The sequence below is a fragment of the Herbaspirillum seropedicae genome, assembly GCF_001040945.1.
Classification (GTDB): domain Bacteria; phylum Pseudomonadota; class Gammaproteobacteria; order Burkholderiales; family Burkholderiaceae_D; genus Herbaspirillum; species Herbaspirillum seropedicae.
The window spans coordinates 112,704-339,992 of sequence record NZ_CP011930.1; the positions used below are offsets into that span (position 1 = coordinate 112,704).

The 227,289-nt window shown below is 63.3% G+C and carries 209 protein-coding genes (2 of these 209 running past the window's edge); 141 read left to right on the forward strand and 68 right to left on the reverse strand.

The window, feature by feature from the left end; all coding sequences use genetic code 11:
* The 45 genes from nusG to ACP92_RS00715 all read left to right on the forward strand — a co-directional run.
* Positions 1 to 67: the final stretch of a transcription termination/antitermination protein NusG gene (nusG, locus tag ACP92_RS00495; protein ID WP_013232177.1), read on the forward strand. 524 nt of this gene lie to the left of the window's left edge; 67 of the gene's 591 nt are visible here — the last part of the coding sequence; the start codon falls outside the window, past its left edge; it ends in the stop codon at positions 65 to 67.
* 160 nt (positions 68 to 227) lie between these two features.
* On the forward strand, positions 228 to 659 hold the full coding sequence (gene rplK / locus ACP92_RS00500; protein WP_013232178.1) for a 50S ribosomal protein L11: 432 nt from the start codon (positions 228 to 230) through the stop codon (positions 657 to 659).
* Positions 659 to 1,354: a 50S ribosomal protein L1 gene (gene rplA, locus ACP92_RS00505; protein ID WP_006465497.1), complete on the forward strand. Its 696-nt coding sequence runs from the start codon at positions 659 to 661 to the stop codon at positions 1,352 to 1,354. The genes rplK and rplA overlap by 1 nt, the downstream gene beginning before the upstream one ends.
* Before the next feature lie 335 nt (positions 1,355 to 1,689).
* Positions 1,690 to 2,187 (forward strand): 50S ribosomal protein L10, encoded by a 498-nt coding sequence (gene rplJ / locus ACP92_RS00510; RefSeq protein ID WP_041309939.1) that lies wholly within the window; start codon positions 1,690 to 1,692, stop codon positions 2,185 to 2,187.
* A 96-nt stretch (positions 2,188 to 2,283) separates the two neighbouring features.
* The gene (gene rplL / locus ACP92_RS00515; protein ID WP_008334117.1) at positions 2,284 to 2,664 is read left to right on the forward strand and encodes a 50S ribosomal protein L7/L12; all 381 of its coding nucleotides are present in this window, start codon (positions 2,284 to 2,286) and stop codon (positions 2,662 to 2,664) included.
* Between the two features lie 279 nt (positions 2,665 to 2,943).
* The gene (gene rpoB / locus ACP92_RS00520; protein WP_013232180.1) at positions 2,944 to 7,050 is read left to right on the forward strand and encodes a DNA-directed RNA polymerase subunit beta; all 4,107 of its coding nucleotides are present in this window, start codon (positions 2,944 to 2,946) and stop codon (positions 7,048 to 7,050) included.
* Between the two features lie 292 nt (positions 7,051 to 7,342).
* Complete coding sequence (gene rpoC / locus ACP92_RS00525) at positions 7,343 to 11,584, forward strand: DNA-directed RNA polymerase subunit beta' (RefSeq protein ID WP_008334119.1); 4,242 nt, start codon at positions 7,343 to 7,345, stop codon at positions 11,582 to 11,584.
* Positions 11,585 to 11,948: 364 nt separating this feature from the next.
* Entirely contained in the window at positions 11,949 to 14,204 is a 2,256-nt protein-coding gene (locus ACP92_RS00530) for a TonB-dependent hemoglobin/transferrin/lactoferrin family receptor (RefSeq protein ID WP_240727292.1), read from the forward strand.
* A gap of 28 nt (positions 14,205 to 14,232) precedes the next feature.
* Positions 14,233 to 15,378: a hemin-degrading factor gene (locus tag ACP92_RS00535; RefSeq protein WP_013232182.1), complete on the forward strand. Its 1,146-nt coding sequence runs from the start codon at positions 14,233 to 14,235 to the stop codon at positions 15,376 to 15,378.
* Between the two features lie 329 nt (positions 15,379 to 15,707).
* On the forward strand, positions 15,708 to 16,091 hold the full coding sequence (gene rpsL, locus ACP92_RS00540; RefSeq protein ID WP_006465490.1) for a 30S ribosomal protein S12: 384 nt from the start codon (positions 15,708 to 15,710) through the stop codon (positions 16,089 to 16,091).
* 156 nt (positions 16,092 to 16,247) lie between these two features.
* Positions 16,248 to 16,718, forward strand: a complete 471-nt coding sequence (gene rpsG, locus ACP92_RS00545) for a 30S ribosomal protein S7 (RefSeq protein ID WP_013232183.1) — start codon at positions 16,248 to 16,250, stop codon at positions 16,716 to 16,718.
* A 128-nt stretch (positions 16,719 to 16,846) separates the two neighbouring features.
* Complete coding sequence (gene fusA / locus ACP92_RS00550) at positions 16,847 to 18,952, forward strand: elongation factor G (RefSeq protein WP_013232184.1); 2,106 nt, start codon at positions 16,847 to 16,849, stop codon at positions 18,950 to 18,952.
* Positions 18,953 to 19,061: 109 nt separating this feature from the next.
* Positions 19,062 to 20,252 (forward strand): elongation factor Tu, encoded by a 1,191-nt coding sequence (gene tuf, locus ACP92_RS00555; RefSeq protein WP_008334097.1) that lies wholly within the window; start codon positions 19,062 to 19,064, stop codon positions 20,250 to 20,252.
* A gap of 98 nt (positions 20,253 to 20,350) precedes the next feature.
* Positions 20,351 to 20,668 carry a 30S ribosomal protein S10 gene (rpsJ, locus tag ACP92_RS00560; RefSeq protein WP_006464935.1) on the forward strand — a complete coding sequence of 106 codons (318 nt, stop codon included), beginning with the start codon at positions 20,351 to 20,353 and terminating at the stop codon, positions 20,666 to 20,668.
* Between the two features lie 151 nt (positions 20,669 to 20,819).
* Positions 20,820 to 21,488 carry a 50S ribosomal protein L3 gene (gene rplC / locus ACP92_RS00565; protein WP_013232185.1) on the forward strand — a complete coding sequence of 223 codons (669 nt, stop codon included), beginning with the start codon at positions 20,820 to 20,822 and terminating at the stop codon, positions 21,486 to 21,488.
* Between the two features lie 3 nt (positions 21,489 to 21,491).
* A complete protein-coding gene (gene rplD / locus ACP92_RS00570; protein WP_006464933.1) occupies positions 21,492 to 22,112 on the forward strand; it encodes a 50S ribosomal protein L4 in 621 nt (206 codons plus the stop codon).
* Positions 22,109 to 22,426: a 50S ribosomal protein L23 gene (rplW, locus tag ACP92_RS00575; protein WP_006464932.1), complete on the forward strand. Its 318-nt coding sequence runs from the start codon at positions 22,109 to 22,111 to the stop codon at positions 22,424 to 22,426. The genes rplD and rplW overlap by 4 nt, the downstream gene beginning before the upstream one ends.
* Positions 22,426 to 23,253 carry a 50S ribosomal protein L2 gene (rplB, locus tag ACP92_RS00580; RefSeq protein ID WP_006464931.1) on the forward strand — a complete coding sequence of 276 codons (828 nt, stop codon included), beginning with the start codon at positions 22,426 to 22,428 and terminating at the stop codon, positions 23,251 to 23,253. The genes rplW and rplB overlap by 1 nt, the downstream gene beginning before the upstream one ends.
* 10 nt (positions 23,254 to 23,263) lie before the next feature.
* Positions 23,264 to 23,539, forward strand: a complete 276-nt coding sequence (gene rpsS / locus ACP92_RS00585) for a 30S ribosomal protein S19 (RefSeq protein WP_007875308.1) — start codon at positions 23,264 to 23,266, stop codon at positions 23,537 to 23,539.
* Between the two features lie 6 nt (positions 23,540 to 23,545).
* Positions 23,546 to 23,878: a 50S ribosomal protein L22 gene (rplV, locus tag ACP92_RS00590; RefSeq protein WP_008334132.1), complete on the forward strand. Its 333-nt coding sequence runs from the start codon at positions 23,546 to 23,548 to the stop codon at positions 23,876 to 23,878.
* 9 nt (positions 23,879 to 23,887) lie between these two features.
* Positions 23,888 to 24,706 (forward strand): 30S ribosomal protein S3, encoded by an 819-nt coding sequence (gene rpsC / locus ACP92_RS00595; RefSeq protein WP_013232186.1) that lies wholly within the window; start codon positions 23,888 to 23,890, stop codon positions 24,704 to 24,706.
* 2 nt (positions 24,707 to 24,708) lie between these two features.
* Positions 24,709 to 25,128: a 50S ribosomal protein L16 gene (gene rplP, locus ACP92_RS00600; RefSeq protein WP_008334136.1), complete on the forward strand. Its 420-nt coding sequence runs from the start codon at positions 24,709 to 24,711 to the stop codon at positions 25,126 to 25,128.
* 13 nt (positions 25,129 to 25,141) lie between these two features.
* Positions 25,142 to 25,336 (forward strand): 50S ribosomal protein L29, encoded by a 195-nt coding sequence (gene rpmC / locus ACP92_RS00605; protein ID WP_006464926.1) that lies wholly within the window; start codon positions 25,142 to 25,144, stop codon positions 25,334 to 25,336.
* Positions 25,333 to 25,605, forward strand: coding sequence for a 30S ribosomal protein S17 (rpsQ, locus tag ACP92_RS00610; RefSeq protein ID WP_006464925.1), 273 nt, complete (start codon positions 25,333 to 25,335; stop codon positions 25,603 to 25,605). The genes rpmC and rpsQ overlap by 4 nt, the downstream gene beginning before the upstream one ends.
* A gap of 196 nt (positions 25,606 to 25,801) precedes the next feature.
* Positions 25,802 to 26,170: a 50S ribosomal protein L14 gene (rplN, locus tag ACP92_RS00615; protein ID WP_006464924.1), complete on the forward strand. Its 369-nt coding sequence runs from the start codon at positions 25,802 to 25,804 to the stop codon at positions 26,168 to 26,170.
* Between the two features lie 9 nt (positions 26,171 to 26,179).
* Positions 26,180 to 26,494: a 50S ribosomal protein L24 gene (gene rplX, locus ACP92_RS00620; RefSeq protein ID WP_013232187.1), complete on the forward strand. Its 315-nt coding sequence runs from the start codon at positions 26,180 to 26,182 to the stop codon at positions 26,492 to 26,494.
* A gap of 5 nt (positions 26,495 to 26,499) precedes the next feature.
* On the forward strand, positions 26,500 to 27,039 hold the full coding sequence (gene rplE / locus ACP92_RS00625) for a 50S ribosomal protein L5 (RefSeq protein ID WP_006464922.1): 540 nt from the start codon (positions 26,500 to 26,502) through the stop codon (positions 27,037 to 27,039).
* 7 nt (positions 27,040 to 27,046) lie between these two features.
* On the forward strand, positions 27,047 to 27,352 hold the full coding sequence (rpsN, locus tag ACP92_RS00630; protein WP_008334139.1) for a 30S ribosomal protein S14: 306 nt from the start codon (positions 27,047 to 27,049) through the stop codon (positions 27,350 to 27,352).
* Positions 27,353 to 27,366: 14 nt separating this feature from the next.
* Complete coding sequence (gene rpsH / locus ACP92_RS00635; protein ID WP_006464920.1) at positions 27,367 to 27,762, forward strand: 30S ribosomal protein S8; 396 nt, start codon at positions 27,367 to 27,369, stop codon at positions 27,760 to 27,762.
* Between the two features lie 10 nt (positions 27,763 to 27,772).
* A complete protein-coding gene (gene rplF / locus ACP92_RS00640; RefSeq protein ID WP_006464919.1) occupies positions 27,773 to 28,306 on the forward strand; it encodes a 50S ribosomal protein L6 in 534 nt (177 codons plus the stop codon).
* A 12-nt stretch (positions 28,307 to 28,318) separates the two neighbouring features.
* Positions 28,319 to 28,681, forward strand: a complete 363-nt coding sequence (gene rplR / locus ACP92_RS00645) for a 50S ribosomal protein L18 (RefSeq protein WP_008334143.1) — start codon at positions 28,319 to 28,321, stop codon at positions 28,679 to 28,681.
* A 12-nt stretch (positions 28,682 to 28,693) separates the two neighbouring features.
* Entirely contained in the window at positions 28,694 to 29,212 is a 519-nt protein-coding gene (rpsE, locus tag ACP92_RS00650; RefSeq protein ID WP_006464917.1) for a 30S ribosomal protein S5, read from the forward strand.
* A gap of 10 nt (positions 29,213 to 29,222) precedes the next feature.
* On the forward strand, positions 29,223 to 29,402 hold the full coding sequence (gene rpmD, locus ACP92_RS00655; RefSeq protein ID WP_006464916.1) for a 50S ribosomal protein L30: 180 nt from the start codon (positions 29,223 to 29,225) through the stop codon (positions 29,400 to 29,402).
* A 26-nt stretch (positions 29,403 to 29,428) separates the two neighbouring features.
* Positions 29,429 to 29,863 carry a 50S ribosomal protein L15 gene (gene rplO, locus ACP92_RS00660; RefSeq protein ID WP_006464915.1) on the forward strand — a complete coding sequence of 145 codons (435 nt, stop codon included), beginning with the start codon at positions 29,429 to 29,431 and terminating at the stop codon, positions 29,861 to 29,863.
* 19 nt (positions 29,864 to 29,882) lie between these two features.
* The gene (secY, locus tag ACP92_RS00665; RefSeq protein WP_013232188.1) at positions 29,883 to 31,214 is read left to right on the forward strand and encodes a preprotein translocase subunit SecY; all 1,332 of its coding nucleotides are present in this window, start codon (positions 29,883 to 29,885) and stop codon (positions 31,212 to 31,214) included.
* A gap of 33 nt (positions 31,215 to 31,247) precedes the next feature.
* Complete coding sequence (infA, locus tag ACP92_RS00670) at positions 31,248 to 31,466, forward strand: translation initiation factor IF-1 (RefSeq protein WP_005663428.1); 219 nt, start codon at positions 31,248 to 31,250, stop codon at positions 31,464 to 31,466.
* 30 nt (positions 31,467 to 31,496) lie between these two features.
* Positions 31,497 to 31,610 carry a 50S ribosomal protein L36 gene (rpmJ, locus tag ACP92_RS00675; protein ID WP_013232189.1) on the forward strand — a complete coding sequence of 38 codons (114 nt, stop codon included), beginning with the start codon at positions 31,497 to 31,499 and terminating at the stop codon, positions 31,608 to 31,610.
* Positions 31,611 to 31,638: 28 nt separating this feature from the next.
* A complete protein-coding gene (rpsM, locus tag ACP92_RS00680) occupies positions 31,639 to 32,004 on the forward strand; it encodes a 30S ribosomal protein S13 (RefSeq protein WP_006464912.1) in 366 nt (121 codons plus the stop codon).
* Between the two features lie 42 nt (positions 32,005 to 32,046).
* The gene (rpsK, locus tag ACP92_RS00685; protein ID WP_006464911.1) at positions 32,047 to 32,451 is read left to right on the forward strand and encodes a 30S ribosomal protein S11; all 405 of its coding nucleotides are present in this window, start codon (positions 32,047 to 32,049) and stop codon (positions 32,449 to 32,451) included.
* A 162-nt stretch (positions 32,452 to 32,613) separates the two neighbouring features.
* Positions 32,614 to 33,237 carry a 30S ribosomal protein S4 gene (gene rpsD / locus ACP92_RS00690; protein ID WP_013232190.1) on the forward strand — a complete coding sequence of 208 codons (624 nt, stop codon included), beginning with the start codon at positions 32,614 to 32,616 and terminating at the stop codon, positions 33,235 to 33,237.
* A gap of 106 nt (positions 33,238 to 33,343) precedes the next feature.
* Positions 33,344 to 34,321 carry a DNA-directed RNA polymerase subunit alpha gene (locus ACP92_RS00695; protein ID WP_006464909.1) on the forward strand — a complete coding sequence of 326 codons (978 nt, stop codon included), beginning with the start codon at positions 33,344 to 33,346 and terminating at the stop codon, positions 34,319 to 34,321.
* Between the two features lie 187 nt (positions 34,322 to 34,508).
* Positions 34,509 to 34,904: a 50S ribosomal protein L17 gene (gene rplQ, locus ACP92_RS00700; RefSeq protein ID WP_008334167.1), complete on the forward strand. Its 396-nt coding sequence runs from the start codon at positions 34,509 to 34,511 to the stop codon at positions 34,902 to 34,904.
* Between the two features lie 147 nt (positions 34,905 to 35,051).
* Complete coding sequence (gene cutA / locus ACP92_RS00705) at positions 35,052 to 35,399, forward strand: divalent-cation tolerance protein CutA (RefSeq protein WP_013232191.1); 348 nt, start codon at positions 35,052 to 35,054, stop codon at positions 35,397 to 35,399.
* A 38-nt stretch (positions 35,400 to 35,437) separates the two neighbouring features.
* Entirely contained in the window at positions 35,438 to 37,240 is a 1,803-nt protein-coding gene (gene dsbD / locus ACP92_RS00710; protein WP_013232192.1) for a protein-disulfide reductase DsbD, read from the forward strand.
* 111 nt (positions 37,241 to 37,351) lie between these two features.
* Positions 37,352 to 37,990 (forward strand): peroxiredoxin, encoded by a 639-nt coding sequence (locus ACP92_RS00715; RefSeq protein ID WP_013232193.1) that lies wholly within the window; start codon positions 37,352 to 37,354, stop codon positions 37,988 to 37,990.
* Between the two features lie 72 nt (positions 37,991 to 38,062).
* Here ACP92_RS00715 and ACP92_RS00720 read toward each other — a convergent pair whose 3' ends face one another.
* Positions 38,063 to 39,007, reverse strand: a complete 945-nt coding sequence (locus ACP92_RS00720) for a LysR family transcriptional regulator (protein ID WP_013232194.1) — start codon at positions 39,005 to 39,007, stop codon at positions 38,063 to 38,065.
* Between the two features lie 201 nt (positions 39,008 to 39,208).
* Between ACP92_RS00720 and ACP92_RS00725 the strand changes: the two genes are divergently transcribed.
* From ACP92_RS00725 to ACP92_RS00735, 3 genes are all read left to right on the forward strand, one after another.
* Positions 39,209 to 40,348 carry an iron-containing alcohol dehydrogenase gene (locus tag ACP92_RS00725; protein WP_013232195.1) on the forward strand — a complete coding sequence of 380 codons (1,140 nt, stop codon included), beginning with the start codon at positions 39,209 to 39,211 and terminating at the stop codon, positions 40,346 to 40,348.
* 149 nt (positions 40,349 to 40,497) lie between these two features.
* Positions 40,498 to 42,087, forward strand: a complete 1,590-nt coding sequence (locus ACP92_RS00730) for an aldehyde dehydrogenase (NADP(+)) (RefSeq protein WP_013232196.1) — start codon at positions 40,498 to 40,500, stop codon at positions 42,085 to 42,087.
* Positions 42,088 to 42,216: 129 nt separating this feature from the next.
* Positions 42,217 to 43,431 (forward strand): ABC transporter substrate-binding protein, encoded by a 1,215-nt coding sequence (locus tag ACP92_RS00735; protein WP_013232197.1) that lies wholly within the window; start codon positions 42,217 to 42,219, stop codon positions 43,429 to 43,431.
* Between the two features lie 147 nt (positions 43,432 to 43,578).
* Here the strand turns inward: ACP92_RS00735 and ACP92_RS00740 are convergent, their stop codons facing one another.
* The 4 genes from ACP92_RS00740 to yihA all read right to left on the reverse strand — a co-directional run bounded on the left by ACP92_RS00740 (position 43,579) and on the right by yihA (position 47,204).
* Entirely contained in the window at positions 43,579 to 44,040 is a 462-nt protein-coding gene (locus ACP92_RS00740) for a carboxymuconolactone decarboxylase family protein (RefSeq protein WP_013232198.1), read from the reverse strand.
* Positions 44,041 to 44,151: 111 nt separating this feature from the next.
* Entirely contained in the window at positions 44,152 to 45,126 is a 975-nt protein-coding gene (gene sigJ, locus ACP92_RS00745; RefSeq protein ID WP_013232199.1) for an RNA polymerase sigma factor SigJ, read from the reverse strand.
* 26 nt (positions 45,127 to 45,152) lie between these two features.
* Positions 45,153 to 46,172, reverse strand: a complete 1,020-nt coding sequence (gene hemB / locus ACP92_RS00750; RefSeq protein WP_013232200.1) for a porphobilinogen synthase — start codon at positions 46,170 to 46,172, stop codon at positions 45,153 to 45,155.
* A gap of 291 nt (positions 46,173 to 46,463) precedes the next feature.
* Positions 46,464 to 47,204 carry a ribosome biogenesis GTP-binding protein YihA/YsxC gene (gene yihA / locus ACP92_RS00755; protein WP_013232201.1) on the reverse strand — a complete coding sequence of 247 codons (741 nt, stop codon included), beginning with the start codon at positions 47,202 to 47,204 and terminating at the stop codon, positions 46,464 to 46,466.
* Between the two features lie 204 nt (positions 47,205 to 47,408).
* Here yihA and ACP92_RS00760 point away from each other — a divergent pair, with 204 nt between their 5' ends.
* The 6 genes from ACP92_RS00760 (at position 47,409) to ACP92_RS00785 (ending at position 53,833) form a co-directional block, all read left to right on the forward strand.
* Positions 47,409 to 48,071 carry a c-type cytochrome gene (locus ACP92_RS00760; protein ID WP_013232202.1) on the forward strand — a complete coding sequence of 221 codons (663 nt, stop codon included), beginning with the start codon at positions 47,409 to 47,411 and terminating at the stop codon, positions 48,069 to 48,071.
* Positions 48,072 to 48,358: 287 nt separating this feature from the next.
* Entirely contained in the window at positions 48,359 to 50,509 is a 2,151-nt protein-coding gene (locus tag ACP92_RS00765) for a cytochrome c biogenesis protein ResB (RefSeq protein WP_041309950.1), read from the forward strand.
* A 120-nt stretch (positions 50,510 to 50,629) separates the two neighbouring features.
* Positions 50,630 to 51,784 (forward strand): c-type cytochrome biogenesis protein CcsB, encoded by a 1,155-nt coding sequence (gene ccsB / locus ACP92_RS00770; protein WP_013232204.1) that lies wholly within the window; start codon positions 50,630 to 50,632, stop codon positions 51,782 to 51,784.
* Positions 51,785 to 51,839: 55 nt separating this feature from the next.
* Complete coding sequence (locus ACP92_RS00775) at positions 51,840 to 52,487, forward strand: HAD family hydrolase (protein ID WP_013232205.1); 648 nt, start codon at positions 51,840 to 51,842, stop codon at positions 52,485 to 52,487.
* A 63-nt stretch (positions 52,488 to 52,550) separates the two neighbouring features.
* On the forward strand, positions 52,551 to 53,141 hold the full coding sequence (locus ACP92_RS00780; RefSeq protein ID WP_013232206.1) for a GNAT family N-acetyltransferase: 591 nt from the start codon (positions 52,551 to 52,553) through the stop codon (positions 53,139 to 53,141).
* 437 nt (positions 53,142 to 53,578) lie between these two features.
* A complete protein-coding gene (locus ACP92_RS00785) occupies positions 53,579 to 53,833 on the forward strand; it encodes a hypothetical protein (RefSeq protein ID WP_041309953.1) in 255 nt (84 codons plus the stop codon).
* A 131-nt stretch (positions 53,834 to 53,964) separates the two neighbouring features.
* On the opposite strand, the gene ACP92_RS00790 is transcribed toward ACP92_RS00785, so the two are convergent.
* From ACP92_RS00790 to ACP92_RS00810, 5 genes are all read right to left on the reverse strand, one after another.
* Positions 53,965 to 54,969 carry an NAD(P)H-dependent glycerol-3-phosphate dehydrogenase gene (locus tag ACP92_RS00790; protein ID WP_013232207.1) on the reverse strand — a complete coding sequence of 335 codons (1,005 nt, stop codon included), beginning with the start codon at positions 54,967 to 54,969 and terminating at the stop codon, positions 53,965 to 53,967.
* A gap of 12 nt (positions 54,970 to 54,981) precedes the next feature.
* Complete coding sequence (locus ACP92_RS00795) at positions 54,982 to 55,431, reverse strand: SH3 domain-containing protein (protein ID WP_013232208.1); 450 nt, start codon at positions 55,429 to 55,431, stop codon at positions 54,982 to 54,984.
* A gap of 117 nt (positions 55,432 to 55,548) precedes the next feature.
* Positions 55,549 to 56,043 carry a protein-export chaperone SecB gene (gene secB, locus ACP92_RS00800; RefSeq protein ID WP_013232209.1) on the reverse strand — a complete coding sequence of 165 codons (495 nt, stop codon included), beginning with the start codon at positions 56,041 to 56,043 and terminating at the stop codon, positions 55,549 to 55,551.
* Between the two features lie 52 nt (positions 56,044 to 56,095).
* Positions 56,096 to 56,356 carry a glutaredoxin 3 gene (gene grxC / locus ACP92_RS00805; RefSeq protein WP_013232210.1) on the reverse strand — a complete coding sequence of 87 codons (261 nt, stop codon included), beginning with the start codon at positions 56,354 to 56,356 and terminating at the stop codon, positions 56,096 to 56,098.
* Positions 56,353 to 56,766 (reverse strand): rhodanese-like domain-containing protein, encoded by a 414-nt coding sequence (locus tag ACP92_RS00810; RefSeq protein WP_013232211.1) that lies wholly within the window; start codon positions 56,764 to 56,766, stop codon positions 56,353 to 56,355. The genes grxC and ACP92_RS00810 overlap by 4 nt, the downstream gene beginning before the upstream one ends.
* Positions 56,767 to 56,916: 150 nt before the next feature.
* Here ACP92_RS00810 and gpmA point away from each other — a divergent pair, with 150 nt between their 5' ends.
* The 7 genes from gpmA to ACP92_RS00845 all read left to right on the forward strand — a co-directional run bounded on the left by gpmA (position 56,917) and on the right by ACP92_RS00845 (position 65,273).
* Positions 56,917 to 57,663 (forward strand): 2,3-diphosphoglycerate-dependent phosphoglycerate mutase, encoded by a 747-nt coding sequence (gpmA, locus tag ACP92_RS00815; RefSeq protein WP_013232212.1) that lies wholly within the window; start codon positions 56,917 to 56,919, stop codon positions 57,661 to 57,663.
* 92 nt (positions 57,664 to 57,755) lie between these two features.
* Entirely contained in the window at positions 57,756 to 59,168 is a 1,413-nt protein-coding gene (locus ACP92_RS00820) for a murein hydrolase activator EnvC family protein (RefSeq protein WP_013232213.1), read from the forward strand.
* A 3-nt stretch (positions 59,169 to 59,171) separates the two neighbouring features.
* On the forward strand, positions 59,172 to 60,668 hold the full coding sequence (locus ACP92_RS00825; protein WP_013232214.1) for a S41 family peptidase: 1,497 nt from the start codon (positions 59,172 to 59,174) through the stop codon (positions 60,666 to 60,668).
* 88 nt (positions 60,669 to 60,756) lie between these two features.
* Positions 60,757 to 61,521: a HesA/MoeB/ThiF family protein gene (locus ACP92_RS00830; RefSeq protein WP_013232215.1), complete on the forward strand. Its 765-nt coding sequence runs from the start codon at positions 60,757 to 60,759 to the stop codon at positions 61,519 to 61,521.
* A 429-nt stretch (positions 61,522 to 61,950) separates the two neighbouring features.
* A complete protein-coding gene (gene dksA, locus ACP92_RS00835) occupies positions 61,951 to 62,436 on the forward strand; it encodes an RNA polymerase-binding protein DksA (protein ID WP_013232217.1) in 486 nt (161 codons plus the stop codon).
* Positions 62,437 to 62,590: 154 nt separating this feature from the next.
* Complete coding sequence (locus tag ACP92_RS00840) at positions 62,591 to 63,019, forward strand: hypothetical protein (RefSeq protein ID WP_013232218.1); 429 nt, start codon at positions 62,591 to 62,593, stop codon at positions 63,017 to 63,019.
* A gap of 181 nt (positions 63,020 to 63,200) precedes the next feature.
* A complete protein-coding gene (locus tag ACP92_RS00845; protein WP_013232219.1) occupies positions 63,201 to 65,273 on the forward strand; it encodes a TonB-dependent receptor in 2,073 nt (690 codons plus the stop codon).
* A gap of 122 nt (positions 65,274 to 65,395) precedes the next feature.
* Here ACP92_RS00845 and ACP92_RS00850 read toward each other — a convergent pair whose 3' ends face one another.
* Positions 65,396 to 65,929, reverse strand: coding sequence for a carboxymuconolactone decarboxylase family protein (locus ACP92_RS00850; RefSeq protein ID WP_013232220.1), 534 nt, complete (start codon positions 65,927 to 65,929; stop codon positions 65,396 to 65,398).
* Positions 65,930 to 66,091: 162 nt separating this feature from the next.
* Here ACP92_RS00850 and ACP92_RS00855 point away from each other — a divergent pair, with 162 nt between their 5' ends.
* Complete coding sequence (locus tag ACP92_RS00855; protein ID WP_013232221.1) at positions 66,092 to 67,063, forward strand: AraC family transcriptional regulator; 972 nt, start codon at positions 66,092 to 66,094, stop codon at positions 67,061 to 67,063.
* Positions 67,064 to 67,086: 23 nt separating this feature from the next.
* Here ACP92_RS00855 and ACP92_RS00860 read toward each other — a convergent pair whose 3' ends face one another.
* A complete protein-coding gene (locus tag ACP92_RS00860) occupies positions 67,087 to 67,551 on the reverse strand; it encodes an Lrp/AsnC ligand binding domain-containing protein (protein WP_008334229.1) in 465 nt (154 codons plus the stop codon).
* A gap of 317 nt (positions 67,552 to 67,868) precedes the next feature.
* Here ACP92_RS00860 and ACP92_RS00865 point away from each other — a divergent pair, with 317 nt between their 5' ends.
* The 13 genes from ACP92_RS00865 to ACP92_RS00925 all read left to right on the forward strand — a co-directional run bounded on the left by ACP92_RS00865 (position 67,869) and on the right by ACP92_RS00925 (position 85,121).
* Positions 67,869 to 69,005: a branched-chain amino acid ABC transporter substrate-binding protein gene (locus ACP92_RS00865; RefSeq protein WP_013232222.1), complete on the forward strand. Its 1,137-nt coding sequence runs from the start codon at positions 67,869 to 67,871 to the stop codon at positions 69,003 to 69,005.
* A 228-nt stretch (positions 69,006 to 69,233) separates the two neighbouring features.
* The gene (lhpH, locus tag ACP92_RS00870) at positions 69,234 to 70,244 is read left to right on the forward strand and encodes a trans-3-hydroxy-L-proline dehydratase (protein ID WP_013232223.1); all 1,011 of its coding nucleotides are present in this window, start codon (positions 69,234 to 69,236) and stop codon (positions 70,242 to 70,244) included.
* Positions 70,245 to 70,259: 15 nt separating this feature from the next.
* Positions 70,260 to 71,198, forward strand: coding sequence for a delta(1)-pyrroline-2-carboxylate reductase family protein (locus ACP92_RS00875; RefSeq protein WP_013232224.1), 939 nt, complete (start codon positions 70,260 to 70,262; stop codon positions 71,196 to 71,198).
* A gap of 141 nt (positions 71,199 to 71,339) precedes the next feature.
* On the forward strand, positions 71,340 to 72,269 hold the full coding sequence (locus tag ACP92_RS00880) for a branched-chain amino acid ABC transporter permease (protein ID WP_013232225.1): 930 nt from the start codon (positions 71,340 to 71,342) through the stop codon (positions 72,267 to 72,269).
* A gap of 54 nt (positions 72,270 to 72,323) precedes the next feature.
* Positions 72,324 to 73,538 (forward strand): ABC transporter permease subunit, encoded by a 1,215-nt coding sequence (locus tag ACP92_RS00885; RefSeq protein WP_013232226.1) that lies wholly within the window; start codon positions 72,324 to 72,326, stop codon positions 73,536 to 73,538.
* Positions 73,539 to 73,553: 15 nt separating this feature from the next.
* Entirely contained in the window at positions 73,554 to 74,321 is a 768-nt protein-coding gene (locus tag ACP92_RS00890) for an ABC transporter ATP-binding protein (protein WP_013232227.1), read from the forward strand.
* 196 nt (positions 74,322 to 74,517) lie between these two features.
* Positions 74,518 to 75,243: an ABC transporter ATP-binding protein gene (locus tag ACP92_RS00895; protein WP_013232228.1), complete on the forward strand. Its 726-nt coding sequence runs from the start codon at positions 74,518 to 74,520 to the stop codon at positions 75,241 to 75,243.
* 257 nt (positions 75,244 to 75,500) lie between these two features.
* Complete coding sequence (gene putA, locus ACP92_RS00900; protein ID WP_013232229.1) at positions 75,501 to 79,193, forward strand: trifunctional transcriptional regulator/proline dehydrogenase/L-glutamate gamma-semialdehyde dehydrogenase; 3,693 nt, start codon at positions 75,501 to 75,503, stop codon at positions 79,191 to 79,193.
* A gap of 198 nt (positions 79,194 to 79,391) precedes the next feature.
* Positions 79,392 to 79,928: an ATP-dependent protease subunit HslV gene (gene hslV, locus ACP92_RS00905; RefSeq protein WP_013232230.1), complete on the forward strand. Its 537-nt coding sequence runs from the start codon at positions 79,392 to 79,394 to the stop codon at positions 79,926 to 79,928.
* Between the two features lie 64 nt (positions 79,929 to 79,992).
* On the forward strand, positions 79,993 to 81,339 hold the full coding sequence (gene hslU / locus ACP92_RS00910; RefSeq protein ID WP_013232231.1) for an ATP-dependent protease ATPase subunit HslU: 1,347 nt from the start codon (positions 79,993 to 79,995) through the stop codon (positions 81,337 to 81,339).
* 22 nt (positions 81,340 to 81,361) lie between these two features.
* Positions 81,362 to 81,565, forward strand: a complete 204-nt coding sequence (locus ACP92_RS00915; RefSeq protein ID WP_013232232.1) for a hypothetical protein — start codon at positions 81,362 to 81,364, stop codon at positions 81,563 to 81,565.
* Between the two features lie 322 nt (positions 81,566 to 81,887).
* Complete coding sequence (locus tag ACP92_RS00920) at positions 81,888 to 83,060, forward strand: porin (RefSeq protein WP_013232233.1); 1,173 nt, start codon at positions 81,888 to 81,890, stop codon at positions 83,058 to 83,060.
* Positions 83,061 to 83,579: 519 nt separating this feature from the next.
* Entirely contained in the window at positions 83,580 to 85,121 is a 1,542-nt protein-coding gene (locus ACP92_RS00925) for a tetratricopeptide repeat protein (RefSeq protein ID WP_013232234.1), read from the forward strand.
* A gap of 17 nt (positions 85,122 to 85,138) precedes the next feature.
* Here the strand turns inward: ACP92_RS00925 and ACP92_RS00930 are convergent, their stop codons facing one another.
* The 3 genes from ACP92_RS00930 to cyaY form a co-directional block, all read right to left on the reverse strand.
* The gene (locus ACP92_RS00930; RefSeq protein WP_013232235.1) at positions 85,139 to 87,253 is read right to left on the reverse strand and encodes a TonB-dependent receptor; all 2,115 of its coding nucleotides are present in this window, start codon (positions 87,251 to 87,253) and stop codon (positions 85,139 to 85,141) included.
* A gap of 224 nt (positions 87,254 to 87,477) precedes the next feature.
* Positions 87,478 to 87,945 carry a type II secretion system major pseudopilin GspG gene (gene gspG, locus ACP92_RS00935; RefSeq protein ID WP_041309959.1) on the reverse strand — a complete coding sequence of 156 codons (468 nt, stop codon included), beginning with the start codon at positions 87,943 to 87,945 and terminating at the stop codon, positions 87,478 to 87,480.
* Between the two features lie 109 nt (positions 87,946 to 88,054).
* Positions 88,055 to 88,387 carry an iron donor protein CyaY gene (gene cyaY / locus ACP92_RS00940; protein WP_013232237.1) on the reverse strand — a complete coding sequence of 111 codons (333 nt, stop codon included), beginning with the start codon at positions 88,385 to 88,387 and terminating at the stop codon, positions 88,055 to 88,057.
* Positions 88,388 to 88,436: 49 nt separating this feature from the next.
* Between cyaY and lptM the strand changes: the two genes are divergently transcribed.
* The 10 genes from lptM to aspS all read left to right on the forward strand — a co-directional run bounded on the left by lptM (position 88,437) and on the right by aspS (position 100,364).
* Positions 88,437 to 88,667 (forward strand): LPS translocon maturation chaperone LptM, encoded by a 231-nt coding sequence (lptM, locus tag ACP92_RS00945; protein ID WP_048348476.1) that lies wholly within the window; start codon positions 88,437 to 88,439, stop codon positions 88,665 to 88,667.
* Positions 88,668 to 88,726: 59 nt separating this feature from the next.
* Entirely contained in the window at positions 88,727 to 90,019 is a 1,293-nt protein-coding gene (gene lysA, locus ACP92_RS00950) for a diaminopimelate decarboxylase (protein WP_013232239.1), read from the forward strand.
* Positions 90,020 to 90,334: 315 nt separating this feature from the next.
* Positions 90,335 to 91,264: a hypothetical protein gene (locus ACP92_RS00955; protein ID WP_041309962.1), complete on the forward strand. Its 930-nt coding sequence runs from the start codon at positions 90,335 to 90,337 to the stop codon at positions 91,262 to 91,264.
* A gap of 233 nt (positions 91,265 to 91,497) precedes the next feature.
* Complete coding sequence (locus tag ACP92_RS00960) at positions 91,498 to 92,955, forward strand: high affinity choline transporter 1 (RefSeq protein ID WP_048348477.1); 1,458 nt, start codon at positions 91,498 to 91,500, stop codon at positions 92,953 to 92,955.
* A 197-nt stretch (positions 92,956 to 93,152) separates the two neighbouring features.
* Complete coding sequence (gene otsB / locus ACP92_RS00965; RefSeq protein WP_013232242.1) at positions 93,153 to 93,899, forward strand: trehalose-phosphatase; 747 nt, start codon at positions 93,153 to 93,155, stop codon at positions 93,897 to 93,899.
* 87 nt (positions 93,900 to 93,986) lie between these two features.
* Positions 93,987 to 95,876 (forward strand): glycoside hydrolase family 15 protein, encoded by a 1,890-nt coding sequence (locus ACP92_RS00970; protein ID WP_041309965.1) that lies wholly within the window; start codon positions 93,987 to 93,989, stop codon positions 95,874 to 95,876.
* Positions 95,876 to 97,270 (forward strand): alpha,alpha-trehalose-phosphate synthase (UDP-forming), encoded by a 1,395-nt coding sequence (otsA, locus tag ACP92_RS00975; RefSeq protein WP_013232244.1) that lies wholly within the window; start codon positions 95,876 to 95,878, stop codon positions 97,268 to 97,270. Before ACP92_RS00970 ends, otsA begins: the two co-directional genes overlap by 1 nt.
* Positions 97,271 to 97,449: 179 nt before the next feature.
* Entirely contained in the window at positions 97,450 to 97,806 is a 357-nt protein-coding gene (locus ACP92_RS00980; protein ID WP_013232245.1) for an FmdB family zinc ribbon protein, read from the forward strand.
* Positions 97,807 to 97,824: 18 nt separating this feature from the next.
* Positions 97,825 to 98,460 (forward strand): DUF502 domain-containing protein, encoded by a 636-nt coding sequence (locus ACP92_RS00985; RefSeq protein WP_013232246.1) that lies wholly within the window; start codon positions 97,825 to 97,827, stop codon positions 98,458 to 98,460.
* A gap of 98 nt (positions 98,461 to 98,558) precedes the next feature.
* Positions 98,559 to 100,364 (forward strand): aspartate--tRNA ligase, encoded by a 1,806-nt coding sequence (gene aspS, locus ACP92_RS00990; protein ID WP_041309968.1) that lies wholly within the window; start codon positions 98,559 to 98,561, stop codon positions 100,362 to 100,364.
* 276 nt (positions 100,365 to 100,640) lie between these two features.
* Here the strand turns inward: aspS and ACP92_RS00995 are convergent, their stop codons facing one another.
* The 21 genes from ACP92_RS00995 to ACP92_RS24010 form a co-directional block, all read right to left on the reverse strand.
* Positions 100,641 to 101,234 carry a hypothetical protein gene (locus tag ACP92_RS00995; protein ID WP_013232248.1) on the reverse strand — a complete coding sequence of 198 codons (594 nt, stop codon included), beginning with the start codon at positions 101,232 to 101,234 and terminating at the stop codon, positions 100,641 to 100,643.
* Positions 101,235 to 101,243: 9 nt separating this feature from the next.
* A complete protein-coding gene (locus tag ACP92_RS01000) occupies positions 101,244 to 102,680 on the reverse strand; it encodes a gp53-like domain-containing protein (RefSeq protein ID WP_048348478.1) in 1,437 nt (478 codons plus the stop codon).
* Between the two features lie 168 nt (positions 102,681 to 102,848).
* Complete coding sequence (locus tag ACP92_RS24005) at positions 102,849 to 103,598, reverse strand: phage tail protein I (protein WP_053075620.1); 750 nt, start codon at positions 103,596 to 103,598, stop codon at positions 102,849 to 102,851.
* A gap of 6 nt (positions 103,599 to 103,604) precedes the next feature.
* Entirely contained in the window at positions 103,605 to 104,729 is a 1,125-nt protein-coding gene (locus ACP92_RS01010; RefSeq protein WP_013232252.1) for a baseplate assembly protein, read from the reverse strand.
* Between the two features lie 30 nt (positions 104,730 to 104,759).
* The gene (locus ACP92_RS01015) at positions 104,760 to 105,947 is read right to left on the reverse strand and encodes a hypothetical protein (protein ID WP_013232253.1); all 1,188 of its coding nucleotides are present in this window, start codon (positions 105,945 to 105,947) and stop codon (positions 104,760 to 104,762) included.
* A 22-nt stretch (positions 105,948 to 105,969) separates the two neighbouring features.
* Complete coding sequence (locus tag ACP92_RS01020; RefSeq protein ID WP_013232254.1) at positions 105,970 to 106,401, reverse strand: hypothetical protein; 432 nt, start codon at positions 106,399 to 106,401, stop codon at positions 105,970 to 105,972.
* A gap of 29 nt (positions 106,402 to 106,430) precedes the next feature.
* A complete protein-coding gene (locus tag ACP92_RS01025; RefSeq protein ID WP_041309971.1) occupies positions 106,431 to 107,618 on the reverse strand; it encodes a hypothetical protein in 1,188 nt (395 codons plus the stop codon).
* 10 nt (positions 107,619 to 107,628) lie between these two features.
* Positions 107,629 to 108,120: a phage tail protein gene (locus tag ACP92_RS01030; protein ID WP_013232257.1), complete on the reverse strand. Its 492-nt coding sequence runs from the start codon at positions 108,118 to 108,120 to the stop codon at positions 107,629 to 107,631.
* Positions 108,117 to 108,797: a phage tail protein I gene (locus ACP92_RS01035; protein WP_013232258.1), complete on the reverse strand. Its 681-nt coding sequence runs from the start codon at positions 108,795 to 108,797 to the stop codon at positions 108,117 to 108,119. Before ACP92_RS01035 ends, ACP92_RS01030 begins: the two co-directional genes overlap by 4 nt.
* A gap of 3 nt (positions 108,798 to 108,800) precedes the next feature.
* Positions 108,801 to 109,967 carry a baseplate assembly protein gene (locus tag ACP92_RS01040; RefSeq protein WP_013232259.1) on the reverse strand — a complete coding sequence of 389 codons (1,167 nt, stop codon included), beginning with the start codon at positions 109,965 to 109,967 and terminating at the stop codon, positions 108,801 to 108,803.
* Positions 109,964 to 110,389 (reverse strand): GPW/gp25 family protein, encoded by a 426-nt coding sequence (locus ACP92_RS01045; RefSeq protein ID WP_013232260.1) that lies wholly within the window; start codon positions 110,387 to 110,389, stop codon positions 109,964 to 109,966. Before ACP92_RS01045 ends, ACP92_RS01040 begins: the two co-directional genes overlap by 4 nt.
* Positions 110,390 to 110,457: 68 nt before the next feature.
* Positions 110,458 to 111,051: a phage baseplate assembly protein V gene (locus tag ACP92_RS01050; protein WP_013232261.1), complete on the reverse strand. Its 594-nt coding sequence runs from the start codon at positions 111,049 to 111,051 to the stop codon at positions 110,458 to 110,460.
* Positions 111,048 to 112,118 (reverse strand): phage late control D family protein, encoded by a 1,071-nt coding sequence (locus tag ACP92_RS01055; protein ID WP_013232262.1) that lies wholly within the window; start codon positions 112,116 to 112,118, stop codon positions 111,048 to 111,050. The genes ACP92_RS01050 and ACP92_RS01055 overlap by 4 nt, the downstream gene beginning before the upstream one ends.
* Positions 112,106 to 112,345 carry a tail protein X gene (locus ACP92_RS01060; RefSeq protein ID WP_013232263.1) on the reverse strand — a complete coding sequence of 80 codons (240 nt, stop codon included), beginning with the start codon at positions 112,343 to 112,345 and terminating at the stop codon, positions 112,106 to 112,108. Before ACP92_RS01060 ends, ACP92_RS01055 begins: the two co-directional genes overlap by 13 nt.
* Positions 112,342 to 112,932: a phage tail protein gene (locus ACP92_RS01065; RefSeq protein ID WP_013232264.1), complete on the reverse strand. Its 591-nt coding sequence runs from the start codon at positions 112,930 to 112,932 to the stop codon at positions 112,342 to 112,344. The genes ACP92_RS01060 and ACP92_RS01065 overlap by 4 nt, the downstream gene beginning before the upstream one ends.
* Positions 112,932 to 115,271 carry a phage tail tape measure protein gene (locus tag ACP92_RS01070; RefSeq protein WP_013232265.1) on the reverse strand — a complete coding sequence of 780 codons (2,340 nt, stop codon included), beginning with the start codon at positions 115,269 to 115,271 and terminating at the stop codon, positions 112,932 to 112,934. The genes ACP92_RS01065 and ACP92_RS01070 overlap by 1 nt, the downstream gene beginning before the upstream one ends.
* A 222-nt stretch (positions 115,272 to 115,493) precedes the next feature.
* A complete protein-coding gene (locus tag ACP92_RS01075; RefSeq protein ID WP_041309974.1) occupies positions 115,494 to 115,751 on the reverse strand; it encodes a phage tail assembly protein in 258 nt (85 codons plus the stop codon).
* A 3-nt stretch (positions 115,752 to 115,754) separates the two neighbouring features.
* On the reverse strand, positions 115,755 to 116,279 hold the full coding sequence (locus ACP92_RS01080) for a phage major tail tube protein (RefSeq protein WP_013232267.1): 525 nt from the start codon (positions 116,277 to 116,279) through the stop codon (positions 115,755 to 115,757).
* A 31-nt stretch (positions 116,280 to 116,310) separates the two neighbouring features.
* Positions 116,311 to 117,753 (reverse strand): phage tail sheath subtilisin-like domain-containing protein, encoded by a 1,443-nt coding sequence (locus ACP92_RS01085; RefSeq protein ID WP_013232268.1) that lies wholly within the window; start codon positions 117,751 to 117,753, stop codon positions 116,311 to 116,313.
* A gap of 35 nt (positions 117,754 to 117,788) precedes the next feature.
* Positions 117,789 to 117,977 carry a hypothetical protein gene (locus tag ACP92_RS01090; RefSeq protein WP_013232269.1) on the reverse strand — a complete coding sequence of 63 codons (189 nt, stop codon included), beginning with the start codon at positions 117,975 to 117,977 and terminating at the stop codon, positions 117,789 to 117,791.
* Positions 117,978 to 118,217: 240 nt separating this feature from the next.
* Complete coding sequence (locus ACP92_RS24010; RefSeq protein WP_013232270.1) at positions 118,218 to 119,024, reverse strand: S24 family peptidase; 807 nt, start codon at positions 119,022 to 119,024, stop codon at positions 118,218 to 118,220.
* 79 nt (positions 119,025 to 119,103) lie between these two features.
* Between ACP92_RS24010 and ACP92_RS01100 the strand changes: the two genes are divergently transcribed.
* The 17 genes from ACP92_RS01100 to ACP92_RS01180 all read left to right on the forward strand — a co-directional run bounded on the left by ACP92_RS01100 (position 119,104) and on the right by ACP92_RS01180 (position 133,141).
* Positions 119,104 to 119,295, forward strand: coding sequence for a DNA-binding protein (locus ACP92_RS01100; RefSeq protein WP_013232271.1), 192 nt, complete (start codon positions 119,104 to 119,106; stop codon positions 119,293 to 119,295).
* Positions 119,296 to 119,335: 40 nt separating this feature from the next.
* Positions 119,336 to 119,659 carry a helix-turn-helix domain-containing protein gene (locus tag ACP92_RS01105; protein ID WP_013232272.1) on the forward strand — a complete coding sequence of 108 codons (324 nt, stop codon included), beginning with the start codon at positions 119,336 to 119,338 and terminating at the stop codon, positions 119,657 to 119,659.
* 12 nt (positions 119,660 to 119,671) lie between these two features.
* On the forward strand, positions 119,672 to 120,556 hold the full coding sequence (locus ACP92_RS24015) for a hypothetical protein (RefSeq protein WP_013232273.1): 885 nt from the start codon (positions 119,672 to 119,674) through the stop codon (positions 120,554 to 120,556).
* 12 nt (positions 120,557 to 120,568) lie between these two features.
* Positions 120,569 to 122,386 carry a DDE-type integrase/transposase/recombinase gene (locus ACP92_RS01115; RefSeq protein WP_013232274.1) on the forward strand — a complete coding sequence of 606 codons (1,818 nt, stop codon included), beginning with the start codon at positions 120,569 to 120,571 and terminating at the stop codon, positions 122,384 to 122,386.
* A 37-nt stretch (positions 122,387 to 122,423) separates the two neighbouring features.
* Entirely contained in the window at positions 122,424 to 123,308 is an 885-nt protein-coding gene (locus tag ACP92_RS01120) for an ExeA family protein (protein WP_041309977.1), read from the forward strand.
* A 40-nt stretch (positions 123,309 to 123,348) separates the two neighbouring features.
* The gene (locus ACP92_RS01125; protein ID WP_156181669.1) at positions 123,349 to 123,705 is read left to right on the forward strand and encodes a Mor transcription activator family protein; all 357 of its coding nucleotides are present in this window, start codon (positions 123,349 to 123,351) and stop codon (positions 123,703 to 123,705) included.
* A gap of 81 nt (positions 123,706 to 123,786) precedes the next feature.
* Positions 123,787 to 124,227 (forward strand): M15 family metallopeptidase, encoded by a 441-nt coding sequence (locus ACP92_RS01130; protein ID WP_013232277.1) that lies wholly within the window; start codon positions 123,787 to 123,789, stop codon positions 124,225 to 124,227.
* Positions 124,224 to 124,646 carry a holin family protein gene (locus ACP92_RS01135; protein WP_013232278.1) on the forward strand — a complete coding sequence of 141 codons (423 nt, stop codon included), beginning with the start codon at positions 124,224 to 124,226 and terminating at the stop codon, positions 124,644 to 124,646. The genes ACP92_RS01130 and ACP92_RS01135 overlap by 4 nt, the downstream gene beginning before the upstream one ends.
* Complete coding sequence (locus tag ACP92_RS01140) at positions 124,643 to 125,065, forward strand: DUF1353 domain-containing protein (RefSeq protein WP_013232279.1); 423 nt, start codon at positions 124,643 to 124,645, stop codon at positions 125,063 to 125,065. The genes ACP92_RS01135 and ACP92_RS01140 overlap by 4 nt, the downstream gene beginning before the upstream one ends.
* A complete protein-coding gene (locus ACP92_RS01145; RefSeq protein WP_013232280.1) occupies positions 125,049 to 125,330 on the forward strand; it encodes a hypothetical protein in 282 nt (93 codons plus the stop codon). The genes ACP92_RS01140 and ACP92_RS01145 overlap by 17 nt, the downstream gene beginning before the upstream one ends.
* Positions 125,331 to 125,692: 362 nt before the next feature.
* Positions 125,693 to 126,994 carry an MFS transporter gene (locus tag ACP92_RS01150; protein WP_013232281.1) on the forward strand — a complete coding sequence of 434 codons (1,302 nt, stop codon included), beginning with the start codon at positions 125,693 to 125,695 and terminating at the stop codon, positions 126,992 to 126,994.
* Between the two features lie 8 nt (positions 126,995 to 127,002).
* Entirely contained in the window at positions 127,003 to 128,232 is a 1,230-nt protein-coding gene (locus ACP92_RS01155; protein ID WP_013232282.1) for a metal-dependent hydrolase family protein, read from the forward strand.
* Positions 128,233 to 128,350: 118 nt separating this feature from the next.
* Complete coding sequence (locus ACP92_RS01160; protein WP_013232283.1) at positions 128,351 to 129,256, forward strand: LysR substrate-binding domain-containing protein; 906 nt, start codon at positions 128,351 to 128,353, stop codon at positions 129,254 to 129,256.
* 50 nt (positions 129,257 to 129,306) lie between these two features.
* Entirely contained in the window at positions 129,307 to 129,810 is a 504-nt protein-coding gene (gene nudB / locus ACP92_RS01165; RefSeq protein WP_013232284.1) for a dihydroneopterin triphosphate diphosphatase, read from the forward strand.
* Between the two features lie 54 nt (positions 129,811 to 129,864).
* Positions 129,865 to 130,662 carry an endonuclease/exonuclease/phosphatase family protein gene (locus ACP92_RS01170; RefSeq protein ID WP_013232285.1) on the forward strand — a complete coding sequence of 266 codons (798 nt, stop codon included), beginning with the start codon at positions 129,865 to 129,867 and terminating at the stop codon, positions 130,660 to 130,662.
* Between the two features lie 2 nt (positions 130,663 to 130,664).
* Positions 130,665 to 131,828 (forward strand): phospholipase D-like domain-containing protein, encoded by a 1,164-nt coding sequence (locus ACP92_RS01175; RefSeq protein WP_013232286.1) that lies wholly within the window; start codon positions 130,665 to 130,667, stop codon positions 131,826 to 131,828.
* 137 nt (positions 131,829 to 131,965) lie between these two features.
* Positions 131,966 to 133,141, forward strand: a complete 1,176-nt coding sequence (locus ACP92_RS01180; RefSeq protein WP_013232287.1) for an acetyl-CoA C-acetyltransferase — start codon at positions 131,966 to 131,968, stop codon at positions 133,139 to 133,141.
* A 135-nt stretch (positions 133,142 to 133,276) separates the two neighbouring features.
* Here ACP92_RS01180 and ACP92_RS01185 read toward each other — a convergent pair whose 3' ends face one another.
* The 5 genes from ACP92_RS01185 to ACP92_RS01205 are packed head-to-tail and all read right to left on the reverse strand — an operon-like array spanning position 133,277 to position 137,412.
* The gene (locus ACP92_RS01185) at positions 133,277 to 134,086 is read right to left on the reverse strand and encodes a transporter substrate-binding domain-containing protein (protein ID WP_013232288.1); all 810 of its coding nucleotides are present in this window, start codon (positions 134,084 to 134,086) and stop codon (positions 133,277 to 133,279) included.
* 56 nt (positions 134,087 to 134,142) lie between these two features.
* On the reverse strand, positions 134,143 to 134,871 hold the full coding sequence (locus ACP92_RS01190; protein ID WP_013232289.1) for an amino acid ABC transporter ATP-binding protein: 729 nt from the start codon (positions 134,869 to 134,871) through the stop codon (positions 134,143 to 134,145).
* Positions 134,855 to 135,502 (reverse strand): amino acid ABC transporter permease, encoded by a 648-nt coding sequence (locus tag ACP92_RS01195; RefSeq protein WP_013232290.1) that lies wholly within the window; start codon positions 135,500 to 135,502, stop codon positions 134,855 to 134,857. The genes ACP92_RS01190 and ACP92_RS01195 overlap by 17 nt, the downstream gene beginning before the upstream one ends.
* Before the next feature lie 12 nt (positions 135,503 to 135,514).
* Positions 135,515 to 136,198, reverse strand: a complete 684-nt coding sequence (locus tag ACP92_RS01200; RefSeq protein WP_013232291.1) for an amino acid ABC transporter permease — start codon at positions 136,196 to 136,198, stop codon at positions 135,515 to 135,517.
* Between the two features lie 32 nt (positions 136,199 to 136,230).
* Entirely contained in the window at positions 136,231 to 137,412 is a 1,182-nt protein-coding gene (locus ACP92_RS01205; protein WP_041309980.1) for an alpha-hydroxy acid oxidase, read from the reverse strand.
* 251 nt (positions 137,413 to 137,663) lie between these two features.
* Between ACP92_RS01205 and ACP92_RS01210 the strand changes: the two genes are divergently transcribed.
* Complete coding sequence (locus tag ACP92_RS01210) at positions 137,664 to 138,383, forward strand: FadR/GntR family transcriptional regulator (RefSeq protein ID WP_041309983.1); 720 nt, start codon at positions 137,664 to 137,666, stop codon at positions 138,381 to 138,383.
* Here ACP92_RS01210 and ACP92_RS01215 read toward each other — a convergent pair.
* From ACP92_RS01215 to ACP92_RS01235, 5 genes are all read right to left on the reverse strand, one after another.
* Entirely contained in the window at positions 138,380 to 140,026 is a 1,647-nt protein-coding gene (locus ACP92_RS01215) for an SEL1-like repeat protein (RefSeq protein ID WP_048348479.1), read from the reverse strand. The genes ACP92_RS01210 and ACP92_RS01215 overlap by 4 nt on opposite strands.
* A gap of 9 nt (positions 140,027 to 140,035) precedes the next feature.
* Positions 140,036 to 140,704 carry a phospholipase D-like domain-containing protein gene (locus ACP92_RS24465; protein WP_013232295.1) on the reverse strand — a complete coding sequence of 223 codons (669 nt, stop codon included), beginning with the start codon at positions 140,702 to 140,704 and terminating at the stop codon, positions 140,036 to 140,038.
* 30 nt (positions 140,705 to 140,734) lie between these two features.
* Positions 140,735 to 142,330, reverse strand: coding sequence for an SEL1-like repeat protein (locus ACP92_RS01225; RefSeq protein WP_085943909.1), 1,596 nt, complete (start codon positions 142,328 to 142,330; stop codon positions 140,735 to 140,737).
* 66 nt (positions 142,331 to 142,396) lie between these two features.
* Positions 142,397 to 144,328: a phospholipase D-like domain-containing protein gene (locus ACP92_RS01230; protein WP_013232297.1), complete on the reverse strand. Its 1,932-nt coding sequence runs from the start codon at positions 144,326 to 144,328 to the stop codon at positions 142,397 to 142,399.
* Positions 144,329 to 144,354: 26 nt separating this feature from the next.
* The gene (locus ACP92_RS01235; protein WP_013232298.1) at positions 144,355 to 147,255 is read right to left on the reverse strand and encodes a type VI secretion system Vgr family protein; all 2,901 of its coding nucleotides are present in this window, start codon (positions 147,253 to 147,255) and stop codon (positions 144,355 to 144,357) included.
* Positions 147,256 to 147,425: 170 nt separating this feature from the next.
* On the opposite strand from ACP92_RS01235, the gene ACP92_RS01240 reads away from it, so the two are divergent.
* From ACP92_RS01240 to ACP92_RS01280, 9 genes are all read left to right on the forward strand, one after another.
* Positions 147,426 to 147,800, forward strand: coding sequence for an RNA-binding S4 domain-containing protein (locus ACP92_RS01240; RefSeq protein WP_013232299.1), 375 nt, complete (start codon positions 147,426 to 147,428; stop codon positions 147,798 to 147,800).
* Between the two features lie 93 nt (positions 147,801 to 147,893).
* Positions 147,894 to 148,358, forward strand: coding sequence for a hypothetical protein (locus ACP92_RS01245; RefSeq protein ID WP_013232300.1), 465 nt, complete (start codon positions 147,894 to 147,896; stop codon positions 148,356 to 148,358).
* A 210-nt stretch (positions 148,359 to 148,568) separates the two neighbouring features.
* Positions 148,569 to 149,270: a TetR/AcrR family transcriptional regulator gene (locus ACP92_RS01250; protein ID WP_013232301.1), complete on the forward strand. Its 702-nt coding sequence runs from the start codon at positions 148,569 to 148,571 to the stop codon at positions 149,268 to 149,270.
* Positions 149,271 to 149,288: 18 nt separating this feature from the next.
* Positions 149,289 to 151,079 (forward strand): acyl-CoA dehydrogenase C-terminal domain-containing protein, encoded by a 1,791-nt coding sequence (locus tag ACP92_RS01255; RefSeq protein WP_013232302.1) that lies wholly within the window; start codon positions 149,289 to 149,291, stop codon positions 151,077 to 151,079.
* Between the two features lie 223 nt (positions 151,080 to 151,302).
* Positions 151,303 to 153,690, forward strand: coding sequence for a 3-hydroxyacyl-CoA dehydrogenase/enoyl-CoA hydratase family protein (locus ACP92_RS01260; protein ID WP_041309986.1), 2,388 nt, complete (start codon positions 151,303 to 151,305; stop codon positions 153,688 to 153,690).
* Positions 153,691 to 153,739: 49 nt separating this feature from the next.
* Positions 153,740 to 154,936 carry an acetyl-CoA C-acyltransferase gene (locus tag ACP92_RS01265; RefSeq protein WP_013232304.1) on the forward strand — a complete coding sequence of 399 codons (1,197 nt, stop codon included), beginning with the start codon at positions 153,740 to 153,742 and terminating at the stop codon, positions 154,934 to 154,936.
* 104 nt (positions 154,937 to 155,040) lie between these two features.
* Positions 155,041 to 155,805, forward strand: coding sequence for an enoyl-CoA hydratase (locus ACP92_RS01270; RefSeq protein WP_171941746.1), 765 nt, complete (start codon positions 155,041 to 155,043; stop codon positions 155,803 to 155,805).
* 530 nt (positions 155,806 to 156,335) lie between these two features.
* On the forward strand, positions 156,336 to 157,610 hold the full coding sequence (locus ACP92_RS01275; protein WP_171941749.1) for an NAD(P)/FAD-dependent oxidoreductase: 1,275 nt from the start codon (positions 156,336 to 156,338) through the stop codon (positions 157,608 to 157,610).
* Between the two features lie 134 nt (positions 157,611 to 157,744).
* Positions 157,745 to 159,538 carry a methyl-accepting chemotaxis protein gene (locus tag ACP92_RS01280; RefSeq protein WP_013232307.1) on the forward strand — a complete coding sequence of 598 codons (1,794 nt, stop codon included), beginning with the start codon at positions 157,745 to 157,747 and terminating at the stop codon, positions 159,536 to 159,538.
* A gap of 41 nt (positions 159,539 to 159,579) precedes the next feature.
* On the opposite strand, the gene ACP92_RS01285 is transcribed toward ACP92_RS01280, so the two are convergent.
* Positions 159,580 to 160,734: a GGDEF domain-containing protein gene (locus ACP92_RS01285; protein WP_013232308.1), complete on the reverse strand. Its 1,155-nt coding sequence runs from the start codon at positions 160,732 to 160,734 to the stop codon at positions 159,580 to 159,582.
* 102 nt (positions 160,735 to 160,836) lie between these two features.
* Positions 160,837 to 161,022: a hypothetical protein gene (locus tag ACP92_RS01290; protein ID WP_041309988.1), complete on the reverse strand. Its 186-nt coding sequence runs from the start codon at positions 161,020 to 161,022 to the stop codon at positions 160,837 to 160,839.
* A gap of 207 nt (positions 161,023 to 161,229) precedes the next feature.
* Here ACP92_RS01290 and ACP92_RS01295 point away from each other — a divergent pair, with 207 nt between their 5' ends.
* The 4 genes from ACP92_RS01295 to ACP92_RS01310 all read left to right on the forward strand — a co-directional run bounded on the left by ACP92_RS01295 (position 161,230) and on the right by ACP92_RS01310 (position 166,681).
* Positions 161,230 to 163,230, forward strand: coding sequence for a putative bifunctional diguanylate cyclase/phosphodiesterase (locus ACP92_RS01295; protein ID WP_156181672.1), 2,001 nt, complete (start codon positions 161,230 to 161,232; stop codon positions 163,228 to 163,230).
* Between the two features lie 174 nt (positions 163,231 to 163,404).
* Positions 163,405 to 164,364, forward strand: a complete 960-nt coding sequence (locus tag ACP92_RS01300; protein ID WP_013232311.1) for a bifunctional enoyl-CoA hydratase/phosphate acetyltransferase — start codon at positions 163,405 to 163,407, stop codon at positions 164,362 to 164,364.
* A complete protein-coding gene (locus tag ACP92_RS01305) occupies positions 164,361 to 165,554 on the forward strand; it encodes an acetate/propionate family kinase (RefSeq protein WP_013232312.1) in 1,194 nt (397 codons plus the stop codon). Before ACP92_RS01300 ends, ACP92_RS01305 begins: the two co-directional genes overlap by 4 nt.
* Positions 165,551 to 166,681 (forward strand): alpha/beta fold hydrolase, encoded by a 1,131-nt coding sequence (locus ACP92_RS01310; RefSeq protein WP_013232313.1) that lies wholly within the window; start codon positions 165,551 to 165,553, stop codon positions 166,679 to 166,681. The genes ACP92_RS01305 and ACP92_RS01310 overlap by 4 nt, the downstream gene beginning before the upstream one ends.
* A 12-nt stretch (positions 166,682 to 166,693) precedes the next feature.
* Here the strand turns inward: ACP92_RS01310 and ACP92_RS01315 are convergent, their stop codons facing one another.
* The gene (locus tag ACP92_RS01315; RefSeq protein WP_013232314.1) at positions 166,694 to 167,359 is read right to left on the reverse strand and encodes a TetR/AcrR family transcriptional regulator; all 666 of its coding nucleotides are present in this window, start codon (positions 167,357 to 167,359) and stop codon (positions 166,694 to 166,696) included.
* 145 nt (positions 167,360 to 167,504) lie between these two features.
* Between ACP92_RS01315 and ACP92_RS01320 the strand changes: the two genes are divergently transcribed.
* Genes ACP92_RS01320 through ACP92_RS01330 form a run of 3 tightly spaced genes read left to right on the forward strand, consistent with a single transcriptional unit; the run spans position 167,505 to position 173,256 of the window.
* Positions 167,505 to 168,635 carry an efflux RND transporter periplasmic adaptor subunit gene (locus ACP92_RS01320; protein ID WP_013232315.1) on the forward strand — a complete coding sequence of 377 codons (1,131 nt, stop codon included), beginning with the start codon at positions 167,505 to 167,507 and terminating at the stop codon, positions 168,633 to 168,635.
* A complete protein-coding gene (locus tag ACP92_RS01325) occupies positions 168,632 to 171,775 on the forward strand; it encodes an efflux RND transporter permease subunit (protein ID WP_013232316.1) in 3,144 nt (1,047 codons plus the stop codon). Before ACP92_RS01320 ends, ACP92_RS01325 begins: the two co-directional genes overlap by 4 nt.
* Complete coding sequence (locus ACP92_RS01330; protein WP_013232317.1) at positions 171,775 to 173,256, forward strand: efflux transporter outer membrane subunit; 1,482 nt, start codon at positions 171,775 to 171,777, stop codon at positions 173,254 to 173,256. The genes ACP92_RS01325 and ACP92_RS01330 overlap by 1 nt, the downstream gene beginning before the upstream one ends.
* A 60-nt stretch (positions 173,257 to 173,316) precedes the next feature.
* Here ACP92_RS01330 and ACP92_RS01335 read toward each other — a convergent pair whose 3' ends face one another.
* The 5 genes from ACP92_RS01335 to ACP92_RS01355 form a co-directional block, all read right to left on the reverse strand.
* Positions 173,317 to 174,168, reverse strand: a complete 852-nt coding sequence (locus ACP92_RS01335; protein ID WP_013232318.1) for a carbohydrate ABC transporter permease — start codon at positions 174,166 to 174,168, stop codon at positions 173,317 to 173,319.
* Between the two features lie 26 nt (positions 174,169 to 174,194).
* Complete coding sequence (locus ACP92_RS01340; protein WP_013232319.1) at positions 174,195 to 175,130, reverse strand: carbohydrate ABC transporter permease; 936 nt, start codon at positions 175,128 to 175,130, stop codon at positions 174,195 to 174,197.
* Between the two features lie 173 nt (positions 175,131 to 175,303).
* Positions 175,304 to 176,542 (reverse strand): ABC transporter substrate-binding protein, encoded by a 1,239-nt coding sequence (locus ACP92_RS01345; protein ID WP_048348647.1) that lies wholly within the window; start codon positions 176,540 to 176,542, stop codon positions 175,304 to 175,306.
* Between the two features lie 147 nt (positions 176,543 to 176,689).
* Positions 176,690 to 178,666 carry a beta-galactosidase gene (locus tag ACP92_RS01350; RefSeq protein WP_013232321.1) on the reverse strand — a complete coding sequence of 659 codons (1,977 nt, stop codon included), beginning with the start codon at positions 178,664 to 178,666 and terminating at the stop codon, positions 176,690 to 176,692.
* A 95-nt stretch (positions 178,667 to 178,761) separates the two neighbouring features.
* Positions 178,762 to 179,907 (reverse strand): ABC transporter ATP-binding protein, encoded by a 1,146-nt coding sequence (locus ACP92_RS01355; protein ID WP_013232322.1) that lies wholly within the window; start codon positions 179,905 to 179,907, stop codon positions 178,762 to 178,764.
* A gap of 348 nt (positions 179,908 to 180,255) precedes the next feature.
* Here ACP92_RS01355 and ACP92_RS01360 point away from each other — a divergent pair, with 348 nt between their 5' ends.
* Positions 180,256 to 181,272, forward strand: coding sequence for a LacI family DNA-binding transcriptional regulator (locus tag ACP92_RS01360; RefSeq protein ID WP_013232324.1), 1,017 nt, complete (start codon positions 180,256 to 180,258; stop codon positions 181,270 to 181,272).
* Here ACP92_RS01360 and ACP92_RS01365 read toward each other — a convergent pair.
* Positions 181,269 to 181,901, reverse strand: a complete 633-nt coding sequence (locus tag ACP92_RS01365) for a TetR/AcrR family transcriptional regulator (RefSeq protein WP_013232325.1) — start codon at positions 181,899 to 181,901, stop codon at positions 181,269 to 181,271. The genes ACP92_RS01360 and ACP92_RS01365 overlap by 4 nt on opposite strands.
* A 209-nt stretch (positions 181,902 to 182,110) precedes the next feature.
* On the opposite strand from ACP92_RS01365, the gene ACP92_RS01370 reads away from it, so the two are divergent.
* From ACP92_RS01370 to ACP92_RS24120, 6 genes are all read left to right on the forward strand, one after another.
* Positions 182,111 to 183,328, forward strand: coding sequence for an arabinose transporter (locus ACP92_RS01370; RefSeq protein WP_013232326.1), 1,218 nt, complete (start codon positions 182,111 to 182,113; stop codon positions 183,326 to 183,328).
* Between the two features lie 119 nt (positions 183,329 to 183,447).
* Complete coding sequence (locus tag ACP92_RS24115) at positions 183,448 to 186,186, forward strand: type VI secretion system Vgr family protein (protein ID WP_013232327.1); 2,739 nt, start codon at positions 183,448 to 183,450, stop codon at positions 186,184 to 186,186.
* A 14-nt stretch (positions 186,187 to 186,200) separates the two neighbouring features.
* Positions 186,201 to 188,336 (forward strand): T6SS effector phospholipase Tle3 domain-containing protein, encoded by a 2,136-nt coding sequence (locus ACP92_RS01385; RefSeq protein ID WP_013232328.1) that lies wholly within the window; start codon positions 186,201 to 186,203, stop codon positions 188,334 to 188,336.
* Positions 188,336 to 189,826 carry a hypothetical protein gene (locus ACP92_RS01390; RefSeq protein ID WP_013232329.1) on the forward strand — a complete coding sequence of 497 codons (1,491 nt, stop codon included), beginning with the start codon at positions 188,336 to 188,338 and terminating at the stop codon, positions 189,824 to 189,826. The genes ACP92_RS01385 and ACP92_RS01390 overlap by 1 nt, the downstream gene beginning before the upstream one ends.
* A gap of 59 nt (positions 189,827 to 189,885) precedes the next feature.
* On the forward strand, positions 189,886 to 191,238 hold the full coding sequence (locus ACP92_RS01395) for a hypothetical protein (protein ID WP_013232330.1): 1,353 nt from the start codon (positions 189,886 to 189,888) through the stop codon (positions 191,236 to 191,238).
* A gap of 34 nt (positions 191,239 to 191,272) precedes the next feature.
* The gene (locus tag ACP92_RS24120) at positions 191,273 to 191,536 is read left to right on the forward strand and encodes a PAAR domain-containing protein (RefSeq protein WP_013232331.1); all 264 of its coding nucleotides are present in this window, start codon (positions 191,273 to 191,275) and stop codon (positions 191,534 to 191,536) included.
* A 94-nt stretch (positions 191,537 to 191,630) separates the two neighbouring features.
* Here ACP92_RS24120 and ACP92_RS01405 read toward each other — a convergent pair whose 3' ends face one another.
* Complete coding sequence (locus tag ACP92_RS01405; protein ID WP_013232332.1) at positions 191,631 to 192,707, reverse strand: GGDEF domain-containing protein; 1,077 nt, start codon at positions 192,705 to 192,707, stop codon at positions 191,631 to 191,633.
* A gap of 550 nt (positions 192,708 to 193,257) precedes the next feature.
* Here ACP92_RS01405 and ACP92_RS01410 point away from each other — a divergent pair.
* The gene (locus ACP92_RS01410; RefSeq protein ID WP_041310001.1) at positions 193,258 to 193,668 is read left to right on the forward strand and encodes a VOC family protein; all 411 of its coding nucleotides are present in this window, start codon (positions 193,258 to 193,260) and stop codon (positions 193,666 to 193,668) included.
* 75 nt (positions 193,669 to 193,743) lie between these two features.
* Here ACP92_RS01410 and ACP92_RS01415 read toward each other — a convergent pair whose 3' ends face one another.
* The 9 genes from ACP92_RS01415 to ACP92_RS01455 all read right to left on the reverse strand — a co-directional run bounded on the left by ACP92_RS01415 (position 193,744) and on the right by ACP92_RS01455 (position 202,401).
* Complete coding sequence (locus tag ACP92_RS01415; RefSeq protein ID WP_013232334.1) at positions 193,744 to 194,103, reverse strand: 5-carboxymethyl-2-hydroxymuconate Delta-isomerase; 360 nt, start codon at positions 194,101 to 194,103, stop codon at positions 193,744 to 193,746.
* A gap of 93 nt (positions 194,104 to 194,196) precedes the next feature.
* A complete protein-coding gene (locus ACP92_RS01420) occupies positions 194,197 to 195,177 on the reverse strand; it encodes a threo-3-hydroxy-L-aspartate ammonia-lyase (RefSeq protein ID WP_013232335.1) in 981 nt (326 codons plus the stop codon).
* 77 nt (positions 195,178 to 195,254) lie between these two features.
* Entirely contained in the window at positions 195,255 to 195,911 is a 657-nt protein-coding gene (locus ACP92_RS01425) for a helix-turn-helix transcriptional regulator (RefSeq protein WP_013232336.1), read from the reverse strand.
* A gap of 109 nt (positions 195,912 to 196,020) precedes the next feature.
* Positions 196,021 to 197,271 carry a phospholipase D-like domain-containing protein gene (locus tag ACP92_RS01430; protein ID WP_013232337.1) on the reverse strand — a complete coding sequence of 417 codons (1,251 nt, stop codon included), beginning with the start codon at positions 197,269 to 197,271 and terminating at the stop codon, positions 196,021 to 196,023.
* A gap of 30 nt (positions 197,272 to 197,301) precedes the next feature.
* The gene (locus tag ACP92_RS01435; RefSeq protein ID WP_013232338.1) at positions 197,302 to 197,928 is read right to left on the reverse strand and encodes a MotA/TolQ/ExbB proton channel family protein; all 627 of its coding nucleotides are present in this window, start codon (positions 197,926 to 197,928) and stop codon (positions 197,302 to 197,304) included.
* A 64-nt stretch (positions 197,929 to 197,992) separates the two neighbouring features.
* A complete protein-coding gene (locus tag ACP92_RS01440) occupies positions 197,993 to 200,416 on the reverse strand; it encodes a TonB-dependent receptor (RefSeq protein WP_013232339.1) in 2,424 nt (807 codons plus the stop codon).
* An 83-nt stretch (positions 200,417 to 200,499) separates the two neighbouring features.
* A complete protein-coding gene (locus ACP92_RS01445; RefSeq protein ID WP_013232340.1) occupies positions 200,500 to 201,210 on the reverse strand; it encodes an energy transducer TonB in 711 nt (236 codons plus the stop codon).
* The gene (locus ACP92_RS01450) at positions 201,210 to 201,617 is read right to left on the reverse strand and encodes an ExbD/TolR family protein (RefSeq protein WP_013232341.1); all 408 of its coding nucleotides are present in this window, start codon (positions 201,615 to 201,617) and stop codon (positions 201,210 to 201,212) included. Before ACP92_RS01450 ends, ACP92_RS01445 begins: the two co-directional genes overlap by 1 nt.
* Before the next feature lie 205 nt (positions 201,618 to 201,822).
* On the reverse strand, positions 201,823 to 202,401 hold the full coding sequence (locus ACP92_RS01455; protein WP_013232342.1) for a hypothetical protein: 579 nt from the start codon (positions 202,399 to 202,401) through the stop codon (positions 201,823 to 201,825).
* Positions 202,402 to 202,690: 289 nt separating this feature from the next.
* Here ACP92_RS01455 and ACP92_RS01460 point away from each other — a divergent pair, with 289 nt between their 5' ends.
* Together ACP92_RS01460 and ACP92_RS01465 are read left to right on the forward strand one after the other, a co-directional pair.
* On the forward strand, positions 202,691 to 203,047 hold the full coding sequence (locus ACP92_RS01460) for a MarR family transcriptional regulator (protein ID WP_013232343.1): 357 nt from the start codon (positions 202,691 to 202,693) through the stop codon (positions 203,045 to 203,047).
* Between the two features lie 133 nt (positions 203,048 to 203,180).
* Complete coding sequence (locus ACP92_RS01465) at positions 203,181 to 203,945, forward strand: CDP-diacylglycerol diphosphatase (RefSeq protein WP_013232344.1); 765 nt, start codon at positions 203,181 to 203,183, stop codon at positions 203,943 to 203,945.
* 10 nt (positions 203,946 to 203,955) lie between these two features.
* Here ACP92_RS01465 and ACP92_RS01470 read toward each other — a convergent pair whose 3' ends face one another.
* Positions 203,956 to 204,846 (reverse strand): LysR family transcriptional regulator, encoded by an 891-nt coding sequence (locus tag ACP92_RS01470; protein WP_013232345.1) that lies wholly within the window; start codon positions 204,844 to 204,846, stop codon positions 203,956 to 203,958.
* A 128-nt stretch (positions 204,847 to 204,974) separates the two neighbouring features.
* On the opposite strand from ACP92_RS01470, the gene ACP92_RS01475 reads away from it, so the two are divergent.
* Complete coding sequence (locus ACP92_RS01475) at positions 204,975 to 205,721, forward strand: SDR family oxidoreductase (RefSeq protein WP_013232346.1); 747 nt, start codon at positions 204,975 to 204,977, stop codon at positions 205,719 to 205,721.
* A 216-nt stretch (positions 205,722 to 205,937) separates the two neighbouring features.
* Positions 205,938 to 207,194, forward strand: a complete 1,257-nt coding sequence (locus ACP92_RS01480; RefSeq protein ID WP_013232347.1) for an Hsp70 family protein — start codon at positions 205,938 to 205,940, stop codon at positions 207,192 to 207,194.
* 9 nt (positions 207,195 to 207,203) lie between these two features.
* Here the strand turns inward: ACP92_RS01480 and ACP92_RS01485 are convergent, their stop codons facing one another.
* The gene (locus ACP92_RS01485) at positions 207,204 to 208,046 is read right to left on the reverse strand and encodes an aldo/keto reductase (RefSeq protein ID WP_013232348.1); all 843 of its coding nucleotides are present in this window, start codon (positions 208,044 to 208,046) and stop codon (positions 207,204 to 207,206) included.
* Positions 208,047 to 208,225: 179 nt separating this feature from the next.
* On the opposite strand from ACP92_RS01485, the gene ACP92_RS01490 reads away from it, so the two are divergent.
* From ACP92_RS01490 to ACP92_RS01525, 8 genes are all read left to right on the forward strand, one after another.
* Positions 208,226 to 210,499: a CHASE2 domain-containing protein gene (locus ACP92_RS01490; RefSeq protein WP_013232349.1), complete on the forward strand. Its 2,274-nt coding sequence runs from the start codon at positions 208,226 to 208,228 to the stop codon at positions 210,497 to 210,499.
* Positions 210,500 to 211,099: 600 nt separating this feature from the next.
* On the forward strand, positions 211,100 to 212,626 hold the full coding sequence (locus ACP92_RS01495) for a B12-binding domain-containing radical SAM protein (RefSeq protein ID WP_013232350.1): 1,527 nt from the start codon (positions 211,100 to 211,102) through the stop codon (positions 212,624 to 212,626).
* A gap of 116 nt (positions 212,627 to 212,742) precedes the next feature.
* Entirely contained in the window at positions 212,743 to 213,561 is an 819-nt protein-coding gene (locus ACP92_RS01500) for a transketolase (protein ID WP_013232351.1), read from the forward strand.
* Positions 213,558 to 214,523 (forward strand): transketolase family protein, encoded by a 966-nt coding sequence (locus ACP92_RS01505; protein ID WP_013232352.1) that lies wholly within the window; start codon positions 213,558 to 213,560, stop codon positions 214,521 to 214,523. The genes ACP92_RS01500 and ACP92_RS01505 overlap by 4 nt, the downstream gene beginning before the upstream one ends.
* 55 nt (positions 214,524 to 214,578) lie before the next feature.
* Positions 214,579 to 215,517, forward strand: coding sequence for an NAD-dependent epimerase/dehydratase family protein (locus ACP92_RS01510; protein WP_013232353.1), 939 nt, complete (start codon positions 214,579 to 214,581; stop codon positions 215,515 to 215,517).
* A 610-nt stretch (positions 215,518 to 216,127) separates the two neighbouring features.
* Complete coding sequence (locus tag ACP92_RS01515; RefSeq protein WP_216665971.1) at positions 216,128 to 217,786, forward strand: ShlB/FhaC/HecB family hemolysin secretion/activation protein; 1,659 nt, start codon at positions 216,128 to 216,130, stop codon at positions 217,784 to 217,786.
* Position 217,787: 1 nt separating this feature from the next.
* Positions 217,788 to 222,056, forward strand: a complete 4,269-nt coding sequence (locus tag ACP92_RS01520; RefSeq protein WP_013232355.1) for a beta strand repeat-containing protein — start codon at positions 217,788 to 217,790, stop codon at positions 222,054 to 222,056.
* Positions 222,057 to 222,078: 22 nt separating this feature from the next.
* Positions 222,079 to 222,837, forward strand: a complete 759-nt coding sequence (locus tag ACP92_RS01525) for a FecR family protein (protein WP_041311434.1) — start codon at positions 222,079 to 222,081, stop codon at positions 222,835 to 222,837.
* A gap of 94 nt (positions 222,838 to 222,931) precedes the next feature.
* Here ACP92_RS01525 and ACP92_RS01530 read toward each other — a convergent pair whose 3' ends face one another.
* Positions 222,932 to 223,705, reverse strand: a complete 774-nt coding sequence (locus ACP92_RS01530) for an MBL fold metallo-hydrolase (RefSeq protein WP_013232357.1) — start codon at positions 223,703 to 223,705, stop codon at positions 222,932 to 222,934.
* A gap of 417 nt (positions 223,706 to 224,122) precedes the next feature.
* Between ACP92_RS01530 and ACP92_RS01535 the strand changes: the two genes are divergently transcribed.
* Both ACP92_RS01535 and ACP92_RS01540 read left to right on the forward strand, forming a co-directional pair.
* Positions 224,123 to 225,781: an HD family phosphohydrolase gene (locus ACP92_RS01535; protein WP_013232358.1), complete on the forward strand. Its 1,659-nt coding sequence runs from the start codon at positions 224,123 to 224,125 to the stop codon at positions 225,779 to 225,781.
* 105 nt (positions 225,782 to 225,886) lie between these two features.
* Positions 225,887 to 227,289, forward strand: the 5' portion of a protein-coding gene (locus tag ACP92_RS01540; RefSeq protein ID WP_013232359.1) for a COG3904 family protein. The gene runs 187 nt beyond the window's last position; 1,403 of the gene's 1,590 nt are visible here — the first part of the coding sequence; it begins with the start codon at positions 225,887 to 225,889; the stop codon falls past the right edge of the window.

Consider the following 227,289-nt stretch of genomic DNA (forward strand, 5'->3'; position numbering starts at 1 on the left):
CTCGGTCACCATCTTCGGTCGCGCCACCCCGGTCGAACTCGAATTCGGCCAACTGGAAAAAGTCTGATCCCGCCCTCCGGAATCCCGCCTTTCCCTGTCAAGTTTTCAACGCCCGCTGGAGCGTACCGGACAAGTCATCGTCCACCCATCCAGCTATCCGAGGAGCCGCAGTAAGGAGCCGCAAGGCGAATGACACGGCGCTACAACTCAATCAATAAGGAGCCGTCATGGCAAAGAAGATTATTGGTTTTATCAAGCTGCAAGTGCCAGCTGGTAAAGCGAACCCGTCCCCCCCGATCGGCCCGGCCCTGGGTCAGCGCGGTCTGAACATCATGGAGTTCTGCAAGGCCTTCAACGCCCAGACTCAAGGTGTCGAACCCGGTCTGCCGATTCCGGTCGTGATCACCGCCTTCGCGGACAAGTCCTTCACCTTCGTGATGAAGACCCCGCCGGCGACCATCCTGATCAAGAAGGCTGCTGGTATCCAGAAGGGTTCCTCCAAGCCGCATACCGACAAGGTCGGCAAGATCACCCGCAAGCAAGCGGAAGAGATCGCAACCCAGAAGAAGCCGGACCTGACCGCTGCTGATCTGGAAGCTGCCGTGCGTACCATCGCTGGTTCCGCACGTTCGATGGGCATCACGGTGGAGGGTCTGTAATGGCTAAGGTATCCAAGCGCGTCAAGGCAATGAAGGAAAAGGTCGATCGTACCAAGGCCTATCCGTTCGACAATGCCGTTTCCCTGATCAAGGAATTCGCAACCGCCAAGTTCAACGAATCGATCGACGTGTCCGTCCAGCTGGGCGTGGACGCGAAGAAGTCGGACCAAGTGGTCCGTGGTTCGGTGGTGCTGCCTGCCGGTACCGGCAAGACCGTTCGCGTGGCCGTGTTCGCCTCCGGCGACAAGGCTGAAGCTGCCAAGGCAGCCGGCGCTGACGTGGTCGGCATGGAAGATCTGGCAGAGCGCGTGAAGGCCGGCGACATGCCGTTCGACATCGTCATCGCTTCGCCCGACACCATGCGTATCGTCGGTACCCTGGGTCAGATCCTGGGCCCCCGTGGCCTGATGCCTAACCCGAAGGTTGGCACCGTGACCCCGGACGTGGCTACTGCCGTCAAGAACGCCAAGGCTGGTCAAGTGCAATACCGTACCGACAAGTCCGGTATCATCCACGCCACCATCGGCCGCAAGTCGTTCTCCGACGCCGATCTGAAGGCCAACCTGCTGGCCCTGATCGATGCCCTGAACAAGGCCAAGCCGGCCAGCAGCAAGGGTGTGTACCTGCGCAAGATCGCTCTGTCGTCCACCATGGGCGCTGGCGTTCGCGTGGACCAGGCTTCCCTGGCCGCCTAAGCAAGCAATACAGTCCCCGTTTCCGTGAGGAAGCGGGGCATCTCTTTGGGCTGTCGCAGTGCATTGCAATCAGCGATGGATTGCGGCAGGCCTTCAAAGACCGTTGGGCGGAAGCCGGCAGCAACAAGCCGGTCGAAGTTAAAAACGCTGTACGCAAGTGCGGTGGACCCAACGCAGATGGTGAACCCGAGCAAGTTTCGTAGTCTCAGGCAGCATATTCAGTTTTGCCCTATGCTGCAGTGAACTCCTAAACGTCGGACGCCGTGTTCGAACCGGTGCAAGGCAAGCAGGCAATGGCCTGTGTAGTGGCCGAGTACTATTTTTGGAGGTTGATCTTGAGTCTCAATCTGAATGACAAGAAGGCCGTCGTCGCCGAAGTTTCCGCAAAGGTTGCATCTGCGCAAACGATCGTCGTGGCCGAATACCGTGGCATCCAGGTTGGTTCCTTGACGCAACTGCGCGCACAAGCGCGTGCCCAAGGCGTGTACCTGCGCGTGTTGAAAAACACGCTGGCTCGTCGCGCCATCGAAGGCACGAAGTTTGCCGACCTCGCCCCGCAACTGACCGGTCCGCTGATCTACTCGATCTCGGAAGATGCCGTGGCCGCTGCCAAAGTCGTGTCCGACTTTGCCAAGACCAACGACAAGCTGGTTGTGAAGGCAGGTAACTACGAAGGCAAGCAGCTGGACAAGGCTGCTGTGGCTTCGCTGGCAAACATCCCGTCTCGCGAAGTTCTGCTGGCCCAGGTTCTGGGCATGATGCAGGCTCCGGTGTCGGGCTTTGCGCGCGCTCTGGCTGCCCTGGCAGCCAAGAAGGAAGCCGAAGCCGCATGAGGCAGGGCCGCTTGAAGCGGCCTCGCTCTGCAGTTTCGACGCTTTCGCGTCACTACCAATCTGATGTTATTACCGAAATAAATTTAGGAGTTTCAAATGGCAATTAGCAAAGAAGACATCCTGGAAGCCGTTGGCGCGCTGTCCGTGATGGAACTGAATGACCTGGTCAAGGCATTCGAAGAGAAGTTTGGTGTTTCCGCTGCCGCGATGGCCGCTCCGGCCGCCGGTGGCGCTGCTGGTGGTGGTGCTGCCGCTGCTGAAGAACAGACCGAATTCACCGTTGTGCTGGCTGAAGTCGGCGCCAACAAGGTCGGCGTCATCAAGGCCGTCCGTGAAATCACCGGCCTGGGTCTGAAGGAAGCCAAGGATCTGGTTGACGGTGCACCGAAGCCGGTCAAGGAAGGCATCGCCAAGGCTGACGCTGAAGCTGCCAAGAAGAAGCTGGAAGAAGCTGGCGCCAAGGCCGAACTGAAGTAATTCTCTTGCCTACCAAGGCGAGTCATTACTCCGGAGTCAAAGTGCAGAATCCCTTGAAAAAGGGATTCGGCTTTGGCTCCTTTGTCGTTTCTTATTTTTGCTGGTGACGTTGACGCGCCGCAGTATTCGTTGTCGGGAATATTAAGCGCGATCTCAGCAAAAAACTAGGGTAGACATTTGAAGATTTGAGTGCCGATGGCCCGGACTGCTTTGCCGGCAAGTCGCGCGGTCTGATCGAATCTTGAATTCTCTATCCTTCCTGTCACTCACGGAGTGTCCATGCACTACTCATTTACTGAGAAGAAGCGCATTCGCAAATCCTTCGCGAAACGCGCAAACGTCCACAACGTTCCGTTCCTGCTCGCGACTCAGATCGAGTCGTATCAGAATTTCCTGCAACCCGAACGTGCAGCATCGGAGCGCAAGAACGAAGGCCTGCAATCGGCTTTCACCTCGATTTTCCCCATCGTGTCGCACAATGGTTTTGCGCGCCTCGAATTCCTGTCGTATGTGCTGGGCGCTCCGCCGTTTGACGTCAAAGAGTGCCAACAACGTGGCCTGACCTTCGCGTCCCCGCTGCGCGCCAAGGTGCGCCTGGTGATCCTGGACAAGGAATCGCCCACCAAGCCGGTCGTCAAGGAAATGAAGGAACAGGAAGTCTACATGGGCGAACTGCCCCTGATGACCACCACCGGTTCCTTCGTCATCAACGGCACCGAGCGCGTGATCGTCTCCCAGCTGCACCGCTCCCCGGGCGTGTTCTTCGAACACGACCGCGGCAAGACGCATTCGTCCGGCAAGCTGCTGTTCTCGGCCCGCATCATTCCTTACCGTGGCTCCTGGCTGGACTTCGAATTCGATCCGAAGGACATCCTGTTCTTCCGCGTCGACCGCCGCCGCAAGATGCCGGTGACGATCCTGCTCAAGGCCATTGGCATGACCTCCGAGCAGATCCTGGCGAACTTCTTCGTCTTCGACAACTTCAACCTGCACGCCGAAGGCGCGGACATGGAGTTCGTCTCCGAGCGCCTGCGCGGTGAAGTCGCACGTTTCGACATCACCGACAAGTCGGGCAAGGTGATGGTCGCCAAGGACAAGCGCATCAACGCTAAGCACGTGCGTGACATCGAAGCCGCCGGCATCAAGCACATCTCCGTGCCTGAGGACTACCTGCTGGGCCGCGTGCTGGCCAAGAACATCGTCGATCCGGAAACCGGTGAAGTCGTGGCCAGCGCCAACGACGAGCTGACCGAAGAACTGCTGGCCAAGCTGCGCGAAGCCAACATCTCGGCCATCCAGACCCTGTACACCAACGACCTGGACCAGGGCGGCTACATCTCGCAGACCCTGCGCACCGACGACACCGCCGACCAGACCGCTGCACGCGTGGCGATCTATCGCATGATGCGTCCTGGCGAACCACCGACCGAAGAGTCCGTGGAAGCCCTGTTCAACGGCCTGTTCTACAGCGAAGACCGCTACGACCTGTCGGCCGTGGGCCGCATGAAGTTCAACCGTCGCGTCGGTCGCGATGAGCTGACCGGCACCATGACCCTGTCCAATGACGACATCCTGGCCGTCATCAAGATCCTGGTCGAACTGCGTAACGGCCGCGGCGAAGTCGATGACATCGACCACCTGGGTAACCGTCGCGTGCGTTGCGTGGGCGAACTGGCCGAGAACCAGTTCCGTGCAGGTCTCGTGCGCGTGGAGCGCGCTGTCAAGGAACGCCTGGGCCAAGCCGAGGCGGACAACCTGATGCCGCACGACCTGATCAACTCCAAGCCGATCTCGGCCGCCATCCGTGAGTTCTTCGGTTCGTCGCAGTTGTCGCAGTTCATGGACCAGACCAACCCGCTGTCGGAAATCACGCACAAGCGCCGCGTTTCCGCTCTGGGCCCTGGCGGTCTGACCCGCGAACGCGCCGGCTTCGAAGTGCGCGACGTGCACCCGACCCACTACGGCCGCGTCTGCCCGATCGAAACGCCTGAAGGCCCGAACATCGGCCTGATCAACTCGCTGGCGCTGTACGCCCGCCTGAACGAATACGGTTTCCTGGAAACCCCGTACCGCAAGGTCGAGGGCAGCAAGGTCACCAACCAGATCGACTACCTGTCGGCCATCGAAGAAGGTCGTTACGTGATCGCCCAGGCGAACGCGACCATCGACGGCGAAGGCAAGCTGTCCGACGAACTGGTGTCGGCCCGTGAAGCCGGCGAAACCATCCTGGTCTCGCCGGAACGCGTGCAGTACATGGACGTGGCCCCGGGCCAGGTGGTGTCGGTGGCGGCCTCGCTGATTCCGTTCCTGGAGCACGATGACGCGAACCGTGCACTGATGGGCGCCAACATGCAGCGCCAGGCCGTGCCCTGCCTGCGTCCGGAAAAGCCGCTGGTCGGCACCGGCATCGAGCGTACCGTGGCAGTCGACTCCGGTACCACCGTGCAAGCCCTGCGTGGCGGCGTGGTGGACTACGTCGATGCAGGCCGTGTGGTGATCCGCGTCAACGACGACGAAGCGCAAGCTGGCGAAGTCGGTGTGGACATCTACAACCTGATCAAGTACACCCGTTCCAACCAGAACACCAACATCAACCAGCGCCCGATCGTCAAGATCGGTGACCGCGTGGCCAAGCATGACGTGATCGCCGACGGCGCCTCGACCGACATGGGCGAGCTGGCGCTGGGCCAGAACATGCTGGTGGCGTTCATGCCCTGGAACGGCTACAACTTCGAAGACTCGATCCTGATCTCCGAAAAGGTCGTGGCTGATGACCGCTACACCTCGATCCACATCGAGGAACTGTCGGTGGTGGCGCGTGACACCAAGCTGGGTGCAGAAGAAATCACCCGCGACATCTCCAACCTGGCCGAGAACCAACTGGCCCGTCTGGATGAGTCGGGTATCGTCTACATCGGCGCGGAAGTCGAAGCTGGCGACACCCTGGTCGGTAAGGTCACCCCCAAGGGCGAGACCCAGCTGACTCCGGAAGAGAAGCTGCTGCGCGCGATCTTCGGCGAGAAGGCCTCCGACGTGAAGGACACCTCGCTGCGCGTGCCCTCTGGCATGGTCGGCACCGTCATCGACGTGCAGGTGTTCACCCGCGAAGGCATCCAGCGCGACAAGCGCGCCCAGCAGATCATCGACGATGAACTCAAGCGCTATCGCCTGGACCTGAACGACCAGCTGCGTATCGTGGAAGGCGATGCCTTCCAGCGTCTGGAGCGTCTCTTGATCGGCAAGGTCGCCAACGGCGGCCCCAAGAAGCTGGTCAAGGGCACCAAGCTGGACAAGGCCTACCTGGACGATCTGGACAAGTTCCACTGGTTCGACATCCGCCCGGCCGACGACGACATCGCCAACGCACTGGAAGCCATCAAGGAATCCATCGCCGAGAAGCGTCACCAGTTCGACCTGGCCTTCGAAGAGAAGCGCAAGAAGCTGACCCAGGGCGATGAACTGCCGCCGGGCGTGCAGAAGATGGTCAAGGTCTACCTGGCTGTGAAGCGTCGCCTGCAGCCTGGCGACAAGATGGCCGGTCGTCACGGTAACAAGGGTGTGGTTTCGCGCATCCTGCCGATCGAAGACATGCCGCACATGGCCGACGGTACCCCCGCCGACATCGTGCTGAACCCGCTGGGCGTGCCCTCGCGTATGAACGTTGGCCAGGTGCTGGAAGTTCACCTGGGCTGGGCCGCCAAGGGTCTGGGCCTGCGTCTGGGCGAGATGGTGCAGGCGCAAGCCAAGGTTGCGGAACTGCGCAAGTTCCTGACCACCATCTACAACGAATCGGGCAAGCAGGAAGAGCTGGATTCGTTCACCGATGAAGAAATCATCGAGCTGGTGGAAAACCTGAAGAAGGGCGTGCCCTTCGCGACCCCGGTGTTCGACGGCGCGCATGAAGAAGAAACCCGCCGCATGCTCGATCTGGCCTATCCGGACCCGATCGCCAAGCAGCTGGGCATGACCCCGTCGAAGAACCAGGTCACGATGTATGACGGCCGTACCGGTGAAGCCTTCGAGCGCACCGTGACCGTCGGCTACATGCACTACCTGAAGCTGCACCACCTGGTCGACGACAAGATGCACGCCCGTTCCACCGGCCCGTACTCGCTGGTGACCCAGCAGCCGCTGGGCGGCAAGGCGCAGTTCGGCGGCCAGCGTTTCGGCGAAATGGAAGTGTGGGCGCTGGAAGCGTACGGCGCGTCCTACGTCCTGCAGGAAATGCTGACGGTCAAGTCCGACGACGTGAACGGCCGTACCAAGGTCTACGAGAACCTGGTCAAGGGCGACCACGTGATCGATGCCGGTATGCCGGAATCCTTCAACGTGTTGGTCAAGGAAATCCGCTCGCTGGGTATCGACATCGACCTGGAACGCGAATGATGTAAAGGGGTGCGCGGCGCAGGCTGCGCACCCCGCCGGTTTTTCCGGCGAACCAAGAATTCAAGAATTCAGTATTCAGTTTTGACGCATCGCTCCACGGGCGATGTGAACGAATCAAGAGATTCAAGAGATTCAAGCGAAGTACGGCAGTAAGCTGGGGAGGTCTGTCCCGGTATCGAGCGGCACCACGAAGCAGAGGCTTCGCTGGCTCTCCCGCCGATGCGAACAGGGTTAAGCAGGGTGAACCGGCCACACGTAAATTTAGTTTTTTCACGCCAACCTGGAGTGATACATGAAAGCACTGCTCGATCTATTCAAGCAAGTCCAGCAAAACGAACAATTCGACGCGATCAAGATCGGTCTGGCTTCGCCTGACAAGATCCGCTCGTGGTCCTTCGGCGAAGTCAAGAAGCCGGAAACCATCAACTACCGTACCTTCAAGCCCGAGCGCGACGGCCTGTTCTGCGCCAAGATCTTCGGCCCCATCAAGGACTATGAGTGCCTGTGCGGCAAATACAAGCGCCTGAAGCACCGTGGCGTGATCTGCGAGAAGTGCGGCGTGGAAGTGACCCTGGCCAAGGTGCGTCGTGAGCGCATGGGCCACATCGAGCTGGCGTCCCCGACTGCCCACATCTGGTTCCTGAAGTCGCTGCCGTCCCGTCTGGGCATGGTGCTGGACATGACCCTGCGCGACATCGAGCGCGTGCTGTACTTCGAAGCCTACGTCGTGACCGATCCTGGCATGACCCCGCTGAAGAAGTGCCAGATCATGTCCGAAGACGACTACGCCGCCAAGTACGAAGAGTACGGCGACGACTTCATCGCCTTCATGGGCGCCGAAGGTATCCGCGAACTGCTGCGCTCGATCGATATCGACCGCGAAGCGGAAACCCTGCGCCAGGAACTGAAGGACTCCAAGTCCGAAGCCAAGATCAAGAAGTACGCCAAGCGCCTGAAGGTGCTGGAGGCGTTCCAGCGCTCGGGCATCAAGCCCGAGTGGATGATCATGGAAGTGCTGCCCGTGCTGCCGCCGGAACTGCGTCCGCTGGTGCCGCTGGATGGCGGCCGCTTCGCGACCTCCGACCTGAACGACCTGTACCGCCGCGTCATCAACCGTAACAACCGTCTGAAGCGCCTGATGGAACTGCGCGCGCCTGAAATCATCACGCGCAACGAAAAGCGCATGTTGCAGGAAGCGGTGGACTCGCTGCTGGACAACGGTCGTCGCGGCAAGGCCATGACCGGCGCCAACAAGCGTCCGCTGAAGTCGCTGGCCGAAATGATCAAGGGCAAGGGCGGTCGTTTCCGTCAGAACCTGCTGGGCAAGCGCGTGGACTACTCGGGCCGTTCGGTCATCGTGGTGGGCCCGCAGCTCAAGCTGCACCAGTGCGGCCTGCCCAAGCTGATGGCCCTGGAACTGTTCAAGCCCTTCATCTTCAACAAGCTGGAACTGATGGGTCTGTCGACCACCATCAAGGCCGCCAAGAAGCTGGTGGAAGCGCAAGAGCCGGTGGTCTGGGACATCCTGGAAGAAGTCATCCGCGAACACCCGGTCATGCTGAACCGCGCGCCGACCCTGCACCGTCTGGGCATCCAGGCGTTCGAGCCGGTCCTGATCGAAGGCAAGGCGATCCAGCTGCACCCGCTGGTGTGCGCCGCGTTCAACGCCGACTTCGACGGCGACCAGATGGCCGTGCACGTGCCGCTGTCGATCGAAGCGCAGATGGAAGCCCGCACCCTGATGCTGGCCTCCAACAACATCCTGTTCCCGTCCAACGGCGAACCGTCGATCGTGCCGTCCCAGGATATCGTGCTGGGTCTGTACTATGCCACCCGTGAAGCCATCAACGGCAAGAACGAAGGCATGATGTTCCAGGACGTGTCGGAAGTCATCCGCGCCTACGACAACAAGGAAGTCGAGCTGGCCACCCGTATCACGGTGCGTATCGTGGAACACCCGAAGGACCCGGTCACCGGCGAATTCGTGCGTACCGTCAAGCGCTACGAGACCACCATCGGCCGCGCCATCCTCTCCGAGATCCTGCCCAAGGGCCTGCCGTTCTCGGTGCTGAACCGCGCGTTGAAGAAGAAGGAAATCTCGAAGCTGATCAACACGTCCTTCCGCAAGTGCGGTCTGCGTGCCACCGTCGTGTTTGCCGACCAGCTGATGCAGTCGGGCTTCCGCCTGGCGACCCGCGCCGGTATCTCCATCTGCGTGGACGACATGCTTGTGCCGCCGCAAAAGGCCACCCTGATCGCCGCTGCCGAGTCCGAAGTCAAGCAGATCGAACAGCAGTACTCCTCGGGTCTGGTGACCGCAGGCGAGCGCTACAACAAGGTCGTGGACATCTGGGGCAAGGCCGGCGACGAAGTCGGCAAGGCCATGATGGACCAGCTGAAGGTGGAAGACGTCATCACCCGCGAAGGCAAGAAGACCACCCAGGAATCGTTCAACGCGATTTACATGATGGCCGACTCCGGCGCCCGTGGTTCGGCTGCCCAGATCCGCCAGCTGGCCGGTATGCGCGGCCTGATGGCCAAGCCTGACGGCTCCATCATCGAGACGCCCATTACCGCGAACTTCCGCGAAGGCCTGAACGTGTTGCAGTACTTCATCTCGACGCACGGCGCCCGTAAGGGTCTGGCCGACACCGCGCTGAAGACCGCCAACTCCGGTTACCTGACCCGTCGTCTGGTGGACGTGACCCAGGATCTGGTCGTGATCGAAGACGATTGCGGCACCTCCAACGGTTCGGCCATGAAGGCGCTGGTCGAAGGCGGTGAAGTTATCGAAGCCCTGCGCGACCGTATCCTCGGCCGTGTGGCGGCGACCGATATCGTCAACCCGGAAGATCAATCCACCCTGTTCGAAGCCGGCACCCTGCTGGACGAAGACAAGGTCGAAGAGATCGAACGCATGGGTATCGACGAAGTGAAGGTCCGTACTCCGCTGACCTGCGACACCCGCTATGGCCTGTGCGCCAAGTGCTATGGCCGCGACCTGGGCCGTGGCCTGCTGGTGAACTCCGGCGAAGCCGTCGGCGTGGTGGCAGCGCAGTCCATCGGTGAACCGGGTACCCAGCTGACCATGCGTACCTTCCACATCGGTGGTGCGGCATCGCGTGCAGCGGTGGCCTCCTCGGTGGAAGCCAAGTCCAACGGCACCGTGCGCTTCACCGCCACGATGCGTTACGTGACCAATGGCAAGGGCGAGCAGATCGTCATTTCCCGTTCCGGCGAAGTGCTGATCACCGATGACCTGGGCCGTGAGCGCGAGCGTCACAAAGTGCCGTACGGCGCCACCCTGATCGTCAAGGATGGCCTGACCATCAAGGCCGGTACCGCCCTGGCGACCTGGGATCCGCTGACCCGTCCGATCATCACCGAGTACTCCGGTACCGTGAAGTTCGAAAACGTGGAAGAAGGCTCCACCGTGGCCAAGCAGATCGACGAAGTCACCGGTCTGTCGACCCTGGTGGTCATCGATGCGAAGCGTCGTGGTCCGTCCTCCAAGGTCATGCGTCCGCAGGTGAAACTGCTGAACGAACAAGGCGAAGAAGTGAAGATCGCCGGCACCGAACACTCGGTGACCATCGGCTTCCAGGTCGGCGCGCTGATCACCGTCAAGGACGGCCAGCAAGTGCATGTGGGTGAAGTGCTGGCCCGTATCCCGACCGAATCGCAGAAGACCCGTGACATTACCGGTGGTCTGCCGCGCGTGGCCGAGCTGTTCGAAGCCCGTTCGCCCAAGGATGCCGGCATGCTGGCCGAAGTCACTGGTACCGTTGCCTTCGGCAAGGAAACCAAGGGCAAGCAGCGTCTGGAAATCACCGACATGGAAGGCACCAAGCACGAGTTCCTGATCACCAAGGACAAGCAAGTGCTGGTGCACGACGGCCAGGTGGTGAACAAGGGCGAAATGATCGTGGACGGTCCGGCTGACCCGCAGGACATCCTGCGCCTGTTGGGTATCGAAGCGCTGGCACGTTACATCGTCGACGAAGTGCAGGACGTGTACCGTCTGCAGGGCGTGAAGATCAACGACAAGCACATCGAAGTGATCGTGCGCCAGATGCTGCGCCGCGTGCAAGTGGTGGAGCCGGGCGACACCAACTACATCACCGGTGAGCAGGTCGAGCGTTCCGAACTGCTGGACGAGAACGACCGCGTGACCGCCGAAGGCAAGATCCCGGCGACCTACGAAAACGTGCTGCTGGGTATTACCAAGGCATCGCTGTCGACCGACTCCTTCATCTCGGCCGCATCGTTCCAGGAAACCACCCGCGTGCTGACCGAAGCCGCGATCATGGGCAAGAAGGACGGCCTGCGCGGCCTGAAGGAAAACGTCATCGTCGGCCGCCTGATCCCGGCTGGTACTGGCCTGGCCTTCCACCGCGCCCGCAAGGAAAAGGATGCATGGGAAGCCGAAGAGCGCGCAGCACTGCTCGAAGCCGAACGTGCCTCCCGCTCCGAATTCGGCGACGAGGAAATCTCCTCGACCGAATCCATCGGTGGCGGCGAAGGCGAAGCGTAAGCCTCGCATCGCCCGGGTGGTCCGCTTGTATCGGCCACCCGACACGGCAGAAGCTAACAGCTGCAAGAGAAGCGGCGTCGGAAGTCATTCCGGCGCCGTTTTTTTTCGTCCCGCAAGTCCCTTGTCCTTGCTGGGCGTAGGGGGAGCGCAGCGCAGGCATTGCCAACGAAGAGCGAATCTCCTATCATCTTCAAATAATAACGATTCTCATCTGTGCGCGGCATGGGTGAGTGAAAGACAGCATTCATGGCGGCCTGCGTATGCAGGTCGTTTCTTTTCCAAGAGGTAGCCAGCAGTCGCTAGTAACCGATCCAACCAAGGGGTGGTTACAGTGTCTCCATGCAAATCGAGGTGTGCGGCAGCCGTGTTCCTGGCGCTGCAGCAGTGGCTATGCGTCGGCGCCTATGCGCAAGCGGATCAGCCGCAATCCGTTCAATCCAGTTCATCAGATCCTTCCGTCGTGCTGGCGCAGGCCAGCGGCAAGAAGCTGCAGGAGGTGGTCGTCACGGCCAATCGTTCTGGCAGCAGCGATAGCGATCACGCGGCAGCGACCGTCTCGGTCATCAGCGCGGAAGAAATCGAGCAACACAACGCGCGCGACATCAAGGACGCGCTGCGCTACGAGCCAGGCGTGGAAGTGAAGCGCTCGGTCTACCGCATGTCCGGCATTACCGGGCCGGGCGCCACCACCGGACGGGGCGGCAACGAGGGCATCAGCATCCGCGGGCTCGATGGCAATCGTGTGTTGATGCTGGAAGACGGCATCAGCATGCCGCGTTCCTTCAGCTACGGTACGTCCAGCGTCGGGCGCGGAGCCACTACCGATACCGAGCTGTATCGCCGCATCGAGGTGCTGCGCGGACCGGCTTCCTCGCTGTATGGCAGCGATGGTCTGACGGGCGCGGTCAACTTCATCACCAAGGATCCTGCCGACCTGCTGGAGGTGTTCGGCAAGAGCAGCTATTTTTCCTTCAAGCCTTCCTATGACTCCGGTGACCACAGCAGTGGCGCCAGCGCCAGCGCGGCCTGGGGCGGCCAGCAGTGGCAGGGGATGCTCATCCTCAATACGCGTCACGGCAGCCAAGCCGACAACAAGGGCAGCAACGACGTACTCGGCACGGCGCGCACCACACCGGACCCGATGCACTACAACACCCGTTCAGCGCTGGGTAAGCTGGTCTTCCGGCCCAATGGCGTGGACCTGTTCAAGCTGACCCTGCAGGCCACCGAGCAGCGCGACAGTGGCGACAGCCTGTCGGCGCTCACCAATGGCGTGACCCAATATCACACCAGCAGCAAGTCCACCGGCCAGCGCGCCACCTTGGCCTATGAACATGTGGACGCCGAACATCCCTGGGTGCAGAAGATCAAGGCCAGCCTCACCTATCGCAATGCCGACACCGACCAATACACCTATGAGGCCGGGGCCAGCGCCGGCAGCATCGTGCGCCCGCGCTTCCGGGCGGTGGCGTACCAGGACCGCATGAGCGCCGGCAGCCTGCTGGCCGAGAGCAATTTCGGCCCCGACTCTTGGCGGCACAAGCTGGTCTATGGGCTGGACCTGAGCTTGTCGACCCTGCAGGTCAACGCCAACGGTACTGGCTGGAATACGTGCACCGGCACCCAGTATTGCCAGTATTTCCCCAAGACCGAATCGAACCTGCTGGGCGTGTATCTGCAGGATGAGATGCGTACCGGCGCCCTGACCACCATCGCGGGCCTGCGCTACGACAGCTATGAGCTCAAGCCGCAGGCCAGCGCCAAGTACGACGCCCAGCCCATCGCCAATGGCCAGCCGGCGGTGTCCAGTCGCGACAGCGCCTTGTCGCCACGCCTGGCCTTGCTGTATGAAGTGACGCCGGCGTTCATCCCCTACATCCAGTACGCCCGGGGCTTCCGCTCACCGTCGGCGCAGGAGGTCAATTCCTTCTTCAACAATACGGTCTACCGCCAGGTGTCCAATCCTGATCTCAAGCCCGAGACCAGCAACACCGTCGAGCTGGGGCTGCGCGGCAAGCTTGCGCTGGGCGCGGGGGCGTTGCGCTACAGCGCTGCCGCCTACAAGGGAAACTACAGCAACTTCATCGACCTGGTCACAGTCGGCGGCAACCTGACGATGGCCAACCCGACCATCTTCCAGTATCGCAACGCCGCCAAGGCCGAGATCCATGGACTGGAAGGGCGGCTCGACTACCAGATGGACATCGGCTTCTCGCTCAAGAGTGGCTTTGCCTGGACCAAGGGCAGCACCACCAGCAACGGCCTCGAGCGCGGGCTGGAGTCGGTGGCGCCATTGTCGGTGGTGACCGGCTTGCGCTATGAGCGCAGCCAGCAAGGGTTCTTCCAGAGCGACCTGGTCTACAACGCGGCCAAGAAGAAGGAAGACATTCCCACCGCCACCAATTTCGTCTCGCCCGCCTTCTTCGTGATGGACATCTCCGGCGGCTATCACCTGAACCGCAACATGACGCTCTACGCCGGCATCCGCAACCTGTTCGATCGCAAGTACTGGAGCTGGACCGACATCCGCGGCTTGTCGCTGGCCGACAGTGCGGTCAACAAGGACGCCTATACCGAACCCGGCCGCAGCTTCAACCTGAGCCTGAAAATCGAATACTGATCAACGCAGCCACCTGAAAGGAATTTCCATGAAACACCGTAGCGCTCCGACGCTGCTGCTGCCAGCCGCACTGACCCTCGCCTTGGCCCTGGCTGGATGCGCCGCCAATCCGCCCACGCTCTCCCAACGCTGGACCCAGCTGCAGCAGGCCCAACCCCGCTTGCATCTGCGCGAGGCTGCGCATCAGCTGGGCGTGTCCGAGGCCGAGCTCCTGGCCAGCGACGCGAACTGGCAGGCCACGCGTCTGACATCTGACGCCAGGGATCTCCAGGCGCTCTATGAGCGCTTGGCTGAGCTGGGGCGCATCAAGGCCGTCATCCGCAACGACGATGTGATGCTGGAGCGCACCGGCGCGGTCACGCCGGCGCGCCGCGATGAACAGGGCAGGGTGGTGCCGGGGACCGGACTGGCGGGCGGCCCGATCGACCTGCGTATCGGCGGCGTCCAGTGGGGCAGCGCCTTCGCCGTCGCCCAGCCGGGCCGCGACGGCAAGGCCCTGCGCAGCCTGCAGTTCTTCGATCAGCATGGCCAGGCGATCCACAAGATCTACCTGGACAACGACGAGCACATCGCCGCCTATGAACGCCTGGTGGCCGAGTTCAGGATCGCCGGGCAGCCTGCCCCCTTGATCGCGCTGCCGGCCCCGACGCAGCCGCCCGCCGACGTGCGCGGCACTGCATCGGCTGCTGACGTGGCCCAGCTGCGCCAGGCGTGGACGAAGCTGACCGACGTCCACCAGTTTCCCCGGCTGCTGCGCGAACTCAAGCTCAGCCGCGAACAGGCGCTGCAGCTGATCGGCGACGATTCCGCCTGGCGCATCAGCGCGCAGGGCCTGCAGTTGTTGATGGACGACGCCCGCGCCCGCCGTCAGCCCATCATGGCCTTTGTCAGCCAGGGCGGCATGACCCAGATCTATAGCGGCATGATCGACCGGAGCAGCAATAGCGGAGCGTGGTACGAGGTGCTGGGTGAGGATTTCCGGCTCAAGGTGCGCAGCGCCACCATCGACCACGGCTGGGTGGTGCGCCGACCCACCGACCACGGCATGGTGACCTCGGTGGAGTTCTATGATGCGGCCGGGCGTCAGCTGGTCAACTTCTTCTCGCGCCGCGACCGGGGCCAGCCTGAGACGGCCCAGTGGCGGCGCATGGTGGAGGCGCTGCCGCGCAGTTGAGCCAGGCGCAATCATTGCATCCAGGAAAACATTGCCATTTCGCCACGGCAAAAGCGTGGCGAAATGGCCATAAACCGCGTCAAATCGGCGCTGGAGCCAGCTCCGGGTTGACCCGCTGGACATTCAGGCGTACACTCGCGAGTTCTCGAATTTAGGCTCTCCCGGGCTTATGCGTTCTTTGGTCTGAAACATCGCTGCTGCGACGCTATTCTCCCTTCCGGTCTTAAATCCGATTTGCGCATTGTCTTGCGCACAAGAGTTTCCTGTGTGGTTCCGGGCAACCGATTCCGGAACCTGTTTTCAATGTTGTACTTTGTTGGATTAAAACGATGCCAACCATCAATCAACTGATTAGCAAACCACGTGTCCGCGCGATCGTGAAGAGCAAGTCGCCGGCGCTGGAAAACAGCCCGCAAAAGCGCGGTGTCTGCACCCGCGTGTACACCACCACCCCGAAGAAGCCGAACTCGGCGCTGCGTAAGGTGGCCAAGGTGCGTCTGACCAACGGTTTCGAAGTCATTTCGTACATCGGCGGTGAAGGCCACAACCTGCAAGAACACAGCGTCGTGCTGATCCGCGGCGGCCGTGTGAAGGACTTGCCGGGTGTGCGTTACCACATGGTTCGCGGTGCACTGGATACCCAGGGCGTCAAGGATCGTAAGCAAGCTCGCTCGAAGTACGGTGCCAAGCGCGCCAAGGCAGCGAAGAAGTAATAATTGGTGTTTATCATGACGCTCGCGCGTCGTGTGAACAGACTCAGAGTCGGTCCAGGACGGGCCGAGTAAGTGGAAGCCATGATGGCTCTCCGCGAGTGCAGGCGAAGTTGAAGCAGGGTTCGCCCACTCAACTGAAGATTGAAAGGAATCGAAATGCCACGTCGTCGTGAAGTCCCCAAGCGGGAAATTCTGCCGGATCCGAAGTTCGGCAACGTTGAAGTCGCCAAGTTTGTGAACGTGCTGATGCTGTCGGGCAAGAAGTCCGTCGCTGAAAACATCATCTACGGCGCCTTCGACTACATCCAGTCCAAGTCGGGCAAGGACCCGCTGGAAGTGTTCTCCGCAGCCCTGAACAACTGCAAGCCGATGGTGGAAGTGAAGTCCCGCCGCGTCGGTGGCGCCAACTACCAGGTGCCCGTTGAAGTGCGTCCGGTGCGCCGTATGGCCCTGTCGATGCGCTGGCTGCGTGAAGCCGCCAACAAGCGCAGCGAAAAGTCGATGCCGCAGCGTCTGGGTGGTGAGCTGATGGAAGCCGCCGAAGGCCGTGGCGGCGCCATGAAGCGTCGTGATGAAGTGCACCGCATGGCAGAAGCGAACAAGGCGTTCTCGCACTTCCGCTTCTAATCAAGACTGGACCTGGGCTTTTGCGATGATGAAGAGCCTGGGTCTGCATCTTAAAATTGGTTCGAGCCGAGCGTTTATTTGAAAAAAATGACGCTCGGTTTCGTGCATTAAAGACTTAGGAATAAATCATGGCTCGCAAGACCCCCATTGAGCGCTACCGCAACATCGGTATCTCCGCGCACATCGATGCTGGCAAGACCACCACGACCGAGCGCGTGCTGTTCTACACCGGTGTGAACCACAAGATCGGTGAAGTGCACGACGGCGCCGCCACCATGGACTGGATGGAACAGGAACAAGAGCGTGGTATCACCATCACCTCGGCTGCGACCACCTGTTACTGGAAGGGCATGGCGAACAACTTCCCGGCCCACCACATCAACATCATCGACACCCCGGGTCACGTTGACTTCACCATCGAAGTCGAACGCTCGATGCGCGTGCTCGACGGCGCCTGCATGGTCTACTGTGCAGTGGGCGGCGTGCAGCCGCAGTCGGAAACCGTGTGGCGTCAGGCCAACAAGTACAAGGTCCCGCGTCTGGCCTTCGTCAACAAGATGGACCGTACCGGCGCCAACTTCTTCAAGGTCTACGAGCAGATGCGCGCTCGCCTGAAGGCCAACCCGATCCCGATGCAAGTGCCTATCGGCGCCGAAGAAAACTTCGAAGGCGTGATCGACCTGGTCAAGATGCGCGCAATCTACTGGGACGACGCTTCCCAGGGCATGAAGTTCGACTACCGCGACATCCCTGAGCATCTGAAGGCTGACGCCCAGAAGTGGCGCGAAAACCTGGTCGAAACCGCTGCTGAAGCATCGGAAGACCTGATGAACAAGTACCTGGAAGAAGGCGACCTGACCGAAGCCGAAATCAAGGGCGCGATCCGTCAACGCACCATCTCCGGCGAAATCGTCCCGATGATGTGCGGCACCGCCTTCAAGAACAAGGGCGTGCAAGCCATGCTGGACGGCGTGGTCGAGTACCTGCCGTCGCCGGTGGACATCCCCCCGGTTCCGGGCCTGAACGAAGACGACGAGCCGGTCGTGCGCGAAGCCAAGGACGACGAGAAGTTCTCCGCCCTGGCCTTCAAGATCGCCACCGACCCGTTCGTTGGCCAGCTGTGCTTCATCCGCTGCTACTCCGGTACCCTGAACTCGGGCGACACCGTGCTGAACTCGGTGAAGTCGAAGAAGGAACGTATCGGCCGTATCGTCCAGATGCACGCCAACCAGCGTGAAGAAATCAAGGAAATGATGGCCGGCGACATCGCCGCCGTCGTGGGCCTGAAGGACACCACCACCGGTGACACCCTGTGCGACGATAAGGCAATGGTCGTGCTGGAGCGCATGGTCTTCCCTGAGCCGGTGATCTCGCAGGCTGTGGAACCCAAGACCAAGGCCGACCAGGAAAAGATGGGCCTGGCCCTGAACCGCCTGGCTGCTGAAGATCCGTCGTTCCGCGTGCGTACCGACGAAGAATCGGGCCAGACCATCATCGCCGGTATGGGCGAGCTGCACCTGGACATCATCGTTGACCGCATGAAGCGCGAATTCAACGTGGAAGCCACCGTCGGCAAGCCGCAGGTGGCTTACCGCGAAACCATCCGCAAGACCTGCGAAGAATCCGAAGGCAAGTTCGTCAAGCAGTCGGGTGGTCGTGGTCAGTATGGTCACGTCGTGCTGAAGATCGAGCCGCAAGAAGCCGGCAAGGGCTTCGAGTTCGTCGACGCGATCAAGGGCGGTACCGTTCCGCGCGAATTCATCCCCGCCGTTGAAAAGGGCGTGCGTGAAACCCTGAACACCGGCGTGCTGGCTGGTTACCCTGTCGTTGACGTCAAGGTCACCCTGTTCTTCGGTTCGTACCACGATGTGGACTCGAACGAAAACGCCTTCCGCATGGCCGGCTCGATGGCCTTCAAGGAAGGTTGCCGCCGCGCCAGCCCCGTCATCCTGGAACCGATGATGGCTGTCGAAGTGGAAACCCCGGAAGATTACGCCGGTACCGTGATGGGCGACCTGTCCTCCCGCCGTGGCATGGTCCAGGGCATGGATGAAATCGCCGGCGGTGGTGGCAAGATCATCAAGGCTGAAGTGCCCCTGTCGGAAATGTTTGGTTACTCGACCACGCTGCGTTCGGCCACCCAAGGCCGTGCAACCTACTCGATGGAATTCAAGCACTATTCCGAAGCGCCCAAGAACGTGATCGACGCAATCGTCACCTCCAAGGCCAAGTAAGTTGCAGCAAGGGCGATCCGTTCCGTGTGGGGCGGATCGCTGGCTGGATCACCAGCCGATCATTGAATATTGAACATCGAACATATCGTTCTTTTGAAGGAAATCTAAAATGGCAAAAGGCAAGTTTGAACGGACCAAGCCGCACGTGAACGTCGGCACCATCGGTCACGTTGACCACGGCAAGACCACCCTGACCGCTGCAATCGCAACCGTTCTGTCGAAGAAGTTCGGCGGCGAAGCGAAGGCCTACGACCAGATCGACGCAGCGCCTGAAGAAAAGGCCCGCGGCATCACCATCAACACCGCGCACGTCGAATACGAAACCGCAAACCGTCACTACGCACACGTTGACTGCCCAGGCCACGCTGACTATGTGAAGAACATGATCACCGGCGCAGCGCAGATGGACGGCGCGATCCTGGTGTGCTCGGCCGCTGACGGCCCGATGCCCCAGACCCGTGAACACATCCTGCTGTCCCGCCAGGTTGGCGTGCCTTACATCATCGTCTTCCTGAACAAGGCTGACATGGTGGACGACGCTGAGCTGCTGGAACTGGTGGAAATGGAAGTCCGTGAACTGCTGTCGAAGTACGAGTTCCCTGGCGACGACCTGCCCATCGTGAAGGGTTCGGCCAAGCTGGCGCTGGAAGGCGACACCGGTCCCCTGGGCGAGCAAGCCATCATGGCCCTGGCCGAAGCGCTGGACACCTACATCCCGACCCCGGAACGTGCCGTTGACGGTACCTTCCTGATGCCGGTGGAAGACGTGTTCTCGATCTCCGGCCGTGGCACCGTGGTGACCGGTCGCGTTGAGCGCGGCATCATCAAGGTCGGCGAAGAAATCGAAATCGTCGGTATCGCTGACACCCAGAAGACCACCTGCACCGGCGTGGAAATGTTCCGCAAGCTGCTGGACCAAGGTCAAGCTGGCGACAACGTTGGCGTGCTGCTGCGCGGCACCAAGCGTGAAGACGTGCAGCGTGGCCAGGTTCTGGCCAAGCCGGGTTCGATCAAGCCGCACAAGCACTTCACCGGCGAGATCTATGTTCTGTCGAAGGATGAAGGCGGCCGTCACACCCCGTTCTTCAACAACTACCGTCCGCAGTTCTACTTCCGTACCACCGACGTGACCGGTGCGATCGAACTGCCGAAGGACAAGGAAATGGTCATGCCGGGCGACAACGTGTCGATCACCGTGCAACTGATCAACCCGATCGCTATGGAAGAAGGTCTGCGCTTCGCTATCCGTGAAGGCGGTCGTACCGTCGGCGCCGGCGTGGTTGCCAAGATCTTCGACTAATCGTCGGATCAGTAACAGCAGTACCAGGTAACACTAGTCGCATTTTTAACATCGCCGGGGATGATCCCCATCCCCGGTTCGTTCTTTAAAGGAAAATCATGTCGGTTCCTAGCCAAAAAATCCGTATCCGTCTGAAAGCTTTCGACTATCGTCTGATCGACCAGTCCGCTCTGGAAATCGTTGACACCGCCAAGCGTACCGGCGCTGTCGTCAAGGGCCCGGTTCCCCTGCCGACCCGCATCCAGCGCTTCGACGTCCTGCGTTCGCCGCACGTCAACAAGACTTCCCGCGATCAGTTCGAAATCCGTACCCATCAGCGTCTGATGGATATCGTCGATCCGACCGACAAGACGGTTGACGCATTGATGAAGCTGGACCTGCCCGCTGGCGTTGATGTTGAAATCAAGCTGCAGTAATCAGCTGGCATAGTGTTGGAAAAGCGCACAACCTCGGTTGTGCGCTTTTGTTTTACGGGCTATAATGCTCGGCTTCGATGTGGGTTTTGCGTCTGCAAGGCCCATAATTTATGGTAGTACGAACATCAGCCCCGCCCAATCGCAGGCGGGAATGGAGAAAACAATGAGCCTGGGCCTTGTTGGTCGCAAGGTTGGTATGATGCGCATCTTCACGGAAGATGGGGATTCGATCCCTGTGACCGTGCTGGACGTGTCCAACAACCGCGTGACTCAAATCAAAACGCCTGAAGTGGATGGTTATTCCGCTGTTCAGGTGACCTTCGGTCAACGCCGCGCTTCGCGCGTGGTGAAAGCCGCCGCCGGCCACTTCGCCAAAGCTGGCGTCGAGGCAGGTACTGTCCTCAAAGAATTCCGTGTTGACGCTTCCAAGGCTGCCGAACTGAAGGCAGGCGACGTCGTTGGCATCGGCATGTTTGAAGCTGGCCAGAAAGTCGACGTGCAAGGCGTGTCGATCGGTAAGGGCTACGCCGGTACCATCAAGCGTTACAACTTCTCGTCGGGTCGCGCGACCCACGGTAACTCCCGCTCGCACAACGTTCCTGGCTCCATCGGTATGGCGCAGGATCCGGGCCGCGTGTTCCCCGGCAAGCGCATGACCGGTCATCTGGGTGATGTCAAGACCACCGTCCAGAACCTGGAAATCGCCCGTGTGGACGCAGAGCGTCAGCTGCTGTTGGTGAAGGGTGCCGTTCCTGGCGCCAAGAACGGTCAAGTGATCGTTTCGCCGGCAGTCAAAGTCAAAGCGAAGAAGGGAGCTTAATCAATGGAACTGAAGCTCCTGAATGACCAAGGTCAAGCTGCTTCGAACGTCGCCGCACCGGATACCATTTTCGGCCGCGACTACAACGAAGCCCTGATCCACCAGGTCGTGGTTGCCTACCAAGCCAACGCGCGTAGCGGCAACCGCAAGCAAAAAGATCGTGAAGAAGTCAGCCACACCACCAAGAAGCCTTGGCGTCAAAAGGGTACTGGCCGTGCACGTGCCGGTATGTCCTCGTCGCCTCTGTGGCGCGGTGGTGGCCGTATCTTCCCGAACTCGCCTGACGAAAACTTCACCCACAAGGTCAACAAGAAGATGTATCGCGCAGGTGTCTGCTCGATCCTGTCCCAGTTGGCTCGTGAAGGCCGCCTGTCGGTCGTCGAAGAGTTCGCCGTCGAAGCCCCGAAGACCAAGCTGCTGGCCCAAAAGCTGAAGGGCATGGGCATGGAATCGGTGCTGGTTATTACCGACAGCCTGGACGAAAAGCTGCTGCTGGCCTCGCGCAATCTGCCGGGCGTGCTGGTGGTCGAGCCGCGTCAAGCTGATCCCGTGTCGCTGGTGTACTTCAAGAATGTCTTGATCACCAAGCCGGCTCTGGCAAAGATTGAGGAGTTGCTGGCATGAACGCAATCGTGAAACATAGCGAAGAGCGCCTGATGAAGGTGCTGCTGGCACCGGTGATCTCCGAAAAGGCAACCTTTGTCGCCGAGAAGAACGAGCAAGTCGTCTTCCTGGTCGCCAAGGACGCCACCAAGCTGGAAGTCAAGGCCGCCGTCGAACTGCTGTTCAAGGTGGAAGTGGAATCGGTGCAAGTCGCCAACCGTCAGGGCAAGCAGAAGCGCTCGCGCAACGGCATGGGCCGCCGCAACCACACCCGCCGTGCTTTCGTCAGCCTGAAGCCGGGTCAAGAAATCAACTTCACCGAGGAGGCTAAATAATGGCACTCGTAAAAGTGAAGCCGACCTCGCCCGGTCGGCGCGGCATGGTCAAGGTCGTCAATCCCGACCTGTACAAGGGCCGTCCGCTGGCATCGCTGGTCGAAAAGAAGTCCAAGACCGCCGGCCGTAACAACAACGGCCACATCACCACCCGCCACATCGGCGGTGGTCACAAGCAGCACTACCGTGTTGTCGACTTCCGTCGCAACAAGGATGGTATCCCTGCCAAGGTTGAGCGTATCGAATACGACCCGAACCGTACCGCGCACATCGCACTGCTGTGCTACGCGGACGGCGAGCGCAAGTACATCATCGCTCCCAAGGGCGTGTCGGTTGGCGATCAGCTGATCAGCGGTTCTGAAGCTCCGATCAAGTCGGGCAACACCCTGCCGATCCGCAACATCCCCGTCGGTACCACCATCCACTGCGTGGAAATGCTGCCGGGCAAGGGCGCGCAAATCGCCCGTACCGCTGGCGCCGCTGTCGTGCTGATGGCACGCGAAGGCACCTACGCCCAGGTTCGTCTGCGCTCCGGTGAAGTGCGTCGCGTTCACATCGAATGCCGCGCCACCATCGGTGAAGTCGGTAACGGCGAGCACAACCTGCGCAAGATCGGTAAGGCCGGTGCAACCCGTTGGCGCGGTGTGCGTCCGACCGTTCGTGGCGTTGTCATGAACCCGGTGGATCACCCGCACGGTGGTGGTGAAGGCAAGACCGCCGCTGGCCGTCACCCGGTTTCGCCGTGGGGCCAGCAGACCAAGGGCAAGAAGACTCGTAGCAACAAGCGTACGACTTCGATGATTGTCTCGCGTCGCGGCAAGAAATAAAGGATAAAACATGACACGTTCATTGAAAAAAGGTCCTTTCTGCGACGCCCACCTGGTGAAAAAGGTTGAGGCTGCCCAGGCTACCAAGGACAAGAAGCCGATCAAGACCTGGTCGCGTCGTTCGACCATCATGCCGGACTTCATCGGCCTGACGATCGCGGTGCATAACGGCAAGCAACACGTGCCGGTCTATGTATCGGAAAACATGGTTGGTCACAAGCTCGGCGAATTCGCGCTGACCCGTACTTTCAAGGGTCACGCAGCCGATAAGAAGGCTAAGAAATAAGGTCCTATGATGGAAACTAAAGCTACTCTGCGCGGTGTGCACCTGTCGGCCCAGAAAGGCCGCCTGGTTGCAGACCTGATCCGCGGTAAAAAAGTTGATCAGGCACTGAATATCTTGGCCTTCAGCCCCAAGAAGGGCGCGGTCATCATCAAGAAGGTTCTGGAGTCCGCCATCGCGAACGCCGAACACAACGATGGTGCCGACATTGACGAGCTGAAAGTCAAGACCATTTATGTGGAAAAGGGTGCGGTCCTCAAGCGCTTCACAGCGCGTGCAAAGGGCCGTGGTGATCGTATTTCCAAGCAGTCGTGTCACATCTACGTGACCGTCGGAAACTAAGGAGTCACGATGGGACAGAAGATTCATCCAACCGGTTTCCGTCTGGCGGTTACACGTAACTGGGGCTCGCGTTGGTATGCAGGCAACAACAACTTTGCCGACATGCTCAACGAGGACCTGAAGGTCCGTGCTTACCTGAAGAAGAAGCTGAAGAACGCTTCGGTTGGCCGCGTGGTCATCGAGCGTCCGGCCAAGAACGCCCGTATCACCATTTACAGCTCCCGTCCGGGCGTTGTGATCGGCAAGAAGGGCGAAGACATCGAAGTGCTGAAGTCGGCACTGGCCAAGCTCATGGGCGTGCCCGTGCACGTCAACATCGAAGAAATCCGCAAGCCGGAAGCCGATGCTCAGCTGATCGCTGACTCGATCTGCCAGCAGCTGGAAAAGCGCATCATGTTCCGTCGCGCCATGAAGCGTGCGATGCAGAACGCCATGCGCCTGGGCGCCCAAGGCATCAAGATCATGTCCTCGGGTCGTCTGAACGGCATCGAAATCGCACGTACCGAATGGTACCGTGAAGGCCGTGTGCCCCTGCACACCCTGCGCGCCGATATCGACTATGGCTTCGGCGAAGCTGAAACCACCTACGGCATCATCGGTGTGAAGGTGTGGGTCTACAAGGGCGATCGCCTGGCAAACGGCGAATCGCCGGTGCTGGTCGGCGAACCGGAAGACGACAAGAAGCGTCGTGGCCCCCGTCGTGACGACGGCAAGCCGGGTGCACGTCCCCGCTCCAAGACTGGCGCTCCTGGCGCTGGTGCAAAGCGTGGCGGTGGTCGTCCTCAAGCTGCCGATGCCGGTGTGTCGGCTGAGAAAGCAGGAGAATAATCATGCTGCAACCAGCACGTAGAAAATATCGTAAAGAACAAAAAGGTCGTAACACCGGCATTTCGCACACCCGCGGAACCGCCGTCTCGTTCGGCGATTTTGGTCTGAAGGCAACCGGCCGCGGCCGTATCACTGCCCGTCAGATCGAAGCTGCTCGTCGTGCGATGACCCGTCACATCAAGCGCGGTGGTCGTATCTGGATCCGCGTCTTCCCGGACAAGCCAATTTCCCAGAAGCCCGCAGAAGTGCGTATGGGTAACGGTAAGGGTAATCCGGAGTACTACGTGGCTGAAATCCAGCCGGGTAAGGTACTGTACGAGATGGACGGTGTGGACGAAGCCCTGGCGCGCGAGGCGTTCCGTTTGGCTGCTGCCAAATTGCCGCTGTCGACGACTTTCGTTGTTCGCCAAGTCGGTCAATAATTAGGAGCGGAACATGAAAGCATCTGAACTCCGCGGTAAGGACAAGGCAGGGCTGGAAAAGGAACTGGGCGAGCTGTTGAAAGCTCAGTTCAGCCTGCGCATGCAAATTGCGACCCAGCAACTGAACAATACCGCACAGCTGAAGAAGGTACGTCGCGACATCGCACGTGTGAAAACTGTGATCAACTCGAAGGATGGCCAACAATGAACGATCAAGTGAAACAAGCGCTCAAGCGCACGCTGATTGGCAAAGTTGTGTCGGACAAGATGGATAAGACCGTCACTGTCGAAATCGAGCGTCAAATGAAGCACCCGCTGTACGGCAAGATCATCAAGCGCACCAAGAAGTACCACGCGCATGATGAGCAAAACTCGGCGAAGGCCGGCGACGTGGTGGAAATCACCGAAAGCCGTCCGATCTCCAAGACGAAGTCGTGGACTGTGACCCGTGTGGTGCAGGAAGCACAAATCGTCTAAGTAGTAAATGTAGTACTTGCGTGCTCGATATTATGCTGCCATAATATCGAGCTCTTTCTTTGCAAAACAAAGTTTGCAGAGGAAGGCTCAAGAGTAGCTCTATTCGTCCCCTAACTAGCGAGTTCGCTTGCTAACAGGACCAAGACTGACCGCCAGCGCATCGTGCGAAGCGGATTAAGTTGGGAAAGAAAATATCATGATTCAAACTGAAAGCCGGCTCGAAGTGGCCGACAACACTGGTGCGCGCGAAGTTCTGTGCATCAAGGTCTTGGGTGGTTCCAAGCGCCGCTATGCGGGCATTGGCGATGTGATCAAGGTTACTGTCAAGAGCGCAGCACCGCGTGGTCGCGTCAAGAAGGGTGAAATTTATAACGCTGTCGTCGTTCGTACCGCCAAGGGCGTGCGTCGTCAGGATGGTTCGCTGGTCAAGTTCGATGGTAATGCTGCCGTCCTGCTGAACGCCAAGCTGGAGCCCATCGGCACCCGTATCTTTGGGCCGGTGACTCGTGAGCTGCGTACAGAGCGCTTCATGAAGATCGTCTCCCTGGCGCCTGAAGTTCTGTAAGGAGTGGTCATGGCAAAGATTCGTAAAAACGATGAAGTCATCGTGTTGACCGGCAAAGACAAGGGCAAGCGCGGTGTCGTGACTGCTCGCGTCGGGACCGATTATGTCGTCGTGGAAGGCGTGAACGTCGCTAAGAAGGCGACCCGCCCCAATCCGATGACTGGTGCAACTGGCGGCATCGTCGATAAGCTGATGCCAATTCATGTGTCGAACGTCGCGTTGTTCAACGCTGCGACCGGCAAGGCAGATCGTGTGGCTTACAAGGAAGTGGACGGCAAGAAGGTCCGCGCTTACAAGTCCAACGGCGAAGTCGTTAAGGTTTAAACATCATGGCACGTCTTCAACAGTTTTATAAAGATAAGGTCGTCGCCGATCTGACTACGAAGTATTCGTACAAGTCGGTGATGGAAGTTCCGCGCATCCTGAAGATCACCCTGAACATGGGTCTGTCCGAAGCAGTTGCGGATAAGAAGATCATCGAGCACGCCGTTGGCGACCTGACCAAGATCGCTGGTCAGAAGCCCGTGGTGACCAAGGCTCGTAAGGCTATCGCTGGTTTCAAGATCCGCGAAGGCTACCCGATCGGTTGCATGGTGACCCTGCGTGGCGCCCGCATGTACGAATTCCTGGATCGTCTGATCACCGTGGCCCTGCCGCGCGTGCGTGACTTCCGTGGTGTGTCGGGTCGTGCGTTCGACGGTCGTGGCAACTACAACATTGGTGTGAAAGAGCAGATCATCTTCCCCGAAATCGAGTACGACAAGATCGATGCACTGCGTGGCATGAACATCAGCATCACCACGACTGCAAAGACCGACGACGAAGCGAAGGCGCTTCTCGCCGCATTTAAATTCCCGTTCAGAAACTGAGGATGCCATGGCAAAACTGGCACTGATTAACCGTGAACAGAAGCGCGCAGAAATGGTGAAGAAGTATGCTGCCAAGCGCGCCGAGTTGAAGGCTATTATCGACGACCAATCGAAGTCGGAAGAAGAGCGTTACGAAGCCCGCCTGAAGCTGCAGGCGCTGCCGCGTAACTCCGCTCCGACCCGCCAGCGCAACCGTTGCGCGCTGACTGGCCGTCCCCGTGGTACTTTCCGCAAGTTCGGATTGGGCCGTATCAAGGTCCGTGAAATCGCCATGCGCGGCGAAATCCCGGGTTTGACCAAAGCTAGCTGGTAATAGGAGAAGAAGCAATGAGTATGAGCGATCCTATCGCCGATATGCTGACCCGTATCCGCAATGCGCAAGGCGTGAACAAGACTACCGTCGTCATGCCGTCTTCCAAAGTGAAGGTCGCCATTGCCAACGTCCTCAAGGACGAGGGTTATATCGAAGATTTCGCCGTGGTTGCCGCTGATGGCAAGGCTGAATTGAAAATCGGTTTGAAGTATTACGCTGGCCGTCCGGTCATCGAGCGCCTGGAGCGCGTGTCCCGTCCGGGTCTGCGCATCTACAAGGGCAAGGACGATATCCCCAACGTCATGAACGGCCTGGGTGTGGCAATCGTGTCCACCCCGCGCGGCGTGATGACTGACCGCAAAGCACGCGCAACCGGTGTCGGTGGCGAAGTGATTTGCTACGTGGCCTAAGGAGTGCAAGATGTCTCGTGTAGGTAAAATGCCTGTTGCACTGCCGAGTGGCGCGGAAGCGACCATCACTGCAGAGCAAATCACCGTCAAGGGCCCGCTGGGCTCCTTGACCCAACCGCTGACCAAGAAGGTCAAGGTGGTCAACAACAATGGCTCGCTGAGCTTCGAAGTGGCTGATGACAGCCGCGAAGCCAACGCGATGTCGGGCACCCTGCGTGCTCTGGTCAACAACATGGTCAACGGCGTCACCAAGGGCTTCGAAAAGAAGCTGAACCTGGTTGGCGTGGGTTTCCGTGCACAAGCACAAGGCGACAAGCTGAACCTGTCGCTGGGCTTCTCGCACCCCATCGTTCACCAGATGCCCGCTGGCATCAAGGTTGAGACCCCGACCCAGACCGAAATCCTGATCAAGGGTATCGATCGCCAGGTGGTTGGCCAGGTCGCCGCTGAAATTCGCGCGTACCGCGAACCCGAGCCCTACAAGGGCAAGGGTGTGCGCTACGCTGACGAAGTGGTGACGCTCAAAGAAACCAAGAAGAAGTAATAGGGGTTGACGATGGACAAGAAACAATCTCGCCTGCGCCGTGCGACTCAGACTCGCGCCAAGATCGCAGAACTGAAGGTGAATCGTCTGGCTGTGCACCGTACCAACACGCACATCTACGCCAGCGTCATCGGCCCCGACGCCAACGTGCTGGCTTCCGCCTCCACCCTGGAAGCAGAAGTCCGCGCCCAGCTGGCAGGTCAGACCGGCAAGGGTGGCAATGCTGCCGCTGCTGCCCTGATCGGCAAGCGCGTGGCGGAGAAGGCTCTGAAGGCCGGTGTGACTGAAGTCGCATTCGACCGCTCCGGTTTCCGTTATCACGGTCGCGTCAAGGCGCTGGCTGAGGCTGCGCGTGAAGCCGGCCTGAAGTTCTAAGGATTATCGATCATGGCAAAAATGCAATCGAAAACGCAAAGCGACAAGCCTGATGACGGCATGCGCGAAAAAATGATCGCGGTCAACCGCGTCACCAAGGTGGTGAAGGGCGGCCGCATCATGGGTTTCGCAGCGCTGGCAGTGGTCGGTGACGGCGATGGCCGTATCGGCATGGGCAAGGGCAAGTCCAAGGAAGTGCCCGTGGCCGTGCAGAAGGCGATGGAAGAAGCACGTCGCAAGCTGATCAAGGTGACCCTGAAGAACGGTACCGTGCAACACACCGTCATCGGCAAGCACGGCGCCTCCTCGGTGATGATCTCGCCGGCCAAGGACGGTACTGGCGTCATCGCCGGCGGTCCGATGCGCGCGATCTTCGAGGTGATGGGCGTGACCAACGTGGTGGCCAAGTCGACCGGTTCGACCAACCCCTACAACATGGTCCGTGCCACCCTGGACGGTCTGTCGAAGATGAACACTCCGGCTGAAATTGCTGCCAAGCGCGGCAAGTCGGTCGAAGAAATCCTGGGCTAAGGTGATCGAGATGGCTAACACAATCAAAGTCAAGCTGGTCAAGGGTCTGATCGGTACTCGTCAGGACCACCGCGCTACCGTGCGCGGTCTGGGTCTGCGTCGCGTCAACTCGGTGTCCGAACTGGAAGACACCCCGTCGGTGCGCGGCATGATCAACAAAGTGTCCTATCTTGTGAAAGTTGTGTCGTAAGCCGCGGCTTGCGAACGGAGCGAATCATGCAATTAAACACTATCCAACCCGCAGAAGGCGCAAAGCACGCTAAGCGTCGCGTCGGTCGTGGTATCGGTTCTGGCCTGGGCAAGACGGCCGGCCGTGGCCACAAGGGTCAGAAGTCGCGTTCGGGCGGTTTCCACAAGGTCGGCTTCGAAGGCGGCCAGATGCCCCTGCAACGTCGTCTGCCCAAGCGCGGTTTCAAGTCGCTGGCAACGCCGTACAAGGCTGAAGTGCGCCTGTCCGACCTGGAAAAGCTGCCCGTCGCCGAGATCGACGTGCTGGCATTGAAGCAAGCCGGCCTGGTGTCGGAACTGGCTCGTGTCGTGCGTATCATCAAGGCTGGCGAACTGACCAAGAAGGTAACCGTCAAGGGTCTGATCGCAACCGCTGGTGCCAAGGCCGCTATCGAAGCAGCCGGTGGTTCCATCGCTGAGTGATCCGGTCCCGGAGCATTAATTGGCAACTACTCCTCAATTAGCGAAAGGCGCCGCAAAAGGATTCCCCTGGGGTCGTTTGTGGTTCCTGCTGGGGGCGTTGATCGTTTATCGCATCGGTGCACATATCCCGGTTCCGGGTATTGATCCGACGCAGTTGGCGCAGCTGTTCAAGCAGAATCAGGGCGGCATTCTGGGCATGTTCAACATGTTCTCCGGTGGTGCCCTGTCGCGCTTCACGATCTTCGCACTGGGGATCATGCCGTATATCTCGGCATCGATCATCATGCAGCTGCTGTCGGTGGTTTCGCCGCAGCTGGAAGCATTGAAGAAAGAGGGTGAAGCCGGTCGTCGCAAGATCACGCAGTACACCCGTTACGGCACCCTGGTGCTGGCGACCTTCCAGGCGCTGGGCATTGCGGTGGCGCTGGAATCGCAAGCCGGCCTGGTGCTGGATCCGGGTCTGGCCTTCCGTCTGACTACGGTGGTGACGTTGATTACCGGTACGATGTTCCTGATGTGGCTGGGTGAACAGATCACTGAACGTGGTCTGGGCAATGGCATCTCGATCATCATTTTCGCTGGTATTGCGGCAGGTCTGCCGAATGCTCTGGGTGGCTTGTTCGAACTGGTCCGTACCGGTTCGATGAACGCTCTGTCGGCAATCCTGATCTGCGTGATCGTGGCTCTGGTGACGTTCCTGGTGGTCTTCATCGAACGTGGCCAGCGCAAGATCCTGGTGAATTATGCGAAGCGTCAGGTCGGCAACAAGATCTACGGTGGTCAAAGCAGCCACCTGCCCCTGAAGCTGAACATGGCTGGTGTGATTCCGCCGATCTTTGCATCGTCGATCATTCTGTTCCCGGCCACGATCACCAGCTGGTTCACATCGGGTGATACGTCGAACCCCTTCATTCGTTTCCTGAAGGATCTGGCGGCATCGATGGCACCAGGCGAACCGATCCATGCTTTGCTGTATGCGGTGGCTATCGTCTTCTTCTGCTTCTTCTACACCGCACTGGTGTTCAACAGCAAGGAAACGGCAGACAACCTGAAGAAGAGTGGTGCTTTTGTTCCGGGTATCCGTCCGGGTGACCAGACCGCGCGTTATATCGACAAGATCCTGATGCGCCTGACCCTGGCCGGCGCCGTGTACATCACCTTGGTGTGCCTGCTGCCAGAGTTCCTGATCGCACGCTGGAAGGTGCCGTTCTACTTCGGTGGCACATCGCTGCTGATCATTGTGGTCGTGACGATGGATTTCATGGCCCAAGTGCAGAACTATGTGATGTCGCAGCAGTATGAATCGTTGCTCCGCAAAGCTAATTTCAAGGGTGGCATGACACCGCGATAAGCGGGCTCATGCTCCAGAGGAAGAAGACACGGAATGGCAAAAGACGACGTTATTCAGATGCAGGGCGAGATTCTTGAAAATCTGCCCAACGCGACATTCAGGGTTAAGTTGGAAAACGGTCACGTTGTACTCGGCCATATTTCCGGCAAGATGCGCATGAATTACATCCGTATCTTGCCCGGCGATAAGGTAACGGTGGAACTGACGCCTTACGATTTGAGCCGGGCACGTATCGTGTTCCGAACCAAGTAACAGTGAAACATTGAAAGAAAGAGGGCCACAATGAAAGTGCTCGCATCAGTCAAGCGGATCTGCCGCAACTGCAAAATCATCAAGCGCAATGGCATCGTTCGCGTGATCTGCACCGAACCCCGCCATAAGCAGCGCCAGGGTTAACTTAACGTTATTGATCGAGGAATAACGAATGGCACGTATTGCAGGGGTCAACATCCCCAACCATCAGCACACCGTGATCGGCCTGACCGCCATCTATGGTATTGGCCGTCCGCGCGCACAAGACATTTGCGCTGCTACCGGCGTTCCGACCAACAAGAAGGTCAAGGACCTGGACGATAACGAGCTGGAAAAGCTGCGTGACGAAATTGCCAAGTTCGTCGTGGAAGGCGATCTGCGCCGTGAGTTGTCCATGAACATCAAGCGTTTGATGGACCTGGGTTGCTACCGCGGTCTGCGTCACCGTCGTGGTCTGCCGGTCCGTGGTCAACGTACCCGCACCAACGCCCGTACTCGCAAGGGTCCGCGCAAGGCCGCTCAATCGCTGAAGAAATAATCCCGGCAGGCGCAAGCACTGGTCGGATTCAAGGAAGAAATTATGGCAAAGTCCCCCAACAACGCAGCAGCATCGCGTGTTCGTAAGAAAGTTAAGAAGAACGTTGCTGAAGGCATCGCGCACGTTCACGCTTCGTTCAACAACACCATCATCACGATCACCGACCGTCAGGGCAACGCTCTGTCGTGGGCGACCTCGGGTGGTGCTGGCTTCAAGGGTTCGCGCAAGTCGACTCCGTTCGCAGCCCAGGTCGCCGCTGAAAGCGCCGGCAAGGTTGCCATCGAATGCGGCATCAAGAACCTGGAAGTGCGTATCAAGGGCCCCGGCCCGGGCCGTGAATCCGCAGTGCGCGCTCTGAACAACCTGGGTATCAAGATCACCCAGATCCAGGACGTGACCCCGGTCCCGCACAACGGCTGCCGTCCGCCGAAGCGCCGTCGCATCTAAGTTGTAGTATAATCTTGCGCTTTCGCCTGTTCGTCAGGCAAAAGCGCAGGCAAATCACCCGCCAATCACCTTGGCGGGTTTTGTTCTTAAGACCACTGTCTGGCCGCATGCAGGTCAGACTAGCGTCCGGCAACATGGGACGTCATTGATAAAGGAAATACCGTGGCACGTTATATCGGACCGAAAGCAAAACTCTCCCGCCGCGAAGGCACCGACCTGTTCCTGAAGAGCGCACGCCGCTCGCTGGATTCCAAGTGCAAGCTGGATTCCAAGCCGGGTCAGCACGGCCGCACCTCGGGCGCCCGCACCTCCGACTACGGCAACCAGCTGCGCGAAAAGCAGAAGGTCAAGCGCATGTACGGCGTCCTCGAGCGCCAGTTCCGCCGCTACTTCGCTGAAGCCGACCGCCGCAAGGGCAACACCGGCGAAACCCTGCTGAAGCTGCTGGAATCGCGCCTGGACAACGTCGTCTACCGCATGGGCTTCGGCTCGACCCGCGCTGAAGCGCGTCAGCTGGTGTCCCACAAGGCCCTGACCGTGAACGGTCAAGTCGTGAACATCGCTTCCTACTCCGTCAAGGCAGGCGACGTCATCGCCGTGCGTGAAAAGGCCAAGAAGCAAGTGCGTATCGCCGAAGCCCTGTCGCTGGCCGAGTCGAACGGTTTCCCGCAGTGGGTTTCCGTGGATTCGAAGAAGCTGGAAGGCACCTTCAAGTCCTCGCCGGACCGTAGCGAAATTGCTGCCGACGTCAACGAATCGCTGATCGTCGAACTGTACTCGCGTTAATTCGTAGTACCGCCGTACCCCTGTGCCCACCTCATGGTGGGCATTTTTCCGAACTGCCATCAGCCTTATCGGTGTAACGAGCCGAGGGTATTGAAAAGGACAATTCATGCAAAACAGTTTGTTGAAGCCCCGCATCATCGAAGTGGAAACCCTGGCCCCCGGTCACGCAAAGGTCGTGATGGAGCCGTTCGAGCGTGGTTATGGTCACACCCTGGGCAACGCGCTGCGTCGCGTGCTGCTGTCGACCATGAGCGGTTACGCTCCCACCGAAGTGACCATCGCTGGTGTGGTGCACGAATACTCGTCCCTGGACGGCGTGCAGGAAGACGTCGTGGACATCCTGCTGAACCTCAAGGGCGTGGTCTTCAAGCTGCACAACCGTGACGAAGTCACCCTGACCCTGAAGAAGGAAGGCGAAGGCGCCGTCCTGGCTTCCGATATCGATCTGCCGCACGACGTCGAACTGATCAACCCGGATCACGTCATCGCCAACCTGACCGGTGGCGGCAAGCTGGACATGCAGATCAAGGTCGAAAAGGGCCGTGGCTATGTGCCCGGTAACGTGCGTCGTCTGTCCGAAGACACCAACAAGACCATCGGCCGCATCATTCTGGATGCCTCGTTCTCGCCGGTGCGTCGCGTGTCCTACGCGGTCGAATCCGCGCGTGTGGAACAGCGTACCGACCTGGACAAGCTGGTCATGAACATCGAGACCAACGGCGTCATCACCCCGGAAGAAGCGATTCGCCAGTCGGCTCGTGTGCTGGTCGATCAGCTCAACGTGTTCGCTGCCCTGGAAGGCACCGAAGCGACTGCAGAAGCACCGTCGCGCGCACCGCAGGTCGATCCTATCCTGCTGCGTCCGGTCGACGACCTGGAGTTGACCGTCCGTTCGGCAAACTGCCTGAAGGCCGAGAACATCTACTACATCGGCGACCTGATCCAGCGCAGCGAAAACGAACTGCTGAAGACCCCGAACCTGGGTCGCAAGTCGCTGAACGAAATCAAGGAAGTCCTGGCTTCCCGTGGCCTGACCCTGGGCATGAAGCTGGAAAACTGGCCGCCGGCCGGTCTGGAAAAGTAATTCACGTCACCTGGCGGGTCGCGGCGCAAGCCGCGCCGGCCAGGCTGGCATGAGGCAAGACCTGAAGTATCCGTCGTACCGTAGCAAAGAACTCTTATCCGTCATTTACCGGTCCGCGGTCCGGACAGCCTGGCTGGCCTGCCGATAGAAGAACTGGATCAAAACTGTAACCTGAAAGGAAATTACCATGCGTCACCGTCACGGTCTCCGCAAACTGAATCGTACTTCGTCCCACCGTCTGGCCATGCTGCGCAACATGACCGTGTCCCTGCTGCGTCATGAAGCCATCAAGACCACCCTGCCGAAGGCCAAGGAACTGCGTCGCGTCGTCGAGCCCATCCTGACCCTGGGCAAGACCGACACCCTGGCCAACAAGCGCCTGGCCTTCAACCGCCTGCGCGACCGCGAAATCGTCGGCAAGCTGTTCTCCGAACTGGGCCCGCGCTACGCTGCCCGTAACGGCGGCTACCTGCGCATCCTGAAGATGGGCTTCCGTCAAGGCGACAACGCACCGATGGCCTTCGTCGAGCTGGTCGATCGTCCGGAAGTCACCGACGCTGCTGACGCCCCGACCGCTGAGTAATCTCACGGACGTCGCATCACCAAGAAAAAGCCAGGCCTTGCCTGGCTTTTTTATTTGGCGCGGCAGTTTTCGCTGATGTCCTGAGCTTGTATGGCGACGCCGCAGCTCAGGATGTGGTTGAATACGGCATCTGCAAGGAGATTTCCGATGTCTGCTTCCCTGTTGAACCAGCCGCTGCTGGTGCTGGCAAACCTGCCGGACCAGGCCTTGGCCGAACGTATCGCCGATGCGCTGGTGGAGCAAGGCCTGGCTGCCTGCGTCAACATCCTGCCACCCGTGAAGTCGGTCTATCGCTGGCAAGGAAAGGTCCAGCGCGACACGGAAGTCCCCGTCTTCATCAAGACCACACAGGCCCGCTACCAGGAGCTGGAGCAGGCCATCCTGCAAGCCCATCCCTATGATGTGCCCGAGGTCATTGCCCTGCCCATCACGGCGGGCCTGCCTGCCTACCTGGCATGGATGCAGGACGAGACCGCCCGTCCCTTGCGCGTATAGGCGCCCCGCACTTCAGACAAGGAATACCGTTGAACCGTATGACCCCGCGCATTTCTGCCGACCCGCGCAAGCCTCTGCCGAGGCTGCCCTTGTTGATGTGGCTGGCCGTACTGGCCCTGCTGGGCCTGCTGGCCGCCAAGGCCGCGCAGGCGGCTGAGGACTACCTGCCGCCCGAGCAGGCCTTCCAGCTCAGCGGCCGCATGGTCGATGCACAGACACTGGAGCTGAGCTACCGGATTGCCGATGGCTACTACATGTATCGTGACCGCTTCCACTTCAGCGCCGAGGGGGCGACCTTGGGCGAGCCGCAGTTCCCGGCCGGCAAGCGCAAGTACGACGAGAATTTCCAGCAGGAAGTCGAGACCTATCACCAATCGGTCACTGCGCGCGTGCCGGTCAGCGGGGCGGTGGACAAGTTCGTGGTGGCGGCCGTTTCCCAGGGGTGCGCCGACAAGGGCTTATGTTATCCACCGATGACGCTCAAGCTGACCATGTCGGCGCAGGCCATCGGCCAGAGTGTGAGCCCGGCTGGCGCCGAGGGTGCAGTCCAAGGCAGTGCTGGCGGCAGCGATATCGACGGCATTGCGGCTGTGCTCAAGGGGGGCAAGCTCTGGAGCATCCTGTCGCTGTTCTTCGTGCTGGGTATCGGCCTGTCGTTCACGCCCTGCGTGCTGCCGATGTTGCCCATCCTCTCGTCCATCATCGTCGGGCAGCAACCGGCGGCGGGTGGCGGGCGCGGCCGCAGCTTCCTGCTGTCGGTCAATTATTCGCTGGGCATGGCGCTGGTCTATACGGGCTTGGGCGTGGTCGCCGGCATGCTAGGCGAGGGCTTGTCGGCCTATCTGCAGAATCCCTGGGTGCTGGGTGCCTTCGCGCTCTTGATGGCCGGGCTGGCCTTGTCGATGTTCGATCTCTACACACTGCAAGTGCCCGCCTCGCTGCAATCCAAGTTATCCACAGCTTCTGGCGGTGGCAGCGGCAAATGGCTGGGCGTGTTCCTGATGGGCGCGATCTCGGCGCTGATCGTCGGGCCCTGTGTGGCGGCGCCCTTGGCCGGGGCCCTGCTGTACATCAGCCAGACAGGCAATGTGATGCTGGGCGGCAGCGCCCTGTTCGCCATGGCCATGGGCATGAGCGTGCCACTGCTGTTGATCGGCGCATCGGCGGGCACGCTGCTGCCGCGCGCCGGCGCCTGGATGGATGCGGTCAAGCGTTTCTTTGGCGTGCTCATGCTGGGCACGGCGCTGTGGATGATCTCGCCGGTCATTCCGGCCTGGTTGCAGGTAGCAGGCTGGGCGGCGCTGGGCGTCGGATATGGCGCCTTCCTGCTGTGGACACGTCCGGCTGGATGGATCGCGCGCGCGTTCGGGCTGGTGGTGGTCACGCTTGGCTTGCTGCAGCTGGTCAGCGCAGCCACCGGCGGACGTGATCCGTTGGCGCCGCTGTCACATCTGCGCGGCCAGTCAGCGGCAGCGCATGCCACCGACTTCGTGCGCATCCGTTCCAGCGCCGAGCTGGATGCAGCGCTACAGCAGAACGCCGCCGGCGAGCGCCGCCCGGTGATGCTGGACTTCTATGCCGACTGGTGTGTTTCCTGCAAGGAAATGGAACGCTTCACCTTCACCGACGAGCGCGTGAAGGCGCGCTTTGGCCAGATGCTGCTGCTGCAGATCGATGTGACCGCCAACAATGCCGATGACCGCGCCATGTTGAAGCGCTTCAATCTCTTCGGTCCGCCCGGCATCATGTTTTTCGATGCCGACGGCCGGGAACTGGCGTCGCGTCGCGTGATCGGTTACCAGGATGCCGACAGGTTCATTTCTGCGTTGCAAAACCTGTAGTCCCACATTGCATCGCGTTATTTGAAAACCACTTTATAGTCGTTGGCCTGAGGCTGGCCTCGCGTTATAGTCAGCCTTCCCGTTTTCACTCTGTCCACCAAGGAGACCACCATGACGTTGCGCCTGGGCGATACCGCACCGGATTTCGAGCAAGAATCCTCGATCGGCAAGATCAAATTCCACGACTGGGCGGGCGACTCCTGGGTCGTGCTGTTCTCCCACCCGGCCGATTTCACGCCGGTCTGCACCACCGAGCTGGGCCTGACCGCCAAGCTGAAGCCGGAATTCGACAAGCGCAACGTCAAGGCCATCGCCTTGTCGGTGGACGGCGCCGAGGCCCACAACCAGTGGATCAAGGACATCGAGGAAACCCAGCAGACCGTGGTTGGCTTCCCCATCGTGGCTGACGTCGACAAGAAGGTCGCGGGTCTCTACGACATGATCCACCCCAACCAGTCCGAGACCGCCACCGTGCGTTCGCTCTTCATCATCGATCCGAAGAAGAAGGTGCGCCTCATCATCACCTACCCGATGAGCACCGGCCGCAATTTCGACGAAGTGCTGCGCGTCATCGACGCCCTGCAACTGACCGACGGCTATACCGTGGCCACCCCGGGCAACTGGAAGGATGGCGACGACGTCATCATCCCGCTGTCGATCAAGGACGAGGAAACCATCAAGCAGAAGTATCCCAAGGGCTACAAGGCGCCGCGCCCCTACCTGCGCATCACGCCGCAGCCGAACAAGTAATCCTGTTCGCTGCCCAGCCCCTTCAAAGCGCTCCTGCGGGAGCGCTTTTTGTTTGCACCTCAGCCTTGCACATCAGCCTTGCGGCGCCACCGTGCGCGCGAAGTCGTCCAGGAACAGGCGCGCCACCGGCGAGAGCATGGTGCCGCGCCGTGTCACCAGCTGGTAGGGCTCGCTGCGGGTATGCAGGCGCAGCGGCAGGATGCGCGTCATGCCGAAGCGCGTGCAGAACTGCGCCACATCCACCGACAGCAACGCCACGAAGTGCGGATTCTTCTGCAGCAGCGACAAGGTGGTGAAGGCCGAGGTGGTTTCCATCAGGTGCAGCGGGAAGCGCAGGTCGGCGTCGTGGAATTCGCGCTCCAGTGTGAGTCGCATGGGCATGTTGGCCGAATAGACCACCCAGCGCGAATCGGCCAGGTCGGCCAACTGCAGGCTGGGCGCATCGGCCAGCGGATGCTGCACGCTGGCCACCACGGCCAGCTCTTCCTCATGGATGTTGAAGGCGTCATACAGGTCCGGGCGCTGGCTGATGCTGGTGCGGCAGATCGCCAGATCCAGGCGGCCCTGGTCGAGCAGGCGCAGCAGCCGGGCGCTGGTGTCTTCGACGATTTCCACCGACAGCGCCGGATGGGCTTCCAGCAAGCGCGTGAGCGCATCGGTGAGCAAGGGCACCGCGCCCATGATGGTCCCGACGGCCAGCCGGCCGCCATGGCCCTGCATGATCGCCAGCATCTCTTCGCGCAGATGGGTCAGGTCGGTCTGGATGAGCCGCGCATAGCGGATCACGCAATGGCCCAGCTCGGTAGGCTCCAGCCCACGATTGGTGCGGGTGAACAGCTGTACGCCCAGGGTCGACTCGATTTCCTGCAGCGCCTTGCTGGCGCCCGGCTGGGTCAGCGCCACCTGTTCGGCGGCTTTCAGCAGTGAGCCATGGTCGGACAGGGCGATGAGCAGGCGCAACTGGCGCAAGTGCAGACGGGAGGTGATGGAGGCCAGCGAAGGCAGGGTGTTGTGCATGGAAATCATCCTGAAGAAGCCCTTAGTATGAGCCTTGGTTATACCCATATCAACAGCTCTCATTAGCCAAGGGGGCCGCGATGGCTTAGAGTCTGGCTTTCAAATGCAGGAAGCCAGAGGGAAGCGCTGGCTCCGGCAGATCCGGGAGGACTGCCGGCACAGCAGCTCCCGATGCGGACATCTATAAATCAAGGCTATGTAATGGCACTCATCAACTACATCACCCAGGTCCAGTTCGACTACGGCGCGCTGGCGCTCCTGCAGCAGGAATGCGACCGCCTCGGCATCAAGAAGCCGCTGGTGGTGACCGACATGGGCATCCGCAATGCCGGCCTGCTGGACAAGGTCCTGGGCCAGTTGAAGGAGGGCGTCGGCGCCGTGGTCTATGACCAGACCCCGCCCAATCCCAACGAAGGCGCGGTGCGCGCTGCGGTGGCGCTGTTCCGCCAGCATGGCTGCGATGGCATCGTGGCCGTCGGCGGCGGTTCGTCCATCGACCTGGCCAAGGGCGTGGCCGTGTGCGGCACCCATGAGGGTCCGCTGAAATCCTTCGCGCTCATCGAAGGAGGCCTGGCCAACATCACCGCCAAGACCGCGCCGGTGATCGCCATCCCGACCACCGCCGGCACCGGCAGCGAAGTCGGCCGTGGCGCCATCCTGATCCTCGACGATGGCCGCAAGGTCGGCATCATTTCGCCCTATCTGGTGCCCAAGCTGGCCATCTGCGACCCCGAGCTGACCCTGGGCCTGCCGCCCTTGATGACAGCGGCCACGGGCATGGACGCCATCGCCCACTGCCTGGAAACCTTCATGGCGCCGTCCTTCAACCCGCCTGCCGACGGCATCGCCCTGGATGGCCTGTGGCGCGCCTGGGCGCATATCGAGCGCGCCACCCGGGAGCCGGGCGACCGCGAAGCGCGGCTGAACATGATGAGCGCTTCCATGCAGGGTGCGATGGCCTTCCAGAAGGGGCTGGGCTGCGTGCACAGCCTGTCGCATTCGCTGGGCGGCATCAATCCGCGGCTGCACCACGGCACCCTCAACGCCATCTTCCTGCCGGCCATCATCGCCTTCAACGAAAGTGCGGCGAGCATGGTCAAGGACAACAAGATGGCCCGCATGGCCCACGCCATGGGCCTGGGCAGCGGCGCCGAGATCGGCCCGGCGATCCGCGAGATGAGCCGTCGCCTGGGCTTGCCTGCAGGACTGGGCGAGCTGGGTGTGACCGAATCGATGTTCCCGCAGATCATCCAGGGGGCGCTGGCGGACCACAGCCACAAGACCAATCCGCGCGAGGCCTCGGAACAGGATTACCTGCACATGCTGCAGCAATCCATGTGATGGCCGACAATGACGGCGCAACCGGCCCGCCCCACGTGGCCAGTTGCCCAGACCAGTAACCCAGCAGCCGCTCCCGCTTACGCGGGCGCGGCCTTTATGCCTGATCCGGCCAACGGCGCAGGCGCCAACGAAACCAGCAGGAGCACAACGTGAGCTTTAACATCCTTGGACACAACTACATCGGCGGCCAGCGCAGTGGTCAGGGCGACGTCGCCCTGCACAGCGTCGACGCGACCACCGGTGCGCTCTTCGAAACCCCTTTCCTGACCGCGACCGACAAGGAAGTGGCCGCAGCCGTCCACGCGGCCGAGCAGGCCTATCCGCTCTACCGCGCCACCACCTCGGAGCAGCGCGCCCAGTTCCTGGAAGCCATCGCCGACGAGATCGACGCCCTGGGCGATGATTTCCTCGCCGCCGTGGCCCGCGAAACCGCCCTGCCGGCCACACCGCGCCTGGCGGGCGAACGCGCCCGCACCAGCGGCCAGATGCGTCTGTTCGCCAAGGTCGTGCGTCGCGGCGACTTCTACGGCGCCCGCATCGACACCGCCCTGCCGCAGCGCCAGCCGCTGCCGCGCCCGGACATCCGCCAGTACAAGATCGGTGTAGGTCCGGTGGCCGTCTTCGGCGCCAGCAATTTCCCGCTGGCCTTCTCGGTGGCTGGCGGCGATACCGCTGCCGCCCTGGCGGCCGGCTGCCCGGTGGTGTTCAAGGCCCACAGCGGCCACCTGGTCACCTCCGAACTGGTGGCTGACGCCATCGAGCGCGCCGTCAAGAAGACCGGCATGCCCGCCGGCACCTTCAACATGATCTACGGCGACCGCGTGGGCGCCCAGCTGGTCAAGAGCGCCGGCATCCAGGCGGTCGGCTTCACCGGCTCGCTGCGCGGTGGCCGCGCCCTGTGCGACATGGCAGCCGCCCGTCCGCAGCCGATTCCGGTGTTTGCCGAGATGTCTAGCATCAACCCCATCATCCTCATGCCGGAAGCGCTGAAGCTGCGCGGTGACGCCATCGCCAAGGACCTGGCCGGTTCGGTCACCGTCGGCGTGGGCCAGCTGTGCACCAGCCCGGGTCTGCTGCTGGGCGTGCGTTCGCCGGAACTGACTTCCTTCATCGAGAAGCTGTCGGCGGCCTTCGGCGGCACCAACCCGGCCACCATGCTCAACAGCGGCGGCCTGACCCATTACAACGGCGGTGTGGCGCGCCTGACCCAGTTGCCGGGCGTGAAGGTCATCGCCACTGGCGGCACCAGCTACACCCAGGCCGTGCCGCACCTGTTCAAGGCCGATGCCGCGCTGCTGTTCTCCAAGGAAGCACCGCTGGAAGAAGAAGTCTTCGGCCCCTCCACCGTCATCGTCGAGCTGGAAAGCCGTGAACAGCTGCTGGACTTCGCCGCCAAGATGAATGGCCAGCTGACCGCCACCCTGCAAGCCGAGATCGGCGACCTGCAAGGCAACCAGGATCTCATCGCAATCCTCGAACAGAAGGCCGGTCGCCTGTTGTTGAACGGCTTCCCGACCGGTGTCGAGGTGTGCGACGCCATGGTCCACGGCGGCCCGTACCCGGCCACGTCGGACGCGCGCGGCACCTCGGTGGGCAGCCTGGCCATCGAACGCTTCCTGCGCCCGGTGTGCTACCAGAACTACCCGGACGCGATGCTGCCGGCGGCGCTGCAAAACGCCAATCCGCTGGGCCTGATGCGCCTGGTCGATGGCGAGCAGACGCGCGCTACGGTCGGCTGATATTGCTCACTGCATGATCCGGACCGGTCCCTGTCATCTGGCAAGGCCGGTCCTGCAAGACCTTCCCCGCACTCGATTGCGGGGTCGTAACAAGAACCCCATTCCAAGATCCCAAGAGGAGGAGACCCCATGACCCCATTCATCCGGCGCGCCGCGCTGTCGGCCACCGCCTGCGCGCTGCTGGGCGCAGCCATCCTGCCATCCGCACAAGCGGCGGGCGATACCATCAAGATCGGCTTCATCACCGACATGTCCGGCACCTATGCCGATTTCGACGGCCAGGGCGGCGTCGAAGCCATCCGCATGGCCATTGCCGATGCCGGCGGAGCCATCAATGGCAAGAAGGTGGAGCTGGTCTTTGCCGACCACCAGAACAAGGCCGATATCGCCGCCAACAAGGCGCGCGAATGGTTTGACCGCGATGGTGTGGACATGCTGGTGGGCGGCGTGAACTCGGCAGCCAGCCTGGCCATGGGCAAGGTCGCGGGGGAAAAGAAGAAGGTCTTCATCTCGGTTGGCGCCGGCACCACGCGCCAGACCAACGAAGAGTGCAATGCCTACACCATCCAGTACGCCTACGACACCACCGCGCTGGCGCGCGGGACGGGCGCGGCCATCACGCGCCAGGGTGGCAAGTCCTGGTATTTCCTGACCGCCGATTACGCCTTCGGCACCTCGCTGGAAAAGGACACCAGCGAAGTCGTCAAGAGCAATGGCGGCAACGTCGTGGGCGCGACCCGGGTGCCGCTGGCGACTTCCGATTTCTCGTCCTTCCTGTTGCAGGCGCAATCCTCCAAGGCGCAGATCCTGGGCCTGGCCGTGGCAGGGGGCGACGTCATCAATGCCATCAAGGCAGCCAATGAATTCGGCGTGAACAAGACCATGAAGCTGGCCGGCCTGCTGATCTTCATCAACGATACCCACTCGCTGGGTTTGTCGCTGACCCAGGGGATGTACCTCACCGATGGCTGGTACTGGGACCTCAACGACCAGACCCGCGCCTGGGCCAACCGCTACTTCATGAAAATGAAGAAGATGCCTTCCATGTTCCAGGCCGGCGACGCCTCGGCGGTGGGACAGTACCTCAAGGCCGTCAAGGCCGTGGGTAGTACCGATGCCGACAAGGTCATGGATTACCTGCGCAAGAACCGTATCAACGATTTCTTCACCAGCAACGGCGTGGTGCGTCCCGATGGGCGCATGGTGCATGACATGTATCTGATGGAAGTGAAGAAGCCTTCCGAATCCAAGCGCCCCTGGGATTACTACAAGCTGGTGCAGACCATTCCCGGAGAGCAGGCCTACATGACCAAGGCGGAATCCAAGTGCGCGTTGTGGAAATGAACGCACGCTGAACCGACAAGCCGGACGGTGCTACCAAGACACCGCCGGCCAGATTTTGAGCAGAAAGTCTGATGTGGATCGGACCATGTTCAACGCATCCCGGGCAACCGGGGTGCGTTTTTTTTCGGCCTTATCCCAGCAATCAAATCAGGCGCGGCGTGGTACCTGCGGGCGCATCGACACGCCCAGGCGGTTCCAGGCGTTGATGATGGCCACCGCGAACGTCAGGTTGGCGATCTCGGTGTCATTGAAGTGCTGCTGCAACTGGACAAAGGCGGCGTCTTCCTTGTCGGCATCCTGCTGGTGCAGATGGGTGAAACGCTCGGCCCAGTTCAGCGCGGCGCGCTCGGCGTCGGTGAAGAAGGGGATTTCGCGCCAGGCCGCCAGGGTGTTGAGGCGTTGTTGGTCTTCGCCCTTCTGCAGCAGGTCATGCGAATGCATGTCGACGCAGAAGGCGCAGCCGTTCAGTTGTGACACGCGCAGGAAGACCAGTTCCAGCAGCTTGGGATCGACGCCGCTCTGGTGGACCACTTCGCTGGCCTTGATGAGGGCATTGAAGGCCGGGGCGGCGAGCTTGGCATGGGGCAGGCGTTGCTTGAAGTCGGACATGAGGGTTCTCCATCGAGGGTGAGGTGACAACGGCGCCATTCGCCGGTGTTCCTCCACTAGACGGAGCGGGATGCCCTGTTGTGACAGGTCTGCGAAAAAAAATGGAAAGATTCAGTCCACCGCCAGCTGTTGCCGGGCAATGGCCGCGAGCTTGTCGGGGTTGCGCACGACGTAGATTGCACTGACGCGCCCGGCCTGCCATTGCAGCGCCTGGGCCGATTCCAGTACACCATCGACGTAGCGCAACAGACCGGCCGCGCCATTGATCCAGGCGGCCCGATAGACGATGCGCGTGCCGAAGCGGCGCACATTGGCGTAGTACAGCCAGGAAATGCGCTCTGCCCCCTCCAGCGGATGCGGGAAGGACGCCACCTTGCCGCCGCCGTCGCCGATCAGGCGCGCATCCTCGGCCAGCAATCCCAGCATGGCCTCGCGCTGGCCGCTTTGCAGCGCTTGCATGAATTTTTCCAGCAACAGCGCATGGGTCTCGCGCGTCACCGGGCTGGACGCGGCCCGCACTGCTGGGCTGCGCGGGTCGGCTTGGTGTTCCTGCCGCGCCAGCCGTTCGCGCGCGCGGTGCACCAGCTGGCGGCAACTGGCTTCGGACTTCTGCAGGATGGCGGCGATGTCGGGATAGTCGTTGTCGAATACCTCTCGCAGCAGGAAGGCGGCGCGCTCTTCGGGCTTGAGGTGCTCCAGCAGCAACAGGTAGGCGAAGGAGAGGTCGCTGTGCTGTTCCAGCAATTGTTCGGGGGAAGGCGCCAGGCGGGCCTGGCCGTAGAGGTCGATGTCCGGACCGGGGCCGGGCTCGGCCAGGTCCACCAGCGGTTCCGGCAGCCAGTGGCCGACATAGTGCTGACGTTCCTGCTGCAGCTGGCGCAGGCGGTCGATGCACAGGCGCGTGACCACCGTCACCAGCCAGGCCTCGGCCGAGTCCAGCACGGCCTTGTCCTGGGCGTGCCAGCGTAGCCAGGCGTCCTGCAGCACGTCGTCCGCCTCGCTGCGCGAAGCCAGCATGCGGTAGGCCACGCCAAACAGGCGCGGCCGGTGCTGCGTGAACAGGGCGAGCGCAAGGTCGTCCGTCATCGGTCTTGACTCGGCGCCGGGCGGTGTCAGCCTTGCTTGAGCTTGCGCGCGATGTCCAGCGCGAAGTAGGTCAGCACGCCATCGGCGCCGGCGCGCTTGAAGGCCATCATGGCTTCCATCATGGTCTTGTCGTGGTCCAGCCAGCCGTTCTGGGCGGCCGCCTTGATCATGGCGTATTCGCCGCTGACCTGGTAGGCGAAGGTGGGGACGCGGAATTCATCCTTCACGCGACGCACGATGTCCAGGTAAGGCATGCCCGGCTTGACCATGACCATGTCGGCGCCTTCCTGCAGGTCCAGCGCCACCTCGCGCAGGGCTTCGTCGCTGTTGGCCGGATCCATCTGATAGGTGGCCTTGCTGCCCTTGCCCAGGTTGGCCGCCGAGCCGACCGCATCGCGGAAGGGCCCGTAGAAGGCCGAGGCGTACTTGGCCGAGTAGGCCATGATGCGGGTGTAGATGTGGTCTTGGGCTTCCAGCATGGCGCGGATGGCGGCAATGCGGCCATCCATCATGTCCGAAGGGGCGACCACGTCCACGCCGGCATCGGCCTGGGTTTGCGCCTGCTTGACCAGCAGCGCCAGGGTTTCGTCGTTGAGGATGTAGCCGGTCTCGTCCAGCACGCCATCCTGGCCGTGGCTGGTGTAGGGGTCCAGCGCCACGTCGCACAGCACGCCCAGTTCGGGGAAGCGGTCCTTCAGGGCGCGCACCACGCGCGGCACCAGGCCGTCGGGGTTGGTGGCTTCGATACCGTCGGGCGTCTTCAGGGCCGGGTCGATCACCGGGAACAGCGCCAGCACCGGCACGCCCAGCTTCACGCATTCTTCGGCCACCGGCAGCAGCGTATCCAGCGAGAGGCGTTCCACGCCCGGCAACGACGCCACGGGCGTGCGCAGGTTCTGGCCTTCCTGGACGAAGACGGGATAGATCAGGTCGGCGCTGGTGATGACGTTTTCGGCCATGAGGGCGCGCGAGAAGGCGTCGCGGCGCATCCGGCGCATGCGCAGGGCGGGGTAGCCGGCGTTGGAACTGAAGTCGGTCAAAGACATGGGCATTCTTTCAAAATAGATGATGTTTGACGTTATCTTGGAATATTTTCGAGCTATTTATCGTTATCTTCGGAAAATTGCCTCCTTTGAATTAAAGGATGAACAACTTTCCCTCAAGATACTTTACCTTAGCTGCGGGTGATGCATTCACCCCCCGCTTCCCCTTCCCTCCCTGAGCGGGGCCGATCGTGCAAGCGAAAGGCATTCGGCCCCGGAGAATATCCCTGTTCTCCGGGGTTTTTTTTATCCATGCTTTTTACTCCTGCCTGAGACGATGCGCCTTGTCGGCGATCAGCTTTGCTGTGCTTCGTCGGCAGCAGCGTCGCCGACCGCGGCGGCGGGCGTGGCCGCCTGCGCCGGGGCGGCCTCTGCCGTGAGGCCGGCCAGTTCCAGGATCTTGTCGTTGGCTTCTTCCAGGCCAATGCGCTTCAGGGCCGAGAACAGCTGCGCCGTGAACGGGAAGGGCTGGCCCTTCTCATCCACATAGCTTTGCAGGTAGGTCTGGGCCTGGCGCAGGGCATTGGTGGATTCGTTGCGGTTGAGCTTGTCGGCCTTGCTGAGGATGCAATGGATGGGTTTGCCGGTGGGGGCGAACCACTCGATCATCTGGATATCGAGGTCGGTGAAGGGGCGGCGCGAATCGACGATCATCACTAGCGCCGCCAGCTGTTCGCGCTGGCGCACGTAGTCGCCCAAGAGGGCTTGCCAATGGTGCTTGGCCGAGCCCGACACCTCGGCGTAGCCATAGCCGGGCAAGTCCACCAGCATGGCGCGGATCTCGTCCGGGCGTGCCTCGTCATTGCGGTGCTGGCCCACGTGGGCGCCGCCGATGGAGAAATAGTTGATGTGCTGGGTGCGGCCCGGCGTCTTGGAGGCAAAGGCCAGGCGCTTCTGGTTGCACAGCACGTTGATGGCGCTGGACTTGCCGGCGTTGGAACGACCGGCGAAGGCGATTTCCGGCACACTGGTCTTGGGCAGATCCCGCAGGTGATTGACGGTGGTGAAGAAACGGGCTTGCCAAAGTTGCGACATGGTGGGGGGAAATCCGAAAGAGGAGGGAAAAACGCGGAGAAGCTATTGTACAATGGCCCGAAACCCAACGCCTCGTTGACGCCGGGCAAGTAAAAAATATGGCGGCCATTGGAGACAGGTCAAACAACAGGCATTTGGTTTAGGGGCAGCTAGCCGCCGAACGGGCAAAATCTCTCAATTCCACAATAAGTATTAGGGTGACGAATGAACCGTGCCTTTTCCCCACTGTTGTACTCCGTTTTTGCTGCCTTCCTGGCAGTGGCCAGCACAGCCCACGCGGCTGATGACAAGAAAGCCCCGGTCAAGGCCGATCCGGCCAAGGGCGAAGCCCTTTATACCAATGGCGACAGCGCCCGCAACATCGTGGCCTGCGTATCCTGTCACGGGGCGGCCGGCAATTCGACCATCACCCAGAACCCCAAGCTGGCAGGCCAGCACGAGGCCTACATCGCCAAGCAGCTGCTGAATTTCCGCACTCCCGACCGCAACAATCCGGTCATGTCGCCGATGGCCAAGGCCTTGTCGGACGAAGACATCCATAACGTCGCCGCCTTCCTGGCCGCCCAGGCCCCCAAGCCGGGCGCAGCCAAGAACAAGGACACCATCGACCTGGGCAAGCACATCTGGCGCGCCGGCATCGCCGCCAAGAACGTGCCGGCCTGCGCTGGCTGCCACAGCCCCAACGGCGCTGGCATCCCGGCCCAGTATCCGCGTCTGGCCGGCCAGCACCAGGACTACACGGTGGCCCAGCTGACCAATTTCCGTGGCGGCGCCCGTACCAACAGCGTGCAGATGACCACCATCTCCGAGCGTCTCTCGGACAAGGAAATCAAGGCCGTGGCCGACTACATCGCCGGCCTGAAGTAAGCCGCCGGGCCGCAGTGCGGCAGGGCAGGGAAGAGGCGGCCGGCGTGCCGCCTTTTTTCATGAGGATTGACGCAGGTCGTGGCAGTCCGGCGCGGCAGCCCGCATGATGCTGCCTGGTCGCACCAGCGCCACGACCGATGAGCGCCGGCATGGACGTGCTACGCAGACTGGCGTCACGGACTTTCCCCGGGAGCGGTAGAATTCCGGGTTCGCATCCCTTGCCGTCCGGCAGGGCGATCCCCCCCAGGTAAGCGGGTCCGCCAGTGCGGGCCCGGTAAGGCAGGAATATGACGACGGGCAGCAGTACCCAAGGAATCCAGATCAGGACCCGGCAGCGTTGGTTGAGTGAAGCCGTCGAGCTGTTCTCTTCGATGCGCTTTGCCATCAGCCTGTTGACCCTCATCGCCATCGCCTCGGTGATCGGCACGGTGATGAAGCAGAACGAGCCGATGCCCAATTACGTGAACCAGTTCGGACCGTTCTGGTTCGAGGTGTTTGGCAAGCTGGGGCTGTATGCCGTCTATTCGGCCTGGTGGTTCCTGCTGATCATGGGCTTCCTGGTGCTGTCCACGTCGCTGTGCATTGCCCGCAATGCGCCCAAGATGCTGCGCGACGTCAAGAGCTGGCGCGACAACGTGCGCGAGCAGTCGCTGCGCAATTTCCATCACAAGCATGAGTGGCACACCGCCGAAGCGCCTGCCCAGGCCGCTGCGCGGCTGGTCCGCCAGGTCGGCGCCCGTGGCTACAAGACCCGCCTGGCCGACAAGGAAGGCGGCACGCTGCTGGCGGCCAAGCAGGGCGCGGCCAACAAGTGGGGCTACATCTTCGCGCACGCGGCCATCGTCATCATCTGCCTGGGCGGGCTGCTCGATTCGGACTTGCCGATCCGCTTCCAGCAATGGTTCTATGGCAAGTCGGCCTTTACCGGCAACGGCATCATCGCCGAGATTCCCGAACGCTATCGCCTGGGCCTGAACAATCCGACCTTCCGTGGCAACACCCTCATTCCGGAAGGCTCCAGCAGCAGCACTGCCATCATCCCGCAGAAGGATGGCGTGATGATCCAGGACCTGCCCTTCACCATCCGGTTGAAGCGCTTCATCATCGACTTCTACTCGACCGGCATGCCCAAGCTCTTTGCCAGCGAGGTGGTGGTGCGCGACCATGAAACCGGCAAGGAGACCGCCGCCACCATCAAGGTCAACGAACCGCTGATCTACCAGGGCGTGGCGATCTACCAGTCCAGCTTCGAGGACGGCGGCAGCAAGCTCAAGCTGGTCGGCTATCCCATGCGTGGCGGCTCCAACAGCCACTTCGCACTGTCCGGCGTGGTCAATGGCAGCACCGCGCTGCCGGCGGGCCTGGGGGACTACACCATCGAATGGAGCGGCTTCCGCCCCTTCAACGTGGAGAACATGCAGGCCTCCGGCGGCGGCGGCTCGACCTCGGGCGATGCGCGGGCGGTCAATGTGGGCAAGAGCGTCAATCGCGGCCTCATGGATAGCCTGGACAAGCACCTCGGCTCCAGCGCCAAGAACGCCAACAGCAAGGACTTCAAGAACGTCGGCCCGAGCGTGCAGTACAAGCTGCGTGACAAGACCGGCCAGGCGCGCGAATACTTCAACTATATGCAGTCGTTGTCCATCGATGGCGCCTATGTCTTCCTGGCCGGCATGCGCGAGCAGCCTGACCAGCCTTTCCGCTACCTGCGCATTCCGGCCGACGACAATGACAGCGTGGCCGAATGGATGCGCCTGCGCGCGGCCCTGGCCAATCCGGCCCTGCGCGAGGAAGCGGCACGCCGCTATGCCCGCCAGGCCATCAGCAACGGACGTGAGGCTTCGCCGGTGCTGCGCGAGCAGCTGCAGCAATCGGCCCTGCGCGGCCTGACCATCTTCGCCGGTGACGGCAAGGTCTCCGGCTACATCGCCGTGACCCGCTTCCTGGAACAACTGCCCGCCGCCGAGCAGGAGAAGGCCGCCGACATCTTCATGAAGATCCTCAACGGCAGCATGTGGGAACTGTGGCAAGCCGCCCGCGCCCAGGATGGCCTGGAGCCGGTGGCCAGCGACGAGCCGCATGGACGCTACCTGCAGCTGGCCATCAATGCGCTGGCCGATGCGGCCTTCTACCCGGCGCCGGTGTTCCTGCAATTGTCCAGCTTCGAGGAAATCAAGGCCTCAGTGCTGCAAGTGACCCGCTCGCCGGGCAAGAAGGTGGTCTATCTGGGTTGCCTGTTCCTGGTGCTGGGCGTGTTCGCGATGCTGTACATCCGCGAGCGCCGCCTATGGATCTGGATCAAGCCGGCCGCCGATGGCCAGGGCAGCCAGGCGCTGCTGGCCATGAGCACCCAGCGCCGTACGCTGGACTTCGACAAGGAATTCGAGCAGATGAAGGCCAGGGTGTCCGGCGACGCCGCCCCGCCGCCCTCTGCATGACAAGCGCTTGCCGCCGGCCGATGACGGTTATCATCCGGGATATATGAATGACTGTGGAATGACTGTGCTGTCTTGGCCGGTATCGCTGGTATCGCCGGCATCGCAGCAGTGGAGAAAGCAATGGAACTGACGCAACACAACCAGGCCTACGCCGAAGAGCAAGGTTTTTTCCGGCGCCTCGGCGTGCTCGACTGGATCTATGCAGCGGCCCTGGTGGCGGGCTCGCTGTACGCCTTCGGTCGCTTCGGCAGCTATATGGATTACTACGAGAAGGCGGTGCTGCTGCTGGCTGCCCCGACCTTCGCCTGGCTGGGCTGGCACTGGAAACCGGTGCGCCTGCTCATGCTGGTCATCGCCGTGCTCTCGCTGGGCGCCATCGCCCTGTATGGCGGCGCGCTGGAGCTGGCCGACAAGAAATTCTTCCTCAAGTACATGCTCTCCAGCCAGTCCGCCATCCTCTGGATGAGCGCGCTGTTCTGCCTGTCCACGCTGTTCTACTGGGGCGGCCTGGCCACCACCGCCGGCACCGGCAACGCGATCGGTTCGCGCCTGTGCTGGGCTGCCGTGGTGCTGGGCTTCACTGGTCTGATGGTGCGCTGGTACGAGTCCTACCTGATCGGGCCGGACGTGGGGCACATCCCCATTTCCAACCTGTATGAAGTCTTCGTCCTGTTCTGCCTGATCACGGCGCTGTTCTACCTGTACTACGAAGAGCGCTACGCCACCCGCCAGCTGGGCGCCTTCGTGCTCACCGTGATCACCGCAGCAGTGGCCTTCCTGATGTGGTATACCGTTTCGCGGGATGCCGCCGAGATCCAGCCCCTGGTCCCTGCATTGCAGAGCTGGTGGATGAAGATCCACGTACCGGCCAACTTCATCGGCTATGGCACCTTCGCCCTGGCGGCCATGGTGGCGGTGGCCTACCTGCTGCGCCAGAAGGGCTACCTGGCGGACCGCCTGCCTTCGCTGGAGGTGCTGGACGACGTGATGTACAAGGCCATCGCCGTGGGCTTTGCCTTCTTCACTATCGCCACCATCCTGGGCGCGCTGTGGGCCGCTGAAGCCTGGGGCGGCTACTGGTCGTGGGATCCCAAGGAAACCTGGGCGTTGATCGTCTGGCTCAACTATGCCGCCTGGCTGCACATGCGCCTCATGAAGGGCCTGCGCGGCCAGGCCGCCGCCTGGTGGGCGCTGGTGGGCCTGCTGGTGACGACCTTTGCCTTCCTGGGCGTGAACATGTTCCTCTCGGGACTGCACTCCTACGGCGAACTTTGATGGCGCTGGCGGCTCCTTGGAGAGGGCGGCCCCGCCCGGTAGACAAGGAGCAGCAATGAACGATTTCGCCACCTCGCCCGCACTGGTCATCTTCGACTGCGACGGCACCCTGGTGGACAGTGAAGTGGTCGCGGCCCGGGCCTGGTCCGAGTATGTGGCCACCTACGGCGTGCAGCTCACCCCCGAGGACGCTCTGGCGCGCTTTAGGGGCGTGAGCATGAGCTGGTGCATCGCCCATGTCGCACAACTGCGCGGCCAGGCGCTGCCAGCGCATTTCGAGCAGGAGCTGCGCGCGCGCATGGGCGTGATGCTGGAGCAGCACCTGCAGCCTATCAATGGCGCTCTGGAGATGGTGGAGCAGCTGCAGATCCCCTTCGCGCTGGCCTCCAACGCCCCTCACCACAAGATCGAGCTATGCCTGCGGGTGACCGGCCTGCTGCCGCATTTCCACGGGCGCATCTTCAGCGCCTATGACGTGCAGCGCTGGAAACCCGATCCCGCCCTCTTCCTGTTTGCCGCCGAACGTCTGGGCGTGCCGCCCGCGCGCTGCGCGGTGGTGGAAGACAGCCTGCCGGGCGTGCAGGCCGGCCTGGCCGCGGGGATGAAGGTGATCGCCCTGCAAGAGCATGGCGTGCATCCCGACTTGCCCGAGGAGGTCGCTGTCATCACCCACCTGGGTCAATTGCATCCGCATCTGGCCTGAAGGGCTGGCCGCAGGCGCCGCGATTTGGCTAAGATGGAGCCAAGCACATGACCCCGGGCCGCCATGCACCACGCCATCGACCGCGAACGACAAATCATCTATTGCGACCGTGACATCGAAGTGCGCCCGCTCGGGCTGCGCGAAGCACCGGCGCTGTACGACGCGGTGCATCAGTCCATCCATACCATCAGCCAGTGGGAAGCCTGGTGCACCCCCGATTACAGCCTGGCCGATGCCAAATTGTTCCTGCAGCGCGCCATCGAGCAATGGCAGCTCCAGGCGGCCTATGACTTCAACATCGTCGACCGGGCGCGCGGCCTGGTGATCGGGTCGGTGGCCATCAACCAGGTCAGCGCGCTGAACCAGATGGCCAACCTGGGCTACTGGGTGCGCGAGGGCTATACCGGACGCGGCATCGCCGCCGTGGCAGCGCGGGCGGCAGCGGTCTTCGCCTTTGCCCATACCGGGCTGACCCGCCTGGAGATCGTCGCCCAGGCCGGCAACCTGCGCAGCCAGCGCGTGGCCGAGAAGACCGGGGCGACGCTGGAATGCCTGGCGCGCAATCGCCTAGTCTTTCATGGAGAGCCGCGGGACGCCAAGGTCTTTTCGCTGATCCCGGCCGATCTGGGGCGGTCTGTGCCGGTGCATTGCTGAGCTTTCGCAGCGCGTGATAAAGATTGCGTCGAGATAATCTTTCGTCGCTTTTTGGAGTGGAAAAGTGTACGTGGATACTTTTCGCAACACTTTTTTTGCGGTCTTTTTGTTCAGGAAAAGTGCACAATCGCCGGCCTGCTGACAAGCCTGTCAGCCTTGATGGAGGCGGGTTTGGCGAGGTTTTGCAAAGCCGCAATAAAACGTTTCCTGGAAGTAATTTCAATTTGGCTGACAAAATACTGACTTTTCGCGTATTCCAAATCGCCGCTCGGGCGTTACATACATAAAGCGCTGTCAAGAAAGGCCGCGCTTGTGTATCTGGAGCAGTTTCCCGGGATCAAGACAGTGAGCAACATCTTCCGGGGCGCTGCGGGTTCTTCCGAAAAAAAACTCAGGACGGGAGAACGTTGAGCGTCAGCGACGTAAGAGGAAATACGATGCAAGCCATACAACGCAACAAGACCACGAACAATCACCACGCCGGCCGCGCCGCCCAACAATACGTCATGGGCGGGGAAGCGCGCAGCACCCGCTTGTCCAAGCGCCTCAAGAGCGCCGAAGCAGCCCATCAGGACGACGATTGCCATGCGCGCTACGACAAGATCTCCAAGCAGATGGATGACGCGCTCGAAGGGGGCTCGCCCCAGCACTTCAAGCGGCCCAAGATGGAAAGCGACATCATCGCGCGCTGAACCGGCCCTGCTTCAGGGCTGATCCTCGCACGAAAAAAAACAGCCGGAGGCGGTTCGCTCCGGCTGTCATTTTCTCCGCTGTCGACTGCAGTGAGGTTTGGTGAACCTTGCCGCCAGGACGGCAGCTGGCGCTACAGGCTTTCTTCGCGCGCATCGCGCGCCAGCAGCCGCGCCACCATCTCCTGTACCGACACGCCGTCGAACAAGGCCGCCGCCACCGCATCGGTGATCGGCATCTCGACGCCTTTTTCGCGCGCCAGCGCACGCACCGCCTGGGCGCAGCGCACCCCTTCGGCCACGTGACCGAGTTCGGCCACGATATCGTCCAGTTTCTTGTTCTGCGCCAGTCCCAGGCCGACCCGCCGGTTGCGCGAGAGGTCGCCGGTGCAGGTCAGGATCAGGTCGCCCACGCCGGACAGTCCCATGAAGGTTTCTACACGTCCCCCCAGCGCCACGCCGAGCCGGGTGATCTCGGCCAGGCCGCGCGTGATCAGGGCGGCGCGGGCGTTGAGCCCCAAGGCCAGCCCATCGGCCACGCCGGTGGCAATGGCCAGGATGTTCTTGACCGCACCGCCGATTTCCACGCCGATCAGGTCGTCGCTGGAATAGATACGGATATTGTTGCCGTGGACCGCCGCCACGACGCGCTCGCACAAGGCCGCATCGGCGCCGGCAATGGTCAGCGCGCAGGGCAGGCCGCGCGCCACTTCCTGGGCGAAGGAGGGACCCGAGAGGGCGCCTGCGGCCAGTTGCGGTCCCAACACCTCCTGCACCACCTGGTGGGGCAGCAGGCGGGTGCCTTCTTCCAGCCCCTTGCACAGCCAGACCAGATTGGGGATGGGATAGGCGCGCAGTTGACCGGCCAGCTCGCGCAGGCCCGATACCGATGACGCGGCGATCAGCAGGGAATCGGCAGGGTCGTCGCAGACGTGGCGTACCGCCGCGTCGAAGTCGGCCGTCACGGCCAGGCCCTCGGGCAGCGGGAAACCAGGCAGGTAGAGGCTGTTCTCGCGCTGCCGGTCAGCTGCCTGCATGGCCTGGGCATTGCGTCCCCACAGCGTGACCTGATGCTTGTGCGCCAGCGGGATAGCCAGCGCCGTGCCCCATGCACCGGCGCCCAGGATGGTGATCTTCATCGCGGTCCTGCCTCAGTCGCCCCAGACATCGCCAGCCTTGACGAAACCGGTCTGGCCGTCGCGGTGGCGCACCTTGACCCAGCCATTGTTGGGACTTTCCAGCATTTCCAGCAAGACCGACTTGTCAGCCGTGAAGACTACCGGGCTGCTCTCGTCGGCCGCATTGTAGACACGTGCATTGGCTGCCGAGACGACCAGCATGCGCTTGGGCGTGAGGGCCTTGGAGGACACCCAGGACAGCGTGCCGGCGGCGTCCCTGACCTTGCTCCATTCGCCATAGGTCAGCACCACTTCGACCGGCATGCCGCGCGGCGCGACATAGACCCGCCGGCCCTTTTCGGAAGGCGCGTCGTACATGATGGCGGGGGCGGCGCCGACCGATTTGAAGTCCAGGGCCAGGGCGTCCTTGGCCAGGAAAGCACCCAGCAGGGTGGCGGAAAGAATCAGGGGCAGGCGTGTCATGGAAAAGTCTCCGCAGAAGGGAAAGCGCCGCAGCGGCTGCTGCGGCGGCTTGGCGTCATGCCGGGTGCGACCACGCAGGGGCGGCCACCCGGCAGGCGGACAGGTGGGCTGCGTGGATCAGTTGACGGCGGTGGAGCCGTTGTTGACCAGGGTCGCGCCCTGTTGTTCGGCCAGGGCTTGCAGGCGCTGCTGGTAGAACACCTCGAAGTTGATCTCGGCCAGGTGTACCGGCGGGAAACCGGCGCGGGTGATGGCGTCGGCGATGTTGGCGCGCAGGTACGGATAGATGATGTTGGGGCAGCCGATGCCCAGGAGCGGGTCCAGCTGTTCGGCCGGCACGTTGCGGATCTCGAAGATGCCGGCTTGCTTGCCCTCGACCAGGAAGGCGACCTTGTCCTTGACCTTGGCGGTCACGGTGATGGTCACGGTCGATTCGAACACGCCTTCGGCCAGCGCTTCAGCGCCGACGTCCACCGAGACTTCGATCGAAGGGGCTTCCTGCTCCAGGAAGATGGCCGGGGAGTTCGGCTGTTCCAGAGAGAGGTCCTTCAGGTAGACGCGCTGGATCTGGAAAACGGGTTGCTGTTGAGCTTCTTGGTTCTGTTCCGACATGGATCTCTTTCAGGTTCGGTGAATCGATAAGGGGAAGGGTGCTGCCCTGGCCTCAGGCTTGCAGCAGCGGGTCCAGCTTGCCGGCGCGGTCCAGCGCGCTCAGATCGTCGAAGCCGCCGACATGGGTGTCGCCGACGTAGATCTGCGGCACGGTGCGGCGGCCGGTCTGTTGCATCATCAGCTCACGCTGCTGAGGGTCGAGATCGACGCGGATCTTCTCGATCTGCGTGATCCCTTTGCTGGCGAGCAGGCGCTCGGCCATCATGCAATACGGGCACACGGCGGTGCAGTACATCTTCACTGGGGCGCTCATTTTGCCTCCTTGGTGGTCAGCGGCAGGCCCTGGCCCTGCCAGGCGGCGATGCCGCCGTTGAGGCCGTAGACTTCGCTGAAACCGGCTTTCTTCAGCGTGGCTTCGGCGCGGTTGGCCTGGGTGCCGGTCTGGCAGACCACGATGACCGGGCGACCCTTCAACTTGTCGAGCTCGCCGATGCGCTGCGGCAACTCCTTCAACGGGATGTTGCGGGCGTCGCGCAGGTGGCCGGCGGCGAACTGCTCGGCCTCGCGCACGTCCAGCACCAGCACCTTGCCCTGGTTGATCATCTGCGTGGCTTGCAGAAGGCTGAGCTTGTTGCCGCGCTGCTGCAGGTAGGGAACCAGCAGGGCTCCACCCGAGACCAAGGCCAGAGCGATCAGGAAAATATTGTCGATGATGAATTTCACGGCAGTCCAATGAGTTTACTGAATCCCGGCATTATAAAATAGAAGCATTCGCGGTTTGCATGAGAACAGTCTAAGGTTTGCGCCCGGTTCCGCGTATGCGACCTTCGGGCAGCCGCATCGGTTTATCCATCATCAGAAACTAGTCCTGCTATGTACAAAATCGTATTCATGCGCCACGGCGAATCGACCTGGAACCTGGCCAACCGTTTCACCGGCTGGGTCGACGTCGATCTGACCGAGAAGGGCGTGGCTGAAGCCCGCCAGGCCGGCAAGCTGCTCAAGGAAGCCGGCTTCACCTTCGACCTGGCCTATACCTCGGTGTTGAAGCGCGCCATCCGCACCCTCTGGACCACGCTCGATGAAATGGACCAGATGTACATCCCCATCAAGAACGACTGGCGCCTGAACGAACGCCACTACGGCGCCCTGCAGGGCCTGAACAAGGCCGAGACCGCCGCCCAGTACGGCGACGAGCAGGTGCTGGTCTGGCGCCGCAGCTACGACACCCCGCCCAACCCGCTGACCCCGGGCGAGGAGCGCGACGCCTTCGGCGACCCGCGCTACGCCGGCCTGTCGCGTGAGCAGGTGCCGCTGACCGAGTGCCTCAAGGATACCGTGGCGCGCGTGCTGCCGGCCTGGAATGACGCCATCGCCCCGGCCATCCGCGCCGGCAAGCAGATCATCATCTCGGCCCACGGCAACAGCCTGCGCGCCCTGATCAAGTACCTGGACGGCATCAGCGACAACGACATCGTCGGCCTGAACATCCCCAACGGCCAGCCGCTGGTCTATGAACTGGACGCCGACCTCAAGCCCATCAAGAGCTATTACCTGGGCGACCAGTCGGCCATCGAGGCAGCGCTCAAGGCCGTGGCCAACCAAGGGAAGTCGAAATAAAACGGTCTCCCTTCAGCAAGACGCCGGCCGCACAGGCGGCGTCTTTTCCCGGCAAGTGCACCACGCAGGCGCGTTGCGGAGGCTTCTCCCGCGTGTCGCGGGGAGGCATTCGCCCCTGGCTGGCGGGGCTGGCGCTACTGCTGGCCACGGCAGCCGTGCAGTCCCAGCCGATCACCGAGCGCGCCCGGCAGAAGCAGGCCGCCGAGAAGGAACGCGCCGACCTGCAGCAGCGCCTGGCCAATCTCAAGCGCGACATCGACCATACCGAGACTGCCAAGGACAATGCCGCCGATGCGCTGGCAGCCTCCGAGCAGGCCATCTCCAAGGCCAACCGCTCCCTGCGCGACCTGGCGCAGGAGCAGCAGCAGACCGAGGCGCGCCTGAATCAGCTCATACGCCAGCTCAATGAACTGACCGCGCTGGTCAACGCCCAGCAGGCGCAGCTCTCCAAGCTGCTGCGCGAACAGTACGTGGCCGGCAATGAAGACCGCATCAAGCTGCTGCTCTCGGGCGACAATCCCAATCGCATCAACCGCGAGCTGCAGTACATGGGCTATGTGTCGCAAGCCCAGGCCAAGCTGATCGAGACGCTGCGCGCCAACCAGCAGGCCATCCGCGCCAACAAGGCCGACACCCAGAACGCCAAGTTCGAACTGGAAGAAATCGCCCAGGAAGAGCTGGAGCAGAAAAAGGTGCTGGAGCGCGAAAAGGGCCGTCGCCAGACCCTGCTGTCGCAGCTTTCCACCAAACTCAACGCCCAGCGCCAGGAAGCCGGCCGCATCGAGCAGGACCAGCAGCGCCTGTCCAGCCTGGTGGACAAGCTGGCGCAGATCATCGAGCAACAGAAAAAGGCCGAAGCCGAAGCCCGCGAGAAGCGTCGCCAGGAACAATTGGCAAAAGCCAAGGCCGAACGTGAGAAGCGTCTGGCTGAGCAGCGCGCCCGCGCCGAGAAGCGTGCCGCCGAAGCGGCCAAGGCGGCCAAGGAAGGCAAGCCGGCGCCGAAGATGCCGGACCCGGCCGACGCCATCGATGACGACGAACCACCGCAACAGGCATCGCTGGGCCGCAACGACACCGTGCCGGAGCCGCAGCCAGACAACTTCGGCAAGCCCTTCGCCAGCCTGCGTGGGCAATTGCATCTGCCGGTCAAGGGTGATCTGATGGCGAAATTCGGCAGCCGCCGGGGTGACGGACCGACCAGTCGTGGCCTCTTTATCCGCGCCCACGAAGGGGCGGAAGTGCGTGCGGTAGCGGCCGGACGGGTGGTCTTTGCGGACTGGCTGCGTGGTTTCGGCAATCTGATCATCGTGGACCATGGCAACCAGTACATGACGATCTATGGCAACAACCAGTCGGTATTGAAGCGCGCCGGCGATCTGGTCAAGGCAGGCGACACCATTGCCACCGCAGGCAATAGCGGCGGCAACGAGCAATCGGGTTTATACTTTGAAATGCGGTATCAAGGCCGCGCATTCGACCCACAGGGGTGGGTAACTTCTAGGTGACACATGGGCAGCAAACTCAAGAATATCGGTTTGATCGGTTTGGGCATGGTGGCAGGCGCCACCGCGATGATTCAGTTCGACGCCATCGCGCAAAAGAATGCAACGGCGTCGCTGCCCCTGGAGGAGCTGCGCCAGATGGCCGACGTGTTCGGCCTCATCAAGTCGGATTATGTCGAGCAGGTCGATGACAAAAAGCTGTTGACCGAAGCCATTTCCGGCATGGTCTCCTCGCTCGATCCGCACTCCGCCTATCTGGACAAGAAGGCCTACAAGGAGCTGCGCGAAGGCACCATGGGCAAGTTTGTCGGCCTGGGCATCGAGGTCGGCATGGAAGATGGCTACGTCAAGGTCATCTCCCCCATCGAGGATTCGCCGGCCTTCCGCGCCGGCATCAAGGCCGGTGACCTGATCACCCGCCTGGACAGCACCCCGGTCAAGGGCCTGACCCTGGATGAAGCCGTCAAGAAGATGCGCGGCGAACCCAATACCAAGATCACCCTGACGATCGCCCGCAAGGACGAAGACAAGCCCATCATCCTGACCATCACCCGTCAGGAGATCCGCGTGCAGAGCGTCAAGTCCAAGGTGGTCGAACCCGGCTACGCCTGGCTGCGCGTGACCCAGTTCCAGGAGCCGACGGTGGACGACATGTCCAAGAAGCTGGCCGCCATCTATGCCCAGGAACCCAACCTGAAGGGCATCGTGCTGGACCTGCGCAATGACCCGGGCGGCGTGCTGCCGGGCGCCATCGGCGTGGCTGCGGCCTTCCTGCCCAAGGATTCGGTGGTGGTGTCCACCAATGGCCAGCTGCCCAGCTCCAAGCAGACCTTCTACGCCAAGCGCGAGTACTACGCCTCCAACCCGCTGTCGGATCCGCTGTCGCGCCTGCCGGACGCCATCAAGAAGGTGCCGATGGTGGTCCTGATCAACAGCGGCTCGGCGTCGGCGTCCGAAATCGTGGCCGGCGCCCTGCAGGATTACAAGCGCGCCACCATCATGGGCACCCAATCCTTCGGCAAGGGTTCGGTGCAGTCGGTGATCGCCTTGCCGCCGGAGAAGAACACCGCCGTCAAGCTGACCACCGCCCGCTACTACACGCCCAAGGGCCGTTCCATCCAGGCACGCGGCATCGTGCCGGACATCATGGTGGATGAATATCCCGATGGCGATGGCCTGAACGGCCTGCGCCTGCGTGAAGCCGACCTGTCCAAGCACCTCACCAACGACACCGACAAGTCCGCCGAGGTCAAGGCCAAGTCGATGGATGAACAGTCCGAAGAACGCCTGATCGCCGCCGAGAAGAAGCGCAAGCCCATGGACTTCGGCAGCAAGGATGACTTCCAGCTGATGCAGGCCCTGAACCAGTTGAAGGGGCTGCCGGTCAAGGTCTCCAACGCCAAGCCGGAAGTGCGTAACGAAGAAGGCAAGAACGACACTCCGGTGAAAGACGAGCGCAAGGATAACAAGGCGCCGGCCGAGAAGATCGACACCACCAAGTAAGCCGCCGCCCTCGCGGGCAGGCACATCGGGCCGCTAGCACTTGCCAGCGGCCCTTTTTCATTCTTCATGTGAGCGAGGCCCGACGACGATGGATGATCAACAGCTGCTGCGCTACTCGCGCCACATCCTGCTCGACGAGATCGACATCGACGGACAGACCCGGCTGCTGCAAGGACATGCCCTGGTGATCGGCGCCGGCGGCCTCGGTTCACCGGCGGCCATGTACCTGGCCTCGGCCGGGGTAGGGCGCATCACCCTGGTGGACCACGACACGGTGGACCTGACCAACCTGCAGCGCCAGATCATGCACACCACGGCCCGGGTCGGCCAGCCCAAGGTGGAGTCGGGCCGCCAGGCGCTGGAGCAGATCAATCCCGGCGTGCAGGTCACCGCCCTGGCCGAGCGCGTGGAAGCAGAGCGGCTGCACGCGCTGGTCGCCCAGGCCGACGTGGTGCTGGACTGCAGTGACAACTTCGCCACCCGCCATGCCGTCAACCGCGCCTGTGTGGCCGCTGGCGTGCCGCTGGTCTCGGGCGCGGCGATCCGCTTCGATGGTCAGGTCAGTGTGTTCGACCCGCGCCAGGACGCCAGTCCCTGTTATGCCTGCCTGTTCCCCCCCGAGCGCGAGTTCGAGGAAGTGCAGTGCTCCACCATGGGCGTGTTTTCCCCCCTGGTGGGCATCATCGGCACCATGCAGGCGGCCGAGGCAATCAAGCTCCTGGCCGGGATCGGTCGCTCGCTGGCCGGACGCCTGCTCATCCTCGACGCCCGCGAGATGGAGTGGACCTCCATTACCGTGGGCCGCGACCGCCAATGCCCGGTGTGTGCGAAGCGCCACGCCCAGCAGGCCTGAATTGCCATCCTGGCAAGCCCCTGTACTTCCATCCTGCCCCGTTCTTCTGGTATAAACACGCTTGGATGTTGCAATGCAAATAGCATGCACATCGAGCCAGGCTGATGTTCGGAACGACGACAATTCATAAGCGCGATCAGCCCGCCCTGCATTTGCCCGCAACCGGGGACGTCATGAACCGCTCCATGAAACGGTTTTCCAGCCCGCAGCCGACTGTGTGCCGGCCCTTGAGCCCGGGGCTTGGCATCCGGAATCGTTGGTGTACAATCCTTGACCGCGAAAAAGCGTACGCTATCGGCAAGTCGGCCCGCCAGGAGGGAACCCATCGGGCCGGGGGAAGGCGTGAACGTCAAGCGAAGAGGTGCCAACGCGGCTAGGGAAGTGGATTCACAAGCGACCTGTTCCGGCAGCCAAGCATGAGCCGGGATAATGGATATAGTTGAAAAACCCGTAGTATTGAAAGTAAGCGAAGTGGCAACCAAAACTCCCAAAACTACCCCTGCAGCGCAGTTGTTGACCGAGGAAGAAATCCTCAAGATGGACGAGAAGGACTACATGAACGAAGCGCAGCTCGCTTTCTTCAAGGCCCGTCTCCAGCAACTGGAAAAGGATCTGCTCAAGAACGCGGATGAGACCACCGAACACCTGCGCGAAACCGTGCTGGTGCCGGACCCGGCCGACCGCGCCACCATCGAGGAAGAACATGCCCTCGAACTGCGCACCCGTGACCGCGAACGCAAGCTGCTCAAGAAAGTGCAGCAGTCCATCGTGGCCATCGACAACGGTGAGTACGGCTGGTGCGAAGAGACCGGTGAACCGATCGGCATCCCGCGTCTACTGGCGCGCCCGACCGCGACCCTGTCGCTGGAAGCGCAGCAACGCCGCGAACTGAAGCAAAAGCTCTACGGCGACTGATCCCCGCCACTGCAGGATGAAGCCTGTGCCGCGCGGCGGCCAGGCGCGGCGCCGGCACTGTCTGCCGGTGCTGGCTGACTGACCCCGTCGATCCGGGCCTGCGCCATGGGCGCCCTTGTCCAACCCCTGTCATCCTGCGAGCCCTACACCGGCCATGTCCCCTCTGCACCGCCTGCGCTGTCTGCACACTCCAGCCCTCGTCGCCATCTTGGCGATGTCGCTGCTGCTGGCGCAGATGCTGGGTTTCGTGCACGGCATCGCGCACGCTGGCTGGGCGCCGGGGACCGTGCATTCGCTCATCAGCGATGCGCTCTTTGATGAGGGCGAGGGCGACGACCATGCCGCCTCTGCGCATGTGCATGGTGGACAGCAGCAGGGCGAGGACCACGCCCATGTCCACGCCGACCACTCGCACCACTCCTGCGTTTCCTACGATGCCGCCGCCCTGTCGGCCGGCGCGCACTTCGATTTCCCGCCGCTGCCCCTGATGCCGCCGGTGCGGGTACTGGCTCTCTGGCAGGCGTTCGCCTCCTGGGATCCGCCGCTCAACTGCCATTTCTCCTCGCGCGCGCCGCCGCGCTGAATTCCTCCCCCTGCTAGCTTCTGACTGGTTGCCGGTTGTCCCGCGCGCATCCGGCCGCCGCTGACCTGGTCTTGTCGACCGCAGGCAGCGCGGCCCGGGCGCGTGTTGACGGCCGGTGTATCCGCGCCGCCTGTCCCACCCTCATATGACGGGCTGCGCCTCTGCACAACAAGGAATTCACATGGCAATCCAACGCCAACTCATCGCCACGGCGGTGCTCTCCGCACTGGCTACCTGGTCGCTGGCGGCCTCGGCCCAGACCGCTGCGCCTGCTGCACCGATTGACCCTGCTGTTTCGGTTACTCCTGCTGCTCCCGCTGCTCCCGCCGCCGCCCAGCCGGCGCTGCAACCCATCGTCGTGACCGCCACCCCCTTCGGTTCGCAGGAAGATGTCCAGGTCCTCACCCCAGCCAAGGTCATTGCCGGCGACGAGCTGCGCAACAAGCTGGGCAACTCGCTGGGCGAGACGCTGTCCTCCGAACTCGGTGTGTCGGCCTCGGCCTTCGGCGCAGGTGCGTCGCGTCCCATCATCCGTGGCATGGAAGGTCCGCGCGTGATGATCCTGCAGAACGGCATGGGCGTCTCTGACGTCTCCACCGTCTCCAATGACCATGCAGTTGCCACCGAAGCGGCGACCGCCCGCCAGATCGAGATCCTGCGCGGTCCGGCGGCGCTGCTCTATGGATCGGGCGCCATCGGCGGCCTGGTCAACGTGGTCAATGACCGTATCCCCACCGAGCTGGTGGGCAAGCCCACCGGTACCGTCGAAGGCCGCTACGGCACGGTCGATGGTGAAAAGAACACCTCCTTCTCGCTGGACACCTCGGCTGGCCAGATCGGCCTGCACCTGGATGGCAACTATCGCGATACCAGCGACTACAAGATCCCCGGCAATGCCCGCCAGGGCGACGGCAGCACGGCCTCGGGCCGCCTGCCCAACTCGTTTACGCATGAATCCAGCGTCGGCCTGGGCGCGTCCTATGTGAGCAACTGGGGTTATGTAGGCGTGTCTGCTGCTACGCTGGACGATCACTACGGCATCCCCACCAGCGAGCTGTCCTTCATCGATCTGCACCAGAACCGCTACGACATCGACACCGTGGTCAACCAGCCCTTCGCCGGCATCGAGAAACTGCGCATGCGGCTGGGCTATACCGACTACACCCACATCGAGAAGCAACGCGACGGCACCCCCGATACCGTGTTTTCCAATCGCGCCGTGCAGACCCGCTGGGAACTGACGCACGCGCCCCTGGCGGGATGGCATGGGACCTTCGGCGTGCAGACCGAGCAGAGCAACTACTCGGCCCTGTCGGCCGCCACTGGCGCAGCAGAGCTGACCCCGCCGACCCGCTCGACCTCGTTTGCCGGCTTCCTCGTGGAAGAGCGCCAGTTCGGCCAGGTGCTGGCCAGCGCCGGCCTGCGCGGCGAGAGCGTGAGCCGCCGTCCGGATGCCGGCAGGCAGGGACGCGACTTCAACCTCCTGTCCTGGTCCACCGGCGCGCTATGGACCTTCCAGCCCGGCTATGGCCTGGGCCTGACCTACTCGCTGGCGCAGCGTGCGCCGACGGTAGAGGAGCTGTATTCCAATGGTCCGCATGAATCGACTTCCACCTTCGACATCGGCAGCAGCCAGTTGAAGAAGGAAACCTCCCACAACATCGAACTGAGCCTGCAGAAGACCGAAGGCCTGGTGCGCTGGAAGGGCAACCTGTTCCGCAACAAGGTCAACAACTACATCTACGGTCGCACCAACGGCCAGGTCGATGACAGCGGCGCGGCCGATCCCAATGGTGAATTCACCCAGCGCTTCTGGTCGCAGGCCGATGCCGCCATCCGTGGTGCGGAAGCCGAGGTCAGCTACAACTGGAACGGTGAAGGCATGTCGGGCCGCCTGTTCGCCGATACCTCACGCGGCACCTTGGACAACCTGGGCAACATCCCCCTGCAACCCGCCACCCGCTATGGCGTCGAACTGGGCTACAAGACCGGCCCCTGGGCCAGCGGCATGAAGGTGCTGCGGGCGCAGCGGCAGGACCGGCTGGCGTCCTTCGAGACCTATGCCACGCCGTCCTATACCCAGGTCGATGCCAACCTGTCCTATACCCAGAAGCTCAATGGCGTGAAGCTGACCTGGTTCGCGCTGGCGCGCAACCTGCTCAACCAGGACATCCGCCTGTCCACCTCGGTGCTGCGCGAAACCGTGCCGATGGGTGGGCGCAATTTCATCGTGGGTGCGCGCACCAGCTTCTGACCGGCCCCCCCAGTGCTGGAGGGAGCCTGCACCTCGCTCCAGCACGGTTTTGCCCGGCTCCTCCGCAAGGGGGCGCCGGGTTTTTTTTCGCGCTGCCGCTAGGGCAGGGCGTCATGACGCCGTTACGGGGCGGGCGGGAAGTCCAGCACCGTATCGTTGACGCGGTTGAACAGGTTGGTGAAGGTGATGGCCGTCACCGCCAGCAGGATATCGACGATCTGGGCATCGCTGTAGACCGCGCGCACGCGCTCGACCACGGAAGCTGCCACGGTGCCGCTGCTGCCGACCAGCCCGCGTACGAAGTCCGCCAGCACGTCGAGCCTGTCGTCACCGGAGGGCTGGCCGTGACGCACACCCTGGATCGCCTGGGCATCCAGCCCGGCCTTCCTGCCCATGAGCGTGTGGGCGGCCAGGCAGTAGTCGCAACCGGCCTGTTGGCTCACGGCTAGCTTGACGGCCTCGATTTCCTTGGCTGACAGGCTGCTCTTGCGCAGAGCGCCATCCAGGTGCAGCGCCGACTCCAGCGCGACCGGGCTGAGCGTGCCGATGCCCGCATAGGCATTGGGGACCATGCCGACGGCCGACTTGATGGCGGCAAACAGTTGGGCGGCCTGGCCGCTGGCTTCGCTGAGAGGGGCAATGGTGAGACGGGACATGGTGTTCTCCTTGAACGGGTGGACGCAGGGCGGTGGGGCGGGATTGCCTTCCTGACCGTGTTGCGCATGGACGTACTGTAGCCCCGGAGAAGGAAACGATGAATGCTCAGAAATGACATAAAATTGCTCAAAAATTCCACTCCTGTCCCGTGAGCCCTGAGCATGGATGCCCTCAGTCACCTGCTGTTCCTGCACCCGGTGCGCGCCGCACTGGATATCCGCTGCCGCTTCGGCCAGCCCTGGCATCTGCAGAATGCCGCCCAGCCTCAGGGAACCGCGCCCTATCACTTCATCCTCGAAGGCCAGGCGCAGCTGCAATGGGGCGCTGGCGAGCCGCTGGCGCTGCAGGCCGGCGACCTGGTCGTGCTGGTGCGGGGTGCGGCGCATGGCCTGTTCACCGCCCCGGCGGCGCAGGCTGCGGCGGTGCGGGTGGCCAGCACGACCGCGCCCGTGGCCTTGCATGTCAACGGGCAAGCAGGAGAGGGGGCCCCTGCCTTGTCCGATTTCCTCTGTGGACAATTCACTTTCGATGCGCCGCACTCCCATGCCCTGATGCAGGCCTTGCCCGACCTGCTCTGGATACGTGGGGCCGAGCTGCCCGAGGGCCATGGCTTGCGCACCCTGGCTACGCTGTTGCGCGACGAATGCGGCGGCAGTGAGGGTATCGATGCTATCGAGGCCCGGCCCGGCGCCCAGGCGGTGGTGGCCAGTCTGGCGGCGGCGCTGTTCGGACTGGCCGTGCGCGCCTGGCTGGCCCAGTCCGGACCCACGCCGGGTTTGCTGGCCCTGCTCGCCCACCCGCTGCTGCACAAGGCCATGCAGGCGATGCTGAAGGCGCCCGCCGAAGACTGGTCACTGCCGCGTCTGGCGGCCTTGTGCCATATGTCGCGGGCGACCTTCATCCGGCGCTTCGCAGAAGTCGGCGCCAGCACGCCCGCCCAGGTGCTGATGCAATTGCGCATGGCCCAGGCCGCGCGCTTGTTGAGCTACAGCAAACAGGCCACGGCGCAGATCGGCGAAGCTGTGGGATATCAGTCGGAGGCGGCCTTCAACCGGGTCTTCCGCAAATACAGCGGCATGGGGCCGGGTGCATACCGGCGCCAGGCGCGTGCAGCAGGCGAAGGGCAGCAATAGCAGAGAAACGATAGGTGGCGGCGCTAGCGGATCGGCAGGCGGATGGTGTTCTTCACCTCTTCCATCACCGCATAGGTATGGGTCTCGCGCACGCCCTTCAGTTGCAGCAGCGACTTGCCCAGGAATTCACGATAGGCGTTCATGTCCTTGACCCGCGACTTGACCAGGTAATCGAAGCCGCCGGCCACCATGTGGCATTCCATGATCTCGGGAATGCTCTGCACGCTCTTCTTGAATTCGGCGAAGACGTCTGGCGTGGTGCGGTCCAGCACCACTTCGATGAAGACCAGCAGCGATACGTCCAGCAGTTCGGGATTGAGTTGCGCCGCATAGCCCAGGATGTAGCCGGCCTCCTGGAGCTTGCGCACCCGCTCCAGGCAGGCCGCCGGCGACAGGTTCACCCGTGCGGCCAGATCGACGTTGCTGATGCGGCCATCGTTTTGCAGCTCCGCCAGAATTTTCTTGCTGATTTTGTCGAGTCCGGCCATGGTTTCTGAACTTTATTCAGTGAAAAAAATATTTAGAGAATTTTATTCTGATTATAAAGGCAATAAACGCGCCTAATATCAAGGAAGAGTCAATAGAATCCTCCCTCATAAAAAACATAACGTAATGCGGGCAGCGGGCTCAATCGAGCGCCTCTGCACGGATGACAGCAGTAACACCGGCAATTCTGTTGGCCCATGTTGTTTTGCCATGCCCTGCCTCTCACAAGGAATGCAGGGTGGCGCAAATCCTGCTTTTCAGCGTTTTCAATGCAATCACCCAACCGCAGTCTGACTTTCTAGAAGAGAGGAAACACCCCATGTTCAAGCGCGTCTCCGGACTCAACATCATTGCCGCCTCGCTGGCCCTGATCCCCGCCTTCGCCATGGCGCAGGAGACCCAGGTCGTCAAGATCGGTTTCTCCAGCCCGCTGACCGGCCCCCAGGCCTCGGCCGGCAAGGATAACCAGGGCGGCCTGATGATGGCCATCGAGCGTCTGAATGCGCAACCCATTACCGTGGGCGGCAAGAAGATCAAGTTCGACGTCATCGCCGAAGATGACCAGGCCGATCCGAAGTCGGGCGTGGCAGTGGCCCAGAAGCTGGCTGACCAGGGCGTCAAGGCCATCGTCGGCCCCTACAACTCGGGCGTGACCATCCCCGCTTCGCGCGTCTACAACGATGCCGGCATCGTGGTGGCCACCGTGGCCTCCAACCCCAAGATCACCCAGCAGGGCTTCGCCACCCTGTTCCGCGTGGCCGCCAGCGACAGCCAGCTGGGCGGCAAGATGGCCCTGTACGCCGCCAAGGAACTGAAGTTCAAGCGCGTGGCCGTGATCGATGACCGCACCGCCTACGGCCAAGGCCTGGCGCAGGAATTCATCAAGGTCGCCAAGGCCAACGGCATCGACGTGGTCAGCACCGACTTCACCAACGACAAGGCCACCGACTTCACCGCCATCCTGACCTCGATCAAGGGCAAGAAGCCCGACGCCGTGTTCCTGGGCGGCTACGCTCCGCAAGGCGGCCCGATCAAGCGCCAGATGAAGCAACTGGGCGTGGATGTGCCGCTCATGGGCGGCGACGGCATCTGCTCGCCGGAAATGGGCCGCCTCGGTGGCGACGCCATCGGCGAATCGGTCTACTGCACCCAGGGCGGCACCATGTTGGACAAGGCCAAGGAAGGCAAGGTCTTCTCCGACGAATACCAGAAGAAATACAACCGTCCCGCCGAGACCTATGCCGTCTCCTTCTACGACGGCATGATGCTCATCGCCCAGGCCATGAAGCAGGCCAACTCGGTCGACCCCAAGCAGTTCGGCCCGGCCCTGGCCAAGATCAGCTACAAGGGCGTGGCCGGCCAGTATGACTTCGACGCCAACCACGACCTGAAGCAATCGCCCGTCACCGTCTATCGCTTCAAGGATGGCCTGCCGGTGCCGCTGACCAGCTACTGATCGCTGCTCGCTCCTGCGCATCGGGCCGCAAGCGCACGCTTGCCGCCAACCGGCGGGTGTGCGCTGGCCTCCCCACCTCGTTTCACGATCGCTTTGCAAGCCCTTCCCCGCGGCCTGGCCGCAGGGGAGCGGCTGGCTGCAACTTTCGCGCGCTGCGTGGCCGTGGTGTACCCTGTGTTTCCCGCTTTGCCGGCCCGCGCTGTACCCTGCCCTACCGTAAGGAAGTCCATGCTCAGCTATACCCGCACCGTCCAGACCATCGATGCCCACACCGGCGGCGAACCGCTGCGCATCGTGGTGTCGGGCCTGCCGAAGATCCCGGCTGGCACCATCCTCGAGCAGCGCGCCTGGCTGCGCGAACATCGCGACGACCTGCGCTGCTTCCTCATGAACGAACCGCGCGGCCACGCCGACATGTATGGCGCCTACCTGTTGCCGCCGGTCACGGCAGGCGCGGATTTCGGCGTCATCTTCATCCACAACGAAGGCTACAGCGACATGTGCGGCCACGGCATCATCGCCCTGGGCAAGGTGCTGGTGGAGATGGGCTATGTCGAGCGCACCTCGCCGCAGACGCGCATCTGCTTCGACGCTCCGGCCGGCTTCATCGAAGCCTTCGTCGAGTGGGATGGCGAGCGCGCCGGCAAGGTCAGCTTCAACAATGTGCCGGCCTTCATCTATCGCCGCGACGTCGAAGTCGACACGCCCGGGTTTGGCAAGATCACTGGCGACATCGTCTTTGGCGGCGCCTTCTACTACTACATCAACGCCACCCAGGCCGGCCTGACCGTCAAGCCCGAACTGGTGCGCCAGCTGATCCAGCTGGGGGCCGAAACCAAGGCCGCCGTCATGGCCAAGGTCGCCATCGCCCATCCGCTGGAACCGGGCCTGAACACGCTGTACGGCACCATCATCGACAGCGCACCCAATTTCCCCGGCGCGGACCAGTCCAATGTCTGCATCTTCGCCGACCGCGAAGTGGACCGCTCGCCCACCGGCACCGGCACCTCGGGCCGCGCCGCCCAGCTGTTCCTGCGCGGGCAATTGGCGCTGAACCAGCCCTACGTCAATGGCAGCATCGTCGGTAGCAACTTCGGCGTGCGCGTGACCGCCGCCACCCAGGTCGGCCCCTTCGAGGGCGCGCTCACCGAGGTCAGCGGCTACGCCCACATCATGAGTACCAACCAATGGGTGCTGGAACAATCCGATCCTTTCCCGACCGGCTTCTTCCTGCGCTGACCTACAGGACCACGCATGCACATTCTCGATCCCCGTCAGACCGCCCAGGCCCTGCCGTATGCCGCGCTGGTCGATGCGCTGGCGCGCGCCACGCAGGAACTGGCCGATGGCCGCATCCGCGCCCCCGAGCGCCAGGTGGTTCCCATCGATGCCGCCAGCGTGCTGCTGGGCATGCCCGCCATTGCCGATGACCTGTCCGTGACCAAGCTCATCACGGTGCACGCCGATAACGCCCGTCACCAACTGCCCGCCATCCAGGGCGAGGTGATTGCCTTCGAGACGCAGACCGGTCGCCGCCTGGCCCTCATGGATGGCCCCACCGTCACCGCTCGCCGCACCGCCGCCATGAGCATGCTGGGCATTCGCACGCTGTTGCCGCGCCAGCCGCAATCGGCGCTGCTGATCGGCACCGGCGTACAGTCGGCCGCGCATGCCGATGCGCTGGTGGAGTTCTTCGGCGTGCGCCAGTTCTGGATCGTCGCGCGCGATCTTGCTCGCACCCAGGCCTTCTGCCGCGCCTTGAGCGAACGTCATCCGCAGGCAGTGGCCAGTCCGCTGCCGGCGCAGATGCTGCAACAGGATCTGCCGCATACCGATGTGGTGATTGCCCTGACCACCTCGCGCAGCGCCGTCATCCCCGAGCACATCGCGGCCGATACGCTGGCCATCGGCGTGGGCGCCTTCAAGCCGGATATGGTGGAATTTCCCGCCAGCCTGCTGCATGCGCGCCGCATCGTGGTCGATGACCTCGCCGGTGCGCACCATGAAGCAGGGGACCTGATCCAGGCTGGCGTGGACTGGTCCGGCGTGGTGGCCATCGCCGATGTGGTGGCTGGTCGTGCTCCCGCTGCAGCGCTGGCCAGCGGCGCTGCGCTGCCAGTCTTCAAGACCGTCGGCCAGGCCGCCTGGGACCTGGCCGCCGCCCGCGTGATGCGAGCGACGCTGGGCCTGTGATACCAAGCCGGATGCGCGAGAGATCGCGCTCTTTTTTTATCCGCCGGTTTTCTTCTTTCCGCTCTTCTTGCTTTTGTTTTTCTGCTTTTTGTTTTTTCTTATTTTTCTTATAAATCACCGTCCCACAGGAGACACCGCTTCATGGACATTTTCATCCAGCAGATCATCAACGGATTGGTGCTAGGCAGCATGTACGCACTGATCGCCCTGGGCTACACCATGGTGTATGGGGTGCTGAACCTGATCAACTTCGCCCACGGCGACATCCTGATGGTGGGTGCGATGGTCGGCCTGTCGCTGCTCAAAGTGGTGCAGCAGGTGGCGCCCGGCCTGCCAGGCATCGTGCAGCTGGTCATCGCCATCGTCGGCGCCATTCCGGTGTGTATCGTGGTGAGCCTGCTCATCGAACGCATCGCCTATCGTCCCCTGCGCAACGCCCCGCGCCTGGCCCCGCTGATCACGGCCATCGGCGTGTCCATCCTGTTGCAGACCTTGGCCATGATGATCTGGGGCCGCAGCCCCTTGCCCTTCCCGCAGGTCATGCCGTCGGACCCGGTGCATATCGCAGGCGCCCTCATTTCGCCCACGCAGATCATGCTGCTGGCGCTGGCCGTGCTGGCCATGGTGGGCCTGGTGCTGATCGTGGAAAAGACCAAGATGGGCCGCGCCATGCGCGCCACCGCCGAGAATCCACGCATCGCCGGCTTGATGGGCGTGGACGCCAACAAGGTCATCGTGGTCACCTTTGCCATCGGCGCCGGCCTGGCCGCCATTGCCGGGGTCATGTGGGCGGCCAACTATTCCACCGCGCAATTCGCCATGGGCTTCGTGCCGGGCCTGAAGGCCTTCTCGGCCGCCGTGCTGGGCGGCATCGGCAACATCTACGGCGCCATGCTGGGCGGCATCCTGCTGGGCCTGATCGAAAGCCTGGGCGCGGGCTACATCGGCGACCTGACCGGCAACTTCCTGGGCAGCAACTACCAGGACATCTTTGCCTTCATCGTGCTCATCATCGTGCTGACCCTGCGTCCCTCGGGGATCATGGGCGAGCGCGTCGCTGACCGCGCCTGAGCCTGGCCTATCCTCCAGTCATCCACACCTTTATAGAACCAGAAGAGAAGACCTATGGCTCTCCTAACTTTCGACATGAAGCGCAATCCCCAGCAAGCCCGCATCAGCCTCTTGCTGCTGCTGGCCCTGATGATCGTGTTTCCCTTCGTGGCCCAGCAGTTCGGCAATTCCTGGGTGCGCATCATGGACGTGGCGCTGCTCTACATCATGCTGGCTCTGGGCCTGAACGTGGTGGTGGGCTTTGCTGGCCTGCTGGACCTGGGCTACATCGCCTTCTACGCCATCGGTGCGTATAGCGCGGGCTTGCTGGCCTCGCCGCAGTTTGCGGCGGTCATCGAGTCCTTCGTCAACACCTATCCCAGCGTCGGCAACTTCCTGGTGTGGCTGTGCGGTCCCGAGATCGTGCAGAACGGCATCCACCTCTCGCTGTGGCTGATCGTGCCGATCTCGGCCTTTCTGGCTGCGCTCTTCGGTGCGCTGCTGGGAGCGCCGACCCTGAAGCTGCGCGGCGACTACCTCGCCATCGTGACGCTGGGCTTTGGCGAGATCATCCGCATCTTCATGAACAACCTCAACGCCCCGGTCAACATCACCAACGGGCCGCAGGGCATCAACCTGATCGATCCGATCAAGGTGTTCGGCGTCTCGCTGGCCGGTGAGCCCGGCTCGGGCTCGATGGTCAAGGTCTTCGGCATGAGCATGCCCTCGGTCAATGCCTATTACTTCCTGTTCCTGCTGTTGTGCATCGGCGTGATCTTCTTCTCGGTGCGGCTGCAGGATTCGCGCCTGGGCCGGGCCTGGGTCGCCATCCGCGAAGACGAGATCGCCGCCAAGGCGATGGGCATCAACACCCGCAACGTCAAGCTGCTGGCCTTCGCCATGGGCGCGTCCTTTGGCGGCGTGGCCGGGGCCATGTTCGGCGCCTTCCAGGGCTTCGTCTCGCCGGAATCGTTCTCGCTGACCGAATCCATCGCCGTGCTGGCCATGGTGGTGCTGGGCGGCATCGGCCACATTCCTGGCGTGGTGCTGGGCGGCGTGATCCTGGCGGCGCTGCCGGAAGTGCTGCGTCACGTGGTGGAGCCGGTGCAGATGGCCATCTTCGGGAAGGTCTGGATCGATGCCGAAGTGCTGCGCCAGCTGCTCTACGGCCTGGCCATGGTAGTGATCATGCTGACCCGCCCGGCCGGCCTGTGGCCCTCGCCGCGCCATGAAGACCGCCCCGAAGCGGACCATACCCAAGTCGGCACGACCGGCGAAGTCAAAGCCTAAGCAGGAGAGAACAAGATGAGCCAGACACTGCTCAAGATCCGCGACGTCAGCAAGCGCTTCGGCGGCCTGCAAGCCTTGAACGGCGTGGGCATCACTATCGAGCGCGGCCAGATCTATGGCCTGATCGGCCCCAATGGCGCGGGCAAGACCACCTTCTTCAACGTCATCACCGGTTTGTATCAACCCGACACCGGCACCTTCGAACTGGACGGCAAGCCCTATTCGCCCAGCGCCCCGCATGAAGTGGCCAAGGCCGGCATTGCCCGCACCTTCCAGAACATCCGCCTGTTCGGCGAGATGACCGTGCTGGAAAACGTGATGGTGGGCTGCCATGTGCGTACCAGACAGAACGTCTTCGGCGCCGTGTTCCGCCACAAGGCCGCCCGTGAAGAGGAAGCGGCCATCCGCGAGAAATCGCAGAAGCTGCTGGACTTCGTGGGCATCGGCCAGTTCGCCAAGCGCACCGCGCGGCACCTGTCGTATGGCGACCAGCGCCGCCTGGAGATCGCCCGCGCCTTGGCGACCGATCCGCAACTGCTGGCGCTGGACGAACCGGCCGCCGGCATGAACGCCACCGAGAAGCTGGGCCTGCGCGAGCTGCTGGTGAAGATCCAGGCCGAGGGCAAGACCATCCTGCTGATCGAACACGACGTCAAGCTGATGATGGGCCTGTGCAACCGCATCACGGTGCTGGACTACGGCAAGCCCATTGCCGAAGGCGTGCCGGCCGATGTGCAGAAGAACCCGGCGGTGATTGAGGCCTATTTGGGTGCGGGACATTAAATGAGGGGGCGTAGCTGTGTCAGTTGCGTCGCTACGTACCGTTCGTCCTGAGTAGCGGCGCAGCCGCGTATCGAAGCCTGTCCTGAGCCTGCCGAAGGGGCGCGCAGGTGCGTCTTCGATACGCGGCAAAGCCGCTACTCAGTCCGAACGGTAGTGGATTAATTTCAGTACAGCCTCCAAGCAGAGAGCACAGAACATGACAACCAACATTCTTAAAGTCCAACAACTGAGCGTGGCCTATGGCGGCATCCAGGCCGTCAAGGGGATTGACCTGGAGGTCAATGAAGGCGAACTGGTCACGCTGATCGGCGCCAACGGCGCGGGCAAGACCACCACCCTCAAGGCCATCACCGGCACGCTGCCGGCCAGCCGTGTCGAGGGGCATATCGAGTATCTGGGCCAGCCGCTCAAGGGCAAGAAGTCCTTCGAGCTGGTCAAGGACAAGCTGGCGATGGTGCCGGAAGGGCGGGGCGTCTTCACGCGCATGAGCATCCAGGAAAACCTGTTGATGGGCGCCTACACCAGCGATGACAAGGGCCAGATCGCGGCCGATATCGACAAGTGGTTCGCGGTCTTCCCGCGCCTGAAGGAGCGCGCGGCGCAGATGGCGGGTACGCTCTCGGGCGGCGAACAGCAGATGCTGGCGATGGCGCGGGCGCTGATGAGCCATCCCAAGCTGCTGTTGCTGGATGAACCGTCGATGGGCTTGTCGCCGATCATGGTGGAGAAGATCTTCGAGGTGATCCGCAATGTGTCGGCGCAGGGCATCACCATCCTGCTGGTGGAGCAGAACGCCAAGCTGGCGCTGGAGGCGGCGCATCGCGGTTACGTGATGGAGTCGGGCCTGATCACCATGCAGGGGCAGGCGCAGCAGATGCTGGATGATCCGCGGGTGAAGGCGGCTTATCTCGGTGAAGGCTGAGTTGTATCGCAGCCCGGGCCGCACCACGCCGCAACCGCAAGGTCTGCGGCGTTTTTTTCGGCGGCGCTGCACGGCCCGCGCAGGCGCGCCGGGACTGGATGGGCTGGCCGCATCGTGTCCTTGTGGAAAATATAAGATGTTATAAATCAATATTGCCAAATTTAATATTGGTTATATAGATGAAATACAGAATTAATATTGGTTGTTAGCACATAGAATCCGGTTGCCCAATTCCACCCATTTTCCTGCTCCAGACCATGACCCACGTCGCTTCTGCCGCTGTCGCGGCCCCCTTCGGCGGTTTCCAGGCCGAACTGCTGCCCACCCCCAGCCCCCTGCGCGCCGCCATCACCGCCGCCTACCGCCGCGATGAGCGCGAGGCCGTACAGTGGCTGTTGCAGCAGGTGCAGGAAGAACAACCCTGGAAGGACGCCACCCAGCAACTGGCCAGGAAGCTGGTGCAGCAGGTGCGCGAGAAGCGTACCCGTTCTTCCGGCGTGGATGCGCTGATGCATGAATTCTCGCTGTCTTCCGAAGAAGGCGTGGCGCTGATGTGCCTGGCCGAAGCGCTTCTGCGCATCCCCGACCGCCAGACCGCCGACCGTCTGATCGCCGACAAGATCAGCAAGGGCGACTGGCGCAAGCACCTCGGCGAATCACCGTCGCTGTTCGTCAATGCCGCCACCTGGGGTCTGCTGATCACCGGCAAGCTGGTCTCCACCAGCAGCGAGAGCGGCCTCACGCAAGCCATCACGCGCTTGATCGGCAAGGGCGGCGAACCGCTCATCCGCAAGGGTGTGGACCTGGCCATGCGCATGCTGGGCAACCAGTTCGTGACCGGCCAGACCATTGAAGAAGCGCTGGACAACAGCCGCGAGAATGAAAAGCGCGGCTATCGCTATTCCTACGACATGCTGGGCGAAGCGGCGCTGACCATGCACGACGCCGATGCCTACTACCAGTCCTACGAGAGCGCCATCCACGCCATCGGCCGCGCCTCCAATGGACGCGGCATCAAGGATGGCCCCGGCATTTCGGTCAAGCTCTCGGCCCTGCATCCGCGCTATTCACGCGCCCAGCATGCACGCGTGATGAGCGAACTGCTGCCGCGCCTGAAGCAGTTGCTGCTGCTGGCCAAGCAATACGACATCGGCCTGAACATCGATGCCGAAGAAGCCGATCGCCTGGAGCTGTCGCTGGACATGATGGAAGTGCTGGTGGCCGATCCCGACCTGGCCGGCTTCGACGGCCTGGGCTTCGTGGTGCAGGGCTACCAGAAGCGCTGCCCCTTCGTCATCGACTACCTGGTCGATCTGGCGCGCCGCAACGGTCGCCGCCTGATGATCCGCCTGGTCAAGGGCGCCTATTGGGACAGCGAAATCAAGCGCGCCCAGGTCGATGGCCTGGAAGGCTACCCGGTCTATACCCGCAAGGTGCATACCGACCTGTCCTACCTGACCTGCGCGCAGAAGCTGCTGGCCGCCACCGATGTGATCTATCCGCAGTTCGCCACGCACAATGCCCATACGCTGGCCGCCATCTATCACTGGGCCAGACAGCACCAGATCGACAACTACGAATTCCAGTGCCTGCACGGCATGGGCGAGACGCTCTACGACCAGGTGGTCGGCCCCGACAATCTGGGCAAGGCCTGCCGCGTCTATGCCCCGGTCGGCTCGCACCAGACCCTGCTGGCCTACCTGGTGCGCCGTCTGCTGGAAAATGGCGCGAACTCTTCCTTCGTCAACCAGATCGTCGATGAGGCCGTGCCGCTGGATCGCCTGGTGGGCGACCCTATCGAGACCGTACGCGCCCAGGGCGGCCTGCCGCATCCGGCCATCGCCGTGCCGCATCGCCTCTATGGCGAGGAGCGCAAGAATTCCGCCGGCATCGATCTCTCCAACGAAGATCGCCTGCAGCAATTGGGGCAACTGTTCATCTCCATGGCGGATCGCCAATGGCAGGCCGCGCCGCTGCTGGCCGCTGACACTGCTGCGCAGTCCGCACAGGCCGCACAACTTGTACGCAATCCCGCCGACCTTCGCGAAGTCGTGGGGCAGGTGAGCGAAGCCACCGTGGCCGATGTCGATACGGCGCTGCGCGCCGCCACCGATTACGCGCCGCAGTGGCAGTCCACGCCCGCCACCGAGCGCGCTGCCATGCTGGAGCGCGCCGCCGACCTGCTGGAAGAGCATATCGCCGAACTGATGGCGCTGGCCGTGCGCGAAGCCGGCAAGTCGCTGCCCAATGCGATTGCCGAAGTGCGCGAGGCGGTCGATTTCCTGCGCTACTACGCCATCGCCTCGCGCCATGACGGCAACGTGCTGGCCTGGGGACCGGTGGTGTGCATCAGCCCGTGGAATTTCCCGCTGGCCATCTTCATCGGCGAAGTCAGTGCTGCCCTGGCTGCTGGCAACGTGGTGCTGGCCAAGCCGGCTGAGCAGACCGCGCTGATCGCCCATCGCGCCGTGCAATTGCTGCATGAGGCAGGCATCCCCCGCGCGGCCCTGCAATTGCTGCCGGGCCGTGGCGAGACCGTGGGCGCGGCGCTGACCTCGGATGTGCGCGTCAAGGGCGTGATCTTCACCGGCTCCACCGAAGTGGCGCAACTGATCAACCGCACCTTGGCACAGCGCCAGCATGACGATGGCGATGGCAGCGGCGAGCACGGCGAGGTACCGCTGATCGCTGAGACCGGCGGGCAGAATGCACTGATCGTGGATTCCTCGGCGCTGGCCGAACAGGTGGTGCAGGATGTGCTGTCCTCGGCCTTCGACAGCGCCGGACAGCGTTGCTCGGCGCTGCGCATCCTGTGCCTGCAGGAAGATATCGCCGACCGCACCCTGGCGATGTTGAAAGGCGCGATGGCCGAGTTGCGCGTGGGTCGTCCTGATCGCCTCTCCATCGACATCGGCCCGGTCATCGATGCCGAGGCCCGGCAGAATCTGCTGGACCACATCGAGCGCATGCGCGCCAGCGCCCGCGCGGTGCACCAGCTGCCGCTGGGCGAAGAATGCCAGCACGGCACCTTCGTGGCGCCGACGGTCATCGAGATCGACGACCTGGCGCAGTTGCAGCGTGAAGTCTTCGGCCCGGTGCTGCATGTGCTGCGCTATCGCCGTGATGCCTTGCCGCAGCTGATCGACGCCATCAACGCCACCGGTTATGGCCTGACCCTGGGCGTGCATTCGCGCATCGATGAGACCATCGAGTTCGTGGCCCAGCGCGCGCACGTGGGCAATATCTACGTCAATCGCAATATCGTCGGCGCCGTGGTGGGAGTGCAGCCCTTCGGCGGCGAAGGCAAGTCCGGCACCGGTCCCAAGGCCGGCGGTCCGCTCTATCTGAAGCGTCTGCAACGCAATGCGCAACTGCACGAAGAGCTGACCCGCGCACAGCCCGCCGACGTGCCCAATGCCTTGCTGGACAGTCTGCTGGACTGGGCCCGCACGCACGGCCATGAGCGCCTGGCCGCCAACGGCCAGCGCTACCATCGCGACAGCCTGCTGCAACGCAGCCTGGTGCTGCCCGGTCCTACCGGTGAACGCAATACGCTGGGCTTCGCGCCCCGCGGCCTGGTGCTGTGCGCCGCCGGTAGCGTGGGCACGCTGTTGAACCAGCTGGCGGCGGCCTTTGCTACCGGCAACACCGCGCTGGTCGATGAGCGTAGCGCGGCCATCTTGCCGTCGGGCTTGCCGGCGCCGGTGCGGGCAGCCATCCGTCGCGCCAGCCAGCTCGATGCCGAGCCGCTGCAGGCGGCGCTGGTGGACAGCCACCAGGCCGCCCACTGGCGCGCACGGCTGGCAGCCCGCGAAGGGGCGCTGGTGCCGCTGATCCTGTGCGGCGAAGACACGACCATCCCGCTGTGGCGTCTGCTGGCCGAACGCGCACTGTGCATCAACACCACGGCAGCGGGCGGCAACGCCAGCCTGATGACGATTTCCGTCTAGGCTTTCCCGTCCCCTGCAACAGGCGCCCGGACCTCGTGTCCCGGCGCCTGTTTTTCTTGCAGGCGTACAATATCGGCCTCAATGAGCGGCGGCCTGATGGCATGACTTGCAATCCGGCCAGCCAGCCCCATCTCGACAGGAACGCGGATTGGGCAAGTCCCTCCGCTGCTCCCAGGCACATATTGAACAGAGGCAAGCATGGAACAATTTCACGGCACCACCATCCTTTCCGTCCGTCGCGGCAATCAGGTCGCGCTGGGCGGCGACGGCCAGGTGACGCTTGGCAACATCGTCATGAAGGGCAGTGCGCGCAAGGTGCGCAAGCTCTACCACGGCAAGGTGCTGGTCGGTTTCGCCGGCGGCACCGCCGACGCCTTCACCCTGCTGGAACTGTTCGAGGCCAAGCTGGAAAAGCACCAGGGCAATCTCATGCGCGCCTCGGTGGAGCTGGCCAAGGACTGGCGCACCGACCGTATGCTGCGTCGCCTGGAGGCCATGCTGCTGTGCGCCGACAAGGAAACCACCCTGGTCATCACCGGCAATGGCGATGTGCTCGAACCCAATGACGGCATCGGCGCCATCGGTTCTGGGGGCAGCTATGCGCAATCGGCGGCCAAGGCGCTCTACGAGAACACCGAACTGTCACCAGCCGAGATCGTCAAGAAATCGCTGACCATCGCCGGCGAGCTGTGCATCTACACCAACCTGAACCATATCATCGAGACGCTGGAATAAGCCACGCGGCGCGGGTTTTGCCCCCATTCCCCTGATGAATCGTCACAGCGAAAAGATCACCACCATGAATATGACTCCCAAGGAAATCGTCTCCGAACTCGACAAGCACGTCGTCGGCCAGGCCCGCGCCAAGCGCGCCGTGTCCATCGCGCTGCGTAATCGCTGGCGTCGTCAGCAGATCGAGGAGCCGCTGCGCCACGAGATCACGCCCAAGAACATCCTGATGATCGGCCCCACCGGCGTGGGCAAGACCGAGATTGCGCGCCGCCTGGCCAAGCTGGCGGACGCGCCCTTCATCAAGATCGAGGCCACCAAGTTCACCGAAGTCGGTTACGTGGGGCGTGACGTGGACACCATCATCCGCGACCTGGTCGATATCGGCATCAAGCAGACGCGCGAGCTGGAAACGCGCAAGGTGCGCACCCGCGCCGAAGACGCCGCCGAAGACCGCATCCTCGATGTGTTGTTGCCGCCGGCGCGCGATTTCGGTTTCACGCCCGATGGCAGCAACAACAGTGGCGAGAAGGACGACAAGAACACCACCCGCCAGACCTTCCGCAAGCGCCTGCGCGAAGGTGCGCTGGATGACCGCGAGATCGAACTGGAACTGGCCGAGGCCGCGCCTTCCATGGAGATCATGGCGCCCCCGGGCATGGAAGAGATGACCGAGCAGATCAAGTCCATGTTCTCGGGTCTGGGCAACCAACGCAAGAAGGCGCGCAAGATCAAGATCAAGGAAGCCATGAAGCTCTTGATCGAAGAAGAAGCCGCCAAGCTGGTCAACGAGGAAGAACTGAAGCAGAAGGCCATCGCCAATGTGGAGCAGAACGGCATCGTCTTCCTCGACGAGATCGACAAGATCGCCACCCGCTCGCAGAACGGCAACGCCGATGTCTCGCGCGCCGGTGTGCAGCGCGACCTGCTGCCGCTGGTGGAAGGTACGACCGTCAATACCAAGTACGGCATGATCAAGACCGACCACATCCTCTTCATCGCCTCGGGGGCATTCCACCTGTCCAAGCCCTCGGACCTGATCCCGGAACTGCAGGGACGCTTCCCCATCCGCGTGGAACTGGATTCGCTGTCCATTGCCGATTTCGAGCGCATCCTCACCGGCACCGATGCCTGCCTCACCAAGCAGTACGAAGCGTTGCTGGCCACTGAAGGTGTGAAGCTCGAATTTGCCGACAGCGGCATCAAGCGTCTGGCGGAAATCTCGCACTCGGTCAATGAGAAGACCGAGAACATCGGCGCGCGCCGTCTCTACACCGTGATGGAAAAGCTGCTGGAAGAGATTTCCTTCACGGCCGGTGAAGCCGGGGTGGAGGGCTTGCTGATCGACGCGGACTACGTCAACGAGCGCCTGGGTGAGCTGGCCGTGGACGAAGACCTGTCGCGCTACGTGCTGTAAGCGCAACTGCGGGGAGAATGCGATGGCCAACAAGACACTGGGCACGCGGCAGAAGCTGAGTTACCGCATCGAGCCTTCGCAATCCAAGCCCCGCAATCCGGTGGCGCTGGCCGCGCAACAGCGCGCCGGCGGCGCCGGCCCGCATCGCAAGAGCGAAGCCACGCAGCGCCAGCAGGGCCGTTCGGCCTTGTTGAAGAAACTGATCGATGGCGATGAGGAAAAATAGGCCGGGTGGGGCTCTGAGCACGCCATCATTGCGCTGTGCGCGTTTGCTTGTGGGCATCGTGTAACAAATTGTTAGTCTTTGGAAAGCGCCGGTGTCTGCACCGGCGCTTTCTTTTTTGTCTTCCTCTTGTCTGTCAGCAGAGCGTAGGCGATGCAAATAAGGCGATAAAAAAATACAACAATAGCCAATTCAATCATTAGCTCCCGTCTAAAAAATGTCTGCTATCGACCAAGGTGCAGTCATGCGCGAGCAGAAGCATTAATGTCTGTCCATCCGACTGCAAGTGCGGATCCTCAAGACTATTTTTAGAGAAGGACGTCACATGAAAAAATCTCTGCTGGCACTCGCCGTTCTGGGCGCGTTCGCAGGCGCAGCGCAAGCGCAAAGCTCCGTCACGATCTACGGTATCGTCGATACCGGTGTTGTCTACCAAAGCAAGGTTGCCACCCCCACCGGCGGCACCGGCAGCAAGTTCAGCCTGAATTCGGGTGTGATCCAGGGTTCGCGTATCGGCTTCAAGGGTACTGAAGACCTGGGTGGCGGCCTGTCCGCAGTGTTCAACCTGGAAGCTGGTTTCTCCAATGATACCGGCGCCCTGGATGACTCCAAGACCAGCAACACCCTGTTCCGCCGCAAGTCGGTGGTGGGTCTGGCCGGTAACTTCGGTAGCGTCCTGCTGGGTCGTCAGACCGACTTCGCTGACACCATCTCGTCCTACACCTCGGTGCAAGACTTCGGTGGCTGGACCGGCGCTGCAGGCCACAACCTGGACCGTCTGGAAGGCACCCGCACCAACAACTCCATCAGCTACACCACGGCCAACCTGAATGGCTTCACCGGTAACCTGATGTACGGCTTCGGTGAAACCGCTGGCCAGACCTCCGCTGGTCAAGCCTTCGGCGTCGGCGGCAAGTACGACAATGGTCCTCTGGGTCTGGGTATCAACTACTACCAGTCCAAGGCTGGTTCGACCCCGGCGGATGCCTCCCTGCTGGCTGCCACTGGCACCAACCAGTTCACCAACGGCACCAACAATGGCAGCACTGCCCAGAAGGTCCTGAACGTGGCAGCGTCCTACCAGTTCGGTCCGGCCCGTGTGTACGGCAACTGGTCGCGCGTCAAGCAAGACCTCAACACCCAGGCCAACCTGACCGCCGCTGGCGTGGGTTCGCTGGCGACCATCAGCAACCGTACCCTGGCAGCCTCCAACAAGGCTGACATCTACGAAATCGGTACCGCCTACTCCCTGAGCCCGTCGCTGAAGCTGCTGGCTGCAGTGGATCACACCCGCGCCCAGTTCGACGGCGTCTCCGGCAAGGCCAAGCTGACCCAGGTCAGCCTGGGCACCGACTACTGGCTGTCCAAGCGCACCGACCTGTACGCCTTCCTGGCCTACAGCAAGGCTACCGACCTGAACAACCCGGGCGTGGCTGACAGCAGCGGCACCGATGGCAACCAAGGTGCTGTGGCCGTGGGTATCCGTCACAAGTTCTAAGCGTGTCGTGACGAGCATCGTCGATACGGCGATGCTTGCGCAAGTGCAGAAGGAAAAGCGCCGCATGAGTTTCATGCGGCGCTTTTTTATTAGTTTTTGGTGTTGAAGTTCCCTGGCTCGTCTTATAAATTATTTGCATCAATGCGAGCCAGACGATGGCCTCGCATTCCCTTTGCGATCGCTTTCCCATGCGATCCAATAGCCCTCGCTGGCGGCTGCATTTGTAACTTTTCCAAAGCTCGCTTTTGCACTGCAAAAACCTGACGAAGCCCTGACTGGTGGCCGATCTTTACGTTTGTAAATGAATAGTAATAAGCGCTTTCCCAGCGGGATTTTTGCACTGCGGACTGCTCTAATAGACGCCACACACATCGGTGTGCGCAGTGCTCATCCGCACTGCATCGCGCCACCGAACATCGCCCTCATTGGCACATCGTGCTGCTGTGTTTTCTAACACAGCGGAGGGGAAGTCTTTTGTCCGGATTTAGTGCATCCGGCAGTGCAAGAGAAAGGAATCACATGGCGACAAGAGAAGAACTGGCAGTCATCAAGGCTGCCCGTGCGGGCGAGTCACGCGCACAGCTGGCGCTGGGACGACGTTATCTCAACGGTGGCAGCGGCCTGCCGCGCAGCAAAGGCACGGCCTTCTACTGGCTGCGGCGCGCAGCACAGCAGGGCGTGGATGACGCCTGGATGATCATCGGTCGCAACATCACCTATGAACAGGTCAAGGAGCTGTCGCCGCCCAGGGAAGCCGCCGTCTGGTACGAAAAGGCCTTCGAGGCCGGCGTGCCGCAGGCTGGCCTGATCTTCGCGCGGCTGGTGCTGGACAACACCAGCGAGTTCGACAGCAACACCCATGCGCGCGCCATCGCTGCCCTGTCGCTGCTGGCCAGTCGCGATGACCACGAGGCGCAGTGGCTGCTGGCCCAGCAGATGCAACGCCACGGCCAGCCCATGCTGCCGGGTGCGGCGGCCGCTTCCCCCGCCTACGAAGACAAGCTGATGCTGGAGGCCGCCCGCGCCGGCATCGAGGAAGCCCAGTACGCCGTGCTGGACAAGGCCTGGCAGCAGGGCGACGAGGCCAGCTTTGCGCGCGGTGCGCAACGGGTCACGCAACGGCTGCTGGCGCGTCATGCCAACGCCGTGGCGCAACTGGAGAAGGATGGCCAGATCCACGGTGCGGTGCAGCTCAGCGATGAGGAAGCCACCTTGCTGTTGCGCTATGGGCAATGGCGCCTGCGTGGGGCGTCGCCGGATCCGGATGAATTGCAGATCCTGTTCGAACTGGCGGCCATGGGCGGCAATGCGCAAGCCTGTCTGGAACTGGGCCTGTTGTGCGCCAAGATCGATCGCCAGGGCGAGCGCATCTTCATGGAACATGGACTGGCCAACTTCAAGAAGGCGCTGCACTGGCTGGAGCGCGCAGGGGAAGCCGGCGTGGCGCAGGGCTGGCATGCGCTGGCGCGCATCTATTCGCGCTCGATCTATTCGCAGCGCAATCTGCAGGTGGCGCAACACTATCTCGAGAAGGCGGCCCAGGCCGGACTGGTGGAGGCGCAGTGCGAACTGGCGCAGGTGTGCTGGCGCCATCGCCGCGATGATCCGCTCAATGACGTCAAGGCGCTGTATTGGTGGCAGCAGGCGGCGGCCCAGGGCGAGCCGACGGCGCAGGCAGCGCTGGACGCTTTCGCCGCGCAGCCGGACGCCCAGGGCTGGGCCTTGCAGGCGCAGGCGCTGCTCACCGACAAGCTGCGCAACAGCAGTCCCTTCCTCAGCGCCCGCATCGAATTGGCGGCCACTTTCGGGCTGACCAAGCCAGAGGCGTTGCTCATCGATATCAAGGCGGCTGACTACGGCCACTGCCTGGTGGTGGACATCTGCGCCCACCATGCGCGCAGCAAGCGCCGCCTGATCGCCGTCCAGACCGACGCCCAGCGCGCTACCCTGAACCGCGTCTCGCGCCTGTTCGGCGATGTCGATTGCGGTTTCGACGGACTGGAGGGCAACTACCGCCAGCGCCAGTACCGGCTGCGGACGACCTTCCCCGGCCTGGGATAAGGGCGATAAGGGCGCGCTTACATGTGGTAGCGCAGCGTCAGCGCGACGTTGCGCGGCGCACCCGGCATGCTGAGGTTGGGGTTGGTGCCGTGGCCGGAGATGATGTAGCCGGTATTGAAGAGATTGCCGATGTTGAGCTGCACTTCATACTTGGACGTGCGATAGGCTGCCATCGCATCGACCGTGACGTAACCGGGCAGCGTAACGGTGTTGCCCGGATTGGCAAAGCGCGCGCCCACTGCGTTGGCGCCGCCGCCGACCACCAGTCCCTCGCCCAGCTCGCGGGTCAGCCACAAGTTGCCGCTATGGCGCGGGGTCAGCGTGGCGTTCTTGCCCTTGAAGGGGACGCCATTGTCGAAGGATGAGGACTCGGTGATCACGGCGTTGAGCCAGGCATAGCCGGCCAGCAGTTTCCAGCCTTGCTTGAGATCGGCGCTGAAGCTCAGTTCGGCGCCGTCGGTGCGCTGCTTGCCGACCGGGATGACTACGCCGTTGGGCAGGGCCGACTTGATGTTGTCGCGCTCCAGGCGGAACACCGAGACGGTGGCGCTGGCGCGGCCTTCCCAGAAATCGTATTTGGCGCCGGCTTCGGTATTGCGGGTCTGCTCGGGCGCCAGGTCGGCGTTGTTGGTGGCCAGCGCGAAGCTTTCCCCGGAGGGCTGGAAGGAGCGGCTCCAGGACAGGTAATACGATTGCGTCAGGCTGGGTTGCCAGACCAGGCCGGCGCGCGGGCTCACGGCTGTGTCGGTGCGCTGGAGATCGGCCGTGCTGCCGTTGGCCAGGTTGAGGATGCGCGATTGCTGGCGATAGCGGTCATAGCGCAGGCCCACCAGCGCCTTCCATTGCTCGCTCAGGCTCAGGCTGTCCTGCAGATAGGTGGCGAAGGTGTCGTAGGTGCCGTAGGTCAGCGTCGGCGGGTTCAGGCGATTGGGGTCGACCACCGGCAGCACGGGATTGAAGATGGAGACGCCAGGGAAATTGACGACGCCGCTGGCCTGGCTGGCATCCTTGCTCTGGCTACCCAGTTCCAGGCCGTAGAGAATCTCGTGGCGGATCGATCCCAACTGCAGCTTCTGCGTCAGCTCGCTCTGGTTGAACCAGCCGTTTTCATCCCGCACCAGCTTGGCGTGGTTCAGGGTCGTCGTGGCGGTGGCCTCATTGACGGTGCCGCCATTGGTGTTGTTGCGATTGAGGTGGTAATCGTAGTAGCGCAGCCCGTTGCGGAAGGAAAACTCATCGTTGAATCGATGCGTGAAGGTCGCCGTAGTCGAGGCCACGCGCGATTGCACGAAGTCGGCGTCGCGGGCGTTGCGCGCGCCATAGGTAGTGCCGGGATCGACATCGACCGGCCGGCCGCGATAGGAGGGAATGCCGAAGTCCATCATGCGGCGGTCTTCCAGATAATCCATCTGCAGCAACAGCTTGGTATCGGCCGAGAAGCGCAGCGCCACCGACGGGGCGATGGCCGTGCGGTCGATGAATTGCTGGGCGCGGAAACTGTCGCCGCGCTCGACTGCGCCGGTCAGGCGCCACGACAGCGCGCCTTCGCCGGCGCGTCCCAGGTCCAGCTCGGCGCGGCGGCCGGCGGTGCTGTTGGCGGTGAAGCTGACATCGCTGACATCCACCCCAGGCTTCTTGGTCACCCGGTTGATCAGCCCTCCCGATGAACCCCGGCCATACAGGACGGCAGCGGGTCCCTTGATCACTTCCACGCTTTCCACATTGGACAGATCGCGGAAATACAGCGCATCGTCACGGAAGCCATCCACGAACTGGTCGCCAATGGCCGTAAAGCCACGGATGAAGACCTGGTCGCGCTGACCGTCGCCGGTGGACAGGCCCAGACCGGGCACGTTCTTGAGCACATCCTGCAAGGAGCTGGCGTTCTGGTCGCGGATCACCTGGGCAGGCACCACGTTGATGGTCTGCGGCACGTCGCGCAACGGCGCTTCGCTCTTGGTGCCGCTCACCGCGGTGGGGGCGACATAGCCATCGTTGGCGCGCGCACCGCTGACCTCGATGGCGGGCAGGGCGGTCGTGTCCTGCTGGGCGCAGGCGGGCAGGATGGCCAGCGGGGAGAGCGAACAGGTGGCCAGCACGGCCAGGCGCAGCGGGGAGAGGCGGAAGTTCATGGATTTTTTCACAGGCGGGGACATTAATAGGAATAATTATTATTCGTATTTAATAACACTTGTGAATAAATGTAAATCTGCGAACGCGGTCGTCCGCATTCTTCTCATCCGTCAGGATGAAAAGACGCGACAATGCCGCCCCTCTTGCCTGCAGGCAAAGGTGAGGTGAAGAAAGGAAAGAGAGGGGAGGAAGTAGACGGGCCGGCGAAGCGCCCCAAGCCGGCCTAGTGCAGGCTGATCACCCGATCATCATCGTCGCCGCCCTCCGGGCCGGCCTGGCCGAAGGAAAAGAGTTCATAGCTGGCGCCGTCGTCATCGGCCTGGTACTGGTAGGGATTGCCCCAGGGGTCGCGCGGCAGGCGCTCTACGTAGCCGCCCAATTGCCAGCCATTGGCCAGGGGCTCGCGTACCGGCCTGATCACCAGCGCCAGCAGGCCTTGCTGGGTGCTGGGATAGCGGCCATTGTCCTGGCGGTAACGTTCCAGCCCGGCGGCGATGGCCTTCATGTCCTTTTCGGCGGCCTGCGCCTGCGGGCTGTGATCGTGGTTGAAGCGCGTGACCAGCGGCGGAACCAGCAAGGCTGCGCCCACGGCCAGCACCGTCAGCACCAGGATCCAGCGCAGCCGCGCCAGGCCGCGTTGCAGGAACAGGAAAGCAGGATGTCGCCGCGAGGGCTGGAGAGAACGGCGCATGGATGCTGCTGGCTTCAAATCGGCGATGGGTTGGAAAACACGCAAGTATAAGCGCGCAGCCGCCCAAAAGGCGACATGCGCCATCGGGCGAGCTGCCCGCTGTGGTTGCTCAGGGACGGATGGTCACCGGCACGCCGGCCTGGCTGCTGACCACCTCCGAGAGGGTGGCGTAGAGTTCGGTGCCGTCGCGGGTGTTGAGCCAGTGCTGGCCGTCGTACTTGTAATGGAAGCCACCAGAGCGGGCCGCCAGCCACATCTCCTGCATCGGCGCCTGGCTGTTGATGATGATCTTGGAGCCGTTGTCCACGCACTCGATTTCCAGCACGTTGCCGCTGCGGCTGCATTCCACGTCCAGGTCGCTGGCGTCGCAGGCATCCTCGAGAGCCGTCTCGATGGCGTTGAGGGTGGCGTCGGCCAGGTCCAGGAATTCCGATTCGGTCATGCTACACTCCAAGGCATTCTAAGATTTCGATGTAATCCTCCATTTTATCGTGAAGTCACATTCTTCTCTTGCCCGTCGCAGCGCCGCCCTGGCCCTTTGCAGCGCCGTCCTGATGCTGGCCGGCTGCGGCCAGAAGGGCCCGCTGTTCATGCCGAAGACGCCGCCCGATCCGTTCGCGCAAACACAACCGCAAACGCAGCCCCAGCCCAAACCGGTCGAGCCGCCGGCCGATGCCGCTGACGGCGCGCGCCAGAGCGCTCCCGCCGCCGGCAAGCAGTAAGCCCGGCTTCACGCAGGCCCGCGCAGCGGGCTCCGATCACCGCATTGCCACCCGATCCCATGTCTCATTTCTCCTATCGCAACGGCGTCCTGCACGCCGAACAGGTTTCCCTCGCTACCCTGGCCGAGCAGTTCGGCACGCCCCTGTACGTCTATTCCAAGGCCGCCCTGGTCGAGAATTTCTCCGCCTACGCCAATGCCTGCCAGCAGGCGGGGCGTGCAGACGGGGGCAAGGGCGGGGCGCTGGTGTGCTACTCGGTCAAGTCCAATTCCAACCTGGCGGTGCTGAACCTGCTGGGCCGACTGGGTTCGGGCTTCGATATCGTCTCCGGCGGTGAACTGCTGCGCGTGGTGGCGGCGGGCGGCGATGCCCGCAAGGTGATCTTCTCGGGCGTGGGCAAGGGCCGCGACGAGATGAAGCTGGCCCTGGAACATGACATCCTCTGCTTCAACGTCGAATCCATCCCCGAGGTGGCCCGTCTGAACGAAGTGGCCGGTGCGCTGGGCAAGCGCGCCCGCATCTCGCTGCGCGTGAACCCCAATGTGGACGCCAAGACCCACCCCTACATCTCCACCGGCCTGAAGGAAAACAAGTTCGGCGTGGCCTATGAGGATGCGCTGAACTGCTACCGCGCCGCCGCCGCCCTTCCCCACATCGAAGTGGTCGGCATCGATTGCCACATCGGCTCGCAGTTGCTGGACGACTCGCCGCTGCTGGAAGCGCTGGACAAGATCATCGACATGGTCGATGCGCTGGAAGCCGAGGGCATCCCCATCCATCACCTCGACATCGGCGGCGGCATCGGCATCCGCTACGACGACGAGCAGCCGGTGGCCATCGGCGACTACCTGGCGCGCGTGTTTGCCCGTGTCGACGCCTGGCGCGCCAGCAAGTACCAGGGCCGTCCCATCCAGGTCATGTTCGAGCCGGGCCGCTCGGTGGTCGGCAATGCCGGCCTGCTGCTGACCGAAGTGCAATACCTCAAGCATGGCGAAGGCAAGAACTTCGCCGTGGTCGACGCCGCCATGAACGACCTGATGCGCCCGGCCATGTACGAAGCCTGGCACGGCGTGAAGACCGTCAAGGAAAACGCCGGCCAGCCGCGCATCTATGACGTGGTCGGTCCGGTCTGCGAATCGGGTGACTGGCTGGCGCGCTCGCGCGAGCTTGCCATCGGCGAAGGCGACCTGCTGGCCCTGATGTCGGCGGGCGCCTACGGCATGACCATGGCGTCCAATTACAACACCCGCGGCCGCGCGGCCGAGGTACTGGTCGATGGCGAACGCGCCCACCTCATCCGTGCGCGTGAAAACCCGGCCGACCTGTTTGCGCTGGAGAAGATCGTCAGCTGATTCGGCCCATCGATTGACGTTTTGCCATCACGGCAGCCGCCCAAACGCGGCTGCCGTTTGTTTTTGTTGATCGCCCGGCAACATGCGCCGGTGCTGGGGTGTGGATTTTTTTTTGCATAGCCGCATTCTTTATTTTGCCTTTCAGAAATTTGGGAGCAAAATAGCCGTCCGTCCAGAAAATACCGGCAGCCGACTGCCAGCAGGCCCGTAGCGCGAGCTCATCCGCGCCCGGAGACCGGGCCATGACAACAAGGGGACGTCAGCGGGAAACCGGGCACCGGGACGGTGGTCGGTAACGCAACACAGGGGAATTCCATGCAAGTTCTGGAACGCACAGGGGAAGATCGCGACAAGCGCGGGGCATGCCATGCCGACTCCGCCGCGCACGCGCATGCCTACGAGTACGCTTCTGGGCAGTCCGCCTCGCCCTCCGGCAGCACGGCGCTGTCGGCGCAGGCCGAGGAAGAATTGGCCATCCGCGCCTCCCATATCACCGCCGCCGCCGTGGCTGCGGCGGCCGTTACGGCCGCTGTCGTGACCGCCGCTGAGGCGCCTGCCGAAGCTCGCGAGGCCCAGGCCGCCAGCGCGCCTGCCGCAGCGCCTGCCAGGCAGCCGCGCGGCTTGCAGGGAGCAGAGGCGGCCACGACGCGATCGCAGCCATCCCAGCGCGGGGCTTGGCGGGTGTCGCTGCTGACCCTGGCCATCATTGCCGCGGCCCTGTGGGTGGGCCAGCAGTGGCCGCAGCGCGGGCTCAAGCCCATGGTGACGCAGCTGCCGACCCTGAACCAGCCCGCTGCCGCACCGGCCAGCGCCAGCACCGCCGCGCCTGCGCAGGCGCTGGACAGCACCGTACCGGCTGCCGTGGCCGAGGCTCCCGGTCCTGACGCCATCGCCCTGCTGCAAGAAGAATCCGAAGAAAAAGCACGCTTGCTGGCGCAAAAGCGCGCCGCGGCCGAGGCCCGTCATCGCCGTGAGGATGCAGCCCAGGCTTTGCGCGAACAACGCCGCCGCCAGGCCGAGCAGCAACTGGCCGAGGCCCGCGCCAAGGCCGAGCGCGCCCAGGCCGCCAGCGTGGCCGCACCCGCGATATCCGCAGCGCCAGCCGCCCCTTCGCTGGCAGACCAGGTGGCCCAGTGCAAGAGCCTGTCCCTGTTCGCCCGGGAAAGTTGCCTCTGGAAACTCTGCAGCGGCAACTGGGGCAAGAACGGTTGCCCCTCCTACGAGCGCAACAACGAAGGCGCTTGAGTCCAGCTCCGGCTGGCGGCTCCGCCAGCCCATCTTCCCTGACAAAGCACTGACACTCCTGCCCCTTGGCAGGAGCAATTCTTGCTTGACGACACCCCGATCCGGGCCACTCGCGGCAGCACAGCTGTGGTCCCGTCGCGACAGGTGAAAAGTCTTGCCGCAAGCGGCTTTGCGCGCAGAACTTGCCGCTATAATGCGCGTTTTTCGTCTTCACCCCCCTGCAAGGAAAAGGCATGAATGCACTGCTTTGGTTCGTCGTCCTCTATTGGGTCATCTCGGTCGGCATCGGCCTGTATGCCACCCGTTTCGTGAAGAGTTCGAAGGACTACGCCGTCGCCGGCCGCTCGCTGCCGATGTCGGTGGTGACCGCGACCGTCTTTGCGACCTGGTTCGGATCGGAAGCCGTGCTGGGGGTGTCCTCGACCTTCCTCAAGGAGGGCCTGGGCGGCATCGTGGCCGACCCCTTCGGTTCTTCGCTGTGCCTGATCCTGGTGGGCCTGTTCTTCGCCAAGCGCTTGTATCGGATGAACCTGCTGACCATTGGCGACTACTACAAGAAGCGCTTCGGCCGCGCCGCCGAAATGCTGGTCACCATCTGCATCGTCATTTCCTACCTGGGCTGGGTGGCCGCGCAGATCAAGGCGCTGGGGCTGGTCTTCAATGTGGTCTCGGGCGGTTACATCCCCATGCACTGGGGCATGATCATCGGCGCCGGCAGCGTGCTCATCTATACGCTCATGGGCGGCATGTGGGCCGTGGCCATCACCGACTTCCTGCAGATGATCATCGTGGTGGTGGGCATGCTCTACATCGGCTATGAGGTTTCCGGCATGGTCGGCGGCCCCGGCGTGGTCATCGCCCATGCCGCCGAGGCTGGCAAGTTCAACTTCTGGCCGGCCGCCGAACTCAAGGATGTGCTGTGGTTCTTTGCCGCCTGGATCACCATGATGCTAGGTTCGATCCCGCAGCAGGACGTGTTCCAGCGCGTCATGTCGTCCAAGAACGAGAACGTGGCGCGCAATGCCTCGGTGCTGGGCGGCGTGATCTATTTCTTCTTCGTCTTCATCCCCATCTTCCTGGCCTATTCGGCCACGCTGATCGATCCCGAGATGGTCTCGCGCCTGCTGGAAACCGACTCCCAGCTGGTGCTGCCGACCCTGATCATGGAGAAGATGCCGGTGTTCGCCCAGGTGATGTTCTTTGGCGCCTTGCTGTCGGCCATCAAGAGCTGCGCCAGCGCCACCCTGCTGGCCCCGTCGGTGACTTTTACCGAGAACGTGCTCAAGGAAATCCGGCCCTGGAAGAGCGACCGCGAATTCCTCTTCTCGATGCGCGCCGTGGTGCTGGTCTTCACCATCGGCGTGACCTCGCTGGCCTTGAACAGCCAGTCCAGCATCTATGAAATGGTCGAGAACGCCTACAAGGTGACCCTGGTAGCCGCCTTCGTCCCGCTGGCCTTCGGCGTCTACTGGCCGCGCGCCTCCCGCCAGGGCGCCTTGATGGCGATGGTGCTGGGGCTGGTATCGTGGATCACGCTGGAATACGTCGCTCCCGATGGCTTCTGGCCGCCGCAACTGGCCGGTCTGCTGTTCTCCATCGGCGGCATGGTGGTCGGTTCGCTGATGCCCCAGGTGCTGGCGCCGATGCCGCCCATGATGCCGACTCCCGCCGAGGGCAGCGCCCAGCCCTGATCATTCTTGCTCCAGTGAAACGGTCGCCCGGCCCTGCCGCGCGGCCGTTTTTCTTTTTGGACAGCTTGGCCAGAACTGCTGGGACAGAGGCTGTCAAAGCATTGCCCACGCCCGGTTTTCGAAGTTGTTCGATGCTTTCTTGATAAGAATTCGAGAAACAACCGGAACTTATTTGCCTTCCATCAACCTCAAAAGGTATGACTGAGCAAACTCGCCCCTACGATGTTGCTGCCGATGCGTTATTTCTGGATTTCGACGGCACGCTGGTCGACCTGGCGCCACAGCCCGACGGGATCGTGGTGCCGCCAGAACTGATCACGCTGTTGCAGCAGATACAACTGGAATCGGACGGCGCGCTGGCCATTGTCAGCGGCCGGCCCCTGGACCAGCTCGACTTCTTCCTAGCCCCGCTGCGCCTGCCGGCGGCTGGCGTGCATGGCGCCGAGCGCCGCACCGCCGATGGCCGCATCCTGCAGCAGCCGGTGCCGGACGTGCAGCACCTGCGCGAGCGCCTGCTGCCCCTGGTCGACTCCCATTCCGGCTTGCAACTGGAACTCAAGCGCGGCGCGCTGGCCCTGCATTACCGCCACGCCGCCCATCTCGAGCAGCGCTGCGTGGACACCATGATGGAGGCGCTGCGCCACGAACCCGGTTTCACCCTGCTGCACGGCAAGATGGTGGTGGAAGCCAAGCCGCACATCAACAAGGGCGACGCCGTCGCCGCCTTCCTGCACGAAGCCCCGTTCCGCGGCCGTCGCCCGGTCTTCATCGGTGACGACGTGACCGATGAGGCCGGATTTGCCATCGCCCAGGGCGAAGTCTTCGGCGGCTTGGGCATCAAGATCGGCGCCGGTCCCACGCAGGCCTTGCAGCGCCTGGCCGATCCGGCCGCGGTGCTGGGCCTGCTGCGCCAGAGCGTGGAGGTGCGCAGCACCTCCGGATAACCGTATTGCCGGCAAGCTTGCCGTGCGCAGCACAGCACATCGCCTTCCATCAAGAAATCTGATCCACAGAACAGAGCACGAGGAACCATGAGCCAGCCCAGCCCCGATCCGCAGCAAGAAGCGCAACCGCAACCGCACTCCCAGACGCAGCATTCCGAACAACCGCACCTGGCCGCTCAGGCCCACGACATGCCCTCGACGTCCTCGCTGGAATTGGGCGTGATCGGCAATTGCGCCTTCTCGGCGCTGGTGGACAAGATGGGCCGCATCGTCTGGTGCTGCCTGCCGCGCTTCGATGGCGATCCGGTCTTCAATGCCTTGCTCGACCCTACCGACAATGGCGCGCTGTGGGCCTTCCAGCTGGAGAATTTTTCCCACAGCGAGCAGTGGTACGAACCCAATACCGCCGTGCTGCGCACCCGCCTCTACGACACACTGGGACAGGGCATCGAGATCACCGACCTGGCCCCGCGCTTCCAGAGCCGTGGCCGCTTCTTCCGTCCGCTGCAACTGGTGCGCCGCATCCATCCGCTCTCGGGCGCGCCGCGCATGCGCGTGGTGCTGCGCCCCAAGTTCGACTGGGGCCGTGAAGAGCCGCTGCAGACGCGTGGCAGCAACCACATCCGCTACGTCGGCCAGGAGCAGACCCTGCGCCTGAACACCGACGCACCCATCAGCTACATCGTCGGTGAGACTGCCTTCGTGGTCAGTCGCCCGTATAACTTCATCCTCGGCCCTGATGAAACCCTGCATGGCGGCATCAACGACACCGCCCGTGATTTCGAGCAGGAGACCACCGCCTACTGGCGCAACTGGAGCCGCGCCCTGGCTACGCCCCTGGAGTGGCAGGACGCCGTCATCCGCGCCGCCATCACGCTCAAGCTGTCGGTCTATGAAGATACCGGCGCCATCATCGCCGCCATGACCACCAGCGTGCCCGAGGCACCGGGCAGCCAGCGCAACTGGGACTATCGCTATTGCTGGCTGCGCGACGCTTTCTTCGTGGTGCGCGCACTCAACAGTCTCTCCGAGCTGGGCACCATGGAAGACTACCTGCGCTGGCTGACCAATGTGGTGGTGCGTTCCGGTGGCGGCCATGTGCAGCCGCTCTACGGTATCGGGCTGGAAGAGGCGCTGCCCGAACAGATCCTGGATCACCTGCCGGGCTACCAGCACCACCAGCCGGTGCGGGTCGGCAACCAGGCCTATGAACACTTCCAGCACGACGTCTACGGCAATATCGTGCTGGGCGCGGCGCAGGCCTTCCATGACATGCGCCTGCACCATCGCGCCGGGGCCGAGCACTTCCAGCATCTGGAAGCCGTGGGCGAACGCGCCTACGAGGTCTACAGCCAGCCGGACGCCGGCATGTGGGAGCTGCGTACGCGCTCGCGCATCCATACCTCCTCGGCGCTGATGAGCTGGGCCGCCTGCGACCGCCTGGCCAAGATCGCCGCGCGCGTGGACCTGCCCGAGCGCGCCCGCTACTGGGGCGACCGCGCCAAGGAAATCGGCGACCGCATCCTCACCGAAGCCTGGAACGAACAGCGCCAGGCCTATGCCGAAAGCTTCGGCGGCCGCGACCTCGACGCCAGCGTGCTGCTAATGGTGGAAGTGGGCCTGATCTCGCCCACCGACCCGCGCTTCATCTCCACCGTGGAAGCGCTGGAGAAGTCGCTCTGCGACGGCCCCTACATGCGCCGCTACGAAGCCCCGGACGACTTTGGTCGCCCCGAGACTGCCTTCAACATCTGCACCTTCTGGCGCATCGACGCGCTGGCGCGCATCGGCCGCAAGGAGCAGGCGCGCGAGATCTTCCAGGCCATGCTCGATGCCCGCAACCACCTGGGCCTGCTGTCGGAAGACACGCATCCGGTCACGCGCCAGATGTGGGGCAACTTCCCGCAGACCTATTCGATGGTGGGCATCATCAACTGTGCGATGCGCCTGTCGGCATCGTGGGAGGCGGTGATCTGATGGGCAGACTCGTCGTCGTTTCCAATCGTCTGGCCGATCCGCGCAAGCCTGCTGCGGGCGGCCTGGCCGTGGCCCTGGGTGAGACGCTCAAGAAGACCGGCGGACTGTGGTTCGGCTGGAGCGGCAAGGTCATCGAGAACGGCACGCCCGGCGAGGGCGAGGTGCGCGTCAATCAGGCCGGCCCCGTGACCCTGGCCGAACTGGACCTGTCGCAGGAAGACCATGACGCCTACTACCGTGGCTACGCCAATGGCGTGCTGTGGCCGGTGTTCCACTATCGGCTCGACCTGGCCCACTTCGAGGCTGGTCACCTGGGCGGCTATCGCCGCGTGAACCAGCTCTTTGCGCGTAAATTGTTTCCGTTGTTGAAGCGCGATGACATCGTCTGGATCCACGATTACCACCTCATCCCGCTGGCCGCCGAACTGCGCGCCATGGGCTGCGAGGCGCGCATCGGCTTCTTCCTGCACATTCCGCTGCCGCCGCCGCCGATCCTGACCGCCATTCCCTCGCATGAGTGGCTCATGCGTGCACTGTTTGCCTACGATCTGGTGGGTTTCCAGAACCACGCCGACCTGCAACACTTCGCCCAGTACGTGCAGGCCGAAGCCACCGCCGAGCCGGTCGGGCCCAACCAGTTCCGCGCCTTCAACCGCACCGTGCATGCCAATGCCTTCCCCATCGGCATCGATGTGGCCGAATTCCAGCGCCTGGGCCAGGCCAAGGAAGCGCGCGACACCTATGAAAGCACCAAGGCCGAGTATTCGCGTCGGCGCCTCCTGATCGGGGTGGACCGCCTCGATTATTCCAAGGGCCTGCCGCAGCGCATCCGCGCCTTCCGCGAGCTGCTGCGCCTGTATCCGGAGAACCGCCACAGCGCCACGCTCCTGCAGATCGCCTCACCCAGCCGCGAGGATGTGGAGGCCTACGGCGACATCCAGCGCGAGCTGGAAAGCCTGTGCGGCTCCATCAACGGCGACTTCGGCGACTTCGACTGGATGCCGATCCGCTACATCCACCGCACCGTGGCGCGCCGCCGCCTGCCGGGTTTGTATCGCGCCTGCGCGGTGGCGCTGGTGACCCCCCTGCGCGATGGCATGAACCTGGTGGCCAAGGAATTCGTCGCCGCCCAGGACCCGGACGACCCCGGCGTGCTGGTGCTGTCGCGCTTTGCCGGTGCGGCCGAGCAGATGAAGGCCGCGCTCATCATCAACCCCTATGACACCCACGGCACCGCCCAGGTGATCCAGCAGGCGCTGCAGATGTCGCAGTCCGAACGGCGCGAACGCCATGCCGCGCTGATGGAGAACATCCGCCAGTTCGACGTGCACTGGTGGTGCCGGGAATTCCTCGACACCCTGCGCAGCAGCCGCGCCGCCCCGGTGGAGAGTTAAGCAGGCAAGGCCGCGCCGGAAGGGCAGGGCGGCGAAGAAGATTTCCAAAGAGCAAATATTTGCCTGGCGCGGCGGTGCATGCCGTCGCGCCAGCGCATCGCCCACGCGGGCAGGTTCACTAAAACTCCGCCAAAAGCCTTTATAATTCAGGGTTTTGGAAGTTTTTTGCGGAGTTAGTCATGCCCATTTACGCGTATCGCTGCGAAGCGTGTGGTTTTGCCAAGGATGTCTTGCAGAAGATCTCTGACGATGCGTTGACCGTTTGCCCCTCCTGCAACAAGGACAGCTTCAGGAAGCAGCTCACTGCGGCCGGCTTCCAGTTGAAGGGTTCGGGCTGGTATGTGACCGATTTCCGGGGCAATGGCAGTGGCACGGCCAACAGCAAGGGCGCCAACGGCACTGGCATCGCCGGCTCGGCCGACGCCCCGGCCCCTGCTGCGGATGCCCCCGCTGCTGCAGCCCCGGCTGCCGCCGCACCTGCGCCTGCGCCCGCCGCGGCGCCTGCGGCTGCACCGTCCACCCCCAGCGCCAGCTAACGAGGCCGTCCTTCCCCCATGCGCAAATACTTCATCACGGGTCTGCTGATCCTGGTCCCCCTGGCCATCACGCTGTGGGTGCTGAACCTGATCATCAGTACCATGGACCAGTCGCTGCTGCTGCTGCCCGAGACCTGGCGGCCGGCGCACTGGCTGGGCCATAACATCCCCGGCCTGGGCGCGATCCTGACGCTGTTGATCGTGTTCCTCACCGGCCTGGCCGCGCGCAATTTCATCGGCCGTCGCCTGGTGCTGCTGTGGGAAGGCCTGCTGACCCGCATTCCCGTGGTGAAGTCGATCTATTCCAGCGTCAAGCAGGTCTCCGACACGCTGTTCTCGCCCTCCGGCAACGCCTTCCGCAAGGCCGTGCTGATCCAGTACCCGCGCCAGGGTTCGTGGACCATCGCCTTCCTGACCGGCGCGCCCGGCGGCGAGGTCAAGAATCACCTGCCGGGTGAGTTCATCAGCGTGTATGTGCCCACCACCCCCAACCCGACTTCCGGTTTCTTCCTGATGCTGCCGCGTGCCGATGCCATCGAGCTCGACATGTCGGTGGATGCAGCCCTGAAGTACATCGTCTCCATGGGCGTGGTCGCCCCCGAGATGGTCACCGACAAGAAGATCATCACCGACGCGGCGGCGCCGAAGAATTGACGGGGCGGCCGGCAGTCCGCTGCCCGGCCAGCCCCGCCTTCGCCCTTAGCGTCTTCTCTTTCGAATCCAACAAGAACACTGTCAACGGAATCACAACCATGTCCATGCGAACCCAATACTGTGGCCTCACTACCGAGGCACTGCTCGGCCAAACCGTCAGCCTGTGCGGCTGGGTGCATCGTCGCCGCGATCACGGCGGCGTCATCTTCATCGACCTGCGCGACCGCGAAGGCTTAGTCCAGGTGGTCTGCGATCCCGATCGCGCCGATGTCTTCAAGAACGCCGAATCGGTGCGCAACGAATTCTGCCTGCGCATCACGGGCCTGGTGCGCAACCGTCCGGAAGGCACCACCAACGCCAACCTGAAGTCGGGCAAGATCGAAGTGCTGTGCCACGAACTGGAAGTGCTGAACCCGTCGGTGACGCCCCCGTTCCAGCTCGATGACGACAGCCTGTCGGAAACCACCCGCCTGACCCACCGCGTGCTGGACCTGCGCCGTCCGCAGATGCAGAACAACCTGCGCCTGCGCTACAAGGTCGCCATGGAAGTGCGCAAGTTCCTGGACGCCCAGGGCTTCATCGACATCGAAACCCCGATGCTGACCAAGTCCACCCCAGAAGGCGCGCGCGACTACCTGGTGCCCTCGCGCGTGAACGCCGGCGAATTCTTCGCCCTGCCGCAATCGCCCCAGCTGTTCAAGCAGCTGCTGATGGTGGCCAACTTCGACCGCTACTACCAGATCACCAAGTGCTTCCGCGACGAAGACCTGCGTGCTGACCGCCAGCCGGAATTCACCCAGATCGACTGCGAAACCTCCTTCCTGAACGAACAGGAAATCCGTGACCTGTTCGAAGGCATGATCCGCCTGGTCTTCAAGAACGCGCTGGATATCGACCTGCCCAACCCCTTCCCGGTGATGGACTTCGCCACCGCCATGGGCAAGTATGGTTCGGACAAGCCGGACATGCGCGTCAAGCTCGAATTCACCGAGCTGACCGACGTGATGAAGGATGTCGAGTTCAAGGTCTTCTCGGGCGCCGCCAACAGCGAAGGCGGCCGCGTGGTTGGCCTGCGCGTGCCGGGCGGTGCAGAAATGCCGCGTTCGGAAATCGACGCCTACACCCAGTTCGTCGCCATCTACGGCGCCAAGGGCCTGGCCTACATCAAGGTCAATGAAAAGGCCAAGGGCCGTGACGGCCTGCAGTCGCCCATCGTCAAGAACATCCACGACGCCGCCCTGAACGCCATCCTGGAAAAGACCGGCGCGCAAGACGGCGACCTGATCTTCTTCGGCGCCGACAAGGCCAAGGTGGTCAACGATGCCATCGGCGCGCTGCGCGTGAAGATCGGCCACAGCGAATTCGGCAAGAAGAACGGCCTGTTCGACGACGCATGGCGTCCGCTGTGGGTGGTCGACTTCCCCATGTTCGAATACGACGAAGACGGCCAGCGCTGGGTTGCCCTGCACCACCCGTTCACCTCGCCCAAGGATGGCCACGAAGACTTCATCTCGACCAACCCGGGTGCAGCCATCGCCAAGGCCTACGACATGGTCCTGAACGGTTGGGAACTGGGCGGCGGTTCGGTCCGTATCCACCGCGCCGACGTGCAGAGCAAGGTGTTCCGCGCCCTGAAGATCGATGACGAAGAAGCCAAGCTGAAGTTCGGCTTCCTGCTGGACGCCCTGCAATACGGCGCGCCCCCGCACGGCGGCATCGCCTTCGGCCTGGACCGTCTGGTCACCATGATGGCGGGTGCCGAATCGATCCGTGACGTGATCGCCTTCCCCAAGACCCAGCGTGCACAGTGCCTGTTGACGCATGCTCCTTCGGAAGTGGATGAGAAGCAGCTGCGTGAGTTGCATATTCGTCTGCGCAATACTGAGCCGGCGGTGAAGAGCTGATTGGATTATCGAATTTTTCGATAAGACCATTGGACCATTGAAAAGCGCGTGCAGGAATGCACGCGCTTTTTTATTTTCTGGCTATTTTTTAAATGATATAAACCGTATAAAGAGTTAATTAAAACTAGCCGGATAATTTGCGTATGCATACGCATAGGTCAAGCTGTCCGGGACCGTCAAACACCACCTCCAGCCTCGTCGAAATTCTCCCTTCCAGCACTTGCAATCGCTACAACCTCACCTTCCGATCTCGTACTGGTTCCCCCTAGGGCTGCATCAGTTATCTCGCTCAAATGCTGTTAGCGCCTGCTCGGCCAACGTGCGGTGCGTTTGCAGTATCGCGGCTAGCGAGGTGCCGGACGGGGCGGTTTGCAGGGCTGTGCGGGATTGCTTACGCAGTCTTTCAGCAATGCCGGCAGCGCGCGCGTGACGAGATGACTTCGCCAGAACCTTCTCCGCCCATTCACTTCGAGCTTCCCGCGTCGATAGCCCGGCTCCCTCCAGAAAGGCTTCGTTCGTGATTCCCGGCTCTTGGCCAGCGTCAATCCTGTGTGCTATCCCCAGCTTGAGCGCCCAACTGTCCTTCTCGGCTTGCGTCGGCCAACCCAATAGACGCGCCATGTGCTCCTCATACATCCGCTCCACCGCCTCCAGTGCAGCCGCCAACGCCCGCGCTTGCCGCTCCTCGTCATCAGGCGCCACGGCAGCCACAATCACCAACTCCCCATCCACTACCTCCAGCCTCTCCCCAGCCGCCAGGTGCATGGCACGCTCATATTGCTGCGCCGTCACCTCAATCACATCCTCCGGCAACTGCGCATACTGCTCCGTCTCAGGATAAAACCCCTTGGTCGTGTTGCTGAATCGCATGCTCTCTCCTCAATAGCCAATGGCGATATAACGTACGTTGAAAATGTCCCCTGTCCCGGCACTGCTGCCATACGTGCGTTGCAGTGCCACCGTGAGCGTGCTGGCGGTCCAGCCGTTGGCCGCATAGATATGCTCCAGCGTCTCGATCGATCCCATCACCTCCCCAGCACTCAAGGTCACACTCAGGCAGGCATTGGGAAAGGTCATCGGGACCGAGCCACTCCAACTGCTGCCGCCGCCCGCTCCAGTCAACTGATACCCGCTCACGGATCCCCACTGCAAGATCAACCCGCCCGGCAGTTTCTGATAGCCATTGCCCGTCTTGCTGGCCTGGAACGATCCGCTCAATGCAGCCAGCGCACTGCCGCCCGCGGCAGTCCACGTCGAGACGCCGTCGCCCACCAGCATCAGCGTCTCCCCCCTGGCCAGCCCCAGCGTGGCCACGCTGCTCTGGGCCGCGTTGATGGTGTCGCCCGTGGCCTGGCGCGCGATGCTCCATGCGCCCTCCTGGCTGCATAGATGCAGCGTCGCGCCTGCCGCCAAGCTGGCCGCCGCAGGCAGCGTCAGGGTGCCGCCGACGCCGCGCAGTATCAGCAGCTTGCCGGCATGCGCAGCACCCAGTGCGCCGCTGCCGCTGATCACTGTCACCGCGCCATGCTCCAGTCCCCCCGGCAAGGGCTGCAAGACGATGAAGTCGGCGCCGTCATATTCCACCTCGCTGACTTGATCCGCCGCTACGATGGCAGCTGTCTTGGAGCCGCTGGCGGTGTATTGCTTCAGGTTCCTTGCACCCAGGCCATTGATGTTGAGTGTGTCCGCACCCCGTCCGGCACTGTGGAAGCGAACGCGGCAGCGCTGTCCCGTCGCATAGGCCGCCACCGGCGGTTCCGGGCTGAGCGTGAAAGCCGGTGCATTACCAGCGCTGGTCCAGGTGTTCAATCGCCGTGCCAGTACGTATTGCGGATGCGGATCCGGCTTGCGCTCATGCTCGGCCAGCAAGGCCAGCAGCGGCGCCTGCGCGGTGTCGGCCACGATGGTGAGATTGCCGCCAGGGACCGCGCTGTCGATGCTCATGTCATGGCTGAACACGAAGTCCACACCGGGTGATTTCACCGCCAGATCGCCCGTGGCCTGCGACCAGTACGCCACCAGGACGGCGCCGGTGCTGCCAGGGCTGCCCGCCCACAGGCCGACTTCGCGGATGACGTAATACTGCTCGCCGCCAAAGATGGCCGACATGCGGATCTGGGTCGGCGACACCGTCAGGCCACTGGCAATGGGCGCAAGCTGCTGCGGATTCAGGAGCGCCGTTTCGGCCCCGGTGGGCGTGCGGTTGCCGCTGCCGAACTGGATGTGCGTCAGGTTCAGTGAAGTGCCGGTGTGGTTGGCGTTGAATAGCGCCGCCTGGCCGGCGACGGTGAGTTTGAATTGGAAGACGATGCTCATGATGTTCTTTCTGAGGGGAAGTAAGGTCCTGGGCCGTCTGCGTCAGCCAATGCGGTAGCCGAACAGCGTCATGAAGCCCGCGCCACTGGCGTTCCACAGGGCGGTCCGGCCGCGCTGCAGCAGCTTCAAGGGGAGATGCAGACTCATGTTCTTTCCTGATGCGACGCGTTACTGGAGCGGCCCGCTGGCCGTCAGCACTTGCGTCGGTGTGAAGAGGCTGGCGTCTTGCAGCGCCAGGGTGTTGAGCGGAGCCAGCGCAATCAGCGCGCCTGCAGTCGGGGTGCTTTGCACCAGCCGCAACACCGAGGCCGCCCGCAAGGGCGTCTGGCCACTGAGTTCCACGCCGGTCAGTTGGCCTTGCGTAGACAACTGCTGCTGGCTGGAAAACACGACCGCAGCGCGCAAGCGGGTCTGCATGCCCAGCCCCAGGCGCAGCGTGAAATGCCGGCTGGCCGGCTTCCAGAAACTGACCACGCGCCGGATCTGCTCGCTGCGCCGGGCGTCGATGGCCGGTGCGCCTGCGGGCTGGCCGGTGACCAGCGCATCCACGCTGAACGTGTGCGCTCGGCCGCGCGGTTGCGACTGGAACCATTCGGTCACGCTGGCGCGCACGCCCAGCAATTCCAGCGCGCGCTTGACCGCATGGGGCGTGCCCTTGATGCGATGCAGGGCGATGGCTTCGCGCAGCAGGGCGCGCTTCTTGGCGTCGGTGTCGGCCAGGTCCCAGCCGGCGTCGCCCAGCATGTTCAATTGCTCGGCCAGGTGGATCAAGGCGCTGGCCGGCACGCGGGCGAAGTCGTAGAGCACGGCGGCTTGCAGATCCAGCGCCGCGGGGCGGGCGGCGAGCGTTTCCAGGGCGCGCAGGCTGGCGTCCTGGCGCAGGCCGGGCGGCAGCAGCGAAGTGTCGCGGGCGGACATGACGGCTTAGCCCTTGCGCGTGCCGGCCACGCTGATGTGGATGCCGGTGCAGCGCGGCCAGTGGTGCTCTTCCAGCACGATGTCCTCGCCCACCAGGCCGACTGAATAGACGCCATAGACCTTCATGGCGGAGATCAGCTCGTCGCGTACCACGTCGCGTCCCAGGCCGGATTGCAGCCGTTGGCGCAACTGCTCGGCGGCCTTGCGCGCCTCGGCCACGGCGACGCCCGCGTCGGCGCCGGCCAGCAGGGTCAGGCGGGCGGTGATGGCGTAGTCCACCACCACCGGATCGAGCACCTTGACCTCGTCGGTGAGCGGCCGCACGCGGTCGCTGTTGCAGGCCGCCAGCACGGCCGCCTTGACCGCCGCCGAGGGCAGGCCGTCCTTGACCAGCGGGTGCAGGTGCACCACGCCGGGGCTGGGCGAGACCACCGCCACGTCGATCACTTCGGGATGCGCCGAGCGGGCGTGGAAGTGGTAGGCCCCGACCGATCCGGCATTGCTGAACTGCTCGGGGGCCAGCACGATGCGCTCCTTGAACTGCTCGTCGCTTTCTTCATCGGCGCCACCGGCCGAGCGGGTGATGTTGCTGACCTCGCGGATGGTCAGGCCGCTTTCCGAGGCGGGCGAACTGACCAGCGTACGGATCTGTCCCGGCACGAAGCCATTGCCCTGCACGCCGGCCTGGGTGCATTGCGCTTCGACCTCGACGCTGCTGCTGCCGGCCGGCACCAGCACCGGGGCGATGCTGGCAAAGGCCACTTCACCGCCTTGCACCAGCAAGCCTTCGGGCAGCAGCGTGGCGCTGGCGGGCGCGGCCTCGAACTGCACGCGCAGGGTGGTGCGCGCCTTCACGGCCGGCAGGCGCGCCACGCCGATGTTTTCGCCCAGGTAGTCCAGTACCGGGGCGCGGCTGTAGCGCACCAGGTTGAGTTTGGCGGCGTCCTGGAGGGCTTCGCGCACCAGGCTTTCGCGGTAGGCGATCACGTCCACCAGTAGCCGTTCGAGCTGGGCGGGGTAGAGCGTCTTGCCGGTCAATTGCTCGTAGTGGGCGACCAGTTCGCGCGTGAGGGCTTCCGGATCGCGGGTGACGAAGTCCGGTTCGGGCAGCAAGCGGTCGAGCAGGCTCATGGTGGGCTCCAGGGATGAGGGCGAGGGAGATCAGTAGTAGAGGATGGCATTGACCGCCCCCACGGTATTGGCCGGCAGGTTGTAGCGGTTGGGCGTGTTGACGAAGCGACCAGCGGTATCGCCGGCATCGATCTGGCTGCCGTTGATGGCGGTGTAGCCCATGGTCGAGACGTTGATGCAGCGGGACTGGTAGGCGTTCATGAAGCAATCGTCGTCGGCATGGTAGCCCTGCTGGACGTTCTCCACGGCGCTGCCCGCGGCAAAGAGGCGGCTGCCGTTCCAGGCCCGGAAGCCCATGCGCGCATTGCTGACCTTGGCGCAATTGGCCACGTCGGGCTCGGCGCGACTGTAGATCATGCTGTCCGAATAGGCGGCCACGCCGACGTCCACGTTGTTGACCAGGATTTCGTCACATTCCGCGTAGCTGTGGATGCTGGCGTATAGGCCCATGCGCACATTGGCGATGCGTGAGCGATCGGCGATCAGGGAGGCGTCCCGCGAGACCAGTATCCCGTAAGGAACGGCGTTACTGCCATTGGGCAGCGCATATTGCGCGCTGCAGGAAGGGCCGGTGATGATCGCATTTTCCACCCGTGCGATCGCTCTCACCTGGGCGGAGATGCTACTGCCCCGGCAGTCGTTGATGCGCATCTCCTTGGCTTCCAGGTAGGAATCGTTCAACACTTCAACGCCACACTGCTCAAAGCGCAGCGTCCCGGGGGTGCTGTAGAGGTGCGACTGGCGCGTCAACAGGAGTCCGCGATAGGTCCAATGTTGCGCAGTCTGCGTGCCGACAATGGTAAAACCGCTGAACCCGGCCAGGCACTGGCGCTCCAGCCACACGCCATAGGAGTAGCGATCGGCATCGGGCGTCATGCGCAGGATGCAGTTCTGCGGATTGTTCAGATTGCCCTCGATGCGGATGCGCGAGCCGAAGGGCTGGTGCGCCAGCCAGATCTGGTTGCAGGCATAGTCGCCATCGGCTACCTTGATGAGGATGTCGGACTTGATGGCCTTGCCGGCCAGCGCATACCAGGCGTCGGCAATGGTGGCATAGGGCTTGCAGGCGCCGACTTCCAGCACGGTGTAGCCATCCACGCCCCAGCGGTCGATGAAGCCGTTGATGCGGCTCTCCAGATGGCTCATCTTGCTGGTGACCATCTGGGTGAGAGCGTTTTGCGAGGCGATGGCGTCGCTGATTTGTTGTTCGAGATGCATAGGATGCCTTTCAGGAGAGGGATCAGGCCGCCGTGTCGGACGGCGATTTGCGCGCTGCCGCCAGCGCCGCCGAGACGCCATTGGCCAGCTTGACCATGTCCTCCAGCACGGCGCCGGCGCCGCCCGGTTTGCTCATGTAGGGCAGCTTCAGCGCGCCGCCCTCGACCTTGGCCACCAGTTCGCCCGCCAGTTGCGCCAGCGGGGCGGCGGCGCGGGCGATGTCGGAGACGTTTTGCGCCTTGGCCAGTTGCACCGCCAGCTGGGCCAGGCCCATCATGGTCAGCGCCAGCACGTCGGCCATCACGCCTTCGCGGCTGCCGGGGTCGGCCACGAAGTTGATGGCCGTGCGTAGGCGTTCGCGTTCGGACAGGGCCGGGGGCGGCGGGATCTCGAAGGGCTGCACGAAGCTGGTTTCAACTGCGACGTCAGGGATGTTGTTGGAAGAATCTTGCATAGGGGGCTCCAGGCAGTGAGATGGGCAGGTCAGTAGTAGATGAAAGCGTTGCTGGCGCCGAGGGTGTAGGCCGGCAGGTTGTAGCGGTTGGGCGTGTTGACGAAGCGGTTGCCGGTATCGCCGGCATTTATCTGGCTACCGTTGATGCTGTTGTAGCCCATGCTCGAGACGTTGATACAGCGCGAGCTGCCAGCGTGGATGAAGCCATTTTCGCTGGCGTAGTAGCCATGCGCGGCGTTCTGGACGGCGCTGCCGAGGGCATACATGACGCCGCCGGCCCAGGCCTGGTAGCCCACGCGTACGTTGATGGCCTTGGTGCATTCGGCTGCATCGGCCTGTGACCAGGCATGAAGCACGCCGTTGACGTTCGCCAGGAAAGCGATGTCGGCCGTATCGACAACGAGATCGCTACATAGCACATAGGCCTGGAGATCGCTAAAGGCGCCGTTGCGCACATTGGAGATGCGGGACCGGCCGCACCACAGGTGCGCGCCGCCGGAGGCATACATGCCGTGTGGGATGGCAATGCTGCCATCCGGACGGGTGTATTGCGCTGTGTGGGAAGGGCCGGTGATGACGGCTTTTTCCACCAGCGCCGTGCCGCTGGAGTGGGCCGTGACGGCATTGCCCCGGCAATCGTTGATGCGCAGCTCCTTGGCATCCAGGAAGGACTCGCTGGCCACTTCCACCCCGCACTGCTCAAAGCGCAGCGTCCCCGGCATGCAATACAGATCCGAATGGCGCCCCAGGAACAGCCCCCGATGCGTCCAGTGGTCCGCCGTCTGCGTGCCGACGATGGTAAAACCGCTGAACCCGGCCAGGTACTGCCGCTCCAGCACCACGCCATGGGAGTAGCGATCCGTCGCCGGCGTCATGCGCAGGATGCAGTTCTGCGGATTGGTCAGATTGCCCTCGATGCGGATGCGCGAGCCAAAAGGCTGGTGCGACAGCCAGATCTGGTTGCTGGCGTAGTCGCCATCGGCCACCTTGATGAGGATGTCGGACTTGATGGCCTTGCCGGACAGCGCATACCAGGCGTCGGCAATGGTGGCGTAGGGCTTGCCCCGGCCCACTTCCAGCACGGTATAGCCATCCACGCCCCAGCGGTCGACGAAGCCATTGATGCGGGCGTCCAGGCTGCCCATCTTGTTGGCCACCATCTGGGTGAGGGCGTTTTGCGAGGCGATGGCCTCGGTCAGTTGTTGTTCAAGACTCATGGAATGTCTTTCAGGAAGCATAGGGTTGAAGGACCAGGCGGTTGGTGTCACACAGGGCGCGCAACACCACTGCCAGGTGGCTGCTGAGATGCAGGTCCAGGTTGGGGGCTTGCGAGGTGACCTGGAGCTGGCCGTCGACGGCCTCGTCCAAGGCCAGGTCCAGGCCGAGCAGCCACTCGAACTGCGGGCTCTTGTGCCCCAGTTCGGCGCCCTCGGTGGACCAGTAATAGACCAGCGTGTTACCGGCCCAGATGCCCACTTCGCGCACCCAGAAGGACTCGGGTCCGGCGAAGACGGCGTCGAGCCGGATCTGGCTGTCGTTGACGCGCTGGCCGTAGACGGCCACCCGCTCGCGCTCGTGGCGCAGGCTGGTGCGGCGGTCATCGATGGGACCGCCGCTGTCGCCGATGGAGATATGGGTGAGGGTGAGCGCCAGGCCGGTCTGGCTGGCGTTGAACGTCGCCTGGCGGCCGGCGACGGTCTTGGTGGGATGCAGGATCATGATGTGCTCCGGAGTGGTAGAAGGGTCAGCGCAAAGCGCTGTGCGGGGCGCAGCACGGCGGCGCTGCGCGGCTGTACCCGTGCCTGGTGACGACTGCGCACCCGCAGGTCCGCCCGCAACGTGGCCGCCGGCCGCAGCACCCCCGCCATGTGTTCATGCCGCGCCAGCTCCACCGCCACGCGCGCGCGGAAGCGGCTGCGCGCCGGCTTCCAGAAGTGGACCAGGCGCAGCAAGGCGTCGGCGCGCTCGGGGCTCAACGGGCCGCTATCGCTGGCGCTGAGCAGCAGATCGACCACGAAGGTATGCGGCTGCGCGGGCGGCTCGGTCTGCCACCATTCGGTCAGGCGGCTCTTGACGCCCATCAGGTCCAGGGCGCGTTGCAGGGCGTAGCGCGTGCCCTTGAGACGATGCAGGGCGACCGCTTCCTTGAGCAGCGCACGTTGCCTGGCTTCAGGGGCGGTGCAGAAACCGGCGAAGTCCCAGCCGGCGTCGCCCAGCAGATTCAATTGCTCGGCCAGCGTCCGCAAGGCTTGCGCGGGCACGTGCTGGTAGTCGTACAGCACCAGCACCGAGAGATCCAGCGCGGCGGTGCGCGCGCTCAGGGTTTCCAGGCTGCGCAGCGAGAGATCCTGGCGCAGCGGCGGCGGTAGCAGCGTGGGTGCATACGAGCTCGGCATGCCTCAACCCTCCGCGCTGCCGCTGTGGCGCAGGCTGACGCCGGTGCAGCGCGGCCATTGCGCTGGGCCCAGCACCAGGTCGGTGGTCGGGGCCAGCAGCTTGACGCTGTAGACGCCCGCCACATGCAGCGCCTGCACCAGCTGGCTGCACACCACATCGCTGCCCAGACGCGACTGCAGGCGGTCGCGCAGGGCCTCGGCGGCTTCCTGGGCGCGTTGCAGGGTGGCGGCAGCGTCGGCGCTGGTGTACAGGGTCAGCTCGGCGCGCAGGGCGAAGTCCACCGGCTGGGGATCGCGCACCTGCACATGGTCGGTCAGCGGCCGCACCTTGTCGGCGTTGCAGGCGGCCAGCACGGCGGCCTTGACCTGCTCGCCGGGCAAGCCCTGGCGCGTCAGCGGATGCAGCAGCACCACGCCGGGCGGGATGCCGTTGGTGGAGACCAACTGGCCGTTGCGCACTTCCATCTGCGCGCCCAGCACGGCCACGTCGATCACGTCGGGATGGCTGGACAGCACGTGGTAGCGATAGGCCCCCACGCTGGCGGCATTGCTGAACTGCTCGGGCGCCAGCACGATGCGCTGGCGCAGGTGTTCGTCGTCTTCTTCCTCGGCGCCGCCCTGGGTGGTGTCGAGATTGCTGACCTCGGCCACGGCCAGCGCGCCGGTGGGCGAGACCAGGGTGTTGATCTGCCCCGGCAGGAAGCCATTGCCCTGGCCCCCGGCTTCCAGGCACAGCGCCTGCACCTCGATGCTGCGGGCGCCGGCGGCCACGCGCTGTTCGGCGCAGGTGGCGAATTGCACCGCGCCGCCTTGCACCACCACGCCGGCTTCCAGGGTCTGGGCGGTGGCCGGCGGCGGGTCGAAGCGAAAGCGCAGGCGGCAGCCGGCGCGGGCCGCCGGCAGGCGGGTCACGCCGATGTTCTCGCCCAGGTAGTCCAGCACGGGCGCGCGGCTGTAGCGCACCAGGTTCAGCTTGGCAGCGTCCTGGATGGCTTCGCGCACCAGGCTTTCGCGGTAGGCGATGACGTTGACCAGCAGGCGTTCCACCTGGGCCGGATAGAGGGTCTTGCCGGTGAGGGCTTCGAACTGGCGCACCAGTTCGCGGGTGAGCCCTTCGGGGTCGCGCAGGATGAACTGCGGCTCGGGCAGGTCGCGCTCCAGCGGATTCATGCTGCGCCTCCCAGGGCCAGGTGGGTGAGCTGGCGCTCGCCGTCGAGGCTGCCGGCCAGTTGCCATTGCACGCTGCATTGCAGCTGCGCCAGCTCGATCAGGTCCACACTGACCTTGAGCACGGCGATGCGCGGCTCCCACTCGCGCAGGGCGTTGACGGCCTCGCGCACGATGTGCGGGCGCGCGCTGTTGACGGGATGGTCGAGATAGAGATGCAGCTCGCTGCCAAAGAGCGGCCGGTGCGGATCACTGCCACGCGGCGTGGAGAGGATGATGCGGATGCATTGCTCGATGTCGGCCGCATCCACCACCAGTTGACCGAGGCGGTCGTTGGCCAGTCCCTCGGGATGGCCGTCGGACCGGCCAGACAGCGCCGGCTGGAAGAAGCGGTTGGGCAGGTGGAGGATGTCGGTAGCAATCATGCAGCCATGATCGCTGTGCGCGCCGGTGGGGCCGATTAAACCCCTTTAGTTTTGCCTGGCGCGCGTGGTTAGTGCGAGTGATGGTTGGAATTGCCGCCCGCATCCATCACCGTGCCCGAGGCCTGCACATTGCCCTGCACGCTGACGTTGCCGCGGATGACCGCCGCACTGGCGCCGCCGCCCGAACCGGCCATGCCGCCCTGGTAGGTGAGCTGGCCCTGCACGGTAAGCGTGCCGGTGCAGGTGGCCTGCGGGGTGTCGAGCAGCACCGACGGGGCCTTCACCGTCACTGCCCCGGCTGCCTCGACGCTGACCGCGCCCTTGCACAGCACCTGCATGGCGCCGCTGCTGCGGTCGTACTCGAGGTGGCCGCCATCCTTGAATTGCAGGCGCAGCTTGTCCGGGCTGTCGCTGGGCGGCGGCGAGGCCGACGAATAGAGCGCGCCGAGGATGCAGCCATCTTCCATATGCCCATCCATCAGGCAGGCTACATGCTCGCCGACGTCCAGCGTCCATAGCACCTGGTCTTGCAGGGTCTTGGGATGCACCACCGGCAGCCAGGCGCTCTGCAGGCCCTCCATGTCGTCGAAGCGCACCCGCGCAAAGCCGGGTTTGCTGGCGCAGACCACGCCCTGCTTGTAGCTCACGCCCAGCGCCGTCATGAGCCCGCTCCCGCCGCATCGGCGCGCACGCGCTTGAGGTCGATCTGGCTGCTGTAGCCATCGCTGCGGGTGATGCGATGCAGGCTCTGGGCGATGCCGTACTTGCCGTCCATGCGGCCGAAGCCGCGCAGTTGCACGTTCACGCCCGCCATCAGGCGCACATTGCCAAAGAGCGTGAGGCTGGCGCTGGTCTGGTCGTCCTGGCTGTGGGCCAGCGCGGCGTCGGCCTTGAGCTTGGCCTGCTGGGCGTTCTCGGCGCGCAGGTTGAGCTTGAGTTCGTCGGCGCTCTGGCGCGCGCCGCTGTCGGCGCTGGCCTCCACGCGCTGGCGTCGCACCTGCTGCTGGCGGCCATCGTGATAGGAGACCGTGGCCGCCTTGACCACGCCCTGGATCTTGTCGCGGAAGCGGTAGCTGCTCACGTCGCCACGCTCGATGACCAGTTCTGGCTTGGACTGGCGCAGCTCGGCGCGGGCGAACAGGCAGATCTTGCCGTGCCGCACCGAGAAGCTGTAGCCGTATTCGGCGGCCACGCGCTTCAAGAAGGCCAGGTCGGTTTCATTGACCTGCGTGACGCGCTCCAGCCGCACCGGGGCGATCTGTCCGCTGACCTGCATGCCATTGCGGCGCGCCACCGTGTTGGCCAGCTCGGCCAGGGTGATGTTCTCGTAGGCGCGGTCGTTGCGGGTGCGCAGCGCCCGCGTCACTCCCGCCGCCAGGGCCTTGATGCGCACGACGTCGGGCGGCCCGTCCAGTTCCACTTCGTCGATCTCGAACTGGCCGCAGGGCAGCAGCGCGCCGGCTTCATAGCCCAGCTGCACCTCCAGCAGGTCGCCGTGCTGCGGGTACCAGGCCCGCTGCCAGCGCCGGTCGGCGTCTTCCAGCACCAGCTCGATGGTGTCGCTCTGGCCTTCCAGGAAATCGGTGTAGCTGATCTCCAGCAGCGAGGGCGAGATGTTGGCGCTGATGTCGCGCCGCTCGTAGCGCACCACCACCTTGGGGGCGGCCACCTGCATGGCCTGGGCCGGGCCTTGCACGGTGGGGGTGTCGCGCAGGGTCAGCGTTTCCATGGCGGCAGCTCCTCGGCGGCGAGTTGCTCGGCGGCGCGGGCCTCTTCCAGCGGCAGCACCGGGATCAGCACCACGCGGCCCGAGGGCAGGATGGGGGTGATGTCCAGGGCGGGGTTGGCCTGGATGATGCGGCCATAGCCGTAGGGGTCGCCGTAGTAGCGCCAGGCCAGGCTGTCCCAGCGCTCGCCGGCGCTGGTGATGTGTTCGATGCAGTCGATGGCGTTCATGGGGGGCAGCGGCAGATGGAGGCGTTCTTGGGCCGCGCCGGCGGGGTCTTGCGCACGGTGCGGGCGGGTTTCTTGCGGGTGCCATGGCTGGCGGGCTTCTCGGCGGCTTGCGCGGGCTGGCGGGCGCGCTGTTCGGCCAGCACGCGCGGGGCGACGTATTCGCGCAGGGCCAGCTTGACCTCGATCCAGAGGGCGGCGCCGTCGGCGGTGGTGCGGTGCAGGGTGAGATCGGCCTCGGTCGGCACGAACCAGCCCTTGTAGTCGCCGTTGGCGTAGACCAGTGGCAGGGCTTCATGGGCGGCGATGGCGGCGCGCAGCTTGTTGAGCTCGCGGGTCGGATCGCAGAAGTCGGCGTGGAAGACCAGCTTCCAGTTGACATCGTTGAGCTTGTCGCCGGTCCATTGCAGGCGCGGCTTGCCGTCGATGAGGGCGTGCTCGGCATAGTTGGCGGCGAACTTGCCCTGGACCTCGGCGCTATAGCTGATCAGCGCAAAGGAGATCTGGCCCAGCAGCGCATGCTGGTAGTGGGCGCCGGAGTGCCGCTGCAGGGCGGCCAGCGCCGCCGGTAGCGAGGAAAGTAGTGACATCAGAAGGCCCTTCGTTGTTGTTCGCCTTGCAGCCGCCGCAGCAGCTGTTCCAGTTCCTGCATGGACAGGCGCATGGCCTGCTCCACCGCGCCGCGCGCACCGGACGCGCCGGCCACGTGCACCGTCGGGGAGAAGTGCAGCACCATGCCCGCGCCCGCTGCGCTGGCGCGGTGGCCCGTGGGCGCAGGCGTACTCCCGGCCAGCACGGCGCTGGCCTTGGCCACGCCGGCCATCTGTCCGGAAGCCTGCCGGACGGCGCCCAGCTTGCTCTGTATGCCCTGTTGCGCACCCTCGCCGATGTTGGCGCCAAAACCCATGAAGACCCGGCTGGGCGAGGAAATGCCCAGCAGCGACTTGAACTTGTCGCGGATGGCGCTGCCCAGCTTGCTGATGGTCTCGACCACCTTGGTCCAGCCCTGGCGGATGCCTCCGACCAGGCCGTCAATGATCTGCCCGCCGATCTTGAGGAAAGGATCGAGGAAATTCTTGACCCGCCGGATGCCCGCCATGAGGCCATTGAAAAGCGTGCCGGCGAACCGGCTGATGGGCCGCCAGTTGCGCCAGATCACCTCGGCCAGCTTGAAGACCAGCCGGATCACCATCCCGATGGGATTGGCCGTGAGCGCCATCCCGAAGCCGCGCGCGCCCACGCTGAGCAGGCCGAAGGCCACCCGGCCCGCGCTGCCCAGCAGGCGCAGGCCGCGTGCAGCCACCCCGGCCAGCCGGCCCACGCCGGAGAGCATGCCGCGCAAGCCCTTGCCGATGATCCCGCCGGGCTTGACGGTGGGCGCGCCCAGCTTGGGCAGCGGACCGCCGAACTTGATGCGCCTGCCGCGCGCGGCGCGGCGGCCCATGCGCGAGGGGGGAGCTTCGTCGTCAGAGGCGCTCATGCGTCCGGCCAGCCCCAGGGCCGTGCCGCGCACGACCTTGATGGCGCCGCCCGCAAAGCTCAAGGCGGTCGCGCCGACCACCAGGGTGCCGATGGTGGCGGCCAGTTTGGGATGGGCGTCGATGAAGCCGGTCAGCCCCCGCACCAATTGCGTGACGATGGGCAGCAGGGCCTGCATGGCCGGGATGAGCGCATTGCCCAGGGCGATCTTGAGGTCATGGGTGGTCACCTTGAAGGCATTGAGCTGATCGGTCATGCCCTCGCCACGGCGTTGACCCATGGCGTCGATGACCAGGCGGCCATCGGCATCCTTGCCGCTGCTGATGTCATTGATCATGCCCGGCAGCTGGTTCTTGCTGCTCAGTTCAGCCAGCAGATAGCTCACCGCCTGCATGTCGCCGAACAAGTCCTTGAGCCCAGTCTCCTTGCCCAGTTGCGCGAACAGCGCCTGGTGCCGCTGCAAGAGCTGCTGGCGCTGCACGGGATCGGTGATCTGGCCCATCTCCAGGGCCAGTTTGTTCAGTTGGTCGCCGGCTTTGCTGGAATTGCGTTGCAGCTGGTTCATGAACAGATCGATGCCGGTCGCCACCGGGTCTTGGCCGGCCACCGAGGCGCCGCGCAGCTTGCCCAGCAGATCCACGCCCCGCTTGCTGAAGGCGCGCACGCTGTCGGCGCCGCTGAGCTTGCTGAGGAAGTGTTCCAGGTTGTCCGCCGCCTCCTTGCCATTGCCCGCCGTGCGCGCCGACACTTGCAGGCGCGCCCCCAGGTTGACCACGGCCTGCTCGCCCTTGACGCCCAGATCGCCCAGGTAGCCGCCCAGCTTGGGCAGGCTGGCGGCCATCTCGTCCATGGAGACGCCGCCGAGCTTGCTGGCCTTGGCGACCTGGTTGAAGGCCAGCTCCATCTTCTTCACGCCCAGGGTATCGAAGGTGGTGGCCAGGCCGCTGATGACGGTCGTGTCCCGGCGGGTGGCGTGGGCGGTCTTGGCCAGCACCGGCAGCAGGGTTTTGGCGCGGTCGGCACTCATGCCGCCGTCGACCAGGGATTGCATCATCCCGGCCACCTTCTGGTGATCGACATTCATGCTCACCGCCGCCTGGCGCACGGACTTGGCCAGGTCCACCTCTTTCTCCCGGGTCAGGTTGGCGCTGATGGCGATGTCTTTGATCAGGTCTTCATACGCGGCGGCGGCGTTCAACACGCCATGCAGCTGCTGGGCCGTGGCACGGGCTTGCTCCATCTGGTGCAGCCCTTGCTCGCTCAAGGCGGCCCCCTGGGCTTGCCAGCGTACGCTGCGCAGGGGCGCTGCGGCCTTGGGCAGGCCGGCTGTCATGCGGGACAGTTGCGCGCCGATCTGCTCCAGCGCTCGGGTGGACTTCTGGGCCTCGAAAACCAGGTCGGCCAGGGATAGACGCAGGCCGGCCAGGTCCAGGTCAGGTGCTTGTGTCATGGGCTCTCTACTCTTCTTTGCCGGGTGTCAGGACGCGAGGGGGGAGGGCAAGGAGGCAGGATTCAATCCTCCTCGCTGGCGCGCCGCTGGGCGGCGGCCTGCTCCTCGATCTGCTGGCAGGCCAGCTCGATCCAGCGCAGGAAATCATCGGCGTCGAGCGCCTCGATCTCCTGCGGGCCGAAGCGGAACCAGCGCGCCAGCAGGGCCGCGCCCTGCCAGTAGTCACTCTCCGAGACCCGCCACGCTGCGAAAGGCTTCCATCACCTGGCGCACATCGGCCAGGGTCAGGGCGTCGGTGTCCTCGATGGTCAGCTTTTCCTCGGACAGCGCGCAGACCATGTGCCAGACCTGCTCCTCTTCGTCCTGGGCCAGCCGCTGGGCCAGCTTCAGGTCGCGCCGGGTCGGCTGGCGGCTCAGGGTGATGCAGCGCACTTCGCCATTGGGGGTGGTGATGGGCGTCTTCAGTTCGATGCGCGTCATCGCTTAGCCTCCGATGTGCAGACGGTACTGGTCCAGCTTGTCCACGCCATTGACCTTGTAGATGTTGGCCATGGCGTCGACCTCCAGCACGTCGCGGCCGCCCACTTGCTGCTTGATGTAGGTCGCATAGAACTTGCTGGTGAACTCGGCCTTCTCGTTCTGCTTGAAGTCGCCCATGGGCACTTCATAGAAGGAGGCGGTCAGGTAGATCACGTAGGGCTTCTGGTCGATGCGGCCCTGGCTGGTGTGGGTCTCCAGGTTGCCGCGCGCCTGCAGCTGTACGGCGCTGAAGGGGTCCAGGAGCTTGCACCAGACTTCCGGGTAGAAGGAAGTCCACTTGATTTCCCCTTCCAGTGCCTCGATGCCGCTGGGCAGCTTGATGGTGCCGATCATGCCCACGGCCTTGTGATCGGCCATCTTGAACTTCACGGTGGGCAGCTTGAATTCATCGGCGCGGCCCAGGAGGCTGTTGCCGTTGATGTAGATGTTGGCGTTGGACAGGTTGTTGACCTGGATTTTTCCGCTCATGTCAGGCTCCTTTCATTGATGGGGAAGGCGCTCAGGCCTTCTTGCCCAACTGGTTGAGATAGTCGATGTTGATGCTGGCCCGGTAGGACACCCGCTCGGCCGGCGTAGGCGGCATGAAGTCGTAGGTGATGGTCAGGTGGCCGGCGGCCAGCTCGGTGGGGTCGTTCTGGGCCGGGTCGTACCAGGCGCGGCCATCGATGATGGCGCCGTCGGCCTTGAGCTTGCGCAGGAAGCGGTTGCCACTCTCGACCACATCGTCCACCAGGGCGTTGTCCAGCGGACGGTCGCTGTATTGCAGGGTGAAGTACTCCAGGCTCTCGGCGATGACGTCGGCCACGCGACGCACGCACAGGAAGTTCTTGGGATGCGTGCTGGCGGGGAAGGCCGCGCTGCGGTTGCCCCAGATGCGCAAGCCCGTGCCGAAGCTGTTGAAGACCGTGATCACGCCGGCGGCGTTGAGCAGGTTGGCTTCGCAGTTGGGGTCGTTGATCATGGCGTCGATGGGACGCTCCACGCCGGTGGCGCCCAGCAGTTCGGTATTGGACAGGCTCCACCAGTAGCCATTGTCCTGGTCCTTGCGGCTTTGCGCGCCGGCGGCAAAACTCGACAGCGGGCGCAGCCTGTCATAGCCGACGCTCGCATCGAACGCCTTCAGGTAGGGATAGCACAGGCCCACGCGGTCGCTGCTGGTGTTGAAGTTGATGCTGCCGGCTGGGCCGCGCCCGGTGATGGCCTGCTGGGGCGTCACGCCAATGGGCGCGTCGATGAAGCTGATGGCGCGCAAGGCCGTGGCCGTGGCGATCAGTTCGGCCGAGACGCTGGCCAGCGAGGCAAACACCGGCGCAATCAGGATCTTGGGATAGAAGCCGAACAGCGCATAGCTGTCGCGCAGGGCCTTCATGCCCAGACGCTGGCCGCTGGCGCCGACGCTGCCGATGACGTCGGCCGGCGTGACCTTGGTGGCGTCGGCGTAGCTGTAGCTGATCTTCAGTTGGGTTGGCGCCGCGACCGTGGAGGCGGCGATGGCGCCATTGCCGATGCGCTGGCCACGGCCGCTGCGCAGGTCGATCTGGTAGTCGGTGCCGGCGGTGTAGACGGTGGCGCCATTGGCGCTCTTGATGCTGACGGCGGCGATGGCCGGGCGGCTGGTGCGGAAGCTGCCGTCGGCGGCCACGTTGACCACTTCATCCACCACGCTGGTCTTGTGGATCGCCGGGTCCAGCACGTTGACCACGACGCAGACCGTGCCCTTTTGCTGGTAGATGTGCTGGAGCGCATCCAGGATGGTGCTGCCGGCGATGTCTTCGCCGAACTGCGCGAAGTCGCGCTCGTTGCTCACCAGGATGGGGGTGTTGACCGGACCGGCCGCAGCGGTGCCGACGATGCCGATGACGGCCGTCTTGACCAGCTGTACCGGGCGCGGTCCCTTGTCGATTTCAATGGTTTCTACGCCGTGCAGGTAGCTTGCGGGCATGGGGTTCTCCTTGGGCAAATCAGTGAAAGCACCGCTCAGGCCGAAGCCAGTGGGTGCAGCAGGCCCTGGTCGAGCAGGGTGCGGGTCAGTTCGTGGTCGGCCGGCAGGTCCACGGTCTGGTCGTGCCAGAGCATGAGCTCATGGTCGTGCAGCGCGCCGGCCGCATCCGGCAGGCGCAGCGTGACGGCCGAGTGCGGGCCGGTATAGCGGTAAGGGGTAGACATCTGGAACTCCTTGGATGGTCAACGGAAGGAAGTGGCGGGGCGCAAGGGCCCGGTTCACGTTGCTCATCCTGCCCGGCGCAGCAGGCCAGGCACAGTAAAGAGCTTGATTGCTTGAGCCGGTCGCAGGCGGGCTGCGAGCGGCTCAAGCAGGGTGGGAGGCGGGGGAAGGGGAAGGGACCGCGCAGGCAAGCCAGTCAGGCCGGTAGTGCTTGCGGACGTAAGGCTTGCGGCTTGCAGGCTTCAGAGCGGATGGCCGTGCCAGACCACGCGGCCGACGATGTCCAGGCGGGCCACTTGTTGCGCATCCAGTGTTTCGACGCCGTAGAAGGGATTGTCCGCGCCGATCTCGATCTGGCCGGACAGGCGCTGGCACAAGCGTCGCACCACCAGCATGCCATTGACCGCGATCGCATACAGCCCATCGCGCCAGGACTGGGCGCTGCGGGTATCGAGCAGCAGCAGGTCGCCCTGGGCCACGGTGGGGGCCATGGCGTCGCCGTTCATGTCGATGAGCGCCAGCTGCGAGGGGTCCAGCCCCATCACCCCGGTCAGCCAGTGGCGGCGGAAGGCCAGGTGATCGACGATGGTGTCGTCGCTCAGTTGCGCCTGGACGCCCGCAGCGGGCAGGGCGTGACGCGGCACCCGGATCATCTCCTGGTCAGCGCTGGCGCCCAGGGCGGCGCGCACCATCTCTGCATTGCGGCTCTTCAAGGCCAGGAACAACTGCTGGATCTGCTGCTGTTCCTGCGCCGTCAGCCCCGGCACGTCGCGGGTGATCTCCGTGCCGTCGCGGATCGATTTCAGGCGCAGCAGCTGCGCGTGCTGTTCCGGCTGCAAGAACATCTCCCCCTCATCGGCCAGCAGCCACTGCGGATTGACCCGCCAGTGCTCAGCGGCCAGCTCGGCCTCGCCGGGGCGGATCTTGCTCACCCGTCCGGAAAAAAGATCGTCGATGCGCTGACGGTTGCAGCCAAAGACCGCCGCCAGCTCGGCGCGGGTCTTGCCGGTGGCATTTAGAAGAATTTGTAATTTTTGCGGAAAAGCCATGGTATGAGAGTTGGCTGTAAAAAACAGTGTAAATTACATGGCGGAGTGCCGTACTCCAAAACCGCCAAGGAGTCTCTCGATGATAGAGCCGTACAAATTGAGCGCCGCCAAGCGGCGCATCCACGAGCAGGGCAAGACGATCGCGCAATGGGCCCAGGAACACAACTTTGAGCCGCGTCAGGTCTACCTCGTCATCAATGGCACCCTCAAGGGGCGCAATGGTCGCGCCCACGAGATTGCCGTTTCCCTCGGGCTTAAATCATCAGAATGATTTTCGCACAAGAAAATCCTTTTGCACAGAAATTACAGTTATGAATCAGAAACACTCGGTAAATTACCATTGCGAGAGCCAGCAGCGCATCCTCAAGGTCTTGCTCTGCCTATTTGGTCACGAGATCGACGGACTCACGCCAGGCCAGGTGGCCAAGCTGGCCGGCACCACCGCCCCCAACGCCACGCGCGACCTGTGGAACCTGGAAGCCGCCGGCCTGACCGAGCGCCTGCCGGGCGGCGAGCGGGTGCGCATCAGCCCGCAGATCGGCCGCCGCGCCCTGGCCACGCTGCAGACCTTCGACCGCGCCCAGCGCCACCTGGCCGAACTGAGCCAGCGTTACCTGCCCAACCATCACGCTTAAGGAGCGCCTTGCATGCCACGTCCCCCCCACCCCGAGGCCAGCCTGATCGATCCGGTCGATCCCGCCGCATTGGCCAGCCTGTCCGAGAGCGCCAACGCCATGGCGCTGATGAACCAGGAGCGCAACGCCGCCGCCCAGGCCATCGCCCTGCAACTGGGCTATGAAGGCAGCCTGGCCGTGGGCGCGCTGGAAGATGAGATCCGCTTCTACCAGCGCCGCACCGTCGAATCCCTGCTGGAGCTCGGCAAGCGCCTGCTGGTGCTCAAGGAGCTGACCCCGCATGGCCAGTTCGAGCAACGCGTGGAGATGCTGGGCTTCAGCTACCGCTCCGCCGCGCGCTTCATGCAGGCCGCCATCAAGACTTCCAAATCTGCCAATTTGGCATTGTTGAGTTCCCAGGTGAAGAGCGCCAGCGCCTTCCTCGAACTGGTGACCCACGACGACGACACCCTCGACGCCCTGGTGCAGATGGATGAGATCGACCGCATGAGCGCCACCCAGTTGCGCCAGACCCTGCGCGATCTGCACGGCGATCTCCAGGCCAAGGACAAGGTGCTCGACGACGCGCATAGAAAACTCACGGACCTGCAAGTCCAGATGAACAAGAAAGTTGTCGCTCAGACTGATTGGCCAGACGCCCTGTCGCCTTTGACAGATCAGATTGCCGCCGCCGGTCGCAAGCTGGCGCAAGCCGCCGGTGAGCTGGAAAACTGCCGCATCACGCTCTTTTCCGTCGCCGAGGGTTTGCCCGAGGCGCAGCGCAGCCAGTTCGAAACCGCGCTGGCGCATGTGGCCGAGGTCTACGAGCAGGCGCTGGCGCGCGGCGAGCGCGACCTGGTCCGCGAGCGCGCCACCTTCGAGAAGACGCTGGGCGCCTATGCGCCGCAACCCGGTTGAGGCAGGTGCGCCATGGCCGATCAACCTTCCGCCGAACTGCTGCAGGCGCTGCTGGCCCTGCGCGAGCGCATGGCCGCCACGCCCTATGGGAGCGGCACTGCGCTGGTCCATCGCTTTGCGCAGATGCTGGGCAAGAATCCCAACACCATCTACACCTGGCTGCGCACCTACGCCGGCTACCGCAGCGGCCGCAAGAAGCGCGCCGACGCCGGCACCACCGTCTTGCCCGAGGAGACCCTGCACTTCATCGCCGCCGCCAAGCGCGAAGGCGTGCGCGGCAATGGCAAGGCCACGCTGCCCACGGCGGTGGCCATGAACATCGCCCACGGCAATGGCATCGACGTCACGCTCTCCGAGAGCCGCATCAACGCCCTCATGCGCCAGCGCCGCCTGGATGCACGCGCCCAGCAACAGGCGCGCTCGCACCAGGTGCTGCGCAGCCTCTATCCCAACCACGTGCACCAGATCGATCCCTCGCTGTGCCTGATCTATTACACCCCGCGCGGCCAGGCCATCATGCGCGACGAAGAGTTCTACAAGAACAAGCCCGCCAGCCTGGACAAGGTGCGCCTGCAGGTGTGGCGCTATGTGCGCTATGACCATGCGTCCGGCGCCCTCGATGTGCGCTACTACGAAGCGCTGGGCGAGAACCAGCATTGCCTCTTCGAATTCCTGCTGCACACCTGGGGCCAGCAGCCGCACCGCCTCTCCCATGGCGTGCCGCGCCTGCTGCTGTGGGACAAGGGCAGCGCCAACACCAGCTTCGCCATCCGCCGCCTGCTCGACGCCCTCGGGGTCGAACACCGCACCCATGCGCCCGGCCACGCCTGGGCCAAGGGCGGCGTGGAGCAGGGCAACAACCTGGTGGAAACCCATTTCGAAAGCCGCCTGCGTTTCGAGCCCGTCGACACGGTGGCACAGCTCAACGCCGCTGCCGCCGCCTGGGTGCGCGACTTCAACGCCAACGCCATCACCCACGTCGATTGCCGCGTCGTGCGCCAGAGCGGCCAGCCCATGGTGCGCGACGCCCTGTGGCAAAGCATCCTGCGCCATCCCGGCGCGCTGCTGCAATTGCCCGAGCGCGCGGTCTGCCAGTGGTTCCTGGGCGGACGCGAACATACCCGGGTGGTGCGCGACCTGCAGATCAGCTTTGCCCATCCCGAGCTGGGCGCCACCGCCCACTACGACCTCTCGCCCTGGGCCGCCAGCCTGGGCAATGGCCAGAAGCTGCGCGTGACGCCGCTGCTGATGCAGCAGGGCGCGCTGCGCATAGAGATCGACCGGCCCGGCGCAGAGGCCTTGCTGGTGCAGGTCGCCCCGATGCGCGATTTCGACGATTATGGCCGTCCCGCGCACGCCCCCGTGCTGGGCCAGGACTATGCGCGCGCGCCCGTGAGCGCCAGCCAGCAAGCCGCCCACGCGCTGGCGCAAGCGGCCTGGGGAGACGGCGCCACGCCCGAGCACGCCGAACGCCAGCGCGCCCGCCAGGCCAAGCCCTTCGCCGAGCGCAACGGCGGCCGCGGCCTGGTGGCGCACAGCCACCTCGGCCAGGCCAGCCTGCCCACGCGCCTGCTGCCGACGGCCCAGCCCTTGCATACCCCCGCGCTGCAACAGCAGCAACGGGCCGGCCAGGCCAGCCAGGTGCTGAGCGTGCCGCAGGCCGTGCGCCGCCTGCGCCAAGCGCTGGGAGAGCACGCCCCGGCCGACCTGTACGGCCAGCTCAAGGCGCGCTTCCCCGCCGGCCATGTGCCGCTGCAGTGGGTGGAACAATCCATTGCCGCATCCAGCCTGGTGGCGCTGGATCAGCAGGCAGACTGGGCGGTGAAGTGACATGACCTTTCCCTCTCCCCCGCCTTCCAGGCTTCCCATGCTCCTGCCCAAGCACAGTCTCACCCCAGCGACTTGCCGCCATTTCGGCTTGCTGGTCGATCCCTTCAGCAACGAATTGCACAGCGCCCAGGACGTCTTCCTCAGCCCCGGCCTGCGCTATGTGCGCGAGAGCCTGTGGCAGCACGTCCGCCATGGCGGATTGCTGGCGTTAGTCGGTGAATCCGGCAGCGGCAAGAGCACCGCCCTGGGCGCCCTGCGCGAGCGGCTGCGGGAAGAAGAGCGCGACTGCGTGCTCATCGAACCCAGCGTGCTCTACATGGAAGAGAACGACCGCAAGGGCAAGACCCTCAAGAGCGCCGCCATCGTCCAGGCCATCCTCAGCACGCTCGCGCCCACGCTCACGGCCAGGCGCGACGCCGAAGCGCGCGCGCGGCAGATGCAGCAACTGCTGTGCAGCGGCCACCGCGCCGGACGTCGCCACCTGCTGGTCATCGAAGAAGCGCATTGCCTGCCCACGGCCACGCTCAAGCATCTGAAGCGCTTTGCCGAGTTGAAGGATGGGATGGCGCCCTTGTTGTCCATCCTGCTGGTCGGGCAAACCGAGCTGGCGCGTCGGCTGCGCTTGAACCCCGCCGAACTGCGCGAGCTGGCCCAGCGCATCGACGTGATCGAATTGCCGCCGCTGGGGCGGGAATGGGCCGATTACCTGGCCTTCAAGTTCAGCCGCGTGGGCCTGCCGGTGGAGCGCATCCTCACCGCCCAAGGCGCGCAGGCCCTGCGCGAGCGTCTTGCCCCCGCTGGCTCCGCCGCCGCCAGCCAGCTTTATCCCCTGGCGCTGGCCAATCTGTTGCGCGCGGCCATGAACCTGGCCGCCAGCCTGGGTGCGCCGCGCGTGGACGCCGATATTGTCAAGGATCTGTGAGGCGGCCTTTGGCCGCTGCACACACTGCATGGAGAGAGAGATGAAGGACGCGATGCAACTGGAGTTTCCGCCGGAGTATCCGGAACTGCTGGAACAGATGGGACAGATCATCGGGCGCAAGCTGGTCGAGCACGGCCTCGGGCGCGAACAGGCGCAGAGCGCCGCCTTCGAGATCGCCGAATCGATCCGCACCGAGATCGGCGGGGTGCAGCAATATATCCCGCGCGGCTTGCGTTTCCAGCTCTCGCGCCGGGATCAGGAGATCTTCGAGAAATTCAACGGCCAGAACTATCATCAGCTGGCCCATAGTTATCACCTCTCCGAAATGCAGGTCCGCAACATCGTCAAGCGCGGCCTGGCGCGAGAGCGCGCCGCGCGCCAGGCCAGCCTGCTCTGAAGCTGGCTTCTCGCGGGGCCCTGATGCAAGTGATAAAGGCCTTTAATGGCGTGGCGGGCAGCCGGGCTGCAAGATGCAGGCATGCAAAATTCACGCTCCCTCGACGACTTGTTGCCGGCCGTACGCCAACGCGCCCAGGCCTTTCTCGATGTCTGCCAACGGCAAGGCATCGAGCTGCTGGTCACCTCCACCTACCGCGACCTGGACAGCCAGGCCGCGCTCTATGCCCAGGGCCGCACCCTGCCAGGCCGGCGCGTCACCAACGCCAAGCCCGGCCAGAGCTATCACAACTGGCGCGTAGCGCTGGACGTGGTGCCGCTGCGCGCCGGCAAGCCCGTCTGGGGCGCCATCGGCGCTGACGGCGCCTTGTGGCAGCGGGTGGGCGTGCTGGGTGAATCGGTCGGTCTGGAATGGGCTGGCCGCTGGACGCGCTTTCCCGAGCTGGCCCATTTCCAGTACACCGGCGGCCTCACGCTGGCGCAGCTGGCGCAAGGCTGCCAGCCTGACGGAGCGACCCCATGAGCGCCCTGCTGGCCGCACCGCTGCTGGAACTTGGGCGCACCCTCATCGGCAAGCTCTGGCCCGATCCCCAGGCCCAGGCTGACGCGCAGTTCCGGCTCCTGCAACTGCAGCAGGCCGGAGAATTCAAGGAACTGGAACGGCAGTTGCAACTGATGCTGGCCCAGTCCGACGTCAACCGTGAAGACGCCCGCAGCGGCAGCAACTTCCGCGGCGGCTGGCGGCCCTTCATCGGCTGGGTGTGCGGCCTCGGGCTGGCCTATCAATTCCTGCTGCGCCCCCTGGCCAACGGCGTGCTGGCCGTGCGCGGCCACGGCATGCCCATGCCCGAGCTGGACACCAACACCCTCATGGCCCTGGTGACCGGCATGCTGGGTTTCGGCGGCTTGCGCACGTTCGAGAAGCAGCGAGGCCTGGGATGAGCGGATTCACCACACCGGCCGACCTGCGCATGCTGGACAATTATCAATGGCAATTGCTGCGCGCGTTCGACTATCACATCGGCGGCTATCCCAGCCAACGGATCGTACGCGTACCGGCCGGCACGATTACCGATCTGGCCAGCGTGCCGCGCTGCCTGTGGGCGGTCTTTCCCCCGCATGGCCGCTATGCCAAGGCCGCCATCGTCCACGACTACCTGTATGAAAGCGCCATCGGCAGCAAGCGCGAGGCCGACCGGATCTTCCTGGAAGCGATGGTCGTGCTGGGCGTGCCAGGGTGGCGGCGCTGGGTGATGTATCTGGCGGTGCGACTGTTTGGGCGCGGGCGGTATGGACGCGACCGACGAGAGGGGCCGGACGGACGTCGGTGCGGGAGGGAGCGAGATGGCGATCGAGGTTGATTTCTGGCATCTGGTCGGGTTGCTGCTGGGTTTCATAGGCAGCTTGTGCAGTTTTGCGATGGTGCTGGTCAGGCAGATCGACACGCGCATTGATCGCCAGAACGAGCGGATCAGCCGGATCGAAGGTTTATGGCAAGAGACGCAGGCGAGGTTGCCGGTGGAGTATCAGCGTCGCGAAGACGCGATCCGTTTCGAGACCGTCCTCAACGCCAAGCTCGACAGCATTGGCGCGCGCATTGAGCGACTGATGGAGAAGGCCTATTGAAACCGGCGCAGCGACTTGCCGGCCCTGCCGCGTTATCGCGCAGCGCCTGGGCGGGGGAGCGGCGTTGGGCGTCAGGAAGGTGGGGGAGTTGTATTTTCCAGCTGTGCAAAGGGGATATCGGGCAGGTAGCCGGAGACCGGCAGAGCTGGGGGTGCTGGGGGTTTATCGCTGTTGGGGCGGGGGGAATTTGGTGCTTGCCTACACGGTGGACCCCACTGCAAACATGCCGCCGAACGGATGCCTCATGTTATCTACCCATCCATGCGCCCAGATCATGGCAGCATGCACAGATATCATTTCCGCCGGCCTCCCGCTCACCCTATCATCGGCCGAACATCCAACGTCCAACATGAGGGGAGAGCATGCAGGCAAGTACATTACCAGCCGACGGGATTGTGTCGGTCAGCAACCAGCAGCGCCGACGGGCTATCGTCGCCACTGTCATCGGCAACGGTCTCGAATGGTTCGACTTCACCGTCTACAGTTTTTTCGCAGTGATCATCGCCAAGCTGTTCTTCCCGACCGGCAATGACCTGACTTCGCTGCTGCTGGCCGTGGCCACTTTCGGCGTCGGCTTCTTCATGCGCCCGGTGGGCGGTATCCTGCTGGGCATCTATGCCGACCGCGTGGGCCGCAAGGCCGCGCTGTCGGTCACCATCCTGCTCATGGCCGTGGGCACCACCATGATCGGCCTGGCCCCGACCTATGAAAGCATCGGCTTGTTCGCGCCGCTGATCATTGTCGTGGCGCGGCTGCTGCAAGGCTTCTCGGCCGGTGGCGAGATGGGGAGCGCCACCGCCTTCCTCACCGAATACGCTCCCGAGCGCGAGCGCGCCTATTACTCCAGCTGGATCCAGGCCAGCATCGGCGTGGCTGTGCTGCTGGGTGCGGCCGTCGGCACCTTCGTCACCGCCAGCCTGGACGCCGCAGCGCTGGCCAGCTGGGGCTGGCGTCTGCCCTTCCTGCTGGGCATCATCATTGGCCCGGTGGGTTACTACATCCGTCATCACCTCGAAGAAACCCCGACCTTCCTCGAAGAAAAGGACAAGACCGATTCACCCTTGAAGGAAGTGATCCGCAACTTCCCGCGCGAGACCTCGGCCAGCTTCTCCATGGTGATCCTGTGGACGGTCTGCACCTACGTGTTGCTGTTCTACATGCCGACCTATTCGGTCAAGGTCCTGAAGCTGCCGCAGACCACCGGCTTCATCGCGGGCATGGTAGGGGGTCTCTGCATCATGGTGCTGGCCCCCATCGTCGGCCGTCTCGCCGACCGCATCGGGCGCCGTCCGTTGCTCTCCGGCTCGGCGGCCTTGATCCTGATGCTGGCCTATCCCATGTTCGCCTACATCAACAGCGCTCCCAGCCTGTCGACGCTGCTGATCTTCCAGCTGGTCTTCGGCACCCTGATCGCGGCCTATACCGGCCCCATCCTGGCGGCGTTCTCCGAACTGTTCCCGGCCAAGGTGCTCTCCACCGGCCTGTCGGTGGCCTACAACCTGGCCGTGACCATCTTCGGCGGCTTTGCGTCCTTCTTCATCACCTGGCTCATCGCCGCCACCGGCAGCACTATGGCCCCCGCCTTCTACGTGATGATCGCCGCTGCCATCAGCTTCGTCGGCACCCGCTTCGTGCGTGAGCCGCAGTATCTGCAACCACATTGAGTTTTGCCATGACCAAGATTCTCCTGAAGGGCGGTAACGTCCTCGATCCCGCACTCGGCAGCCTGTTCCCGCGCCATGATGTCCTGATCGACAAAGACCGCATCGTCGATGTCTCCGCCACCCCGCTGGAGGTGAGTGGGGCGCGCGTGATCGACGTGGCCGGCAAGACCGTCATGCCGGGCCTGATCGATTGCCACGTCCACGTGCTGGCCTCGCTGGCCAACCTGGGGCTGAACGCGTTGCAACCCGGTTCGCTGACGTCGATCCGCGCCCTGCCCATCGTCGAAGCCATGTTGAACCGCGGCTTCACCAGCGTGCGCGACGCCGGCGGCGCCGACTGGGGCCTGGCGCAAGCCATTGCCATCGGCCTGGTGCCAGGGCCGCGTATCTTCCCCTCGGGCAAGGCGCTGTCGCAGACCGGCGGCCATGGTGACTTCCGCCCGCGCTCCGATGTGCTGGAGCCCTGTTCCTGCGCCTTCCGTGCCGGCGCCATTGCGCGCGTGGCCGATGGCGTGGATGCGGTGCGCCTGGCCGCTCGCGAAGAATTGCAGAAGGGCGCGACCCAGATCAAGATCATGGCCTCGGGCGGCGTCGCTTCGCCCACCGATCCCATCGGCAATACCCAATACAGCGAAGATGAAATCCGCGCCATCGTGGCCGAAGCCGAAGCCGCGCAGACCTATGTGATGGCGCATGCCTACACCGGCCGCGCGATTGCCCGCGCCGTGCGTTGCGGCGTGCGCACCATCGAGCACGGCAACCTGGTCGATGCCCAAGCCGCTCGCGTGATGCACGAACACGGCGCTTTCGTGGTGCCTACGCTGGTGACCTACGATTCGCTGGCCCGCGATGGCGCTCGCCTGGGGCTGCCGCCAGATTCGGTGGCCAAGATCGAATCGGTGCGCCAGGCTGGCCGCGACTCGCTGCGCATCTATGCCGAGCACGGCGTGCAGATGGGCTTCGGTTCCGACCTGCTGGGTGAGATGCATCAGGACCAGTCGCAGGAGTTCATCATCCGCGCCGAGATCCTGGGCAATCTGGAAACCATCCGCTCGGCGACTTCGATTGCCGCCGCCATCCTGCAGCGCGAAGGCGAGCTGGGCACCGTGCGCGCCGGCGCGCTGGCCGATCTGATCGTGGTCGACGGTAACCCGCTGCAGGACATCACGCTCCTCACCGGCCAGGGCGAGCACCTCTGTCTGGTCATGCAGGCAGGCCACATCCACCGCAGCCGCTGACTCCCAGCGCTGCGTCTTTTTTCGCCGCGGCTTTCCACCAGCAACAGGAAAGCTGCGGCGGGCATGCTTTTCGCTCTACCATCTCGATCTGGAGACCTTTCGAGCTGGAGCGCCGACCATGCGTATATCGCCACTTCCCCCCTTGCCCTCGCTGATCGCCTTTGAGGCCGCCATGCGCCATGGCAGCTTTACCCGCGCCGCCGCCGAGCTGCATCTTACGCAAAGCGCCATCAGCCGCCAGATCGCCCAGCTGGAGCGCTTCCTCGGCAAGAAGCTGTTCCTGCGCGAGCCGCGTGCGCTGCGACTGACCGTCAGCGGGCAGCGCTATGCCGCTTTGGTGCAGCGCCTGCTGGTCGATTGCGCCGAAGCCACCGAAGACATCATGAAGCGCAAGGGGCACCAGGAACTCACGGTGGCCTGCTCGCAGGGCGTGGCCGTGCTCTGGCTCACGCCGCGGCTGGCGCGCTTTCGCGCCCGGCATCCGGATTGCCACTTGCGCCTGGTCGTCAACGACAGCCTGGCCCAGCTCTCGGAAACCGACTTCGACATGGGCATCTACTTCCTGCGCGATGGCCCGCCCGCCGGCTTGGCCGCGCGCCGGCTGTATGACGAGGAAGTCTTCCCGGTCTGCTCGCCGGGCTACCTGGATGGACGCCTGCTGGCGCCAGAGGACCTGCGCCACCAGACCCTGTTGACCCTCGAGGATGGCCAGCGCCAATGGATGTCCTGGCAGAACTGGATGGCGCACAATGGCATGCCGGATGTGCGCATCGAACACCAGATCCTCTCCAATCAATATCCGGTGCTGCTGCAGCTGGCCATGGAAGGGCAGGGCGTGGTGCTGGCCTGGCGCCACATGATCGACGCCTGCATGGAGCAGGGCCTGCTGGTGCGCGCCTGCCAGGCCAGCGCCAGCCTGGGCGGCGGCTACTACGCCGTGTGGCCGCGTGACCGCATCGAACACGCCGCCGCACGCGCCTTCCGCAGCTGGCTGGTGGCCGAGAGCGAATCCACGCTGCTCTGAAACGGCCCCGTCCCGATACAATGAGGGCTTTCCCGCATCACGGACAGGCCATGACGCAAGCCAAGCCCTACAAGATTCCCGAATCGGTGCTGGTGGTGATCCACAGCGCCGACCAGCATGTGCTCTTGATCGAGCGCGCCGACCAGCCCGGTTTCTGGCAGTCGGTGACCGGCTCCAAGGACAGCCTGGATGAGCCCTTGTCGGAGACCGCCCGACGCGAAGTCGAGGAAGAAACCGGCATCGTGGTGGCCGACGCCGGCGTAGACTCTGTCCATGGTGAGTCCAACCGCGTCCCGCGGGCGCATCTGCGGGATTGGCAACTTTCCAACATCTATGACATCTATCCGGTCTGGCGGCACCGCTATGCGCCGGGCGTGACGAGGAACACCGAGCACGTCTTTGGCCTCCTGGTGCCGCGTGACATTCCGGTGACGCTGGCCCCGCGCGAACATACCCGCCATGTCTGGCTGCCCTATCGCGAAGCCGCCGACCGCTGTTTCTCGCCCTCCAATGCCGAGGCGATCCTGCAGTTGCCGCGCTACCTCGGCACCTAGCCAGCGCTTCGCGCGAGACCGGCGCCGGACAAGAACAAGAGAAAGGTTGCATCGATGAAGCTGCGTGTTGCCACATACAACATCCACAAGGGCGTGACCTCCTTCGCCGGTCGTCCGCGCATCCTGGCGCTCAAGCAGGCGCTGGCGCAACTGGACCCGGACATCCTGTTCCTGCAGGAAGTGCAGGGCCGCCACGATCTCAACGCCCTGCGCCACGCCTCCAACTGGCCGCAGCAAGGCCAGCACGAATACCTGGCCGGCGACACCCATCACGCCGCCTACGGCATGAACGCCGTCTATGACCACGGCCACCACGGCAATGCGCTGATCTCGCGCTTTGAAATCGCATCCATCCGCAACCAGGATGTCTCGGACCACGCCTACGAGTCACGCGGCATCCTGCATTGCGTGGTGCCGGTGGAGGGCGTAGAGGTGCATTGCTACGTGATCCACCTGGGCTTGTTCGCGGGTGGCCGCCGCCGCCAGATCGACGCGCTGATCCAGGCCGTCAGCACCTCTTCGCCCCCTGATGCGCCCTTGTTGATCGCCGGCGACTTCAACGACTGGACCAACCAGTTGAGCCGCACGCTCTACCAGAACCTGGGCGTGACCGAAGTGTTCGACCAGCCGCAACCCAACGCGCGCGGCGTGATGCAGGGCCTGCGCCGACTCGGCGGCTTGTCCGCCCCGATCCGCCCGGCGCGCACCTTCCCGGCCATGATGCCGTGGCTGCGGCTGGACCGCATCTACGTGCGCGGTTTCCGCGTGGAAACTGCGGAGGTCTTGAAGGATGGACCGTGGGCGCGTCTGTCCGACCACGCCCCTATCGTCACCGAACTGCACCTGGCCTGATCTTGCGCCACCTGACCTTTACCGACGGCAACCAGATCGCGCTGCTGCATAGCGGCGCGGGCTTCTATCCCGCCCTGATCAGCGCCATCGATGCGGCGCGCGTCGAGATCTACCTGGAAACTTATATTTTCTCGCTGGACGACACCGGCGTGCTAGTCTGCGAAGCCCTGCAACGAGCCGCAGGACGAGGCGTCGTGGTCTATGTCATCAATGACTGGCTGGGCACCGGCCGGGAAAATACTAACAAATTGCATCTGGCCCTGAGCGCGGCGGGCGTGCAGCATCGTTCGTTCAACCCCTGGTTCCGGCGCGGCGTGGCGCGCAGCCATCGCAAGCTGTGCGTGGTGGATCGCCAGGTGGCGTTTGTGGGCGGCCTCAACATCAATGACGACATGGTCTCTGACCGCGACCACATGACGCCGCTGCCGGCGCCGCGCTGGGATTTCGCGGTCAGCATCCTCGGGCCGCTGGTGCAGGAGATCTATCGTGAAGTGCAGGCCCAGTGGCTACGCGTAGGTCACATGAAACTGAAGGCGCGGTGGCGCAACTTCAAGCGCCTGCGCCACGGCCATAGCGGCCCCGTGCATGATCAGACCCAGGCCGCCCTGGTGGTGCGCGACAACTTCCGCAATCGCCGCACCATCCAGCGCGCCTACCTGCAGGCGCTGGGCCGCGCCCGCGAGAGCGCCTTCCTCGCCAATCCCTATTTCGCCCCCGGTCGCAAGATGCGCCGGGCGCTGGAAGAGGCCGCCATGCGCGGCGTCAAGGTCACCCTGCTGCTGGGCGTGGGCCAGTTCATGATGCAGGATGCCGTGGCCCACTCCTTCTATCCCAAGCTCTTGCGCGCGGGCGTGCGCATCATCGAATATACCCGCACCGAATTGCATGCCAAAGTGGCCGTGGTCGATGACAAATGGGCCACGGTCGGGTCGAGCAACTACGATGGGCTGTCCCTGTTTGTTAATCAGGAAGCCAACGTGGTGGTCCAGGACCCGGCCTTCGCCGGCTTCCTGCGCCAGGAGATCGAAGCGGGCGCCACCCAGGGCCGCGTCGTGCATCTGGCCGACTTCATGCACGTGCCCTGGTACAAGCGCGCAGCCTATGGTGCGGCCTTCCTCCTCTATCGGACGGTAATTCACATCATCACGCTGGGAAAAGATGCCTGAGATATATTTGGCGTCCGCTTGATTTACCGAAAATTCACCGTATCGCATTCCCCGCTGAAATGGAATAAGATGACCGCTCCGGTTTCCGGCGGGGAGCCCAGCGGCTTCCCGTCAATTTCTAATAAAAGGAGCGAGTTATGGATGATGTGGTCATTGTCGCAGCACAGAGAACGGCGATCGGCAAATTCGGCGGAGCCTTGTCGAAGATTGCGGCAGCCGATCTGGGTGCGCAAGTCATCAAGGCCTTGCTGGCCAAGACCGGCATCAAGCCCGAAGCGATCAGCGAAGTCATCCTCGGCCAGGTGTTGACGGCTGGCCTGGGCCAGAACCCGGCGCGCCAGTCGGTCATCAAGTCCGGCCTGCCCGACATGGTCCCGGCCTTCGTGGTCGGCAAGGTCTGCGGCAGCGGCCTGAAGGCCGTGCAACTGGCGGCCCAGGCCATCCGTTGCGGCGACGCCCAGATCGTCATCGCCGGCGGCCAGGAAAACATGAGCGCCTCCCCGCACGTACTGAACAACTCGCGCGACGGTTTCCGCATGGGCGACGCCAAGCTCACCGACACCATGATCGTCGATGGCCTGTGGGACGTCTACAACCAGTACCACATGGGCATTACCGCCGAGAACGTCGCCAAGAAGTTCGAGATCAGCCGCGAAGAGCAGGACGCCTTCGCCGCCGCCTCGCAGAACAAGGCAGAAGCCGCCCAGAAGGCCGGCAAGTTCAAGGATGAGATCGTGCCCATCGAAATCAAGGGCAAGAAGGAAACCGTGGTCTTCGACACCGACGAGTTCGTCAAGCACGGTGTCACCGCCGAATCCCTGGCCACGCTGCGCCCGGCCTTCGACAAGGCCGGTACGGTGACGGCCGGCAACGCCTCGGGCATCAACGATGGCGCCGCCGCCGTGGTGGTGACCTCGGCCAAGCTGGCTGCTGAGCTGGGTCTGCCGGTGCTGGCCAAGATCAAGGCCTACTCCTCGGCCGGCCTGGACCCCAGCATCATGGGCATGGGCCCGGTGCCGGCGTCGCAGCTGACCCTGAAGAAGGCCGGCTGGACCCCGCAGGACCTGGACCTGATGGAAATCAACGAAGCCTTCGCCGCGCAGGCCATTGCGGTGAACAAGCAGATGGGCTGGGACACCAGCAAGATCAACGTCAACGGCGGCGCCATCGCATTGGGCCACCCCATCGGCGCCTCGGGCTGCCGCGTGCTGGTGACCCTGCTGCACGAGATGGTGCGCCGTGACGCCAAGAAGGGTCTGGCCAGCCTCTGTATTGGTGGCGGCATGGGCGTGGCGCTGGCGGTGGAGCGTTGATTCTGTAGACCCGCTTGTTGCAATGAGGAAACGCCGGCTTGCGAGCCGGCGTTTTTTATTTTTCTTGGTTTTTTAGCTCTTTAGTTTTTTAAGTTTTTTAGTTTCTTAGTTTTTGGGCGCTATGCCCGCACCAGTTCAACTGGCCGGATGGAGGATTTCCGGCGGCAACTCCGCCTCGTGGTATTTCTTGTAGATCGTATTGAGTTCCCCATTACTCAGGTTGGTGCGGATCCAGCCGTCGATCTTTTCCTTGAGCCGCGGCTCTCCCTTGCGCAGCCCTACCGCCAGCAGATTGGCCTTGAGCGTGAGCTTGCTCTCGATGTCGCGCGACGGATTCTTTTGATTGACCACCTTCAGCAGCATGGGCGAGGTCGCCCAGATGTCGGCCTGGCCGCTGACCATGGCGGTCATCGAGGTGGCGTCATCGTCGAAACGGGTAATGGTGGCCGAGGATGGCGCGATCTTGGTCAGTTCCTGGTCGTTGGTGGTGCCGCGCGTGGCAATGATCTTCTTGCCGGCCAGGTCGGCCGGGCTGGTGATCTTCATGCTCCTGGGCGCGCCCACCACGACCAGGATGGGCGCATACGGGACGGAGAAATCGATGACCTTGGCACGCTCGGGCGTGATTGAGAAAGCCGAGATGACGATGTCGGCCTTGTTGGTCTGCAGATAGGGCACGCGATTGGTCAGCGTGGTCGGGACCACTTCCAGTTCCAGGCCAAAGTCCTTGGCCATGCGCTGGGCCGTCTCGACATCGGAGCCGATCAGCCTGAGCTTGTCGTCCTTCATGCTGTAGGGCGGCACTGCCAGGTCGATGGCCACGCGCAGCTTCTTGGCGGCCAGGATCGTATCGAGCTGATCGGCCTGCGCCGCACCAGCGCCCAGCAGCAACAGGCCCAACAAAGCCATCTGTACACGCCGGGCAGGGGATGAGGGGGAATGCATGTCTCGCTCCTTGTTTGATGAGTGTTAGGGTAGAACGCCAGCGGGGAAGAGAAAGCTCATAGACCGGTGCCGACAAAGCTGCGCAGTTCCGGCGTGACGGGCGCATCGAGAATCTCGGGGCCGCCCTGTTCCCACACCTGGCCCTGATGCATGAAGATGACCTGGTCGGCGACACGGCGCGCAAAGGCCATCTCATGCGTCACCAGAATCATGGTCATGCCCTCGCTGGCCATCTGCTCCATGACCTTGAGCACCTCGCCGGTCAGTTCAGGATCAAGCGCCGAGGTCACCTCGTCGAACAGCATCAGTTGCGGCTGCAACGCCAGCGAACGGGCGATGGCCACGCGTTGCTGCTGGCCGCCCGACAATTGCTCGGGATAGGCGCCAGCCTTGTCGGCCAGGCCCACCCGCGCCAGCACTTGCTGCGCCAGCGTCTGCGCTTGATCGGCTGGCATGCGCTTGACCGCGGTCGGACCCAGGGTGATGTTCTGCAGCACCGTCAGGTGCGGGAACAGGTTATAGCCCTGGAAGACGATGCCGACGTCGCGGCGCAAGCCGCGCAGGTCCAGCCCCGCAGCGTGCAGGGCATGGCCGCAGACGCTGATCTGGCCGGCATCGATCTGCTCCAGCCGGTTGATGCAGCGCAGGGCGGTACTCTTGCCCGATCCGCTCTTGCCGATGATGGCCACCACCTCGCCGCGTGCAACCTGAAAGGAGACGCCGCGCAGCACGGTGTTGCTGCCGAATCGCTTGTGGACGCCTTGTAGTTCAACGACGGTGTGCATGGAGTTTCCTTTCGAGCGCCCGGCTCCAGCGCGACAAGGGATAACACATGGCGAAGTACAGCAGCGCGGCGCTGCCGAAATACAGGAAGGGCTGGAAGGTGGAGTTGTTGAGCACCTTGGCGTTATAGGAAAGTTCGGCAAAGCCGATCACCAGCGATGCCACCGAGGTGTTCTTGATGACCTGCACCGCAAAGCCCACCGTGGGCGGCGTGGCCATGCGCAGGGCTTGCGGCAGCACGATCATGCGCATGCGTTGCCAGCGGCTCAGGCCGATGCATTCGGCGGCCTCCCACTGGCTCTTGTGGACCGACTGGATGCAGCCGCGCCAGATCTCTCCGAGGAAGGCGCTGGTATAGATCAGCATGGCCGTGGCGGCTGCCGGCAAGGCCTCGACCGTGCCGACGCCGGCCAGCGCCGGCCCATAGAAGCACACACCCATCAGGACCAGCAGCGGCGTGCCCTGGATCAGCTGTATCCAGGCGGCGGCCAGTCGCCGCAAGGGCCGCAGCGCAGAGACCCGGGCCAGCGCCAGCGCCAGGCCGGCCATCCCGCCCAGCAGCAGCGTCAGGCCTGACAGCAGGACCGTGCCCCAGGCCCCCTGCAGCAAGGACAGCAATTGTTCTTCGGACATGGCCGGCCTCACTCAGAGCGGCGTGCCCAGCTTGCGCCGGCGCGTGAAGACCAGTTGCCCCAGCAGCCAGAAGCCGGCCCGCATCAGGCAGGCCAGCGCCAGGTAGGCGGCCCACAACAGCAGAAACACCTCGAAGTTGCGGAAGGTATCGGACTGCACCCGATTGGCCACGCCCAGCAATTCCTCGGCACCCACCGATGAGAGGATGCTGGAGGCCAGCATCATCAGGACGAACTGGCTGGTCAGGGCCGGCCAGACCCGCTCCACCGCCGGCAGCAGGACCACGTGCCAGAACACCTGCGCGGGCGACAGTCCCAGGCAGCTGGCTGCTTCAAGCTGGCCGTGATGGATCGACTCCAGGCCGGCGCGGACGATCTCGCAGCTATAGGCGCCGATGTTGATGACCAGCGCCAGCGTGGCGCCGGCCATGATAGGCATGGTCACGCCCACCGAGGAAAGGCCGAAGATCAGGAAGTAGCACTGGATCAGCAAGGGCGTATTGCGGATCAGCTCGACATAGCCGCTCACGGCCGCGCGCAGCCAGCCATGCCGGCTGCCGCGCGCCACCGCGCAGGCGGCGCCCAGCACGAAACCCAGCAGCGTGGCCAGGAAGGACAGCTGGACCGTGGTCCAGGCGCCCTGCAGCAGCAGCGGCCAATGGGCGGCCACGCTGGCGAAATCGAATTCGTAATGCATGTCTGCTCCTCGCTCGGATGATCGGGCGATGCCTAGGCCTGCAAGCGGCGCAGGTAGCTTGCATCGAGCTGGTCGATATCGGGACAGGCCAGCAGGGCCAGCACCCGATCCACTTCGCTGCGCAGGATCTCCAGCGCCCGCGTCGCACCAGCCTGCCCGCCCGCCGCCAGGCCATAGGTGGTGGCGCGCCCCAGCAGGACGGCGTCAGCGCCCAGCGCAATGGCCTTGACGATGTCGGCGCCGCGCCGGAAGCCGCCGTCGAGCATCACGGTCAGTTGCCCCTTCACGGCCGCCACCACCTCGGGCAGCACGTCCATCGTCGAGAGTGCGCCATCGAGCTGACGCCCGCCGTGGTTGGAGAGGACGATGCCATCCACCCCCAGCGCCACGGCGCGTTGCGCATCCTCTACCTGCATCACACCCTTCAAGACCAGCTTGCCCGGCCAGATGCCGCGCAGCCATTGCACATCAGCCCAGTCCAGCGCCGCTGACAGCGATTGGCCCAGGATGGCGGCGGCCGCACCGCGCACGCTGGTCTGATCCGGCGGCAGCAGATCGCCCAGATTGGCGAAGCGGGGGAAACCGTGCGGATAGAGGATGTCGATGAGCCAGCGCGGATGGCGCAGCACGTCGAGCTTGTTGCGCCAGTCCAGGCGGCGTGGGCTGCTGAAGTTGCGCGCATCCCATTCGCGCTTGCCATAGACGGCGCTGTCGGTGGTGAGCACCAGCACGCCGATGCCGGCTGCCTGCGCCCGCTGCGCGACGCTGGCCACGAATGCACGGTCGCGGTACAGGTAGACCTGCTGCCACACCTGCGCGCCTGAGCGGCGCACCACTTCTTCCAGCGAGGTGGTCGATACATTGGTCAAGACGAAGGGCACTCCGGCAGAGGCGGCGGCGCTGGCCATGGCGACATCACCCTCGCGCGCCAGCAGGCCGCTGAATCCGGTCGGACCGATCAGGAAGGGGGAGGCGATGTCCTGGCCGAAGAGCCTGCGCCCCTGCCGGCGCACCGAGACGTCCACCAGCGTGCGCGGCAGGAAACCGATGCGGGTGAAGACCTCGCGGTTATGGCGCAGGCTGATTTCTTCCTCGGCCCCGCCCTCGACGTATTCGAAGCAGAAATTGGGCACCCGCTTGCGCGCCATGGCCCGCAGTTCTTCGATGCTCTGGGCGCGTTGCACATCCGCTCCGGCGTATAGGCGACGTTTCAATCCGACTCTCCCGATAAGGCGTGGTGGACATCCTGTTGATTGACGGCTCACATGGCTCATGTGGCTCATGTGGCTCATGTGGCTTGCTCGGCAGTGTATTAACTGGTCAGGCCAAAAGCAAATAGTTTTTATTGTTTTCGAATTGGTAAAGCCAATTGTGATCCCACAGCTTGTGAGACAATCGCCAACAGTCAATCCTGCAAGCTGTCTCTAAGGACAGCTTGCAGGGTCCCACCCGATCAGTCCAAACGATGGCCAGCCAGAAACCGACCGACTCCCGCCGCTTGTACCTGCAGATTGCCGATCGCCTGCGCACCGTGATGTATCAGCCCGGCTTCACCAGCCAGGGACGGCTGCCGCCTGAGCGGGCGCTGGCCGAACAACTGGGTGTGTCGCGGCCATCGATCCGCGAGGCGCTGGTCGCGCTGGAGCTGGAAGGGCGGGTGGAAATCCGCATGGGCTCCGGGGTCTACCTGACCCAGGCAGCGCCACCGGGGCAGCAGGAAGAGCCGGCGCCGGACAAGGAAATGGGCAACAGCCTGAGCGACATCATGGGTGCGCGGGCGATCTTCGAGGGCGCGATCGTGGCGCTGGTGGCGCCGCTGGCCAAGCCCCGCGACATCAAGGCGCTGCGCGCCATCTATGACACCATGGAGCGTGAATGCCAGGCCGGCCAGAGTCCGGCTGCGACCGACCGCGACTTCCACATCCGTATTGCCCGCATGACCGGCAACGACGTGCTGGTACAGACCGTAGCCCGGCTTTACGACGAACGCCAGGATCCGATCTCGGCCAAGCTGCTGGATCACTACGAGCCGGAAGACAGCTGGCTGACCGCCCTGCACGAACATCGCGAGATCCTGGAAGCCATCGAAGCACGCGATGCCATCCAGGCACAGGCGGCCATGCAGCGGCATCTGAAGATGTCGCTCAAGCGGACCATGAGCACCATGACGCGGCGCGACGCCTAGTTTGTGCTGACCGCAGGCGAGAAATTGCGGATGATGATGTCTTTGCGCCCTGACGGCAGGGGCAGGTTGGCTTGATCCAGCCATTGCCACTGGATATCTTTCGGGGAAATTTCCAAGCCACGCTCACGTGGATCGGGGAAGGATTGACCTTCTTCCACATAGGCCTGGCGCGTCCACAAGTTGAAGACCTTGCTCAGAGGATGGGCCGGATCGATGGTCCCATGCCAGATACCCGTAGCAGGTGCAGGGAGTAAGCCGCTGGAGCGTAACTCGCGAGAAGGAACGGGGACCTCACGCAGCACACCTTGTGGCACACGCCAGTCAGGGACATGTCGTTCTGCTAGAGATTTGGGGATGGGTGTGCCGAGATAGTGGAAACGAAGAACGCCGGACTCTTTTGTAATGTCTTCAGGGGGTGTGAAGGATTCGCCCAGCGCGTAGTACATCGGTACCTGCGCAGCATTCCAGGCGACTTGCTTGGGTGTGTAAGGTTTGGCCAATTGAGCGAGCCAAAAGCCGCTGATGATGGCATCGGTGTGCAGATGCTGGATCAGGTGGCCACCTTGCGGCTCGTCAGGGAGGACAAGTCCATCGGGGATATGAGCGCGGCCCTGACGCAGCGAGGCGGGAGAGGGCTTGATGTCCGCCAGGGAGGCTGTTTTGACGGGCTTGGCGCCATCGATCAGGGTCTGCTTGTCGCCATCCCAGTAGGGGAGGATGGCAGGGGGTAGAGGGAGAACCTTGTCCAGGTTGGGGAGGCGGAGGTCGGGATTGAGGCGGAGCAGATGAGCGATGGCCCCATAGCGATCTCCTCTATCTTGGTCTACCTGGTGTTGGGCCGTCGCATCACCCGCTCTAAAGCTGACGGCAAGGAAGATTGCGCTCTTTTCGCTACCGAATTTCACACCGTCATGCAAAATGTTGAGGGCTCGTTGCTGGTCGCCGTCCAATCCAAGGCTAAGTCCCAAGATCGACGCAGCTCTTCCGTTTTCTTGGGCATGGGCGCATTCCATCAGCTTGTAAGCGAGAGCCTTGTTTCCCCAGGTCTCGCGTGCGGGGTCATCACGGCTTGCATTGAGTCTTTCGCCGAGGTATGCCTGGGCGTCAGCACTTCCCATTTCAGCTGCCAGAGACCAGAAGGCATACGCGCGAGTCGCATCTTGCCTCACACCGGTACCATTGATATGCAGGGTCCCCATAAAATCAAAGGCACGAGGAATTCCCATCTTCATTACTTCTTCAACGAGTGAAACCGCTCGCTCCGTATCTTTCCCCACCCCTTTCCCTTGGATGTATAAGCTGGCCAAATTCAGCATTGCTTGCCAGTGCTTTTCTTCTGCGGATTTACTCCATAGCTTTGCCGCTTTCACGTAATCTCGGTCGTCTGGCCATAGATCAAAGCTGGTGGCTGCCAGGCCTTCTCTGAACCAAGTTTCCGCCTCTTCGTTAAGAGGAGTCTCGCTGTACTTCTCGTAATTGCAGGGAAACTCTTTGCGATGAGGATCGAATGCCTTGAGGGCCATATTGCGGGGAAGCTTATGCATGAACATTGATATCAGAAGAAAGAATACGATTGGTGACAACAAAACGACCCCTATGGTGGTGCCGCCTAATTTGATTTTTCTGATGAAGATCGTTAGCATGGGCAGGGGTTATGCGATTCGCATATTGGATGTGCGCTTATCTTCGAAGGGGATAAGGAAACCCTTGCAAGGTTTTTGGTCGTCTTTGCTTATCCTGTTCTCAGACAGTAATTTGACCCAAGCATCAAATGCTTCCTGAATAGCGTGATGGCCTCCGTCTCCGCCATTGCATCTGATCGCATCGTCCGTGTGCATAGTGAAAACTCGTGATCGCAAGTTCTTGCTCAACCGAGGATCATCACACCCGATATTGATCTCAGCATCCACGGCCATACTGCGCAGATTGAGATTGGCGCTGCCCAGCGTAAAGAAGGCATCGTCAATGATCATCAGCTTGCTGTGGATGTAGATCTCCCGATATTTCTCGCCCTTGCTGACTCCGTCGTGATCGTAGGTCCACAGACTGGCCACGAGAGTTTTGATGCCGAGCGAATCGAGTTCCTTGGCAATGTCTGCATTGCTTCTGGGATTGGTATTGGGAGTCAGTGCCTTCGGTTTGCGCACCAGTTCTGGCGGGGCGCCATCTTCCCTCTCCTTGAACTCATGCCTCTCCACTTCCTTCATCCGTTCCTGATGAGCCCTTTCTCTCGCCAATTCGCTTTCTAATTCCTTGTCCTGATTGGGCATTGAAGTGCCATGCCCGAGTGCCTTGACGGTGTCATGCGAGGCCGGCACCATCTGCGTGCGCTCCGGGGTGGGGATTGCAATCTAGGGATGATTTTTTGCTGTGTCAGCAGGATCGAAGTTACGGATGGTGATGTCCTTGCGCCCCGATGGCAGAGGCTGATTTGCCTGATCGAGCCATTGCCACTGGATATCTTTCGGGGAAATATCCAAGCCACGCTCACGTGGATCAGGGAAGGATTGACCTTCTTCCACGTAGGCCTGGCGCGTCCACAAGTTGAAGACCTTGCTCAGAGAATGGGCCGGATCGATGGTCCCATGCCAGATACCCGTAGCAGGTGCAGGGAGTAAGCCGCTGGAGCGTAACTCGCGAGAAGGAACGGGGACCTCACGCAGCACACCTTGTGGCACACGCCAGTCAGGGACATATCGTTCTGCTAGAGATTTTGGAATGGGTGTGCCGAGATAGTGGAAACGAAGAACGCCGTCATCTTTTGTAATGTCTTCAGGGGCTGTGAAGGATTCGCCCAGCGCGTAGTACATCGGTACCTGCGCAGCATTCCAGGCGACTTGCTTGGGTGTGTAAGGTTTGGCCAATTGGGCGAGCCAAAAGCCGCTGATGATGGCATCGGTGTGCAGATGCTGGATCAGGTGGCCACCTTGCGGCTCGTCAGGGAGGACAAGTCCATCGGGGATATGAGCGCGGCCCTGACGCAGCGAGGCGGGAGAGGGCTTGATGTCATCCAGTGAGGCTGTTTTGACGGGCTTGGCGCCATCGATCAGGGTCTGCTTGTCGCCATCCCAATAGGGGAGGACCGCGGGAGGAAGAGGGAGAACCTTGTCGAGGTTGGGGAGGCGGAGGTCGGGGTTGAGGCGGAGCAGATCTCCGATGGCCTTGTAGCGCTCGGCTCGATCTTGGTCAACGTGCTGTCCGGTTAGTTCTGTATGGATCAAGAAACTGGCTGCCAGATAGTTCGCGCTGCCCTTGCTTCCAAATCTGACTCCATCATGCAAGATATTTAGGGCGTCCTCGTACTTTCCATTGACGTTCAAACTCACACCTAGATTCAAGCTGGCTTCAGCATTTTCCTGCGCGTAGCTACAACGGAGCATTTGAAGAGCGATAGATTTATTGCCCCAAAACGAGCCATTGGCATCGTCGTAAGTTGCATTGAGTTTGCCGCCCAGATATGCCTGAGCTTCTGCATCGCCCAGATTGGCGGCAAGGGCCCAGAACGCATAGGCGCGTGTTGCGTTCTGTTGCACGCCAGTGCCGTTCATGTGGTACCGGCCCATTAATTCGTAAGCTCTGGGGACGCCCATTTTCATGGCGTCTTCGACAAGAACAACTGCTTGTTCAGTATCTCGCAAGATTCCCCGGCCGTCCAAGTAGAGTCCGGCCAAGTTCAGCATTGCCTTCCAGTGGTTTTTCTGTGCTGCTTTCTTCCATAAGGAGGCAGCTCTCTTATAGTCTCTGTCGTCCGGCCACAAGTCATTGCTGGTAACGGCCATTCCCTCCCGGAACCAGTCTTCAGCTTGCTCATCAAGGATGGGTTCGCTATCTTTCTCATATTTGCAGGAAAACTCCCTTGAGTGAGGATCGAAGGCTGCCAGTGGCATATTACGAGTAAAGTCATTCATAGAACACGCTGTAAAAAAGATTGTGATCAGTGTGACCAAGCAGCTTTTCGGATAGGTAGAGACTGCGACACGGAAGCCATGAAATCCATTGACCATTTGTTGTTCTCAGGCGAAACGGATCTTGGAAGTTCTCTTATCCTCGAAAGGAATCAAGAAACCCACTGGGGAGTTCTTCTCCTCTCTTTTAACTTTGTTGGTGATTAGCAGGCGCTCCCATAAAATGAACGTATTCGCAATGGAAGTGCTGCTTCCGTCTCCACCATCACTTTGCTCTGAATTTCCTGCGTGCAAAGAGAACACCTCCCGCCGCAGTTTCTCGCTCAACCGAGGATCATCACACCCGATATTGATCTCAGCATCCACGGCCATGCTGCGCAGATTGAGATTGGCGCTGCCTAGCGTAAAGAAGGCATCGTCAATGATCATCAGCTTGCTGTGGATGTAGATCTCCCGATATTTCTCGCCCTTGCTGACTCCGTCGTGATCGTAGGTCCACAGACTGGCCACGAGAGTTTTGATGCCGAGCGAATCGAGTTCCTTGGCAATGTCTGCATTGCTTCTGGGATTGGTGTTGGGAGTCAGTGCCTTCGGTTTGCGCACCAGTTCTGGCGGGGCGCCATCTTCCCTCTCCTTGAACTCATGCCTCTCCACTTCCTTCATCCGTTCCTGATGAGCCCTTTCTTCCGCTAGTTCTCGTTCTAATTCCTTGTCCTGATTAGGCATCGAAGCGCCATGCCCGAGTGCCTTGACGGTGTCATGCGTGGCCGGCACCATCTGCGTGCGCTCTGGGGTGGGGATGACGATGAAGACATGCAGATCGGGAAGTTTCTTCATTGGTTGTCCAGCCGCCTTCCAGGCGGCGATGAAATCACGCCGCAGCTGCTTGAGATACTTCGCCCACTCTGTGTACTGGAAATACTGGTTCTCGATGTAGATGTAGTTGGAAGCGAAGCTGGTCGCTTGTCGATACAGTCGCTGGATGGTCTTGTCGCCTTCCTCCGGTTGTGTACGCACGATTTGAGCCCGGTGGGTGGAATTGTTGGCGCTTTTCTTGAGCCCTGCTGGTGGTGATCGCAGATCATGCGTACGCTTGATTTTCTGGTTGGCGGTGGCCACCCGGTTCCAGGCGTCGACGAAGTTCTTGCTCACGCTGATGAGGGTCTCGCCGCAAATGCGGCAGGCGTAATCTTGTAAAGGCTTCAGTCCGGGTAAATCATCTCCGCCGCCTTCCCACGAATGGCCACGACGCGGATCGTAAAACAAGTGCTCTCTGGTATCCCAGTAATCTGTGACGCTGTTCAATCCCATCACGTAACCGACGGCGTGTTCTCCGTCTGCATGGTCGTAGTCGATGAGTATCGTTTTTTGATGGGCAGTCGATACTTGAACCAGTGTGTGATGCTCCACCATCGTCAGGTTGGTCGACTTCTCTTCTTTAAGACTCTGCCGGACCTTGTCAGCATCGCCCGTACGGACCTTGAAGGTGAGATGCGGATGCATACCATGAGTGGCGTCAGAGAACCAGAGTGCATTGAAGTGGTGGCGGCGCTCCTGCGGCGTGAGGCCCGTGTCGTGCGGCTTCCCGGATAGGCGCTCGTGATGCCGGATGCGCTTGACCTGATCCGCGTTAAGTGTGCCGTAACCCGGCGTATTCTTTGCCATGGTGGAGGCCAGGTTCTCGCGCCAGCACAGCACCCGCACCTCGACCGGCTTGCCGTTGTTGTATTTGCCGGCCGCGACTTCCCTGAGCAAGTCACCCCAGGTCGGGCCGCGAGGCCAGGTATCGCCGTTGCGCTCCAGTTCCATGGCGGGATCGAAGCCCCAGCAGATGATCTCCACGCTATGTCGCGCCCGGCGGATGTCTTGCAGGATACGGGCAAAGCCCTCTTTGCCACAGATCAGCACTTCGAGCTGGTTGGCGTGATAGATCGGGGAGTTGCTGTCTTCTGCGCGCTCCAGTAGCCATTGCGCTGTTGCGGTGGCGCTTCGTTTGCGCAGACTAAGAGGGACGCTGCTTGGGTGGTGAGTCTGGGTCATGATGGGGCTCCTGAGTTGTAAAAGATTCAGGCGCCGGCATGGCGCAGCCGGCTCTCAGAGTCGGTTTCGGCGCTGCGATAGCCTGATGCAGCCAGCTGGTGGTCTAGATCGCCGAGTTCCTCTTGAACCGGCAAGTCGAAGTGGTAGCCATTGGATAGCCTGACGGAATAGCTGTCATCGCCTGGCTGATGGTCTTTGATGCGTAATTGTCCTGCTGCGTCGGTGACCCCCACTGCAATCTGCTCACCCTGCTTGAAGAGCGTGTACGGCTGGTGCGCCAGTAGCCTCCCGTCGCGTGCGTGACTGCGCAGGCGAACCATCAAACTGCTGCTCTGCTGCAATTCTTCATAGGTCGGCGGGGGCGGGATGTCGGGCGGCGGGCAATTGGCGGGCCCCAGGACGTGATGCATGGCCGCCTGCTGCCGCCACTCGCCTGAGGTGCCATGTTCGATGGCGCTGGCGTTCCAGCGACTGAAGCTGCCTCCTCCCGCGACTTCCGTGGTCTCGCGCGAGCGGATGCTGATCTTGGGGGCCTGCAGGATGATCTCTTCGCTGGCTTCCAGCAAAATGCGGCGTGCGGCACTGAGGTCGATATGCTCCTCATGGGCCTGGATCTTGATGCTGCCTTTGCCGCTGATAAGCTTCATATGTTTGGCTGCAAAGGCGCTGAGCATCTCGCCGGCTCGCATCAGCAGCCGGCGCCCTGCGCTGAGTTGGGTATTGGCCCGGCTGACCAAGTCAATGTGTTGTGCTGCGCCCAGCACCATGGTGTCCTGGCTCGTAATGCTCACGCCAGCCGGTGCGTCGACCGCCACCATCGGCGTTTCGGCGCGCACTGCCCCGTTGGCGACATCGCCAGCATCCCACGCCCGCAGTTGTGCCCTGATGCGCTCCAGCTGTGCCACGTCAGTCGCTTCGGCATGATGCCGGGCGGCATCGTGGCTCAGGCGTTGTGCCAGTTCCTGCAGGTTGTCCAGCGTCTCTAGCAGGGCAGCGCGCTCCAGCATGCGACCGCGCCCACGATCCTGGCTCTGCGCCGTGATCATTACACCCTTGGCAGCGCGCATCACGCCATGCCCATCGGTTCGCGCTTCCAGGCCCTCGCCGCGGTCTTCGCCTCGTCCGCCGTGACGAGGTTCGGTCAGATAGCCCAGATTGAGCTGGCTGTGCTGGTGCTCGCTGGCCAGCTGCGTGCTGATCTGGCCGGGGCTGTCATCCAGGCGCAACTGGTTATAGCGCGCCCCGCCGATCTCCTTGGTCTTGATGCCCGAGAGGAAGCGATTGCCCGGCAAGCTGCCGCTGTGGCTGAAGCGCGCAGGCAGATTGATGCCGTTGTGAAGTACGCCTGCCACGAACATCTTGTCGGGATCGCCGCCAAGGAAATCGATCAGCACTTCCATCCCCACCCTTGGCACGGCATCGTGCCCATAACCTGCGCCGGCCCAGGCGCTTGATACGCGTACGAAGGCGCTGTCCTGCTCATGTCCGCTGGCGCCCGCACCTTGGGCATGAGCATGGTCTTCGGGATGCAGGCCCTGCAGTTGCACCTTGATGCGGCCCAGTTCGTCGCAGTACACCTCCTCTTTTGAGGGACCTACGACAAGCGCCGTGATCGGATGAACGGGCGGCAGATGCAGCCGAGGATCGTAGTGAGGTGCCAGCGGCGCGGTGCGGCGCCTGCAGGTAAGCTGGTTGCGGTAGCGCAGGTCCGCTGCACTATGCGCCAGATTTTTCCAGGGCGACGCCGGCGCCAGCCTCCGTATGGCATCCTGCAGCACCGTTGGGAAATTGTTTTCGGCCTGCTGCTGCAAGGACGTGACGAGGAACTCGCGCTGGGCGGGTTTCTGGCCCCGCATATCAGGATGTCCGTCAAGCAGGAACCAGTGCCCCACTGCAAGGTCACGCACCGTGCCGCTGGCGTCGAAGGATTCGCTTCGGGCCTCGTGCGCCAGCATGCGCGTATCTGCCAGGCGGAGATGGTCATTTTGACTATCGGCTGCGTGCGGCGCTTCGATCAGTCCGTCGCGCAGGATGTTCGCCAGTTTGTACCCTGCGTCGCCCTGGTCCACTATGCTGTGGCTGCTTGCTTCCTCCGCGCGCACAGCCTTGTAATCCCAGCTGCGGCGCCATACGCTGCCAGGCACCAGACTGCGCTGGCGGCTCCACGCACTGATGGCGTCGCGCTCTTCAGTGGCGCCATCGCGGTGATAGCGCACCGTGCCCGCGGCGGCTCGGGGCAGCAAGGCTGGCTGATCGCAGAAGACCAGCGTGTGGATCGGTATGTCCGCGTGGGTCGCGATGGCGGTTTCGTCAGCCTGCTGGCCACTGGCGACATACCAGGCGATACCTTCGCGCCGGCACAGGCGCCTGATGAAATGCGCATCGGACTCGTTGAACTGATGGCTGATCTCGCGAGCCGGATAGCGGGTGTCGTCCAGACCGTCAAGATCGAATTTGAACGCCGCGGCCAAGGTAGAGCTGCGTTGACGCCACTCGCTGAGCAGGATCTCGAGGATGCTTGGCACGCTCAGTCGGCGGAAGATGCGGGTGTTGACACGCCCTTCCATGATCGAAAGCGCGTCCCGCATCGTCAATTGATAAACCCTTAGCGCTCCATCGGCATGGCCGGCGCAGGCATCCGTGATGAGGCCATTGGTGTGATGCAGCCGGCCTCGGTCGGTCACCATCTCCACGCCCAGCGGCTGCCCCAGCAGGGTATGCAGAGGCAAATCGGGATCGGTCGACACGCAGGTCAATTGCACCTGCATGCCTTCCAGCAAGGTCTCCTGGATGTCGACGCGCTGCAGCAGCAGCGATTGTTCAAACCGTTGCTCCTGTGGACCCCACCGTAGCCGGATGGGACGCAGATTCTGGGAAAGAATGGCACTGGCGAAAGCCGCGGTGATGGTTGCAAAATGGTCTGTCATGGCGGGACCGGATGGCAGCTCTGGTACGGTTGAGAAAGCCGTCTACCATACCGGCGGCGGTCCGCTGGAAATGAGATGGCGCCATAAAAGAGAGGAAGTCCCGATTTTCTTGTGCGAATGATTCAAAAAATATCGATAATTAACCGCTATCGATCAATTTTCATCCTGACATGGACACCACCCGCATCGACAAATGGTGCTGGGCCGCACGCTTCTTCAAGACGCGTTCGCAGGCCACCGAAGCCGTGGAACGCGGCCGCATCCGGCTCAACGGCGAGCGCACCAAGCCGGCCCACAACGTCAAGGCCGGCGACCGCCTCGACGTCGACAACGGCGCCACCGAATGGGAAGTGCTGGTCACCGGCATCGCCGACAAGCGCGGCTCGGCGGCCATTGCCGCCACCCTCTACCAGGAAACCGAAGAGAGCATCGCCCGCCGCGCCGCCCAGGCCGAGCGCCATCGCCTGTTCCGCGAGCCCTCGGCCGAGATCAAGGGGCGGCCGACCAAGCGCGACCGTCGCCTGCTGGACCGTTCCTCATCCTGAGTGCAGGCGCTGCCACCGCAGCCTGGGCTCGTTGTAAGATGAGGGCCGATCTCCCAGGCCTGTCTTTTCTCCAACGTAGGTGCGAAGGTGCAGATGTCTCAGGTTGTTTCTTCCGACTCCATGCAGCCCATGCCGGCGGCGCGGCCCATCCGCAAGGAATGCCCGCCCGGCGCCTGCGACTGCCAGCGCGAAGCGCTGCTGGAATGCCTGCATGCGCCCGAGGCGCGGATCCTGATGCTGACCCGCGAGGAAGAAAAGCGCCTGATCGAACGCATCTTCCGCATCGCTAGCTATGAGGAGCTGCTGCATGTGGGCGCCCTCATGCGCAAGAACCTCGGCATCCACCTGCACATCAGCCCCGGTCCCAACGAGGTGCGCACCGTGCGCGGCCTGCAGATCCATCTGGCCGAGCAACCGGGCCTGTGCCGCAAGACCCGCGACACCATTCCGGCCGCCATCCGCAAGTGCCTGGAAAACAATCCCACCATCGTCTACGCCCTGCTGGACGCCCACGACCTGCTGGGCGCCACCACGTCGCCGCCCGCCTCGCCAGGCTAGCTTGCCGCCAGGAAAGCCCGCTCGCCAGGCGCGCAAGGCCGCCCGATTTTTTGTTTGACTTTTGCGGCGCGATGAATAATAGTACGATCGTTCGAATAAATTCTGCATGAAGAATAGTTCATGCGTCCATGAGGCAGCGGCCACGCAAGCCGCGCCCGTCGACACGGTTCCTTCCCGTCCCGCCCGGGGGCGGATAGCAAAGAGATAACGATGACAGAGACAAGCAAGGTGACCACCGCGCCCGCCCGCCCCAAGTTCCTGCGCAAGGGTGAGCAGACCCGCGCCGCCATCCTCGATGTGGCGCTGGAACTGGCCAGCCGCGACGGCCTGGAAGGCCTCACCATTGGCCTGTTGGCCGAGAAGATGAAGATGAGCAAGTCCGGCGTCTTCGCCCACTTCGGCTCGCGCGAGGACTTGCAGATCGAGGTCGTGCGCCTGTATCACAACCGTTTCGAAGCCGATGTCTTCTATCCCTCCATCAAGGAGCCGCGCGGCCTGCCGCGCCTGGAGGCGATGTTCGCGCGCTGGGTCAAGCAGGTCACGGTGGAAATCGCGCTGGGCTGTATCTACATCAGCGGCGCCGTCGAATACGACGACCGCCCCGGCGCCATCCGTGATCACCTGGTGGCCATGGTGCAGGCCTGGCGCGATGCGCTGGAGCGCTGCATCCAGCAGGCCATCGACGCCGGCCACCTGCGCCCGGAAGTCGATGTCAGCCAGATGGTCTACGAGATGTATGGCCTGATCCTGGCCCTGCATCACGATGCGCGCTTCCTGCACATTCCGGGCAGCGTCGAACGCGCCGAAGCGAGCTTCCGCCGTCTCATCGGCAGCTATCGCCCGCAGGGCAGCGACAGCCTCAGCAGCACCCCCGCCAAGCATTCAAAATCGGCCGCCAGGAAGGCAGCCTAAACCCGTACGGAGACATTCATGCCCCAATACAACGCCCCCTTGCGCGACATGCAGTTCGTGCTGCACGAGCTGCTCAATGTCGAGGAAGTCTTCAAGGAACTGCCGCCGCATGCCGACACCAACCGTGAACTGGTGGACCAGGTGCTGGAAGAGGGCGGCAAGTTCGCTTCACAGGTATTGTTCCCGCTGAACCATTCGGGGGACCGCGAGGGTTGCCACTACGACCGCGAGAGCAAGACCGTGACCACGCCCAAGGGCTTCAAGCAGGCCTACCAGCAATACGTGGAAGCCGGCTGGGCGGCCTTGTCCTGTGACCCGGAATTCGGCGGCCAGGGCCTGCCGCTGACGATCAACAACTCCTTCTACGAGATGCTGAACTCGTCCAACCAGGCCTGGACCATGTACCCCGGCCTCTCGCACGGCGCCTACGAGTGCCTGCATGCGCACGGCTCGGAAGAACAGAAGCAGCTCTACCTGCCCAAGCTGGTCTCGGGCGAATGGACCGGCACCATGTGCCTGACCGAAGCGCACTGCGGCACCGACCTGGGCCTCTTGCGCAGCAAGGCCGAGCCGCAGGCGGACGGTTCCTACAAGATCACCGGCAACAAGATCTTCATCTCCGCTGGTGAAAACGACGTTTCCGCCAACATCATCCACCTGGTGCTGGCGCGCCTGCCGGATGCGCCGGAAGGCTCCAAGGGGATCTCGCTGTTCCTGGTGCCCAAGTTCCTGCCCAATGCCGACGGCTCGCTGGGCGCGCGCAATCCGATCTTCTGCGGCGCTATCGAAGAGAAGATGGGCATCCACGGCAACGCCACCTGCCAGATGAACCTGGACGGCGCCACCGGCTGGCTGATCGGCCAGCCGCACAAGGGCTTGCAGGCCATGTTCGTGTTCATGAACGCGGCCCGCCTGGGCGTGGGCATGCAAGGCCTGGGCCTGACCGAAGTGGCCTACCAGAACGCGTTGGTGTATGCCAAGGACCGCCTGCAGATGCGCAGCCTGTCCGGTATCAAGGCCGCCGACAAGCCGGCCGACCCGATCATCGTGCATCCCGATGTGCGTCGCATGCTGCTGACCGCCAAGGCCTTCGCCGAAGGGGGACGCGCCTTCACGTCCTATGTCGCGCTGGAGCTGGACAAGGAACTGACCCATCCTGATGAGCAAGTGCGCAAGGACTCCGCCGACATCGTGGCCCTGCTGACCCCGGTGGTGAAGGCCTTCCTGACCGACAATGCCTGGATGGCCACCTCCGAGTGCCTGCAGGTCTATGGCGGCCACGGCTACATCGCCGAGTGGGGCATGGAGCAATACGTGCGCGACGCCCGCATCAACATGATCTACGAAGGCACCAACACCATCCAGTCGCTGGACCTGCTGGGCCGCAAGATCCTGATGGACAACGGCGCCAAGCTGAAGAAATTCGGCGCGCAGATCCAGGCCTTCGTGGAAGAACATGGCACGGATGAGTCCATGTCCGAGTTCATCACCCCGCTGGCCGACATCGGCGACAAGGTCACCAAGCTGACCATGGAAATCGGCATGAAGTCCTTCGCCAACCAGGACGAGGCCGGCGCTGCCGCCGTGCCCTACCTGCGCGTGGTGGGCCACCTGGTGTTCTCGTACCTGTTTGCCCGCATGGCCAAGATCGCACTGGAAAAGCAGGACAGCGGCGACAGCTTCTACGCCGCCAAGCTGGCCACGGCGCGCTTCTACTTCGCGCGCCTGCTGCCGGAGACCGCCATGCTGATCCGCCAGGCCCGTTCGGGCGCCGCCAACCTCATGGCGCTGGACGCAGAGTTGTTCTGAGCGCAACACCCTGCCGCACGCGGGCCCAGCGCCGGCGTGCGGCGTTGATCTAGCGCAATCCGGCCCGGCATGCCGTCATGTTCGTGTCACCCCTGCGAGGCATGCTGTGACCTTCTGCAAGAAGGCGTACAGTAGTCGTTCGCACCTGCGGTAGCGCGGCAGCGCCGCTGGCCTGGCCCCGAATTCATGTTTCATGTTTGCAGCACCAGCAAAGGAGAGTTGCGTGTCCAATTTCATCGTCAAAAAAGTGGCAGTGCTTGGCGCCGGCGTCATGGGCGCCCAGATTGCCGCCCACTGCATCAATGCCCGCGTACCGGTCGTGCTGTTCGACCTGCCGGCCAAGGAAGGCCCGAAGAATGGCATCGTGCAACGCGCCATCGAGAACCTCAAGAAACTCAGCCCCGCTCCGCTGGGCAACAAGGATGACGCCGCCCTGATCCAGGTCGCCAACTATGAAGATGACCTGGCCGTGCTGGAAGGCTGCGACCTCATCATCGAAGCCATCGCCGAGCGCATGGACTGGAAGCATGACCTCTACAAGAAGGTCGCCCCGCACATCGGCCCCAAGGCCATCTTCGCCTCCAACACCTCGGGCCTGTCGATCAATGCGCTGTCCGAAGGTTTCGACGCCGGCCTGAAGGCGCGCTTCTGCGGCGTGCACTTCTTCAACCCGCCGCGCTACATGCACCTGGTCGAACTGATCCCGACCCAGTCCACCGAACCGCACATCCTCGACCAGCTCGAAGCCTTCCTCACCACCACCCTCGGCAAGGGCGTGGTGCGCGCCTTCGACACCCCCAACTTCGTCGCTAACCGCGTGGGCGTGTTCGGCATCCTGGCCACCATCATCGAAGCCGAGAAGTATGGTCTCTCGGTCGATGTGGTCGATGACCTGACCGGCGCCAAGCTGGGTCGCGCCAAGTCCGGCACCTTCCGTACCGCCGACGTGGTGGGCCTGGATACCATGGGTCACGTCATCAGGACCATGCAGGACAACCTGAAGGACGATCCCTTCTTCTCCTCCTATGCCACCCCGCCGCTCCTGGCCAAGCTGGTCGAGCAGGGCGCGCTGGGCCAGAAGAGCGGCGCCGGCTTCTACAAGAAGGTGGGCAAGGACATCCTGCGCATCGATCCGGCCAAGGGCGATTACGTCCCGGGCGGCGCCAAGGCCGATGACATCATCGCCCGCATCCTCAAGGAAAAGGATCCGGTCAAGCGCATGAAGGCGCTGCATGATTCGACCAATCCGCAGGGCCAGTTCCTGTGGGCCATCTTCCGTGACGCCTTCCACTACATCGCCGTGCATCTGGAATCGGTAGCCGACAATGCGCGCGACCTCGACTTCGCCATGCGCTGGGGCTTCGGCTGGAGCGTCGGTCCCTTCGAGACCTGGCAAGCCGCCGGCTGGAAGCAGATCGCGCAGTGGGTCAAGGAAGACATCGATGCCGGCAAGGCCTTGTCCACCGCGCCGCTGCCCGACTGGGTCTTCGATGGCCGTGATGGCGTGCATTCGGAGAAGGGGTCGTACTCGCCCTCGAAGAAGGCTGACGTGGCCCGTTCCGAGCTGCCGGTCTACCAACGCCAGGCCTTCCGCGCTCCGCTGGTAGGCGAAGGTGCCGCCGATGGCAAGAGCGCCGGCACCACCTTCTTCGAAGACGAATCGGTGCGCATCTGGCATCAGAACGACGACGTGCTGATCCTGTCCTTCAAGACCAAGATGCACGTGATCGGCCAAGGCGTGATCGATGGCATGAACAAGGCCGTCAGCGAAGCCGAGCAGAACTTCAAGGGTCTGGTGATCTGGCATCCGGACGCGGCCGAAGGCGGCGCCTTCTCGGCCGGCGCCGATCTGCAGTCGATGCTGCCGCTGTTCATGTCCGGCGGCGTCAAGGCCATCGAGCCGGTGGTGCACCAGCTGCAACAGGCGCATCAGCGCCTGAAGTACGCCAGCGTGCCGGTGATCGCCGCCGTGGCCGGGCTGGCCCTGGGCGGTGGTTGCGAACTGCTGCTGCATACCGCCAAGCGCGTGGTCTCCATCGAGTCCTACATCGGCCTGGTGGAAGTGGGCGTGGGCCTGATCCCGGCCGGTGGCGGCCTCAAGGAAGCCGCCGTACGCGCGGCCCGCGAAGCCAAGGGCAACGACATCCTGCCCTTCCTGAAGGAATACATGCTGGCCGCGGCCACTGCCAACGTCTCCAAGTCGGCATTGGAAGCCCGCAAGCTGGGTTACCTGCGCGAGGATGACGTGATCGTCTTCAACCCCTATGAATTGCTGCACGTGGCCAAGGTCGAGGCGCGCGCGCTGTTCGACGCCGGCTATCGTCCGCAACTGCCGCCGCAGGTGCCGGTGATCGGCCGCAATGGCCTGGCCACCATCATGGCGCAGCTGGTCAACATGCGCGATGGCGGCTTCATCTCGGCGCATGACTTCAAGCTGGGCAAGATGATCGCCGAGACCGTGTCCGGCGGCGAGGTGGAAGAGGGCAGCATCGTCAATGAACAATGGCTGCTCGACATCGAGCGCAAGTTCTTCATGGAGTTGCTCAACCATCCCAAGACGCAGGAACGCATCATGGGCATGATGCAGACCGGCAAGCCTGTGCGCAATTAATGAAACCTCTCTCCCCCTGAGGGGGAGGGAGAGTCCAAGGAGATTTTGAATGAGCAAACAACTGCAAGACGCCTACATCGTCGCCGCCACCCGCACCCCCATCGGCAAGGCGCCGCGTGGCATGTTCAAGAACACCCGCCCGGATGACCTGCTGGTGCGCGCCATCCAGTCCGCCGTGGCGCAGGTGCCGGGCCTGGACCCCAAGCTGATCGAGGACGCCATCGTCGGCTGCTCCTTCCCCGAAGGCGCACAGGGCCTGAACATGGCGCGCAATGCCGTGCTGCTGGCCGGCCTGCCCAACACCATCGGCGGCGTCACCATCAACCGCTACTGCGCCTCCGGCATCACCGCCATCGCCATGGCCGCCGACCGCATCCGCGTGGGGGAGGCCGATGTCATGATCGCCGCCGGTGCCGAATCGATGTCGATGGTGCCGATGATGGGCTTTCATCCTTCGATCAACATCAATGCCTTCAAGGATGAGAACGTCGGCATGGCCTATGGCATGGGCCTGACCGCCGAGAAGGTGGCGCAGCAGTGGAAGGTCTCGCGCGAAGCGCAGGACGAGTTCTCGCTGGCCTCGCACCAGAAGGCCATCGCCGCCCAGGAGGCCGGTGAATTCGCCGATGAGATGACTTCCTTCGAGATCGTCGAGCGCTTCCCCAATCTGGCCACCGGCGAGATCGACGTCAAGACCCGCACCGTCAGCCTGGACGAAGGCCCGCGCGCCGATTCCAACCTGGCCGCGCTGGCCAAGCTCAAGCCCGTCTTCGCCGCCAAGGGCAGCGTGACCGCCGGCAACAGCTCGCAGACCTCGGACGGCGCCGGCGCGTTGATCATCGTCTCGGAAAAGATCCTCAAGCAATTCAACCTCACCCCGCTGGCCCGCTTCGTCTCCTTCGCCGTGCGCGGCGTGCCGCCGGAGATCATGGGCATCGGTCCGAAGGAAGCGATTCCTGCGGCCCTGAAGGCCGGTGGCCTGACCCAGGACCAGATCGACTGGATCGAACTGAACGAAGCCTTCGCAGCCCAAGCGCTGGCGGTCATCGGCGACCTGGGCCTGGACCCGAGCAAGGTCAACCCCATGGGCGGTGCGATTGCGCTGGGTCACCCGCTGGGGGCCACCGGTGCGATCCGTGCCGCTACCACCATCCATGCACTGCGCCGCAAGAACCTGAAGTACGGCATGGTGACCATGTGCGTGGGCACCGGCATGGGCGCAGCGGGGATCTTCGAGCGCGTCTGATCGGCGCGCGCAAGGCCCGAACAAAAAGCCGCACTGCTGATGCCGTGCGGCTTTTTTTCATGATGCATGTAAATCATTTATAAAATTAGAGGAGACCCGTGCAGATGGATATCCAACTGAGCAAGGCCGATGGCGTCCTGACCATCCACTTCGACCGCGAAGACAAGAAGAACGCCATCACCGCCGCCATGTACCAGCAGCTGGCCGATGCGCTGAAGGAGGCTGAGAGCGACAGCGCGGTGCGGGCCATTCTCTTCACCGGCAAGCCGAAAGCCTTCTCGGCGGGCAATGACCTGGAAGACTTCCTGAAGAATCCCCCCAAGACCCAGGATGCCCCGGTATTCCAATTCCTGTGGCAGATCAGCCATGCCAGCAAGCCCATCGTGGCGGCAGTCTCGGGCGTAGCGGTGGGCATCGGCACCACGCTGCTGTTGCATTGCGACCTGGTGTATGCAGCCGACAATGCCAAGTTCTCGATGCCCTTCACGCAACTGGGGCTGTGTCCGGAAGCGGCGTCCTCGCTGCTGTTGCCGCACATCGCTGGTTACCAGCGCGCGGCCGAGAAGCTCTTGCTGGGCGAAGCCTTCGGCGCAGACGAAGCCTGCCAGATGGGCTTCGTCAATCGCGTCATGGCGCAGGAGGAGTTGCTGCCGTATGCGCAGCAGCAGGCGGCCAAGCTGGCGGCGCTGCCAGCGGCATCGATCCGTGTGACCAAGCAATTGATGAAGAAGAATCGCGTCACCGCAACCGAGCAGCAGATGGTGGCCGAGATCGAGCACTTCTCGCGCATGCTGACGGCGCCCGAAGCGAAGGAAGCGTTTACGGCCTTCTTCGAGAAGCGCAAGCCGGACTTCAAGCAATTCGCTTGAGCGGGACGGGTGGTGGAGATAGCCCGCCGTCGTCATGGGTCCCGATTCGCGCGCGCGACAAGCGCATCATCGAGGCTCCCAAGAGTAGCTGACTGGCGAAAGTCCGCCCGCCGGAAAATGTTTATTGCTGTCGGATTAAAGCAGCTTGTGCTCTTTATTGCCGGCTTTCTGGCATTTTCGGTGGAGCCGGCGACGTTCATTTTTTGTTGATGATCTGTCTCGGCTGTCTGTAATCCGCTCTGGTAAAGGCTTTGCGGTATGTTGAAAGGGTGATCGAAGGGTTGGGGAAAAGGGAGAGACGGGGCTCCAGCCTTCGCGCAACATGGCTTTTTGGGCGTCAGGAAATACGTTAAATTAGATTTAATGAAGCATTAAAGACGGCTAAATCATTATCGCATTCTGCAATCGCATAATGATTTCACCTACCGATAGCTCACGCGTCGCCCGCCATCTTTTTTCTTCGTCATCCTAATCTAGCCACCAGGAACACGCTCCATGTTTCCTTCGCTCATTCGTCTGGACCGGCCATGATGCAACTGAAGTCCTATTGGCTGGATACCTCGCCCGCCTTCGTCAGCCAGACCCAGACGCTGCCGGAGGGCGCTTGCGACGTCGTCGTGGTCGGTGGCGGCATCACCGGATCGGCCGCCGCGCTGGCGCTGGCGCGCAAGGGGGCGCGTGTGGTCGTCTGCGAGGCGGACATCGTCGGCGGCGCGGCGTCCGGGCGCAATGGCGGCATGTGCAATAACGGCTTCGCTCAGGATTACGCCACCTTGTCGCAGCGCCTGGGCGTCGAATGGGCCAACCGGCTCTACCGCGCCTTCGACGCCGGCGTCGATACGGTGGAGCGGCTGGTGCGCGAAGAATCCATCGATTGCAGTTTTGCACGTCATGGCAAGCTCAAGCTGGCCGCCAAACCGGAGCATGTGGACAAGCTGGCGCGCAGCCAGGAACTGCTGGCCCGCCACGTCGACGGCGACACGCGTCTGCTGAGCCGGGCGCAACTGCGCGACGAACTGGGCAGCGACCGCTACCACGGCGGCCTGCTCATGCACAAGAGCGCCGGCATGCACGTCGGCCGCTACGTGCGCGGGCTGGCGCAGGCGGCCCAGCGACGCGGTGCGCTCTATCTGGAACGGACCCCGGTGCTGGGCATCGAGGCCAAGAATGGCCGCTACGCGGTACGCACGTCGGCTGGCGTCCTGCATGCGGGGCAGGTGCTGCTGGCCAGCGGCATCTCGCAGGTCGGTCCGTTCGGCTGGATTCGCCGCCGCATCGTCCCGGTGGGCGCATTCCTGATCGTGACCGAGCCCTTGCCCGGTGCATTGCTGAAGCAACTGCTGCCGACGCAGCGCATGTACACCGACACCAAGAATTTCGTGAACTATTTCCGCGCCACGCCGGACCAGCGCCTGCTCTTCGGCGGCCGCGCGCGCTTCGCCGCCTCCAATCCGCAGTCCGACGCCAGGAGCGGCGAGATCCTGCGGGCCCAGATGCTGGAAGTCTTTCCGGCGCTGGCGCAGACGCGTATCGACTATTGCTGGGGCGGCATGGTCGACATGACCACCGATCGCTTGCCTCGGGCGGGCCAGCGTGACGGGCTCTATTACTCCATGGGCTATAGCGGCCATGGCACGCATATGGCCACGCTCATGGGCAGCATGATGGCGGAGATCATGGACGGCCATGCCGAGCTGAATCCATGGAAGGACTTCGACTGGCCCGCCATTCCGGGTCATTTCGGCAAGCCGTGGTTTCTTCCTTTCGTGGGAGCCTGGTATCGGCTCAAGGACCGGCTGCAATGACTTGCCGGCTCACCAGGTGAGCCGGACAGCCTGCAACCTCAACCGCGTCGGTCAGGCTCTTTCCCAGTACCGCTGTGATAGCCGCAGGTACTTTGCTCAAACCTCAATCCTCCACTCTGCCAGCCCACCCCATCATGCTTTCTTCCCTGCGTGCGCGCGTCATCTGCGCCTTGATCCTGCTGGTCATCTCCTCGGTGCTCATCAGCACCGCGGCCAACTATCTCATTGCCCGCAAGGGCTTGAATGCGGCTACCGACGACGATCTTGCCACCGCCGTCGACCAGCATGCCGCCGTCATCGGCGACTGGCTCGCGGGCAAGAGCAAGATGATCGCCTCGCTCGAGGACATCTCCCTGACCAGCGACCCCGATGCCATGCTCAAGCAGATCCAGGTGGCAGGCGGCTTCTATGACGTCGGCGTGGGTTACCCGGATAAACGCGCCAAGTTCACCGACTGGCCCAACATCCCGGCGACCTACGATCCGACCACGCGGCCCTGGTACAAGGGGGTGCTGCAGGCGGGCAAGCCGGTCGCTCTTCCCTATGTGAGCACCAGCGGGCTGCTGCTGGTGGCGCTGGCGCGGCCGGTGATGCGTGACGGCGTGCTCAAGGCCGTGGTGGTCGGTGATGTGGCGCTCGATAGCGTGGTGGAGAACATCAAGTCCATCCACCCCACACCCTCCAGCTTCGGCATGCTGGTCGAGCAGGGTGGGCGCATCATTGCGCATCCGGACGCGCAACTGCGCTTCAAGCAGGCCAGCGAACTGGCGCCGGAGTTCAGCGACCTCAACGTCGCCAACGCCGGTCCGGGCCAGCCGCCGGTGCATATCGTCGTCGATGGGCGCGAGAAGCTGGTGCGCGTGCAGGCTGTGCCGGGCACCGACTGGAACATCGTGGTGGCCATTGACCAGCAGGAAGCCAGCGCGGGCGTACGTGCCTTGCTGGCTTCATCGCTGCTCTCGCTGGTGGCGGTGGTGATTGCGGCCTCGCTGATCGGCGCGGCCGTCACGGCCACGGCATTTCGCCGGCTGGGGCAGATCAGCGCTGCCATGACGGCCATTGGCTCGGGCAGCGGCGACCTGACCCAGCGCCTGCCGGATCATGGCCGCGACGAAGTGGCCATCATCGCGCAGTCCTTCAATGCCTTCGTGGCCAAGCTGCAGAGTGTCATGCGCGATATCCGAGATGCCGGCGAAACCGTGCGCGTGGCCTCCGACGAGATCGCCGCCGCCAATCACGACCTGTCGGTCCGTACCGAATCGGCCGCGGCCAGCCTGGAGCAGACTGCCGCCTCCATGGCCGAGATCTCTGCCACCGTGGACCGCTCGGCCACGGCCGCCCACGAGGCCGACCAGCGCTCCAGCGCCGCTACCGGGATCGCCTCCCAGGGCGGCAAGGTGGTCAGCGATGCGGTCGCCACCATGGGCGAGATCGAGAAGGTCTCGGCGCAGATCGGCGACATCATCAGCGTCATCGATGGTATCGCCTTCCAGACCAATATCCTGGCCTTGAACGCAGCGGTCGAATCGGCGCGCGCCGGGGAGCAGGGGCGCGGATTTGCAGTGGTGGCCCATGAGGTGCGCAATCTCGCGCAACGGAGCGCCGGCGCTGCACGCGAGGTCAAGGATCTGGTGGAGGCCACCATTTCGCGGGTTGCGGCGGGATCGCAGCAGGTCCGCCAGGCCGGCGGCACCATGCGCGACATCGTTACGCATACGGACGATGTGCAATCCGCCATCGCTGATATTGCGCGCACCACCACCGAGCAGACGCGCGGAATTCAGGAGGTGAACCAGGCCGTCATCCAGCTCGACGGCATGGTGCAGCAGAACGCGGCGCTGGTGGAAGAATCGGCGGCGGCTTCATCGACCTTGCAGCAGCAGGCCAATGTGCTGGCCGCGACCATCGCACGCTTCAGGATCGACTGAACACTGCCAGCGCCGCGCCGCGCCGCTGGCCGCAGGCCATGTTAAGCGGCATTGGATGGGGTGATGACGATCTGGTTGCGCCCCGCGCGCTTGGCCTCGTACAGCGCCGCGTCGGCCCGCGCCATCAGGCCTGCCAGATCGAGCGCCGCCGTGCTGAAGAGACTGACGCCCACACTCAGGCTGACCGCCTCCGGGGTGGCCACCGCCGTCTGCGTCACGTGTACAAAGGCTTGCCGCAGCTGTTCGCCGATATGCGCCACTTGCGCTTGGCGTCCATCCGGCAACAGGATGGCGAACTCGTCGCCTCCCAGCCGGGCAGCCAGGGCATCGTCCGGCAAGACCTCGCGCAGCAGGGTGCTCAAGGCCTCGAGCAGCTTGTCGCCGGCGGCGTGGCCGTGCAGGTCGTTGACCTGCTTGAAGTTGTCGATGTCGATGAGCAACAGGGCGCCAGGATGCGCCTGGCTGGCTTGCGCAATGAGCGCGGGCGCCCTGGCCTGCAGCGCCCGCCTGTTCAGCAGGCCGGTGAGCGGATCGCGCGCCGCCAGTTGTCCGATGCGCTCTTCCCGGCGATGGCGCTCGGTGCCGGTCATCGACAGCGCAATGAGCATCACCGCCATCGACCCCTCCACCAGCGAGATCTGGATCAGGGTGCCGCCGAACGCGGCCAGATCGACGACGGCGCCCAGCGCCAGCGCCGAGACCGCCTTGGCGAGATAGAACAGCCCATGGATCAGCAATACGTAGCGCAGCTGCACCGCGCCCACGCTCAGGGAAGCGCCGTGCGGACGCAGCAGGCTGCTGGCGCGCAAGGTCAGCACGGCGATCATCAGCGACTGCAGGCCCAGCATCACGCGTGACCACCAGGCGTGCGTGGGCAGCAACAGCATCAGCAGCCACAGCAGCGCGATGAGCCACCATGCGCGCGAGATCCGGGTGCGCATGAAGCCCGCCACGCCCGCCAGGAAGCAGGCATGGGCAGCGATGAGCAAGCCATTGGCGAACCAGATGCCCACCAGCAGATAGCCGCGCGAGCGCAGCAGCGCCAGGAAGGAACCCACGGTGATGATGGCAAAGCCGCTGCTCCAGAGCAGCAGCGAGCGTTCGCGCACTACGCTCCATTCTACGGTCAGGTACAGGGAAGCGGCCGCCGCCAGGGCGATGGTGAGGATGAGGAGGGTGGAAGGATCAAGAGCCATGGACAGGAAGCGCACTGCAATACCGCGTCGTGATGACGCGGCGTTATTGTAGCCTCAGGCGCGCCGGGGCCTGCTATCCGATGGCGAATTTTGGCGTGGCTCTCAGTCCTGGCGCGGCGACGGCGCCACATTCTCCTCATTGTCGGGCTGCCCCTGCGGCTCTGCTTGCACCTGCTGGGGCGAGAACAGGGGCAGCTTCTTCTTCACCAGCGGCAGGTTCTCGCGCAGCGTGCCGTCGGGCAACACCGCTTGTTCGGCCGATAGCCAGTTTCCATTGTCCGGGTTCATCGTAGGGCTCCTTGCAGGGTTGCGGAGAGGCAAGCTTGTCGTTTTCCTGCCAATACCGCGTTGATGCATCGCAATCGCGCCCGGCTTTTGATGAGAATTCTTCTTGTTGCTTGGATAATGACTCGGTACTCACGTACTATTCCGGACGGAAAGGCAGGCTGCACAAGGCTTGCCGACCGGCAACAGGAAATGATGTTCAGGATGAAGATGTTCCACACCCCCACCCCGCAGACCGGAGTGCAAGCACCCGCCGCTCAGCTTTCATTGCAGCAACTGATCCGCGCCGACCAACTGGCGGCATTGCGTCAGACCGTGCTGCTGTCCATTCCGGTCAACATGGTGCTGGGGGCGATCTGCACCTTCGTGGCATGGCGTGCTGGCCACTTGGCCATTGCGCTGCTCTGGCTGGCCTGCTCGGGGATGGTCAACCTGCTGCGCATCCTGGCCTGCCGCCTGCCGGTGCAGCGCGTGGCCGCACTCGTGCAGCGCATCGCTGCGCCCGGCGCCGGCGTCATCGACCTGAACCTGCGCGTGCACTGGATGTTGGCGCTGTGCTCGGGGCTGGTGTGGGCGGGCGTGGCCTTGCTGTGCGCGGGCTATACCGCGCCCGGCACGCTCTTCTATCTCACCTGCGTATGCGGTATCACGGCCGGTGCGGTCACGCACGGCTTTGCCTATGCCCGCATTCCCATCGCCTTCATCACGCCACCCCTGCTGGCCATCATCGCCAGCCTGGTGCTGGTCGAACCCGATACCACCCGCGTGGCCCTGGCCGCTGCCGTGCTGCTCTACCTGGGCGCGCTCATCCGCGGTTCCAAGGTCAGCGAAGGCCTGGTGTCGCACGCCAGCGCCCTCAAGAACGAAGCCACCACCGCCAGCCAGGCCCTGGAAGTGGCGCACCGCGACCTGCACCAGTTCGCCGAGCGCATGCGCTACCAGGCCGAGCACGACCTGCTGACCGGCTTGCTGGGGCGGGCCGGCTTCATGGCGGCGGCGCAGGCCATGGCGGCGCGGCGCGAAGAGGTGCTGTGCATGATGTTCCTCGACCTGGATGGCTTCAAGGTCATCAACGACGCCTATGGCCATGACGCCGGCGACCAGGTGCTGGTGGAGGTGGCGCGGCGCCTGCAGGGCTGCCTGCCCGCTGGCGCCACGCTGGCCCGCCTGGGCGGGGACGAGTTCGTGATCCTCTATGCGCTGGATGCGCAGGCCGAGCTGCCCGAGCTGCTGGCGCGGCGTCTCATCGAGGTGGTGCGCCAGCCCTTTGCGCGACTGGCGCACCGGCATATCGGCCTGAGCCTGGGCATCACCTTGTCTGACCGTGACGATATCGACGAAATGCTGGTCTGCTCGGACGCCGCCATGTACCAGGCCAAGCGCCGTGGCCGCAACCAGTTCTGCGTCTTCAATGAAACGCTCAATGCCCATCTGCAGATGAAGCGCGATGTCGAACGCGACCTCGCTGGCGCGCTGGCGCGGCGCGAACTGGCGGTGTGGTTCCAGCCCATCGTGCAGCACGATGGACAGACCCTGGATGGCTTCGAGGCGCTGCTGCGCTGGCAGCATGGCAAGCATGGCGCCATCGCCGCGCCTGACCTGATCGAGATCGCTGCGCTGGCCGGCCTGTCTGAAGAGCTGCTGCGCTTCATCCTGGAGGAAGTGGCGGGCATGATCGCCTTCCTGCAGTCCAGCGGACGCAGCGACCTGCGCATCTCGATGAATATCTCGCCGCGTGAAATGGAGCGCCTGGTGGTCGATGAGCTGGTGGTCTCCATGCTCAAGGCGCACCGGCTGCCGGCGCGCATGCTGGAAATCGAGATCACCGAAGAAACCGCGCTGGACCTGCAAGCCGCCACCCAGACCCTGGTGGCGCTGGCCCTGCAGGGCGTGCGCATCGCCATCGACGATTTCGGCGTGGGCTATTCCTCGCTGGGTTTCCTGCGCCAGATGCAGGTCTCGCGCGTGAAGATCGACCGCAGCTTCGTCACCGGCCTGGCCGACCAGACCGAGAACCAGGCACTGGTGTCGGCGGTGTTGCAACTGGCCGGCAGCTTCGGCTTCCAGGTCGTGGCCGAGGGCGTGGAAAGCGCCGAGGACCTGCAGACCCTGCAAGCCATGCACTGCCATGCGATGCAGGGGTATTACTTTGCCCCGCCCATGCCGGCCGCGCAGGCGCGTGCGCGCATCGAGGCGCTGGCGCAGGCCTGAAGAGCACACCGATGTCAGCAGCATGACCGCTGCTGACAATGTTGAAGCAGATCAAGCTTTGCGCGATCTGTGCAAAGCGCCACCCTCCTGGCAATTGAAGCCGCTCCCTGGGGCAGTTATGCTGCAACACGGCATGAACCTGCATGCCAGCCCTTCCCCCCAGAGGAGAACGACATGCTGCAATCCGTGCAGGCCACCCCGGCCGAGCGCTACGATCAACTCATCCGCGACGCCCTCGGCGCGCAAGCCATGCGCGTGGCAGTGGTCCATCCGTGTTCGCCGGAAGCCCTGCAAGGCGCGCTGGAAGCGCGTGACGAAGGCCTGTTCGATCCGGTGCTGGTCGGCCCGGAAACACGCATCCGGCGCATCGCCGAGGCCGCCGATATTTCCTTGCAGGGCTTGCCCATCGTGCCTGCCGAGCACAGCCACGCCGCGGCCGCCCGTGCCGTCGAGATGGCGGTGGCCGGCGAGGTGGGCGCGCTGATGAAGGGCAGCCTGCACAGCGACGAACTGCTGGGCGCGGTGGTGGGCGGGGCTTCGGGATTGCGCACCGAGCGCCGCATCAGCCATGTCTACGCCATGGCCATCCCGGCCTATCCCAAGCCGCTCATCATCACCGACGCCGCCATCAATATCGCGCCCACGCTGGCGCACAAGCGCGACATCTGCCAGAACGCCATCGACCTGCTGCATGTCATGGGCGTGCCGCGTCCCCATGTCGCCGTGCTGGCGGCGGTGGAAACGGTCAATCCGGCCATGCCCTCCACGCTGGATGCGGCGGCCCTCACCGTCATGGCCACGCGCCATCAGATCACAGGAGCATTGGTCGATGGGCCGCTGGCCTTCGACAATGCCATCAGCCTGCAGGCCGCCAGCGTCAAGGGCATCGTCTCGCCAGTGGCCGGCAGCGCCGACATCCTGCTGGTGCCGGACCTGGAAGCCGGCAACATGCTGGCCAAGCAACTGATCTACCTGTCGCAGGCCGATGCAGCAGGGCTGGTGCTGGGGGCGCGCGTGCCCATCATCCTCACCAGCCGCGCCGACAGCCTGCGCGTGCGCCTGGCCTCGTCGGCACTGGCGCGCCTGGTGGCCTCGCGCCAGCGACTGCAATCCGCGGACCGGGAGCTGGCATGAACCGTCTGCTACTGACCTTCAATGCCGGTTCGTCCACGATCAAGCTGGGCGTGTTCCGCCTCGATGGCGCGCGCGCCCGCAAGATCGGCCAGGGGCAGCTGGACCTGCACCTCGCGCCGCTGAAACTGCGCCTGGAGATCGACGGCGAACGTTCCGAGGTGGAGATCGACGCTGATCCCGCTGCCGCCATGGACCGCGTGCTGGAACAGGTGCTGCACCAGCTGGAAGTGGGACACGCCCAAGGCGAGCTGTGCGCCGTCGGTCATCGCGTCGTGCATGGCGGCCTGCATCTGGCGCAGGCGGTGCGGCTCGACGACGCCATCGAGACCGAACTGGAAAACCTGGCCCCGCTGGCGCCCCTGCACCAGCCGCAGAACCTGCGCCTGATCCGCGCCATTGCGCGGCTGCGTCCGGGTCTGCCGCAGACGGCCTCCTTCGATACCGCGTTTCACGCCAGCCAGGATGCGCTGGCGCGCCGCTTCGCGCTGCCGCGCAGACTGCATGAAGAAGGCGTGCTGCGCTACGGCTTCCATGGTATTTCCTACAGCTATGTGGCCGCCGAGATGCGCCGCCAGGCGCTGCCCGAGGCCCATGCCCGCGTGGTAGTGGCGCACCTGGGCAATGGCGCCAGCCTGTGCGCCCTGCATGCCGGGCGCAGCGTGGACGCCAGTACCGGTTTCTCCACGCTGGACGGCGTACCCATGGGAACGCGCTGCGGCGCGCTCGATGCCGGCGTGCTGTTGTACCTGCTGCGCCAGGGAATGTCGCTGGATGAACTGGAAGACCTGCTCTATCACCGCAGCGGCTTGCTGGGGGTATCCGGCCTGAGCGCGGATGTGCGCAGCCTGCAGCAGAGCCAGGACAGCGCCGCCCGCGAGGCGCTGGACCTGTTCGCCCTGCGCTGCGCCGGTGAAGCGGCGCGCCTGGCCTCCACCCTGGGCGGGATCGACGCCCTGGTCTTCACGGCCGGCATCGGCGAGCATGACGCCGCCATGCGCGCGGCCATCTGCGAACGATTGGGCTGGCTGGGCGTGCGCCTGGACCCGCAGGCCAACGCCGCCCATGCCGGCCGCATCAGCCGCGCCGACAGTGCTGTCAGCGTCTACGTCATTCCCACCAATGAAGAGCAGGTCATCGCCGACGACGCGGCTGCGCTCTTGCTCACATCCGCGACAGGAACACCCTCATGAGCAGCACCACGGATACCGCGCTGCCCATCATGCCGGCCGGCAGCGTCCCGCTGTTCTGGCCCATGGCCTTTGCCGCCCAGGCGTTCAAGCAGGGGCAGGACATGATGGACAAGCAGCTGCGCTTCCTGGAAGAGGAAGCCAAGCTGCATGCCGTCCACCATCCCCGCATGGCCACGCCCCACCGCGAACGCCTGCGCCTGCGCACGCTGACCCTGCGCGAATACGGCAGCGCCGATGCCGGCCACGCCACTGTGCCCACGCTCATCGTGGCGCCCTATGCTGGCCACACCTCCGTCATCGCCGACTATGACCAGGGCCAGAGCCTGGTGGAGACGCTGTTGGGAAATGGCGTGGACCATGTGCTGCTCATCGACTGGCACAGCGCCAGCGCCGACATGAAGGACCTGGAGATCGACAACTACCTGGCCGACCTGTGCGTGGTCATCGACGAGCTGGGCGGTCGTGTGCGGCTGGTGGGGCTGTGCCAGGGCGGCTGGATCTCGGCCATGATTGCCGCGCGTTTCCCGGAAAAGGTGGCGCGGCTGGTGCTGGCGGGCTCGCCCATCGATGCGGGCGCGGGGGAGGGACCCTTGAAGCAGATGGTGCAACGCCTGCCGCTGCGCTTCTACGAAGACCTGGTGCGCAGCGGTGGTGGTCTCATGCGCGGCAGCTTCATGCTGCAGGGCTGGAAGAACATGCATCCCGACGAGCACTACTTCAACGAGCACCTGGAATTGCTCCAGCACATCGACGACCCGGCCTACCTGGCCAAGCGCGAGACCTTTGCCGCCTGGTACGAAACCACGGTCGACCTGCCGGGGCGCTGGTACCTCCAGGCCATCGGCCACATCTTCAAGGACAACCTGCTGGCGCGCGGCAAGTATGTGGCGCTGGGACAGCAGCTCGATCTGCGGCAGATCACTTGTCCGCTCTACCTGCTGGCGGGCGAGCGCGACGACATCACCACACCGGAGCAGGTGCTCAACGCCGCCGCACTGGTAGGCACGCCCGCCGCGCAGATCACGCAGAAGATCGTGCCGGGCGGCCATATCGGATTGTTCATGGGTAGTCGCACGCTGGCCGAGGTCTGGCCGCAGATCGCAACCTGGCTGGTGCAGCCGGACTGAGCCGCAAAGCGCTCAGGAAGCGCGCTTGCGCCCGACCGGCTTGGTGGGCGCAGGGGCCGGGGCGGGCGGCACGGCGATGGAGGCCTTCAGGAACCACGACAGCACCGATTCGGCGGTCTTGCCATCGACGATGTGCGGGACGCAGCGATAGGAAAAGCTCACCCCTTCGCACAAGGCCATGAGGCCGATGGCGATCTCGCGCGGCGGCGCGGACAGCGTCGTGCCGGTGAGCTGGCCATAGGCTTCGACGAAGCCGGTGATCTGACGGTAGCGCTCTTCCAGGAAGCCATCGAGCTGGGCGCGGAATTTCTCGTCGCGCAGCGCCACGATGCGCGCCTCCATCCACAGCAGGCTGCACTTGTCGTCGCGGTAGAGGCGCGAATACTGTGCGGCCAGTTCATCTTCCAGCACCGCCGCATCCGTCATGGGGGCTTCCAGGATGCGCTGGAAGCCGCGGTCGATGCTCTCGCCTTCACGCCGCAGCAACTCGAAGAAGAGCTGGGTCTTGTCATCGAAGTTGGAATAGAACGCCCCGCGCGAATACCCGGCAGCCGTGCTGATATCCTCCACGCTGGCCAGCGCAAATCCCTTTTGCATGAAAACCGCGTGCGCAGCCTCCAGCAGCCTTTCCCTGGTCTGCTCCCGGCTTTGCTCGCGGCTGAGTCGTTGGCGTGTCATAGGGCGAGATTCTAACACCACCGTATTCAAATACAGTGTTGCATCTGAATTCGGGGATGCATTAGAATCTGTCCACTTTAGAACGCAATGCTCCAGGGGATGCGTACGCCCTGCGTGCTGACGCCCACTTCCTGAAAGGAAAGCCGTGAAGCCTGTCTCTCCGTCCGTTTCCCCTGGGCGCGCCCGCCGCCGTGTCTATCCCTTGCTGGCGCTGGTCATCACCCTGGCGGCCTGCAGCAAGCCGGCCCCGGTAGCCGATGCGCCGCGTGAAGTGGTGGTGCTGCAGGCGCAGCAGCGCGGCCAGGCCGGCACGCTGCACCTGCCCGCCGAGGTGCAGTCGCGCTACGTGACCAGCATGTCCTTCCGCATCGCCGGCCAGCTGGCCGAGCGGCGCGTGCATCTGGGCGATGTGGTGCGCAAGGGACAGGTGCTGGCGCGGTTGGACCCGGCTGACGCCAACCAAAACGCCAGCGCCGCCCAGGCCGAACTGGCCTCGGCGCGCCAGCACCTGGACGCCGCCGAGAAGCAGCTCCAGCGCGACGTCCAGCAGGCCCGCGAAGCCTTGATCAGCCCCCAGCAGCTCGAACAGAGCCAGGACGCCCACGCCGCTGCGCTTTCGCAGTTCAAGGCCGCCCAGGCGCGCGCCGCCGTGGCGGGCAACCAGCGCGACTACACTACCCTGGTGGCCCAGCATGACGGCGTCATCAGCGCCGAGCAGGCCAATACCGGCGACGTGCTCGCTGCCGGCCAGCCGGTCTATTCGCTGGCCTGGTCGGGCCAGGTGGACGTGGTCACCGAGGTGGCCGATCGCCAAGTCGCCACGCTGCAGCCGGGTGCGGCCGCCGTGGTCACGCTGGCGGCGCTGCCGGGCAAGACCTTCACGGGAAAGGTGCGCGAAGTCAGCCCGGCGGCTGATGCACAGAGCCGCACCTACCGCGTCAAGGTCACGCTGGAGCAGCCCGATCCTGCGGTGCGCCTGGGCATGACCGGCGAGGTCGCGATCACCCCGGCGGCCAGCTCGGCCGCGCCGGTGCTGCTGTTGCCGGCCACTGCGCTGTTCCACCAGGGCGACAGGCCGGCCCTGTGGGTCGTGGGGGAGCAGGGCCAGCTGGAACTGCGGCCCGTGACCGTGGCGGCCTACGGCGAGCGCAGCATCAGCGTCAGCCAGGGTGTCACGGCCAGCGACAAGGTGGTGGTGCAGGGCGTGCATACCCTGACGGCCGGTGAAAAGGTCAAGCCGGTCGCGCCGCTGCATGCTGAGGACTTCGCCCTATGAGCGCGCCTGGACGTTTCAACCTCTCTGCCTGGACCTTGCAGCACCAGGCGCTGGTGACCTTCATCCTGGCGCTGGTGACGCTCCTGGGCATCGGTTCCTACTCGCGCCTGTCGCAGTCCGAAGACCCGCCCTTCACCTTCAAGGTCATGGTGATCCAGACCGATTGGCCGGGCGCGACCGCGCGCCAGGTGCAGGAGCAGATCACCGACCGCATCGCCCGCAAGTTGCAGGAGACGCCCGATGTGGATTTCCTGCGCAGCTATTCGCGCGCGGGTCAGTCGCAGCTCTTCTTCACCATCAAGGATACGGCCCCGGCCTCGCAGGTGCCGCAGACCTGGTACCAGGTGCGCAAGAAGGTCGGCGACATGGCCGCCACGCTGCCGCAAGGGGTCAAGGGTCCCTACTTCAATGACGAGTTCGGCGACGTCTATACCAACATCTACGCCCTGGCCGGCGACGGCTTCAGCCCGGCGCAATTGCGCGACTATGCCGACCAGTTGCGCGGTGAACTCTTGCATGTGCCGGGCGTGGCCAAGATCGATTACTTCGGCGAGCGCAACGAGCATATCTACATCGACATCGGCAATGCCCGCATGACCCGCCTGGGCATCAGCCCGCAGCAACTGGCCGACGCCATCGGCGGCCAGAATGCGGTGGTGCCGGGCGGCCTCATCACCACCGGCAATGACCGCGTCTACGTGCGTCCCACCGGCCAGTTCGACAACCTGCGCGCGCTGGAAGAGAAGATCATCCAGATCAACAACCGTAGCTTCCGCCTGGGCGACATCGCCACCATCACGCGCGGCTACGACGAACCGCAGGAGCAGGCGATGCGCGCCAATGGCCAGCCGGTGCTGGGCATCGGCGTGACCATGCAGCCGGGCGGTGACGTGATCCGCCTGGGCAAGGCGCTCGATGCGCGCACCGAGGAACTGCGCAAGCGCCTGCCGGCCGGACTCACGCTCACGGCGGTCTCGAGCATGCCGCATGCGGTGGAAAAATCAGTGGATGACTTCCTCGAAGCCGTGGCCGAGGCCGTGGCCATCGTGCTGGTGGTCAGCCTGGTCTCGCTGGGCATCCGCACCGGCATGGTGGTGGTGATCTCCATTCCCATCGTGCTGGCGGTGACCTCGCTGTTCATGTACCTGTTCGACATCGGCCTGCACAAGGTCTCGCTGGGCACCCTGGTGCTGGCGCTGGGCTTGCTGGTGGATGACGCCATCATCGCCGTGGAAATGATGGCGGTGAAACTGGAGCAGGGCTGGAACCGCCGCCGCGCCGCCGCCTTCGCCTATACCAGCACGGCCTTCCCCATGCTCACCGGCACCCTGGTGACGGTGGCCGGCTTCCTGCCCATCGCCCTGGCCAAGTCCGGCACCGGCGAATACACCCGTTCCATCTTCGAGGTCTCGGCCATTGCGCTGCTCTTGTCCTGGCTGGCGGCGGTGGTGCTCATTCCGCTCTTGGGCTATCACATGCTCAAGGAAAAGCCGGGTGCGCTCACCGATGAGCAGATCGCCGCCAATCCGCACGCCGGCCATGACGAGGAAGACCACGACCATCCCATCTACCAGACCCGCATCTATACCTGGCTGCGCCGTTCGGTGGCCTGGTGCGTGGCGTTCCGGGGCCGCGTGGTGATCGCGACCACGGTGTTGTTCATCGGCTCGCTGGCGGCCTTTGCGCTGGTGCCGCAGCAGTTCTTCCCCAGCTCTGACCGGCCCGAACTGCTGATCGACCTGCACCTGCCCGAGCGTGCTTCCTTCGAGGCCACCCAGCGCGAAGCAGTGCGCATGGAAGCGCTGCTGAAGGACCGTCCGCAGATCGACCACTACGTCAGCTTCGTCGGCGTCGGAGCGCCGCGCTTCTACCTGCCGCTGGACCAGCAACTGGCCAGCCCCAACTTCGCCCAGTTCGTGGTGACGGCCAAGTCGGTGGAAGACCGTGAAGCCCTGGCGCGGGCGCTGGAAGAGCCGCTGCGCCGCCAGTTCAGCGGCGTGCGCACGCGCCTGACGCGGCTGGAGAACGGCCCGCCGGTGGGCTTCCCGGTGCAGTTCCGTATCAGTGGCGAGCAGATTCCCAAGGTGCGCGCCATCGCCGAACAGGTCGCGGCCGAGATGCGCAAGGAAAGCCGCGCCACCAACATCCAGTTCGACTGGGATGAACCGGCGCAGCGTTCGGTGTCCTTCGAGATCGACCAGAAGCGCGCCGCGCAGCTGGGCCTGACGAGCCAGCAGATTTCCAATTTCCTGGCCATGCAATTGTCCGGCTACACCATCACGCAATACCGCGAGCGCGACAAGCTCATCAGCGTGGACCTGCGCGCCCCGCGCAGCGAGCGCGTCGATCCGGCGCGACTGGCCACGCTGTCCATGCCCACCGCCAACGGCCCGGTGCCGCTGGCCACGCTCGGCCAGTTCAACAACACGCTGGAATATGGCGTGATCTGGGAGCGCAACCGCCAGCCCACCATCACCGTGCTGGCCGATGTGCGCCCGGGTGTGCAGGGCATCGACGTCACCAATGACGTCAACCAGAAGCTCAACGCCCTGCGCGCCGAGCTGCCGGTGGGCTATCGCATCGACGTCGGCGGCCCGGTGGAAGAAAACGCCAAGGCGCAATCCTCGATCTCGGCGCAGATGCCTCTGATGGTGATTGCCGTGCTGCTGTTGCTGATGGTGCAGCTGCAAAGCTTTGGCCGCACCATGATGGTGGTGATGACGGCCCCGCTGGGCTTGATCGGCGTGGTCGGCGCGCTGCTGCTGTTCGGCCAGCCCTTCGGCTTCGTCGCCATGTTGGGGACCATCGCCATGCTGGGCATCATCATGCGCAATTCGGTGATCCTGGTGGACCAGATCGAGCAGGACATCGCCGCCGGACGCGGCCGTTTCGACGCCATCGTCGGCGCCACCGTACGGCGCTTCCGCCCGATCACGCTCACCGCCGCCGCCGCCGTGCTGGCGCTGATCCCGCTGTTGCGCAGCAACTTCTTCGGCCCGATGGCCACCGCCCTCATGGGCGGCATCACCATCGCCACCATCCTGACCCTGTTCTACCTGCCGGCGTTGTATGCGCTGTGCTACCGGGTCAAGCCGGATGAAACCCATCACCGCGACACTGCCGCCCAAGGGAGCCATTGATGACCCAGGTCCATCCCCCCCTGCCGCTGGCCCTGCTACTGGTGCTGACCCTGTCGGGCTGCGCCTTCGGCCCGACCGGCGAAGCGCCGGCCATGCCCCGGCCCGACCACTATGCAGCCCAGGCCACGCCCGCAGATGTCGGGCCCGAAGGGGCGCGCCAGCGCTTCGTGCTGGGCCAGCGCGCCGTGCCGCAATGGTGGCAGGCCTATGGTTCGCCCGAGCTGTCGGCCTGGGTGGAAGAGGCCTTGCGCAACAATCATTCGCTGGCCCAGGCTGAACGCAACCTGGCTAGCGCCCGCCTGCAACTGCGCGCCCAGATCGACCAGTCATTGTGGCCGTCCGTCGACGCGGTCGGCCAGGCCCAGCGCCAGCGCGCCTTGGGCCTGCCCAATATCGGCCCGACCACCAACCTCTACAACGTCTTCGCCGGCCAGATCCGAGCCAGCTATACCTTCGACCTGTTCGGCACGGAACGCTACGCCAACGCCGCCACAGCCGCCCAGGTCGATGCCCAGTCCTACCAGTTCGATGCGGCCCGCCGCGCCTTGGTGGCCAATGTGGTCATCAGCGCCATCAATGCCGCTGCGCTGCGCGTGCAGGTGAGCGATACCGAACGCCTGGTGGCGCTGGCCGAGGCCGATGCCAGTGAAGTGCAGCGGCGCGCCGAGCTGGGCGCGGCCTCGCAGGACGATCTGCTGGCCGCACGCGCCAATGCACAGTCCTTGCGCGCCAGCCTGCCCGGCCTGCAGGCACAGTGGCTGGCCGCGCGCCACGCCCTGGCCGTGCTGATGGGCCGCACGCCCGACCAGGCGCCCGCCGATCTGGACCTGGCCAGCCTGCGCCTGCCTGCCGAGGTGCCGCTGGCGGTGCCCTCGGAACTGTTGCGCCAGCGGCCCGACATCCTCGCAGCCGACGCCGCGCTGAAGGTGGCGGCGGCCCAGCAGGCCCAGGCCACGGCGGAGATGTTCCCCAGCCTGTCCATCAGCGCATCCTTCGGGCAGTCCGGTTTTACCTGGCCCAAGGCGACCGGTGCGGCGGGTGCAGTGTGGGGTTTGGGGGCGTCGCTGACGCAGCCGCTGTTCCATGGCGGCGCGCTGCGTTCCATGAGCGAAGCTGCGGAGCAGGCCTATCTGGCGGCCGAGGCCAATTATCGCCAGACCGTATTGAATGCGTTCCAGAATGTGGCCGATAGCCTGGTGGCCCTGAGCCATGACGCCGATGCCCAGACCGCCGCAGCGGCGGCGCGCCAGGCCAGCGAGCAGGGCTGGCGCAATGCCCAGCGGCGCGTGGCCCTGGGTGCGGTGCCGATCAGCGCGGCGCGCAGTGGTGAGCGCCAGTATCTCAATGCCCACCTCAGTGAAGCGCGCGCCACCGCCAGCCGCCTCAACGCCACAGCCACGCTGTTCCAGGCCATGGGGGTGAGCCTGGAGGCTGCACCGGCGACTTCACCGACCACTGCACCGCAGGCAGCGCAACCGTGACGCCGTCGCCATGTTCCTTCCAGAGGGGACATGGCGCGGATCTCTTATCTTCTTATTGTCTTATCCCTTGCTCGCGCCGAAGGTCAGCCCGGCGACGAACTGCTTCTGCATCACGAAGAACAGGATCACCGACGGCAGCGCCGCCAGGATGGAACCGGCCGAGACCAGGTTCCAGGCGGTGGTCCACTGGCCGCGCAGGGCCGCCACGCCCACCGTGATCGGGGCCACGTCATCCCCCTGGGTCAACACCAGCGCCCAGAAGTAGTCATTCCAGACAAAGGTAAACACCAGCACCGCCAAGGCCGCCAGCGCAGGACGGATCAGCGGCAGCACGATGCGGTAGAACACGGTCCATTCGCTGGCGCCCTCGATGCGCGCCGCCTCGATCATCTCGAAGGGCAGCTGCTTGATGAAGTTGCGCAGGAAGAGGGTGCAGAAGCCGGTCTGCATGGCAATGTGGAACAGCATCATCCCGGTGATGGTGTTGAACAGGCCCAGCGACAGCGAGAGATCGCGCACCGGGATCATCAGGATCTGCTGCGGCACGAAGTTGCAGGCCACGAAGGTGGCGAAGAGCACCGTATTGCCGCGGAACTGGTAGGTCGACAGCGCAAAGCCGGCCATGGCCGCCAGCGAGATCGCGCCGATCACCGAGGGGATCGTGATGAGGCAGCTGTTCCAGAAGTAATGCAGCATCGGCGACGCCGTCAGGGCTTCGCGGTAATTCTCCAGCATGGCGAAGTCCTGCGGCCAGCCCCAGTAGTTGCCGGCCATCAGTTCATCGTTGGAGCGGATCGAAGTGACCAGCGCGGCCAGCATCGGCAAGAGCCAGATCAGCAGCGCCACCGGCAGCGAGGCGCGGTAGAGCGCGCGGTTGATGGGCTTCCATTTTTCTATCGGCATCGGGAACATGAGGATTCCTTTTTTTCCTTGAGCGTTCAGCGTTCAGCGCGCAGCATGCGGCGCAGCTGATAGACGATGTAGACCAGCATGATGGCAAAGAGCGTCACGGCCACCGCTGCCGAATACCCCTGGCGGTAATACTTGATGGCCTGGTCATAGGCGTAGTAGGCCAGCACGGTGGAACTCTCATAGGGGCCGCCGCTGGTCATCACCGAGATCAGGTCGAAGCTGCGCAGCGCGCCGATGATGCTGACCACGAAGGCCATGAAGGTGGTCGAGCGCAATTGCGGCAGGATCACATAGCGCAGCATGGTCCAGCCCTTGGCGCCTTCCATGCGCGCCGCTTCCACCTGGTCGTGGTTCAGCGCTGTCAGGCCGGTGAGGAAGAGGATCATGCAATACGCCGTCTGCGGCCACAGCGCGGCGAAGATGATGCCGAAGGTGGCATAGCGCGCATCGCCCAGCACCGGCACGCCCTGGCCGAAGAGCAGCGAGAGCAGCCCGAAGCTGGGGTCATAGAACCAGCTGTACATGAGGCCGACCACCACGCCCGAGAGCACGAAGGGCGCGAAGAACAGCGACTTCACCACGCGCATGCCGATCACCTTCTGGTTCAGGTACAGCGCGATGGCCAAGCCCATGGGCGGGGCCAGCAGGAACATCAGCAGCCACAGCACGTTGTTCTTCAGGGCGGTGTAGAAGGTCGGCGCGTGGAACAGCTCGACGTAGTTGGCCAGCCCCACGAACCTGGGCTCGGTCATGCCATCCCAGCTGAAGAAGCTGAGATAGATCGTATAGAGAATCGGGTACAGCACATAGACCAGCGTCATCACGCAGGCCGGCGCCAGGAACCAGAAGGCGGCGCGGTTGCGGCGGGCGGCGCTGCGCTGAGGACCGCTGGCCGCTGTGGTGGCCACTGTAGCGGCGGCTGGGGGCGCAGGCGGCTGCGCGGCGGATGTGGGCGCGAGCATGGCGGGGTCTCCTTCTTTTTCTGCGGCCATCGTGCTGGGCAAGCACGATGGCCGGGTGGACTACTACTGAACTGCTGCTTAATAACTATCTAACTATCTAACTATCAGCTACCAGTTAACTGCAACTTGATTACTGCTTGACCACTACTTAACTACTACCGCATCAACCGCCATCAGGACTTCTTGTAGATGCGCTTGCGGCTTTGCTCCAGCTCATTGAGCACATCATCGATCCTGGTCGGATCGCTGACGAACTTCTGCATGCCCTTCATGCCTTCATCGGCCATTTCCTTGGTCATGTCGCGATCATAGAACTGCGAGATGCCGCCCTTGGCGTTGGAGAGGATCTCGAAGCCGATGCGCGAGATCGGTTCGGTGGGCGCGGGCGACTTGCTGTTGGCCGGCAGCGAACCCAGTCCCTCTGCCAGCTTGGCGCTGATGGCCGGCGTACCGACGAAGGCGATGAAGCGGCGCGCATCGGCCTTGTTGCGGGCCTTGGCAGGGATGTGGATGGATTCGGTCGGACCTTCCTCAGCCGTGGGTACATTGGCATCGATGATGGGGAACTGGAAGTAACCCATCTCCGGCGCCAGCTTGGCCGGGAAGCCCTTGGCGATGAAGGTGCCCATCAACATCATGGCGGCCTTGCCCTGGAACAGGAAGGGCTGGGCGCCGTCGAGGTCATAGGAGAGGGCGTTGTCGATGAAGTACTTGTTGTCGATCAGGCTCTTCCAGGCGGTATGGACCTTCTTGACGCGCGCATCGGTGTAGGCGATATCGCCGGCCATCAACTGCTGGTGGAAGGCATTGCCATTGATGCGCAGGTCCAGGTAGTCGAACCAGCCGGCCAGGGTCCAGGCGTCGCGGCCACCCACGGCGATCGGGGCGATGCCGGCAGCCTTGAGCTTCTTGCAGGCGTCCAGGAATTCATCCCAGGTCTTGGGCTCGCCGGCAATGCCGACCTTCTTGAACAAGTCCTTGCGGTAGAACATGCCCCAGGAGTAGTAGACGGTGGGCACCGAATACTGCTTGCCGTGCCAGGACGAGGCTTCCTTGGTGGAGGCGTAGGTGGCGTCCCAGCCGTTCTTCTTCCAGTCTTCGCTCACGTCTTCCAGCAGGCCACGGCTGGCGTAGAAGGCCATGCGCTCGCCGTTGTGCCAGTTGATGATGTCCGGCGCCTGGGTCGAGAGCCAGCCCGGCAGCTGTACCTTGTAGGCTTCTTCCTCGATGAAGGAGGGCTTGATGTCCACGTCCGGGTTGGCCTTCTTGAATTCATCCATCGTCGATTGCCACACCGCGCGCTGCACCGCGCCCTTGTAGGCGATGTTGATGGCCAGGGTGCCGGCGGTGGCGGCGGTGTTCCAGGCGGCTGTGGCGGCCAGGCAGCCGGCGATCACGCCCATGCGAATCATCTTCTTCATTGTTGTCTCCGAATGTGGGTTCAAAACAGCTTGGTCTTTGTTAGCGTGCGCAGGTTCTGCCGCCTGCTTGGGCCACGGCGGACAGCGCCGCCGTGGCGTCTTTCTTCCAGAGTGAGGCCGGCTATTGCCATTGCCTGATCACGGGTGCTGGCCAGTGCGATACACCGCCACGCCTTGCGGCTCCAGCTGCGCCTGGCCGACCAGGAACTGCGCGCCTTGCGCCTGCGGCAGGGTGATCGCTGCGTCGCTGTAGTTGAAGGCGAAGCAGAGGCCGCCGCGCTCTTGCAGGCGCAGGCCCTCGGGCAGGCGTTGCGGGGCGAGTCCGGCGTCGCGGGCCAACTGCTCGAAGCAGGCGCTGGTGAGCGCATCATCGAAGATGCCGGCCAGGTAGTGGGCGCGTTCTTTGCGCACGATGGCCGGATGGCCGTCGCCGAACTGCGCCAGGGTCTGCAAGCCCTCGCCATCGGCCTCGATCAGGTCCCGCCAGTGCGCGCCCTGGCCGCTGTGCGCGCCGAACTGCACCGGTTCGGTGACATTGGGGCGCAGCGATTCCACGCGCCAGACGCGCATGGGCAGCAGTTGCTGCAAGGGGCCGGGCGGCAGCGTGGCGGGAATCTGCAGCGAGCGGGTCTTGGAGCCGCTGCGCGGACCGAACACCGACAGCGCGCCGCTCTCGGCGATGCGGCCCGGCAGATCGTCCGGCACGATGGGCAGGGGCGGCACTACGATCATGGCATAGCCGTCCAGCTTGGCGTGCAGCGGCAGGATGTCCACATCCAGGCCCAGTGCGCGCAGGGTGGCGTAGTACTGGAAGGCAAAGCGCTGGTATTCGAAATCGATGCCCTGGAAATGGATGTCGAAGAGCCACTTGGCGTCGTAGTCGAACAGCAGCGCCACCTTGCCGCGCGGCTGCGCCAGCGCCCCCTGTGCCTGTTCGACGGTGATGATTTCCCGCGCCACCTGCTCGGCTTCGCTGCCGCCCACATCGAGGCGGTTGTCCGGACGATTCAGGCCGGCATGCAATTGTTCCTGTGCGAACGGGCATTGGCGCCAGCGGAAATAGGAGACGCAACCCGCGCCGTGGGCAAAGGCTTCCCAGCTCCACAGGCGCACCATGCCTGGCAGCGGATGCGGATTCCAGTGCGCCCAGTTCACCGGCCCCGGCTGTTGTTCCATGACCCAGAAGGGCTGGGCCGACATGCCGCGATACAGGTCATGGTTGAAGCTGGCGAAGTCGGGATGGCCGGTGCGCAGCCAGCGCGCCTTGGTGGCGTCGTCGAACCACATCACTTCCAGCGCGCCCAGCGGATAGCTGTCCCAGGTGGCCACATCGAGGTCGGCCGCAACCGGATAGTGATCGAACTCCAGGAACATCTGCATGAAGTTGTGCACCATCAGCCGGCCCGGCGAGAGCGCACGCAGGATCTCCACCTGCATGCGGTTGTAGCGCGCCACTTCGTCCGAGGCGAAGCGGCGATAGTCCAGGCGGTGCGAGGGATGGGCTTCGGTGACGGTGCCGATGGGGGCGTCGATCTCATCGAAGCTGCGGTATTCCATGCTCCAGAACACCGTGCCCCAGGCCGTGTTGAGCGCGTCGATGCTGCCGTAGCGCTGGCGCAGCCACTGGCGGAAACGGCGCTGCGCCGAGGCCGAATAGCTGACCACGGTCTGGTGGCAGCCATATTCATTGTCGGTCTGCCAGGCCGTCACGGCCGGGTGCTGGCCATAGCGTTCGCCCAGCAGACGCACGATGCGTTGTGATTCCTCGAAGTAGGAATCCGATGAGAAATCATAGTGGCGGCGCGAACCGAAGGCGCGCTGGCGGCCATTGGCGTCCACCGCCAGCACATCGTCATGGCGGTCGATGAGCCACTTGGGCGGGGTCGCGGTGGGGGTGCACATGACCACTTCCAGACCATGCCTGGCCAGCACCTCGATGGCGCGATCCAGCCAGTCCCAGCGCAACTCGCCGGGCGAAGGTTCGATGCGGCTCCAGGCGAATTCGCCGATGCGCACCTGCTTGATGCCCAGCGCCTTCATGCGTTGCGCATCGCTGTCCCACATGGCCTCGGGCCAATGTTCGGGGTAGTAACAGACTCCCAATCGTAGCGACATGGTCGTGATTCCTTAGCGGTAGTGAAGCGGATACAGAATGGAAAGAGGGACGAACAGAGCAGCAGGCCGCAGATGCAGGCTCACACTCATCACACTCAGGCGGCAACGGCCAAGCCGCCCTGGACTTGCGTGCGGGTCAGCGCCAGCCCGTCCTGGTCGAACAGATAGGCGCAGGCCGGTGCGATGGCCACGCGCACGCGCTCGCCACGGGTGATGCGGGCGTCGCCAGCGGCCTTGGCCACCAGCGGCTGGCCGGCGGGCTCGTCCAGATGCACATAGGTCTGCTCGCCCAGGCGTTCGACCAGCACCACTTCGCGATGGATGCCGTACTGGCCCTGGCTGCCGATTTCCATATGCTCCGGGCGCACGCCCACGGTCACCATCTGGCCCGGCTGCAGCGCGCCTTGCGCGGCCACCAGCAGGGTTTCCTCGCTGCCGGAAAGGCGCACCAGAATGCCGTTCTCCTGCACACCCGCCACCTGCGCCGGCAGGAAGTTCATCCGTGGTGAACCGATGAAGCCGGCCACGAAGCGGTTGCGCGGATGGTGATACAGCTCCATGGGTGTGCCGACCTGGGCGATGCTGCCGAAGCGCTGGGTATCGGCGCCGGCATGCAGCAGCACGATGCGATCGGCCAGGGTCATCGCTTCGACCTGGTCGTGCGTCACATAGACCACGCTGGCCTGCTCGAACTGGCGATGCAGGCGGGCGATCTCGATGCGGGTCTGGCTGCGCAGGGTGGCGTCCAGGTTCGACAGCGGTTCATCGAACAGGAACACACCCGGACGGCGCACGATGGCGCGGCCAATGGCCACGCGCTGGCGCTGGCCGCCGGAGAGTTCCTTGGGCTTGCGCTGCAGCAGTTCTTCCAGCTGCAGGATGCGCGCAGCCTCGCGCACTTTCTGTTCGATCTCGGCCTTGGGCAGCTTGGCCAGGGTCAGGCCGAAGCTCATGTTTTCGTACACCGTCATGTGCGGGAACAGCGCATAGCTCTGGAACACCATGGCCACCGAGCGCTGCGCCGAGGGCACATCGTTGACGCGCTTGCCGCCGATGAAGAGGTCGCCGCTGGTGAGATCTTCCAGCCCGGCGATGCTGCGCAGCAGCGTGGATTTGCCGCAGCCGGATGGACCCAGGAAGACGCAGAATTCATGTTCGCCAATGTCGAGATCGACATTGCGGATCACCGGCGGTGCATCGCCGTAGGCTTTTTGTGCTGCACGCAAGGTAATGCTGGCCATCACATTTTCCTGTCAGAAAGATTGCCGGGCAGGCCGCCGCAAAGGCAGGGCTGGCGTCAGGTTAAGCGCTTAATCAAATCACCCAAAAAAAAGATCGCCTGGGTGGTGTCCTGAGTGCAATCGGGTTTGTCTCCACGTCGTTGTTCTGATCGTGTTGCCGCATCGGGGCGGCCAATAGTGTGGAAAGATCATACCCATCTTGCATGGCCCATGCAACAAGAATCCTGTAACGCCAGGTGACAGGAAAATGTCAGCCAGTGCGCCCCTGCGCACCCTGCCGGCGCCCGCCTGCGTTGACAAGCCAGGCATAAGCGGTTTGAATGCGAGGGCTTCCAACTCCATCGCCTCATGACCACCTTATCCGAAGTCGCCCGACTGGCCGGTGTCACCTCGGCCACTGTGTCCAACGTCCTGCGCCAGCGCGGCAAGGTCGGCGAACAGACCCGCCAGCGCGTGCTCGACGCCGTGGCCCAGCTGGGTTACCGCCCGCACCTGACCGCCCGCGCCCTGGCCGAGGGACGCGCACCCACGCTGGCGCTGGTGGTCTCCAGCATCGCCAACCCCTTCTATCCCGAATTCGCCCTGGCGGCCGAGCGGGCGGCGCGCGACCATGGACGCTTCCTCATCGTCTGCAATACCAACGATGATCCCGATATCGGCCGGGCCTATCTTGACCAGATCGCCGGCACATTGTCGGACGGCGTGCTGATCATGAACGCCAACCTGCCCATGGATGAGCTGAGGAAGACCGAGCAGCGCGGCGCGCCCGTGGTGCTGTGCATGTGGGAAAAGCCGGATGCGCCGCCCGAGCTGCCCTGCATCGCGGTGGACTTCTTCGAAGCCGGCGCGATTGCCGCCCGGCATCTGCTGGGTCTGGGCCATCAGTGCTTTGCCGCGCTGGTGGGCAGCAAGAAGAGCGGCATCCATGCCGAGCGCTATCGCGGTTTTGCCAGCGCCTGCAAGGAGGCCGGACACCCGCATCCGACCCAGCGCACACGCTATATCAACGACACGGTGGAGTCAGGCTACCGCGCCACCATGGAACTGCTGCGCGAACATCCGCAGGTCACCGCCATCTTCGCCAGCAATGACTTGCCTGCGCTGGGGGCGATGAACGCCATCGCCGACATGGGGATGAATGTGCCGCGCGACGTCTCGGTGACCGGCATCACCGATATCCAATGGGCGCGCGTCTCCCGCCCGGCGCTCACCACCGTGGCCGTACCCACCGAAGCCGCTGCGCGCATGTCCATCGAACTCTTGCTGGCGCTCATCGAACGGCGCAGCCCCTCACCCGTCATGCACGTCACCGCTGCGCCGCAACTGGTGGAGCGCGCCTCCACCGCCGTCCCCCGCAAGCGCTAGGCGGCCGCGAGGCTGTCCAGGTAGGCCGAGAACATGTCGGCCATGGCGTCCGCGTGACGCTTGATCTCGCTGTCCGGACGAGGCGTGCGCGAGAGGTGCTCGCCCATCGTGGTGAGCGTGCTCATCACCATCTCGCCGGCCAGCTTGCGGCGTCGCGGCGACACCGTCGGCAAGGCCTCGCGCATGAAGCGCGCAATGATGCCATCCCAGGCATGCGCCAGCGCCTGCGCCTGTTCGCCATCCCGATACAGTGGTGCGGCATCATTGAGCGCCAGCCTGACCGCCGCTTCCTCGAACTCGCTGCGCAGGAAGGCATGCACCAGCGCACGCAGCCGCAGCAGTGGCGGCTTGCGGCTGTCTTCCAGCAACACGCGCACCATCTCGGTGGTCTGCTCCCATTCATCGGACTGCAGCCGGAACAGGATGGCCGCCTTGTTGGGGAAATACTGGTAGATCGATCCCACGCTCACACCGGCCCGCTCAGCCACCCGCGCCGTGGTGAAGCGGGCCGCGCCCTCGCGTAGCAAAACCTGAACAGCAGCCTCCAGGATGGCCTTGACGAGATCGGTGGAGCGCGCCTGCTGCGGCGCCTTGCGCAGGGAAATATCGGGGCGGCGAGGCTTTTTCATGGTGACGAGAACGGTGGGAAAGAATGCGAATGGAAAACATGACGGATTCGTCGCATACTGGATTTTGCTGGATGTGACGAATTCGTCGCATTCTACGATGTCCTGATCATCCTGTCCAAGCGGCCTGGGTTTCCTGTAACCAGCCCGCCTGTTGATGGCGACATCCTCTTTCGCTGTTTTCCTCCTTCTCATTGATCCAAGGATTTTCCATGTCTGCTTCCTCTACCGACAAGCCCGCGCGGGTGACGCCGCTGGCCAGTCCCGGCGTCGCCGTCTTCTTCAAGTTGGCGCCGATCACGTTGGCCGTCTTCATCGCCTTCCTCACCATCGGCCTGCAATTGCCGGTGCTGCCCTTGCATCTGAAAGACGCGCTGGGCATGAACGCCACCGTAGTGGGCGTGGTCGTGGGCGCGCAGTTCGCTGCCGCCTTGCTTTCGCGCGCCTGGGCCGGCAACTTCGCCGACCTGCGCGGCGCCAAGCGCGCCGTCATGGCGGGTTTCATCACGGCCGCATTGTCGGGGCTGGTGTATCTGGCTTCGCTGGCCTTGCTTGGCCGGCCAGACTGGTCGGTGGCCGTGCTGTTGCTGGGGCGCGTGGTGCTGGCGCTGGGCGAGAGCCTGATGGTCACCGGCGCGATGAGCTGGGGCATCGGCCTGGTCGGCCCGCAGCATGGCGGCAAGGTCATGGCCTGGCTGGGCATCGCGTTGTACGCCGCCTTCGGCGCCGGTGCGCCCCTGGGCGTGGCGATCAACCAGATCTACGGCTTTGCCGGTATCAGCCTGGCCAGCGTGGGCCTGTCATTGGCGGCGCTGCTGCTGATCGCCCCGCTGCGCGCCATCGCGCCCAGCGCCCACCGCCGCACGCCGTTCTACCAGGTGCTCGGTGCGGTATGGCGTCCGGGGCTGGGGCTGGCATTTTCCAGCGTCGGCTTTGGCGTCATCACAGCCTTCATTGCATTGCTGTTTGCCGCGCGCGCCTGGGGCAATGCAGCGCTGGCGTTTTCTGCATTCGGCGCGGCCTTCATCCTGGCGCGGCTGTTGTTTGCCCACCTGCCGGACAAGCTCGGCGGCGCGCGCGTTGCGTTGGTATGCGTGCTGATCGAAGCAGCGGGCCAACTGCTGATCTGGCAGGCTGACGCGGCGCACTGGGCCTACCTCGGCGCGGCCCTGACCGGCTTCGGCTATTCGCTGGCCTTTCCCGGTTTCGGCGTCGAAGCCATGCGCCGCGCGCCGCCGCAGACGCGGGGGTTGGCCATGGGCGCGTATGTGGCCTTCCTGGATCTGTCGCTGGGGATCACCAGCCCGCTGGCCGGTGTGCTGGCCAGTCACGCCGGCGTGCAGAGTATCTACCTGGCGGGAGCGGTGACAGTGGGGCTGTCAGTCCTGGTGGCCTTGAGTTTGCTTCATTCAGTGAAGATGGGAGATTAGGAACAATATCGCTTGCCAAGGAACGCAGTGAGTGTTTCTTAATGACGTCGAAATATAGAATAATTGCTAAATGATTTGGTCGGCTTATTGGTTAGCATTCAGAGCACTTTCAGCCCTGCATGCTCACCATGACTGCCTCCTCAATGACCTCCGCGTCGTTCGGCGCTTTCTTGAATCTTCTTACGCACGAACGGCGCCTTCTGAGGCTGCATCTACCATCTTCCGCTCCGTCTGCCGTTCAGCGGCTGGTCGCCTTGCAGGTCACAGGAACAGAGGCGGTATGCGGCAACGTGATCTACCGCGTGCAGTGCGCCAGCAGCGCCGCTGATCTTGACATCCATGCGCTCCAAGGAGTGCCTATCGGATTTTCTGTGAAGGAGGGTGACGGTGGCGCTGCATTGGTCTGTGGCCTGGCCACCTCGGTGCGGCAAATCCATTCGGAAGCGGGTGCGGTTCTGCTCGAAATCGAGCTTTGCGATGCCCTACGCTTGTTGGAACAGCGCAAGACCTGGCGGGTCTTCTGCGACCTTTCGGTGCTGGAGATCAGCGAGCAGATCCTGACCGAGCATCGCCACGACAATAGCGTTCTGGCGGCTGCCCTGCGCTGGCACGTCAGCGGCTTGCATAAAGCCTATCCGAAGCGGGCCTTCGTCATGCAAGCCGGTGAAAGTGATGCCGACTTTCTGCAACGCCTGTGGCGGCAGGAGGGCATCGCCTGGCACTTCCGCTTCGCGCTCGAGGGGAACGAGCCAGTCCATCATCTGCATCTGGCGGACCACCCGAGCGCCTATCCTGATCATTCGGCAGTTGCCTTGCGTTTCCATCAGGCCGGCGTCATGGAGCAGACCGATACGGTGACCCACTGGGAGGCATGGTGCGAGCAATCGATAGATGAAGTCACGCTGACAGCCTTCGATTACAAAGCCAACCGGTGTACGCAAGCGCAGGAAAAAGCGCTGCGTGGGAAAGATGGCGCAGGTCTTGCCCTGGCACGAACGTTGGAAGACTACGAGTATGCTCCGCCCGTCCTCGCCGCGGGTCTCGCTCACCAACAGCAGATGGCCCGTAGACGGATCGAGGCCCATGAGCTGGCGGCACAGGGATGTCGTGCCAGAAGCGTCGTGCGCTCCTTGCGTGCCGGGACCGTATTCCGCATCAGCGGGCATCCTCATCTGGACACCCTGACGGAACGGGAAGCCCGCTTCACCGTCACGCAACTGACGCTCTATGCCCGCAACAGCCTGGTGCTCGATGCCGAATGGATGGCGCCCCTGATGAAGGAGTGGCTGCCAGCGCGTGCCGCGCTGGGCGACCAGACGGCCCTGGACCTGCCCGTCTACTGCAATGGCTTTGACTGTGTTCAGAGCGATACGGCCATCGTGCCTCGCTACGATCCTGAAGACGTGCCCAAGCTGGGCTTGATGAGCGCGGTCGTCGTGGGAGATGGCGACAAGGAAGTGGACGTCGACGAACTGGGGCGCATCGCCGTACGCTTCCTGTTTACCCGGCCTCAGGAGCATCCGCGCGGACGCGGCGCCAGCGGCACCACCGGTGATTCCGCTCGTATCCGTATCCTCCAGCCCTGGGCTGACGCCGGATTCGGCACGGCCTTCTGGCCCAGGGTAGGCAGCGAGATCCTGATTGCCTTCCTGCAAAATCATCCTGACAAGCCCGTGGCGCTGGGGGGGCTCTACGACGGGACTCATTACCCACCGAAGTTTTCGCGCCAGGGCAAGCTGCCGGAGAACAGCGCCCTGTCTGGCATTCGAAGCAAGGAACTCAAGGCGAATCGGCATAACCACCTGCTATTTGACGATAGCCGAGGCCAGATCAGCGCCCAGATGTTCTCTGATCACGCCGCCACCCAACTCAATCAAGGGTGGCTGGGTTCTCCACGTACGGAAGGCCGCTCAGCACCGCGCGGAGAAGGTTTCGAGCTTGCCACCGATGCCGCAGGCTGCCTGCGTACTGCACATGGTCTCCTGATTACAGCGTTTGCGCGGCTCAATGCTAGCGGCAATCAGCTTGCACGCGAGGAGACGCTCGCGCTGATGCAGCAATGCGTACAGCTCTTCACCGGCATAGGCGAGTATGCTGCGCAACACCAGGCCAAGGCGGGTGATCATGCTCCACATGAACGCCTGCATCGCCAGCTACAGCAATGGGAAAACGGCTCCAATACCAAGCCTGATGCAGGCGATGGTGGAGCCCCTGTGGTCGCCGTGACGGCGCCTGCGGGCCTGCATTTCAGTACGCCCGAGACCGCAGTTACGCACGCAGGCGAGAACTGCGACACGGTGGCGCTGCGCCATATCCAGTTGGCCAGTGGCGAGCACCTGACGGCCAATGCAGGCAAGGGCATTTCGCTGTTTGCCCAATCGGAAGACCTGACGCTGATCGCGCATCAGGGCGAGCTCAAGCTACAGTCGCAGCACAACGACACCAAGGTGGCCGCCGCCAAGAACCTGAGCCTGACTGCAAGCGGCGGCAAGGTGCAGATCATTGCGGCCGACGAGATCTTGCTGGCTGCATCCGACGGGAGTTATCTGCGCCTTGGCGGTGGAAAGATCGACATGGGGTGTAGCGGGGCGGCGACGATTCATGCGGCCACCCATCGCTGGATTGATGCACAGACCACACCGGGAGAGTTGCCGACTTTCGCGAAAGATGATGTTGGTCGCAAGCCCGTCCTGGCGCGTCCGACCGATGACCAGAAGATTGCTGGCGTCCGTTTCGAGATCGATAGCGGCGATGGCGGCAAGACCAGCGGTCAAACCAATGATCTGGGGAGGGCGGCGTCGCTGTCGAAAAATGCGTTTGAGCAGATGCGCATCCGATTTCTTGATTCTGATGACTGAAGGAGAAACGGTTCATGAGCACAACGTCCGCCGCAGAAAAATCAACCCGCGTAGTCGGCGGAGGAAAATTTACCTTATTGCCGGACCAGAGTGAGGCCGTTTTCTACAAGACCCTGCCCTTGCCCGGAGTCATCATCCTGGTGCATGGCGTCAATTCCGATGGGGAGTGGTACGAGAGTACCGAACGCGGCTTATGCGAAGGGCTCAATGAACGGCTGGCCAGACGGCCGGAACAAATGGCGTATAGCGGCCCGACGTCGGGACGCCTGGCGCCGGTGCAGTATACGCCCGAACTCACGGCCGACGGCTATCTTGCGCCACAGCGCAGTGCGGACAACTTCATCAAGGCCCAGCCTCATTATTCCCCTGTCATCCGTTTTCGCTGGGGATACAAGGCCAGCAAGAAGGACGTCAGACAATTCGGCAAGAACGTCTGGCTCAACGAAAATGATTACTGGGGAGGCGGGCCTTTCGCCAATGGCTGTTCCACCATTGCCGATCTTTGGACGGAGGGTCTTAATGATCGCCTGTTCCTGTGGCTGACCGCGCAACATCTCAATCCGGTGGCCGGAAGAGATGTCTATCGCTGCCCGCACCGCGCCTACTACGTCCACGCCGCCCTGCGTCTGGCTCGGCTCATCAAGTCCATTCGGGACCGGCAGGCGGATTGTCCAATTACCGTGATGTGCCATAGCCAGGGCAACATGGTCGGGATCGCTGCAGCCTTTCTCGCTGACCGTCTCGGCATTCAGGCGGACAACTATCTTCTGTGCAATCCGCCGCTGAGCCTGGTGCCGGACAATCTGACGGAAAACTGGAGCCAGAGAGGCAGCAGCGATTCCCAGGGATCGCTGGGGCGCCAGACGTATCGGGCCCGGGTGGAGACGCTGAAGAACTTCTTCATACTGCTGCGCGCTCGCGCCGCCTGTGCCCACGCGGACAAAAGGATCGACAGGGAGATGGCCAACAGCGCACCCAAGGTCGGCCCTGCCTTTACGGCAGCCGGGGATCGCCAACGCCATGGTTTGAACGGATCCACGTTCGGCCGCGTGACCTTGTATTGCAATCCGCACGATCAGGTGATCTCGGCCACCACCGTGCAGGGGATAGGTTGGCGCGGCATGAATGCGGAGGAGATTGGCGTCACCAATGGCAAGGGCGTATTTACGCAGCGCGTTTTTGCCCATCGGTATCTGGTGGGGCAGGTGCCGGGCAAGTCCTATCGCTACTGGGACGACCGCTGGAACAAGGAGGCGGGCGCTGGCAAAGATGGATTCTGGCATCCGCCTTCACCTGCCGTGACACATCGACTCAGGCAGGGCCTGACATCCAGCGAAACCTTGGTGGAGAAGATCGCTACGGTGTTCATGGCATCCAAAGTCAATCATGTTGCCCTCTTCAAACAGCATGTCAACGCCGACGTGGCCAAAGGTTGGTCGATTCCTGTTGACGCTCCCGAACTCCCTCGACACTTCCTGCCCACGGCATACCGCTATGGAAAGCTGAGCCCGCAATTTGACGAGGGTATCGATGCCGTTGGCAATGCACGCGAAGCCCGCAAGAGCGAAGACAAGAAGAAGGCAGGCGATCCTTATGACGAGCATGTCACGCTCAAGTCCGAGGATGGTTCAGCGAACGACGGGCCGCAGGGAGATCAGGACTCAGAGGCCCGATTGCGCTATGAACACAGGGCGCGCTTGCGCATGCAGGCCAGGCGAGGCGATAGGGCGGATGTTCAGGGAAACGTTGCCGGAGAACGGCCTGGCGGACAGAGCACCGAGGAATATCAGTCCTGGCGGACCGAACAGATCGGGGCGTTCCTGAAGGAAGGCGTGGATCAGAGTGCCACTGATCATTCGACCATCGTGACCAATTCGGAGCATGCGCGGCTGGCGGCGGCTTATGACGTGGCCGTTGGAGTGTGCACGCTCAGTGAGGAAGCGATGAGGGAATTGCGGGTTGAGGCGGATTGGAGATATTGGGATGGGCTCAAAGAAAATCATCCACATCGCTATCTCGGCGAGTACTTTGATCAGAGCACCATGCTGAAAAAGACCCTTGACGGTTGGCTCTCGAACGAGGAGGCAAGCCGGCCTCGGAGCATCTTAGATGAGCGCTCGTGGAAGAAATCTATAGCGGAGGCTAGGTAATGAGCCTGCGGCAGAGAAACATCCCCCGCCAGATTGTGCTTTTCGTTTTGGTACTCATAGTGACGTGTTTTATCAGCTTGGGATGGATTTATTTTCTTGACCAAAAACAGCCGCGTCATTGGGAAACAGGAGACGTGATGAACCGATTGATATACCTGGCCCTATCTATCGCCGCTCTTGTAGTGCTTACAGTAACTGCTGTTGTGCATCGCTCTTCAAGGGCTGTCGAAGTGAACGAAGCGCCCTTGGTGGCAGGGAATGAGGAACGCTTCCAAGTTCAGGTCGTTGGCGTCCAATGGCTCAACCCGTTGATGCGAAGAGACTATCCGGCTGAATGGCAGTTGCTTTGGACATTGGGAATCGCAAAGCCTAACAAGGATGATGACGAGGTGCAAAGAGATCCGGCCACATTCACGAGCGTGCAACCGATCGCACCATTGAGTTTCAATTTTCGTAGGGAAAAGATATTCGAGGATGGAAGCAGTGTATTTCCCGGCTTCCTCTCCGATTACGTAAGAAAAATCATTAAACCTATCGGGCGTCAGTATGCGCTCAACGGTAGCTATTTCTACACGATTCAACCAGAGAATCGAAAGAGGTGGCGCGAACTCAATGGCATCCGCGTCGAATTTGCGATTCCTGATGTCCCAATGTTGACGTCAGATAATGCCACGGAGCGAACACGCAAGGCTTTTGACGCAGAGTTTGTGTTCTATGACCCCGAGCTATCAACTGCGAATATTCCTGCCGACGTCAACATCACAAGAGGCGGCGCCAGCGCCGGTTTCACCTCCCTGTCAGCGGGTATGGATTACCTGGAAGCACACCCTGACAAAACCGTCTGGGTCATGAACATGGACGCGCCCGAGTTTCCCGAATATGGGCGGATCAGCGAGAACTGCACCTTGCTGATCCTGGCGGGGCCGAAGTTCAACACAGAACGCGAACCTTTGGCATGGATTGCCCGCCCCGCTGTTCGCAGCACCGAGGACTTCGCACCCGCTGAAGGCGAAAGCCGTACTGCACTGGCCTGGAAGAGCGCCATCCAGTCGGCGGCAGAACAGGCGAACATCTCGCCTAGCGATATTCGCTATGTCATCCATGACGCCGGCAAAGGCAGCGAAGAAGCAGGCCGCCGTATGGGCACATTAGCCCAGGCCATGACGCAGAGCTTGCCCGAATTGGACGTGTTCAAACAGGCCTTCAACACCTCGCAATTGCTGGGCGACATGCGCGCTGGAACAGCGATTACCAACGTAGCGTTGGCCATAGCCTGGGCCCATCACAAGGGCAAGCCTGTGATGGTGGCAGGTACGACCGAGACGGATAGAGCTACCGCCGTGGTGGTGACGCCGCCAGACCGTGCCCGCGTCTTCGATCCCGAAAAAAACTGGTTTCGCGCACGGGGAGAGGGCTATGCCTATTTGCCTTGGTGGGGGTTGAGAAAAGACCTCGACTGGACGACCTATATGCAAGGTTACTCGGACTGATGGGGAAATTTGCGCATGGATTTTTTCGAGTCGCTTATCTGTAGAAGAGAAAGTGCCTGATGAATCGGCTGATTTTCCTGCTGTTCTCAATCGCCGCATTGATGTTGCTTGTGTTAATCGCAGCATTGCATCGATCTTCCAGGGCTGTCGAGGTGATCAAAGCACCTCTGGCAGTAGCGACTGAGGAACGCTTCCAAGTTCAGGTCGTTGGCGTCCAATGGCTCAACCCGTTGATGCGAAGAGACTATCCGACTGAATGGCAGTTGCTTTGGACATTGGGAATCGCAAAGCCTAACAAGGACGACGACGAGGTGAGAAGGGACCCCGAGACATTTACGACTGTACAGAAGATTGCGCCCTTAACCTTTAATTTTCGTAAGAAGATTGTTTTTTCCGATGGAAGTAGTGTCTTCCCTGGATTCCTGTCCGATTACGTGGAAGCAATCCTCAAACCTATCGGCCGTCAGTATGCGCTCAACAGCAGTTATTTCTACACGATTCAACCAGAGAATCGAAAGAGCTGGCGCGAACTCCATGGCATTCGCGTCGAATTTGCGATTCCTGATGTCCCAATGTTGACGTCAGATAATGCGGCGGAGCGTACGCGAGAGGCTTTTAATGGAGAGTTCGAGTTTCATAACCCCGAGATATCAACTGAGAACATTCCCGCCGACGTCAATATCACAAGAGGCGGTGCCAGCGCCGGTTTTACTTCCCTGTCAGCCGGAATGGATTACCTGGAAGCACACCCTGACAAAACCGTCTGGGTCATGAACATGGACGCGCCGGAGTTTCCCGACTATGGGCGGATCAGCGAGAACTGCACCTTGCTGATTCTGGCGGGGCCGAAGTTCAACACAGAACGCGAACCTTTGGCATGGATTGCCCGCCCCGCTGTTCGCAGCACCGAGGACTTCGCACCCGCTGAAGGCGAAAGCCGTACTGCACTCGCCTGGAAGAGTGCCATCCAGTCGGCGGCAGAACAGGCGAACATCTCGCCTAGCGATATTCGTTATGTCATCCATGACGCCGGCAAAGGCAGCGAAGAAGCAGGCCGCCGCATCGGCACATTAGCCCAGGCAATGACGCAGAGCTTGCCCGAACTGGACATGTTCAAGCAGGCCTTCAACACCCCGCAATTGCTGGGCGACATGCGCGCTGGAACAGCGATTACCAACGTAGCGCTGGCCATAGCTTGGGCCCATCACAAGGGCAAGCCTGTGATGGTGGCAGGTACGACCGAGACGGATAGAGCTACCGCCGTGGTGGTGACGCCGCCAGACCGTGCCCGCGTCTTCGATCCCGAAAAAAACTGGTTCCGCGCACGGGGAGAGGGCTATGCCTATTTGCCTTGGTGGGGGTTGAGAAAAGACCTCGACTGGACGACCTATATGCAAGGTTACTCGGACTGACTAGCGAGTCATCCATTTCGATAAGGAGATCATCATGAAGGGCGTCATCCGTCTAGAAGACCCGACCAGCCACGGTGGCAAGGTCGTCAGTGCCGATGCCCGCGTGGCAGTGAGAGGGAAAGCTGTCGCCCGTGTTGGTGACCGTTGCTCTTGTCCGGTCCAGGGACATGTGGGTTGCGTCATCGTCGAAGGTCATCCAACCATTGAGATAGATGGAATCGCAGTTGCCTTTGACGGCCATCGCATCAGTTGCGGTGCAGTGCTTATCTCCACGCTGTCCAATAGCGGCGCCGGCTGAAGCAAGCTCTACGTGAACACGCCGCTGACCTTACAACGGTGTTCGGTGTGCGGTCAGGACAAGCGGAATTCAGCGTGCTGACCTGATTGCATTCTTACGCGTGCCGCGGCTCCCGCCCATGCTTGCGCCGGTACATGGCCTGGTCGGCAGCCTGCAGCAAGGCGCTGAAGTCGCACATCTCCGAGGGCGTCACCGTGGCCGCGCCCAGGCTGATCTCGATATCGCAGTGTTCCCAATGCGCCTGCTCCACCGCAGCCTTGATGCGTTCGGCCACCTGGAGCGCGCCGATCTCGTCGGTGTCGGGCAGGATCAGGGAAAATTCGTCGCCGCCATAACGCGCCAGGAAGTCGCTGGCGCGCAGCGGCGAACGCAGGACGCGTCCCAGTTGCGTGAGCAGGGCGTCGCCGGCCGGGTGGCCGTAGGTGTCGTTGTACTGCTTGAAGTAATCGACGTCCACCATCAGCAGCGACAAGGGGCGGGCATTGCGCAGATGACGGGTCCACTCTTCACGCAGACGCAGGTCGAAGCTGCGACGATTGCCGATGCCGGTGAGCGCATCGGTCAGTGTCTGTTGTTCCAGTTTCTGCATGGCGCGGCGCGCTTCCAGTTGACCTTCGAGCTGGCGACCCAGCTTGAGGAAGGCGTCGCGCTGGGCGGCGGTGAGCACGCGCGCTTCGCGGTCCATCACGCAGAGCGTGCCGAAGATGTCGCCGTTGGACGACACCAGCGGCACTGCGGCATAGAAGCGTACACGCGGATTGCCATTGGCCAGGGCGCTATCGCAAAAGCGCTGGTCCGCCTGCAGGTCGCTGATCTCGGTGAGCTGGCCGGGGCGTCGTGCCGCATATTCGCACAGCGAGAAGTCCACCACGGTGCGCGCCACGCCATTCTGGCCAGGGAAGCGCCACCATTGGTTGCGGCGGTCGCCACGGCCATTGACGATCGAAACGAAGGGATGCTGCATGCCGATGTCGGCGTGCAACTGGCTGACCATCCCCATGGGCATGCTGCACAGGCTGGTGGCCAGCGAGATGAAGTCCGCCAGGGTCGGCTCCAGCCAGGCGTCAGCCTGGCCGCCGGCATTGGCCAGGTCGATGCGGGAGCCGCTCAGGCCGCGCTGGGAGCGGGCGCGCTCGGGCTGGGTCGGAGGAAAAAAGTTTCGAATGGTCATGGCGCGATACGATCTTGGTCGATGGGTTCGAATTCGTCTGGACTGGGTTGGCCCTGAACAGCTTGCCGATGCAACAGTGAAGTCAGAAGTCAGGAGAACGAGCTTGCAGGTCGAGTGCCAGGCTGTTTGTTTTTCTTCTTCGTCTCAAGCACATCTTGTTGCCCTGCGACATTACGTTAGCAGATCAGGTTCCGAGACGAAGGCGTTTGGAACATCCTTTTACAATTTAGTCGCCCTCGCGCAGCAAACAATGCCAATCCGATCACAATAAAAGTACTTCGCTGATCATGCTGACAATTGGTATTTCAACAGCCACTTTTGAGCAATTGTGGAAGGGTACTTCAACGCGCACGATCAGGACATCAGACAGAGCAGTGTTTGCTTGTCAGCGCATGTCGGTATTGCGCCGCAACAGGCGACAGAATGGCGTCGCCGCAGAGCGACACAACGATGTCGCTACAGGGTGACGATTAAGGCTTGCCAAGTGCGTGCTTCGAAAATAAACTCTGCCGTTCCTTGTCTGATCCGTTCAACGTTTTTGAAAGCAGAGATGTCGACCCAGCCCAAAGCAGGCGCAGTCCTGTTCGCCAAAGATGTAGCCCGCCTCGCCGCGTTCTATGCGCAGGTGCTGGCGGTGGTTCCCAAACACGCCCATGCCGAGAAGGTGGTCATCGAGAGCGCTGATTTCCTGCTCGTGATCCACGCCATCACCGCGCCGCATGGCGACGCTGTCGAGATCAGCACGCCGCCGGTACTGCGCGAGAATGTGCCGGTCAAGCTCTTCCTTCCGGTGCGCTCGCTCAGTCATGCGCGGCTGGCCACGCAACAGATGGGCGGTGGCATGAAGAGTCCGGACGGGGAATGGAATGGTCCCGATTTCCGCGCCTGCGACGGCTACGATCCGGAAGGCAACGTAGTGCAGTTCCGCGAGGCGCTGCCGGAAGCGGCCCTGGCGACCTGAGCGTTTTCCTCTCTCCATGAAAAAAGCCGTCCGGCGCTTGCCGGACGGCTTTCTCGTTTCTGGTGGCGTGCGTGCTTACGGCAGGCTGACCTTGTAGTAGCTCTCGCGCTGCATGTCGGCCACTTCCACCGTGATCTGCACCTGGGTGTCAGCCGGCAGCGCCAGGTCTTGGCGCATGGCGGCGCCCAGCAGGTCGGAGATCTGCTTCTTGTCCTCCAGCGAGCGGCCGGTCAGGATGGCCAGACGCAGTGCGACGAAGCCGCGCTGTGCCTGCGTATCGGTGCCGACCAGGTAGTTTTGCAGGCGCACTGCGCGCGCCTTGATGGCGTTCTCTTCGAAGTGGCCGCTGGCCACCAGCGCCTGGTTCAGCTTCAGCAGTGTGGGTTGGACATCGATGGAGAGATTGCCGGTGTATTCCATGACGAGATGGGGCATGGTGATCGTAGTCCTTTTCGTTGAGCGGATAGGTCAGTGAGATGCCCTGGTAATGTAGGCCAAATCACCCGATGACGGTATAGGTGTAAATGATTAGTCTGCCAGGAAGGTCGCCAGCTTGCCCAGGTCCACATTGCCCCCGCTGATGATCACCCCCACGCGCTTGCCCTGCAACTGGTCCTTCAACTTGCGGGCCGCCGCAAAGCCCAGGCAGCCGGTGGGCTCCACCACCATCTTCATGCGCTCGGCAAAGAAGCGCATGCCGGCCACCAGTTCCTCATCGCTCACCGTATGGATGTCATCGACCAGTTCGCGGATGACGCCGAAGGTGTACTTGCCCAGGTGCTGGGTCTGGGCGCCATCGGCGATGGTCTTGGGGGTATCGATGTGCACCACCTGCCCGGCGCGCAGCGATTGCTGGCCATCATTGCCGGCTTGCGGCTCTACGCCATAGATCTTGCACGCCGGCGACAGCGCGCGCGCCGCCAGCGCCGCACCGGAGAGCAGGCCGCCCCCACCCAGGCAGACGAAGAGCGCATCCAGCGGACCGGTTTCCTGCAACAGCTCCAGCGTGGCCGTCCCCTGTCCGGCCATGACGTGGGGATGGTCGTAGGGCGGGATCAGGGTCATCTTGCGCTCGGCCGCCAGGCGCGCACCGATGGCTTCGCGGTCTTCGGTATAGCGGTCATAGGTGACCACTTCCGCACCATAGCCACGGGTGGCCGCCACCTTGGCGGCTGGCGCATCCTGGGGCATCACGATCACGGCCGGGATGCCCAGCAGTTGCGCAGCCAGCGCCGTGCCTTGCGCATGGTTGCCCGAGGAGAAGGTGATCACGCCATGCTTGCGCTGGGTCGCATCGAACTGCGTGAGCGCATTCATCGCACCACGGAACTTGAAGGCCCCCATGCGCTGGAAGTTCTCGCACTTGAAGAAGAGCTGCGCGCCCAGCTCGGTGTCGGCAGTGCGCGAGCGCAGCACGGGCGTCCTGTGCGCCCAGGGCTTGATGCGTTCGGCCGCCAGCAGGACATCGGCAAAGCTGGGCAATTCGGTGGCGCTGGAAACGGGGATCATGGTGGCATCCTTGGTGAGGTGGGAAGAAGGGGCAGAGCGGGGAAGCAAAAACAGGCTACAAAATCGTCAGCGTAGCCTCATTCTTTATCGTCGTTGTAGACGGTCGCGCGGGAGACGCCCAGGTGCGCGGCTACGATCTCGGCAGCGCGCCGCACATCCAGGCCGCCGTTCTGGCGCAGCTCGCGCATGAGTGCCCGGCGTTCCTCGGTCTTGAGGCTGCGCGGTGTGGTCGAGAGGCGGGCGGCAAAGGCATCGATGTGGTTGCGCAGGGCGTCGGCGCCGGCCGGCTCCAGCGACTCGGCCACGCGCACTGCGCCATCGGTGTGGCCGAACTGGTTGAGCATGCCCTGCAAGGCGCCGAAGAGTGTGAGGTCGATGTTCAGGCACAGCGCCGCCACGTACTTGCCATCGACATCCTTGATGCCGATGGAGGTGCTCTTGGTCTGGCGGCCATCGGGCAAGGTGTTGGCGTAGTTGCTCAGCACTTGCGGATAGCTCTCGTCGGCGATGCGGGCCAGTCCCAGTTCGGTGGTAGGGTCGCCCACTTCGCGCCCGGACAGGTTGTTGTACAGGGCGACGACGGAGTGATCGGCATGGCGCAGATCATGCAGCACGACTTCGCAGAAGGGGGCAAACGTGTCGCCCAGACCCTGGGCGATCTGTTGAAGCTGTGACAGCAACAGGGCGTGGTCGGGACGATCGGGGACGCGTTTCTTGCGGGGGCGGGATTTCATTTTAGACACTTTATCTAAAATTAGACATTTCGTCTAGATTGGGGAATGCCCTTTTCCCTGGCGCCTCTGTGAGAGCCGCCGAACCCGCGCAAGAGAAATCAGCGCTGACTCATTCGGTGTTTTCCTTGCCCTTGGCTGGCTTGGGATAGACCTTGAGCACATCGATAGGCTGCGCGTAGACCGAATTCCAGGTCTGCTCATGCAGGCTCGCCACGCGTTGCGCCATGGCGGCGTTGTGCAGCACCACTTCCAGGTTGCGCGAGTTGTCCAGGTAGCCGCCGGCCCAGTTGCTGGTGCCAATCCAGGCGAGCTGGCCATCGATGCTCATGGCCTTGGTGTGGATGACCCGCGCGAATGGAATGAAGCCGCTGCTGGCCTGCGGCAGGGTGACGATGCGGATCTCCACATTGGGCAGCAGGGCCAGGCTCTGCAGATAGCGGATCGCCGGGGCCTCGGTGTTCCAGTTCGACACCATCAGCTTGATCTTCACGCCCCGCGTGGCCGCTGCGCGCAGGGCGTCGTCGATCACCGCGTAATAGGGCCGGGTGTGGTTGAGGCCATAGGAGAGCGGTGCATAGTCCAGCAGCTGCACCCGGATCTCGCGTTGCGCCTGTCCGATCAGGCGCACCAGTTCGCTCTGCGAGTCGCCCACGCCCGGCGGGTTGAAGGCGTTCGGGCTGGCCACCAGGTAGTTGCCGCGCGCCACATCGGCCGCCACCACATCGTGGTTGGTCACGGCCGGTGTCTGGCCGGCGGCGATGGCCGCCTGCGCGGCCCAGTCGATCTCGAAGATGGCTTGCACCTGCGCGGCCACGGTCGGGTCGGTGATCTTCAGTCCGGTCTCGTGGATGTGCGAGAACGAGCGCCAGTCGAAGTTCTGGCTGCCCACATAGGCGCTCTGGCCATCGACCACGAAGTACTTGGCATGGATGATGCCGTTGCCGGTCATGCGGGAATAGTCGATCTGCCGGAACGCCAGGTTGGGAATGCGCTTGAGCCTGTCGATGGTGGCCGGCACCGAGGCGAACTCGCCCTTCTTTTCCATCAGGAAGCGGATCTTCACGCCGCGTCTTCCGGCCGCCTCCAGATGCGCCATGATGTCGTCGAGCGCCTCGCCGTCCTGCCCAGCCACGTAGAACTGGCCGAACACGATCTCGTGCTGCGCGGCGTCGAACATCTCTTTCCATACCAGCGCAGCATCGCGCAGGTCGGGGGTGGCCAGGGTGGTTTCGCGCGGCACCGTATGGACCAGTTCGAAACCAGGGATGCTGAACTCGGCATGGGCGGAGCCGGCCAGCCCAAGGGCGGCGCCGATGACTGCCGCAAGGCGGATGAGGAAACGGCGAGGAGCAGGTGTCATGGTGTTGGCGATGTAACAGTGAGGGCTTGCTCAGGCGATGTGCAGCTTGCTTTGCGGCTGCGGATTCACGCGGCCGACGCAGGCGCGCAGCATCAATACCTTTAGGTGATCGTTGATGCGCTCGATGCGCTCCTGGAACAGGTTGAAGAAGAACATGCCGACCACCGCAATACCGATGCCCAGCGCCGTCGCATACAAGGCCGTGCCGATGCCCTGCGACACCTGGCCGGGATCGGAGACGCCCGAGACCGCCAGCGCCTTGAAGGTATCGATGATGCCCAGGATGGTGCCCAACAGACCCAGCAAGGGTGCGGCCGTGACAATGGTATCGAGGATCCACAGACGCTGCTGCACTTCGCCGCGCTTGGCAATGTAGACCGATTCGCTGAAGTCTTCCAGGTCCTTCTCGGTGGTCAGATGATGCTTCTCGGCCAGGATGTCCGAGACCAGCGCCAGCGGCAGGCTGGGGCGGGCCGTCAGTGCGGCCGGCAGTTCCTTGAGGTGCTGGACGGCGTGGGTCATGGCGCGCTCCAGGCCGGTCGCCTGGCGCATGGTGTAGCCGAAGAACAGCCCGCGTTCGACGATGACGAAGATGGCCAGGGCCGCGCAGGCATACATCAGGTAGAAAGCCAGTTCGTGGAGTAATTGCATGTTCATGCTTGCCTCTCTTGCAGTGAGGGCGGCGCGCCTTGCAGGGCGCGCCGCCCGGTTCAGACCGCGATCAGAAATCCGCAGTCAGGGTGACGGTGAAGGTGCGCGGGGCGCCGATGTAGAGCGATGGATCGGTGCCAGGGATGCCGTTGACCGCCACTGCGTTGGTGGTGAACTGGCTGCCGCTGCCGCCGTTGAGGTTGAGGTACTGCTTGTCGAAGAGGTTGTAGACGTTCAGCCGCACCGTCGGCTTCTTGAGCCAGGTGGTGGAGGCGAAGGTCATCCCCGCGCCGGCGTTGAACAGGGTATAGCCGCCCAGCGCATCGTCGTTGACCAGCGTGGTGTAGCGGCGGCCGGTGTACTTGGCCTGGCCGAACACGTACCAGCCGTCCTGCTGGTATTGCAGCGACAGGCCCGACAGCCAGTTCGGCGTATCCGGGAATTCCTTGCCGGAGGTGGGCAGGAACTGGGTCGAGCTGTTGCGCAGGTCCTGCTTCATCTTGCTCTTGATGTAGGACAGCGAACCATACATCGACAGGTTGCGCGTGAAGGCATAGCCGCTTTCCAGCTCCATGCCGTGCGAGGTGGCGTCGCCGACGTTGTAGTCGGTCTTGTTGCCGGTGTCCGGGTTGTAGGCGCTGGCGATGCGGTTGTGATAATCGATGTAGAACAGCGATGCCGAGGCCATCCACTTCTCGGTGTTGTAGCGATAGCCGAGGTCGTAGTTCCAGGAAGTTTCCTTGTCCACCGGGACCTCGCGCTGGGTGGCGCCGACCAGTTGGCCGTTGACGATGGTGCCGCCCGAGAGCAGGCCGAAGTAGGAGAAGTTGCCCGGCGCCTTGAAGTTCTTGGCGGCATTGAAGAAGACCGATTGCGCGTCATCCAGCTGGAAACGCACACCCAGGCTGGGCAGGAAGTCGGCGTAGTTCTTCTTGACCTTGTAGAAGCCGGCGCTGGCATTGTTGGCGGCGCCGGAACTGGGGTAGTTGGTGAAGTCGCGGTCGATCGAGGAGTAACGACCGCCGACTTGCACGTTGAGCTTGTCGTTCATCATGCTGATGCTGTCCTGCAGGAAGATCGACTGGGCCGTGCTCACGGTCAGGGTGTCGCGGTATTGCAGGATGGAGCCATCGGCATTGCGCAGCCACAGGTCGGAGTTGTCCTGCCACAGGTTGGCGATGTTGCCGTTGTTGTCCACACGGCTGAAGGGACCGGTCTGCTGGTGGCGCGCGCGTTCGACCCAGTAGCCGGCCAGGAGGCGATGGTTGTCCATCTGCTGGTTGAACTTGAAGGTCACGCCAGGACGGTAGGTGCGGGTGCGGCTGCCCTGGTAGGCGTAGACGGTATCGAGGCGGTCGCCATCGCCGTTGATGTCGGCTGCGCCGCCACCCACCTGGCTGGCCCCGGCCACGCCGCCTTCACGCACGGTCTGCAGTTGATTGGCACCGGTGCCGAAGCCGTACCAGAAGTAGGGGTCGATATCGAGGCTGGCGGTCGGGCTCAGCTGGAAGTGCGCATTGATGGTGCCCAGCCAGTTCTCGAAGGGATTGAGGTTGTAGGCGTAGTAGCCATTGGCGGCAATGTTGGCCGCCACGTTGGGCGCATAGGTGGTGTCGTTCTGGGCCGTACCGCCGACGGCCGGCTGGTGCTGTGGCGCAATGCTGCCGAAGTCGGCATTGCGGCCCAGCTGGGCGATCTGGGTCTTGGTCAGCGAGCGGTAGTTGTTGTTGAGCTGGCGGTTGTAGAGCAGGTTGGCGTTGATGAAGCTGCCCTGGCCGAGGTCGAAGTTGGTGCCGATGTCGACGTGATCCTTGATGGCGCCGCCCGGTCCCTTGAACTTGTCGGCGGTGGTCTTGGAATAGGAGATGAAGAATTTGAAGCGGTTGTCCAGCAGCTTGCCGGAGTCGAAGCGCACATAGCGCTTCCAGAGGCTGTTGGAGCCGAAGGCATTGGTCACGCGGATGCGCTGCTGATCTTCCGGGGCGCAGAAGGCCATGCCGATATTGCCGCCGCTGGCGCCTACGTGCGGGGCTTCGGTATCGGTCGATCCCTGGGTCACGAAGACATCGCACAGGTTCTCGGGATCGGTGTATTGCTGCGGATAGACCGCGAAGCTGCCCGAATCATTGACCGGCGCGCCGTTGATGGTGAAGCCCAGCTGGTCGCTGTTGAAACCGCGCACCCGGATGTTGCCGCCAAACAGGCCCGAACCGTCGTTGTCGTAGGTGTTCACGCCCGGCAGCAGGTTGATCATCTGGTAGGGATTGCTGGTGGGCGATTGCTTTTCCATGTATTCACGGTTGACCGAGCTGCGCGCCTTGGGCGAATCCTCCGCCTGGATCAGGCCGGTGGCGGCGGCCGTGCCGGCGCTGGCGCTGCCGCCGCCTTGCACGGTCACGGTGCCGACGTTCGTGGTGGTCTGGGCCAAGGCCGGTGCGCCCGCGATGAAGAGCCCGGATATCAGCAAGGACAGCCGGGTGAGTTTGCATTGCATGTCGTGTTCCCCTGGGTATGTTGGACTACGTGTTGACATCGTTGCGCCTGGAGCGCGGAGCTCTGCCGAGTTCCACTTGCACTTCAGACGGGTATGAAATCCAGATCAGCGGTAAAGCGGTGCGTGCTCTCGCCCTTGTAGGTGTCGTCCGGAAAGGGGGCGAAGGCGGCGCGGTTGATGGTCTTGCGGGCGGCGTCATCGAGCAGCATGGAATTGGACGAGCTCTCGATGCCGCTATCGACCACGCTGCCATCGCGCCTGAGCACGAACCACACGCGCACCTTGCCTTGCGGGCGCAGCGTGCTGGCTTCGCGCCCCGTGGGGTAGCGCTTGATGCTGTTGAGATGCGCGCGCAGCTGGCCCACATAGGTCTGTTCGATGTTGGCGGTGTTGACTGGCGGCGGCGCTGGCGGCGCCACTGGCGCGGCCTGTACCGGCGGTGCGGCGGGCGTGCTGGGCGGGGCCGGCACGACCGGTGCGTTGGCCGAGGGTGGTGCAGGGTCCACGGGTGCAGGGGTCTGCTTGACCGGCGCTGGCTTGGCGACGGGCCGGGGCGCTTCCTGCTTCTTCGGCGGCTCCACCGGTTTGGGTGGCGGCTCCACTTGCGGCTTGGGCTGCGGTGGCGGGGGCGGCGGCAATTCCATCAGCGCGATCTGCACCGGTTGTGGATCTTCCTTGCGCTTGAGTTCGGTGGCCTTCTGTACGCCGGCGATGATCAGCACCGCCAGCACCACCAGCGAGGGCAAGGTCGCCAGCGGTTCGCGGAAACGGAAGAGGAGGGGCAGGTTCATCATCACGGCTTGCGGGTGGCGATCGAGATGGAATCGAAGCCGCCCTTCTTGAGCGTATCCATCACATCGACCAGGCGTTGCACTTCCACGCCGCGGTCGCTGTTGATGATGAGATTGAGCTTCTCGCCCTCGTGGCGCAGCTTGTCCAGGCGGGCGGTGAGCGCATCCAGGGTGGTGTTCTCGCCATCGACCTGGATCACCTCATCCTTGGCAATGGTGATGACCGCCTTGGTCTGCGGTTTCAGGTCCTGGGCGGTGGACGAGCTGGGCAGCTGCGTCTTCAGGCCCAGGGCCGGAATCACGTTCAGGCTGATCAGCACGAAGAAGACCAGCAGGAACATCATCACATCGATCATCGGGATGATCTCGACGCGGGCCTTCCGTTTCTTGGGTTCGTCCCAACTGCGCATGCCACACTCCTCGAAGCTTCGTTATACGATTTGTAGCGCTATAGTTTTTATAGCGATGCGCAGCGTAGCGAGGAAATGTGTCGTGCGTATTACACCATGCAGGTTGAGGTTAAGCGGCGTGAAGAATGTGTTGCCGGCAACGACCTATGCAAGGGCCACTGCAGCGGTGGGTGACGCCAGGCGGCGACAGCGCCTGGCGTGGCGTTCAGGGACGTGGCAGCGGCAGGCGCGGCAGCAGCGACAGCAAGAGCTTGCAGAGATAGACCACGATCAGCGAGCCCGAGAGGTCGCCGATGGACATGACGATGAGGCCGCTCCAGAAATCCGGATAGACCCCGCGCATGACGAACCAGATCAGCTGGAGCAGGGGATTGGAGAGCGCGTAGAGCAGGATGCAGGCCATCAGCCGGGTGGTGTTGAGATTGCTCAGGTTGCGCCCCAGGTCCAGGCCCGAGAGCGTGAGCCGGTAGGCCAGGTAGGGCGCGCCCGCCGAGATCAGGCAGTAGCCGGCCACCGCAATGGGGTCGTGCGGAAACAGATGGTAGGTCGCCGCCGTGGCCAGCGAACCGATCAGCAGGCCCACGCAGCCGGCTTCGGCAAAGAGCAGGGTGCAGATCAGGCGCACCCCGGCGGGCAGGTAGATCCAGGCGATGCCCTCGGTGAACTGGGTGCGCCGGAACAGCCATTCGTTGATGGAATAGAACAGGAAATAGCACAGCGCCGTGCCGGCAGCGGCGGCCAGGTGGGTGCGCAGGGCGGAGCGGAATTCGGACGAGGCTTGCATGGCGGGAGGGGGGTGACATGCTCAACGGCGCGTATGTTGCCCCGCATGTTACCCATTAAGCAGGGGCGCTGCACCTCAACAATTTTCATCAGTGTGGCGCGCTGGCCTCGCCAATCGGCGCGCAAACGCTTCTGGCGCAGATATTGCAGGCCGGCATGGCGGCAAGGATTGCATTCTCAGGCCGGCCCGGCGTATGATTCGCTATCAATTCTGGAACAATGAGCGGGCGCGGGAGTTACGCTGGCGGTACGTTCCTGATGGGTACCACAACAACCAACACCATCGCCATATGGGTAAAAACAAGCGGCCGGCAGATATCTACCTGCGATTTCTGCAACTGGCCGAAGCACTACGGGGATTGCCTGCATTACCGTCGCTGGATCCGCTCGAAGACCGGATCCTGGCCTTCATCGCCCGTGCCGGGCAGGAACAGCAACGGTTGTCGGTGCGCGACCTGATGGCGCAGAGCGAATTCGGCTCGCCGGCGATGCTGCATACTCGCCTGAAATCCATGCGCGAGAAAGGCTGGATCGTGCTGGCCGATACCGAAGACCCGCGCCGCAAGCAGGTCGAGCTGAGCCAGGCGGCCTGGCTGCATTTCGACAAGCTCTCCAAGTGCCTGGTGCAGGCCACGCGCGACAAGTAATCCAAGGATCCCAGGCCATCACCCTGCAGCCGCCAGCGCGGCTGTCATCGCCACGACACACCGGTCCGCTACACTCGGCGCCTTTGCTGCGCCGCCCGGTGCGCCGTGCAGTCCATTGTCCGAGGTGGTTCCGATGCGACGGCTTTTACGCTTTCCTTCCTGTCTTGCTACTGTCCTGCCGCTGCTGGCGCTCTGGCTGGTTGGCGCCCCCCGCCCGGCCATGGCGGCCGACCCGCACAAGCTGTGGGAAATCACCAGCCAGCAATGCGTTCCCCATATGCAAGCCAGCGGCCAGCCGCAACCTTGCGCCATGGTCGACCTGGCGCGCGGCTTCGTCATCCTCAAGGATCTGGTGGGCCCGGCGCAGTACCTGCTCATGCCGACGCGCCGCCTGACCGGCATCGAGAGTCCCGAGCTGCTGGAGCCGCAGGCGCCCAACTACTGGGCCTACGCCTGGCAGCAGCGCGCACGGGTGGCGCAGACCCTGGGCCGTGCGCTCAGCGATGAACAGTTGGGGGTGGAAGTCAATTCGGCGGCCGGACGTTCGCAGTTGCACCTGCATCTGCACATCGACTGCATGCGCCGCGATGTCGCCGCCAGCCTGGCCGCCCATCGTGATGATCCCCTACAGCAATGGCGACCCTGGCATTTCGAGGGGCATCGCTACTGGGTGATGCGCTTGCCCGCCGAGGCGCTGGCACAGCACGATCCCTTCAAGCTGGCCGCCGCCCGCAGCGCCTATGCTGCAGCCAACATGGCCTCGCAATCGCTGCTGCTGACCGGTGCGCGCTTTGCCGATGGCGGCAGTGGTTTCTTCCTGGTCAACATGCCGGTCAACTTCGACCTGCAGGAGCAGGGCAGCGCCGAAGTGCTGATGGATCACGACTGCCGCTGGTAAGCCTGCGCCGTCATTCGGCGAATTCGCGTACCAGCGTATCGAACACCAGCCGCAGGCGCGGCGGCACCGGTCCGCGTTGCGGGCGGTAGAGGTACATGTCCCAGGGATCGGGTTCGTGGTCGGTCATGACCGGCACCAGGCGGCCGGCGGCGATGTCGTCCTCGCACAGGAAACCGGCGATCTGGCCGATGGCCACGCCACTTCTCACCAACAAATATTCGCCCTCGGAATCATCGCAGAGGAAGCGGGCATGATCGGCCATCCATTGGTTCTCTTGCGCGAAGAGCCAAGGCCAGGGCCGGCCCGTGCCCCGGTCCAGCATGGCGGTACAGGGTAGTGCACGCAGGGCTTCGGTGTCTTCCGGGGTGCCATGGCGGCGCAGGAAGCGCGGCGTGGCCACCACGTAGAAGCGTACCTTGCCCAGACGCCGCACCACGAACCGATTATCTGGTACGGTGCCCACGCGGATGCCGATGTCGATCTTTTCTCCCACCACGTCGGCGCGCTGATCGGTCAGGCGCAGGTCGAAGCGCAAGCCGGGATGCGCCTGCGCCAATCGTTCGACGATGGGCAAGAGGCGGCTGCGTCCCAGCGACGACGGTGCGGCCAGGCGCACCAGTCCGCTCATCTCGTCGGCCGGGCTGGCAGTATCCGTCTCAAAGAGTCCGTCCAGATCGCGCAAGCTGGCCCGGGCGCGTTCGGCCAGGGCCTCGCCGAAACTGGTGATGCGCACCTGGCGTGTATTGCGGTGGAACAGCATCTCGCCCTGGAGGCGCTCCAGTTCCTGGATGGCGCGGGTGACTGCCTGCGGTGAAATGCCGAGCCGGATGGCGGCGTCCTTGAAGCTGCCGGTATCGGCGGCAGCGCAGAAGATGCGCAGCATCTCCAGTCGGTTGAGCATGATGATTCCTGAAAATGGAATTCTGTAATCTTATCATTTCCATTGTTTGGCATAGTGGCGCCACCCATAATCCTTCCATCGACACGCAGCAACCGCAAGCCAACCCCCATCACTGGAAAGGATTCATCATGAGCAACAACATCAAGGACAAAGTCGTCGTCATCACCGGCGCCAGCAGCGGCCTGGGCGAAACCACCGCACGCCACCTGGCTTCCCTCGGTGCCAAGCTGGTACTGGGTGCACGCCGCACCGAGCGTCTGGAGAAGCTGGTGGCTGACATCACCGCCGCCGGTGGCCAGGCCATCGCCGTGACCACCGACGTGGCGCGCCGCGACGATGTGGAAGCCCTGGTCGCCAAAGGCGAGCAGCACTTCGGCCGCATCGACGTGCTGGTCAACAATGCCGGCATCATGCCGCTGGCTCCGATGGCCAAGCTCAAGGTCGAGGAGTGGGACCGCATGATCGACGTCAACGTCAAGGGCGTGCTCTATGGGGTCGCCGCCGCACTGCCGCGCTTTGCTGCGCAGAGCTCGGGCCACATCATCAATGTGTCGTCGGTGGCGGGCATCAAGGTCTTCGCCGGCATGGGTACCGTCTACAGCGCCACCAAGTTCGCCGTGCGCGCCCTGACCGAAGGCCTGCGCACCGAAGCACCGGACGGTGTGCGCACCACCATCATCTCCCCGGGGGCGGTGGATTCCGAACTGAAGACCCACAGCAGCGACAAGGAAACCTCGGAAGCCCTGCTGGCCTGGTATGAGGCCAACCAGATTCCGTCCGATTCGGTGGCGCGCGCCATTGCCTATGCCATCGAGCAACCGGCGAATGTGGATATCAGCGAAGTGGTGCTGCGCCCGGTGGCGCAGGAATTCTAAGTTTTCCACAGCCGTTTTCAGCCAGTGCGATCTGACGGCACCGCCGGGCAGCCCTGCCTGGCGGTGCCTTTTTTCGTTGGGTTGTCATGCTGTCATTGCCGAATCGGTAATGATTTCACGGCGGCATGTTGTTTGCTTCAAACGCCGCCATGACGCCGTGCAGACAAGCACGGTGCTTTTCTATATGATTGCCGGCCCAAAAAGAAGGAGTGATCGATGGCGAACGCGTGCGGTGTGGATTTCGGCACCTCCAATTCCACGGTCGGCTGGCTGCGTCCGGACGCCCCGGATTCCCTGCTGCTGCCGCTGGAAGACGGCAAGGCCACGCTGCCATCGGTAGTGTTCTTCAACGCCGACGAGAACCAGTTCAGTTATGGCCGCGCCGGCCTGGGCGATTACCTGGCAGGCTATGAAGGCCGCCTGATGCGCTCGCTCAAGAGCCTGCTGGGTTCCGGGGCCATCGACGGCCAGACCGAGGTGGGCGGTCGCGCCTTGCCCTATCGCGGTCTGCTGTCGCAGTTCATTGGTGAGCTGAAGATGCGCGCTCAGCGCGCCGCCGGAACGTCCTTCTCCAGCGTGGTGCTGGGGCGCCCCGTGCACTTCGTCGATGACGATGACCAGGCCGACCAGCTGGCCCAGGACACGCTGGAGCAGATCGCGCGCGATGTCGGCTTCAAGGACATTGCCTTCCAGTTCGAACCCATCGCCGCCGCCTTCGACTATGAATCGCGCATCGACCGGGAAGAGCTGGTGCTGATCGTCGACATCGGCGGCGGCACCTCCGATTTCTCGCTGGTGCGGCTCTCGCCGCAGCGCGCCCAGCGTGCCGAGCGGCGCGACGACATCCTCGCCAATGGCGGCGTCCACATCGGCGGCACCGATTTCGACAAGTATTTCAGCCTGTCCTGCGTGATGCCTTTGCTGGGCCTGGGTGGGCGCTTGCAGGGCAATGCCGAGATCCCCTCCAGCTATTACTTCAACCTGGCCACCTGGCACACCATCAACCAGCTCTACACGCGCAAGGTATGGCAACAGTTGCAGGACGTCGGCCGCGAAGTGGCCGACCGCGAGCGCTTTGCGCGCCTCCTGGATGTGGTCGAGCAGCGCTGCGGCCACTGGCTGGCCTTGCAGGTGGAAGCCGGCAAGATCGCCCTGTCCTCCGCCGACCAGACCCTGCTGGACCTGGAGCGCCTGCGCAATCCCGAGCAACTGTCGCTGCAGCGCCGCGACTTCGATCTCGCGGTCGAGCACCTGGTGCAGTCGGTCGAACAGACCGTGCTGTCCTTGCTCAAAGAAGCCGGGCTGGGGCCTGACGACATCGACAGCGTCTTCTTCACTGGCGGTTCCAGCGGCGTGCGCCTGCTGCGCGAACGCATCGGCGCGCTCGCCCCGCAGGCCCGGCATGTGGAAGGCGACCTGTTCGGCAGCATCGGCAGCGGTCTTGCCATCGACGCGGCGCGCAAGTTCGGCTGATTCCCGCTGCTACAGCATCGCCAGCGGCTGCTTGCGGCGCGGCGGAGCGAAGGCCTCGTCCAGGATCTTGAGGTCGGCGGCGCTCAGGCTGATGTCGAGGCTGGCGCGGTTGGCCTGGACGTGCGCCACATCAGCGGCCTTGGGAATGGCCACCACGCCCGGCTGGCGCAGCACCCACGCCAGCGCGATCTGCGCCGGCGTCACCCGGTGCGCCTGCGCCAGCGCCGTCAAGGCCGGATGCTTCAGGATGCGGCCCTGTTCGATGGGCGAGTAGGCCATCACCGCGATGTGCGCTTGCTGTGCCTGCGGCAGCAGGTCGTATTCGATGCCTCGGCGCGAGAGGTTGTAGAGCACCTGGTTGCACAGGTAGTGCTCGCCATGCGGTTCCTCCAGCAAGTCATCGATGTCGTCGGTGTCGAAATTGCTCACCCCCCAGCCACCGATCTTGCCCTGTGACACCAGCGTCTCCATGCCTTCGATGGTCGCAGCGAGCGGATGCGCACCGCGCCAGTGCAGCAGGTAGAGGTCGATGCGGTCCGTTCCCAGTCGCTTGAGACTGGCTTCGCAGGCAGCGATCGTGCCGCGCTTGCTGGCATTGTGCGGCAATACCTTGCTGACCAGATAGACCTGGTCGCGCCGCCCCGCAATGGCCTTGGCCACGATGCGCTCGGCGCCGCCCTCGGCGTACATCTCGGCCGTATCGATGAGGCTCATGCCCAGGTCCAGCCCGGCTTGCAGGGCGCGCACCTCGGCGTTGGCCTGAGCCGGCGACTCTCCCATGTTCCAGGTGCCCTGGCCCAGGATCGGGACGGACTGGCCATTGCGCAGGCTCAAGAGCGGGATGGATTGCATGCAGGATCTCCGGTGGGTGGTCGGGCAATCATTAGACCGCATTTCCGCCGACGCTTCATCCTGCAGCGCAAGGCGGCCCATGATGCCGCACGGAAACTGTGTCGCTCCCGCCCGCGCCGCAATTGTGGCGGCGCGCAACAACTGGCATGATCGCAGTCAAGAAAAAATCCGGGGGAAACATGCTGCGACGTTTGCGAACTGCCTTTGCCACTTACTGGGCGCGCTGGCTGCTGGCGCTGGTGCTGACCGGCCTGGCCACGGCCCAGGTGATGGCGCTGCTGCCCAATCGTCTGGTCGAGCGCATGGACCTGTTCTTCTACGACCTGCGCATGCGGGTGGCCCAGCCGGACCTGGACCCGCGCATCGTCATCGTCGACATCGATGAAAAAAGCATCGCCGAACTCGGCCGCTGGCCCTGGAGCCGCGATGTGATTGCGCAGCTGGTGCGGCAGATGACCCAGACCTACCAGGCGCAGTCGGTGGGCTTCGACGTGGTCTTCGCCGAGCCCGATACCAGCTCCGGTTATGGCCGTCTGGCACAGCTGGCCGACGGTCCCCTGAAGGACGTGCCGCAATTTGCGCGCCAACTGCAGGCCTTGAAGCCGCAGATGGATTACGACGCCCGGCTGGCCGAGGCCTTGCGTGGGCAGCCCGTGGTGATGGGCTACAACCTCTCCAATGAAGCCGGCGCCATCGCCAAGGGCCAGTTGCCGCCGCCGGCCTTCTCGGTGGCCGACCTCGGCGGACGGGCGCTGGATGTGACCCACTGGCGCGCCTACGGCGCCAACCTGCCGCAGTTGCAGGCCGCCGCGCGCGCCGGCGGTTTCTTCAATCCGGTGCCGGACGACGATGGCCTCATCCGCGCCGTTCCCTTGATGGCCCAGGTGGGCGAGCACTTCTATGAATCGCTGGCGCTGGCCACCGCACGGGTGGCGTTGGATGGCCGCCGCATCAAGCCCATCTTCCTGCAGCGCCAGGACGTGCTCTTCGAAGGCCAGTTGCGCGACTATGGCGCGCTGGCCGGGATCGCCGTGGAGACGCGGCCGCAACCGCTCTTCATCCCGGTGGAGCGGCATCTGACCACGCTGGTGAGCTATCGCGGCAAGGGCGGCCCCAACGGCGGCGCTTTCCGCTACGTGCCGGCGGTGGATGTCATTCGCGGCACCTATCCGCACGCCCAGCTCGATGGCCGCATCATGCTGGTGGGCACCACCGTGCCGGGCTTGAATGACTTGCGCGCGACCCCGGTCAATCCGGTCTATCCGGGCGTGGAGATCCATGCCAACCTGATCGCCTCCATCATCGATGGCGACTTCAAGGCGCGGCCCGACTTTGCCGTCGGCTACGACCTCTTGCAGGTGCTGGCCGTGGGGGTGCTGCTGGGGTTGCTGCTGCCCATGCTGGGCCCCTTGTGGTCCATCGTCCTGACGCTGGCCACGGCCGCCGGGCTGGGCGGACTCAACTTCTGGCTCTACGACAGCGCCGGCATGGTGTTGCCGCTGGCCACGGCCTTGTTGCTGGTGGCGTCGCTGTTCATCTGCAACCTCGGCTGGGGCTATTTGTTCGAGTACCGCAACCGCAAGGCCATCGTCAACCTGTTCGGGGAATACGTCGCCCCGGAGCTGGTGGCCGAGATGGCGGCCAACCCCGCCAGCTACAACATGGAAGGCGAGATCCGCGAGCTGACCGTGATGTTTTCCGATGTGCGCGGCTTCACCACCATTTCCGAGAGCTTGCAGCCCAATGAGTTGCGCGAGTACATCAATGTCTACCTGACAGCCATGTCCGAAGACATCCGCGGCAATCGCGGCACGCTCGACAAGTACATCGGCGACGCCGTCATGGCCTTCTGGGGCGCACCGCTGGCGCTGCCCGACCACGCCGCGCGCGCCGTGGCCACGGCGCTGAAGATGCAGCAGACCGCGCTGGCCCTCAACGAGGAATTCGCCCGTCGCAACTGGCCGCCCTTGAAGATAGGCATCGGCCTCAATACCGGCCAGATGCGCGTGGGCGATATGGGTTCGCGCATCCGCAAGGCCTACACCGTCATGGGGGACGCCGTCAATCTGTCCTCGCGGCTGGAGTCCATTACCAAGGTCTATGGCGTGGGCGTGCTGGTGGGCGCGGCCACGCGCGAGGCCGCGCCGCAGTTCGCCTACCGCGAGCTGGACCGGGTGCGGGTGAAGGGCAAGCATGAGCCGGTGCCGATCTACGAGCCCCTGGCGCTGGAGCAGGAACTCGATGCCGGCCTGCGCGAGGAAGTGGCGCAGTGGCATGCGGCGCTGGCGCTGGTGCGGGCTCAGCAATGGGATGCGGCGCAGGCTGCGCTGCACGCCTTGCAGGCGGCCCAGGCGCGCGGGCTGTATGCGCTCTACCTGGAGCGCATTGCCCACTATCGGGAGAGCCCGCCGCCTGCGGATTGGGATGGCGTCACGACGTTCGAGACCAAGTGAGTCCTGGGGGCAGGCCGCCCTGTACATTGCCTTCAACTGCCTTCGATTTTGCGGAAAATCACAAGCTAGAAAGCAATCACCGAGCGAAATCAGGGTTTTATTCGGCTTTTTCCTTCGCCTGGCCTGGTGCATTATTCTCGCGAGGGTGCGGCCGCACCTGAGTCAATGTTGCCGATTTGCAATTCCCTGCTTGGTCAGGAAGAGCGGTGAAGACCAAGGGTGGGGCGGGCAGGACGGTTGGCGCCGTGTTGCTTGCCGGAATTGGGGTTGATCAACCGTAAAGGTATAATCAAACGACAACTATGAATCGGTATTAAGTCAGTCTGCGGCCCGCAGGGAGGCCGCCATTCCCCGGTCACCCATCTTCCCCGGATTCGGACGCGCCTGAGCCTATCTGCGCATTGCGAGCGGGGTTTTTTGCAAGTGACGACGGCCGACCCATCACTCCTCAGTCAGCTTGACACTGGTAACGCAGCAGTATCGACTTTTTGAGAATTTCTGCACTACGCAAGCGGATTCGTGGCGGCAGCAGTTATTTCTAATTTCTAAAGTGAGCCTCTGCGCTATGGCTTCGTGTGCCATTTTCGAAAGGGCAATTTGATGGATGCGCTATTTGTAACTCCGGATTCTTCAGTACAAGCCTACCAAGGTCTGGCGAAGGTCTATTCGGCCATTGAACCTCCGACCTGGTCGCTGCTGCTGGCCGAGTCCTGCCGGGCAAAAGGGCATGAGGTGGCCATTCTTGATTGCGATGCGGAAAGGCTGACGCTGGAGCAGTCGCTGGTCAGGATCGAAAGCCTCAAGCCGCGGCTGGTGGTGCTGGTGGTCTACGGCCAGAATCCGAATTCCGGAACCACCAGCATGATCGGTGCCCTGGCGCTGGCCAAGGCCATCAAGAAAGCGCAGCTTGATACCAAGGTCTGCTTCGTCGGCTCGCATACCAGCGCATTGCCGATGGAAGTGTTGTCGCATGATTGCGTGGATATCGTCCTGCTCAACGAGGGCGTCTATGCGCTGCATAACCTGCTCAAGAGCAATCTGGCCGATGACCTGGCCCAGATCAAGGGCATCGGCTACAAGAAGCAGGGACCGGCGGGCTTTGCCATGCCCACGCTCAATGCGCCCCAGTCTATCGTTCCGCAAGAGCGCATGGATGAGGACTTGCCAGGCTATGCCTGGGATCTGCTGCCTTACCGCGAAAAGCCGCTCGATCTGTATCGCGCCCATTTCTGGCACGCCGAGTTCAGTCACGAAAAACGTACCCCCTTCGCGGCCATCTACACCTCGCTGGGATGCTCGTTCGGCTGCGATTTCTGCATGATCAATATCGTCAATCGGGTCGACAGCAGTGATGGCGTGAGCGCGGCGCAATCCCGCGGCATGCGTTTCTGGAGCCCGGCCTGGGTGGCCAGGCAGATGCGCAAGCTGGCCGACCTGGGCGTGCGCACGCTGCGGATCAGCGATGAGATGTTCTTCCTCAACCGCAAGTACTACACCCCCATCCTCCAGCAAGCCATCGATGAGGATTTCGGCTTCAACATGTGGACCTACTCGCGCGTGGACACGGTGCGGCGTGATGCGCTCGAACTGTTCAAGCGCGCCGGTGTGAACTGGCTGGCGCTGGGTGTGGAGGCGGGCAACCAGATGGTGCGCCAGGAAGTCTCCAAGGGTTCCTTCAAGGAAGTCAACATCCGCGATGTCTGCAAGGTCATCAATGACGCCGACATCAACATCATCAGCAATTACATCTTCGGTTTCCCCGACGACACGCGCGAGACCATGCAGGAGACGCTCGATCTGGCCCTGGAACTGAATACCGAAATGGCCAACATGTATCCCTGCCAGGCATTGCCGGGCAGCCCCATGTACTACACTGCCAAGAAGAATGGCTGGGCCCTGCCGGATTCCTACGAAGGCTACGCCTTCCTTTCCTATGAGAGCCAGCCCCTGCCGACCAAGTACATGAGTGCGGCAGAGGTATTGAAATTCCGCGATGAGGCCTGGCGCACCTACTTCACCAATCCCGATTACCTGAGTCTGGTGGAGCGCCGCTTCGGCGAGCAGGAGAGGAAGAACGTCGAGGACATGACCAGCATCCGCCTCAAGCGCAAGCTGCTGGGAGATTGATTGTCAGCATCGCGCCAGGGTCAGCCATCCCGAGTGCTCGCTGAGCTGGCTGCCGTACTCCATTCACCTCTGTCTGTGCCACATCGTCACAGCATGCTTATCAAAGGAGGACGAACATGAAGAATGATTTCGTCGATTTACGCGCCAAGGCGCACTGGGTATGGCGCGAGACGCTAGCCATCCACCGCCGTGCGCCGGAGACGCGCCTGGCGTCTTCGCTGTCGTCCATCGATATTTTCGTGGCGCTGTATTACGGCGGCGTCCTGCGTTTCAACCCCGCCGATCCGCGCGATGCTGGCCGCGACCGTTGCGTCATCAGCAAGGGCCATGGCTCCATCTGCATGTATCCCATCCTGGCCGACCTGGGTTATTTCCCGATGGAAGAGCTGCAGCATGTCTGCGAGGCAGGCAGCTTCCTCGGCGGCATTCCCGACCCCGTCATTCCCGGTTACGAGACCGTCAATGGTTCGCTCGGCCATGGCCTGGGCGTGGCCACCGGCATGGCGCTGGGCCTCAAGCGCAGTGGCAGCGACCGCAGCGTCTTCGTGGTGGCCGGCGACGGTGAGCTCCATGAGGGCGCCAACTGGGAAGCCATCATGTTTGCTTCCCAGCACAAACTGGACAACCTGCATCTCATCGTCGATGACAACCGCATCAGCATGCTGGGCTACACCGAGGATATCGTCTCGCACGGTGAGCTGGCCACGCGCCTGAGCGCCTTCGGCTGGGACTGCATGGAGGTCGATGGCCACGATGTGCTGGCCGTGCAGGCCGCCCTGCTGCAACAGAAGGCGCATGCCGCCGGCAAGCCCAAGGCCATCATTGCCAGAACCCTGAAAGGCCATGGTGTTCCGGGTCTGGAAAACGCGCCGCTTTCCCACATCATCAACCCCAAGCCGGAGCTGATCGACGACTTGCTGGAGAAGAATCGATGACTATCAAACCAATGGCCATGCGCGACGCCTTGCTCCAGCGCATCTGGAGCGCGATGGCCGAAGACAGGCAGATCTTTTTCACCTGCGCCGACTTCGGTTCGCCGGTGCTCGACAAGATCCGCGCGGACTTCCCGGACCGTTTCGTCAACGTCGGCATTGCCGAGCAGAACCTGATCAACGTCTCTGCCGGCCTGGCGCTGGAGGGCTACAAGGTCTTCGCCTACGCGATTGCGCCGTTCATCACCATGCGCTGCTATGAGCAGGTCCGGGTGAGCCTGGCATTGTTGTCCGAGGTCCGTCCGATGAACGTCAACCTCATCGGTGTGGGTGCCGGTTACAGTTACGTCGTGTCCGGTCCCACCCATCAGTGTTACGAAGACATCACGCTCATGCGCGCCTTGCCCAATTTTCAGGTGCTCTCTGCGGCCGATCATGTCACCGCCGCTGCGTTCTTCGATACCTGCAGCAATAGCATGGGTCCCAAGTACCTGCGTTTCGATGCGCAAGTGCTGCCGGTGATCTACGGTGACGGCGCTCCCGATCTCGCCCAGGGTTTCCACATCCACCGGCGCGGCGGCAAGATCGGTCTGGTCGCCACCGGCTACATGCTGCACACCGCCCTGCAGGCAGCCGAGGTGCTGGCTGCCGAAGGCATCGAGGTCGGTGTCATCGACCTGTTCGATCTGGCCCGCTTCTCGGCCGACGCCTTGCAGGAGACGCTGCAGTCGTACGCCGGCATTGCCACGCTGGAAGAAGGTTTCCGCGGGCGCGGCGGGATGGATTCCATGCTCTTCGAATTCATCGCCCGACGCGGTCTGCAGACCAGGATGCTCAATATCGGCGTGGATGGTGTCTATCGCTTCGAACTGGGCACCCGCACCGAGCTGCATGAAGAGGTCGGTATCGGTCCCCAGGCGGTGCTCACCAGCATCCGCGAGTTCGCTGCGTCCATTGCCAGTTGAGCCGGCAGGCGTCCAGCGTTTTTTTGACAGTAACTTAACCAGATCGAGGAATACAGTGTCGAGTAAGATTCTTGTTACAGGCGGTGCGGGCTATATCGGATCCATGCTGGTCCCGGAACTGCTGAAATTGGGTCACGAAGTGACGGTGGTCGATAACTTCATGTTCCGCCAGGCCAGTCTCAATCACTGCTGCGGTTACGCCAACTTCAATGTGGTCAACGGCGATATCCGTCATGAAGACTTCATCCGTCCCCACTACGAAGCCGCCGAGATCATCATCCCGCTGGCCGCCTATGTGGGCGCGCCGCTGTGCAACAAGGACAAGACCGGCGCCCAGACCGTCAATCACGACGCCATCATGGCCATGCTGGGCATGCTGCGCGATGACCAGAAGGTGCTCATGCCGACCACCAACAGCGCCTATGGATCGGGAGACAAGGATAATTTCTGCGATGAAAATTCGCCGCTGAATCCGATCTCCAAGTACGCCATCGACAAGGTCGCCATCGAGAAAGAGCTGATGAAGCGCCAGAACTCGATCAGCTTCCGCCTGGCCACGGTGTTCGGCATGGCGCCAAAGATGCGTATCGATCTGCTGGTCAACGATTTCGTCTACCGGGCGGTGTACGATCGCTTCATCGTGCTGTTCGAGGGGCACTTCAAGCGTAACTACATCCACGTCACCGATGTGGTCAGGGCCTTCCTCCACGGCATCGACAACTTCGACACCATGCGCGGCGAGATCTTCAACGTGGGGCTGTCGGAAGCCAACGTCTCCAAGGCCGAACTGTGCGCCTGGATCAAGAAGCACATTCCTGATCTCGTCGTCATGGAAGCACCGCTGGCGACCGACCCCGACCAGCGTAATTACGTGGTCTCCAACGCCAAGCTCGAAGCCACCGGCTGGAAACCGCAAGTAGGCCTGGACGCCGGTATCCGTGAATTGATCAAGGGTTACGCCATGATCAAGAACACCCGTTACGGCAACGTCTGAGTCCCATCCCCTCCTGCGCGCAGCAACGCAGGCGCCACCCCGCTGGCCGGCTTTTGCCAAGGCGGCCACGGGTGGCGATCCGGTACGGCGCATCTGGCTGATCCCCTCCCTCATGCCAACGGCTCTTCGAGAGCGCAGGCACAGTCTTCCCTGCATTTCCTATTGCGCGCCCGTCATCAGGCTGAGCAAATGTTCTTGCGTTTTCGGGTGCTGTGAAATTGTTTCCATTCGACCCCTGACTCATTTCCATACGGAAATCATTTCCGCCTGACGTCGCGCAAAAGCCCGCTGCAAGCGGTTTTTCGGCGATTGTTATCGACGCGGTCAGGACGAGTCAGTATACTTTACAGTGATCAAGAAGCGATGCCGTCGGGAAAGACGGCGTCGCCGGACAGCCGGGAATCAGTCCTCCCTTAAGAAGGGCGATTCGCAGCTCATCCATTCAGCAGCAGGGGTTCCTTCGACTTAGGTAGATCGGCGGCATGCGCACGGCTTGTGTGCGTGCCGGGCGGTGAGCGTGCGCACGCGGTCTGCGCACGCGTGACCGTGGGGAGGGCAGGTGCAGTGCATGACATATCAGGGAGGGCCGCAGGGGCGCGGCCAGAAAAAAATGAAACGATGCTTGCAGCATTACGTGATGGCAGCCGCGCTGCTGGGTACGGCCGTGGCGGCCGCGGCGCAGTCTGCGCCGGCGGCGGCCGAGGCCACTGAACGCTTCGAGATCCGCCGCTTCGTCGTGGCCGGCAATACCCTGCTGCCGCAGGACCAGGTGCAGGCCGCTGTCGCGCCCTTCAGCGGCCAGGGCCGGGTCTACGGCGATATCCAGCAGGCGCTGGAAGCGCTGGAAAACCTCTACCGCAGCGCCGGCTATACCGCCGTGCAAGTCCATGTGCCGGAGCAGGAACTGAGCTCGGGCGAGGTGCGCATCGATGTCGTGGAAACCGTGGTGGGCAAGGTGCAGGTGAGCGAGAACCGCCATTTCAGCCAAGCCAATATCCGCGCCAGCATCCCGGCCCTGAAGGAGGGCGTCCCGCCCAACCTGCGCCGCATCTCCGAGTCGGTGCAACTGGCCAACGACAACCCGGCCAAGCAAGTCAATGTCACGCTCTCGGCGGCGCAATCGGGTGACCAGATCGACGCCAAGATCGAGGTCAAGGACGATGATCCCCTGCGCGTGATGCTCAACCTCGACAATACCGGCAGCGCCGATACCGGGCGCTGGCGCACCGGGGTGGCGATCCAGCATTCCAACCTGTTCAACCGCGACCACGTCGCCACGGTGGCCTATACCACATCGCCCGACAGCCCCTCGGGCTCCAAGGTCGATCTGTATTCGCTGGGTTACCGTCTGCCGCTCTATGAACTGGGCGACAGCCTGGACTTCATCTACGGCAAATCCAGCGTCAGTTCGGGCCAGACCTTGGCGCTCAATTCCACCCTCAACATCACCGGGCGCGGTGAAGTCTATGCGTTGCGCTGGAACCATTTCTTCGCCCGCAACGGCGAGTGGAGCAGCAAGCTGGTGCTGGGCGCGGACTACAAGAAGGTCGATTCGTCCTGCGCCATCAATGGCGGTCTGCTGAACGGAGCGACCCTCAATACCTGCCTGCCATATTCGACCTTGCCGCTGTCGCTGACCTACAGCGCCCAGCGCCAGGGCGTGGGCGAGGTGATCGACGCCAATATCGGCGTGGCCCGCAACATGGCCACGGGCCAGGCCCGGCGCAACGATGCGCTGCAGGTCACGGATCGCTATTCGCTGTTTACCAATGGCCGCCAGTCAATGGACAACTTCATTGCTGTGCGTGGCGGAGCGTCCTGGCTCAAGGCCTTCCAGAACGACTGGCAGATGCGCCTGGCCGGCAACCTGCAACTCTCGCCGCACGCCTTGCCGGCGGTGGAGCAATTCGGGCTGGCCGGGGCGACGGCGGTGCGTGGCTTTACCGAGCGCGCGGTCTCGGCCGACAGCGGCGTGGTGCTCAACAGCGAACTCTATACGCCCGACCTGCTGGCCAAGAGCGAGCTCAAGGGCAGCATGCGCCTGCTGGCCTTCGTCGATGCCGGACGCGGCGCCAACAACAACGTGACGGCCAACTCTCAGGTGCAATCCACCCTGACGCTGGCCAGTATCGGCGCCGGTCTGCGCTATGCGCTGGGACGCGATTTCAACCTGCGCCTGGATGTGGCGCGAGTCCTGCTCAACGGCAATTCCATCACCGAACAACGTGGCGATCTCAACGCCCACCTGAGCGCAACCCTGGGGTTCTGACATGACAACTACCTCTGCTTCTGCCCAAGGCTCTTCCCGGCCGGCCATCGAATTGCTGCCGCCTTCGCTGACGGTGCGGGTGGGACGTCGCCGCCTGACGCTGAGCTGGCGCGCGCGCAAGCCCTTGCCGCAATTGCTGGCCGGCTTGCTGCGACGTTCGTGGACACGCCTGCTGGCCCCGGCCCTGCGCATTTCGGTGGCCACGGCGGCGGTCTGCGGTGCGTGGCAGGCGCCCGTGTTGGCGGCCGCGCCAGCACCGGGGACCTTGCCCACCGGCTGGAGCGTGGTCAACGGCAATGTCACCTTCATCCAGAACGGCAATATCCTCAACATCAACCAGCTCTCGCCGCAGGCCATTGCGCAGTTCCTGTCCTTCAGCATCGGTGCGGATGCGACGGTGAACGTGAACCAGCCCAGTGCGGCGGCGGCCCTGCTGGCCAAGGTCAGCGGTGGCGATATCTCGCAGATCTACGGCAAGCTCTCGGCCACCGGTACGGTGGTGCTGTACAACCCCAATGGCGTGGTCATCGGACCCAGCGGCAGCATCGATGCCGGCCGCTTCATCGCCACCTCGCTGGCCATCAGCGACAGTGACTTCCTGGCCGGCAAGCTCAACTTCGCGCGCCAGGGCAATGCCGGCATCGTCGACAACCAGGGCAAGATCCAGTCGGCCACTGGCGGCAGCGTCTACCTGATCGGCAGCAGCGTCTCCAACAGCGGCATCATCAAGAGCGCGCAGGGGGAAGTGATCCTGGCGGCGGGTGAAACCGTGACCCTGGCCGATACCGCCACGCCCGGCGTGACCGTCAATGTCACTGGCAGCGCGGGCAATGTCACCAACCTGGGCAGTATCACGGCCGAGGCGGGACGCATCGGCGTGGCCGCCGGCCTGATCAACAACAGCGGCGTCATCAATGCCTCCAGCGTGGTGCGCGAAGGTGGGCGCATCTTCCTGCGCGCCAGCCAGAACCTCACCACCAGCGCCAGTTCCAGCATCCACGCGGACGGTAGCCGGGGCGGCAATATCGCCCTGGTGGCGCAGGATCAGGCCTTCATCGATGGCGATGTCTCGGCCACCGGCGCGCCGGGGCAGGGTGGCTTCGTGGAGACCTCGGGTCTGAAGCGGCTCGATGTGGTCAAGGCGCCTACGCTGGGCGCAGGCGGTACCTGGCTGATCGATCCCTCTGACCTGGAAGTGGTGTCGGGTGGCTCGCGCACCGTCTCCACCAGCACCGGCAATGGCAGTTATGCCATCAGCGCCAACGGCAGCAGTTCACAGATCGGCGCCGATACCATCGTCGGCCAGCTCGAAGCCGGCGTGAATGTCACGCTTGCTACCGGCGCGGATGGCAGCCAGGCCGGCAATATCACGGTCAGTTCGGCCATCGTCAAGCAGGCCGGCGGCGCTGCCTCGCTCACGCTCAATGCCGCCAACAACATCAGCATCAATGCCGACATCCGCAGCACCAGCGGCGCGCTGACCCTGACACTGCATACCGGGGCCGGCGAGGGCGTCGACTTCAGTGCAGCGCGGCAGAGCACCATCGGCAATGGCGCGCGTATTTCGCTCAATGGTGGCGATCTCTACGCGATGGATGGCGTCGAAGGCCGCGGCAACCTGCTCATCAGCAATGGCTCGGTGTGGCTCGACGGCACCAGCACGCTGCGCGCGGGCCGTCTGCAGCTCGATGGCGGCGGCTCGCTCGTCTACGCCAGCGGCAACAGCTCGGTCACGCTCAATGATGCGTTGATCAACAACGGCACCATCCAGGTCAACGCCAGCGGCCGCCTCTACAGCGATGGCGGGGTCTACAACAATGGCAACCTCAGCCTGGCCGACGGTACCAGCCTGATGGCCAGCAGCACCTCGTTGAGCAACAACGGTACGGTGACGCTGAGCAACGGCACGCTCAATTTCTCCAGCATCACCAACAACCAGAACGCCACCATCCTCGGCAGCGGCAGCCTGGTGGCGGCCGAGGGCGTGGTCAACAATGGCGTGCTGGCCCCGGGCGGTGACGGGATCATCGGCAACCTGACCATCGCCGGCAACTATACCCAGGGCGATACCGGCGCCATGCTCATCGACGTGACCCCGGCGGGCAGCAACGACAATGTCGTCTTCAGCGGCGCCTTTGCGCATCTGGGCGGCATGCTCAAGACGCACGTGCTGGGCAACGTCAGTGAGGTGGCCGAGGGCAGCAACTTCATGCCGTTCAACTTCCAGAGCACGTCGCTGGGCGACAGCTACTTCCGCTACGTCAGTGGCGACGTCAGCAATATCGATGGCATCAAGACCATGCTCAAGGCCAACTATACGGAGGGTCCGTTGCGCCTGACCATGATGCGCAGCACGACCTTCTATGCCTCCGGCAGCAACAGCTACTGGGGCGCCCGCGAGACCTGGAGCGGCGGTGGCAGTACCTACCTGCCCACCGAGATCGATACGGTGGTGATCGATTCCAACAATACCGTTACGCTCAGCGATGGCGTGGGCGACAAGATCAGCCGCCTGCAGGTCAAGGGCAGCGGGCAGTTCAACCAGACCGGCGGTGCGCTGACCGTGGTCAACGGCGCTGTCATCGACGGGACTGTGGATATCAGCGGCGGCAGCTTTACCAGCAACGGCAGCAATAGCGTAACCGGTTCGGTCGCGCTGGGCATGCAGGATGGCGGCGTGCGCGGCAATGCCACGCTGGCAGGCTGGACTAGCGTGCGCAGTGGCGCGCAGATCAACGTCAACGGCGGCACGCTCAACTTCAACGGCACCAGCAACCTCCTCGAGGGCAGCACCGTGGACCTCAGCGCTGGCCAGCTCACGTTCAATGGCACCAGCAATCTCGCGGGTACCGTCACTGTCCGCGGCGGCACGCTCACTACCGCTGGCGACACCACGCTCAGCGGCAATATGCAGGTCAATAGCGGTAACGTCACGCTGGGCGGTGTGACCGACGGCACGGGTCGTCTGACCCTGGGCACAGCGGGGAGCAATGAAGGAAACGACGACGGCGGTAACCTGATCGCCTTGCCCCCGGTGGGTGACGGCAGCGTGACCATCGCCAATGCCTCGCATTCCAGCCTCAACGTCGACCTCAACAGCGGTGACCTGACCCTGGGCGGTGATGTGCGCCTGGCTGCGCTCAACGTCACCCAGGGCAATGTGACCGGCAACATCGGTTCGCGCCTGGTGGTCGCGGAGTCCTTCCAGCAGACCGGCGGCAATCTGACGCTGGCCGATGCGGCGCTGTCGCAGAGCAATGGCAGTCTCATCGTCGGCAACATCACGGCCAACAACCTGGTGCTGGAAGCGCAGTCGGCCAACATCTTCCAGCAGAGCGGCAGCGCGCTGCATGTGAAGCAGCAGCTGATCACTTCCGCCACCGACGGCATTTCCCTCACCGAGACCGGCAACCAGATCGCTGGCTTCGCCGCCAACAACCAGGGCTCGGGCGACATCAGGCTGATCAACCAGCTCAATACGGCCGACGCCAGCGTGGTCACCATCAATGGGGTGCACACCGTCCATGGCGATATCCACATCGACAATACCGGCGGCATGCGCACGGCAGCGCTGGGCGACAGCGCCAGCTTCCTCGGGGCGCTGCCTTCCAGCGCTGAGGGCGATCCGCCAGGCACGGCCGCCAAGCTGGCCATGCTGGGCATGAGCAGCAACACCAACGGCCAGGTCAAGACCGACAATGGTGCGGTGACCATGGTCACGCACAGCCCCATGGCCATTGGGGCGGGCGGGGTCAGCGCCACCGGGGATATCACCCTGACTGCCAGCGCCTCGGCCGGCAGCAACGATACGCTGGTGGTCAATGGCGTGCTGGTCTCGCTGGGCGGCAACATCAGGCTCTCGGCGGGCGATTCCATGACCATCAATGCCAATATCTCGACCTCGCCTCCTGGCGTGGCGCTGTTCTCGGTGGACTCGGGGGCGGTGATCGGTTACGCCCAGGGGGTGCGCATCGTTGACGCCAATGGCACCCGCATTCCGGTTCCCGCGAGTGCGACCAGTTCCGCTGGCGGTGGCGGCAATACCCAGACCAGCCAGGCGGTGCAACAGCAGCAGAACCAGCAGAGCCAGAACCTGCAGGCCACCGTCAACAGCGCGCGGCTTTCTGACCCCAATGCCCAGTCGACCGGCAACCCGGTCCAGCAGAGCAGCAGCGGCGGCCAGACCGTGGGCGGCACCGCAGGCAGCTTCGGCGACGACAGCGGCGGCGATTCGAAGGCAGCGCGCAAAGCCCTGCCAATGTGCACCTGATCACCTGGACCTCGCCATGACCATGACATCGCATCTTCAATCCTTGCCGGCGCTCCTGCCGCGCCGGCTGGCCTGGCTGGGCCTGCTGCTGCTCTTGCTGACGGCCAGCGCCCTGGTGCAGGCCCAGGTGGTGGGCCAGGTGACCCATCTTTCCGGTGTGCTCACGGCGCGCCATGCCGACGGCACGCGCGCGGTACTGTCGGTGAAGTCGGCCATCCTGCAGGGCGACACCCTCATCACCGAGCGCGAGACCTATACCCGCGTCAAGTTCGTCGACAACGCCGAGATCGTACTCAGGCCCGGCACTGAAGTGGCCGTCAACAAGTACATCTACGACGAAAAGAAACCCGAGAACGACTCCGTGGCCATCGGCCTGGTCAAGGGCGGGTTGCGGGCCGTCACCGGGCTGGTGGGCAAGCGCAACCATGAAGCCGTCAACTTCGATACGCCCACGGCCACCATCGGTATTCGCGGCACCCATTTCGGCGCGCTGTTCTGCCAGGCCGATTGCGGCGGGATCCCCACGCCGAGTGGCCAAGCGCCGGCCGATGGCTTGCATGTGGATGTCGCCTCGGGCGCGATCCTGGTGAGCAATGCGGGCGGGGCGCAGCTGTTCAATGCCGGCCAGTTCGGCTATGTCTCCGGACCCCTGCAACCGCCGGTGGTGGTGCCGGCCAATATCGGCGTACCGGTGACGATGCCGCCGGCCATCAGCAGCAATACCAACAATGGCATGCAAAAGCTCGGCGCGGCCAGCGCGCCTGATTGCGTGGTGCATTAGGGCCTAGGCCCTGAAACGTCTGGCTGCCGATGAAAAAAGGGGCGCTGCACCGTAGGGTGAGCGCCCCTTTTTTTCCTGCCTAGCGGAGATGGCGTCAGAGTTCCAGGATGGTTCCCGCCTCCAGCATGCGCGGACGGTGAGCCGTGCCGCCGGCGGCGATCTCGGCGGCGATCTCTTGCACCTGGCTGGGTTTGGCGTGGGTGACCAGCACTTCCGGGCGGGATTGCAGATGCTGCAGCTCTTCCAGCAGCAGGGCCGGGCAGAGGTGCTTGGACAGCAGCGCCAGTTCGCGCTCGCGGTTGGCGAAGGCGGCTTCGATGATCAGGTAGCGCAACTGCACGATGCGGTTGAGCGCCTGCCATAGCGGCGGGCAGACCGTGGTGTCGCCGCTGAAGGCGAGCGAGGCGCCGCTGCGCTCGTTCTTGACCTGGTAGCCCACCGCTGGCACCGTGTGCGCGGCAGGCAGCGCGGTGATGCTGCGCTGGCCCAGCGCGACGGTCTGGCCGGGTTCGATGGTGGCAAAGCGCAGGAAGGGCTGTTCGGCGCTGGGAATGACGCTGAAGTCAGGCCAGATGTGCCAGTTGAAGATGTGCTTGCGGATGATCTCCAGCGTAGCCGCAGTGGCGTGCATGGTGATGGGCGTTGGGCGCATGTCGCCGACGCTGTCGATCATCAGGGGCAGGCAGGCGATGTGGTCGAGGTGGGCGTGCGTGATGAAGACATGGTCGATGGCCTGCAGCCGTTCCAGTGTCAGATCGCCCACGCCGGTGCCGGCGTCGATCAGGATATCGTCATCGATGAGCAGGGAGGTGGTGCGCATGCCATTGCCACCGATTCCCCCGCTGCATCCGAGAATTTCTACATGCATCGTCATTGCCGCTCTGTTGTCTGTGGTCTTGGTCATGCGGTCAGGAAAAGTCCTGGTCGGACTTTCGTTGCAGCCCGGAAACCCCCGCCGGATCTGGCTTTGCGCAATATGTGGCAAAGATTGCAACAGGGCCGATGGTAAGGGATTCGGGACGCTAAATCAATCGGGATATCCCTGATCCGGGGCAGCGCGCCCATGCCATTGCTGCATAAGCGCAGAATTGCAGGTCATTTCCCCCCAAGCTCGCGGCAAGGGCGCAGTGCAGGGCCTCTTAGAATCGCCAGGATGCCATCAGAGCATCCGCACAATCGCCTCTACCTTCCACGCCAACGCATCAGGGAGCAGCATGTTGTCAGCCGTCAATCCACTCGCCTTCGCTGGCCCGTGCCGGCCTCGTCGTGCCGGGAGCCTGGCAGCATGAGCCCGTTTTCGCACATCCCGGCAGCGGAGCGCCATCGCAACATCGCCTATCGCCTGGAACGGCTCACCGAGCTGTGCCGCGAGCTGGGCAGCAGCCGCGATATTCCCCTGTTGCTCGAACGCATCCTGCTCACGGCCAAGGACATCACCCAGGCCGATGGCGGCACCCTCTACCGCATCAATGAAGGCGGCGACAGCCTGCGCTTCTACATTTCGGTCAACGATACGCTCAAGATGCACCAGGGCGGCAGCAGCGGAAAGGCCATCTCCATTCCCGACATCGCGCTGCGCCTGCCCGATGGCCAGCCCAACCTGTCGGCGGTGGCGGCCTATGCCGCCAATACCCGCAAGTCGGTCAATATCGCCGATGTCTACCAGGTCAGCAGCGGCTTCAATTTCAATGGCATGCGGCTCTTCGACGAGAAGTATGGCTATCAGTCCAAGTCCTTCCTGACGGTGCCCATGGAGGACCATGAGGGCGAACTGGTAGGCGTGCTGCAGCTCATCAATGCCATCGATCCGGCCACCGGCGCGCCGCTGCCCTTCTCCGAGACCGACCAGCACTTCATCGAAGCGCTGGCCTCGCAGGCGGCCATGGCCATGACCAACCAGCAACTGATCCAGCGCCTGGAGCAGTTGTTCGAAAGCCTGATCCGCCTCATCAACATCGGCATCGGCGAAAAATCGCCGCACACCGGACGCCACTGCGAGCAGGTGCCGGAACTGGCGATGATGCTGGCCGAGGCTGCGCATAACGCCACCGAAGGTCCGCTGGCCGATTTCCACATGAGCGAGGCCGATCGCCGCGAACTGTGGCTGGCGGCGCTGCTGCATGACTGCGGCAAGATCAGTACACCCACCCACATCGTCGAGAAGGCCACCAAGCTGGAGACCATCTTCGACCGCATCCACCTGGTGGAGACCCGCATCGAGGTGCTCAAGCGCGACGCCGAGATCCGCGTCCTGCAGGAAAAGCTGGCGCTGGGCGCGGCGCTGGATGCACAGCGCGCCGCCGAGCTGGACGCCGGCCTGGCCGCCGAGCTGGCCCAGCTCGATCTGGAGCGCGCCTTCCTGCGCAAGATCAATGTGGGCACCGAGGGCATGCGTCCGGAAGACCAGCAGCGCGTCCTGGACATCGCCCAGCGCAGCTGGCGCGGCCCGGACGGCCAGCTGCGCCCGCTGCTGGACGAGGAAGAATCGGCCAACCTGCGCATCCGCGCCGGCACCCTCAATGACGCCGAGCGGCAGATCATCAACAACCACATCGTCATCACCATCAAGATGCTGGAGTCGCTGCCGTGGCCCAAGCAGCTGGCGCGTGTGACCGAATTCGCCGGCGGCCATCATGAGCGCATGGATGGCAAGGGCTATCCCAAGGGACTCACGCGTGAGCAGATGTCGGTGCAGGCGCGCATCATGGCCGTGGCCGACATCTTCGAGGCGGTGACGGCGGCCGATCGTCCCTACAAGCGCGGCAATACGCTCAACGAGGCCGTCGAGATCCTGGCCGGCTTCAAGGCGCGCGACCATATCGATCCGGACCTCTTCGACCTGTTCGTGCGCGAGCGCATCTACGAGAAGTACGCCGAGAAATTCATGCATCCCAGCCAGATCGACGAGGTCGACCTGTCGCGCATTCCCGGCTTCGGGGCCTGACCTGAGGCCCCGGCTGGGGTATGCTTGAGCCTGTCCAAGCAAATGAGCGCGTCACCACGGGGCGGGTTGGGCCCGCCACCGTAGCGCATCGAGGAAAAGCATCACGTGTCTGAGGTTGTAACCCGTCCTTCTGTTTCCGCTGTCCCGGCCGCCGCTTCCCGGCGTCCCGGTTTCCTGCGCCGCCACTGGCGCGGCGACTATTCGCTGGCGCGTTCCTACTGGCTGCATACGGTCTTGCTGACCTCGCTCACGCCGGCCCTGGCGATTCCCTTGCTGGCGCGCCTGACCAATGACATGCCGGCCCGCTATGGCATGGGCGGGGTGCTCTTCATCGCGGCCTTCAGCTACCTGGCCTGGACCTGGGGCGTGTGCGGCTGCTGGCGCTCGGCCAGTCGCCATGTGGCGCGGGGCGGTCGGCGCTGGGCCGAGCTGGCGGTCAAGTTCCTGATCCTGTGCGGCGTCATCAGCATGGCCACCAGCACCTGGCGCGCCGCCCATTCGCTGCGCGAGCAGTTCGAGATCGCGCTGGGCAAGCAACTGGGGCCGCCGGTGGTCTACCAGCTGCGGGTGGATGGCAAGTCGGTACTGCTGCAGGGCGGCATGAACGATGGCGCCGCCGACGGCCTGGCGCGCATCCTCGACCAGCATCCCTCGGTGCGCACCGTGGTGCTGTATTCGGCCGGCGGCTGGGTGCGCGAGGGCAAGCTGGTCGGTGAGGTGATCCGCCGGCGCGGCCTGGCGACCTATGTGGAGCAGGAGTGCTCTTCCTCCTGCACCCTGGCCTTCCTGGCCGGACGCGACCGCGCCATGGACCCGCGCGCGCACATCGGTTTCCACACCCTCTACACCGTGGGCGGCGATGACCGCATCAACAAGAGCTTCGACCGCAAGCTGACCTTCGATACCTACGGCAAGCTGGGCCTGCCGCGCGAGTTCATCGAACGCATCGCCGACACGCCCGCCAGCAGCAGCTGGTATCCGGAACTGGGCCAGCTGCTGCAGGCGGGCGTGCTGACCCGTCTGGCCCCTGGCGGCGAAACGGCGCAACTGGCCACCATCGCCACCTCGCGCGACATCCTCGAAGCCGAATTCAAGAAGGGCGCGCTGTTCGACATCATGGCGCGCTACCACCCCAAGGAATTCGCCCATACCATCGACCTGGCCTGGGCGCAGGTGCAGGCCCATGCCTCGGATGCGCAGATCCTGGCGGTGGGGCGCGAGCAGATCGGCATCCTCAGCCGCCGTCTACTGCCCATTGCCTCCGATGCCTCGCTGGCCGAGTTCCAGCAATTGCTGCTGGACCAGGCCGTGGCCCTGCGCGGCATCAGCGCGGCGGCCTGCACCGAGCTGATCTATCCGCGTTCGCGCGAGGACGCCGCGGCGGGACGCGAGGCGCCGCAGGCGGTGCTACCGCCGGAATTCGCCAACCGCGAACAGCGCATGACCCAGCATCTGCTGCGCGATGCCGATCCAGTCAATGCCGGCCGCTACACGCTGGCCGAGCGCAC

Excerpts from the sequence above, each read along its gene's own strand:
- ACP92_RS00920 (WP_013232233.1), top strand. The coding sequence starts at position 81,888 with ATGAAAAAATCTCTGCTGGCACTCGCCGTTCTGGGCGCGTTCGCAGGC.
- ACP92_RS24465 (WP_013232295.1), bottom strand. The coding sequence starts at position 140,704 with ATGGTGCCGGCCTCGCATGACACCGTCAAGGCACTCGGGCATGGCACT.
- ACP92_RS00535 (WP_013232182.1), top strand. The coding sequence starts at position 14,233 with ATGAAACACCGTAGCGCTCCGACGCTGCTGCTGCCAGCCGCACTGACC.
- dsbD (WP_013232192.1), top strand. The coding sequence starts at position 35,438 with ATGACCCCGCGCATTTCTGCCGACCCGCGCAAGCCTCTGCCGAGGCTG.
- ACP92_RS01290 (WP_041309988.1), bottom strand. The coding sequence starts at position 161,022 with ATGAACCCGGACAATGGAAACTGGCTATCGGCCGAACAAGCGGTGTTG.
- ACP92_RS01010 (WP_013232252.1), bottom strand. The coding sequence starts at position 104,729 with ATGAGCCTGCTCGACCGCTTGCTGCCCGAACCGGACTTCGTCACCCGC.
- rpsK (WP_006464911.1), top strand. The coding sequence starts at position 32,047 with ATGGCAAAGTCCCCCAACAACGCAGCAGCATCGCGTGTTCGTAAGAAA.
- cutA (WP_013232191.1), top strand. The coding sequence starts at position 35,052 with ATGTCTGCTTCCCTGTTGAACCAGCCGCTGCTGGTGCTGGCAAACCTG.
- ACP92_RS01060 (WP_013232263.1), bottom strand. The coding sequence starts at position 112,345 with ATGAACGCCATCGACTGCATCGAACACATCACCAGCGCCGGCGAGCGC.
- ACP92_RS01120 (WP_041309977.1), top strand. The coding sequence starts at position 122,424 with ATGCTCCTGCCCAAGCACAGTCTCACCCCAGCGACTTGCCGCCATTTC.
- rpsG (WP_013232183.1), top strand. The coding sequence starts at position 16,248 with ATGCCACGTCGTCGTGAAGTCCCCAAGCGGGAAATTCTGCCGGATCCG.
- rplN (WP_006464924.1), top strand. The coding sequence starts at position 25,802 with ATGATTCAAACTGAAAGCCGGCTCGAAGTGGCCGACAACACTGGTGCG.
- rpsQ (WP_006464925.1), top strand. The coding sequence starts at position 25,333 with ATGAACGATCAAGTGAAACAAGCGCTCAAGCGCACGCTGATTGGCAAA.
- ACP92_RS01030 (WP_013232257.1), bottom strand. The coding sequence starts at position 108,120 with ATGATCCTGCATCCCACCAAGACCGTCGCCGGCCGCCAGGCGACGTTC.
- ACP92_RS01470 (WP_013232345.1), bottom strand. The coding sequence starts at position 204,846 with ATGCTCAACCGACTGGAGATGCTGCGCATCTTCTGCGCTGCCGCCGAT.
- ACP92_RS01390 (WP_013232329.1), top strand. The coding sequence starts at position 188,336 with ATGAGCCTGCGGCAGAGAAACATCCCCCGCCAGATTGTGCTTTTCGTT.
- aspS (WP_041309968.1), top strand. The coding sequence starts at position 98,559 with ATGTCCATGCGAACCCAATACTGTGGCCTCACTACCGAGGCACTGCTC.
- ACP92_RS01235 (WP_013232298.1), bottom strand. The coding sequence starts at position 147,255 with ATGACAGACCATTTTGCAACCATCACCGCGGCTTTCGCCAGTGCCATT.
- ccsB (WP_013232204.1), top strand. The coding sequence starts at position 50,630 with ATGGAACTGACGCAACACAACCAGGCCTACGCCGAAGAGCAAGGTTTT.
- ACP92_RS01505 (WP_013232352.1), top strand. The coding sequence starts at position 213,558 with ATGACTATCAAACCAATGGCCATGCGCGACGCCTTGCTCCAGCGCATC.
- ACP92_RS01125 (WP_156181669.1), top strand. The coding sequence starts at position 123,349 with ATGAAGGACGCGATGCAACTGGAGTTTCCGCCGGAGTATCCGGAACTG.
- ACP92_RS01485 (WP_013232348.1), bottom strand. The coding sequence starts at position 208,046 with ATGCAATCCATCCCGCTCTTGAGCCTGCGCAATGGCCAGTCCGTCCCG.
- ACP92_RS01085 (WP_013232268.1), bottom strand. The coding sequence starts at position 117,753 with ATGCCCGCAAGCTACCTGCACGGCGTAGAAACCATTGAAATCGACAAG.
- ACP92_RS01080 (WP_013232267.1), bottom strand. The coding sequence starts at position 116,279 with ATGAGCGGAAAAATCCAGGTCAACAACCTGTCCAACGCCAACATCTAC.
- ACP92_RS00850 (WP_013232220.1), bottom strand. The coding sequence starts at position 65,929 with ATGTCCCGTCTCACCATTGCCCCTCTCAGCGAAGCCAGCGGCCAGGCC.
- ACP92_RS00925 (WP_013232234.1), top strand. The coding sequence starts at position 83,580 with ATGGCGACAAGAGAAGAACTGGCAGTCATCAAGGCTGCCCGTGCGGGC.
- gspG (WP_041309959.1), bottom strand. The coding sequence starts at position 87,945 with ATGCGCCGTTCTCTCCAGCCCTCGCGGCGACATCCTGCTTTCCTGTTC.
- ACP92_RS00880 (WP_013232225.1), top strand. The coding sequence starts at position 71,340 with ATGGACATTTTCATCCAGCAGATCATCAACGGATTGGTGCTAGGCAGC.
- ACP92_RS01155 (WP_013232282.1), top strand. The coding sequence starts at position 127,003 with ATGACCAAGATTCTCCTGAAGGGCGGTAACGTCCTCGATCCCGCACTC.
- rpmD (WP_006464916.1), top strand. The coding sequence starts at position 29,223 with ATGGCTAACACAATCAAAGTCAAGCTGGTCAAGGGTCTGATCGGTACT.
- rplK (WP_013232178.1), top strand. The coding sequence starts at position 228 with ATGGCAAAGAAGATTATTGGTTTTATCAAGCTGCAAGTGCCAGCTGGT.
- ACP92_RS01515 (WP_216665971.1), top strand. The coding sequence starts at position 216,128 with ATGAAACGATGCTTGCAGCATTACGTGATGGCAGCCGCGCTGCTGGGT.
- ACP92_RS01160 (WP_013232283.1), top strand. The coding sequence starts at position 128,351 with ATGCGTATATCGCCACTTCCCCCCTTGCCCTCGCTGATCGCCTTTGAG.
- ACP92_RS00840 (WP_013232218.1), top strand. The coding sequence starts at position 62,591 with ATGTCCCCTCTGCACCGCCTGCGCTGTCTGCACACTCCAGCCCTCGTC.
- rpsE (WP_006464917.1), top strand. The coding sequence starts at position 28,694 with ATGGCAAAAATGCAATCGAAAACGCAAAGCGACAAGCCTGATGACGGC.
- yihA (WP_013232201.1), bottom strand. The coding sequence starts at position 47,204 with ATGTCGCAACTTTGGCAAGCCCGTTTCTTCACCACCGTCAATCACCTG.
- ACP92_RS00865 (WP_013232222.1), top strand. The coding sequence starts at position 67,869 with ATGTTCAAGCGCGTCTCCGGACTCAACATCATTGCCGCCTCGCTGGCC.
- ACP92_RS01330 (WP_013232317.1), top strand. The coding sequence starts at position 171,775 with ATGACCCAGGTCCATCCCCCCCTGCCGCTGGCCCTGCTACTGGTGCTG.
- ACP92_RS01335 (WP_013232318.1), bottom strand. The coding sequence starts at position 174,168 with ATGTTCCCGATGCCGATAGAAAAATGGAAGCCCATCAACCGCGCGCTC.
- ACP92_RS01075 (WP_041309974.1), bottom strand. The coding sequence starts at position 115,751 with ATGACGCGCATCGAACTGAAGACGCCCATCACCACCCCCAATGGCGAA.
- ACP92_RS00955 (WP_041309962.1), top strand. The coding sequence starts at position 90,335 with ATGCAAGTTCTGGAACGCACAGGGGAAGATCGCGACAAGCGCGGGGCA.
- ACP92_RS01200 (WP_013232291.1), bottom strand. The coding sequence starts at position 136,198 with ATGCATTACGAATTCGATTTCGCCAGCGTGGCCGCCCATTGGCCGCTG.
- ACP92_RS00760 (WP_013232202.1), top strand. The coding sequence starts at position 47,409 with ATGAACCGTGCCTTTTCCCCACTGTTGTACTCCGTTTTTGCTGCCTTC.
- ACP92_RS01440 (WP_013232339.1), bottom strand. The coding sequence starts at position 200,416 with ATGCAATGCAAACTCACCCGGCTGTCCTTGCTGATATCCGGGCTCTTC.
- ACP92_RS01465 (WP_013232344.1), top strand. The coding sequence starts at position 203,181 with ATGCGACGGCTTTTACGCTTTCCTTCCTGTCTTGCTACTGTCCTGCCG.
- ACP92_RS00960 (WP_048348477.1), top strand. The coding sequence starts at position 91,498 with ATGAATGCACTGCTTTGGTTCGTCGTCCTCTATTGGGTCATCTCGGTC.
- rpsH (WP_006464920.1), top strand. The coding sequence starts at position 27,367 with ATGAGTATGAGCGATCCTATCGCCGATATGCTGACCCGTATCCGCAAT.
- rplV (WP_008334132.1), top strand. The coding sequence starts at position 23,546 with ATGATGGAAACTAAAGCTACTCTGCGCGGTGTGCACCTGTCGGCCCAG.
- sigJ (WP_013232199.1), bottom strand. The coding sequence starts at position 45,126 with ATGACGGACGACCTTGCGCTCGCCCTGTTCACGCAGCACCGGCCGCGC.
- ACP92_RS01240 (WP_013232299.1), top strand. The coding sequence starts at position 147,426 with ATGGACACCACCCGCATCGACAAATGGTGCTGGGCCGCACGCTTCTTC.
- ACP92_RS01475 (WP_013232346.1), top strand. The coding sequence starts at position 204,975 with ATGAGCAACAACATCAAGGACAAAGTCGTCGTCATCACCGGCGCCAGC.
- ACP92_RS00875 (WP_013232224.1), top strand. The coding sequence starts at position 70,260 with ATGCACATTCTCGATCCCCGTCAGACCGCCCAGGCCCTGCCGTATGCC.
- ACP92_RS01100 (WP_013232271.1), top strand. The coding sequence starts at position 119,104 with ATGATAGAGCCGTACAAATTGAGCGCCGCCAAGCGGCGCATCCACGAG.
- ACP92_RS01300 (WP_013232311.1), top strand. The coding sequence starts at position 163,405 with ATGCTGCAATCCGTGCAGGCCACCCCGGCCGAGCGCTACGATCAACTC.
- ACP92_RS01185 (WP_013232288.1), bottom strand. The coding sequence starts at position 134,086 with ATGCATTCCCCCTCATCCCCTGCCCGGCGTGTACAGATGGCTTTGTTG.
- ACP92_RS01500 (WP_013232351.1), top strand. The coding sequence starts at position 212,743 with ATGAAGAATGATTTCGTCGATTTACGCGCCAAGGCGCACTGGGTATGG.
- hslV (WP_013232230.1), top strand. The coding sequence starts at position 79,392 with ATGGAACAATTTCACGGCACCACCATCCTTTCCGTCCGTCGCGGCAAT.
- ACP92_RS01105 (WP_013232272.1), top strand. The coding sequence starts at position 119,336 with ATGAATCAGAAACACTCGGTAAATTACCATTGCGAGAGCCAGCAGCGC.
- fusA (WP_013232184.1), top strand. The coding sequence starts at position 16,847 with ATGGCTCGCAAGACCCCCATTGAGCGCTACCGCAACATCGGTATCTCC.
- ACP92_RS00885 (WP_013232226.1), top strand. The coding sequence starts at position 72,324 with ATGGCTCTCCTAACTTTCGACATGAAGCGCAATCCCCAGCAAGCCCGC.
- rpsL (WP_006465490.1), top strand. The coding sequence starts at position 15,708 with ATGCCAACCATCAATCAACTGATTAGCAAACCACGTGTCCGCGCGATC.
- ACP92_RS01170 (WP_013232285.1), top strand. The coding sequence starts at position 129,865 with ATGAAGCTGCGTGTTGCCACATACAACATCCACAAGGGCGTGACCTCC.
- ACP92_RS01140 (WP_013232279.1), top strand. The coding sequence starts at position 124,643 with ATGAGCGGATTCACCACACCGGCCGACCTGCGCATGCTGGACAATTAT.
- ACP92_RS01530 (WP_013232357.1), bottom strand. The coding sequence starts at position 223,705 with ATGCATGTAGAAATTCTCGGATGCAGCGGGGGAATCGGTGGCAATGGC.
- rplB (WP_006464931.1), top strand. The coding sequence starts at position 22,426 with ATGGCACTCGTAAAAGTGAAGCCGACCTCGCCCGGTCGGCGCGGCATG.
- ACP92_RS00825 (WP_013232214.1), top strand. The coding sequence starts at position 59,172 with ATGGGCAGCAAACTCAAGAATATCGGTTTGATCGGTTTGGGCATGGTG.
- ACP92_RS00915 (WP_013232232.1), top strand. The coding sequence starts at position 81,362 with ATGGCCAACAAGACACTGGGCACGCGGCAGAAGCTGAGTTACCGCATC.
- ACP92_RS01385 (WP_013232328.1), top strand. The coding sequence starts at position 186,201 with ATGAGCACAACGTCCGCCGCAGAAAAATCAACCCGCGTAGTCGGCGGA.
- ACP92_RS00780 (WP_013232206.1), top strand. The coding sequence starts at position 52,551 with ATGCACCACGCCATCGACCGCGAACGACAAATCATCTATTGCGACCGT.
- grxC (WP_013232210.1), bottom strand. The coding sequence starts at position 56,356 with ATGAGCGCCCCAGTGAAGATGTACTGCACCGCCGTGTGCCCGTATTGC.
- ACP92_RS00930 (WP_013232235.1), bottom strand. The coding sequence starts at position 87,253 with ATGAACTTCCGCCTCTCCCCGCTGCGCCTGGCCGTGCTGGCCACCTGT.
- rpmJ (WP_013232189.1), top strand. The coding sequence starts at position 31,497 with ATGAAAGTGCTCGCATCAGTCAAGCGGATCTGCCGCAACTGCAAAATC.
- rpsC (WP_013232186.1), top strand. The coding sequence starts at position 23,888 with ATGGGACAGAAGATTCATCCAACCGGTTTCCGTCTGGCGGTTACACGT.
- rplE (WP_006464922.1), top strand. The coding sequence starts at position 26,500 with ATGGCACGTCTTCAACAGTTTTATAAAGATAAGGTCGTCGCCGATCTG.
- ACP92_RS01280 (WP_013232307.1), top strand. The coding sequence starts at position 157,745 with ATGCTTTCTTCCCTGCGTGCGCGCGTCATCTGCGCCTTGATCCTGCTG.
- ACP92_RS01285 (WP_013232308.1), bottom strand. The coding sequence starts at position 160,734 with ATGGCTCTTGATCCTTCCACCCTCCTCATCCTCACCATCGCCCTGGCG.
- ACP92_RS00860 (WP_008334229.1), bottom strand. The coding sequence starts at position 67,551 with ATGGCCGGACTCGACAAAATCAGCAAGAAAATTCTGGCGGAGCTGCAA.
- ACP92_RS01355 (WP_013232322.1), bottom strand. The coding sequence starts at position 179,907 with ATGGCCAGCATTACCTTGCGTGCAGCACAAAAAGCCTACGGCGATGCA.
- rpsJ (WP_006464935.1), top strand. The coding sequence starts at position 20,351 with ATGTCGGTTCCTAGCCAAAAAATCCGTATCCGTCTGAAAGCTTTCGAC.
- ACP92_RS00695 (WP_006464909.1), top strand. The coding sequence starts at position 33,344 with ATGCAAAACAGTTTGTTGAAGCCCCGCATCATCGAAGTGGAAACCCTG.
- ACP92_RS01395 (WP_013232330.1), top strand. The coding sequence starts at position 189,886 with ATGAATCGGCTGATTTTCCTGCTGTTCTCAATCGCCGCATTGATGTTG.
- lysA (WP_013232239.1), top strand. The coding sequence starts at position 88,727 with ATGTCTCATTTCTCCTATCGCAACGGCGTCCTGCACGCCGAACAGGTT.
- ACP92_RS00855 (WP_013232221.1), top strand. The coding sequence starts at position 66,092 with ATGGATGCCCTCAGTCACCTGCTGTTCCTGCACCCGGTGCGCGCCGCA.
- ACP92_RS01020 (WP_013232254.1), bottom strand. The coding sequence starts at position 106,401 with ATGCAAGATTCTTCCAACAACATCCCTGACGTCGCAGTTGAAACCAGC.
- ACP92_RS01130 (WP_013232277.1), top strand. The coding sequence starts at position 123,787 with ATGCAAAATTCACGCTCCCTCGACGACTTGTTGCCGGCCGTACGCCAA.
- ACP92_RS01040 (WP_013232259.1), bottom strand. The coding sequence starts at position 109,967 with ATGAATCCGCTGGAGCGCGACCTGCCCGAGCCGCAGTTCATCCTGCGC.
- ACP92_RS01495 (WP_013232350.1), top strand. The coding sequence starts at position 211,100 with ATGGATGCGCTATTTGTAACTCCGGATTCTTCAGTACAAGCCTACCAA.
- rpmC (WP_006464926.1), top strand. The coding sequence starts at position 25,142 with ATGAAAGCATCTGAACTCCGCGGTAAGGACAAGGCAGGGCTGGAAAAG.
- rplF (WP_006464919.1), top strand. The coding sequence starts at position 27,773 with ATGTCTCGTGTAGGTAAAATGCCTGTTGCACTGCCGAGTGGCGCGGAA.
- ACP92_RS01455 (WP_013232342.1), bottom strand. The coding sequence starts at position 202,401 with ATGCAAGCCTCGTCCGAATTCCGCTCCGCCCTGCGCACCCACCTGGCC.
- ACP92_RS01045 (WP_013232260.1), bottom strand. The coding sequence starts at position 110,389 with ATGATTGCTACCGACATCCTCCACCTGCCCAACCGCTTCTTCCAGCCG.
- ACP92_RS00785 (WP_041309953.1), top strand. The coding sequence starts at position 53,579 with ATGCAAGCCATACAACGCAACAAGACCACGAACAATCACCACGCCGGC.
- ACP92_RS01535 (WP_013232358.1), top strand. The coding sequence starts at position 224,123 with ATGAGCCCGTTTTCGCACATCCCGGCAGCGGAGCGCCATCGCAACATC.
- ACP92_RS01295 (WP_156181672.1), top strand. The coding sequence starts at position 161,230 with ATGTTCCACACCCCCACCCCGCAGACCGGAGTGCAAGCACCCGCCGCT.
- ACP92_RS01055 (WP_013232262.1), bottom strand. The coding sequence starts at position 112,118 with ATGGAAACGCTGACCCTGCGCGACACCCCCACCGTGCAAGGCCCGGCC.
- gpmA (WP_013232212.1), top strand. The coding sequence starts at position 56,917 with ATGTACAAAATCGTATTCATGCGCCACGGCGAATCGACCTGGAACCTG.
- rplW (WP_006464932.1), top strand. The coding sequence starts at position 22,109 with ATGAACGCAATCGTGAAACATAGCGAAGAGCGCCTGATGAAGGTGCTG.
- ACP92_RS01370 (WP_013232326.1), top strand. The coding sequence starts at position 182,111 with ATGTCTGCTTCCTCTACCGACAAGCCCGCGCGGGTGACGCCGCTGGCC.
- ACP92_RS01015 (WP_013232253.1), bottom strand. The coding sequence starts at position 105,947 with ATGCATCTCGAACAACAAATCAGCGACGCCATCGCCTCGCAAAACGCT.
- ACP92_RS00725 (WP_013232195.1), top strand. The coding sequence starts at position 39,209 with ATGGCACTCATCAACTACATCACCCAGGTCCAGTTCGACTACGGCGCG.
- ACP92_RS00715 (WP_013232193.1), top strand. The coding sequence starts at position 37,352 with ATGACGTTGCGCCTGGGCGATACCGCACCGGATTTCGAGCAAGAATCC.
- ACP92_RS01450 (WP_013232341.1), bottom strand. The coding sequence starts at position 201,617 with ATGCGCAGTTGGGACGAACCCAAGAAACGGAAGGCCCGCGTCGAGATC.
- ACP92_RS24120 (WP_013232331.1), top strand. The coding sequence starts at position 191,273 with ATGAAGGGCGTCATCCGTCTAGAAGACCCGACCAGCCACGGTGGCAAG.
- ACP92_RS01420 (WP_013232335.1), bottom strand. The coding sequence starts at position 195,177 with ATGATCCCCGTTTCCAGCGCCACCGAATTGCCCAGCTTTGCCGATGTC.
- ACP92_RS01270 (WP_171941746.1), top strand. The coding sequence starts at position 155,041 with ATGGATATCCAACTGAGCAAGGCCGATGGCGTCCTGACCATCCACTTC.
- ACP92_RS00970 (WP_041309965.1), top strand. The coding sequence starts at position 93,987 with ATGAGCCAGCCCAGCCCCGATCCGCAGCAAGAAGCGCAACCGCAACCG.
- ACP92_RS01230 (WP_013232297.1), bottom strand. The coding sequence starts at position 144,328 with ATGACCCAGACTCACCACCCAAGCAGCGTCCCTCTTAGTCTGCGCAAA.
- ACP92_RS01255 (WP_013232302.1), top strand. The coding sequence starts at position 149,289 with ATGCCCCAATACAACGCCCCCTTGCGCGACATGCAGTTCGTGCTGCAC.
- ACP92_RS01000 (WP_048348478.1), bottom strand. The coding sequence starts at position 102,680 with ATGAGCATCGTCTTCCAATTCAAACTCACCGTCGCCGGCCAGGCGGCG.
- ACP92_RS01025 (WP_041309971.1), bottom strand. The coding sequence starts at position 107,618 with ATGAGTCTTGAACAACAACTGACCGAGGCCATCGCCTCGCAAAACGCC.
- ACP92_RS01190 (WP_013232289.1), bottom strand. The coding sequence starts at position 134,871 with ATGCACACCGTCGTTGAACTACAAGGCGTCCACAAGCGATTCGGCAGC.
- ACP92_RS00890 (WP_013232227.1), top strand. The coding sequence starts at position 73,554 with ATGAGCCAGACACTGCTCAAGATCCGCGACGTCAGCAAGCGCTTCGGC.
- rpsM (WP_006464912.1), top strand. The coding sequence starts at position 31,639 with ATGGCACGTATTGCAGGGGTCAACATCCCCAACCATCAGCACACCGTG.
- ACP92_RS01365 (WP_013232325.1), bottom strand. The coding sequence starts at position 181,901 with ATGAAAAAGCCTCGCCGCCCCGATATTTCCCTGCGCAAGGCGCCGCAG.
- secB (WP_013232209.1), bottom strand. The coding sequence starts at position 56,043 with ATGTCGGAACAGAACCAAGAAGCTCAACAGCAACCCGTTTTCCAGATC.
- ACP92_RS00980 (WP_013232245.1), top strand. The coding sequence starts at position 97,450 with ATGCCCATTTACGCGTATCGCTGCGAAGCGTGTGGTTTTGCCAAGGAT.
- ACP92_RS01035 (WP_013232258.1), bottom strand. The coding sequence starts at position 108,797 with ATGCCGAGCTCGTATGCACCCACGCTGCTACCGCCGCCGCTGCGCCAG.
- hemB (WP_013232200.1), bottom strand. The coding sequence starts at position 46,172 with ATGTCTTTGACCGACTTCAGTTCCAACGCCGGCTACCCCGCCCTGCGC.
- ACP92_RS01195 (WP_013232290.1), bottom strand. The coding sequence starts at position 135,502 with ATGTCCGAAGAACAATTGCTGTCCTTGCTGCAGGGGGCCTGGGGCACG.
- ACP92_RS01115 (WP_013232274.1), top strand. The coding sequence starts at position 120,569 with ATGGCCGATCAACCTTCCGCCGAACTGCTGCAGGCGCTGCTGGCCCTG.
- ACP92_RS00895 (WP_013232228.1), top strand. The coding sequence starts at position 74,518 with ATGACAACCAACATTCTTAAAGTCCAACAACTGAGCGTGGCCTATGGC.
- ACP92_RS01325 (WP_013232316.1), top strand. The coding sequence starts at position 168,632 with ATGAGCGCGCCTGGACGTTTCAACCTCTCTGCCTGGACCTTGCAGCAC.
- rpoC (WP_008334119.1), top strand. The coding sequence starts at position 7,343 with ATGAAAGCACTGCTCGATCTATTCAAGCAAGTCCAGCAAAACGAACAA.
- ACP92_RS01090 (WP_013232269.1), bottom strand. The coding sequence starts at position 117,977 with ATGTCTACCCCTTACCGCTATACCGGCCCGCACTCGGCCGTCACGCTG.
- rplC (WP_013232185.1), top strand. The coding sequence starts at position 20,820 with ATGGAGAAAACAATGAGCCTGGGCCTTGTTGGTCGCAAGGTTGGTATG.
- ACP92_RS00830 (WP_013232215.1), top strand. The coding sequence starts at position 60,757 with ATGGATGATCAACAGCTGCTGCGCTACTCGCGCCACATCCTGCTCGAC.
- ACP92_RS00995 (WP_013232248.1), bottom strand. The coding sequence starts at position 101,234 with ATGCGATTCAGCAACACGACCAAGGGGTTTTATCCTGAGACGGAGCAG.
- ACP92_RS01405 (WP_013232332.1), bottom strand. The coding sequence starts at position 192,707 with ATGACCATTCGAAACTTTTTTCCTCCGACCCAGCCCGAGCGCGCCCGC.
- rplA (WP_006465497.1), top strand. The coding sequence starts at position 659 with ATGGCTAAGGTATCCAAGCGCGTCAAGGCAATGAAGGAAAAGGTCGAT.
- ACP92_RS01350 (WP_013232321.1), bottom strand. The coding sequence starts at position 178,666 with ATGTCGCTACGATTGGGAGTCTGTTACTACCCCGAACATTGGCCCGAG.
- ACP92_RS01275 (WP_171941749.1), top strand. The coding sequence starts at position 156,336 with ATGCAACTGAAGTCCTATTGGCTGGATACCTCGCCCGCCTTCGTCAGC.
- ACP92_RS24015 (WP_013232273.1), top strand. The coding sequence starts at position 119,672 with ATGCCACGTCCCCCCCACCCCGAGGCCAGCCTGATCGATCCGGTCGAT.
- ACP92_RS01490 (WP_013232349.1), top strand. The coding sequence starts at position 208,226 with ATGCTGCGACGTTTGCGAACTGCCTTTGCCACTTACTGGGCGCGCTGG.
- ACP92_RS01305 (WP_013232312.1), top strand. The coding sequence starts at position 164,361 with ATGAACCGTCTGCTACTGACCTTCAATGCCGGTTCGTCCACGATCAAG.
- ACP92_RS00795 (WP_013232208.1), bottom strand. The coding sequence starts at position 55,431 with ATGACACGCCTGCCCCTGATTCTTTCCGCCACCCTGCTGGGTGCTTTC.
- rplR (WP_008334143.1), top strand. The coding sequence starts at position 28,319 with ATGGACAAGAAACAATCTCGCCTGCGCCGTGCGACTCAGACTCGCGCC.
- ACP92_RS00775 (WP_013232205.1), top strand. The coding sequence starts at position 51,840 with ATGAACGATTTCGCCACCTCGCCCGCACTGGTCATCTTCGACTGCGAC.
- ACP92_RS00985 (WP_013232246.1), top strand. The coding sequence starts at position 97,825 with ATGCGCAAATACTTCATCACGGGTCTGCTGATCCTGGTCCCCCTGGCC.
- ACP92_RS01525 (WP_041311434.1), top strand. The coding sequence starts at position 222,079 with ATGACATCGCATCTTCAATCCTTGCCGGCGCTCCTGCCGCGCCGGCTG.
- ACP92_RS00735 (WP_013232197.1), top strand. The coding sequence starts at position 42,217 with ATGACCCCATTCATCCGGCGCGCCGCGCTGTCGGCCACCGCCTGCGCG.
- nudB (WP_013232284.1), top strand. The coding sequence starts at position 129,307 with ATGACGCAAGCCAAGCCCTACAAGATTCCCGAATCGGTGCTGGTGGTG.
- infA (WP_005663428.1), top strand. The coding sequence starts at position 31,248 with ATGGCAAAAGACGACGTTATTCAGATGCAGGGCGAGATTCTTGAAAAT.
- ACP92_RS00790 (WP_013232207.1), bottom strand. The coding sequence starts at position 54,969 with ATGAAGATCACCATCCTGGGCGCCGGTGCATGGGGCACGGCGCTGGCT.
- rplP (WP_008334136.1), top strand. The coding sequence starts at position 24,709 with ATGCTGCAACCAGCACGTAGAAAATATCGTAAAGAACAAAAAGGTCGT.
- ACP92_RS01250 (WP_013232301.1), top strand. The coding sequence starts at position 148,569 with ATGACAGAGACAAGCAAGGTGACCACCGCGCCCGCCCGCCCCAAGTTC.
- rpoB (WP_013232180.1), top strand. The coding sequence starts at position 2,944 with ATGCACTACTCATTTACTGAGAAGAAGCGCATTCGCAAATCCTTCGCG.
- ACP92_RS01150 (WP_013232281.1), top strand. The coding sequence starts at position 125,693 with ATGCAGGCAAGTACATTACCAGCCGACGGGATTGTGTCGGTCAGCAAC.
- ACP92_RS01135 (WP_013232278.1), top strand. The coding sequence starts at position 124,224 with ATGAGCGCCCTGCTGGCCGCACCGCTGCTGGAACTTGGGCGCACCCTC.
- ACP92_RS24005 (WP_053075620.1), bottom strand. The coding sequence starts at position 103,598 with ATGTCCGCCCGCGACACTTCGCTGCTGCCGCCCGGCCTGCGCCAGGAC.
- ACP92_RS01445 (WP_013232340.1), bottom strand. The coding sequence starts at position 201,210 with ATGATGAACCTGCCCCTCCTCTTCCGTTTCCGCGAACCGCTGGCGACC.
- rplQ (WP_008334167.1), top strand. The coding sequence starts at position 34,509 with ATGCGTCACCGTCACGGTCTCCGCAAACTGAATCGTACTTCGTCCCAC.
- ACP92_RS00765 (WP_041309950.1), top strand. The coding sequence starts at position 48,359 with ATGACGACGGGCAGCAGTACCCAAGGAATCCAGATCAGGACCCGGCAG.
- ACP92_RS01180 (WP_013232287.1), top strand. The coding sequence starts at position 131,966 with ATGGATGATGTGGTCATTGTCGCAGCACAGAGAACGGCGATCGGCAAA.
- ACP92_RS00720 (WP_013232194.1), bottom strand. The coding sequence starts at position 39,007 with ATGCACAACACCCTGCCTTCGCTGGCCTCCATCACCTCCCGTCTGCAC.
- ACP92_RS01145 (WP_013232280.1), top strand. The coding sequence starts at position 125,049 with ATGGCGATCGAGGTTGATTTCTGGCATCTGGTCGGGTTGCTGCTGGGT.
- ACP92_RS24010 (WP_013232270.1), bottom strand. The coding sequence starts at position 119,024 with ATGGCTTTTCCGCAAAAATTACAAATTCTTCTAAATGCCACCGGCAAG.
- ACP92_RS01065 (WP_013232264.1), bottom strand. The coding sequence starts at position 112,932 with ATGTCACTACTTTCCTCGCTACCGGCGGCGCTGGCCGCCCTGCAGCGG.
- ACP92_RS01245 (WP_013232300.1), top strand. The coding sequence starts at position 147,894 with ATGTCTCAGGTTGTTTCTTCCGACTCCATGCAGCCCATGCCGGCGGCG.
- ACP92_RS01410 (WP_041310001.1), top strand. The coding sequence starts at position 193,258 with ATGTCGACCCAGCCCAAAGCAGGCGCAGTCCTGTTCGCCAAAGATGTA.
- lhpH (WP_013232223.1), top strand. The coding sequence starts at position 69,234 with ATGCTCAGCTATACCCGCACCGTCCAGACCATCGATGCCCACACCGGC.
- rpsS (WP_007875308.1), top strand. The coding sequence starts at position 23,264 with ATGACACGTTCATTGAAAAAAGGTCCTTTCTGCGACGCCCACCTGGTG.
- ACP92_RS24115 (WP_013232327.1), top strand. The coding sequence starts at position 183,448 with ATGCTCACCATGACTGCCTCCTCAATGACCTCCGCGTCGTTCGGCGCT.
- ACP92_RS01460 (WP_013232343.1), top strand. The coding sequence starts at position 202,691 with ATGGGTAAAAACAAGCGGCCGGCAGATATCTACCTGCGATTTCTGCAA.
- ACP92_RS01430 (WP_013232337.1), bottom strand. The coding sequence starts at position 197,271 with ATGACACCTGCTCCTCGCCGTTTCCTCATCCGCCTTGCGGCAGTCATC.
- ACP92_RS01050 (WP_013232261.1), bottom strand. The coding sequence starts at position 111,051 with ATGACGGCGCTGGGCGTGAGCTACAAGCAGGGCGTGGTCTGCGCCAGC.
- ACP92_RS01265 (WP_013232304.1), top strand. The coding sequence starts at position 153,740 with ATGAGCAAACAACTGCAAGACGCCTACATCGTCGCCGCCACCCGCACC.
- ACP92_RS01210 (WP_041309983.1), top strand. The coding sequence starts at position 137,664 with ATGGCCAGCCAGAAACCGACCGACTCCCGCCGCTTGTACCTGCAGATT.
- ACP92_RS01070 (WP_013232265.1), bottom strand. The coding sequence starts at position 115,271 with ATGACACAAGCACCTGACCTGGACCTGGCCGGCCTGCGTCTATCCCTG.
- putA (WP_013232229.1), top strand. The coding sequence starts at position 75,501 with ATGACCCACGTCGCTTCTGCCGCTGTCGCGGCCCCCTTCGGCGGTTTC.
- dksA (WP_013232217.1), top strand. The coding sequence starts at position 61,951 with ATGGATATAGTTGAAAAACCCGTAGTATTGAAAGTAAGCGAAGTGGCA.
- rplD (WP_006464933.1), top strand. The coding sequence starts at position 21,492 with ATGGAACTGAAGCTCCTGAATGACCAAGGTCAAGCTGCTTCGAACGTC.
- ACP92_RS01435 (WP_013232338.1), bottom strand. The coding sequence starts at position 197,928 with ATGAACATGCAATTACTCCACGAACTGGCTTTCTACCTGATGTATGCC.
- ACP92_RS01480 (WP_013232347.1), top strand. The coding sequence starts at position 205,938 with ATGGCGAACGCGTGCGGTGTGGATTTCGGCACCTCCAATTCCACGGTC.
- ACP92_RS00845 (WP_013232219.1), top strand. The coding sequence starts at position 63,201 with ATGGCAATCCAACGCCAACTCATCGCCACGGCGGTGCTCTCCGCACTG.
- ACP92_RS00740 (WP_013232198.1), bottom strand. The coding sequence starts at position 44,040 with ATGTCCGACTTCAAGCAACGCCTGCCCCATGCCAAGCTCGCCGCCCCG.
- otsB (WP_013232242.1), top strand. The coding sequence starts at position 93,153 with ATGACTGAGCAAACTCGCCCCTACGATGTTGCTGCCGATGCGTTATTT.
- ACP92_RS01415 (WP_013232334.1), bottom strand. The coding sequence starts at position 194,103 with ATGCCCCATCTCGTCATGGAATACACCGGCAATCTCTCCATCGATGTC.
- otsA (WP_013232244.1), top strand. The coding sequence starts at position 95,876 with ATGGGCAGACTCGTCGTCGTTTCCAATCGTCTGGCCGATCCGCGCAAG.
- ACP92_RS01360 (WP_013232324.1), top strand. The coding sequence starts at position 180,256 with ATGACCACCTTATCCGAAGTCGCCCGACTGGCCGGTGTCACCTCGGCC.
- ACP92_RS01315 (WP_013232314.1), bottom strand. The coding sequence starts at position 167,359 with ATGACACGCCAACGACTCAGCCGCGAGCAAAGCCGGGAGCAGACCAGG.
- ACP92_RS01310 (WP_013232313.1), top strand. The coding sequence starts at position 165,551 with ATGAGCAGCACCACGGATACCGCGCTGCCCATCATGCCGGCCGGCAGC.
- ACP92_RS01345 (WP_048348647.1), bottom strand. The coding sequence starts at position 176,542 with ATGATTCGCATGGGCGTGATCGCCGGCTGCCTGGCCGCCACAGCCGCC.
- rplX (WP_013232187.1), top strand. The coding sequence starts at position 26,180 with ATGGCAAAGATTCGTAAAAACGATGAAGTCATCGTGTTGACCGGCAAA.
- rplO (WP_006464915.1), top strand. The coding sequence starts at position 29,429 with ATGCAATTAAACACTATCCAACCCGCAGAAGGCGCAAAGCACGCTAAG.
- ACP92_RS01520 (WP_013232355.1), top strand. The coding sequence starts at position 217,788 with ATGACAACTACCTCTGCTTCTGCCCAAGGCTCTTCCCGGCCGGCCATC.
- rplL (WP_008334117.1), top strand. The coding sequence starts at position 2,284 with ATGGCAATTAGCAAAGAAGACATCCTGGAAGCCGTTGGCGCGCTGTCC.
- ACP92_RS01340 (WP_013232319.1), bottom strand. The coding sequence starts at position 175,130 with ATGCTCGCGCCCACATCCGCCGCGCAGCCGCCTGCGCCCCCAGCCGCC.
- ACP92_RS01215 (WP_048348479.1), bottom strand. The coding sequence starts at position 140,026 with ATGCTAACGATCTTCATCAGAAAAATCAAATTAGGCGGCACCACCATA.
- hslU (WP_013232231.1), top strand. The coding sequence starts at position 79,993 with ATGAATATGACTCCCAAGGAAATCGTCTCCGAACTCGACAAGCACGTC.
- tuf (WP_008334097.1), top strand. The coding sequence starts at position 19,062 with ATGGCAAAAGGCAAGTTTGAACGGACCAAGCCGCACGTGAACGTCGGC.
- cyaY (WP_013232237.1), bottom strand. The coding sequence starts at position 88,387 with ATGACCGAATCGGAATTCCTGGACCTGGCCGACGCCACCCTCAACGCC.
- ACP92_RS01425 (WP_013232336.1), bottom strand. The coding sequence starts at position 195,911 with ATGAAATCCCGCCCCCGCAAGAAACGCGTCCCCGATCGTCCCGACCAC.
- rpsN (WP_008334139.1), top strand. The coding sequence starts at position 27,047 with ATGGCAAAACTGGCACTGATTAACCGTGAACAGAAGCGCGCAGAAATG.